We start from the raw sequence: 230,021 nt of genomic DNA on the forward strand, positions 1-230,021 counted from the left end.
GCTACGAGCTCGGGCTACGGGCGACGGGCCATGAACTCGGCTCGGCGACTTCCGCGGTAAGTCCACGTTTGCGCTTGGAGCGCAGATTCACTGGCTGGGGACCGGGGAGGGCGCCTCTATTCTTCCCATCGACAAGGTTCGTGACGCTTCGTTTGCCAGGTGCCTTGTCTGTTTGCGTTGCGCGGGTGGAAATTAAAAGATTGGCGACGCTAAAAGCCGACAACTTTAGATTGCCCGCCTGGCAATTAGGATGAATTGGGGAAGGTGCGTTTACCGTTGGATGATTGTGCGATCAACGGCTATGTTGAGTGGGCAATACATGGAAGCTGTTACCAAGGAGAAGATTCGATGCGCACCGAACTACTGAAAAAAATGGCGATGGCAATGCTGGTAGGCTTTATGGCCTTTGGCGTGGTTGCTTGCGATAACGATGAAGGCCCGGCCGAAGAGGCTGGAGAGTCAGTCGACAATGCCGTGGATAATGCTGGCGACGCCATGGAAGACGCGGGTGAAGACATTCAGGATAAAGCGGAAGACGCACAGAATTAATACAGCCATGAAGTAGCGATAGTCTGGTAACTGAAGACCGACTGCCGCCCCTTCGGAGAGACCGAACCTGCTGGACGGTCTCAACCAAGAAGCCCGAGCCCACATCAGTGGAGCTCGGGCTTCTGTCATTTATGGTTGTCCCACGAATTGTCGCCTGGACCATCCTGCCCGAATCTCGCCCAGGCAGGATGACCCAGTCAGACGGTCAGGACCCTTCACCCTCCGGCAGTGCGTAGGCGATCACATAGTCCCCGGTGGGAGTCTCCATGAAGTGGTGGCCCGTGGCGACGATGACCACGTATTGACGGCCGTTGGCTTCGTAGACCATCGGATTGGCCTGACCGCCGGCCGGCAGCGGCGCCTGCCAGATCGTCTTGCCGCTCTCGATGTCGATGGCACGGATCAGGTCGTCGGTTGCCGCGGCAATGAAGATCAGCCCGCCGGCGGTGACCACGGAGCCGCCGTTGTTGGGCGTCCCTATGTCGATCGGCAGGCCTGAGCGGATACCCCAGGGACCATTGGCCCGGGCGGTGCCCAGTGGTCGATCCCACAATGTGTCGCCGCTCGCCAGGTCGATGGCGCGGATGTGGCCATACGGCGGCTGCTTGCACAGCATGCCGGTGTAGGGCACGCGCCAGCCAGCATTGACGTTGATCGCGTAAGGCGTGTTGGCTTGAGGGTCTCCGGCGCCTTCCGCACCGCCGCTGTCTTCCTTCTGCTCTTCGCGCGGCACCCAGCCGAGCTTGTTGGCTACATCGCGCGGCACCAGCTCGTTGTAGTTGGGCATGTCGTTATAGTTGGCGATGATCACACCGCGATGCGGATCGATCGCCACGCTGCCCCAGTCGGAGCCTCCGTTGTAACCGGTGTACTGGATCCACGGCTGTTCGGCGGTGGGCGGCGTATACATGCCTTTCCAGCTTGCCTGGCGATACTGGATTCGGCAGAACAGTTGATCGAACGGGGTCATGCCCCACATGTCTTTCTCGTCGATATCCGGCTGGCGCAGCGTCGCGTAGAGCGAAAACGGCTGGGTCTCGCTACGCTGCTCCGGTTCGGCACCCCCTTGGGGGACCGGGCGCTCTTCGGCGCCACCGCCGAGCAGTTCGCCTGTCTCGCGATTGAATACGTAGATATCGCCCTGCTTGGTCGGCATGACCAGTGCCGGCACTTTGCCGTTACCGGTGGGAAAGTCGATCAAGGTCGGCTGCGAACCGGGATCGTAATCCCAGACGTCCTTGTGCGCCGTCTGGAAATGCCACTTTGGCAGGCCCGTTTCGACATCGAGGGCGACCATGGAGCTGGCCCACTCGTTCTCTTCCGGCGTCCGCGAGCTGCTCCAGTAGTCGGCAGCGCTGTTGGCCATCGGTAGATAGACTAGTCCCAGCTTGCTGTCACCGGCGGCGGTAGTCCACATGTTGGGCGAGCCACGGACGTAGGTTTCATCGCCCGTCAGCGGTTCGCTCTGATCCGGCCGCCCGGCGTCCCACGCCCACTGCAGCTCACCTGTTACCGCGTCAAAGCCCTTGATCACGCCGGACGGCGGATAACGCCGCTGGCCGTCCAATACCTGGTGGCCGGTCACGACGATGTCACGCACGACGACGGGAGCCGAATTGATCGACACGTAGCCCGGCGGGGTCTCGCCCATGTTGCGCTTGATGTCGACCTGGCCGTTGTCGCCGAAATCGGTGCAGGGCTCGCCGGTAGCGGCATCGACCTCGATGATGCGACCGTCGAGGGTGCCGGAGATGATCCTGGCGCGGCAGGTTTGCGCCTCATTGGCTGCGACGGCCGGCTGCTGCGGCGTGTCGTCGCCCGCTGTCCCGTCGTCGCCTTCCTGGGTGTCGGTCGCCGCTGTCTGTTCACCCTGCTCATCGGCGGTCGCCGATTCGGCGGATGGGTCCAGGCGATCTTCCGGCACTTCGTAATAGGTCACGCCACGGCAGGCGGCGGTGTAAGGAATCGCATCCTCCGATACGACCGGGTCGTAGCGCCAGTTCTCTTCACCGGTCGCAGCATTCAGGGAGATCAGGATGTTGCGGGAGGTGCACAGGAAGACGTCATCGCCGACTTTCAGCGGTGTGGTCTCGGCGCCCCAGCGGTGATCCAGAATATCGCCGGTGCGGTACTGCCACGCCACTTCCAGGTCGCCCACATTGTCCGGGGTGATCTGGTCTGCGGGTGAGTAGCGAGTCGCAGCGGAGTCACGACCGTAAGCGGCCCAGTCTCCATCGGCCGGTACATCGGCAGGCTGGGCATCGCCCACGTCCGTCGAGAGGGACTCGTCAGCGACCGCCGGGACGTCCTCGAGGTGCTGGTAGCCGCGACCGGGAACGAATGCCAAGGCGCCCGCGACGATCAGGCCAAGGAATAGAACGCCCGCCAGGGAGAAGCCGGTCTTGCGGGTGGGTCCGTCTTTGAGCGCAGGCGTAACCAGCGCTACCAGGATGGCGAGAATCAGTACGACATCCAGGCGTGGAATCCAGCGCCAGTAATTCAGTCCCGATTCCCAAGCGGCCCACAAGAACGTCCCTACGAAGACGACACCGTAAATGACGGCACCGGAAACCCTGCCGCGAAACAGTTGGATGCCGGAAATCAGCATCAATACACCGGCGACCAGGTAATACCAGGAGCCGCCCAATGTCGCTAGATAGGCGCCGCCGGCTCCCAGAGCCAGCCCGACAAGCGCAACAATGATTCCGACGAGCTTGGCGAACACACTGCCAGCGCCGCCGGAAGAAGTCGTAGTGGCCACAGAACTCTCCCTTGAATGACTTATTGACTGCCGAGTGACCGCATACTCCGATGCGATCAATGACCCCATGCGACAAGCTGTCGCATGGGACAAGCGTAGTCATGGTAATGGAAGCTGACGATGAATTCAGGCCGAAAACGGGCCGACTCGACGCCATTTGTCGGAGGCAACTTAGTGGCAGTCGCCAAGCTGCGGGAGTGCCCGTGCGCTGTCGCTTCGGTCGAAACGCTAGCGGTGGTGAAGGGATCTGCCTCCCAATGCGCCAGGCGGAAGTCGCAAGAGCGAGTTTTTGTTGGGAAGCCTTGGGCATGGCCAGCCCCGGCTGTCCGGCGACCACGGCTTGATGACCTTTCACTGCCCGCTCTCGTGCCCGGGATCGGCGAAGAACCAATGCGCGAAGAGAGACTTCAGTTGACGCCAAAGTTGCTCTCCATGTCTCTTGTATATTTTATACGAAAAGCCTAGTGTCGACGAAAAGCTCGGTGTCGAAACGTAATTTTTCGTGGCAGGATGACTCAACGTCGCCTGGATCACGGCCTCGAACGGAAGGGCGCAACGCCCGACCCCTTTGCAGTACGAACGAACAATAAGCGCAGAAGGGAGTAATCGTTGTATGAATAAATTTCTCAAGCTGGTCACCGTTACGACCGCCCTGAGTCTGGCCGGGGGATCTCTGGTCATGGCACAGGAAGGTCCGATCGTCATCGGCGTGCAGGCGCCGACGACCGGTTCCGAGGCGACCTACGGCAAGGATATGTTCAACGCCATATCGCTGGCCGCGGACGAGATCAACGCCGATGGTGGCCTGCTGGATGGTCGCCAGATCGAACTGATCTCCGGGGACACCGCCTGCGACCCTCAGCAGTCGGTCAACGCAGCCAGTCGACTGGCGTCGCAGGAAGTGGTGGGTGTCGTGGGCGGTTACTGCTCCGGAGCGACTCAGCCGACGCTCAAGACCTACGGCGATGCCAATATCCCGTTCGTCATCGTGGCGGCCAACTCGACGCAATTGATCCCGGCCAACCCTGGCAATGCGGTGATGATCAACTCCACCGGTGACGACCAGGCCAAGACCGCGCTCGATTTCTTCGAGGGCAAGGGCATCGAGAAACTGGCCATCGTCAACCAGGGTGACGCCTATTCGCAGGACCTGGCCAATCTGACTCGCGATGCCTGGACCGCCGCGGGCCATACTGTCTCCGCCTTCGAGTACGTCAACAAGGGGGAGCAGGACTTCTCCGCCCTGGTCAACAAGATCCGGGGCTCCGGCGCCGAGGCGGTGTTCTGGACCGCCTACTATGCCGATGGCGGCCTGCTGATTCGCCAGCTACGTCAGCGCGGCTTCCAGGGCATCATCGCGGTGGGTGACGGTTCCAACTCGCCGGAGCTGTTCAATATCGCCGGCAAGGCCGCCGAGGGCGTATTTGCCTTCTCCAACCCGACGGCCGACTTCCTGCCGGCTGCCAAGCAGTTCGCCAGCGACTACCAGTCGAAATTCGGCAATGCGCCGGGGCCGTACGCGCCGCTCGCCTACGATGGCATGCAATTGATGGCCTGGGCCATCGACAAGGCTGGCTCCACCGATGGCGATGCCATCATCAAGGCACTCAATAGTGCCGATGGCCAGGAATGGCTGGCCGGTCCGATCTCCTTCACGCCGCAGCACACCCTGGCGCGAAGCAATTTCGTGGTGCTCGAGGGGCAGGGCGGCAAGTGGACCCGCTACGAAAAATGACGGCTGCATCACCGGTTCGGGCTTCCGCTCGAACCGGTGGTGTTGGAACGCCGCGTAGAGCTTGATCTCCACGCCGCGTTCGTCTTCCTCATCCGCTGTTCGCTGGCCAGAGACAAACGCCATGACCTGGTACGATTCTTTTCTGCAGCAGCTCGTCGACGGGCTGGTGCTGGGCTCTTTCTATGCCCTGGTGGCGCTCGGTTACACCATGGTGTTCGGGGTCATCAAGCTGCTCAACTTCGCCCACGGCGATCTCTACATGACCGGTGCCTTCGCCGGGTTCGGCGGGCTGTCGCTGGTCTCCGGCTTTCTCGGGGCCGGCTGGCTCGGCATCTTCGTGGCCATGCTGCTGGCAATGCTTGCCGTCGGTTGCCTCGGGGTGGTGATCGAACGGGTGGCTTATCATCCGATGCTCGGCGCGCCGCGGCTGTCGATACTGATCACCGCACTGGCGGTTTCGTTGGTACTGCAGAACGCGGCGCTGGCGCTGACCGGCGGCCAGTACACGGCCTTCAGTACCGATCTCGGCTTCGGCGGCATCAGTCTCGGCAATCTTTTCCTCTCCTACAACCAGATCGTGCTGGTGGCGGCCGCCGCCGTGCTGATGATCGCGCTCGAGCTGTTCGTCTCCAGGACGCTTTATGGACGGGCGATGCGCGCGGTCTCCATCGACAAGGACATGTGCCGGATGATGGGGATCAACGTCTCCGCCGTCATTGCGGTGACCTTCTTCATCGGTTCGGGACTGGCTGCCGCCGCAGGGACGATGGCTGGCGCCTATTACGGCAGCATCTGGTACTTCATGGGGTTTCTGATCGGGCTCAAGGCGTTCACCGCCGCGGTGATCGGCGGTATCGGCAGCATCACCGGTGCGATGCTGGGAGGTCTGATTCTGGGGCTGCTGGAGTCCTTCGGCACTCATATTCCGTTCATCGGCAGCGAGTGGAAGGATGTCTTCACCTTCTCGATCCTGATTCTGGTACTGGTGTTCAAACCCACCGGCCTGCTGGGCAAATCCGAAGTGGAGAGGATGTGACATGGACAAGCATTCGCCACCGACGCCCACCGATGTCGACGAGCACGATTCCGGCCGGGCGAAACCGCGCAATCCACTCCAGAAACTCTACGCAGCCTTCGAATCGCCGGGGCGGCGGCGGGCGCTTCATCTCACGATTCTGGCGATCCTGATCGTCACCCCGTGGATCTCGAGTCAGTACACCACCGTCATTCTGACCAACGCGCTGCTCTACGTCGTGCTGTGTCTGGGGCTGAATATCGTGGTCGGCTACGCCGGGCTGCTCGATCTCGGCTATGCCGCCTTCTTCGCGGTCGGTGCCTATACCGTCGGTATCCTGACCCAGCAGTTCGGCGTCAATTTCTGGGCCGCGATCCCCTTTGCCCTGATGGCGGCGGCGCTCGCCGGGGTCATCATCGGCGGGCCGACCCTGCGCTTGCGCAGCGACTATCTCGCCATCGTGACCCTGGGGTTCGGTGAGATCGTGCGCTTTACCGCGCGCAACCTGGAGATCACCGGCGGCGCCAGCGGGCTGTCGCATATCCCGGAACCGTCGCTGTTCGGCTGGCACATCGACAGCTCGATCGACTTCTATTACGTCTTCGTGGTACTGGCGGTGCTTGCCTATGTCGCCAGCCAGCGGCTGTTCGACTCCCGTCTGGGCCGGGCATGGCTCTACGTGCGCCACGACGAGGATGCGGCCGAGGCGATGGGGATCAACCGGGTTGCGACCAAACTGGCGGCCTATGTGACCGGCGCCATCTTCGGGGCGATCGGGGGAATCTTCTTCTCGGTGAATCTGGGCGCCATCTCGCCGGAGAGCTTCAGCTTCCAGCAATCCGTACTGATTCTGCTGGCAGTGGTGCTGGGTGGCATGGGCAAGATCCCCGGCGTCATTCTGGGGGCGTTCATCGTCGTGCTCGGGCCCGAATTGCTGCGCGATTTCGGCACCCTGCGACTGCTGATCTTCGCGGTCCTGCTGCTGCTGATCATGCTGTTCCGGCCGAGCGGTATCTGGCCCGAGAAACGTTCATAGGGGAAAGCGATGCTGCTGCAACTGAAACAGGTGTCGCTGAGCTTCGCCGGCAACACCGTACTGCACGAGGTCGACTTCGGCGTCGCCGCGGGGCGTATCCATAGTCTGATCGGCCCCAATGGCGCCGGCAAGACGTCGATGTTCAACGTCATCACCGGCTTCTATCGGCCCCAGCAGGGCGACATCACGCTGGATGGCGAGCAGATCGTCAAGCGCAAGCCTCATGCCGTCACCCGCCTGGGGATCGCCCGGACCTTCCAGAACGTGCGGCTGTTCCGTGAGATGTCGGTGCTCGAGAACGTCATGGCGGGGCAGCACTGTCGCAGCCGGGCCGGTGCCTTGGCGGCCATTCTGCGGCTGCCGAGTCAGCGCGCCGAGGAGCGGCGGATTCTCGAGACCAGCCTCGAATGCCTCGATTTCGTCGGCCTGATGGGGCACCAGGACCGGCTGGCGACCAATCTCGCCTACGGCCACCAGCGCCGCGTCGAGATCGCCCGCGCCCTGGCCACCGAGCCCAAGCTCCTGTTGCTCGACGAGCCGGCGGCGGGCCTCAACAGCGGCGAGAAGCAGGCGCTGATCGAACTGATTCGACGTATCCGGGACGAGCGCGGCGTCGCCGTGCTGCTGATCGAGCACGACATGAGCCTGGTGATGAATGTCTCCGAGCGCATCAGCGTGCTCGATCACGGCAGTTTGATCACCGAGGGCGACCCCCACTCGGTGCAGAACGATCCCAAGGTGATCGAGGCCTATCTCGGCCAGGACGACGAGGAGCTGGCACTGTGATACAGACCATTGACCAGACCGACGCGCCGGCAATCGATTCGCGCCCGGGCAAGGTGCGTCTCGGCATCCGCGATGTCGAAGCCTTCTACGGTCAGATTCAGGCGCTGCGGGGCGTCTCGCTGGATGTCCACGAGGGCGAGATCGTGACCTTGCTGGGCAGCAACGGGGCCGGCAAGTCGACCACGCTCAAGACCATTTCCGGGCTGGTCCGGGCGCAGCGGGGCGAGGTCCAGCTGGAGGGTGAGTCGATCGCCAAGCTGGCCGCCCACGAGATCGCCCGGCGTGGCGTGGTTCACGTGCCCGAGGGAAGACGCATCCTGCGCGGGCTGACGGTCAAGGAGAACCTGGAACTGGGCGCGTTCACGGTCAAGGACAGCGGGTTGCGCCGGCAACGACTCGACGAAGTCTACGCACTCTTTCCGATCCTCCACGAGCGTCGCCATCAGGATGGGTCGCTGCTCTCCGGCGGCCAGCAGCAGATGCTGGCGATGGGGCGCGCGTTGATGCACGGCCCCAGCGTGATGCTGCTCGACGAGCCCTCGATGGGGCTGGCGCCCAAGCTCGTGACCGACATCATGCGCATCATCAAGCGGCTCAACGAGGCCGGCACCACGATCCTGCTGGTCGAACAGAACGCGCGTCTGGCATTGCGCCTGGCGCATTACGCCTACGTGATCGAGAACGGCGAGATTCGGATGCAGGGGGCGGCTGCCGAACTTCGCCAGGACGAATCGATCGTGAAGGCCTACCTGGGGGTGGGCGAGTAGCGCAACGCGGGAGGGGAACATGCAGACGAGCCGCGTGATCCATGTCGTCGGCTGTCACGCCGAGGGCGAAGTGGGAGACGTCATCGTGGGCGGCGTGGCACCGCCGCCCGGAGAGACACTCTGGGCGCAGTCGCGCTGGATCGCCCGCGACCGGACCCTGCGTGACTTCATGCTCAACGAGCCGCGCGGCGGCGTCTTTCGCCACGTCAACCTGCTGGTGCCGGCCAGGGACCCCCGCGCGCAGATGGGCTGGATCATCATGGAGCCGGAAGACACGCCGCCGATGTCCGGTTCCAACAGTTTGTGCGTGGTGACCGTGCTGCTCGAGACCGGCATCCTGCCCATGCGTGAGCCGGAAACCCATCTCGTGCTCGAGGCTCCCGGTGGCGTGATAGAAGCCGTGGCGCGCTGCGAGAACGGCCGCGTCCTCGACGTCACCGTGCGCAACCTGCCGGCCTTCGTCGATCAGCGGGACCTGCAACTGGAGGTTCCGGGGCTGGGCACGCTGCGTGTCGACACGGTTTTCGGTGGCGACAGCTTCGTGATCGTCGACGCCGAGGATCTCGGCTTCCGGCTGGTGCCGGACGAGGCGCGGGAGCTGGTCGAGGCCGGCATCCGGATCACCAATGCGGTCAACGAGCAGTTCGGGTTCCGCCATCCCACCAATCCCGATTGGCGGCACGTCTCGTTCTGCCAGATCGCCGCGCCGCTGATACGGGAGGGCGACGCCTGGCTGGGACGCAATACGGTGGCGATTCAACCCGGCAAGCTCGACCGTTCGCCCACCGGCACCGGCTGTTCGGCACGCATGGCGCTGCTGCACGCCCAGGGCAAACTGGGATTGAACGAGACCTTCATCGGCGAATCGATCATCGATTCCCGTTTTGTCTGCCGACTCGACGGCACGACTCGCGTCGGCGACGTGGCGGCGGTAACGCCGCTGATCCGCGGCCGTGCTTATATCACCGGCACCCACCAGTACACTCTCGATCCACAGGATCCGTGGCCTGGCGGCTACCGGCTCGCCGACACCTGGCCACGAATCGGAGCGCGGTGAAACGCCGGTTCGTCGGAGCGTGGGTCGCGGTCAGGATGTCGCGGGCTCGGGCTGGCGATCGGGCTTGATACGTGGCCGCTCGGCCATGATTCGCCCCAGCCGCTCCAGCGCCAGTTCGAGACGCTCGACCAGGCCCTCCAGAAGCACCCGCCGATCGGCGGCGACATCGCCATGCTCGGCAATGGCCTCGTCCAGGCGCTTGCCGGCCTCGCGAATGCCCTGCGGCTGGCGGCCGTTGGCGCTCTCCTCGAAGCCGCTGGCCAGCGCCCGCAGCAACTGGCGATGGGCACGCCGGATCATGGGATGAGGGGCGTCGTCGAGCCGATCCCGCAGTCGCAGCGTGGCCGTCCCCAGGTCCAGCCCCGTCAAGCCGAGGATGAACAGGTGGCGCTGGTCTTCGGGCAGCATGTCGTCGTGCTGCGCCAACTGCAGTATGCGATCGGCCATGTGGCCACTGAAGCGGGTTTCGGCATCGCGTATGGAACGTCGCCGCAGCTGGTGGATGTCCCGGGAGATGGCGTTGATCAGGCGACGCCGGCGTAGCCGCGTGCCCAGTCCGGGCAGCAGCCGGAAACCCATCACTACGCAGGTCAGGCCGATGATCACCGCCACCGCCCGGTTGGCGAAGCTGTCGAAGGAGAAATCCATGTTGTTGCCGGGCATGGTCAGCAGGATATTGAAGATCGTGAAGGCGAGGCAGTAGCCCATCGTGGCCGGATTGGTCGCGCCCAGGAGCCCCAGGAACAGCGGCGTGCCGAACAGCAGCGCCAGCATCGGGAAACCGTTGGCCTGCGACAGCAGCACGTGGCCGAACAGGAACGCGCTGGGAATGGCGGCGAGCATGCCCTTGTAGAACATCATGGTGATCGCGACCGGGTTGTCGCGGCTGGCGAAGAACGACGAGAACAGGGTCCCCAGCAGCATGGCGACCATGGCACTGTTCCAGGCGGTGAGAATCCAGAAGGTGGCCAGCGTGCCGAATACCAGACCGGAGCGCAGTGCGTTGATGCCGGCGGCGAGATGATCGCGATGCCAGGCCAGCGAGGTCGAACGCAGCTTGTGCGTACCGGGTGACGCAATCGCCTCGCGGGCATCCAGCATCACCATGGCGTGACCGATCGATTCCCGCAGCCCCAGCCGGGCGCGACGGTCCAGCGGTGCCATGCCCGCTTCGTCGCTCTCATGCACGAGATGGCGAAGTTCCTGTAACTCCTGCCGCGCCTTGGGAACGCCCTTGACATGCTCCGCCTCGCGAAAGCCCTGGGCCACCTGCCGTGCGATCTCGATACTGCGGGGGTCCAGCTTGTCGGCGTGGTCGTGCAGCATCTGATGCAGTGCCTGGAGGTTGGCCAGAAAGCGCAGCGTTCGTCGGGTCAGCACGTGGGTCGCACGGATGCGTCCCGGTCCCTCCGGCCCTTCGAAGCGAGCTGCCTGACTGTCCGTCTCCAGCACCGTCAACGGGCCGAGGCTACCTCGCAATGCTTTCTGCATGGCGGGAATGTCGCTGCTCGCCTCCAGGCGCAGGGCGGCATTCTCGAACGCTTCGTTGATGACGGTGTCGGCCTGCGACGCGAGGTGCTTGCCGACTCGCGACGGCCACAGCAGCGAACTGACCAGGGTGGCGCAGATGGCGCCCAGCCCCAGTTCCGATAGTCGCGCCACCGCGATGTCGAAGATACCGCCGGGGGTGCTCCCATTGGATATCACCACGATCAGCATGGCGGTGACGGCCGCCATCAGGCAGCCGTAGGTGTAGTTGTTGCGCCACAGCGAGCCGACGTAGGTGCACAGCATGATCCATAGCGTCAGAGTGATCAGCGCCGGCACTCGGGCCTGGGCGAAAAGCGCCATGATGGCGATGCCCGTCACGGCGCCGATGAAGGTACCGCTGATCTGGCAGATACCTTTTTCGATCACCATGCCGCTCATGGGCCGGATCTGCAGAAAAGCCGCCGAAATCAACGCCCAGTAGGGACGATCGAGATTGAACCAGAGCGCCAGGTAGAGCGCGATCATCATCGCCACGGTGGTCTTGATGGCGAACTTGACCGCCGAGGCATCGGGCATCAGGTAGGTCTTGACGAGCGGCGGCATGGTGCTCACTGCGGCGCTTCGGTTGCGTTCTCGGCCGACGTCTCGGCGGTCGACTGCGACTGCGCCGTCGGCCGGCGATCGGCGGGCAGGCTGCGCGGGGTGGTGGTGCTGGCGGGCTCACCGGCGGGCTCGGCCGGATGCTCGCCGTCCGCATGCTGGACTCTGACCGTCGCGGTCATCCCGGCGCTGAGCAGAGTGTCGTCAGGAATATGGTCCAGCGTGATCCGAACCGGAATGCGTTGAGCCAGCCTCACCCAGTTGAAGGTCGGCTGGACCTGCGGCAATAGCTGATTGTTGAGCGTGGTGTTGGTGTCGGCGATGCCGCGGCCGATACCGGCCACATGGCCATGCAGATGGGTGTCGCCGTTCATCAGGATGACCTCTGCCGGATCGCCGACGTCGATGGAGGACATCTTGGTCTCCTCGAAATAGCCCATGACGTAGTAGGAGTTCGACTGCACCAGCGCCATCACCGGGGTACCACGAGTCACGTAGTTGCCGGCGGCCAGTTGCAGGTTGAGCACATGGCCGCTGATCGGCGCCACGACGCGAGTGCGCTCCAGGTCGAGCTTGGCACTGGCGAGGTCGGCCTGGGCCTGCTTGAGATTGGCGGCGGCGACGCGGCTGTTGATCTGGGCGATCTGGCGATCTTCCGCGCTGATCGACCGGCTGCTCAACTGGTTGCGACGCTGGGCCTCCGTCTGACGCAGCTGGAGGGTGGCCTCGCGGTTCTCGACCGTGGCCTGGGCCTGGTCCAGAGCCGCCTGGTAGCGCGCGGGGTCGATCTCGAACAGGGGGTCGCCCTGGGCGACGAACCCGGTGTCGTTGACATTGAGCGTGCGGACCCAGCCGGAAACGTCGGGAGCGATGGTGACCACCTCCGCGCGCACCCGGGCATCACGCGTCCACGGCGTGAAGAGGTAGTAGTTCCATAGCCAGATGCCGGCGGCCACGGCGATCGCGACGACGACGAGGGTCATGAGGATACGTAGCGAATTGCGCATCAAGTACTCTCGAGCAGGAAGGAGAACAGAAAAGTGATACCGGCAGTGAACAGCACGAACAGCGAGACATCGAACCAGGCTTCGTACCAGAGCGCACGCTGTCCGACCATCCAGTGCAGCAATGAGCGCAGGACGATGGTCGCGATGAAGCCGAACAGGGCATAGATCAGCAGAGGACTGATGAAGATCCCGCCGACGGCGATTTCCTGTAAACCCATATTTTCCCTGTGGCGGTGGCGTGACGAACGGATAATATTAGCACGCTACTGAAATCGTTGTCAGAGACATGAGCGTCGCGGCTACCGAGCAGTCTAGCTGGAAACCGAGGTACCGAGCACCAACCGGCGATGTTCGACGTCGCTCGGTCGCCCGGCTCGTCGAGCGATAGTCGGTGAAGCGGTCGTGGTCGGCCTCTCAAGCCTCGTCGAGCGCCGGGGGCGCCAGCGCCACCGCAGGCAGATGGCAACATCGATTGCGACCTTCTGCCTTGGCCCGGTAGAGCGCACGGTCGGCCCGCATCATCAGGCTCTTGAGGCTATCGTTCTCGTGACGCTGGGTCAGGCCGATGCTCAGCGTCATCGACAGCGTGACGGCGTCGTTCACCACCAACGGAGTGTCGGCGACGGCGGCGCGCAAGCGTTCGGCCATCAGCGCGACGGCTTCCGGGGACATGCCGGAGAGCACCACGGCGAACTCCTCGCCACCGATGCGCCCGAGCAGGGCATCCTCCTGCATCAGCTCGTCGAGCTGGCGGGCCAGCGCGCACAACGCCTGATCTCCCACCGGATGACCATATTCGTCGTTGATCCGCTTGAAGTGGTCGATGTCGATCAACAGCACGCTCAGTGGGGCGTTCCGGTCCCGGCGCAGCTGCTTCACCGCGGCACGCCACAGGGCACGCCGGTTGTGGAGGCCGGTCAGGGCATCGGTGGAGGCCAACTGATGCAGCTTGTGCTCCATCGCCTTGCGCCGGGTGATGTCGAGGCTCCAGATCAGCCACGCGGACTGCGCATGGATGTGCAGTGGTCTCGCGCTCAGCAGGGCCCAGTAAGGCGCGCGAGGCGCCAGCCTGACCTCCAACTGATGCACGGTCTCCCCGCGGCTCAGGCGCGCGACGAGTTGTCGATAGTCATCGCCATTCTCGAACAGGGTCTCGAGATGGAACTCCTCGGCTCGCCGGGTATCCGTCTGGGTCAGCAGGTCCTCGCTGATGTAGAAGATCCGGCGCTGGTCGGCGCTGATCAGGGTGACGTCACTCGGCGTCGAGTCAAGAATCGTGCGCAGTAGCGCCTCGCGTTCGTGCAGCAGGCGCGTGCGACTCCGGACGCGCCGCTCCAGCGAGCTGTTGAGCGCCTGCAGCTCCTCGGCGAGATGACGAGAGCGCCGCTGCGAACTCAGGATACGCAATGCCAGGATGAGGCAGCCGCAGGCCAGCAGCACCAGGGTGACGGTGAGCCAGTGGAACGTTCGCTGCAGCGATTGGCGTTCCCAGTCGAGTTGTGCCGCGACCGCGATATTGGAGACGACGATCAGCTCGTGCGCCGGACGCAATTGCCTCGGCAACTCGGCCAGCATATCGGCGGCCACGCGCCTTGCGCCGGCCTGGTCGTGCCAGTCCAGCCGCTGCATCCAGCCCGCGCTGAGCGAGTCGAGATGGGCGATCGTCCGGTGTACTTCGGGCCTGGGTTGCGGCAGATAGTCGAAGACACGGCTGTGGCGGAAAGGGTCGAGGGTATTGCGCATGACGCCCAGGCGCAGGATCAACGCGGCGGCACCTGTCTGGCCCTCCTCGACGGCATGGGCGGTGTCGAGCAGGCGCTGGATCTCCGAGCGCAACTGATAGCTCTGCCACACCTCGGTGTGCAGGCCGGGCGAGGCGTAGTCATCGCCTTTCTCCGAGATCAGCTTGAGCCCCGCCAGCGCGGCGACGATCATCGTCCCGGCCAGCGCGATCAACAGCATGACCGGCCAGCGTCGGCCCTTGCCGGCTCCGATGGCGTCTGATCCGCTCACTGGAGCTGCAGTTCGCTCAGCTGCCATACGGTGCGGCTGTAGTAGGTGCGTTCGTGGAGTTCGGGATAGTCGCTATAGGGATACATGACGACCAGCGGCCCATAACGATCGACGGCGAGATAGTGGCCGTTGCGGCGGTAGGCGACGACGGGATCGTAGTTCTCCAGGTCCGAACGGGGAATGATGTCGCTGTAGTCGTCGAGACCCACGGCGAGCATCCTGCCGGGCGCGGCGATCGACTGGCTCCGCAGCAGGACGTTGATCGACACTCCCGACCAGCGAGCTTCGGGATCGCTGGTGTCGGGGATCGAGCCCGTCACTTCGCGGCTGGGCAGCGCCTCCAGGCTCGTCAGCGTGAACGACGCCAGCACCCGGCCGTGGGGATCGACGAGCGTCAACAGCGGCATATCCCTGGGGTAGGGCGGCTCGTCCGCTTGCGCCGCCAATGACGATATCGCGATCAGTATGCCGACGATGAGTGGTCGCAACATGATGGCTTTTCCCGGGTTTTCTTGTGTTATCGGCGTGGCGACGGTTTTCTGGACCGCCCTCGTGCCTTCGCCGCCCCGTCTCAGGCGTTGGCGTCGGCGACCAGGACACGGGAGAACTTGACGATCTCGTCGCGGCGATCGTCCCATCCCAGATGATGCCAGAAGCGGTGCGCCTGGTGATTGTCCGCCAGGGTGTCGAGATGCACCTTCTCGATACCGGCCGCCAGCAGTGCCGTCAGGCAGCGATCGACCATCGCTCGTGCCAGCCCCAGGTGGCGATAGTCCGGGTCGACCATGACATGCTGCAGATAGCCGCGACGGCCGTCGTGTCCCGCCATGGCGCAGCCCACGATGCCGTCCCCGACGGCCGGTCGCGCAACGAAACTCAGGCCGGGATTGCGCGCGAGATAGCGCTGCGTCGCCGCGTAGCCATCGGCGCTGCGGAGCACCACCCCCGGGGTACGCGACATCATTGCGGCGAAGTCCGGGTGATCGTCGATGGTCATGGGCAGAATGTCGGGCATGGGACTGGAGTTCATGGCGCGGGCCTCGATCTACGGTGGCGGCTGAAGCGAATATTGATGACGGCCAGCCCGGCGACGACCATGGCGCCGCCGGCCATCTTGTTGATACCCAGCGGGTCGTCGAGCAGCCATACGCCGAGGATGACGGCGAAGACCGGCATCAGCAGGGTCAGCGGTACGACGCGGCTGACGGGGTGCTTTTGCAGCAGCCGATACCAGAGTCCGTAGGCGGCGATCGATGACATCAAGGCGGTGTACACGACCGCACCCCACCCGGCCAGGCCGGCGTTCTGCAAGGCGTGCCACTGGTCGTCCTCGAAAAGCCAACTGCCCGTCGCGACCAACGGTATCGCGAACAGCGAGATCCAGCCGGTCATGGTCAACGGGGCGATCGGCGGCGCGAGCTTGATGATCATGGTCGAAACGGCCCAGAACAGGGCGCTGGCGAGCAGCAGGGCAGTCGAGGCTGGCGGCGGCAGGGATGGGCCCCCGGCCAGGACCACGACACCGCCGAAGGCGAGGATCAGGCCGAAGATTCGGCGCGGGCCGAGCTTCTCCTTGAGAAAGATCGCAGCCAGCAGCGTCGCGAAGGGTGTCCCCATCTGCACCAGCAGCGCGCCGGTACCGGCTTCCGCATGCTGCAGGCCGAGAAACAGCAGCGGAAAATGCAGGCCGCCAAAGGTGACGGCCAGCACCAGGAGCCAACCGAGCTGCTGGCGCGAGATGCGAGTGAACGGCACGATCAGCACGGCGACCAGCATGAAGCGGAGTACCGTCACCAGCAGCGGCGGCAGATCCTCGATACCAAGCTTGATCACGATGATATTGAAAGCCCAGATGGCAATGATACCCAGGCCGATCAGCAAGTCCTTCAGGGGCACGTGCAGTACTCGTCATTGGAAGGGGGCGTCGACGAAGGCGCCGGATGGCCCATTGTCTCAGCGGCTCTCGCGAGAGCAAGAGTATTTTGAGATGTCGTCTTCCACGGGGCTTCGGCGCTTCGCCGGTCGGCGTAATCTGCGTTTCTCAGCTCGGGGAATGCGCTACTCTACGCAAAATCGACCGATTCTCCGTCGCCAGGTCGGGAATCTTCGCACTCGAGAGCCAACCCATGATCAAGGGAATCATCTTCTGCGTCTGCTTTCTCTTCGCCCAGCTGTTCGTGCTGTCCTATATCGACCATCGCCACGGAAGCGGCGAATCCGTGACGCGTCAGGCGGTCGCGGCGCAGAACAACCAGCGTCAGCGCGACGAGGAGGAGCAGGCTTGACGATCAGTCTCGCGACCCGGGGGGGAAGGGCATGCTGTCCCAAGCGTTGATTCCCGCCGCGTGGCTGGCGTCGATGCTGCTCACCATGCCGGCCTGGGCGGAAGCGCCGACTCGCCACGCTCTGGTCCTCGACAATGGCCAACGCACGCACACGATTCGGATCGAGGTCGCCGAGACCCCGCAGCAGCGCTCGAGAGGCCTGATGGAGCGCGATTCGCTTCCTGTCGACGCCGGAATGCTGTTCCTCTACGGCGCCGAACAGCCGGCGACGAGCGCCTACTGGATGTACCGGACTCGAATTCCGCTGGATATCGCCTTCATCGACGAGGGTGGCGTGATCCGTTCGCTGAGGACCATGTCTCCCTGCCGCGCCGAAGCGTCGAGCCGGTGCCCCGTCTACCCGGCGGGGGCGCGCTTTCGCGCCGCGCTGGAGGCCAATGCCGGCTACTTCGCCGAACGCGGGATCGAGGTCGGCGATCGTGTCGAGCTCGCACCCTGGATCGAGTCGCCGTGAAATGCATTCGCTTCCGGCATGAGGCATGCCGATAATGGTGGAGGGGAGGCGGCCCATCGGCTTGGGAACACCGCAAAAGCGCATGGTGACGGTGTCCAGGAGTTGACCGATGGGTCAAGCCCGCTCCCTGGGGATGAGCCTCCCCGCGCCACGACGGTTTTGCCGGTCAAAAACTCGCTATATGATGGCGCGCCGTCGGGGATAAGTTATGTTGCAATGGGTAAGTCACGGGCACGGTGCGATCTGAATCACACCCTGACGCACGCCGGCCGGCCTGTTGTCTTCGCGATCGGAACGCCGATCAACACAATAAACGGGAAAAATTCGAGGTATGCGCATGAAACGCCACGCATTAACCGCAGCCGTTCTCTCCTCCGCCCTGATGGGCGCCCTGTCGATCTCCACGCCAGCCATGGCGCAGGATCAGCAATACATCACCATCGGTACCGGCGGTCAGACCGGGGTCTATTACGTCGTCGGTCAGTCCGTCTGCCGGATGGTCAATCGCAGCGCCGAGGAGAGCGGCATTCGGTGCAACGCACCGTCCACCGGTGGTTCCGTTGCCAATATCAACGGCATCAAGTCCGGTGAGCTGAACATGGGGGTGGCGCAGTCGGACGTGCAGTACAACGCCTACAACGGCAAGGCGCAGTTCGACCAGCCGATGGAGAACCTGCGTTCGGTCTTCTCGCTCCACGGCGAGCCGTTGACCATCCTGGCGCGCAAGGATGCCAACATCCAGTCGGTGCAGGACCTGAAGGGCAAGCGTGTCAATATCGGCAACCCGGGGTCGGGTCAGCGCGCCACCATGGAAGTGCTGATGGACGCCGAGGGGTGGGACACCAGCGTCTTCTCGCTCTCCTCCGAGCTCGGTGCCGCCGAGATGGCCTCCGCGCTGGCTGACAACAACATCGATGCCATGGCCTACGTGGTCGGTCACCCCAATGGCGCCATCCAGGAAGCGACCACCACCGTCGCCTCCAACCTCGTCCCGTTGAACGACGATGCCGTCAAGGGGCTGGTCGACGAGTTCCCCTACTACAGCATGTCCACCATCCCGGGTGGCATGTACGAGGGCAACCCGGACGACGTCGAGACCTTCGGTGTTCGCGCGACCTTCGTGACCTCCGCCGACGTCGACGACGAAGTCGTCTATCAGACGGTCAAGGCCGTGTTCGACAACTTCGATCGCTTCAAGCGTCTGCACCCCGCGTTTGCCAACCTGACGCCGGAAGACATGATCAGCCAGGGCCTTTCCGCCCCGCTGCATGACGGTGCCAAGCGCTACTACAAGGAGCAGGGCTGGCTGTAATGGCCCGACGCCATTCTCGATAGAAGGCGTTGACACTCTGGCGCGGCGGTTGTCTGCAACCGCCGCGCCGTTGGATGGAATCCCCGCGACGGTGATCGTCGCATCGAATCAAGCGTGAACCGATGTCGTGTCGACGTCGGTCCACTCACCGGCCGCCAAGGGCGCCGGGCCCTTTCTCGAGTGAGAGAGTAGGGGGCACTGTTTTGCACAATAGCGAACGGAACGCCGAGGGCGAGATATCATCGCAAGGCGGACAGGCCTTGATGGCGTGACGCTCCGGAGCCCTGTGGCGCAACGATTCGCTCGCGCAGGCAACGATTCCGTGTTTCCTCACGTCAGGATCTGCTCATGACCGATAACAAGACTTCCGGCCCCGATCAGGCCAAGCTGGAAGAACTGGCCGCGACCGATACCGGTGGTCGCAAGTTGACCGGAACGCCCAACCGCATCCTGCTCGGTGTGGCGGCGCTGTGGTCGCTGTTCCAGCTCTGGATCGCTTCGCCGCTCCCCTTCATCGTCGGGTTTGGCGTCTTCAGTGCCACCGAGGCACGCTCCATTCACCTGGCTTTTGCCGTTTTCCTGGCCTTCATGGCTTACCCGGCGTTCAAGCGCTCGCCACGAGAGCGCATGCCGATCCTCGATTGGGTGATGGCCTTGGTCGGGGCGTTCTGTGCGTCCTACCTCTACTTCTTCTACGCCCAGCTATCGCAGCGCCCCGGTGCGCCGATTCTGCAGGACGTGATCGTCGGTGTGGTGGGGATCGTGCTGCTGCTCGAGGCGACACGCCGAGCGCTCGGCCCGCCGCTGATGATCATCGCGCTGATCTTTCTGGTCTATTCCCTGGCGGGGCCCTATATGCCGGGGATCCTGGCCCATCGTGGCGTCAGCTTCTCGGGGCTGGTCAACCATCAGTGGCTGACCACGCAAGGGGTGTTCGGCATCGCGCTGGGGGTCTCCACCAGCTTCGTCTTCCTGTTCGTGCTGTTTGGCGCACTGCTCGACAAGGCCGGCGCCGGCAACTACTTCATCAAGGTGGCGTTCTCGCTGCTGGGGCACTATCGCGGTGGCCCGGCCAAGGCCGCCGTCGTCTCTTCCGGCCTCACCGGCCTGATTTCCGGCTCTTCGATCGCCAATACCGTGACCACCGGCACCTTTACCATTCCGATGATGAAGCGCGTCGGTTTCAGCGCTACCAAGGCAGGGGCGGTCGAGGTCTCCTCGTCCGTCAACGGCCAGATCATGCCTCCGGTGATGGGCGCGGCCGCGTTCCTGATGGTCGAGTATGTCGGCATTCCGTATATCGAGGTGATCAAGCACGCCTTCGTCCCCGCCGTGATCTCCTATATCGCGCTGCTGTACATCGTCCATCTCGAGGCGCTCAAGGCGGGCATGCAGGGGCTGCCCAGCGGTAACCCGCAGCGGCCCTGGCTCAACAAGATCCTGGGTTTCCTGACCGGGCTGGTCGGCATCATGGCGCTGGCATTCGCCGTCTACTACGGCATCGGCTGGCTCAAGCCGGCGCTGGGCGATTCGGCTTCCTGGGTCATCGCCCTGGGCGTTGGCGCCGTCTATATCGCACTGCTGAAGATTGGCTCTCACTACCCGGAACTGGAAGTGGACGACCCCTCCCAGGAGATCACCCAGCTGCCGCGCACCAAACCCACGGTGATGGTGGGATTGCACTACATCCTGCCGGTGATCGTGCTGGTGTGGTGTCTGATGGTGGAGCGCCTGTCACCGGGTCTGTCGGCGTTCTGGGCCACCGCCTTCATGATCTTCATCATCCTGACGCAACGCCCGGTCGACGCTTTCTTCCGTGGCAAGAGCGAGCTGGCCAGCGACATCAAGCGTGGTGGCATGGATCTGTGGGACGGACTGATCGATGGCGCCCGCAACATGATCGGCATCGGTATCGCCACCGCGACCGCGGGGATCATCGTCGGCGCCGTCGCGCAGACGGGGGTTGGGCTGGTGCTGGCGGATCTGGTCGAAACGCTGTCGATGGGCAACCTGCTGCTGATGCTGCTGCTCACCGCGGTGCTCAGCCTGATTCTGGGCATGGGGCTGCCGACCACCGCCAACTATATCGTGGTTTCCGCGCTGCTGGCGCCGGTGATCGTGCAACTGGGCGAACAGAACGGGCTGATCGTGCCGCTGATCGCGGTCCATCTCTTTGTGTTCTACTTCGGCATCATGGCCGACGTCACGCCGCCGGTGGGGCTGGCCTCGTTCGCGGCGGCGGCGATCTCCGGCGCGGATCCGATCCGCACGGGCTTCCAGGCGTTCTACTACAGCTTGCGGACCGCGGCGCTGCCCTTCCTGTTCATCTTCAACACCGATCTGCTGCTGATCAACGTCGACTGGCTTCACGGGATCGTGATTTTCATCGTGGCGACGGCCGCCATGCTGATCTTCGCCGCGGCGACGCAAGGATTCATGCTGGTCAGGAGTCGCTGGTACGAGAGCTTGCTGCTGCTGCTGATTGCCTTTTCCCTGTTCCGCCCCGGTTTCTGGATGGACATGGTCGATGCGCCCTATGAAGAGGTGCCACCGGCTCAATTCGAGCAGGCGCTGGGGGAGATCGGCCCTGATGGCCACCTGATGACGCGGATCGAGGGGCTCGATGCCTATGGCGCGCCGACCAGTTTCGTGATTCAGGTGCCGGCGACGGAGGGCGAGACCGGGGCCGAGCGGCTGCAGAGCCTGGGCCTACATCTGATGCAGGAAGATGGCAAGATGCTGGTGGACATGACCGATTTCGGCAGTCAGGCGGAAAAGCTGGGCTTCGACTTCGATCAGCAGATCGTCTCGGTGCGTATTCCCAGGTCGCAGTTGCCGAAAGAGCTGATGTGGATTCCGGCGCTGCTGCTGTTCGGGCTGGTCGTGATGCTCCAGCGGCGTCGCCGCGGACCCAAGGACGGCAAGTCCGAGCACCTGGCGACCGCCTGACGCCGCGTCGCGTCCGTGTCAACATGACGGCCGTCTCTCGCGAGGCGGCCGTTTTCGTGGCGAGGCGTCATCGCGCCGTCAATGCATGACGACATCATGACCGGAAGTGAGGTGAACGTGAGCTTTCCCGACGCATCCATCGATTATCGCCGCCACCCCGAGTGCTACCGGATCGGTCATGGCGAGCGTGGCGTCTTTCATGTCCAGCCCTACAAGGACGAGCTGCTGCCGCTGTGGGCGATTCGCAACGAAGCCGATGCCAGACAGGCGATCGAAGACTTGAGCGCCAGATACAGGGCCTATCGCGAGCAGGACGATTTTGTCGGCATGGACATGGCGCGGAAATATCTACAGATGGGCTATACCCGGGCCCGGCGCTATGCGCGCTACCCCGGCGGGCGCAAGAAAGATGCCGACGGTAGCCTACGCCAGCCCGGCAATGCCGACCCGGAGAAGGCACGTATCGCCGAGCGCTATCAAGTGGCGCTCGACGCGGTACGCAGCGATGATGCCTATCTGCGTGCCAAGCGCGACTATCAACGCCGCCGCAAGGCGGACAGGCGTCGATGACAGGCCGCCCATGGGCGGCATTACCCGTGTGTTTTCTGACAGGAGCCCCTTCGTGCCAACGCTTTCTGCGATTTATCGCTACCCGATCAAGTCGACCGCGGGGTCGTCCCTGCGCCATGCGCGGGTCGAGGAGGAGGGCGTTGTCGGCGATCGCCGCTTCATGGTGGTCAAGCCTGACGGCACCTTTATCACCGCCCGCACCCATCCCGGGCTTCAGCGAGTCCGGGCGCAGTTCGACGGCGAGCGGCTGACCCTGACCCATGACGCCCTGCCCCCGGTGGACGTGGCTCGCGAGGAGTTCTCGGGCCACCCCTTCGATACCCAGGTCTGGGCCGATGCCTTCACCGCCACCACCACTCACACCTCGCTCGACGAATGGTTCAGTGACGTCGCCGGCGAACCGGCGCGGCTGCTCTGGCTGGGGGAGCGGTCATCGCGCTATCGGGATACGATCGGGGTGAGAGTCAGTTTCGCCGATGGCTATCCGTTGTTGCTGATCTCCGAGGCCTCGCTGGAGGATCTCAACGCCCGCACCGACGGCACGCACGTGATGGCGCAGTTCCGGCCCAATCTGGTCGTCGCCGGCACCGTGCCCTACGCCGAGGACGGCTGGAGGCGCATTCGCATCGGCGAGGTGACATTTCGTGTCGATGCGCCCTGCGCTCGCTGCGCCATGGTGACGGTCGATCCGGCCCGGGGCGAAAAACGTCGCGACAAGGAGCCGTTGAAGACGCTGGCGAGCTATCGACGCGGCGACAAGGGAAAAGTCTTTTTTGGCCAGAATCTGGTGGCGGAAAACCGGGGAGAGGTCCGCCTGGACGATGCCATCGAAGTGCTGGAAACGAGCCGTTGAGACGACCCGTCGAGGTGAACCGGGGATGAACCTGTCATGAATTGAAGATGAACGTAGTCTTCCGGTAACGTTCAGATAACCTGAACTGTCGACCGGATGAGTATCGTTCATCTTCACGCAAGGTTATCGATCAAATTGTTACATTAGTTTTTATTAAATATTCGATGTGTCCGAGCGGGTGACCGACAAGCGGCCATCCGCATGATGGCGCCTTTCATCCAGCGTTAATCCGCCATTCACCGCCCGTTCAGACTCGCCGCCGAAAGCCGCTCGAATCGGGGTGACACTCTGGACAGCAGCATGGCCGCTAGCCCTCTCTGCATGTAACGGCGTGTGAGTGCCGATGTCTGGCCGGCATTCCTGAATCAACATTCAATCACCTCGCGTTACAAAATTTGCCGTCGGCAAATCACTTTTTGCTTGCCCGCACCTACCCCTCCGCCTTACGACTTTAAGCGAAGCCTACGCCTTTGGTCTCATGGCTGCTCCCAACCGTCATCGAGTCGTCGGCAAGGCCGGGAAATTTCGAGTTTGGGTTTATCCGTCACGCAATGGCGTCAGTCGACTCAAAAGCCATGATGGCGCTGAACGACGACCCGCCATTGGTCATCTAGGGGTGTTAGACATGCAATTCTTCGATCGTCTGCTGCTTGAAAACCGCGCCTGGGCCGCCGGCATGAAAATGGCCGATCCAGGCATCTTCGAACGTCTGCATGAGGGGCAGGCGCCCGCCGCGCTGTGGATTGGCTGCTGCGACAGTCGCGTACCGGCGGAGCAGATCTGCAACGCCAAGCCCGGTGAGCTGTTCATTCACCGCAATATCGCCAACCTGGTGCACGAGGACGATGCCAATGTATCGAGCGTCCTGGAGTTCGCCATCAACGCGCTGAAGGTGGATCACATCATCGTCTGTGGCCACCGTGGCTGCGGCGGTATCCAGGCGGCGGTGAGCGGTGGTGACGCCCTGCAGGCCTTGCCGTACGTCGACCAGCACCTGGGCCAGGTCAAGCAACTGGTCGCCGAGCGCGAGGAAGAACTCGGGCGTTTCTCGCAGTTGAGCGAGAAGGTCGACCATGTCGTCGAGCTCAACGTCATCGCGCAGATCGAGCGACTGTCGACCATGTCACTGGTCACCGACAGTTGGCAGGCGCGCAAGGCGCCGAGTCTGCACGGATGGGTCTACGACCTGGCGAGTGGGCACCTGGAAGAGGTCTATCGTCGCGAGCCCGATTGGGCGGAAGGCGCCTCCGCCGAGCCGACCTGGCAGCGCGCTGCCGCCGGGTGAGCCGACACTTACCGCTGTGACTCATGGACTCGAGGACACGACAATGACACAAACGACACGATCGGCACCGTCGACCCACACGGCATCGAATCGGCACGACCGGCCCACCACGCTCTCCCTACGTCATCTCTCGCGGGACATTCCTGCCGGTATCGTGGTCTTTCTAGTGGCGATTCCACTCTGTCTGGGGATCGCTTTGGCCTCGGGGGCACCGCCCATTGCCGGGCTGGTGGCCGGCATGGTCGGTGGGCTGGTGGTGACGATGTTCAGCGGTTCGGCGCTCAGCGTCAGCGGTCCGGCGGCCGGCCTGACCGTCATCGTGCTGGATGCGATCGAACAGTTGGGCAGCTTTTCCGCTTTCCTGATCGCGGTGGTGCTGGCCGGTGCGCTGCAGCTGCTGATGGGGATCTTCAAGCTGGGCCGGATCGGCGCCTTCGTGCCGACCTCGGTGATCAAGGGCATGCTGGCCGGCATCGGCCTGATCCTGGTGCTGGGGCAATTCCCGATGGCGCTGGGACATCCGCTGGAGGACATGCCCTCGATCACCGAACCGGTCGCCCTGTTCAGCGGTATCTCGCCGCTGGCCACGCTGATCGCGCTGTTCAGCCTGGCGCTGCTGGTGCTGTGGGAACAGCCGGTGATCAAGCGGCACCGGGCACTGGCATTGATCCCGGGGCCGCTGCTGGTGGTGCTCGGCAGTATTGCCATCGATCGCCTGGTGGGCGGCGCGATGCCCGGCTGGGCGCTGGGCGCGGGGCACCACATCGATCTTGGCGGTCTGTCCGGACCCTCGGAGCTGATCGCCCAGATGGCACGTCCCGATCTCGGTGCGCTGGCCAATCCGGCGGTCTATACGGTCGCCATCACCATCGCCATCATCGCCAGCCTCGAGACGCTGTTGAGCCTGGAGGCCATCGACAAGCTCGATCCGCTCAAGCGGCACTCGCCGCCGCACCGCGAATTGAAGGCCCAGGGCATCGGCAACATGGTGTGCGGGCTGGTCGGGGCGCTGCCGGTCACCGCGGTGATCGTGCGCAGCTCCGCCAACGCCAATGCCGGCGGACGTACCCGGCTGTCGAGCCTGATTCACGGCGGGCTGCTGCTGGTGAGCGTGGCGTTTCTGGCGGTTTGGCTCGAGCTGATTCCCCTGGCGACGCTAGCGGCGATCCTGCTGCACACCGGCTACAAGCTGGCCAAGCCGGCACTGTTCATGGAGCAGTATCGCGAAGGCATGCGTCGCTTCATTCCCTTCACCGTGACGGTGGTCACGATTCTCGCCACCGACCTGCTGATGGGCGTACTGGTGGGACTGGTCTGCAGCCTCTACTTCCTGCTCCAGTCCGGCTACCGCTCGGCCATCACCTGCACCCGGCGCGGCGAGCACATGCTGCTGAAGTTCCAGCAGGATGTGTCGTTTCTGAACCGTGAGGAGATGCGCCAGTGTCTCGACGCCGTACCGGACAACGGCGAACTGATCATCGATGCCCGCGGGGCGAACTACATCGATCCCGACATCCGCGAGGACATCGACCGATTCGTCGACAATGCGGCAGCACGCGGGATCGTGGTGGAGCTGCGTGACGTGGAAGGCACCAACGGCACCTTCGGCCATGTCGAATCGCCTCCCGGCGCCGCTCACGCGGTCTGATCGATGTCCGGTGCGTCCGGCAGTGACCGCCGCGCCTCTGAAGAGGCGCGGCGGTTTGCGTTTCAGCGGTCCGGTATCACTGGCCTCGCCCTGTCATGTCGACGCCCCGGCTTGCCCGGTACCGAGTGTCGAGCGACCATCGCGGGTCAGAGCGGCTTGCGCAGATAGACGCGCTTCAGCCCGAGCTCTTCGGCGCGATGCGTCTCCATGTAGCCGTAGCGTCGGTAGATCGCCAGATTCTCGTGCATCAGCTCCTGGGTGTAGAGCGTGATGTCGCGAAAGCCCAACTGGCGAGCGCGGGCTTCCGCGAACGCCAGCAAGATCCGGCCGAAGCCGCGGCCCTGGGCGGACGAGCTGACCGCCACGTTGTCCAGCAGCAGGGTGTCGGGCTTGGGGATCAGCACCAGCAGGCCGACGATCTCGCCGCCGGCCTGCAGCAGGTTGACGTAACCGGCATCGATATAGCGCGCATAGCGCTTGTCGTCGATGTCCTGTATCGGCCCCGGCGTCTTGCCGATGCGGGCGATGTAGTGGCCGTAGGCTTCGCGGACCAGCGCTTCCACCACGCTCAAGTCCTCGGCGGTGGCCACACGCAGCCTGGCATTCGTCGGGTTCATCGGCGCTCCTTGTCAAACCGGGTATCGCAGTCGTCGGCGCCCAGTTGCATGACCTCGGTCGGCGCGCCCTCGGCGTCGAGTTTCACCTGGCCGATACCGGCGCGATTCCACAGTCGCTCGCCTTTCGCGCTGCGCTCGGGGCGGTAGGGTTCGATCAGCATGCGGCGGCGCTTGGTGAGCCAGTTGAGCGGCGACCAGGGCGCATAGAGCCAGCGATTGAGGCGGTCGAACCCGTCGAGCAGGGTATCGGGAAAGGTATTCTTGAGACCGCTGCTGGTGATCTGCCACATCTGGGGGCTGTTGCGGCGCTGGCGAATGGTGATCGCATAGACGAAGGAGTAGTGGACGTCGCCGGAGAGGATCACGTAGCGCTGCGGGGTGCGACTATGGCGCAGGATGTTGAGCATGGTACGGGCAGCCCCGGGGTGTGCCATCCAGTTCTCGGCGTCGACCAGCAGCGGCTTGCCGAACCAGGTGAACAGGCGCTGGATGCCCTCGATCAGCTTGACGCCGAAGATCGGGGCCGGCGACACGATGATGACCGATGGTTCCCCGAGCAACGCCTGCTGGAACTCGCTCAGTGCTTCCCAGTCCATCAATCCCGAGGGACGGTGGCGCTTGCGCTCGCTGCGCCAGCGTCGGGTGCGCGTATCCAGCACCACCAGGCGAGGCGTCGAGTCGATGGTGTAGCCCCAGCCGGTGAAGCGCAGCAGCCGGGTCACCAGTTGGTCGTGCAGTTGGCAGTCGAAGCCGCTGTCACCGGTGGCGGAGTCCAGCCACTCGCGGCTGGCGCGGAGCGGCTCGGCCAGTCCATCGGGATCGTTGCCCCAGCCCTGGCAGAACAGGTATGCGATCAGGGCATTGCCCACGATCCGGCGCGAGAAGGGGTGGTCGTAGACCGCGGCCTCCCAGGCGGCGGAGAGGTTCCAGTCGTCGGTGACGTCGTGGTCGTCGAAGATCATCAGCGTGGGCAGGTGGGCGAGCAGGCGTGCCACCCCCGGCAGCCCGGTGACGAACGCATCGATATGCCGCTGCTCCCGGCGATAGCGCTCCTGCTCTTCCGCGCTGAGGCGGGGCGGCTCGACCTCGATCAGCCGCCATGGAGTGGGCGACCAGACCAGCAGGTACATCGCCATCACCTCGGCGAAGGTGATCAGGTGGTTCTCGGCGCTGGCGGTGGTGAAGATCGGCTTGCGCACGCCACCGAAGAACTTCTCGCGCAGCGCCTCGGTGGAGCGGATCGCCGGCAGCAGTTCGTCCCGATGATAGTAGGTCTCGTCGCGGGCATAGAGCTCGCGGCCGCTGGCAATGTCCGTCCCTTCCAGGCATTCGTCGTGGAGGCCGAGGCGGGCGATCAACGCATGGATGGCGGCCAGCATCGGGCCGGCGACGTCGTCGGCGTAGATCTGGTCACCGGTCAGCAGCAGTGCCGCCGGCCTGGCGGCGGCGTCGTCGTGGCAGCCGTCCAGCCAGCGGTCGGCGCGTGCCAGGCCGTCCCCGCTGGCGTGGTGGGGTTTGCGACAGGAGCCATGAAGCAGATTGTCGTGACGCGAGCGCAGCACCAGCGTGGGGAGCGGCTCGTTGCCGTAGCACAGCGCCTGGCCCCAGTCGCCGGTCGAGCGCCATTCGGATTCGCCACGGTAGGCGAGGTCGTAGGCGATGCGGACATCCTGGGGCAGGGCCGCATCCAGCTCGAGGTCGATCAGATGGAGGTGGGCGTGGGTGCCCACTTCGACCCGGGTGGTTGCTGCGGCCAGCGGGTGTGTCCATGACGCAGCGGCGGTGGTCAGGGTCAGCTGGAGCTCGAGCGGGCGTGATGCGGCCAGCCACAGCACCAGCCGCCGCGGCGCCGCCCGGCGGAGTATCGGCCCGGCCAGGATGTCGGGGAGGTCGTCTGACAAGTCGCGGTTCCTGAAAGTCTCGATGGGCCAAGCATACTTCAGTCGTGGCTCCCGGCCACGCCCCCGGTGAGGATCCGTCGCTGTACGTTCAGCGCCGTCGCTTGAGCGTCCTGTCGATCACGTCCAGTCCTGGCGTATAGTCGCCACGGGCCGCCTGCAGGGCTCTCGCCAGCGCCTGTTCGGCGACCCGGTCGTGGTCCTGGGGCAGCGAATTCACCTTGCAGGGCAGGAAGTCGAGCAGCCGGTCGTCGCCGAAGGTGGCCAGACGCAGGTCGGCCGGGGGGGCGCCGTCCGCGAGCAGCACGTCGAGCAGACCCTCCATCAGGGTGTAGGAGGCGGTGACGATGGCGTCCGGCAAGCCGTCGTCATCCAGCAGTCGTTGGATCAGCCGGGCGCCGCTATCGCGGTCGTAGCGCTCTCCGCTGAAGCAGCGGGGATGGCAGCGGGGCTCGCTGGCCAGGGCATCCAGAAACCCGCGCCGCCGCTCGGTGCTGATCGAGAGATCCGGGACGGCATCCAGCCACACCACGTGGGTCACGTCGTCGGCCAGCACCGAACGGGTCAGCATCTCGCCGGCGGCGCGACCGTTGGTCACGATATTGACGAAACGCTCGGGATCCAGCGGTCGGTCGATGGCGATGATCGGCAGTCCCTGGGCCAATAGCTCGACGTAGAACGGATCCTGGGGGCTCAGGCTGCTGGCGACCAACAGCACGTCGCAGCGCTGGGCGCGCAGGGACCTGGCGACCTCGCGCTCGCTCTGCGGGTCGTCGTCGGAACCGGCGATCAGCAACTGGTAGCCCTGCCGGCGCGCACCATGCTCGAGACGTTTGGCCAGCCGTGCATAGCTGCCGTTCTCCAGATCCGGCACGATCAGGCCCAGGGTGCGGCTGTCGCCTCCCCGCAGTGCGGCCGCCTGGGCATCGATTCGATAGTCGTGGGCATTGGCGATGGCCAGCACCCGTGTCACCGTGGCATCGCTGATGCGTCTTGCTTTGGCCTGGCCGTTGAGGACATAGCTGGCGGTCGTGCGGGAGACGCCGGCCAGTCGGGCGATATCGGCAAGCTTCATGCAAGGCTCCTGCAAGGCTCATGGGAGGGGGCGGCGCATTTTTCACGGTCTGAACGATACCGCGTCGGGCCCTGGCGGCCCAGTCTGATTTCGGCGACCGTGATGCCGGCCGTGGCGTGAGGCGAAGGTCTAGCTTGCCAAACCGGTCGCCAGCGGAGAGCATTGGCACCATTGAGGTGACACGATTCAGCTAGGGCGCTCGAAGCTGTCCGTCCGGCTGACCCCGGCGGCGCTGGATGGGCCACGAGTCGTGCATCGAACGACCCACTCGGAGAGATCGTTATGTTGACCCTCCAGCCGCAAGACGCGGCGCTCGATTGCCACGCCGACAGTTGGCAGGAGGCGCTGGATCAGGCCGCCGCCTCGTTGCACGAGACCGGTCTGGTCGAAGCCGGCTATCGCGATGCCCTGCATGCCCGCGAGGCGCAGGGCTCGACCTTCCTCGGCAGCGGTATCGCCATTCCCCACGGTACCCCCGAGAGCCGCGGGCAGATCCACCGCACCGGCGTCCGCCTGCTGCAGTTCCCGGCCGGGGTGACCTGGCACGACGGCAATCGAGTGTTCCTGCTGGTGGCGATCGCCGCCGCCAGCGACGAGCATCTCGACGTGCTGCGCCATCTGACTCACGTCCTCGACGACGAGGGGGTCGCCGAGCGCATCGCCAACGCCGACAGCGCCGAAGCGATGGTCGCGCTGCTCGCCAAATCGCCGGTCAGGGCGCGCCTGGACGCCGGCACGCTGTGCCTGGGCTTTCCGGCGCGGGATCGTTTCGAGCTGGCGTTGGCGGCGGCGGCGCGACTGCGCCAGGCGGAGTGCGTCGATGCGCGCTTCGTCGCCGCGATCACCGAGCAGGAGCCGGTCGCGCTCGGTCAGGGGCTGTGGCTGGTGAGCGCTTCCCTCGGGGTCAGCCAGCCGGCGCTGGGGCTGGCGACGCCGGAGCGGTCGTTCAGCGGTCCGAAAGGCGTGGTCAATGGCGTCTTCTGCGTGGCGGCGCAAGGCGACGTGCACCGGACGCTGCTGGAGCGGCTGGCGGATCTGCTGGACAGCGGCGAAGGCGAGGCGCTGATCGATGCCGACGCGGATCACGTCCTGGCGCGGTTGTCCGGCGAATCGAACCAGGCCGAGACCGCTCGGGCGACGCTGCTCAATGCCCATGGCCTGCACGCACGACCTGCCAAGTTGCTGGTCCAGGCGGCCCGCGAGCAGTCGTTGCCGGTTCGGGTGCGCTTGATGGAGGGCGCGGCGGAGACGGTTTCCGCCGCCAGCCTAACCAAGGTCATCGGGCTGGGTGCCCGACGCGGTCAGACGCTGATTTTCTCCGCCGAGGGGGAGGGGGCCCAGGCAGCGCTGGCGGCGATGGTCGCTGCCGTCAAGGCGGGGCTCGGTGAATCGGTGCGCCCGCTGGCGGACGGCGGCCTCGCCGATCGTGCGTCTCGAGACGAGACCGTGGCGCCAACGGCCGAGACCGTGCAGGAGCCGATCGCCGACGATACGGCGTTGCCGGCCACCGCCGCCTCGCCGGGCCTGGCGATCGCGCCGGTCTTCGTGATGCGCTCGCCCAGCTTCGACTACCCCGAGCGGGCTCGCGATCTGGCGTCGGAGCAACAAGGGGGGGCCGAGCGCCAGCGAGAGCGCTTGCGTGCCAGCCTGAACGAGGCGCGTGATCAGTTGCATGCGCTGATCGGCACCGCCAAGGGCGGCGACGTGGCCGAGATCCTCTCCATGCACGCCGAGATGCTCGACGATCCTGAGCTGCACGAAGCGGCCTTCGAGGGCATGCGCGATGGCCTCAGCGCCGAAGCCGCCTGGTGGCAGGCGATCGATACCGCGGCCCGCGCCCAGGAAGTGCTGGCGGACCGCCTGCTGGCCGAGCGTGCCGCTGACCTGCGCGATGTCGGCCGTCGCGTGCTCGGCGTGTTGTGCGGGGTGAAGATGCCGACTCCGCCGTCGCGTCCCTACATTCTGGTCACCGACGACATCGGTCCCTCCGATGTGGCGCGTCTCGATACCGCCCAGGTGCGGGGACTGCTGACCGCCCGCGGCGGCGCCACTTCCCACAGCGCCATCCTGGCGCGGGCGCTGGGCATCCCCGCCGTCGTGGGTGCCGGCCCGCGGGCGCTGACGCTCGCCAACGACGATGAACTGATCCTCGATGGCGATCTCGGCCGGGTGATCGTGCGCCCCAGTGCGGAGCGCCGTGATCGCGCCGAGCTGCGGCTCAAGGAGCTCGAGCGTTTGCGCCGCGAGGCCCATGGGGCGCGCTTCGAAGAGGGACGCACCGCCGACGGCAAGCGTATCGAGGTCGCCGCCAACCTGGGCAACACCGCTCACGCCGCCGACGCGGTGGAGCAGGGCGCCGAGGGTGTCGGGCTGCTGCGCACCGAATTCCTGTTCATGGCGCATCCGGAGGCGCCCGATCTGGAGACCCAGATCGGCGAGTACCGACGCGCCTTCGACGCCCTCGATGGCCGTCCGCTGGTGGCGCGCACGCTGGACGTGGGCGGCGACAAGCCCCTGCCTTACTGGCCGGTGGCGGCGGAAGACAACCCCTTTCTCGGCCTGCGCGGCATTCGTCTGGCGCTGACCCGACCCGAGGTGCTCGAGACCCAGTTGCGGGCACTGTTGACCGCCGCCGGTGATCGGCCGCTGCGGATCATGTTCCCGATGGTCAAGGACGTCGACGAGTACCGCCAGGCGCGCGCCATCGTCGACCGCCTGCAGGCGGAGATCGGTGCCGGCGACATTCAGGTCGGAGTGATGATCGAGATTCCTTCCGCGGCACTGCTGGCACCGAGCCTGGCCGCCGAGGTCGATTTCTTCTCCATCGGCACCAACGATCTGACCCAGTACACCCTGGCGATCGATCGTGGCCACCCCGAGCTCTCTTCCCAGGCGGATGGCTTGCATCCGGCGGTATTGCGGCTGATCCAGATGACCGTCGAGGCCGCCCACGCCGAGGGCAAGTGGGTCGGCGTCTGCGGCGAGCTGGGTTCGGATGCCGCCGCCGTGCCGGTGCTGGTCGGCCTGGGGGTCGATGAACTGTCGGTGTCGGTGCGCCAGGTGCCGATGGTCAAGGCGCGGCTGCGTGGCATCACTCAGGCAACGGCGCGGCTGCACGCCGAGACGGCGCTGGCCCAGGCCACCAGCCAGGCCGTGCGCGATGCGCTGGAGGCGCTCTGATGGCCCATGTGCTGGTGGTGACGCTCAATCCGGCGCTGGATCTGTCGATCCAGTTGCCGCGACTCGAGCCGGGGGCGGTCAATCGTACGCGGTCGTCGCATCTGGCGGCGGCCGGCAAGGGGCTCAACGTGGCCCAGGTGCTGGTGGCGCTGGGCCATCGGGTGACGCTGTCGGGCTTCCTGGGCGCGGACAACGATACCGCCTTCGTCCAGGCCTGCCGGCGCGACGGTATCGAGGATGCCAGCCTGCGCCTGCCCGGCGAGACCCGGATCAACGCCAAGCTGGCCGAGGACGACGGCCGAGTGACCGACGTCAACGGCCCGGGGCTCGAGGTCTCCGAGGCCGCGCTGGCCGAGCTGACCGAGGCGCTGGTCGCCTGCTGCGAGACTGCGGCGCCGTCGGCGGTGGTGGTGACCGGCAGCCTGCCACCGGGCGTGTCTCCCGCGGCGCTGGCGAGGCTGGTCGAGACGCTCAAGGCGAGCGGTATCCCGGTCTGGGTCGATACCAGCGGGCCGGCGCTGACGGCGGCACTGGCGGTGGCGCCTCACGCGGCCAAGCCCAACGAGCAGGAGCTGGCCGAGTGGGCCGGCGGCCCGCTGGACGACCCGGCCTCGCAGCTCGATGCGGCCCGGCGGCTGCATGCGGCCGGCGTCGAGGAGTCGATACTGTCGCTGGGTGCGGCGGGTACGCTGTGGGTCAGCCGCCGCGGCGAATGGCGGGCGATCCCGCCCAGTGTCCAGGTCAAGAGTACGGTGGGGGCCGGCGACACCCTGCTGGCCGCCTTGCTGCATGGGGTGATCGCGGATCAGGCACCGCAGGACGCACTGCGCCAGGCGACGGCGCTGGCGGCCGAAGCGGTCCGGCATGTCGGTGTCGGTAATCCGCACGTCGAGGATTTCCAGCAATTACTGCAACAGACGCGTGTCACTCGCTGTGGCGACACGCGTCAGGAGGGGGCATGAACGGTGAACGCATGAACGTCATTCTGGTTACGGCCTGCCCCAGTGGCATGGCGACAACCTTTCTGGCCGCGAGACGGCTGGAGCAGGCCGCGCGGCGTCGCGGCTGGCAACCCCAGATAGAGATGCACGGCGAGCTCGAGCCGGTTGCGCCGGTATCGGCCCAGGCGATCGCCGAGGCAGACCTGGTCGTGGTGGCCGCCGAGCGGGTGCCGGAAGCGTCCCGCTTCGTCGGCAAGCGGCTCTACCGTGCCCCGGTCCAGCAGGCGCTGCCCGATCCCGAGGCATTTCTCGAGCGCGCCGCCCGCGAGGCGACGGCGTTCGATGCCGCCGACGAGCCCGCCGACGCCCCGGCGGTGGCCGAGGCGAATCCTTCCCGGGCCAGACGGATCGTCGCGGTGACCGCCTGTCCTACCGGGGTGGCGCACACCTTCATGGCCGCCGAGGCCTTAGAACAGGCCGGCCGGGCGCTGGGTCACCGGATCCATGTCGAGACCCAGGGGTCCGTGGGCGCCCAGAACCCGATCAGTGAAGCCGATATCGAGGCCGCGGATATCGTGCTGCTGGCCTGCGACATCGAGGTCGACGACACCCGTTTCGCCGGCAAGCCGATCTACCGCACCTCCACCGGCAGCGCCCTCAAGCAGCCACAGCAGACGATCCAGAAGGCCCTCGCGGAGGCGCAGGTCGAGTCGGCCGGCAGTGAAAAAGGGGCCGGCGGCGAGCGCAAGAGCGCCAAGGAGCGCGGGTTCTACAAGCACCTGCTGACCGGTGTCTCGTTCATGCTGCCGATGGTGGTGGCGGGCGGGCTCTGTATCGCGCTCTCGTTCGTGTTCGGGATCAAGGCCTACGAGCAGGAGGGGACGCTGGCGGCGGCGCTGATGCAGATCGGCGGTGGTACCGCCTTCGCCTTGATGGTGCCGGTGCTGGCCGGCTACATCGCTTACTCCATCGCCGACCGTCCGGGCATCGCACCGGGGATGATCGGCGGGATGCTGGCCTCCACCCTGGGCGCCGGCTTCATCGGCGGGATCCTCGCGGGCTTCCTGGCCGGCTACTCGGCCAAGGCGGTGACTCGCTACGTCAGGCTGCCGGCGAGCGTCGAGTCGCTCAAGCCGATCCTGATCATCCCGCTGCTGGCGAGCCTGTTCACCGGGCTGGTGATGATCTATGTGGTGGGCACGCCGGTGGCGGCGATCCTCTCCGGACTGACCCAGTTCCTCAACAACATGGGCTCCACCAATGCGGTGCTGCTGGGCCTGCTGCTCGGCGCGATGATGTGCTTCGACATGGGCGGCCCGGTCAACAAGGCGGCCTACACCTTCGGCGTGGGGCTGCTGTCGACCGAGACCTACATGCCGATGGCGGCGATCATGGCCGCGGGCATGGTGCCGCCCATCGGCATGGGGCTGGCCACGTTCCTGCGGCGCAGCCGGTTCGCCCAGGCCGAGCGTGAAGCGGGCAAGGCGTCGTTCGTGCTGGGCCTTTGCTTCATCAGCGAGGGGGCGATCCCGTTCGCCGCCAAGGATCCGTTGCGGGTGATTCCGATCTCGATGCTCGGCGGTGCGGTGACCGGGGCGCTTTCGATGTGGTTCGGCGTCAAGCTGATGGCACCGCACGGCGGCTTGTTCGTGCTGCTGATCCCGAACGCGGTCAACCTGGCGCTGCTCTACCTGCTGGCCATTGCCGCCGGCTCGCTGATCACCGGGATCGGCTACGCACTGCTCAAGCGTGGCGGGGCGGAGACGGTGCCGGTCGCACCGGCCTCGCCCGACGTCGCCGGGATGAGTCGCCAGGCTTCCTGACACGACACGACACGGTTCCGGTTCGCGAGCAGCGGCATCGCATCCTACATTGGGTGGATGGAGACGGGATCGGTAGGGACGGGGACGATCAAGACCGGCTGGCAACGGCTCGTTGCCGCCGGCCTCCGTCCTGGTGCCGATGACCCGACCGCAACCAGCCGAGGTGGGCAATGAAGATTCACTGGCAGGGTGATCGCCTGACCGTCGCCGAGGGCGATATCACCCGGTTCGAGGGCGATGCCATCGTCAATGCCGCCAATAGGAGCCTGCAGGGGGGTGGCGGCGTCGATGGGGCGATTCATCGTGCGGCAGGTCCGGAACTGCTCGAGGCGTGTCGGGAGCTGCGACGCACGACCTGGCCGGACGGCTTGCCCGTCGGTGAAGTGGCGATGACGCCGGGTTTCAAGCTGCCGGCGCGTCACGTCATCCATACGGTTGGGCCGGTATTCGCCAAGTCGGAAGATCGTTCCGAACTGCTGGCCGACTGCTATCGCAACGCCTTACACCTTGCCGCCGAGCATCGATTCGAGCGGCTGGCCTTTCCCGCCATCTCCACCGGGATCTACGGCTATCCGGCCGCCGCCGCCGCCAGCATCGTGGCGGCGGTGATGCGCGAGCGACTACCGGCGCTGCCCGGCCTCGCGGTGACGCTGGTGTTCTTCTCGGCGAGAGACGCCGATGGCTTCCTGAAGAGCGCTTCCCTCTAGGGCTGGCTCACACTATCCACGCGGTCGCGACGTATCGAGTGAACAGGCCCCCGGGGCCGCCACCCGGTAACCGCCGCTACCGCAGGGGAAGGGGGGCCTCGTTTCCCGCTCCGCTCGCTGGCCTCACTCTTCCGGCTGGTACTTGTAGCCGACCCCATAGACCGAGCGGATGATGTCACGCTCGGGCCAGACGTCGGCGATCTTGCGGCGCAGTTTCTTGACGTGACTGTCGACGGTGCGCTCGGAGACGATGCGGTGGTCGCGATACATGTGGTCCATCAACTGGTCGCGGGAGAATATCCGGCCCGGGCTGTGCATCATTACCTTGAGCAACTGGAACTCGACGGCGGTCAGGTTGAGGTCCTCGCTCCCCGCCATGGCACGCCAGCCATCCTCGTCCAGCGTCAGGTGATCTCCTTGCGGGATCGCTTCGTCCGTGCCGGTGATGCCATGGCTGCGTCGCAGCACGGCCTTGACGCGAGCCACGACTTCCCGGGGGCTGAAAGGTTTGCAGATATAGTCGTCGGCGCCCAGTTCGAGCCCCAGCAACCGATCCACCTCTTCGACCCGTGCGGTCAGCATGATCACCGGGATGGCGGGAAATCGCTCGCGAATCTGACGACACAGGGTGAGGCCGTCGGTGCCGGGCAGCATCAGGTCGAGCAGCACCAGCATCGGCTGGTTCTCCTCCAGCCACTCCATGACGGCGTTGCCGTGGTCGATGTGGTCGGAGGCATAGCCGCTCTTCGACAGGTAATCGGCGACCAGGCGGGCGATCTTGGGTTCATCCTCGACGATCAGAATGGTGTCGTTCATCAAACCGGCTCCCTATCGATTGGTATGGCTGCCGCTGCTGCTGGCCGGCTCCCCGGCGGGAGGAGAGGGCTCGGCGGAGGATTCGGCAGGCAGGTCCAGCGGAAACGCCAGCGTCCATCGCAACCCGCCCAGTGGTGAAGCGGAGGGTGTCAGTACGCCCCCTTGGGCCTCGATCAGCGCCCGGGCGATGGAGAGGCCCAGCCCGCTGCCGCCGCTACGGCGGCTGCGTGAGCCCTCCACCCGATACAGCCGTTCGGTCAGGCGAGGCAGTTCGTCGGCCGGCACCCCCGGCGGCGTATCCTCCCAGATCACTTCCGCCTTGTCGTGCCGTCGCCGCAGGGTGACTTGCAGCGTACCGGGGCCGTCGGTGTAGGCAATGGTGTTGGAGAGCAGGTTGTCCCATAGCTGGCGCAGGCGCTGGCTGTCGGCGCGCACCCAGACGGGGGCAGTGTCGAGCCGAAGGGTCAGACCGTGGCTCTCGAGGCGCAACTCGCTGTCCTCGAGCCGCTGGACCAGCGACTCCTCGAGATCCACCGGCACCAGATGCATGTCCAGGGCGCCAGCGTCGCTCTGGGCGAGCAGCCGCAGATCCTCGACCAGGTGTCCGAGCTGGTCGACCTCCTGTTGCAGCGATCCCAGGTTGTCCGGCGACAGCGGCCGCACGCCATCCTGCATGGCCTCGATCTCACCCCGCAGTACCGCCAACGGCGTGCGCAGTTCATGAGCGATATCCGCGACCCAGCGCTGCCTCGCGCGCCGGTTGGCCTCGAGGGTCTCGGCGAGTTGGTTGAAATCCGCGGAGAGGCTCGACAACTCGTCGCGGCCACGCTCGGACAGGCGCACGCTGTAGTCGCCCAGGGTCAGACGCCGGGTGGCCAGCGTCATGAACCGGGCACGGCGACCCAGCCACCAGGCCAGCCCGCCCGCCAGCAGTAACGAGGTAAGAAACAGCGCGCCGACGATGATCGTGAGATTGCGCTGCTGGCGCTCGAGAAATATCTGGTCCATGCGCGCCATGAGGCGTTCCGGCGGGAGGTAGCCGAGTTGCCCCACCAGCTTGTCGCCGCTGCGGATGGGAACGAAGTGCGGCTCCGGCGGTGGCGGAATGTCCAGGTCGAGGTCCTGCGGCGGCGGCTTGAGCAGGGGTTCGCCGATGACGGGGTTGCTCAACTCGTCGAGCAGCACGTAGCCGCGGGCGTCGGAAAGTTGTCGATCGATCCCGGTCGGGGGGTGGCGGTCGCTCGACCATAGCTGGCTGCGGACCAGGCTCTGCCAGGCGCGGGGGTTGTCGCGCAGCCACTGCCAACTGCCGCGCTGCGTCCACTGCTCTCCCAGCGCATTGGCCAGCGTTTCGGCCCGTGTCGACTGGCTGCGTTCCAGGTAGTTGACGAACCCTTCGTCCAGGCTTCTCGAGACAAACACGAACACCAGGCCGCTGATCAGCACGTTGGTGACCAGGATGATGGCGAAAAGCTTGAGGCTCAGGCGTGACAGCCGCGGCCAGTCACGTCGACTGCTGAGCGATGGAAGCATAGGGGCAGGCTTTTCCACGAATGACGACGATCCCTAAGTGTGACGCAACGCATGGCAGTGACGGTTCAGGCAATCGGCAAAGATTGTGGAGATTGCCACACCCGCCTCTGCGCTTCGCACTTTCGACTCCGGGCTTCTTGCCCCGATGCGCCGGGTTCGGGGCACGGTAGAGGGCGGCTCCGACATCAGGTCTCGTCGCTTCGGGATATCCGTCGCTCGCCCCAGACGAAGTCGATCGGCCGGTGGGGCTGGTCGGTGGCGTCGAAGGATGCCCACAGCGCGGCGAACGTGACGCCACTGACCGGGTGCCGGTGCGCCGGCAGCAGCTCCGCCAGCGGATGGAGCACGAAAGCATAGCGCTCGATGTCCTCCCGCGGTAGCCGCCGGGTGCCGTCGCACTCGACGCTGTCGCCCCACAGCAGCAGGTCGATGTCCAGGGTACGGGCCACGAGCTTGGCCGGCCCTGCCGGGCGGCCGTTCTCCCTCTCGATCGCCTTGCAGTGACGATCGATCGTCGCCGGGGAGAGTTCGGTCTCGAAGGCCACCACCATATTGTAGAACGGGCGCTCGTCGTCGAAACCGACCGCCGGGCTTTCGAAGACCCGGGAAAGCTGCAGCGGGTGAGGGGCGGCGAGCGACTCCAGCGCCTCCAGCGCCCGGGTCAGATGGTGCTGGCGCCGGATGTTGCTGCCCAGCCCGAGAGCGACCAGCGGCATCAGTCGACGCTGCGCTCGATGCGCACGCCCACGGCGCGTGCCGCCGCCACCGCTCCCGGCTTGCGAACGGTCAGGCGCAGGTGGCGGATGCCGAACTCGTCGATCAGCAACGCCGCGACGCGCTCCGCAAACGTCTCGACCAGGCCATGGGCGTTGGCGTCGGCATAGTCGGAGAGACGCTGGCAGATGGCAGCGTAGTCGAGTGTCCGGGAGAGATCGTCGGCACGGGCCGCCGGGCGAATGTCCGTGCGAAGCTCCAGGTCGAGCTCGAGGCGTTGGCGCACCTTGCGTTCCCAGTCGTAGACGCCGATCACCGTCTCCAGGCTCAAGCCTTCGATCAATACCTGATCCACGCGACCTCCTCGTCAGCGCTGATGTCCGTCAGCGTTCATCGTGCGGGCGGTGGGTCGAAGCGGACCCGCCGTCCAGGGTGGCGTCGATTGTACGCGATGAGAGTGGCAGAATCAGGGCTCTCGATGATGTCCGCGCTGCGCGGTCAAGGGGAGTTGAGTCTTGCCACCGATCGTTGTCACCGGCCTGCTGTTGGCAGCTGGCTATCTCAGTGGTTCGCTGCTCGGCGCGATCTGGGTCTGCCGGGCCTGGGGGCTGCGCGATCCACGCTGGGCAGGCTCGGGAAATCCGGGGTTCTCCAATGTCCTGCGGGCCTTCGGCTGGCGTCCGGCGCTGGTGACGCTGGTCATCGATGCGGTCAAGGGAATGCCGGTGCTGTGGCTGGCGGGTGCGCTGTCGCTCTCGGTCTGGGCCCAGGGGCTGGTGGGGTTGAGCGTGCTGGTCGGGCACAGCTGCCCGGTCTGGCATCGGGGGCGGGGTGGCAAGGCGGTGGCCAGCGCGTTTGGGGTGCTGTTGATGCTGGCGACGCCGGTGGCGTTGGTCTGCGCGCTGTGCTGGTTCCTGCTCGCCTGGCGAGTGCGCACGGCGGCCGTGGCGTCCTTGGCGTCGGCGCTGCTGGCGCCGCTGCTCAGCTACTGGCTGGTGCCGCCGATGACGGGCGTCATCTGCGTGTTCTCGCTGCTGGTGCTGGCACGCCACGGCTGGAACATTCGCCGGTGGCGGGAGCGGCGCCGCGAGGCGCACGAGCCGGCGCTGGCCGATCCCTTCGATGAAGAAGACGCCCTGCGCGACCGTCGCGAGGGCAATGACCGGGATTAGTGCCGGGGAGGCGCCAGCTCCGCCAGCGGCCAGCGCGGCCTCGGCTGTATCGCGTCGCTGCGCTGGCCCGCGATCAGCCGCTGCGCACCGGCGTAGGCGATCATGGCGCCGTTGTCGGTGCAGAATCGCCCGCGCGGATAGAATGCCCTGGCCCCCAGCTTGGTCAGCGCAACGTCGAGCGTCTCGCGCAGGCGCCGGTTGGCGCTGACCCCTCCGGCGACGACCAGCCTCTCCCGGCCGCTCTCCTTGAGGGCGCGCCGGCACTTGATGATCAAGGTATCGACGACGGCATCCTCGAAGGCTCGGGCGACATCGGCCCGGGCCTGGCTGTCGAGGGCGTCCTGCTCGCGTAGCTGACGGAGCGCGGTCAAGGTGTGGGTCTTGAGCCCGGAAAAACTGAAGTCGAGCCCCGGTCGATCGGTCATCGGGCGGGGGAAGCGAAAGCGTTCGCTGCGGCCCTGCTCGGCCAGTGCGGCGACCTGCGGGCCGCCGGGGTAGGGCAGCTCGAGCATCTTGGCGACCTTGTCGAAGGCTTCGCCGGCGGCGTCGTCGACGGATTCACCCAGCAAGCGGTAGTCGCCCAGGCCGCGCACGTCGACCAGTTGGGTGTGCCCACCGGAGACCAGCAGAGCGACGAACGGAAATGCGGGGGCGGTCTCTTCCAGCATCGGTGCCAGCAGATGGCCTTCCATGTGATGCACGCCCAGCACCGGGATGTCGAGCGCGCGGGCCATGCCGTGAGCGGTGCAGGCACCGACCATGAGCGCGCCGACCAGTCCGGGCCCGGCGGTATAGGCGATCGCATCCAGGTCCTGCTTGGTCAGCTGCGCGTCGGCCAGCACCTGGTCCACCAGTGGCAGCAGCTTGCGGGTGTGATCGCGGGAGGCCAGCTCCGGTACGACCCCACCGAATTCGGCATGCAGGGCTATCTGGCTGTAGAGCGCATCGGCCAGCAGCCCGGCGTCGGTGTCATAGAGCGCGACGCCGGTTTCGTCGCACGAAGTTTCGATACCCAGCACGCGCATGGTCGAATCATCCGTCGGAGTCGTTGAAGGAAATGCTGAAGCGGAAGGCGCGCTAGTTTACGCCGTCGAAAAGGTATTTGCATTGGTTCATGGGCAGGACTAGAATGCTCTGCTCTGCAGGACTGGGTCGTGCGCCCTGAAGATCCGGTATGTGGCGTTGCAGACGATCGGCGAGAGAGTGAATCATCCCTCGTAGCGCCGTCTGAAACCGCACGGATCGTCTTCTCGGGCGTGCGTTCAAACCGAACTCAATTCCCAAGGTAGGTGAGTGCTTCATGCCCGCTGTTAAAGTACGTGATAACGAGCCGTTCGACGTCGCGCTGCGTCGCTTCAAACGCTCCTGCGAGAAAGCCGGAGTTCTATCCGAAGTCCGCCGTCGCGAAACTTACGAAAAGCCCACTGCGGTTCGCAAGCGCAAAGCTGCGGCTGCCGTGAAGCGTCACGCCAAGAAGTTGCAGCGTGAGCGTAAGCGTTTCGAACGCTTGTATTGATCCGTACTGCGGTGACTTCGGTCACCCCAGAGGGACGATCAAACGGCCGCCGTCAAGGTGGCCGTTTGTTTTTACCCCGCCGCCTTCACTGATGTCGGCACATGGGCAGCGTTCTCCGCCTGGTCTATCTTCATGGATAGGCAGTACGGAGCCTCCCCAGCCTCCAGTCCGATTCTCCAGAGCGTCCTGACGACATGGCCGGACAGATCTCCCAGCGCTTCATCGATGACCTGTTGGCGCGCACCGATATCGTCGATGTGATCTCCGAGCGAGTGCAGCTCAAGAAGAGTGGGCGCAATCACAGCGGCCTCTGCCCGTTTCACCAGGAAAATTCACCGTCTTTCACGGTCAGCCAGGACAAGCAGTTCTATCACTGTTTCGGGTGCAGCGCTCACGGCAACGCGCTGCGTTTCCTGATGGAGTTCGACAACCTGCGTTTTCCCGAAGCGGTCGAGCAGCTCGCGTCCCGCGCCGGGATGCAGGTCGAGCGGGAGGGTGGCGAGGACCCGGGCGCCCGTCAGCGTCAGCAGAAGCGTGAGGAAGGCGTCAACCTGCTGGAGCTGGCGGCCCGCTTCTTTCGTGAGCGGCTCGCCTTGGGGGGCGGGCGTCAAGCGCGGGAGTACCTCGAGCATCGGGGGCTGAGTCAGGAGATCATTCGGGACTTCGGCATTGGTTACGCCGAGGATGAATGGGAGTCGCTCAAGCGATATCTGCTCGAGCAGGGCATTGGCGAGGCAGTTCAGGTCGAGTACGGGCTGCTGGTGCACCGTGAAGAGACCGGGCGCACCTACGACCGGTTTCGCGATCGGGTGATGTTCCCGATCCGGGACTGGAAAGGGCGCACCATCGCTTTTGGCGGGCGAGTGCTCGGCGATGCCAAGCCCAAGTACCTCAACTCGCCGGAGACACCGGTCTTCCACAAGGGCCGCGAACTCTACGGGTTGTTCGAGGCGCGCCAGGCCAACCGGCAACTCGCGCGAGTGCTGGTGGTCGAGGGCTACATGGATGTGGTGGCGCTGGCGCAATTCGGCATTCGCAATGCGTGTGCCACCCTGGGCACGGCGCTGACCACCGATCACCTGCAGCGGCTGTTCCGGCTGGTGGACGAAGTGGTGTTCTGTTTCGACGGCGACAATGCCGGTCGCCAGGCGGCCCGTCGCTCGTTGCAGACGGCGTTGCCTTCGATGATCGACGGCCGTCAGGTCCGCTTCCTGTTCCTTCCGGAGGGGGAGGACCCCGACACGCTGGTGCGTCAGGAGGGTCAGGAGGCGTTCGAGAACCGCATCACCTGCGCCAGCCCGCTGTCGGAGTTCCTGTTCGAGCAGGCGGCGGAAGGGCGCGACCTGAAGCAGGTCGAGGGCCGTGAACGGTTCGTCACGGCCGTGCTGGAGATGCTCAAGCATCTCCCCGAGGGGGTTCTCAAGTCGTTGCTGGTGAAGGAGCTGTCGACGCGCAGCGGGATCGAGCAGTCGCAGTTCGCCGACTGGTTCGCCAGTCATGCCCCGCCGGCGCCACGTTCCGGCGCGACGGCGGATGCCGAAGGCTACGAGGCGTTGATGATGACGCCGGATGGCGACGTCGAAGCGGCTTCAGACCCGGGTTCGACGGTCGATAATGGGAATAATCGAGCAAGTCGGCGCGGGTTCCCGGCAACTCGCGCAGGAACTGCTACGCTTTCCCTGACCATTCCGGCTCGGATATTGCATCTGCTATTGCACGAGCCGGGGTTGGTCGACGGCTTGCCGGAATCGGTCGACTGGTGCCCCGCCGAGGTGCCCGACGGGCGGTTGTGTCGCGAGGTGGTGCAGTTGTTGCGTGCCGGGCGTTATCGCAGTCCTCAAGTGTTGCTGGCGCATTTTCACGGCAGCCCGGATGGGGAGCGGCTCGATCAACTGGTTCGTCGAGAGCTCGCCATCCCCCGTGACGTGCGAGCCAGCGAACTGGACAACTGGGTACGCCATCTGGAGCGCGAGAGCGCCAGATTGACGCCGGTCGAGGAGTACCAGCAACTGCTGGAGAAGAGTCGTCGGTCGGGGGCACTGAGTTCGGATGAGAAACAGCGGTTGCGGGAGTTGATCGGCAAGTTGGCCGAAAGGTCGTGAGTCGCGCGGGCTCGCCGATGGCGGCCTAGGTCGATCGGGGCATCGCGGACGAATTGAAATAAAGATCGAGACTGTCGGCAGGGAAGCGTGAAGTGGTCGATCGGTGAGGTTGTCAGCCGGTAAACCGGTTGGAGAGGTTGAATTGGCGACGATCGCCACCAGATAGGTAACCAAACACACTAGCACACCTGGTAGACAAGGTAATAGAAGCTGGCAGCAAAAAGCGGGGGCGCGCTATACTAGCCGGCTTTTGGGGCGTCGCGCTGTCACCCCAGGTGCTTCATTCTTCTTCGTCGAGTAGGGTTTCTATGGCTGGAAATGCACAGCAGTCACGTTTGAAGGAGTTGATCGCACGCGGCAAGGAGCAGGGCTTCCTGACCTACGCCGAAGTGAATGATCATCTCCCCGAAGATATCGCTGATCCCGATCAGGTGGAAGACATTATCTCCATGATCAATGACATGGGGATTAATGTCGTCGAGGAGGCACCTGACGAAGACACGCTGATGATGTCCGACGATTCCACCGACGAGTCGGCGGCGGAAGAGGCCGTGGCGGCGTTGGCAGCGGTCGAGAGCGATGTCGGACGTACCACCGACCCGGTGCGCATGTACATGCGCGAGATGGGAACGGTGGAGCTGCTGACCCGCGAAGGCGAAATCGAGATCGCCAAGCGCATCGAGGAAGGCCTGCGCGAGGTGATGTCGTCGCTGGCCTATCTGCCCGGGGCGGTGGACTCCATCCTCAGTGCCTATGATCAGACCCAGGACGAGGAAGCGCCGGGACGCCTATCGGACTTGTTCTCCGGTTTCATCGATCCCGACGAAGGTATCCCCGGCGTTGCCGAGGTCGAGATGCCCGAAGAAGTCGAAGCCGATATCAGCGGCGACGACGATGAAGAAGACGACGAAGACAGCGAAGAAGACGACAACTCCAGCGAAGGCGGTCCCGACCCCGAGGAAGCGCGGGTGCGCTTCGAGCAGATTCGCGAGCAGAACGAATCCGCCAAGGCGGCCATCGAGAAGCACGGGCGGGGCTCCAGCGAAGCCAACGCCGAGCAGGCGCGCCTGGCCGAACTGTTCTCGCCGATCAAGCTCTCGCCCAAGCACTTCGAGCGGCTGGTCGGTCAGGTCCGGATCAGCGTCGACCAGGTTCGTGGTCAGGAAAAGGCGATCATGCAGGTGTTCGTCAAGCAGGGCAAAGTGCCGCGCAAGACCTTCATCAGCTCTTTCCTGGGTAACGAGGCCTCAGGCAGCTGGTTCGATGAGTTTCTCGCCAAGCACGGCAAGTATGCCGAACGCCTCGAGCCTTTCCGTGGCGACGTGCAGCGGGCGCAGCGCAAGATCAGCTTCGAGCAGGAGATGGTGCTGCTCAGCGTAGGCCAGCTGAAAGAGGTCAATCGGCGCCTTTCCATCGGCGAAGCCAAGGCGCGTCGAGCCAAGAAGGAGATGGTCGAGGCCAACCTTCGCCTGGTTATCTCGATTGCCAAGAAGTACACCAACCGCGGCCTGCAGTTCCTGGACCTGATCCAGGAGGGCAACATCGGTCTGATGAAGGCGGTGGACAAGTTCGAGTATCGTCGCGGCTACAAGTTCTCGACCTATGCCACTTGGTGGATTCGCCAGGCGATCACCCGCTCGATCGCCGACCAGGCGCGCACCATCCGTATTCCGGTGCACATGATCGAGACGATCAACAAGCTCAACCGCGTGTCGCGCCAGATGCTGCAGGAGATGGGCCGCGAACCGACTCCGGAAGAGCTGGGCGAGCGCCTCGAGATGCCGGAAGACAAGGTTCGCAAGGTGCTCAAGATCGCCAAGGAACCGATCTCCATGGAGACGCCGATCGGCGACGACGAGGATTCGCATCTCGGCGACTTCATCGAGGACAGCACCATGGTGCTGCCGATCGACTCCGCTACCGGCGAAGGTCTGATCGAAGCCACCCGCAACGTGCTGGGCGGCCTGACCGCGCGGGAAGCCAAGGTGCTGCGCATGCGCTTCGGCATCGACATGAATACCGACCACACCCTCGAGGAGGTCGGCAAGCAGTTCGATGTCACCCGCGAGCGAATTCGCCAGATCGAAGCCAAGGCGCTGCGCAAGCTGCGTCACCCGTCGCGCTCCGAGCCGCTGCGCTCGTTCCTCGACGAGTAAGCGCGAAGCCCTGTCGCAAGGCCCTGTCGCGGGCACGAACGACGAGCCCCGCCAACCGAGAGGTTGGCGGGGCTTTGTTTTTGCCGACGCTCGGTTTTGACAACGCTGCAGATGGCCTCTTATCAGAAATGAGCCACCTCGTGACGCCTTTCAAGCTAGCGCTGGGCGCTCGGGCGACGCGCCGGGGCTTGCGACATGGATGTCGCAAGAGGCGCATTGGGCAGGGTGCCCTTTTGCGCCGACCCGAGCGTGGCGATCGAGTGATCAGGGTTTCGCGAGCTTGTGGCGTCAAAAAAGGGGAGCGCGAGGGCCCTCCCTCGCATTAACTTGCGCGAGGGAGATAAAGTCCCGACAGTGGATGTTTCTTCTCTCGACAATGAGTTGGCGAAATCATTGTGTGTGGAGTGAGTATTACCAAGCCCACGCGGATGCAATGGGCGAGGTCGCCGCGCCAATACCGACTACTCCTCGTCCTGGGATAGCCTCGCCGCACGACTCGCCTGCAGCGTACGCGTCATCAGCGCGCGCAGGGCAGCCGGGCGCACCGGCTTGAGCAGAATCTGGTAGCCGCCCCGCTTGATCTCCTCGGCAACTTCTTCGGTGCGGTCGGCGGTGATGACGATACCCGGCACGGCTTGCTCGCAGAGCTCTTCCAGCGCTTCCAGCGCCATCATGCCGGTGACTTCGTTGTCGAGATGGTAGTCCGCCAGGATCGCATCCGGGTCGCCGCCCATGTTGCGGATCGCCGACTTGGCGCCGCCGATGGAGGTGGCGGTGTAGACCTCGCACTCCCAGCCTTCGAGCATCGCCTTCATGCCCTCGAGGATCAGGCGTTCGTTGTCGATACAGAGGATGCGAGTGCCCACCAGCTTGTTGCTGGCACGCCTGCCGGGCGCCTTCTCCTCCGGAGCGGCGGCGCCTCGTCGTCCGGCCACCAGCGGCACGGAGACCGAAAAGACGGTGCCCATGCCGACTCGGGAGCGGACCAGGATCGGATGATCCAGCACCCGGCTCATGCGTTCGGCGATCGACAGACCAAGCCCCAGCCCACGTTCGCTCTCCTTGTGACGGGAGGCCTGATCGAGACGGCGGAACTCCTGGAAGATCTCGCTCAGCTTTGACTCCGGGATCCCGGGTCCGGTGTCCCAGACCTCGATCGTTATGCGCTCGGCGTGGCGCCGGCAGCCCAGCAGGACGCGGCCTTGCTGGGTGTAACGCAGGGCGTTGGAAAGAAAATTCTGGACGATGCGGCGCAGCATCTGGGCGTCGCTGTCGACCCACAGGCTGGTGGAGACCATGTCGAGATCGAGGCCGCGATCGTCCGCCATGACCTCGAATTCGGCACGCAACGGCCTCAGGATGTCGGCCAGCGGGAACTGGCTGCGACGCGGGGTGAGTGCGCCGGCATCGAGCTTGGAGATGTCGAGCAGCGTGCCCAGCAGCTCCTCGGCAGCCTGCAGGGAGTTGTCGATGTGGCCAATGGTTCGGCTGTGGTCGGGTTGATCGATCTGCTGTCCGAGCGCCGAGGTGAACAGCCGAGCGGCGTTCAGCGGCTGCAGCAGGTCGTGGCTGGCGGCGGCGAGGAAGCGTGTCTTGGAGGCGTTGGCATCCTCGGCGGTCTGCTTGGCCTGGCGCAGCGCCTGTTCGGCCTCGGCGCGGACCCGGTTCTCCTGACGTAGCGCCGCGTTGGCTTCGGACAGCGCCTGGGTACGCTCGCGCACGCGCTCCTCCAGGTTCTCGTTGGTCTCGCGCAGGGCTATCTCGGCCAGTCGGCGCTCGGTGATGTCCTGGTAGAGGGCGAAAAAGCCCAGAATGCGTCCGCCCTCGCCGAAATGAGGCGTGTAGGTCACCAGCATGTAGCGGACGCCGCCGTCACCGTCGTCGAGCGATATCTCGAAAGTGACCCGCTCCCCGCCCAGGGCGCGTTTCATCCACGGCGTGCGCTGCCGTGCCGTCTGGGCCGGCAGCACGTTGTCCGCTCGCTCCCCGATCACGGCGTTGCGGTCGATCCCCATGGCCGCTTCGTAGGCGCGGTTGGTGAAGAGGTAGCGGCACTCCTTGTCGAAGTAGGCGATCAATGCCGGCACGTTGTCGGTATAGATACGGATGTTGCTCTCCGAGCGGATCAGCGCCTCCTCGGTGCGCTTCTGCTGGGTGATGTCCTGGTAGGTATAGACGAACCCGCCCCCCGGCATCGGGTTGCCCAGTACTTCCAGCACCGAACCGTCGGGGCGGTAGCGCTCGTAGCGGTGGGGCTGGCCGCTTCTGATGTTCTCGATCAGCTGCTCGACATGCTCCTCCGGATCGCCGGGGCCGTACTCGCCGTTGTGGGCGTTGTAGCGGAACACCTTCTCCATCGGCGTGCCGACGCGGATCAGGTTGTCGGGGAAGCGGAAGATCTCCAGATAGCGCTGATTCCACACCACCAGGTTGAGGTTCTGGTCGACCACCCCGATACCCTGGTTGATGTTCTCGATGGTCGCCTGGAGCAGGGCGCGGTTGAACTCCAGCACCTGGGACGCCTCGTCGACGATCGAGATGACGTCGGAGATGCCGATGCCGCGGCCCTGGAGCGCCGAATTGACCACGATTCGCGATGACGAGGCGCCTAGGACCGACGCCAGCAGGCGCTCGGTGAACTGAATGACGTCGATCGAGGCGCGGGTGTTGTTGTCCATTGGCTTGGCGTTGCGCCGGGCGTAGTCCTCGAAGGCCCGCTCGACCTGCGACTTGCCCAGGAACCGTTCGCACAGCACCTTGAGATCGCCCATGGTGGTCGCCCCGGTCCAGGGGCGATTGACCGTGGTCTGGCGGGTCTCGATGCTGTCGACGAACAGCGAAGCCTGGATGCGCTCGACCACCCGCTGGGGCGTCAGCTGCGAGATGAAGATGTAGAAGAACAGGTTGAAGCCCAGCGACAGCATGGCACCGTGGGCGAAACTGTCGGTGACGTTGAGCCCGAACAGGTGTAGCGGCGAGAGCCACTCCACGCCCAGCGGCCCGCCCACCAGCCACGCTTCCGGCAGCAGCCCGGCCTGGATCAGCGCCGGCATCAGCAGGGCATAGGCCCAGATGGCGAAACCGACATTGAGCCCGGTCACCACGCCCAGGCGATTGCCGCGCTTCCAGTAGAGCCCGCCCAGCACCGCGGGAGCGAACTGCGCTATGGCGGCAAGGGAGAGCAGGCCGGTGGCGGCCAGCGAGCTGTATTCGGCGACCAGCTGGTAGAAGAGATAGGCCAGGGCGAGAATGACGACGATGGTGAGGCGTCGAGCGCGCAGCACCAGACGGCCGTAGTCGCGCGGCTTCTTCTCGAACCAGCGTAGCCGGAACAGCGCCGGCAGCAGGATCTCGTTGGAGATCATGATCGCGTTGGAGACGACCGCCATGATCACCATGCCGGTCGCCGCCGAGAGGCCGCCGACGAAGGTCATCATCGCCAGCCACGGTTGGTCGGCGACGATCGGCAGGGCGAGCACATAGCTGTCCGGAGCCAGGTTCTCGCCGGCGAACAGCGAGAGCCCCGCCGCAGCCAGCGGCAGGACGAAGAAGCCGATGGCGATCAGGTAGATCGGAAAGAGCCAGCGCGCCCGCTTGGCATCGTCGGTATGGGTGTTCTCGACCACGGTGATATGGAACTGGCGAGGCAGGCAGAAGACCGCCAGCATCGCCAGCAATGTCTGGGTCCAGAAGCTGGTGTCGAAATTCTGCTCGGTCAACTGCTGCTGCAGTTTCAGGTAGGTGTCGGCGCGCGTCAGCAGCTCGCCGAGCCCGTCGAACATGCCCCAGGTGACGTAGGCACCCAGGACCAGGAAGACCAGCAGCTTGACCACCGATTCGAAGGCGATGGCCTGGATCAGCCCTTCGTGGTGCTCGGTGGCGTTGGTGTCCCGGGTCCCGAAGAGAATCGCGAACGCCGCCATGAAGATGGTGATGTAGAAGGCGGTGTCGTCGACGATCGGTGCCTTCACCGCGTGGCCGTCGCTGGTCATGACCCGGAACGCGGTGGAGACCGCCTTCAGTTGCAGCGCGATGTACGGCAGGGTGCCGATCAGCGCGATCAGGCTGGCGAACGCCGCCAGCGACTGCGACTTGCCGTAGCGGGACGCGATGAAGTCGGCGATCGAGGTGACGTTCTGGCGCTTGGCGACGCGGATCATCTTGGTGATGACCGGCCAGAACAGCAGGAAGGCAAGCACCGGGCCGACGAAGATGCTGGCGAACGACCAGCCGGAAGTCGCGGCCTGGCCGACGCTGCCGTAAAAGGTCCAGGAGGTGCAGTAGACGGCCAGCGCCAGACTGTAGACGATCGGCCGGCGGCTGGCAGGGCCATGACGCCTGGCATGGCGATCCCCTCGCCAGGCAATCGCGAACAGCGTGGCCACGTAGAGCAGCGCCACGATGATCAACAACCCGCCTTCAAACATGAACTCTCTCCCTTGACCTGAAGCCATCCTCGAGCCAGTTCGGCTCAGTGGGTCGCCGCGACCCGGTGCGGCCCGACAGTGGTGCCGCGTGTTGCATCAACCCTTGGAGCATACCGTCTCGAGTTGCGAGTCGTCGTCCGAGAGATGACGCAGACGATCGATGTCGGGCCGGCGATTATCGCCGACGAGCGGAACGCGCTCGCGGGTGCTGCAGTTGACCAGGTACGCCTGGTGGGTCAGCACGTCGCGATACTGCATTTCGAAACGATAGAGGACGAACTCGACGAGGCGCTCGCCGTCGGCTTGCGAGGTCACCAGCTTGTCACGATCCACCACGCTGAACGCCGTGGTCAGCGGATAGAGATAGGTCCACGGGCGCCACGGCATCCGGCTCTTCTCGGTCGACACCACGGCCGCCGACTGGGGCAACTGCTCGCGCTTGGCTTCATACCAGCCGTACTCGTAGCTGATCTGGTAGGCCAGCAGGCCCAGCCCCGCACACGCGGGAATGATCCAGCGAGGCAGCCTTCCGCCGCTGAGAGAACGCAACAACAGCGCTACGCCGGCGGCGCCCAGGCCGGCCGAGGCTGCCGCGACCAAATGCCATATCATGGTGATTCCTTGCGCAAAGAATCGGGCTTCCCGCTGGGAAGCCCGATTCGATTGAAACCCGTCAGCCTGCTTGGTCAGGACGGCATTGTCGCCTAGTGATCGATCGCGACACCAGCCCCCTTGGGATAGCGCACGCTTTCCACCAGATCCTGAATCTCCTGGGGTGGCTCCTCGGTGAAGCTGGAGACCAGGTAGGCCACCACGAAGTTGAGGATCGCGCCGACGGCGCCGATCGATAGCGGCGAGATGCCCAGCACCCAGTTGGCCTCGACGTCGGCCAGGTTGTTGGTGTCGGGAATGAAGAACCAGCCCTTGTAGACGAAGATGTAGACCAGGGTGAAGACCAGCCCCGAGAGCATCCCGGCGATCGCCCCCTTGTTGTTGATCCGCTTGGAGAAGATCCCCATCATCAGCGCCGGGAACAGCGAGGCGGCGGCGATACCGAAGGCCAGTGCCACGACCTGGGCGGCGAATCCGGGAGGATTGACGCCGAGATAGGTCGCCACCACGATCGCCACGGACATCGAGATGCGCGCCGCCCGCAGTTCGCCTTTTTCGGTGATCTTCGGGTTGATCGCCCCCTTGATCAGGTCATGACTGATCGCCGAGGAGATCGCCAGCAGCAGGCCTGCCGCGGTTGACAGCGCTGCCGCCAGGCCCCCCGCCGCGATCAGGCCGACCACCCAGCCGGGCAGGTTCGCGATTTCAGGGTTGGCCAGTACCAGGATGTCGTTGCTGACCTCGAGTTCATTGCCCTGCCAGCCGCGGTCGGAGAAGTCGGCGGCATTGTTGTAGAGCTGGATCCTGCCGTCGTTGTTCTTGTCGTCGAAGGTGATCAGCCCGGTCTCCTCCCAGGTGCGAATCCAGTCGGGACGATCTGCATAGGCGATGGGATTGGCGGCGGCATCCTCGTAGTTCTGGACCTGGGCGGCCATGTCCGGGTAGATGGTGGTCACCAGGTTGAGCCGGGCCATCGAGGCCACGGCCGGCGCCGTCAGGTAGAGCAGGCCGATGAACACCAGTGCCCAGCCGGCGGACCAGCGTGCGTCGGCGACCTTGGGCACGGTGAAGAAGCGCATGATGACGTGCGGCAGCCCCGCGGTACCGATCATCAGCGATAGCGTGAACAGCACCATGTTCAGCTTGTTGTCGACCATCGCCGTGTATTCGTTGAAGCCCAGCGCCGTCACGACCTCGTTGAGCTTGGACAGCAGCGGCTCGCCGGAGGCGCTGTGATCGGAGAACAGACCGAGCGGCGGGATCGGGTTGTCGGTCAGCTCCAGCGAGATGAACACTGCCGGGATGGTATAGGCGACGATCAGCACGATGTACTGAGCCACCTGGGTATAGGTGATGCCCTTCATGCCCCCGAGGACCGAGTAGAAGAACACGACGATGGCGGCGATGATGAGGCCGGTGGTCGCATCGACCTCCAGAAAGCGCGAGAAGGCCACCCCGGCGCCGGCCATCTGACCGATGACGTAGGTGAGCGAGGCGACGATCAAGCAGACCACCGCTACCATGCGTGCCGGCTTGCTGTAAAAGCGATCGCCGATGAACTCGGGAACGGTGAACTTGCCGAACTTGCGCAGATAGGGGGCCAGCAGCAGGGCCAGCAGGACATAGCCACCGGTCCAGCCCATCAGAAAGGTGGAGGCGCCGTAGCCTGCCGAGGCGATGATACCCGCCATGGAAATGAACGAGGCGGCGGACATCCAGTCGGCACCGATCGCCATGCCGTTGGTGATCGGGTGAACGCCGCCGCCAGCGACATAGAAGTCCCTGGTCGAACCGGCCTTGGCCCAGATCGCAATGCCGATGTAGATAGCAAAGGAGCCGCCGACAAAGAGAACGTTGATCGCGAATTGGCTCATGCCGACTTACTCCCCGAGACCGAATTTTTTGTCCAGCCGATTCATCTTCCAGGCATAGAAGAAGATCAAGCCGATGAAGACCAGAATGGATCCCTGCTGGGCGAACCAGAAGCCCAGGTCGGTGCCGCCGACGGAGATGCCGGCCAGCAAGGGGCGTAGCAGGATCGCGCAGCCGTAGGAGACCAGTGCCCAGACGATCAGGCAGCCGGTTATCAGGCGAAGATTCGCCTTCCAATAGGCAGCAGCTTTGGATTTGTCATCTGCCATATCATCGTTCTCCGCATCGTTAAGGGGGGGAGGTGGCTCTTCGTTTATGTGTATTCGGCAAGACAATCGCTCGTCCACAAGCCACATTTATTCTGAGTGATTCACAGGTGCATGAATCCTGCGCTGGGAGAATAGTCCGGTCGGCGCTTTTCGATCACAGTTGATGTAGCGACTAAAGTTGCACTTTATTTGAGTTATTGGTCTTGTGGCGAGATGGGTTGTCGGCATGTGATTCTCTGAATCACTTGATATCAACATTGATTAATGAAAACAAGATGTTGATTACCCTACCTTAGTATCGGGGCGCAGTAGTAATGGCCATGTACTGTTAGCCGGTTAAATATGAGCAAGGGTGGCGCGGAGACGACTCAGGAGATGTCCGGCATTCTGCAACGAAAGTCTGTGTGTCCAGGATAATAATGGTGTCGAATTCGGGTGGAAATTATCGGTCGAGGGAAGTCGTCTTCATCCATTTGCGTATTGCAATACCGAACCCTGATGATCTCTTTCTGAGCGGGACTGGGGCCAAAAGTCAGTCGCTAGTTGAAGGTGGCGGGAATAGAATTCTACAACAGTGAATTGATAGTTGCCGTTCTCCTGGCGTCGGGCTTGCTACGCCTTTTTCAGGGGGAAACTGACTTGGCCAAGATGGCGATAGCGCGAGCGGCCCGTGACGAGGCATCCCGGCCCGACCGGCAGAGCCTGAAGTCGTGTCGTGATCGCCACTCGAATCATTTACCGCAGCGCAGCCGGCCGGGGTACGGCGGCGTTGGGGCGGGGGTCGCCTGATGGTCGACATCGATCTTTCCCAATTGCCTTTTACGCTGCTCGACGACCGCGGGCGCGAACGGGTAGCGCGTGGCGCCGATATGGCTTACTTCGACAGCGACGAGGTCGTGCTCGAAGCCGGTCAGCCCGGCGAGTTCGTCTTCATCATCCACAAGGGCGAGGTTGCCGAGTTCGATCCACACGCGCCGGCCAGCCATTCGCGCATCGCCCACTACACGGCAGGCGACCTGTTCGGCGCCATCAGCATCCTCAACGGCACCAGTCGCTATCGCTTCAAGGCGGAGCAGGAGAGCCTCTGCTACGTGATACCCAAGGCGCTGTTCGAGCGCCTCTGCGACGATTACCCGGCTTTCGCCGACTTCTTCCACCATGGGCTGGTGCAGAAGACCCGGCTGCTGGCCGAGCGTCGCATCGAGAGTGGCGCGAACATGGCAGGGTTCATGCTCGCGCGAATCAGCGAATGCATGCGGGCGCCGGTGATCGTCGATGCCGTCACTACCATTGCCGCGGCGGTCGCCCGGCTCAACGAGAGCCACGCGGATAGTCTGCTGGTAGGCGAGGGCTGCCGATTCGGCGTGGTGACCAAAACCGACTTGCTCAATGCGTTGGTGATGGAAGGCGCGACCCAGGCGCGCCCGGTCGTCACCATCGCACACTTCGAGCTGGTCTCCGCCGGTCCCGATCAGTACTTGTTCGACGCGCTGGTACAGATGACTCGGCATCGGGTGGCCCGGGTGGTGGTGGTCGAGCAGGGTCGTCCGGTCGGCGTGGTCGAGCTGACCGACCTGCTCAGCTATTTCTCGAGCCACTCCTACATGGTCGGACTCGAGCTCGAGCAGGCCGACACCGTCGAGAAACTGGCTCGCGTCAGCGCGAAACTGCCGGGTCTGGTCCAGACGCTGATGGCCCAGGGGATCAAGCTCCGCTTCGTCATGGACCTGCTGGCGGCGCTCAACGGGCGCATCGTCGAGAAGGCCTTCAAGTTCCTCACCCAGCCGCACCATCGTGCCCGGAGCTGCCTGATGGTGATGGGCAGTGAAGGCCGTGGCGAACAGATCCTCAAGACCGATCAGGACAATGCCCTGATCGTCGCCGACGGCATGGATTGGCCGGACTGCGCCGCCGTCATGCAGCGCGTCACCGAAACGCTCTGCGCGTTGGGTTATCCGCCGTGTCCGGGCAACATCATGGTGTCCAATCCGGCCTGGGTGAACAGTGAAAGCGGGTGGCGAACGGCGATCACGCGCTGGGCCGAACGTCGCGACGGCACCTCGTTGATGAACCTCGCCATCATGCTGGACGCTCACGGCGTGGCCGGCGACACTCGCTTGCTGGAGCGTCTGCGCAGACATCTCTTCGACAGCTGTGCCCGCGATGAGCTGCTGCTGTCGCACTTTGCCCGCGCGGCGCTGCACTTCTCCGCGCCGTTGACCCTGTTCGGTTCGCTCAGGAAGCCTCGGCATGGTATCGACATCAAGAAGGGCGGCATTTTCCCGATCGTGCACGGGGTCCGTACCTTGGCGCTGGAGTGCCGCATCACCGCGACATCGACCCTGGCCCGACTGGAGGCGCTTGCCGGCCAGGGGCGGCTGGAAGCGGATTTCGCCGCGGATCTGGGCGAGGCGCTGGCGCTGTTCATCGAACTCCGCCTCAAACGGCAACTGGCGCAACTCGACGGTCGGCAGAGCAGCGACGAACCCGATCTGATCATGGTTCAGAACCTCTCCTCGCTGGAGCGCGATCTGCTGCGCGAGGCGCTGCATATCGTCAAGGACTTCCAGCAGCGTCTGACGCACCGTTTCCATCTCGAGTACTGACGAGGAGTGCGATGATACGTTCGCTACGCCGTGCCGCCGATCGGCGCCGCCAGGCCGATGGCCGCTACGGCAGGCTGTTCGGCGCCTACGCCGGCGACGAGATGGTGTCCATCGACTGCGAGACCACCGGTCTCGACACCCGGCGCGCCGAGCTGATCTCGATCGCTGCGGTGGCCTTCGAGGGCGAGCGGGTGCTGACCAGCGGGGCGCTGGATCTACGCCTCCGGCCACCAGCCACCCTGAGCGGCGATTCCATCAAGGTCCATCGCTTGCGCGGTGTCGACCTGGATGATGGCGAGGCGCTGGGCGAAGCGCTGGAGAAGTTCCTGGACTTCGTCGGCAACCGTCCGCTGCTGGGTTGGTGTATCGATTACGACCTGGCCGTGATCGATCGCCAGTTGCGGCCGCTGTTCGGCTTCGGCCTGCCCAACCCCAGCCTCGACATGGCACGGATATATCGGCGCGAGATGCATCGGACGCAGCCGCAACGGGAGCCGGTGGTGAGTTTCGAGGCGGCCGCCGAGGCTCTCGGGGTGCCGGTGATGGGCCGTCATACCGCCCTTGGCGATGCGGTGACCACAGCCCTGATGTACATCCGTCTGAAGCAGGGTGCCCTGGTGGCGCGCTAGAGACCTGTCAGGCCATGGCATCGCAAGTCGCCGGGCGCGGTGATAGCATGAGCACGCCTTCATATCCCTGTGTGTCATTCGACCCATGCAAGCATCTACCGGTACCCAGAAATACGAGTTCAACAAGCTGCAGAAGCGGCTGCGTCGCCAGGTCGGCAATGCGATCATCGACTACGGGATGATCCATGACGGCGACAAGGTGATGGTCTGCCTGTCCGGCGGCAAGGACTCCTACACCATGCTGGAGATTCTGATGAATCTGCAGCGCAACGCGCCGGTCGACTTCGAACTGGTGGCGGTCAATCTCGATCAGAAACAGCCCGGCTTCCCCGAGCACGTGCTGCCCGAGTATCTCGATGCCAAGGGGGTGGGTTACCACATCCTGGAGCGTGACACCTACTCGGTGGTCAAGGAGAAGACACCCGAAGGCAAGACCACCTGCGCGCTCTGCTCGCGCCTTCGCCGTGGTTCGCTCTACGGTTTCGCCGAGGAGATCGGTGCGACCAAGGTGGCGCTGGGCCATCACCGCGAGGACATCCTCGAGACTCTGTTTCTCAACATGTTCTTCGGTGGTTCGCTCAAGTCGATGCCGCCCAAGCTGCTGTCGGACGATGGTAAGAACATCGTCATCCGACCGCTGGCGTACTGTCGCGAAGCCGATATCGCCGAGTTCTCGCGCCAGATGGCGTTTCCGATCATCCCCTGCAACCTGTGCGGTTCCCAGCCCAACCTGCAGCGTCAGGTGGTCAAGGAGATGCTGGCGGAGTGGGAGGCCAAGCACCCCGGGCGCCTGGAAACCATGTTCAAGGCGGTGACCAACGTCGCGCCCTCGCAGCTCGCCGATCGCAACCTGTTCGATTTCGAGGGCCTGGAAGCCAAGCAGCGCCAGATGCAGGAGACGCGGATCGACACGTTCGACCTGCTCGCTCGCGAAGCCTGAGCGATTGCGGATTGTCGAAGGCCCGCCGGGGAGAGTTTCCGGCGGGCCTTCGGCGTTGTGGCAGACGTTTTGAGAGCCGGATTTATCCCAGCGGGCCGCCCAGTATCGTCTTGCTCATTCCCGCCATGATGTGACTGCCGTCCTCGGCTGCCAGTTCGGCGTACCACGCCCGTGTGGCGTCAGGGTCGGCGCCATGGGTGGTTTCGGCGCGCTTGCGGGCTCGGCTGACGATCTCCCCGACTCGTTCGACCCGGGCGCCGTCGTAGGCCTTCAATGCCTTCGCCACATCGCCGTCGGCATCATCCAGCGCCCGCGCCAGCACCCAGGCATCCTCCATCGCCTGGCAGCCGCCCTGGCCCAGGTCCGGGGCCATGCCGTGGGCCGCATCGCCCAGAATCGCCGCGCGTTCGCCGACGACCGTCTCGAGCGGTTCGATGTCGTGAATTTCGACGCGGGCCATGGCCGCGGGGTCGAAACGCGCGATCAACTTCTGTACCGGCTCCGCCCAGCCGGCGAAGTGGCGTGCCAGTTCGTCGCGGTAACGCATCGGGTCGTTCGGTGTGTCGATCGGCAGGGGCACGTCGAAGAAGCAGTAGAACTCCGGGGTAGCGGGGTCGCCGCTCATCGGCATCATCGAGACGCGCTGGTGGTCACCGACGTACTGGACCCAGCTCTCGAGCGGGGCCAGGTCCGGCGTGGCCGCCACGCGGACGTTCCAGTTGACGTAGCCGCAGTAGCGCCGCTCGACAGGCCTGCCGAGGGCGCGTTCGCGCAGCGCCGAGTGGGTGCCGTCGGCGATCACGATCAGGTCCGCCTGGCGGGTCGAGCCGTCGGCGAATTCGGCGGTGACGCCGCTGCCGGTGGTCCGGAAGTCGGTACATGCCAGCCCTAGGGTGACGTTGTCCTCGCCGACGGCGTCCAGAAGCAGCTGCTGGAGGGTCGCCCGGGCGATGGGGCAGGCGCGCTGGCCGACCTGGTCATAGAGCGGCTGCAGGCTGAACCGCGTCAGCGGGGCGCCGTCCTTGCCGTGATACGCCATGGCATCCATGCGGCCGCTGGCCTGCTCGATGGCGTCGCCCACGCCCAGGGCCTTGAGCACCTTGACGCCATTGGACCAGACCGAGATGGCGGCACCTACCGGGCGCAGTTCGGAGACCCGGTCGACCACCTCGACCCGGTGTCCTGATTCCTGTAGGGCCAGCGCCGCGGTGAGTCCGCCCATGCCGGCGCCGATGACGAGAACGTTGAGCGTCATGGTTTATCCTGGTTGTTGTCGTTGGTTCGATAAAATCTGACCGATCGATCAGGTTTATCATCCTACGCATAAATCCCGCCCGCTGGGAATGCTGGCAGTGTCGTCGTGCCATCAGCCAGGGTAGCGTATTGATTGTTCCGACAAGCCAACAGGGGGCGATACGGTGACAGTGCCGATGCAGGAGACCCAGGATGGCGACAGGCTGCGCGAAGCGCTGGCGGCCGGCGATGGCTCGCGCCACGAGACTGCCTCGGGAGGATTCATCGTGGAGGGACGAGCGCCGACGCCCGCGCGCCTCGTCCTCTGTCACGGGGCGGGCGCGGGCCACGATTCCGAGTTCCTGGTGCGGCTGCGCCGGCGACTGGCCGCGCTCGGCCTCCAGGTGGTGGCGGTGGAGTTCGATTACATGACTGCCATGGGTCGGAGTGGCAGACGGCGCCCTCCACCCAGGATCGAGACGCTGGTGGACGAACTCGCCGAGTGGCGTCGGGTGCTGACGGAACTGGACGCGGCAACGCCGCTGTGGTTCGGCGGCAAGTCGATGGGCGGCCGGGTCGCTAGCCTGCTGGCTACCCGGATCGGCCTGGCGGGGCTGGTCCTGTTCGGATACCCGTTCCATCCTCCCGGCAAGCCGGCCCGGTTGCGACTCGAGCACTGGCCGCAGATCGCCTGCCCCGTGCTGCTATTCCAGGGGACCCGCGATCCGTTCGGGCGGCGTGACGAGGTCGAGGGGTATCGGCTGTCGGGACAGGTCGAGTGTCACTTCATGGAAGGTGGAGACCATGACTGGCAGGTGCCCAAACGTGCTGCGCACACGCAGTCGATGCTGATCGACGAAGCTGTCGGCCACGTGGTTCGGAGGCTCGGCGCAAGTGGATGATCCGGATGGAGAAAAGCGGGGTGAAAAGCTGTTGACTTTCAACCGGTCACAGGTAGAATGCAGCGCCACGTGACCACGGGTGGTTAGCTCAGCTGGGAGAGCACCAGCCTTACAAGCTGGGGGTCACAGGTTCGAACCCTGTACCACCCACCATCATGGTTTCATGATGCTCGGGTATCACGTGTTGCAAGTCGCAGTAGCGGGAAAAGCGTTGGAATATGCGGACCGGTAGTTCAGTCGGTTAGAATGCCGGCCTGTCACGCCGGAGGTCGCGAGTTCGAGTCTCGTCCGGTCCGCCATTTCAGCATTTTTCTCACGCCGTCAAGGTATGCGATGTTGCAGGTGGGGCAGTTCGCTAGTTGCGTAGTTCGTATCGGGGTCCGTGTTTCGGCATGAATTCTCGATGCACAGAGTGGACCGGTAGTTCAGTCGGTTAGAATGCCGGCCTGTCACGCCGGAGGTCGCGAGTTCGAGTCTCGTCCGGTCCGCCACGCTTCGCACTGGTTGTATTTGTAGTATTGAGTCGTTTGATGTTTGGGTGGTTAGCTCAGTTGGTTAGAGCACCAGCTTCACATGCTGGGGGTCACAGGTTCGAGTCCCGTACCACCCACCATAGCGGACCGGTAGTTCAGTTGGTTAGAATGCCGGCCTGTCACGCCGGAGGTCGCGAGTTCGAGTCTCGTCCGGTCCGCCATATCGACGTCTTCTGCTGCACTCGATACGTTTCACGCCTCGCTGTATGGCGCTGCCGCGATGATCGCGGTTCCCCGCGCTCGAACTTCTGAAGTTCTTTCTTCTCTCTCGTATCTCATGCCATGGTTTCGCCCCGTCTGGCGGCCGAATCATCACCTCTTCTTGTCTTTAAGCACCCCTATCCCCGTGCTCCCTATCACCCATGCGGTGCTACCGCTTTGGTGGAATGGCTCTCGTTGCGGTTTTCGTTACACTGACCCTCATACGCGCGTTTGAAACCGCTGCCGGCGGTGTGCGCCTCGACATGAGTGGATCCGATTCGTGACGCGTTTTCCCAATCTCTTTCGTCCTTTGCAAGTTGGCTCGCTGACGCTGCGCAACCGCGTGGTGATGGGGTCGATGCATACCAACCTGGAAGAAGCACCGAACGGCTTCGATCGTCTGGCGGCGTTCTACGCGGAACGGGCGCGTCATGGGGTGGGGTTGATCGTCACCGGTGGCATTGCGCCCAACCCTGAAGGGGCGGTCTTCCAAGGCGCCGCCAAGCTCACCGACGAAGCCGAGGCCGAGCAGCACCGCCCGGTGGTGGAAGCCGTCCATGCACGCGGCGCGCATATCTGTCTGCAGATTCTGCACGCGGGTCGCTACGCCTACTCTCCGGATCTGGTAGCGCCTTCGGCGATTGCCGCGCCGATCAACCGCTTTACGCCACGCGCGCTGAGTGACAGCGAGATCGAGCGGCAGATCGATGACTTCGCGCGCTGTGCCGAGCTGGCGCAGCGCGCGGGATACGACGGCGTCGAGATCATGGGGTCGGAGGGATATCTGATCAATCAGTTCCTGTGTCGCCGGACCAACCACCGCGACGACGCCTGGGGCGGCGATAGCCAGCGCCGGCAGCGCTTCGCCACCGAGATCGTGCGTCGCGTTCGTGACGCGTGTGGCCCGGATTTCCTGCTGATCTTTCGGCTGTCGATGATCGATCTGGTGGAGGAGGGCAGTACCGGCGACGAGGTCGTGGCGCTGGCGCTGGCGATCGAGCGTGCCGGTGCGGATGTGATCAACAGCGGTATCGGCTGGCATGAAGCGCGGGTGCCGACCATCGTCACCAGCGTGCCGCGCGCCGCTTTCGTTCCGGTCAGCCGGGCGGTGCGCGAAGCGATCTCGATACCGTTGATCGCGACCAATCGTATCAATATGCCGGCGATCGCTGAGGCGGTACTGGCCGAGGGGCACGCCGACCTGGTCTCCATGGCGCGTCCTTTTCTCGCCGATCCGGCCTGGATGGCCAAGGCCGAGCAGGATCGAGTCGAGGAGATCAATACCTGCATCGCCTGCAATCAGGCCTGCCTCGACCACACTTTCCAGGGCAAGCTGACTTCCTGTCTGGTCAATCCGCGCGCCTGTCATGAAACGGAGCTGACGCTACCGCCGACCGATGCCCCCAAGCGCATCGCCGTGGTGGGGGCTGGTCCGGCGGGCCTGGCCGCAGCCACCGCCTGCGCCGAGCGTGGCCATCGGGTGACGCTTTTCGAACGCGATCCGCAGATTGGCGGTCAGTTCCGGTTGGCGCAGCGCATACCCGGGAAGGAGGAGTTCGCCGAGACGCTGCGCTATTTCTCGACGCGGCTCGGGCTGCTCGGCGTGGAGCTGCGCCTCAACGTGGATGCCGATGTCCAGCAGTTGCGGGAGTTCGACGAGGTCGTCATCGCCACCGGCGTCAGGCCCCGCGAACTCGAACTGGAGGGCAGCGATCACCCCTGCGTCATCTCCTACCCCATGGCGATCCTGCACCCGGAGCGCGTCGGGCGTCGCGTCGCCATCATCGGTGCCGGCGGCATAGGTTTCGATGTCGCTGAACTGTTGGCGCATGCCGAGCAGCCGGCGCTCGATGTCGAGCGTTGGTGCGACGAGTGGGGCGTCGACTTGACGGTTGAGCACGCCGGCGGCTTGAAGCCGCGGCTGAAGCCCACGGTGCCGCGACAGATCACGCTGCTGCAGCGCAAGACCGGCAAGCCGGGCGCAGGGCTCGGGGTGACTACCGGCTGGGTCCACCGGGCCGCGCTTCGGGCTCGGCGTGTCGAGACGCTGTCGGGCTGCGTCTATCGACGCATTGATAGTGACGGTCTGCACCTTGATGTCGAGGGGGAGTCCAGGCGACTGGCGGTCGACAGCATCGTGATCTGCGCCGGGCAGGAGTCGCAGCAGGCGCTCTATGAGGCGCTGGTCGTAACCGGGGCGCGAGTTCATCGTATCGGCGGCGCCGATCTGGCGGCGGAACTCGATGCCAAGCGGGCCATCGACCAGGGGGTGCGGCTGGCGGCGACCCTGTGAGCGCGTGCCGGATTTGCGTTGAGTCAGCGTGAGAGGGAAGGGCTCCCGCGCTGCCGATAGTCAGGAGCAGATGTTAGACTCGGGTGTTCACCAGTGAGCGCGAGCCGGGCGACGGCGACCCCGTCGCCGACTGGGTCGCGCTTCTTGTTATTCAGGCCGCCGTGGAATCGACCGCCATGCCTGACCCTCAGAAAACGCGGACTCCGCACGCCGTGACCGGCCCGAGCCGCTTTTCTCGATGGAGGGATCGTACAAGGACCCCCAGATGACATCCGACTGTAACCCTCGCTATCTGGCGAGCGACAACACCTCCGGCATCTGCCCGGAAGCGCTTGATTACCTGATTCGGGCCAATGCCAGCGACGATCTCGCCTACGGCAACGATGCCTGGACTCACCGTGCCGCGGATCGCTTCCGCGAACTCTTCGACTACGACTGTGACGTCTTCTTCGTCTTCAACGGTACTGCCGCCAACTCGCTTTCGCTGGCGGCGCTGGGCCAGAGTTACCACAGCGTGATCTGCCACGAACTGGCCCATATCGAGACCGACGAGTGCGGTGGGCCGGAGTTTTTCTCCAACGGCTCCAAGTTGCTGACCAGCCCGGGTGAGAACGGCAAGCTGACGCCGGAGGGCATCGAGCGCCTGGTGGTCAAGCGCAACGATATCCACTACCCCAAGCCGCGGGTGGTCTCGATCACTCAGGCCACCGAAGTGGGGACGGTCTATTCCCGCGAGGAGCTGCTGGCGATTCGCACCGTGGCGGACAAGTACGATCTGCGCGTGCACATGGACGGGGCGCGTTTCGCCAACGCCTGCAGTGCGCTGGATGCCTCCCCGGCCGAGCTGACCTGGCAGGCCGGCGTCGACGTACTCTGCTTTTCCGGCACCAAGAACGGCCTGCCGATGGGCGAGGCGATTCTGTTCTTCAACAAGGAACTGGCCGAGGATTTCGCCTATCGCTGCAAGCAGGCGGGGCAGCTGGCTTCCAAGATGCGCTTCATCGCCGCGCCCTGGCTGGGCCTGCTGGAATCCGGTGCCTGGCGGCGCAATGCCGATCACGCCAACGCCATGGCACGCTATCTCGCCGACGGCCTGGCATCGCTTCCCGGCGCGTCGCTGATGTTCCCGACCCAGGCCAACAGCGTCTTCGTGAGTCTGCCGGAGCCGGTCATCTCCCAGTTGCGCGCCCAGGGCTGGACGTTCTACACCTTCATCGGCGCCGGCGGGGCGCGTTTCGTCTGCTCCTGGAACACGACCTCGGAGCTGCTCGACCAGCTGTTGGCCGATGCCCGCGCCGCCTTCGAGGTGCCCTGAGAGGCACCGGCGCCCGACCCCCTCGGGCGCCGGCCGGGCCTCGTCATCCGCGCGATGATTCGCGAGCGAATTTGTCCCGGATTTTCTATGAGTTACCGATACCTGCGTGAATCGACGCATTTTGTCGATGCAAATTCCCCGTGCATCGAAACCGGATCGTGGTAGCGTGTTCTAAAGCGTGTATTCCGACGCTGCGTTGAAAAGACTCGCAAAAAGAGTCTTCCCGACGCTTCGTGCATCTGTCTATGCTGATAGTCAGCTAGCCCGGCTGGCAGGGCGTTCGCCCTGAGCGGTTGGGGGTCACGACCAGGAGGCTTCCATGAGCATCTTCGATCACGTGCAGAGCCGTTACGAGCAGGTTCAACAGGAAGAGATGAGCCTGCAGGAATATCTAGAGCTGTGCCGGAAGGATCCCCGTGTCTACGCCAATGCCGCCGAGCGAATGCTGAACGCCATCGGGGAGCCCGAGACCATCGATACGGCCAAGGACTCCCGCCTGTCGCGTATCTTCTCCAACAAGGTCATTCGCCGCTATCCCGCCTTCGCCGAGTTCTACGGCATGGAAGAGGCGATCGAGCAGATCGTCGCCTACTTCCGCCATGCCGCCCAGGGGCTCGAGGAGCGCAAGCAGATTCTCTACCTGCTGGGCCCGGTTGGCGGCGGCAAGTCATCGCTGGCCGAGCGCCTGAAGCTGCTGATGGAGCGTGTCCCGTTCTACGCGATCAAGGATTCGCCGGTCTACGAGTCGCCCCTCGGGCTGTTCTCGCCGGAAGAGGATGGTGAGCTGCTCGAGAAGGAGTACAGCATCCCCCAGCGTCACCTGCGCGGGCCGATGTCGCCCTGGGCGGCGAAGCGACTCAAGGAGTACGGTGGCGACCTGTCGCGGTTCCGGGTGGTGCGTCTGCATCCTTCCCGCCTCAACCAGATCGCGGTCTCCAAGACCGAACCCGGCGACGAGAACAACCAGGACATCTCATCGCTGGTGGGCAAGGTCGACATCCGCCAGCTGGAGCTCTACTCCCAGGACGACCCGGACGCCTACAGCTTCTCCGGCGGCCTGTGCAAGGCCAACCAGGGGCTGATGGAGTTCGTCGAGATGTTCAAGGCGCCGATCAAGGTGCTGCATCCGCTGCTGACGGCCACCCAGGAAGGCAACTACAACCCCACCGAAGGCATGGGCGCGATTCCCTTCGACGGCATCATCATGGCCCACTCCAACGAGAGCGAGTGGCAGCAGTTCCGCAACAACCGCAACAACGAGGCGTTCCTCGACCGCGTCTACATCGTCAAGGTGCCTTACTGCCTGCGCGTGTCAGAGGAGATCAAGATCTACCAGAAGCTGCTCGAGCACTCCTCACTGGACGAGGCGCCCTGCGCGCCGGACACCTTGCGCATGCTGGCGCAGTTCTCGGTACTTTCGCGACTCAAGGAGCCGGAGAATTCGAGCATCTATTCCAAGATGCGCGTCTACGACGGCGAGAACCTGAAGGATACCGATCCCAAGGCCAAGTCGATCCAGGAGTATCGTGACGCCGCCGGCGTCGACGAGGGCATGAATGGGCTCTCCACGCGGTTCGCGTTCAAGATTCTCTCCAAGGTGTTCAACTTCGACGCTCACGAGATCGCCGCCAATCCGGTGCATCTGCTCTACGTGCTGGAGCAGGCGCTGGAGCGCGAGCAGTTGCCGAAGGAGACCCACGAGCGCTACCTGCGCTTCATCAAGGAGTATCTGGCGCCGCGCTACGTCGATTTCATCGGCAAGGAGATCCAGACCGCCTACCTCGAGTCCTACACCGAGTACGGTCAGAACATCTTCGACCGCTACGTGACCTATGCCGATTTCTGGATCCAGGACCAGGAGTACCGCGATCCCGAGACCGGCGAGCTGTTCGACCGGCAGTCGCTCAACGAGGACCTCGAGAAGATCGAGAAGCCGGCCGGCATCTCCAATCCCAAGGATTTCCGCCATGAGGTGGTCAACTTCGTGCTGCGGGCGCGGGCGCACAACAACGGCATGAACCCCAGCTGGCAGTCGTACGAGAAACTCCGCGGGGTGATCGAGCACAAGATGTTCGCCAACACCGAGGAGCTGCTGCCGGTGATCTCGTTCAACGCCAAGGCGTCGGCCTCCGACCAGCGCAAGCACGAGGATTTCGTCGATCGCATGGTGCAGCGCGGTTACACCGAGAAGCAGGTGCGGCTGCTGTCGGAGTGGTATCTGCGGGTGCGCAAGTCGCACTGAACGATCGTGAGTCGATGTCAGCGGCGCGGGATCGCGGGTCGGATTCCGTGCCTTGGGGCAGGGGCCATAGGCGGGCGGCCGCTGTCGCAGTCAGTCTGCGGGAGGTGCCATGAGCTACTTCATCGATCGACGCCCCAATGCGCGCAACAAGAGTGCCGTGAATCGTCAGCGGTTCCTGCAGCGCTATCGCTCCCACATCAAGCGGGCCGTGGAAGAGTCGGTGAATCGGCGCTCGATCACCGACATGGAGCGTGGCGAGAAAGTCTCCATCCCCGCCAAGGATATTTCCGAACCTTCGTTTCAGCACGGCCCGGGCGGTCGGCGGACGGTCGTGAGTCCCGGCAACAGGGAGTTCGCCGAGGGCGATCGGCTGAGGCGACCCAGCGGTGGCGGTGGGCAGGGTAGCGGCGAGGGTCAGGCAGGCAATCAGGGCGAGGGCGTGGATGAGTTCGTGTTCTCGCTCTCCCGGGAGGAGTTTCTCGATTTCGTCTTCGATGGCCTGGAGCTGCCGCATCTCGAGCGCAAGCAGTTGCAGGTATTGGAAGAAACGCGACCGGTGCGCGCGGGGATCTCCAAGGAGGGAGTGCCGGCACGGATCAATATCGTGCGCTCGATGCGCGAGGCCCAGGCCCGGCGGATCGGCATGCGGGCGCCGCTGAAGCGTGCCCTGCGCGAGGCCCAGGAAGCGCTCGAAGCCGAGGAGCGCAAGGACCCGGTGCTGCGTAACCCGGCGCGTGTCAGCGAGCTGAAATCGGAGATCGAACGACTGGAAAAGCGGATCGAGGCGATCCCGTTCCTGGATACCTACGACCTGCGCTACAACCATCTCACCCATCAGCCGATGCCATCGAACCAGGCGGTGATGTTCTGCATCATGGATGTCTCGGGGTCGATGACTCAGGCGCACAAGGACATCGGCAAACGCTTCTTCCTGCTGCTCTATCTATTCCTGGAGCGCAATTACGAGAAGGTCGAGCTGGTGTTCGTGCGTCACCATACCGTGGCCAAGGAGGTCGACGAGGAGGAGTTCTTCTATTCCCGGGAGACCGGCGGCACCATCGTTTCCAGTGCATTGACCCTGGTCGACAGCATCATCGAGGCGCGCTACGCGCCGGAGCAGTGGAATCTCTACGTGGCGCAGGCCAGCGATGGCGACAACTGGGACGACGACTCGTCTACCTGTCTCGAGTTGCTCGACGAGTCACTGATGCGCAAGTTGCAGTATTTCACCTACGTGGAGATCACGCCTCACGCCCACCAGGCGCTGTGGGAAGCCTACGATTCGGTCAGGGCGGCCTATCCCGAGCGCTTCGCCATGCAGCAGATCGTCCAGGCGGAAGATATCTACCCGGTTTTCCGTGAGCTCTTCCGCCAGCGGGCGAAGGGGTGAGCGCAGAGGCCTGGTGACGTAACGCAGCGAGGAGATAGAGAGCGATGACGCGACGCGAGCCCATTGCCACCGGTTCGGACTGGAACTTCGAGGCGCTGGAAGCCTACGAGCACGCCGTTGGCGCCTTGGCGCGGGAGTATCGGCTGGATACCTATCCCAACCAGATCGAGATCATTACCTCCGAACAGATGATGGATGCCTACGCCAGCGTGGGCATGCCGATCGGCTACCACCACTGGTCGTTCGGCAAGCAGTTCCTGTCGGTGGAGCAGGCCTATCGCCGGGGCCAGATGGGGCTGGCCTACGAACTGGTGATCAACTCCGACCCCTGCATCGCCTACCTGATGGAGGAGAACTCGCTGATGATGCAGGTGCTGGTCATCGCCCACGCCTGCTACGGCCACAACTCGTTCTTCAAGGGCAACTACCTGTTCCGCGCCTGGACGGACGCTTCGGCGATCGTCGATTATCTCGTCTTTGCCCGTAAATATGTCGCCAAGTGCGAAGAGCGGCATGGCGTCGAGGCGGTGGAGCAGCTTCTCGACGCCTGCCACGCGCTGCAGAACTACGGCGTCGACCGCTACAAGCGCCCGTCACCGGTCTCCGCCGAGGAGGAGGTGCGGCGCCAGGACGAGCGCGAGGCCTACCTCCAGACCCAGGTCAACCGGCTCTGGAGCACGATCCCGACCCCGATCGGTGGCCTGGTCCAGCAGCCGTCGCACGATTTCGAGAACGATCCCCTGGGGCTGCACAGACACGACCGCTACCCCAGTGAGCCCCAGGAGAACCTGCTCTATTTCCTGGAGAAGAATGCGCCACTGCTGGAGCCCTGGCAGCGCGAGATCGTGCGCATCGTGCGCAAGCTGGCCCAGTACTTCTACCCGCAGCGCCAGACCCAGGTGATGAACGAGGGTTGGGCCACCTTCTGGCACTACACGCTGATGAATCGTTTGTACGACGACGGCCTGATCGACGAAGGCATCATGCTGGAGTTCCTGCAGTCCCATACGTCCGTGGTCAGCCAGCCAGGTTTCGACAGTCCCTATTTCAACGGCATCAATCCCTATGCGCTGGGATTCGCGATGTTCAGCGACATCCAGCGTATCTGTCAGTCGCCCACCGACGAGGACCGCGAATGGTTCCCCGAGATTGCCGGCAGCGACTGGCTGGAGACGCTGCATTTCGCGATGCAGAACTTCAAGGACGAGTCGTTCATCCAGCAGTTCCTGTCACCCCAGGTGATTCGCGATCTCAAGTTGTTCAGCCTGGTCGACGACGACCGTGACGACAGCCTGCAGATCGAGGCGATTCACGATGATCGGGGTTATCGGCGCATCCGCGAGGCGCTGAGCGTGCAGTACGCGCTGTCGGCCCGGGAGCCCAATATCCAGGTGTGGGAGGCCGACATTCGCGGTGACCGCTCGCTCACCCTGCGCCACGTACAGGACCGGCGCCGGCCGCTGGGCCAGAGCCTGTTCCCGGTAATGCGCTACCTGCACCAGCTCTGGGGGTTCCCGATCAAGCTCGAGTCGATGGAGGAAGGTGAGGTCGTGCGTCGCTATCAGTGGCCGATTCCGGAGTCGAATCGCGAGTCGGCATGAATTCTGGGTCCGCCGCCGGGGGTGATGTCAGGACGCGCTGGCCGTCCAGCCGCTGCACCAGCCATCGCTGGCGACCCGGTAGTCGGGAAACAGGCCACACGCCTGGCTCGACGCGGTGAAGAAGTCGCAGTTGGCGCAGCGCCGACCCGCCTGGTAGGCAGGGGTGTCCGCAGCATTCGAGGCCTCCTCGACATAATCGAGCGCTTTGGCTTGATAGGCATCCGGGTCCAGCATCGGCTTGTCCTGGGCCAGGGTGGGCAGGCCCCGCCAGCCCAGCAGCAGCAGGCCGGAGGCGCACAGGCCATGGCGCAGAAAGCGCCGACGTCCTTCACCATTCGGCGACCCGCCGGCCTCTCTCGTCCTCTTTTTCGTTGATTCCTGCATGACCCGTCTCCGGTTCGTTGTCCTGACGCACACCGCTTCTGGATGACTGGAAGTCTGCGATGTGTCGTGACATTGTCACAATACACTCGCAGCCGCCATTCGCTGCCGGGCAATTTCGCCATTCACGGTGTCGCCAAGGGTCGATTATGCGCTATGTCCAGTTTGTGACCGATCATGGAGAGATGATGCTGGTGGGGGACGAGCAGGGCTTGCGCGAACTGCGCCTGCCCAGGAGTTCCCGTTCCGGGACGCCGGAGTCGAGCTGGCAGGAGGACGCCGACTTCTTTGCCCAGGCCCGGGCCGAGCTCGACGCTTACCTGGCGGGGCGACGGCGGAGCTTCAATGTCACGCTGGCCCCCGAGGGGAGCGATTTCCAGCTGCAGGTCTGGCAGGGCCTGTTGCGTATCCCATATGGGCAGACCAGCACCTATGGCGAGATGGCACATCGCCTGGGCAAGGAGGGCGCGGCGCAGGCGATCGGCGGTGCGGTGGGGGCCAATCCGCTGCCGTTGTTCATCCCCTGTCACCGGGTCGTCGCCGCCCGGGGGATGGGTGGCTACAGCGGTGGCGAGTCGTTGAAGCGCGCCCTGCTGACGCTGGAAGGCGGTTGGCCCGGGAGCTGATATACTCGCGCCGGATCATTCATTCTTCGGGCCTCGCGAAAGGCCGAACGCCGGTGGGAGAGGGAAATGCAGAACGCCGTCATTCTGATCAATGTCGAAAAGGGCCGGATACGGGGTGTCGCCGAGCGCCTGGCCGATCTCGAGGGCATCAGCGAAGTCTATTCGACCTGCGGTCGTTACGACCTTATCGCCATCGCCCGGACGCGGGATTTCGAATCCTTGGCCTCGCTGGTGACCGAACGGCTGATGAGCGTCGAGGGCATCCGTGACACCGAAACGCTCAATGCCATGCAGGTGCATTCGCGCCACGATCTCGACGCCATGTTCTCCGTCGGCCTGTAATTCGGGTGGCGCGTCGTCGCAAGCGGGGGCTGCTGGGGCAACTGGCTCGCTCGTCCCGGATTGGCCTGATCTTCGTCGTTGTCATCAGCGGGTTGTGGTACTGGCAGGAGGCGAGCGTCCGCGACCAGTTGAGCTGGATGGGCGTACCCGAGTGGCAGTGGAACGACTGGCGGGGCTGGAACCGGGTGCTTCGCAACGACGGCTTCCTGTTGGGGTGGTCGGACGTGCGGGGCGGACCGCTCTGGGTCGGCTATGTATTGAATCGGGTCGACGATCCCCACAGCCTTCCACGGCCCGACCGGTTCGAGTCCGACTGGCGCAGCCTGTGGCCGATCGACAGCAGTGACTACACCCACAGCGGCTATGATCGGGGGCATCTGGCGCCGAACTACGCCATGTCGGTCGTCCATGGACGGGATGCGCAGATGGCCAGCTTCCTGATGACCAACATCGCGCCGCAGCGACCCAAACTCAATCGGCAGCTATGGCAGCGCCTGGAGGAGGCGGTCATCGACGATTTCGTGCCCAGATTCGGGCGCGTCTGGGTCGTCACCGGGCCGGTCTATGACGACCAGTTGCTGCATCGGGTCGGGTTTTCTCAAATTCCCGTGGGATTCTACAAGATCCTGATCGCACCCGGCGCGACACCCCGTGCGCTGGCATTTCTGATGCCGCAGAACGTCGACGGCAACGAGCCTCTCGCCCGCTTTGCGGTCACGATCGACGAGATCGAGGCGCGTACCGGCCTGGATTTCTTCCCGCAACTGGCCGATCCCGTCGAGCGCAAGCTGGAAGGGCGGGTAGACAAGGAGGGCTGGGGGCTCGAGGCGGTCTCGACGCGGCCTGGGCGTTATCGATGATGGCGATGCCATCTCTGACGGATCACGATATAAGAGGGGTGTGCAAGGATGATGGCGACAGCGTTTGCGAGAAGGAGTCTCAGGAGAAAACGATCATGACACGTGGTGCCCAGGAGAGGACTTGAACCTCCACATCCGTAAGGATACTAGCACCTGAAGCTAGCGCGTCTACCAATTCCGCCACCTGGGCGTGTCATGTATCGGGTGCTGCCAGGAGTTTGGAAAACTCCTCTGGAATGGTGCCCGGAAGAGGACTTGAACCTCCACATCCGTAAGGATACTAGCACCTGAAGCTAGCGCGTCTACCAATTCCGCCATCCGGGCCAAACCGGCCTTGTCCATTCTAAATGACCATCGCCGAGAGCGATGGTGCCCAGAAGAGGACTTGAACCTCCACGTCCGTAAGGACACTAGCACCTGAAGCTAGCGCGTCTACCAATTCCGCCATCTGGGCCAAGGCGCGATGCATAATACCGATTTTGCATTCGAATGCAAGCGTCCGGTGATGGCGCTTGGGTTTCCGCCCGAACGGGCCCCCCGGGTCGATTCCCATACCTGGCAATCGACCACGACCTTGGCCGTTTGGCAGCGCATGGTTGGGTCGAACAGGCGTGAACGCTATACTTGGAGAATGAATCCAAAAAGATTGAACGGCTCAGGCCGCCCGCCGCGTGAATTCTCTCTACCGCCTAGGCCCAGCAGGCTCAACGCAAGGACGATGGTTGCATGACTCATTGGACGTTGGATGACGATCCGCACGCGGCTCGTGAAACGGAAAAATATGACAACCCCGTGCCCAGTCGCGAGTATCTGCTGGCACGGCTGGAGAGCTACGGCAAGCCGATCACTCATGAAGACATGAGTGCCATGCTGGGGCTCGAAGACGACAACCAGCTGGAAGCCGTGCGCCGCAGGCTGGCGGCGATGGAGCGCGACGGCCAGATCCTCAAGGATCGCAGAGGCGCCTATGCCCTGATCGACAAGCTCGATCTGATCAAGGGGCGCGTTCAGGGTCACCGTGACGGCATGGGCTTCCTGATTCGTCACGATGGCGTCAAGCCCGACCTGGTGCTGCCGCCGCGCCAGATGCGCCGTGTGTTCGACGGCGACGTGGTACTGGCCCGCGTCAGCGGCAAGGATCGTCGAGGTCGCGCCGAGGGCACCATCGCCGAGGTGCTGGCCCGCAATACCCAGACGCTGGTCGGTGTGTTCCGTCAGAACAGCTCCGAATTCGCGGTGCTGATCCCCGAGAATTCGCGGATCAGCCAGGAAGTGATCATCCCCCACAGCGTCAGCGGTGGCGCGAAGGACGGCCAGATCGTTTCCGTCCACATCACCCAGCAGCCGGAAACCCGCAAGCAGCCGGTAGGGGAAGTGGTGGAAGTTCTGGGAGAGCGGATGGACCCCGGGCTCGAGATCGACATCGCGATTCGCTCCCACGATATTCCCGCGGAGTTTCCGCCGGAAGTGGACGAGCAGATCGCCGGCATGTCCGCCGAGGTGAAGGAGGAGGACAAGACGGCGCGAATCGACCTCCGCGAGATGCCGCTGGTGACCATCGACGGTGAGGACGCCAAGGATTTCGACGATGCCGTCTGCGCCTGGAAGACCAAGTCCGGGAGCTGGAAGCTGGTCGTGGCGATTGCCGACGTCTCCCACTACGTTCGCGGCGGCAGTGCACTCGACAACGAGGCCTACATCCGCGGCAACTCCGTCTACTTTCCCGGCCAGGTCGTACCGATGCTGCCGGAGCTACTCTCCAACGGGCTCTGCTCCCTCAACCCGCACGTCGACCGCCTGACCATGGTCTGCGAGATGAACATCTCCCAGAACGGCACCATCAGTCGCTACAAGTTCTACGAGGCGGTGATCCAGTCTCACGCCCGGCTGACCTACAACCAGGTCGGCGCGATGCTGGAGGAGCCGGACAGCGACGAAGGGGCGGCACTTCGCGAACGCTACCGCGAACTGGTGCCTTCGCTGGAGAACCTGCACGCGCTCTACAAGGTGCTGCGCCAGGCGCGGGAAGTGCGTGGCGCCATCGATTTCGAGACCACGGAGACGCAGATCGTCTTCAACGACGAGCGCAAGATCGAGAAGATCGTGCCGCGCACGCGCAACGACGCCCACAAGCTGATCGAGGAGTGCATGCTGGCGGCCAACGTGGCCACGGCGCGCTTCCTCGACAAGCACGACCTGCCCGCGCTCTATCGCGTCCACCAGTCGCCGGCCCCCGAACGGCTCGAGAACCTGCGCGTGTTCCTGGGTGAGCTGGGGCTGACCCTGGGCGGCGGTGACGAACCGACGCCGAAGGACTACCAGGCGCTGCGGGAGGTGATTCAGGGACGTCCCGACTTCGACATCATCCAGACCGTGATGCTGCGCTCGATGAGCCAGGCAGTCTACTCGCCGCAGAACGACGGGCATTTCGGTCTCGCTTACCAGGCGTATGCGCATTTCACGTCGCCGATCCGCCGCTATCCCGACCTGCTGGTGCATCGTGCGATCCGGTCGGTCATTCGCGGCCCGCGTCAGACCCAGACCGTGCAGCGGGCGGAGGGGGCGCCGGTCGAGAAACCCTCGATCTGGTGCCCGTACACCTTCGAACAGATGGTCGAACTGGGCGAGCACTGCTCGATGACCGAGCGTCGCGCCGACGAGGCGACCCGGGATGTCACCGACTGGCTGAAGTGCGAGTTCCTCTCCGACAAGGTCGGCGAGGTCTACGAGGGCACCATCGCCTCGGTCACCCAGTTCGGGATCTTCGTGCGGCTCGACGACGTCTACGTGGAAGGGCTGGTGCACGTGACGTCGCTGCCGTCCGACTACTATCACTACGAAGCGGAAAAGCACCGCCTCAAGGGCGAACGCAGCGGGGTCGCCTATCGTCTGGGAGATGGCGTCACCGTGCGTATCGCCCGCGTCGATCTCGACGACCGCAAGATAGATTTCGATCTGGCCGACGCGGCGCCGCGTCACCGCCGCACGCCGCGTGGCCAGAAGCCCGGTGGCGACGCCCCCGCCGCCGGCGCACCCGCCAAGAAGCCCTCTTCACGCAAGAGCCGCCCGGGCAAGCGCGAGCGCCAGGGGGCAGCGGAGGGCAGTGACGAAGGCGGCAAGCGTCGTTCCCGCGGCCCGCGTCAGCGCGGTGGCAAGCGATGATGGCGGCCATCGGCCAGCCGTCCAGCAGGCGCCAGCCGAGATGAGTCGTCCTGCGAATCGCCGCACCTCCGCGAAGCCGCGCGAGCTGCCTCGCATGCCGGACGGGCTGGAGCCCGTCTATGGCGTTCACGCCGTTCGCGCGCTGTTCGAACGCGGCCAGCCGCCGAAAGTGCTATGGATTCAGCAAGGTCATGCCGAGCAACGCCTGGAGACTCTCCTGCAGCAGGCCCACGCGGCGGGTTGCGAGTTGAGGCGAATGGCGCGCGAGGCGCTCGATGGCGTCTCCCACCAGGCATCCCACCAGGGCGTGATCGGCTTCTGCGAGCCGTTGATCGCCGAGAACGAAACGACCCTGTGGTGGCGACTCGAGCAGTGGCAGGCCAGCCGGCCGCCGCTGCTGCTGATTCTGGATGGCGTCACCGATCCCCACAATCTGGGAGCCTGCCTGCGCAGCGCCGACGCCGCCGGAGTCAATGGCGTGATCGTACCCAAGGACAAGTCGGCGCCGCTCAACGCGACGGTGCGCAAGGTGGCGTGCGGGGCGGCGGAGCTGGTGCCGGTGTTTCAGGTCACCAATCTCGCCCGCTGCATGGAGAAGCTCAAGCAGCATGGGATCTGGATCACCGGTACCGCCGGCGAGGCGGACTCGCTCCTGTACGATGCCGATTTCACCGTGCCCTGTGCCCTGGTGATGGGTGCCGAGGGCAAGGGCATGCGCCGGCTGACTCGCGAGGCCTGCGATGGGCTGGTCAAGCTGCCGATGCAGGGCGGTGTCTCCAGTCTCAATGTCTCTGTCGCCACCGGCATCTGTCTGTTCGAGGCGGTGCGCCAGCGGGCCGGGGTTGTTGCCGGTTAAACTTGCGCTGGCAGGGCTTGGTCTCTACAATTGCGCGGTTCTGTGGGCAGGCTATGCTCATGGAGCGCGACTCCCGCTCGGACCTGTCCGGGCGAATCGCCAATTGGTCTGAATATCCGGGATCGTGAGCGGAGCATGACGCCGTTCACCCGATATCGACTCCTTGCTTCTCGTGGTGGCCATCTCTTCAGGAGCGTCGCCGCGCGGAAGCTGCCAAACCGCAAGGAGCTAACATGCGTCATTATGAAATCGTGTTTATGGTCCATCCGGACCAGAGCGAGCAGGTTCCGGCCATGGTCGAGCGCTACACCAGCCTCGTGACCGAGAACGGCGGTACCGTGCATCGTCTCGAGGATTGGGGCCGTCGCCACCTGGCCTACCCGATCAACAAGATCCACAAGGCACACTACGTGCTGATGAACATCGAGTGCAGCGGCGAGACCCTCGACGAGATCGAGAACATCTTCCGTTTCAACGATGCCATCATCCGCAGCATGATCGTGCGCAACAAAGAGGCCGTTACCGAAGCCTCGCCGATGATGAAGCCGGCTGAAGAGAAGAGCCGTCGCCGTGACGACAAGCCCTCCGAGCGTGGCGATCGTGAGCGTTCAGAGCGCCCCGAGCGTTCCGAAACCACCGCCGAAACCAACTGATTCGATTTCGCTAAGGAGAGACTCTCATGGCACGTTTTTTCCGTCGCCGTAAGTTCTGCCGCTTCACTGCCGAAGGCGTGAAGTACATCGATTACAAAGACATCGATACGCTGAAAGCCTACGTCACCGAAACTGGCAAGATCGTCCCGAGCCGTATTACCGGTACTCAGGCGCGCTACCAGCGTCAACTGTCTACCGCGATCAAGCGGGCGCGTTACCTGGCGCTGCTGCCGTACTCCGACAGCCACCAGTAAACCCTGATCCGGTAGTCCACGATCGGTAATCCATAGCGAGGCATCATGCTGGCACTGGCACGTTGGATCATGCGCGGTACGCCACAAGCGATAGCGGCGGCCGCACTGACAGCGCTGGTGCCGTGGCTGTTCTGGTTCAGCGCCGCCGTTGCCGGGTTGGTTACCCTGCGCCGGGGCATGACCACGGCGGCGCCGGTGCTGCTGGCCGCAGCCCTCCCCGCCGGTTGGTGGTGGATGCAGGGCGATTCGGTTCCGCTGGCCAGCATTCTGCTGGTGACGTTGATGGCGACGGTGCTGCGTTCACGCATGCGCTGGTCCGAAGCGCTCATCGTCGGCAGCGTGGTCTGCATGGTTCTTGTCCAGCTTGGCATCTTCGTGCCGGCCGGAGGAACAGCGCCATTGCTGGCGGAACTGCGGCAGAGCTCGTCGGAGGTTGCCAGCATGCTCGATCAGCTATCGGCGCAGGGCGTCGATACCGAGCTGATGGCGACACTGGTGATCGGCGGGGCAACCGGCCTGGTCGTGCTGCTCGCCGGGATCGCCTGCCTGGCGCTGGCCCGCAGTTGGCAGGCGGGGCTATACAACCCCGGAGGTTTTCGCGAGGAGTTTCATTCACTGAAGCTATCGCGCAAGCAGCTCCTGTTGCTGGTGGGTTTGATGGCGCTGGGCATGGTGCTGGCCGTTCCCGCCGCCAGTCTGCTGGCCTGGGTTCCGCTGCTGGTCGCCGGCGTGGCACTGGTTCATGGGTTTATCGGTTTGAAGGGAATGAGCGGGTTCTGGCTGGTAGGCTTCTATGCCTTGCTGTTGACCACCTGGCCCACGATTCTGATTGTACTGCTGTTGGCGTTGGTAGATACCTTCGCGGATTTTCGCGGTCGACTGACACGCAGTGATTGACGAGAGGTTCACGAGAATGGAAGTCATTCTGCTCGATAACATCGGCAAGCTGGGCGACCTGGGTGACAAGGTCACCGTCAAGCCCGGATATGGCCGTAATTACCTGGTTCCCTACGGCCTGGCCGTGCCGGCAACCAAAGACAACGTCGAAGCGTTCGAAGCGCAGCGCGCCGAGCTCGAAGCCCAGGCTGCAGAGCGCAAGGCCCAGGCCGAGACTCGCGCGGCACAGCTCGCCGAAATCGAACTGTCTCTGGTCGCGAAAGCGGGCGATGAAGGCAAGCTGTTCGGCTCCATCGGCCCGCGCGATCTGGCCGAAGCCATGGCTCAGGCTGGCATCGAAGTCGCCAAGAGCGAAGTGCGCATGCCGGAAGGCCCGCTTCGCCAGACCGGCGAATACGACATCGCGCTGCAGCTGCATGCCGAAGTCACTTCCAGCGTCCGTGTGGTGGTGGTGGCCGAGTAAATCTCGACCGTCGTCGTCGCCGAGACGTCTGGCCGAAGGCACGCAGGGCTCACGCCCTGCGTGCCTTTTTCATGGCCGGGAGGCGTGGCGATGGTGGCTGCCGACTGGGTAGAATGAGCGCCAGACTTTTGCAGTGTGTTCTGCGCGCGACACGGGATGAACGCCAAGCATGAATCAACGCGTCGACAATGATCACGAAACCGCCCAGCTGAAGATGCCGCCCCACTCGCTCGAAGCGGAGCAGTCGGTGCTGGGCGGGTTGATGCTCGATAACAGCAGCTGGGATACGGTGTCGGAGCGGTTGGTCGCGGACGACTTCTATCGTCACGAGCATCGCCTGGCATTCAATGCGATGGCGGAACTGGCCGAGAGCGCGCATCCACTCGATGTCGTCACGCTGTCGGAAGCGCTGGAGCGCCGCGATCAGCTCGAGAGCGTGGGGGGGCTCGCCTACCTGGCGGAGCTGGCCCGCAATACGCCTTCGGCCAGCAACATTCGCGCCTACGCCGATATCGTCCGCGAGCGGGCGACACTGCGGAAACTGATCCAGGCCTCGCGTCAGATCGCCGACAGTGCCTACTCGCCGGAAGGGCGGCCGCCGGACGAGCTGGTCAACGAGGCCGAGCGCCTGGTGTTCCAGATCAGCGAGTCGCGACCCAAGTTCGGTGGGCCGATCGGCATGAGCGACCTGCTGACCAAGGCGGTCGACCGGATCGACGAGCTGTTCAACATGAAGGGGCAGATGACCGGGATCTCGACCGGTTTTCGCGATCTCGACGACATGACCTCGGGTCTGCAACCCTCGGACCTGGTGATCATCGCGGGCCGCCCCTCCATGGGCAAGACCACCTTCGCCATGAATCTGGTCGAGCACGCGGTGGTTTCCAGCGACAAGCCGGTCATCGTGTTCTCGATGGAGATGCCGGCGGAATCGCTGATGCTGCGTATGCTCTCTTCGCTGGGGCGAATCGATCAGACGCGGGTGCGTACCGGCCAGCTCGAGGACGAGGATTGGCCGCGCCTGACCTCGGCGGTCAACCTGCTCAAGGATCGGCAACTTTTCATCGACGATACGCCGGCGCTGTCGCCCAACGAGCTGCGGTCGCGGGTGCGTCGCATCGCCCGCGAGCACGGCAATGTCGGGCTGGTGATGATCGACTATCTACAGCTGATGCAGGTACCGGGGCTGTCCGAGAACCGTACCGCCGAGATTTCGGAGATATCGCGCTCGCTGAAGGGCGTGGCCAAGGAGTTCAACTGCCCGGTGGTTTCGCTCTCTCAGCTCAACCGCTCGCTGGAGCAGCGGCCCAACAAGCGCCCGGTCATGTCCGACTTGCGTGAATCCGGCGCCATCGAGCAGGATGCCGATGTCATCGCCTTCGTCTACCGCGACGAGGTCTACAATTCCGACAATCCGGACAACAAGGGGCTGGCCGAGCTGATCATCGGCAAGCAGCGTAACGGTCCTATCGGTACCGTCCACATGGCTTTCATCGGCAAGTACACGCGATTCGAGGATCTGGCGCCGGATAGCTACGGTCAGCACTACGAGTAAGTCGACGGATAGTGAAGAAGCCGGCGTTGCCGGTGTTTTGGAAAGATATCAAGGAGTCGAATCATGGCAGGTGGATTTCAGCGGGGGCGTCGTCAGCGGGTTCCCAAGATCGAGGTGCGTGGCCAGTTGGAAAAGCTGGAGCGTGAAGGCCCTTTCAAGGAGTGGCTGGGCATGCCCGATCTCTACCGCCATTGGCTCACGGTCGATGGCGAACTCTATAGTTATCAGACGGAAGATGCCGAACTGCCGGTTGCCATCGGCGACCGCGTGGTGTTTCGCTACAAGGAGGCGAAGGCGGGCAGGTGGATCGACCGCAACTCTCTGGGCAAGGCGATCGATCCTTCCGCTTATCAGTAGTCGCTGCCATGACGATGCGGGATTGTAGCTTTATGTGTCATGACGGTGTCATGATGTTTCGCTTTTATGGCGTTCATGAACCCACCCTCCGCTTCCCTCGGCAGCCCTTCTCTCGACGAGATCGTCGCCCGTCGTGATCTGAGCGTTCATTTCCAGCCGATCGTTGCCGTCACGACCGGACATATTCTGGCGTACGAGGCGTTATCTCGCGGTCCACGGGACTCGCCCTACGCCAATCCGATCCCGATGTTCCGGGCGGCCCGCGAGCGCGGCCTGCTTGCCGCGCTTGAGCGCGGATGCCGGGAGCGGGCGATCAAGCGTTGGGTGGATACCGGCCTCGGCGAGCTTCTGTTCCTCAACGCCAGTCCGGAAGTCCTGATCGACCCTGAAGATCTCGGCGGCCAGACGCTGGCGCTTCTTCACCAGCACGGTCTCTCGCCCGACCGCATCGTCATCGAGATCACCGAACAGTCGCCGGGGATCGATTGCGAGCTGATGGCCGAGGCTGCCCGCCATTATCAGTCTATGGGGTTCTCCATCGCGCTGGACGACCTGGGAGACGGCTACGCCGGTCTGCGACTCTGGTCCCAGCTCAATCCCGACTACGTCAAGCTGGATCGCCACTTCGTCAGTCGCCTCGACGAGAACCCCGTCAAGCGCCGGTTCGTTCGCTCCATCATCGACATCGCGCACAGCATGGATAGCCGTGTCATCGCGGAGGGCGTGGAGCGGGAGGGGGAGCTGGATACCCTGCTCGAGCTGGGGGCGGATTATTGCCAGGGGTGGTTGTTCGCGCGCCCCGATGCCGCTCCCCACCGGGTACGCGAGGCTCTCGAAGCCCGGCTGGTGTCACTGGCTGCCAACCATCGCCCGCCCACTGCCGCGACAGAGATCCGGCGCCTCAGTGTGCCGCTGCCCGCGCTGGACGCCGCTCTCTGCGTGGCGGAGGCGTCCGAGCGATTCAGCCGTCTGCCCCATGCCAACGCGTTAGCGGTCGTCGATGGCCGGAGTCGACCGATCGGCATCCTGGGGCGCCAGCAGCTGATGGCGCTGCTCGGCAAACGCTTCGGCTTCGATCTTCACGGCCGTCAGCCGGTCACCAAGGTGATGCGGACCCAGGCGCTCTGCGTGGAGGCCCACGAGCCTCTGGAGCGGGTCTCGCGCAAGGTGACTGGGCGCGAGGAGGCATCCCGCGACGAGGATTTCGTCATCACCGACGGTGGCCGCTATCTGGGTATGGGGCACGTCATCAACCTGCTGCAACTGTTCACCGAGCAGCAGGTCCAGTTGGCGCGCCAGGCCAATCCGTTGACCCAACTGCCAGGCAACCGCCCCATCAGGTTGGCGTTGGAGCACTATCAGCGCCAGGCCCGGGGTTTCGTCGCCTGCTATCTGGATCTCGACAACTTCAAGCCCTTCAATGACCGGTTTGGTTACGCCCTGGGGGATCGAGTGATTCTCGCGCTGGCGAGCCTGGTGAGAAGCGAACTGGGGCGGGAGGACTTTCTGGGCCATCTTGGCGGCGACGATTTCATACTGCTGCTGAATGACGGGAAGGATCTCCACCGTCGGCTGGCCGGCATACAACGCCGCTTCAGCATGGAGAGCCACGCGCTGGTGCCCGCAGACGCCAGAGCGGAAGGTGGCTTTCATGCCAAAGATCGCTACGATCAATGGCGTTTTTTCCCGCTGGTCCGGCTGTCGATCATTGCGCTTCGCGTCGGTGCCGAGGCCATGGTCGATAGCTTCGGCGATCTCTGGAGCCACTTCAAGCCGGCGGCCAAGCGTGCCGCCAACGGTCGAATCGTGGTGACGCTGGACCGCCGTTCGGCAGGTGTCCGGGGGTGAACGATCGGCGTGTCTTGGCGTCTTAGGATCTGTTCACACTCTCCACGCGACTCGCGGCGTAGCGTGTGAACAGGCCCTGGTCACAGTTTTGTCACATCCGAGTGTCAGGGTGTCGCGACGGGATGGCAAGGAGCGTCTCCCGATCCAGAACACGATTCCATCAACGACCCACAGGAGGGAACCATGGAACTCAAGGAGCTAGCGCACTATCAACGACATCACGAGAACTTCGAGATCCGCGTCATCGCCCATGCCGGCAGCCGCTACTATCAGGTCATGCTGGAGCCGGAAGACGGTACCACGCAGGCCTTGACCCGGCGCGGCAAGCCGATGCTGTTTCGCGCTCTCGACGATGTCTACGGCGAACTGAAACAGGCCGGCATCCACCGCGCCTATCTGGTCCAGCAGGTTGCCAACGACGAGATCGTCGGCCACGAGCCCCATTATCACGATCCGCTGCTGTCGCGGATGCCGCTGGTCTTCTGATCCCGGGTCGACGGTCTCCAGGACTCCAATCCGACCTATTTTCCATTCACCAACCTGATTTCCCTCCGGCGAGTCCCGCAGTGACTTGCCATGGTCTGGAGGGAATGCTGTTTCTCTTCTCTCTTCTCTCTTCTCTCTTCTCTCTTCTCTCGTTTACACCGATGCCGGGCTGCCAAGCTACGTGGACCTGCCGTCGTCAGTGCCGCCGATAGCCTTCTGCGTGATCACCTTGGCCGTAGGGCGCCTCGAAGTGGATCGAACGCAGGAATCGCTCTGCCTGGTCGAGGATGGCCGCTCGCTTGTCTTCCTGCATCCGATCCCAACTTCCGTAGATCAGTTTCATGCGGTGGTTGCCCCGTAGACGCTCGCGATGCCGCTCCAGAAAGTGCCAGTACAAGCTGTTGAAGGGGCAAGCGCCCTCGCCGGTGACCTGCTTGACGTCGTAGCGGCACTGGCGGCAGTGATCCGACATGCGGTCGATGTACTTTCCCGACGCGCAGTAGGGCTTGGAACCGAGATAGCCCCCGTCGGCGTAGAGGGTCATGCCCAGCGTATTGGGCAGCTCGACCCATTCGAAGGCGTCGACGTAGACCGCCAGATACCAGTCGCAGAGTGCCGCCGGGGCGACCCCGCAAAGCAGCGCGAAGTTGCCGGTGATCATCAGGCGCTGGATATGGTGGGCATAGGCGTTATCGCGGGTCATCTCCAGGGCGCGTCGGACGCAGCGCAGATCGGTGTCGGCGGTCCAGTAGAAATCGGGCAGCCCACGCCGTGCGTCGAGCCGGTTCTCGCGCTTGTAGTGCGGCATGCGTTGCCAGTAGATGCCGCGGACGTACTCACGCCAGCCCAGGATCTGGCGCACGAAGCCCTCCACGGCGTTGATGGGTGCCTCCTCGCGCCGCCAGGCCTCCACGGCGGCATCGCAGACCTCTCGGGGCGAGAGCAGGCCGATGTTCAGCGACGCCGAGAGTCGCGAGTGAAACAGCCACGGGTCCGCGTCGCTGATGGCGTCCTGGTAGGTGCCGAAGTCGGGTAGCGCGTGGGCGACGAAGTGGCGCAGGTCGCCTAGTGCCTGGCGTCGCGTCACCGCCCAGTTGAAGCCATCCAGGGTGCCGAAATGGTCGCCGAACTGCGCTTCGACCAGCGCCTGGACCTCGCGGGTGATAGCGTCCCGACGATGACGTGGCGGCTCAGGGAACTGAAGGCCGCTATCGACGGGTCGCCGGTTGTCGTGATCGAAGTTCCACTGACCGCCGGCCGGTTCGTCCTCCTCCATCAGCAATCCGGTCCGCTTGCGCATCTGGCGGTAGAAATCTTCCATCCGAAAGCGTCTGCGCCCCTCCAGCCATTCGCCGAACTCGGCGATGGAGCAGTAGAAGCGGGTATCGTCGTAGAGTCGCCAGCGCGTGCCCCGACGCTGGATACGCTCCAGCAGCCGCCATTCGCCGGGATGTGTCACCCGGATTTCGTCGCAGCCATAGGCGTCGGCGAGTCGCTCGGCTTCCTGCAGAAGATCCTGGCGGTTGTCGTCGTCGTCGAGCCGGCTGTAGTGGACCTGATACCCTTTGTCGCGCAGGGTATCGGCGAAGTGGCGCATCGCCGACAATATCAACACGATCTTCTGGGGGTGGTGAGGGACATATTCCCCTTCCGCCTTGACCTCGCAGAGAGCGACGACGGCATCGGCGGGGGCGTTGGCGAGGAGTTCCAGCTCCTCGCACAACTGATCACCCAGAATCAGGATCAGCGGACGCGACATTAAGTTATCCATAAATTATACACATTGTATTGATCGTATAAGATGATCGGGTAAGTACAAGCGACGTTGGTAGAATTTCATCAAAAGATGGCAGGGAAAGGAGTGGTGCTATGGCGGCCCGTTACGGAGTGCTGCTGGTCAATCTGGGAACGCCCGAGGCGCCCACGGCCAAGGCCGTGAGGGAATATCTCGGGGAGTTCCTCGGCGACCCCCGGGTCATCGATGCGCCACGCTGGCTGTGGTGGCCGATTCTGCATGGCGTCATCCTGCGAATTCGCCCGCCCAAGGTCGCCAAGGCCTATGCCTCGGTCTGGCAGGAGGAGGGGTCACCGCTGCTGGCGATCGGACGGCGCCAGCAGCGCGCGTTGAGGGAGTCGCTGGCTATCCGCAGCGGTGAGTCCATCCCGGTGGAGCTGGCGATGACCTACGGCAAGCCGAGCATGGAGGAGGCCGGGCTCAAGCTGCGTGAAGCCGGCGTCGGGCGCATCCTGGTGGTGCCGCTCTATCCCCAGTTTTCGCGTACCACGACCGGCGCGGTATTCCAGCGCCTGGCCAAGGCGCTGGAACCCTGTCCGCACCTGCCGGAGCTGCGCTTCGTGCGCGACTATCACGACCACCCGGACTATATCGCGGCGCTGGCGGCCAGCGTCCGCCAGCACTGGGAGGCCAATGGCGACCGGGGGCGGCTGTTGATGTCCTATCACGGCATTCCCAGGCGCTACGTCGACAACGGCGATCCCTATGCCAGGCACTGCGAGACGACGAGTCGGCTATTGGCCGAGGAGTTGGGGCTCGGCGAAGGGGAGTGGTTTCAGAGTTATCAGTCGCGGTTCGGCCGCGAGGAGTGGCTCAAACCCTACACTGACGAGACGCTCAAGGCCTGGGGCGCGGACAAGACCGAGTGCGTCGATGTTATCAGCCCGGCCTTTGCGGCCGACTGTCTGGAGACCCTGGAAGAGATCGATGCCGAGAACCGTCACTACTTCCAGCAGGCCGGGGGCGGGCGATATCGGTACATCCCGGCGCTCAACGAACGTCCGGAGCACGTCACCCTGCTGACCCATCTGGTCGAGCAGCACACCGCCGGCTGGTAATGCCGGCGGCGCTCCTAGGGCAGCGGTGAGTTGCCCTGGGGGGCTTCCTCGATGGTGTGTCTGGGCTTGTCGCTCTCCAGCTCCACCGGATTGCCGCGGGTGCGGGGATCCGGCTTCAGTTTGTGGTGCAGTGCGCTCTTGGCCAACATGTGGGCCGATACCGGTGCGGTGATAAAGGCGAAGATGGTGATCAGCAGTTCCTGGATGACCGGCCCGTCTTCCCGGCTGAAGTAGATCAGCGAGCCGATCAGGGTGAAGCCGACACCCAGTGTCGTCGTCTTGGAAGGGCCGTGGAGACGCATGTAGAAATCCTTGAGATGCGTCAGACCCAGCGAGCCGATGAAGGCGAATGCGCCACCGGCAATGAGCATGAAGGCGACCGCGCCCTCGATAATCGTATCCAGCATCGTCACGCCTCCTATTCGATGATGTCGCCGCGCAGCAGGTACTTGCAGATGGCGATGGTGCTGACGAAGCCCAGCATCGCGATCAGCAGCGCCGCCTCGAAGTAGTCCTTGTTGTTGACCCAGATACCGAACAGTACGATCAGTGCGATCGAGTTCATGTACATGGTGTCCACCGCCAGCACGCGATCCGGCAGACTCGGTCCGACCACGGCGCGATAGAAGTTGAGTACGATGGCGGCGCAGAACAACGCCAGCGCGATCCACAGGGCCATGTCGATCATGATTCGAAGATCTCCAGCAGGGGGCGCTCGTAGCGCTGGTGAATTTCGTCGATCAACGCCTTGGTGTCCGCCACGTCCAGCGCGTGGATGAGCAGCGTCCTGCCGTCGAGCCGCAGGTGGGCGGAGACGGTTCCCGGCGTCATGGTGATGGTGCTGGCCAGGATGGTGATCGGAAAATTCTCCTTCAGCGTGAGCGGGTACTCGACGAAGGCCGGTCGCATCCGGCCCCGGGGGTCGAGAATCAACTTCGAGACCTGGATGTTGGCGGTCACGATATCGCCCAGTACGCGGAAGAAGTAGCCCAGCAGTTTCAGAGGGCGCTTGATGGTCGGCTGGCGCTCCCAGAAAGGTCGGCAGACCACCGGGATCAGAATCGCCAGCACGCCGCCGAGGAGCCACTGCCCCAGCGCGACGCTCTCCTGCAGCAGCAGCCACACCACCAGCAGCAGTAGTGATAACACCGGCATTGGCAGCCAGCGAGTGGGAGGAATCATGAGTCACCTCCGGCGACGTTGCCAGACAGGACCGCCTCGGCATAGGCGTCGTGATCGAGCAGTTGAGTGGCGCTTGCATCGGTGAACCGCGTGACCGGGCCGGCGAGAATCGACAGTGCCGGTGACGCGCCGAGCAGCAGGATCAGTCCCGCCAGCATCGCCGGCTTCAATCTGGGGCCGTCGCTGTCACCGCGCCCCGCCTTCCAGAACACGGTCGAGCCGCTACGCGCCATGGCGACGAGTCCGGCCAGGCTCGACAGCAGCAGCAGCGACCACAGCCAGGGTTGCTCGCTCGGCAGCGCGGCATTCAGCAGCAGCGCCTTGCCGATGGCGCCGGACAGCGGCGGCAGGCCGATCACCGTGACCGCACCGACGAAGTAGAACAGTCCCAGCAGGGCCGGTTGGGTCACACCGCGGCCGGGGACGATCCGCGCGCCAGCCTTGCCGCGCTGCTCGCCGATCGCATCGGCCAGCAGGAACAGGCCGCCGCTGACCAGGGTGGTATGGATCATGTAGTAGAGCACGGCCGCGAGGGGCGCCTCACGATTCATGCTGACCCCGACCAGCAGGGTGCCGACCGAAATCAGGATCAGATAGGCCACCTGGTTGCGCAGGTCGCGGGCCGATAGCACGCCAAGGCCGCCGAGGGCGAGTGTCGCCAAGGCGAACCACCACAGCCAGGGTTGAACGAAATTGGCCAGCTCGCCGGCCCCGCCGCCGAAGATCAGCGTGTAGACCCTCAGGATTGCGTAGATGCCCACCTTGGTCATGATCGCGAACAGCGCCGCTACCGGCGCCGGCGCGCTGCTGTAGGCGCGCGGCAGCCAGAAATAGAGCGGCAGGATCGCGGCCTTGAGACCGAATACCACCAGCAGCAGGAACGCGCCCGCCTTGATCAGACCGAGCCGGTCGGGATCGAGCGCAGCGACCTTCTGCGACATGTCCGCCATGTTGAGCGTGCCGGTGGTGCCGTAGAGCACGCCGAGCGCGATCAGGAACATCGCCGAGCCGGCCAGGTTCAGCGCCACGTAGTGGAAGCCGGCCTGGGTTCGATCCTTGCCACCGCCATGCATCAGCAGCGAGTAGGAGGCGATCAGCAACACTTCGAAGAATACGAACAGATTGAACATGTCGCCGGTCAGGAAAGCACCGTTGATCCCCATCAACTGCAGCTGGAACAGGCCGTGGAAGTTGCTGCCCTTGCGGTCGTCGCCGGCGCAGGCGTAGGCGACGCTGCCCAGGGCCAGGAAGGCTGTCAGGCAGACCATCAGCGCCGAGAGTCGATCGAGCACCAGCACGATGCCGAAAGGTGGCTGCCAGTCGCCCAGCGCGTAGTAGGTGATCTCTCCGCTATCGCTCTGGATCACCAGCACGACGCTGATCACCAGCAGTGCCGCCGTGCTGGCCAAGGCGATCGCCCGTCGAGGCAGCACGATCGAGTCTCGTTTGACCAGCATCAGCAGTCCGCTCAGCAGCGGCAGGAGGACCGGAAGCACGATCAGGTGATGCATCATGACTTCTCCTCCTTCGGCTCTTCGCCGCGCTGGTCGTTGACCTGGTCGCTACCCTGGTCGCCGCGCACGCGCATCGCCAGGATCACCGAGAATGCGGTCATGGCAAAGCCGATCACGATGGCGGTCAGGACCAGGGCCTGGGGGAGCGGGTCGGCGTAGTGAGTGACGCCTTCGCGAATGACCGCCGCCCCGTTGGTGGTGAGCCCGCCGGTGGAGAACAGGAACAGGTTGACCGCATAGGAGAGCAGGGTCAGTCCCACGACCACGGGAAAGGTGCGGCCCCGCAACGCCAGGTAGAGACCACTGGCGGCCAGGAAACCGGTTACGGTGGCGTAGAGCGCTTCCATCAGACGGTCTCCTTTTCGTTCTCTTTGCTGGGCCGGTGTCGCGTGGTCAGTTTGCCCAGGTTGGCCAGAATCATCAGCGTGGCGCCCACGACCGTCAGGTAGACCCCGAGATCGAACAGCATCGCCGTGGCCAGCTCGATCTCGCCGATAAACGGAATCGAGAAATGGCCGAAGGCGGAGGTCAGGAAGTTGTGGCCGAACAGCCAGCTGCCGAGGCCGGTCAGGGTGGCGATGGCGACGCCCGTCACGGCGATGGGCTGGTACTGGAAGGAGAGGCGCTGCTGGGCCCAGTCCACGCCACGGGCGATGTAGAGGAGAATCAGTGCGACCGCCGTCACCAGGCCGGCAATGAAGCCGCCGCCGGGTTCGTTGTGACCCCGCAGGAAGATGAATACCGATACCAGCAGCGCCAGCGGCAGCAGGGTCTGTGACACCGTGGCCAGCAGCATCGGGTGCAGGTCCTTGGACCAGGGGCGGCCTTCGCTGTCGCTCGATGGCATGAACAGGCGTAGGCGATTGAGCAGCTTGTAGATGCCGATGGCGGCGATGCAGAGCACGGTGATCTCGCCCAGGGTATCGAAGCCGCGGAAGTCGACCAGGATGACGTTGACCACGTTGTGCCCGCCACCGCCGCTGACGCTGTTGTCGAGGAAGAAGCCGGAGATGCTGTCCAGCGGCCTTGTCAGCAGGGCGTAGTTGAGGCTCGCCACCACGCCACCGAAACCGGCTGCCAGCAGCACGTCCCTCACCACGCGTGCGCCGGTGGACTCCTTGGGCGTGCGCTGGGGCAGGAAGAACAGTGCCAGCATCAGCAGAATCACGGTCACCACTTCGACCGCCAGCTGCGTCAGCGCGAGATCGGGGGCGGAGAAGCGGGCGAACGCCAGCGACACCATCAGTCCGACGACCGACAGCATCATCAGCGAGACCAGCCGGCGGCGGTGGAGCACGGCGGTACCCAGGCCCGCCAGGATCGTGATGCCAGCGCCGGCGAGCAGCAGGCCGTCGAGCGGCTGCGGCTGGCGCGAGCCCTGCAACTGGTCCAGGTCCAGCAGTCCGCTGCCGGTGAGGAACAGCACCGCCACGATCAGCCATAGCATGTAGCGCTGCAGCGAGCCGTTCTCGAGCCGGTCGATGGCGACCTGGGTCCAGTGCAGCAGGCGGCGCACGCTGTGCTCGAAGATCATCAGCGCGTTGCGTTGCGGGAACTGGCGCTGGAAGCTGAACAGATTGCGGCGCACGGCGTAGATGCCGACCCCGCCGGCCAGCGCGATGGCGCTCATCAGCAGTGGCAGGTTGAAGCCGTGCCAGATCGACAGATGAAGCTCCGGCCTCGGCGCCAGGATCGTGGCCTGGGCGGCGGCATCCAGCACCCCCGACACGATCACTGCGGGTATCAGCCCGATGACGACGCACAGACCGACCAGCAGCAGCATGGGCAGGCGCATCGGAAACGGCGCTTCATGCGGCGCCTTGGGCAGCTCCTTCGCTTCCGGGCCGAAGAAGACATTCCGGATCAGGCGCAGCGAATAGGCCACCGACAGTATGCTGCCGAGCGTCGCCAGCACCGGGATCAGCCAGGCCAGGCCGCCCAGCAGGCTGCTCTCCAGTGTCTCGGTCAGCATCATCTCCTTGGAGATGAAACCGTTGAGCAGCGGCACCCCCGCCATGGAGGCCGCGGCCAGGCCCGACAGCGCCGCCGTCATCGGCATGCTGTGGCGCAACCCGCTCAGCTTGCGGATGTCCCGCGTGCCGGTCTCGTGATCGATGATCCCGGACGACATGAACAGCGCCGCCTTGAACATCGCGTGATTGATGATGTGGAAGAGCCCCGCCACCACGGCCAGCTTGCTGTCCAGCCCGAACAGCATGGTGATCAGTCCCAGGTGACTCACGGTGGAGAACGCCAGCACGCCCTTGAGGTCGTACTTGAGCAGCGCGAAGTAGGCGGCGTAGATCATCGTCACCAGCCCGGTGAGGGTGACGATGTAGAGCCACAGCTGGGAGCCGGCCAGCGCCGGGTGCAGGCGGGCGAGCAGGAACACGCCGGCCTTGACCATGGTGGCGGAGTGCAGGAACGCCGAAACCGGCGTCGGTGCGGCCATCGCATGGGGAAGCCAGAAGTGGAAAGGGAACTGCGCCGATTTGGTGAACGCGCCGAGCAGTACCAGCAGCAGCGCCGGCAGATAGCGCGGGTCGGCCTGGATCAGCTCGCGGCTGTCGAGCACCGTCTGCAGGTCGAAGGTACCGACGATATGGCCGATCAGCAGGAAGCCGGCCAGCATCGCCAACCCGCCCATGCCGGTGACCGCCAGGGCCATGCGCGCGCCGCGACGTGCCTCGCTCTGTCGATACCAGTAGCCGATCAGCAGGAACGACGACAGGCTGGTCAGTTCCCAGAACACCCACAGCAGCAACAGGTTGTCGGCCATCACGATGCCGATCATGGAGGTCATGAACAGCATCAGGTAGGCGTAGAAGCGCGGCATGCTGTCCTCGGGCGACAGGTAGTAGCGCGAGTAGAGAATGATCAGCAGGCCGATGCCCAGAATCAACAGCAGGAACAGCAGCGAGAGGCCGTCGAGACGGAAGGCCAGGTCGAGGCCCAGCTGCGGCACCCAGCTCATGCTGGAGTGGTACACCTCACCCGCAATCACGCCCGGAGCATGGGCGATCACGATGCCCAGCGCGATCGCGGGAAGCAGGGCGGTGGACCAGGCATTGAGATTGCGTTGCCGGTTACTGCTCAGCAAGGGTATGAGGCTGCCCAGAAGCGGCAGCAGAACGATCAGCGGCAGTGACATGAAGTTGTCGCTCTATTCTTGGATCAGGGAGGCCCGTTTCTCGATCTGCCTCATGGTGGCAGCCGGTCCGTTCGAGCTTCGTTTCTCGCCCGTCGCAATCGATCCGCGCCCCTAGCTCGCCTCAGTGTAAGCGATGTTGTCAGTCGCACGAGGCGTGCGTCTTGGGGATGGTCGAAGTCGGGGCGATGATGTCCTTCTCCGCGCGAGATGGGGCGGGTGGCCCACTGCGGACAAGCGGCGATGGCGGTATCCATGGTCTCATGGCGTGCCAGTCGCCAGGTCAGAGTCGCTGGGGCGGATCGGTCAGATAAGGACGACGGGCGCCGCGGGGTGCCAGCATCCAGGCGGGGGTCCGGCCACCAGGTGTGATCGTGCCAGCGATGGATGGCGGTGTCTGGGCACCGATACGAGTCGGGGCACCAATACGACAGGTCGCGCATGTCAGCGAAAGCTGGCTAGGCATGTGGCCCGGCATGGTGTCTCTCCTCCCTTCAGGAAACGCCTGGTCATGGTTCGCTGAGCGCGAAATTATTGAAAATATTAGTAAATTATGGAAACCAAATGGTGGCGTTGGTCCGACTTTACCACGCCGATATACACCTAGCCATAGGGGGCGATGGATGGTGGCTGCCCCGGCGCGGGTAACCTGGAGCCTCCAATCTGGCTTCGACGAAGGCGCGAAACGTCGGGGGCCGGCGCCGCTTTCCGGCCCTCGCGCAGGGCACGTTGTCATCGGCTGCAGGTCACTTCCCCGGGCGACGGGATACGCTACACTGCGGTGCAATCCGCCAGCGCCACCGCATCGGCGTCCAGCGTCTCCTGGAACCACTTCAGCATAAGGATATGTCTCCGTGAAGCGTTCACTACCGGTCAAGGCTCCCGCCGCACTCTCGCTCTGCCTCTCGCTGGCGCTGCTGGGGTGTCAGAGCGTCGCCGATACCCATACTGCGTCGAAAGGTCGCGCCAGCGAAACGATCGCCTCCAGCGCTCCCCAGAAGACGACATCGAGCCCGTCCGACTCCCGGGCGGCGACCGAGGAGACCGACAACGGTTCCGGTGCCGCCGCCACGGATGCCGGGGTCGTGCAGGATCCGGCCGGATTCGACGCCTGGGTCGACCAGTTCCGGCAGCGGGCGGCCGCCGAGGGGATCGATCAGGCGACGCTGGCCGAAGCGTTCGATCGGGCCAGTTACCAGCCCCGCATTCTCGAGTACGACCGTTCCCAGCCCGAGTTCACCCGCCAGATCTGGAGCTATCTCGACAGCGCCGTCTCGGCGTCGCGCGTCTCCAATGGTCGTGAGCGCCTTGCCGCCAACCGGGCCACGGTGGATGAGGTCAACCGGCAATACGGCGTTCCCGGGGAAATCATCGTTGCCATCTGGGGGATCGAGAGCAACTACGGCAGCAACTTCGGCGACTTCGAGACCATCGATGCGCTCTCGACGCTGGGTTTCGACGGACGACGTCAGTCGTTTGCGCAGGGCGAGCTGATGGCGGCCCTCAAGATACTGCAGAATGGCGATATCGACCGGGATCACATGCGAGGCTCCTGGGCGGGGGCGATGGGACATACCCAGTTCATCCCGAGCAGCTTCCTGGCCTATGCGGTCGACGAGGACGGTGATGGCCGTCGGGATATCTGGGGCAGCATTCCTGACGTGATGGCGTCGACGGCCAACTACCTCGATGCATCCGGTTGGCAGCGCGGGCAACCCTGGGGCGTCGAGGTCACGTTGCCGGACGGCTTCGACTACTCCCAGACCGAGCTGTCGGTGCGTCACCCGAGTCAGGCATGGCAGGCCCAGGGGGTGAAGCGCCTCGACGGCCAGCCGCTGCCGAACTTCGATCAGGCTTCGGTGATCGCTCCGGCGGGCGCCCAGGGGCCGGCATTTCTGGTCGGGCCCAACTTTCGCGTGATCATGCGCTACAACGCCTCGACCAGCTACGCGCTGGCCGTCGCCACGCTGTCGGACCGGCTGGCCGGACGCCCGGGGATCCAGGGTGAATGGCCGCGGGACGAACCGGCGCTCTCGCGTGATCGCATCCGTCGCATGCAGCAGGGGCTCAACGCCCACGGCTTCGATGTAGGCACGCCGGATGGTCTGGTCGGTCCCAACACCCGCGCCGGCCTGCGGGCCTACCAGCGCAGCATCGGCGTGGTCCCCGACGGCTATCCGACGCAATCCCTGATCCAGCGCCTGACCAGCGGCTGACCCCGCCTAGGCGCGCGGCGGGGGCTCTTCCCGCGTCGCGCGCTCGCTCGCGGCCATCCCCGGTGGATCGCGCTCGCGCGTCATCTCGATATCGCCCAGCCTCGGAATTGGCACCGATTTGACCGCCATTCCCGGCCATGCCCGGTGTCCGGTGGCTGGCAGACTGTGACCGCGAATCTTCAGTGGCGGTCGGCGACTTCTGGCGGACTGCCCCGAACCATCGAGGAAGTCATGGGCGTCCAACGTTTCATAGCCAGTAACAGCCGCGAGGCCATGCGTCAGGTGAGGTCGGCACTGGGGGATCAGGTGCTGATCCTCTCCAACCGTGCGGTCGAGGGGGGTGTCGAGATCATCGCCATGCCGGAGCAGGCCCATGAGCAGGCGCTGGCCGGTCTCGAGCCGCAGGTGAGTCCCGCGGCGACCGCCGTGCCGGAGCCTGCCGCCACGCCCACGGTGGAGACGCTCGAGGCGCTCAACCGCCGGTTGCTGGATGACGTGCGCGCGCTGCTGCGCGACAACGCCTCATCCCCGCGGACCGATTCTCCATCGCTCACGGCCTCGTTGCGCCGACGCCTGGTGCAGGCGGGGTTCAGCGCATCGCTGGCCGATGACATTCTCCAGGACCCGCCGGAGGAGCTGCGCGAGGAGACGCCTGAATCTCCCCTCGTGGAAGCCTGGCTGCTGCGCCAGCTGCGCTCGCGGCTGGCATGGCTGGAGGACGAGGACGCGCTGTTCGCCGAGGGCGGGGTGTTCGCGCTGGTCGGCCCCACCGGCGTCGGCAAGACCACCACCACGGCCAAGTTGGCCTCTCGCTACGTGATGCGCCACGGACCCAAGGACGTGGCCCTGGTGACCACGGACAGCTACCGTATCGGCGCCGCGGAGCAGTTGCGAATCTACGCCAGGCTACTCGGAACCGAGGTCCATGCGCTCGAGGAGGATGGCGACCTGGGGGAGCTGGTCGCCAGACTGACGCAGCCGCGCCGCGCCCTGCTGTCACGCAGCGCAGGGAAAAAGCTGACGGTGATCGATACCGTCGGCATGAGTCAGCGCGACCAGCGGCTGGTGGGGGAGATCTCTCGCCTGGCCGAGGGGCCCGCGCCGGCAAGGCGCGTACTCGTGCTCAATGCCGCCAGCCACGGCGATACCCTGGCGCAGGTCATCGAAGCCTGGCAGCAGGCGTCGCTGGATGCCGGGGCGCCGCTGTGGGGCTGCATCCTGACCAAGCTCGACGAGGCGGCGCGATTGGGCAGCGTGCTCGATGTGGTCATGCGGCATCGTCTCAAGCTCTGTTACGTCTCCCGCGGTCAACGCGTGCCGGAGGATCTCGAGCGGGTGGAGGCCGATGCGCTGCTCGCCGAAGCGCTGTCGCTGGCGGGCGAGTCGCCCTTCGACGAGCTTCGGGAAACGGAGGCGCTGCCACTGCCTCGGGCCCGCCAGCAGGCGCTCTCCCGCGGTGTGCTGCGTCAGGGCGGGGCACTGGAGACGACACTCGCTACCTTGAGGCAGCACAACCTGGGCATGGCGTTGCTCGAACAGGTCTGGCATCGCGCCAATCGCGTCGGGGCCGCCGCCGGCGATTTTGCGCGACTCATGGACGACATGACTCAGCAGCGGCTGGTGGCCTCCAGCCGGCGTGCCCATGCGCTGTACTGGTCCAAGAGTGGCAATGTCAGCGGTGGCGACCGGGCGATGCCACTGGTCTCGCTGGATCATCACGGCATGCCGCAGCCGCTGGCCTGGCCGCGCCACCGGCTGCCGGCCGGCCAGCGCGGTCAGCTGGAGTGGGCGCGGCCGCTCGGCGTCGGCTGGCATCTGTTCGCGCAGCTGCCGAATGTCGCCGAGCTCGAGGAACTCGATAGCCAGGGGCAGGGCTGGCTGGCATCGGTCACGGGAAGCCGCCGCTTGCGTCACGCTGGCGAATGGCTGTCGTTATCCCAGGCGATGGCGCTCGGAGAGAAGGTGGGCCAATGGCCGGTGCGCCATCAGGGCCGCGCGGCGGACCTTCATGTGACACGACTGGAGACGAGCCTCAGCCAGCGTCGCCAGGATCCTCACGCGCTGCCGGTCGTGGCCTGGCATGGCGAAGTCCGCGACCGTGACGACGGCCGCCGGTTGGCGAGCCGTTACTGGCTCGGCACGGCACAAGCCGGCTTCGATGCCGCCTCGCGGCTGCCATCGGCACTTGCCGGCGATGCCCTGCCCGGCATGACGCGGCAGGCGGATCGGATTCTGGTCGATCGCGGCCTGGTGACCCACGACAGCGAGCAGCGCTGGCACCTGGCCGCGATGCTGGCAGCATTGGCGCTACGGCTGAGCGAAGAGGAGCAGACCTGGGCGATGGATGTCCGGGCCAGCTTGTCGGGGATTGCCCAGCGTCGCTGTGGACGGCGTCCCAAGGCGCTGCTGGAGGCGCTCATGGATACGCTGAGCGCGCATGCCGCGCTGGCGCGGGCGGGAGTGGTCACGTCTGCCGATGTGGCCGTGGCGGCGTGAGCGACCAGGCGGCCGGCTTGCGCGCCCGGCTGAGCCCCGCTGCGGTCCCCCTGCGGGTATTGGGCGAGCCGGGGGACGATGCGCTGGGGCGGGCACTGGCCACGCTGCCCGCCCCGGAAGGCAGAACCTGGCTGGCGCTGGGAGAGCACGAAGCGGGGATCTCTCCGGTCGGATGGTTGCTGTGGGTGGATACGACACGGCTCGACGTGGCGGATCTCTATCGGCGGCTCAAGCTGGCGGTTCCCGCCGGCCGCCCCCGGGTACCCGTGCTGTGCTGGTTGCACGACTCTCGTGGCGGCACCTTCTTCCCGGCGCTGGACGAAGAGAGCGCTCGCCTGCTCGATAACCTCGGCGTCACCGCGGCCCGGTTTCTCGGTATCGAACTGATTCGCGATCCCACGAGCTGGCTGAGCCGATCTTCATCGAAGGTCCGGGCATCGGCGGGTTGATGCCGCTCGCCATCGAGTCGGTGGCGCCATGGGCACGACTATCCGAAGGGGAGGATCATCGCCTCAGAAGAGTCGCGCGAGCAGCGCGGTAACGGCGGTTTCCACGCGCAGAATGCGCTCTCCCAGATGAATCCCCTCGAAGCCCAGCTCGAGAAACCTTTCGACCTCGTAATCGACGAAGCCGCCTTCCGGGCCGATCGCCAGCAGCGTCGGCTCGGTGATGGCGCGAGGGCAGGCCTGGGCCAGTCCGGGGTGCGCCAGCAGCCCACGCCGGCCCTCGAGCAGGGCTGGCAGCCGATCTTCCACGAACGGTCTGAAACGGGTCTCCAGCGTGATCTCCGGCAGCCGGGTATCGCGGGCCTGTTCCAGTCCGAGCAGCAAGTGCTGGCGGATCTTCTCCGGCTTCAGTTCGGGGGATTGCCAGTAGCTCTTCTCGACACGCCGGGTATGCATCAAGGTCACGCGTTTCACCCCGAGCGCCGAGACGTGCTCCAGCGTCCTCGCCAGCATCCGCGGGCGAGGCAGTGCCAGCAGCAGATGGACCGGCAGCGGCGCCGGTGGCTCGCGGTCGAGGGTGACCCGGAATCGCGCTTCGCCGTCGCTCAACGCGAGCAGTTCCCCGCGGCCCATCAGGCCATCCAGGGCGCCCACGGTCAGGCTGTCGCCGGGTGTGGCGCGGTGGACGTCGACGAGGTGACGCAGGCGGCGCGGATCACGGACGGTGGCGTGAGTGTCGTCCAGCCACTCGTCGGGCTGCAGCAGAATCAGGTTCATGAGGTAGCGGGTCGGCGCATCGTGACGGAGGATCGGGCAGGGCGATCATTCTGCCTGAAGCCGGGGAGCCTGAACACAGCGGCGAGCGCCTGGCCTTTCTGACATAATGCGCCCATGCATTCAGTCACAGTTCCAGAAGAAGGCTAGCGATGAAGGTTCTGATCATTGGCGGGGGCGGGCGCGAACATGCGCTGGCATGGAAAGTGGCGCAATCGCCGCAGGTCGAGACGGTATTCGTGGCGCCGGGGAATGCCGGCACCGCGCGGGAGCCCGGTCTGACCAACGTGGCCATCGACGTCATGGAGAGCGAGGCGCTGATCGCCTTCGCCCGCGACAATGCCGTCGAGTTGACGATCGTCGGTCCGGAAGCCCCGCTCGTCGCCGGCGTCGTCGACGCTTTCCAGGCGGCCGGACTGGCGATCTTCGGCCCGAGCGAGGGCGCCGCCCAGCTCGAGGGCTCCAAGGCGTTCACCAAGGACTTCCTGGCGCGCCATGCGATCCCTTCCGCCGACTATCAAACCTTCAGCGACGTCACGCCCGCCCTGGCCTATCTCGAGCAGATGGGCGCACCGATCGTGATCAAGGCCGATGGCCTGGCGGCGGGCAAGGGCGTGGTCGTGGCGATGACCGAAGCCGAAGCCGAAGCGGCGATTCGCGACATGCTCGAAGACAACGCCTTTGGCGACGCCGGGGCGCGGGTCGTGATCGAGGAGTTTCTCGACGGCGAGGAAGCGAGCTTCATCGTCATGGTCGACGGCGAGCACGTGCTGCCGATGGCCACCAGCCAGGACCACAAGCGGGCGGGCGATGGCGACACCGGCCCCAACACCGGCGGCATGGGTGCCTACTCGCCGGCCCCCGTGGTCACCGAAAGCGTCTACCGACGCATCATGGACGAGGTGATTCTGCCCACCGTCCGTGGCATGGCCAGCGAGGGGCATCCCTACACCGGTTTTCTCTATGCCGGGCTGATGATCGACGCCGAAGGCGCCCCCAAGGTGATCGAGTACAACTGCCGCTTCGGCGACCCGGAAACCCAGCCGATCCTGATGCGCTTGAAAAGCGATCTGGTGGCGCTGTGCCAGGCGGCGCTCGCGCGCCAGCTCGATCAGGTCGAGTGCGAGTGGGATTCGCGCGCCGCCGTCGGCGTGGTGCTGGCGGCGGAGGGGTATCCCGGTAGCTACCGCAAGGGTGACGAGATCACCGGGCTCGAGGCGGCGGACGCGGCCGGCTGCAAGGTCTTCCACGCCGGCACCCGCATGAGCGACGATGGTCGCGTCGTCACCAGCGGTGGGCGCGTGCTATGTGTTACCGCTCTCGGCGAGACGGTCGGCGCCGCGGCGGCACAGGCCTACGCCGGTCTCGACGTGGTGCGCTGGCCCGGCGCCGAGTACCGGCGCGATATCGCTTATCGCGCCATCGCCCGAGAGCGTCAGCCGTCGTGAAAAACCGGCCGCTCTAGCAACAAGGAAAATCCGCCATGCAGCAAGTGAGGCATCGATCAACGATCGGAGAGCGACTCGAACGCGCGAGTCGCCGCGGCATTGTGGCGGGTCTCTGCGCTAGCCGGTCGAGCGTGCTGAATGACGAGGTTCTGCATGTCGCGTGAATTTCCGATCATTGCGGTGACAGGTTCCTCCGGCGCGGGGACCACCACGGTCAAGCGTACTTTCGAGCGGATGTTCGCTCGCGAGGACGTACATGCCGCGTTCATCGACGGTGACGCCTTCCATCGCTACTCGCGGGCGGAACTGGCGCAGATCCTGCAGGTCGAGCCGGAACGCAAGGCGGAGCTGTCCCACTTCTCGGTCAATGCCAACCTGCTCGACCGTCTCGATGCGCTGTTCCAGGAGTACGGCGAGAACGGCAAGGGCACCTATCGCCACTACATTCATGCCGAGGACAAGCGCATGATCGAGGCGGGCTGGCAGGTCGGGACCTTCACCGACTGGCAGCCGATCCCCAGCGGCACGGACCTGATGCTCTACGAGGGGCTGCATGGCGGCCTGGTGACCCACGAGGTCGATATCGCCAGGCACGTCGACATGCTGATCGGGGTGGCACCGACGATCAATCTCGAATGGCTGCAGAAGATCGATCGCGATACCAAGCTGCGTGGCTACTCCCAGGAGGCGGTCATCGACACCATCCTGGGGCGCATGCACGACTACGTGCGCTACATCCAGCCCCAGCTGTCGCGCACGCACATCAATTTCCAGCGCGTACCGACGGTCGATACCTCGAATCCCTTCGAGCTGCAGGACGTGCCCAACGATGGCGAATCGTTCGTGGTCATCCGGTTTCGGGATCCGGCGGCCGTCGACTTCCCCTACCTGGTCACCATGATTCATGATGCCTTCATGAGCCGACCCAACACGCTGGTCGTCCCGGGGGCGCGCCTGTCGCTGGCGATGGACCTGATCCTCGCCCCCCAGGTGCGCCAACTGCTGGCCCAGCGTCGCTTCCGCTGAGCCCGGCCGCCGCCCTATCCTTTACGCCGACATCAGGAGCTCTCATGGAACCGACACTCTTCAGCAAGATCATCGATCGCGAGATACCGGCGGATATCGTCTACGAGGATGACCAGGTGCTCGCCTTCAACGATATCGATCCGAAGGCACCCACGCACATCCTGATCATCCCCAAGAAGCCCATCGCCACCTTGAATGACATCGAGGAGGGCGATCTGGCCCTGATCGGCCGGCTGCAGTACACCGCCGCCAAGCTGGCCAAGGAGCTCGGGTTCGCCGAGGAGGGTTATCGCGTGGTGATGAACTGCAACGAGGCGGGCGGGCAATCGGTCTATCATATCCACATGCACCTGCTGGGCGGGCGGCGCATGCAGTGGCCGCCAGGCTGACAACCGGTCTGCTCGTCCGAGTGGCATCAACAAGGAGGTTCCGATGACTCGCAAGATTTCCCGCGCCGACAACCTGATCCACCAGTTCGATACGGTGCTGCGCACGCTGGTGCCCAGGGCGGCCCAGCCGAGCCGACCGTCGCCGGCCAACGTCCAGCCGGCTGGTGCGCTCGACGACGAGCAGCGGCATCACGTGGCGGGGCTGATGCGGATCAACCACACCGGTGAGGTCTGCGCCCAGGCGCTCTACCAGGGCCAGGGGCTGACGGCCAAGCTGACCGAAACCCGCGAGCGCATGGAAGAGGCCGCCGCGGAGGAGATCGATCATCTGGCCTGGTGCGATCAGCGACTGCGGGAGCTCGACAGCCGTACCAGCTATCTCAATCCGGCGTTCTACGCGGCTTCGTTCGGGTTGGGCGCGGTCGCCGGGGCGATCGGCGACCGGCTCAGCCTCGGATTCGTCGCCGCCACGGAAGAGCAGGTGGGGCGGCATCTCGAGGCCCATCTGCGCAAGCTGCCGATCGATGACAAGCGCTCGCGGGCGGTGCTCGAGCAGATGCGCATCGACGAGGCGCAGCACGAACGCTGGGCGCTGGAGTCCGGCGGCAGTCGTTTCCCGCTACCGGTGAAGTGGGGCATGCGGCTGATGTCGAAGGTGATGACCAAGAGCGTCTATCGGATCTGAGCTACGGGCTGCGGGCTACGGGCTACAAAAAAAGCCAGCGACAGAGGTCGCTGGCTTTTTTCTTTACGGCAAATCGCGGGCGCAGACGGGTTGTCGCGGCTGGCGGCTCAGGCCTCGACGATCTCGTAGTCGTGGGTGATCTCCACTCCGCCTTTGCTCAGCATTAGTGACGCGCTGCAGTATTTCTCGGCGGAAAGGTCGACGGCGCGCTTGACCACGGCGTCCTTCAATCCCTTGCCGGTGACGACGAAGTGGACGTGGATCTTGGTGAAGACGCTGGGGGTGCCGTCGAAGCGCTCGGCTTCCAGCGTGGCGACGCAATCGGTGACCTCGGCGCGGGCCTTCTCGAGGATCTGGATCACGTCGAACGAGGTGCAGCCGCCCAGACCCATCAGCACCATTTCCATGGGCCTCGGCCCGGTGTTGCGGCCACCGTGATCCGGGTTGCCGTCGATGACGACGCTATGGCCGCTGCCGGATTCGGTGACGAACTGGCGGCCGTCGGTCCATTTGACTGTGGCTTTCATGGCAAGGATTCCTTACTGGGATTCGTCGTTGAATCGTTCGGTTGTCGATGGCGGCAGGATAACACTCCCGGCAAGTGCTGGTGGTGTCCGGGTTCTTCACCCCTGCGTGAGTCGTGCTTCCAGCTCGGCCAGGCGCTGCGGCGTGCCGACATCGACCCAGTCGCCGCGGTGGTGCCAGCCACCGACGCGGCCCGCCTGCATCGCGTCGATCAGCAGTGGTGCCAGCTTGATGGCCGCTCCAGCCGGCAGGTCGGCGACCAGCTCGGGGCGCACGACACCGAGACCGGCATAGATCAATCGCGGCTCGCCATCGACATGCAGCCGGCCCTGGGCGTCGAGATGGAAGTCGCCCCGCCGGTGGAAGTCGGTCGTATCCACCATCACCAGCGAGGCGAGGTCGTCATTGGCGAGCGTGAGGCGCGCGAGTGGAAAATCCGTCCAGACGTCGCCGTTGAGCAGGAGGAACGGCGCTTCGCCCAGTAGCGGCAGCGCCTGACGCAATCCGCCCGCGGTTTCCAGCGGCGTCCGTTCGACGCTGAATCGAAGCGAGACGCCGTAGCGCTCGCCGTCGCCGAGGGCGTCGATGATCTGCTGGCCGCGATAGCTGACGTTGATCACGATGTCGTGGATGCCTGCCGTTGCCAGCCGCTCGAGGTGATGCACGATCAGCGGTTTGCCGGCGACCGTCAGCAGCGGCTTGGGACAGTGGTCTGTGAGCGGCCGCATGCGGGTGCCGAGGCCGGCGGCGAGAATCATCGCTTTCATGACGAGGCACCCCGGCCGAGGTTGGCGTGGTGCTCGGCCAGGCGTGCTTCCATTGCCGGGCGGTAGCTTTCGCGCAGCCAGCGGTGGAAATCGCCGAGGGCGGGCAGTGCCGCCAGCCCCTCGTCGAGATGCCCGTGGAAATGGGGCAGCCAGTCGAGATAGCGGGGTTTGCCGTCGCGCAGAAAGAGGCGACAGAATTGGCCCAGAATCTTGAGCTGACGCTGGGCGCCGATCGCCTCGACACCGGCCCGGAACGTCTCGGCGTCCAGATCGGCGTCGATCCGCCCCGCGGCGAGACAGCGCTGGCGAAAATCCTCGATCCAGAGGTCCATCTCCTGGCGTGACCAGTGGTGATAGCGGCCTCGCAGCAGGGAGATCAGATCGTAGCCAAGAGGTCCGGCCAGCGCGCCCTGAAAGTCGATGATCCAGAGCCGCTCCCGATGGATCATCAGGTTCATGGCGTCGAAGTCGCGGTGTACGGCGACGGTGGGGAGCCTGGCGATATGGGCGAGCAGGTGGCGCTTGACCTCGGGCCACTGCGGTGGTGTCTCGATCTCGAGCCAGCGGGTCAGGCCCCAGTCGGGGAAGCGGTCCATCTCCTCCTCGAGGAAGTCGGCGGTGTAGTGGGGCAGCGGGGCGACCGGCGCGAGTCGTTCGATCTCGTCGAGCAGCGCCAGTGCCTGCGATGTCCCCTGGCGTGCGCCGGACTCGGTCTCGAAGTGGTGGTGAAGGCTGTCGTTGCCGAGGTCGTCGAGCTCGATGAATCCCGACTCCAGGTCGACGGCGTGCAGTCGAGGTACCGGCAGGCCGGCCTCGCGCCATTCGCGGCCGATGGTCACGAATGGTCGGCTGTCCTCCAGCGCCGGCGGCGCATCCATGACGATCCGTGTCGCACCGTCCGGGAAGGTGACGCGACAGTAGCCACGAAGGCTGGCGTCGCCAGCCACCGTTTCCAGCCGGCAGGCCTCCGGTGACAGGTGATGCTGGGCGGCGATCCAGTGGCGAAGAGCATCCAGGCGCAGGGTCATGCAGGCTTCCGCTGATAATGAGAGAGCGTGGCGGCGCACTGCCGATGACAGCGCTTGCCGCGAGTTGACGGGCCGGAACTGGCACCGCATGCTGGGCGCTAATCCGGAATCGCCGCGCCAATTTTCACGCTGTCGAGCGGTGCGCCAGGAGCGCGATAGGGTAGCATCCGGCGGCCAGCGATCAATGCCGCATTCGGACGCCATCCCAACTCGGTCTGGCCTCCGCCGAGGTTTCGACGCGCCCCGCGGTGTCCAGACGACTCAACAAGGAATGGCTTCGCGGCAACTCCCGTCGAGGTCTGTATAATACCGGCTTCACTCGGCAAGGACATAGAGGACATGGGCAAGCGACTGGTCTGGACTGCCCTCACCGGCCTGATTTCATCGACGGCCCAGGCGGCGCCCCCCGCCCCCCTACCGGCGGACCAGCTGGACTGGTCTCCATGGGGGGATCAGGCCCCGGCTGGCGCGCTTTGTGGTGGCCGCTATATCGAACCGGGCTACCTGCTGCCCGAGGGCAAGACCCCCGAGGAGGTGCTGTCCGATTCGGGATCGGCCGAGTACGGCGATGATGGCGAGACCATTCTGGGCGGCAATGTCGTGCTGCGGCGTGGCGAGAGCCAACTGGAGTCGCCGCGGGTGCGAGTCAACGCTGCCCGTGACACCGCCTTCGCCGATGGCCCCCTGACGATTCGCTATCCGGGCATGCTGGTGCGCGGTGACGATGGCCAGGTCTCGCTCGACAGCGATGCGGCGCGCATCGATGACGCCCACTACGTCGTCCATGAGCAGCGGCTGCGCGGGGATGCCCAGTCGATGCAGCGTCTCGACGACGGCCGCTATCGCATGACCGAAGCCAGCTTCACCACCTGTGCCCCGGATAGCCGACTGTGGCGGGTCGTGGGCAGCGACGTCACCATCGACCGCGAGCAGGGCTTCGGCACCGCGTCCAACGCGCGGCTCGAGATGGGCGACGTGCCGGTCTTCTACTGGCCGTGGGTACGTTTTCCCATCGACGATCGCCGCCAGAGCGGGTTCCTGTGGCCGACCGTGGGGCTCTCCAGCGACGGTCTGGACTATAGCCAGCCGTACTATCTCAATCTGGCACCCAATTACGATGCCACCCTCACGCCACGGATCATCTCCGACCACGGTTTCATGCTGGGCGGCGAGTTCCGCTACCTGTTCGACAGCGACGAGGGGTCCGTCGAGGGCGCCTACCTGCCCAACGACAATGGCGGCAACAACGACAATCCCAACGATCCCAACGATGCCTTCGACGGCGAGGATCGCTGGTACATCGACTACAGCCACTACGGACGCTTCACCGACCGGCTGGATTACGCCATGCGTTACGGCGCCGCCAGCGACGGGCGCTATTTCGACGATTTCGGGCGTGACTTCGGCGAGCAGGATACCGAATACCTCGAGCGCCTGGCACGGCTGAGCTATCAGGGTAATACCTGGTATCTGGATGCCCGCGCCCAGGGCTATCAGCGCATGGATTTTCCGCTCGACGAGGACGATCGGCCGTTCTACAAGTTGCCCAGCCTGACCGCCAATGGCCGCTGGCAGCAGGATAGCGGCTTCTATCAGGAGTGGAATTCCAACGCGACCTACTTCCGGCGCGATCTGCATGGCGTCGACAGCAACGGTTTCTGGGAAGACGAGGAGACCGGCGATACCCGCCAGATCCGCCTGCGTGAAGCGGCCAACGGGTCGCGTATCAACCTGACCCCGGCCATCGGCTGGCGCGCCCAGCCCAGTTGGGGCTTCCTGGAGCCGCGTTTCCAGCTGTGGCAGACCAACTACGAGCTCGACTACGGCAATCGCGACACCGATCGGGACGAGAGCCTGTCGCGCACGGTGCCGGTCTACTCGGTCGACTCCGGCCTGATTTTCCAGCGTGACGTCACGCTGTTCGACAGCGACTGGAAGCAGACCTTCGAGCCGCGGCTCTACTACGCCTATGTGCCGGAACGGAATCAGTCGGAGTTTCCCGACTTCGACACCGACGAGCTGCCGATCTCGTGGAGCCAGCTCTGGTCGCCTTATCGCTTCACCGGGGCCGATCGGGTGGGTGACGTCAACAAGCTCTCCTACGGCGCTTCGACGCGTTTCCTCGAGGACGACACCGGTCGCGAGCGCCTGTCGCTGTCCGTGGGGCAGAGCGCCTACTTCTCGGATCGCAAGATCGATATCGAGGGCGACCCGACCACGCTGCCGAACAAGGAGACCGACTACGAGGACTGGTATCGCGCCACCCGCGACCGCTCACCGGTCATCACCCAGCTCGACTGGCGGATCAACGATCAGTGGCGCTCGCGCTACGAGTGGTTCTACGATCCGGACCGCTCCAAGACCGAAAAGGCGTCGGCCTATCTCCAGTACCTGAGTCCGGTCGGCCATGTCGTGAACCTTGGCTACCGTTGGCAGATCCAAGGATTCGATCCGTCGGGAGACGAAGAGGATCGTCTTAACTACAGTCGCGAGGATTTCGACGTGTCGTTCGCCTACAAGGCCACGTCATCGTTGGACCTGATAGGCCGTTATCTCTATGACAACACCAACAGCCGCGACCTGGAATCGCTGGCCGGCGTCCAGTTCAACAGCTGCTGTAGCGCGGTACAGGTGGTGTGGCGTGAATGGGTCGAAGACAACGATACCGCCAACACCATCGATGACGACTACACGGACCGGGGCCTGTTCCTGCGCTTCGTGTTCAAGGGGCTGGGCGGCGTCGGCCAGGAAGCCGACAGCTACTTCGCCCAGGCGGTACCGGGCTATGAAGCGACGCAGTTCTGATGACTCGGTTGCCCCGATCAATCCATGTTTACGGCGAGCCCGAACGGCTCGCCTTTCCATCAAGCAAGAGAGGTAGGCATGCGTCCTAGAGTATGGATCCCCCTGGCGCTGGTAATGCTGCTGTCGCCGTTGTCCGCGATGGCGGAAGTGGTGCAGCTGGATCGTATCGTCGCCGTGGTCAACGACGATGCCATCATGCATAGCCAGCTCGAACGACGGGTCGCCCAGGCGCGCGACCAGCTCCAGGCCAACAATATCCAGATGCCGCCCGAGCAGGCGCTGGAGCGCCAGGTGCTGGATCGCATGATCACCGAGCAGATCGAGTTGCAGATGGCCAAGAATGCCAAGCTGAGCATCGACGAGACCCAGCTCAACAGCACCATGCGTGGCATCGCCCAGAACAACGGGATGACCCTGGATGAGTTCGCGAACAAGCTTGAGCAGCAGGGCCAGACCCTGGCGGAAGTACGTGAGCAGGTGCGTCGAGAATTGCTGATTCGACAAGTGCAGCAGGATCGGGTCGCCAGCAGAATCACGGTCTCCGATCGCGAGGTCGATCGTTTTCTGGCGCAGCGCGGCGGGAACAGCAATGTCGCCTATCACCTCGCCCAGATTCTGATCGCCGTGCCGCAGTCGCCGACGCCGGATCAGGTCGCCCAGGCGCAGGCCGAGGCGCAGAAGCTCTATCAGCAACTGCAGGAGGGCGCCGACTTCCAGCAGCTGGCCGTGGCCGAGTCCGATGACGCGCAGGCGTTGCAGGGTGGCGATCTCGGTTGGCGCCAGGCGGCACAGATTCCCTCCATCTTCGCCGATGTGATCCCCGATCTCTCCAAGGGTGAAGTCAGCGAGCCGATTCGCAGCCCCAGCGGTTTCCACCTGGTCAAGCTGATCGACACCCGGGGTGGCGACAGCGGACAGATGACCCGCGACCAGGCCAGCCAGGCGATCTTCCAGCGCAAGGTCAATGACGAGCTGGAAGCCTGGACGCAGGAGATTCGCGCCAGCGCCTATATCGACAACCGTCTCGACAACGGCTGATGGCCTTGCCGGTATTGGCGCTGACCACCGGCGAACCGGCGGGTGTCGGCCCCGAACTCGCGCTCGCGGTGGCTCGGGACTGGCAGCAGCTGGCGGCGACGGTGGTCGCCGTGGGGGACCCGGACCTGCTGGCCCAGCGTGCCCGGCTGCTCGGCTGGCCGGTCGAACTGGAGGTCGTCGAGCCGGGGGCGGAGTTGCCACCGCCCGGCGACGGTCGCCTGCCGGTCTGGCCGGTGTCGCTGGTGAGACCGTCGACGCCCGGTCGGCTGGACCCCGCCAACGCCGGTTACGTGCTGGAGACGCTCGATGTCGCCATCGAGGCCTGTCGGCAGGGGGCCGCCGACGCCATGGTGACGGCACCGCTTCACAAGGGAGCGATCATCGAGGGCGGGTATCCCGGTTTCACCGGCCATACCGAGTATCTTCGCGACGCCTGCGGTGTCGAGGAGGTGGTGATGATGCTTGCCACTGAAGGCACGTCCCGGCCACTGCGGGTCGCGCTGGCGACTACCCATCTGCCGCTCTCCCGGGTTGCCGAGGCGATCACCGATGCGGGCCTGGCGCGTGTCATCCGGGTCCTGGCGGCGGAGCTGACCCGGCGCTTCGGCATCGCGTCGCCCCGGATTCTCGTCTGTGGGCTCAACCCCCACGCCGGGGAGGACGGACACCTGGGGCGCGAGGAGATCGAGGTCATCACGCCCGCGCTGGAGCGGCTGCGTGACGAAGGCCTCGACCTGGTGGGGCCGCTGCCGGCGGATACGCTGTTCACGCCCCGTCACCTCGATCGTGCCGATGCCGTGCTGGCGATGTATCACGACCAGGGCCTGCCGGTGCTCAAGTACGCCGGGTTCGGCCAGGCCGCCAATATCACCCTGGGCCTGGGGATGGTTCGCACTTCTGTCGACCACGGTACTGCCCTGGATCTCGCCGGCACCGGCCTGGCCGAAGTGGGGAGCCTCCGGGTCGCGCTGCAGGTGGCTCGGCAGATGACCGCCCGCGCTCACTGAAGGAATCTTGTTGTCATGGCTACACGCTCCTCCGATCGTCCACCGATGCCTCGTGCCCGGAAACGGTTCGGCCAGAACTTCCTCCGCGACGGCGGGGTGATCTCGCGCATCGTGCGGGCCATCGGGCCCCGCAGTGGCGATCGCCTGGTCGAGATCGGCCCCGGCCAGGGCGCCCTGACCGGGCCGCTGCTGGAGGCTACCGGCGCGCTGGAAGTGATCGAGTTGGATCGCGATCTGATCCCCGGCCTGCGAGTGCAGTTCTACGACTACCCCGAGTTCACGATTCACGAGGGGGATGCGCTCAAGTTCGATTTTCACGAGCTGTGGCGGCAGGATGGACGCCCGTTGCGGGTGGTCGGCAATCTCCCCTACAACATCTCGACGCCGTTGATCTTTCACCTGCTGACGGCCCGCGGCGCCATCCGGGATATGCACTTCATGCTGCAGAAGGAGGTCGTCGAGCGCCTCGCCGCCGAGCCCGGCGGGCCTGACTGGGGGCGGCTGTCGGTGATGACCCAGTATCACTGCGCGGTCGAATCGCTGTTCGTGGTGCCGCCCGGCGCCTTCGTGCCGCAACCCAAGGTGGATTCGGCGATCGTGCGGCTGACGCCTCATGCCGAGCTGCCTTCGCCGGCCCTCGACGAGGCCCACTTTGCCGATGTGGTGAGAGAGGCTTTCGGTCAGCGTCGCAAGACCCTGCGCAACAACCTCAAGGGAATGATCGACGCGGAGGCACTGGCGGCGCTGGGGATCGATCCCGGCCGTCGGCCGCAGACGCTGCGAGTTGAGGAGTTCGTCGCCATCAGCAACCATCTCGCCGGCCTCCAGCCCGAGAACCCTGCCGCCACGGAGACGTGTTCATGAGCGAGTTCGCACCCGCCGTCACCGTCGACGTCGAGCCGGCGTTTCGCGAGGACGAATCGTCGCCCGGCGACAACCGTTTCGTGTTCAGCTACACGGTGACCGTGCACAATCACTCCGACCGCAGCGTGCAGCTGCTGTCGCGCTACTGGAAGATCACCCAGGGCCACGGCAAGGTTCAGGAAGTGCGGGGCAACGGGGTGGTCGGCAAGCAGCCGACGATCACCGCCGGGCACAGCTTTCGCTATACCAGCCGTGCGGTGATCGAATGTCCCGTCGGCGTCATGCAGGGCAGTTATACCTGTATCGATCTGGCCAGCCAGGCCACTTTCGATGTCGCTGTCGCGCCGTTTCGCCTGGCCGGCCCCAACCAGGTCCACTGAGCGGCGCGCAATCGGCATTTGCCGCCGCCGCCGCTGCGCCGCCGCCGCTGCGCCGCCGCCGCTGCGCCGGCGCGGATCGCGCAACTGGGCGGCACCACCAACACGAGGAAACGCATGGCGACCTACGCAATCGGCGACCTGCAGGGCTGTCACGCCGAATTCGAAGCCCTGCTCGAGCAGCTCGACTTCTCGCCCTCCCGGGATCACCTGTGGCTGGCCGGTGACCTGGTCAACCGCGGCCCCGATTCGCTGGGTTGTCTGCGCAGGAGCGTCGCGCTGGACGGTGCCGCCAGCGTAGTGCTGGGCAACCACGATCTGCACCTGCTGGCCGTCGCGCGGGGCCATGGCAAGCTCAAGCGCAACGACACCCTGAGCGATATTCTCGAAGCCCCGGACCGGCACCAGATGCTCGAATGGCTGCGCCATCAGCCGCTGCTGGTCGCCGACCCCGCGCGCGGCTGCGTGATGACCCATGCCGGGCTGCTGCCGCGATGGTCGCTCGCCCGGGCGAGCGAATTGGCGGCAGAGGCGGAAGCGGTCTTGCGGTCGGACGACGTGGATGCTTTTCTGAACGTGATGTACGGCAACCAGCCGGCCCGCTTCGAGCCGGACCTGACCGGCACGGACCGTATCCGGGCCATCGTCAACGTCTTCACCCGCATGCGCTTCATCGACGGCGACGGCACCCTGGATTTTGCCGCCAAGGAGGGGCTGGACAGCGCGCCGGCGGGCTACGCCCCCTGGTTCACCTATCCCCGCGCCGACGACCTGACGCTGCTGTTCGGCCACTGGGCCGCGCTGGAGGGGCGCACCCCGGGGGCCAGGGTAGATGCGCAGGCGCTGGATACCGGCTGCGTATGGGGTGGGGCCCTGACCGCCCTCGATCTCGACAGCGGCGAACGGATCTCGGTGCCATCCCGGTCGGCAGACCGGTGAGCGGCTCCGCTGCCGGTCGCTCACAGCCAAGCCTTTTCAGGAGTGATTCATGACCCAGTCTTTCGCTCATCTCGATCCGACGACCCTGGCGCAGTGGCTGAGCGAAGGGCGCTCGTTCAAGCTCGTCGACATTCGCGATCCCATGAGTTTTGCCCAGGGCCATATCCCTGGCAGCTACCACCTCGACAACACCACCGTGGCGGAACTGGTGGACAGGACGCCCAGCGACACGCCCGTGGTGGTGGTCTGCTATCACGGCCACTCCAGTCAACAGGCCGCCTCCTGGCTGGCCGGGCAGGGCTTCGGCGAGGTCTACAGCCTGGATGGCGGGTTCGTCGACTGGGCGCATCGCCGGCCCGAACATGTCGAACGCTAGCGGTCTCGCGGCATGAGCATGTCCCCCGATCCCCGTCTCGACGGGCTGGAGGTCTACCTGGTGGGTGGCGCCGTTCGCGACGCCCGTCTGGGCTGGCCGGTGGGCGATCGTGACTGGGTAGTCGTCGGCGCCACGCCGGAGGCCCTGCGCCAGCGCGGCTTCAAGCCCGTCGGTCGCGATTTTCCGGTCTTCCTGCATCCCGATACCCACGAGGAGTATGCGCTGGCCCGCACCGAGCGCAAGCAGGGCCATGGCTACACCGGATTCGAAGTGCACGCGAGTCCCGAGGTGACGCTGGAAGCCGATCTGGCGCGACGGGATTTCACCATCAACGCCATGGCCGAGACCCCCGCGGGCGAACTGGTCGACCCCTATGGCGGCGCCGACGATCTTGCGGCCAGGAGGCTCAGGCATGTCTCGGCCGCGTTCGTCGAGGACCCGCTGCGGGTGCTGCGCGCGGCGCGCTTCCTGGCGCGTTACCGCAAGCTCGGTTTCACCATCTCCGCGGAGACGATGGCGCTGATGCGTCAGCTCACCGACAGCGGCGAAATGCGATATCTGGTCGCCGAGCGAGTGTGGACGGAGACGCACAAGGCGCTGGGCGAAGCCGACCCTTCCGCCTATTTCCAGACGCTGGAAGCGTGCGGGGCGCTGGCGGTGCTGATGCCGCCGCTGGCGACGCCATCGCTACCCGAGGCGCTGGCGCGACTCGAACCGGTCCCCGACGAGTCCACTTCCCATAGTGTGGCGCTATGGCGCTGGGCGCGGCTCGGCGAGCACCTCGAGGATGACGAGCAGTCCCGGCTCAACGATGCCGTCAAGGCGCCCAACGCCTTTCGGGATGCCATGCGGCTGGCAGCCCTGTCTCGCCGGTTGCGTCTCCGCATCAATGATCTGCGGCCCGGTGACACCGAGGATCGTGCCGGCGCGATCATGGCCTGGCTGGACGGGATCGACGCCTGGCGACGGCCCGAGCGCGTCGCGCCGCTGCTGGCTCTGATCGCCCATGACAATGGCGGACTGGCGGACGATCTGGCACTGGCCTGGCGGCTGGCCTCCCAGATTCTGCCCAAAGCCCTGCTTGCCGAGGGATTTCGTGGACCGGCGTTGGGCGAAGAGTTGTCCCGGCGTCGGGAGGCGACGGTGCGGGAGGCGCTGGCGCTCCGCTAGCGAGCTCGAGATGGCAGAACGCCCGNNCAGCGGGCGTTCTGCATTCTGGTGGCCGAGGATCGGGTCAGACGAACAGGCCCACGATCAGCGCCATGATCAGCCCGGTCAGACCGATGATCGTCTCCATCACCGTCCAGCTCTTGAGCGTCTGCGCCTCGGTCAGACCGAAGTAGCGGTTGACCAGCCAGAAACCGGAGTCGTTGACGTGGCTCAGTACCGTGGCGCCGGAAGCGATCGCGATGACCAGCAGGCCGAGCACCGGGCCATCGAGATTCAGCGTGGTGATCACCGGGGCCATCAGGCCGGCGGCGGTGATCATCGCGACGGTGGCCGAACCCTGGATCACCCGCACCGCGGTAGAGATCAAAAACGCCAGCAGAATTGGCGGCAGCGCGCTCTCGGCCATGATGTTGCCCATCACTTCACCGACGCCAGAATCGATCAGCACCTGCTTGAATACGCCGCCCGCACCGGTGACCAGAATGATGATGCCGGCCGGTTCCAGGGCCTTGGTGGCGACCTCCATCACCTGTTCCCGTGTCATGCCGCGACGCGTTCCCAGCAGGGTGAAGGCGAGCAGGGTGGCCAGGGTCAGGGCCACGAACGGGTGGCCGAGGAAGGTCAGCGCGGCCAGTATCGGGCTGTCCGCCGGCAGGATCACGCCGGAGACGGTATTGAGCACGATCAGCGCCAGCGGCAGCAGAATGATCGACAGGATCAGCTTGAAGCTGGGCAGGCCGGCGGTATCGACATCGTTTTTCGGCAGCTCCATGTAATCCGGGATCTGGGCATCGATGCGCTTGGCGATCCAGCGCCCGAACAGCGGCCCAGCAATGATCATGGCCGGCAGGCCGCAGATCGCCCCGAACAGGATCACGTAGCCGAGATCGGCTCCGATCAGCTTGGCCACCGCGATCGGGCCCGGTGTCGGCGGAATGAACGAGTGCGTGACCGCGAGCCCAGCGAGGAGCGGAATGCCGTAGTAGAGCAGCGAGCGCCCGGTGCGGCGGGTGAGGGCATAGATCAACGGCACCAGGATGATGAAGGCGACATCGAGGAACACCGGAATCGCGACAAGGAAACCGGTGACCCCCATCGCCCACTGCGAGCGGTTCTCGCCGAACTTGTCGAGCAGCGTGCTGGCCAGGCGATCGACCCCGCCGGAGACCTCCAGCATCTTGCCGAACATCGCGCCCAGGCCGACCACGGTGGCGACGAAGCCGAGCGTTCCGCCCATGCCTTTCTCGACCGTATCCAGCAGTTGGTCGACGTTCATGCCGGTGGCCAGTCCGACCAGACCACTGACGACGAGCAGCGCGACAAAGGCGTGCAGGCGCAGCTTCATGACCAGATAAAGCAGCACGATGATGCTGCCCAGCGCGGCGAGTATGAGAGAAGTTGGGCTATCCATGTCGACGACATTCCTTGGTGAAAGCACGCGGCGTCGGAGGCCGGGTATACGCCAATGGTGGCGTTGTGCTTCGCGGTGGAGTTGGCGAAAATGGATGTTACCGGTAACAGATCGGTCCCAACAATGCGCCTAAAGGTGTAGAGACAACTTCTATCCAATCGGGATAGGCCATTGGCAGGCCGGCGAGCGCGCACGGCACCAATCACACCCGTACCAGTCACACAGGTATCGATTACCGATATAGTCGCTACCTGCGTAGCAACCCCGCTGGTACCAATCGGAAGGCAACGTCATGGACGCAAAGATGAATCGGCGCATCGTCGTAATGGGCGTATCCAGCTGCGGCAAGACCGAAGTCGGGCAGCGGCTGGCAACCGCGCTGGGAGGGCGCTTCCTCGACGGAGACGACTACCATTCGCCGGAAAGCGTCGCCAAGATGTCGCATGGCGAACCCCTCAACGACGAGGATCGGGCCGGTTGGCTGCAGCGACTGGCGGCGTTTCTGGCCGAGGCCAGGACCAAGGACGAGACGCTGGTCATCGGCTGCTCTGCGCTCAAGAAGCGCTATCGCGATACGCTGCGCCAGGGCGATGAAGATCTGACCTTCGTGCATCTCGCCGGAAGCCGCGAGCTGCTGCTGCAGCGCATCCAGTCGCGCCGCGATCACTTCTTCAAGGGCGAGGCGATGCTGGACAGCCAATTGGCGACCCTCGAGGCGCCCGGCGAGGACGAGGCGGTCACCGTCGATATCGCCGGCACGATCGAGCAGGTGGTCAACGAGGCGGTGCTGAAACTCGAGAAGCGATCGCTTGCCGGCGGGCGCTGAGAGACCCGCCCTTGCCTAGCAGGGAATCATCGCCATCGGGGTGCCGGTCATAGGCTCCCGCCAACGCGTACCTCGAATCCCAGGTTTTCGCTGGTCGGTTGTCGCGGGGCGCCCTGAAGGCGCGCCAGCAGGCGCACGGCGATGATATCCCCGATGCGCCGCCGCGGTGTCACCACCGTCGCCAGCGGCGGGGCGGTCGCCTCCACGATGTCGAGCCCATTGAAGCCGGCCAGGGCGAGGGCGTCGGGCACCGCCAGGCGCCGGCGCTGGCACTCGAACAGCGCGCCGGCGGCCAGGTCGTCGTTGCAGCAGAACACCGCCTCCAGCGCTGGCCAGCGCTCCAGCATCGACCCCAGCATCTCGCCGCCGAGGCGATAGCTCGACGGCTGCGGCGTGGTCAGGCAGGACTCGGTGGAGAGACCGGCGGCGCGCAGCGCCGCCTCCCAGCCTGCCATGCGCAGCTGGGCGCGGTGATCCATGCGCGCACCGAGAAAGCCGACCCGGCGGTAGCCGTGGGCGAGAAAGGTCTCCGTCAGCGCCCGGCCGGCGGCGGTCTGATCGAGCCCGACATTGATGTCTAGCGGGGTCGGGGTCAGCTCCAGCGTCTCCACCACCGGCACCCCGGCCCGTCGCAGCAGCCGCTCGGCATGCTCCGTATGGCGGGTCCCCGACAGTACCAGGCCATCCACTCCATAGCCCAGATAGGTGTCGATCAGACGCTCCTCCTCGAGTATCGAGTAGCCGGTATGGCCGATCAGCAGCTGATAGCCGGCGGCGCGCAGACCCTCCTCGATGCCGCGCTGGATATCCGAGAACACCGCGTTGGAGAGTGACGGGATCAGCAGCGCGACACTGTGACTACGGCCGCTGGCCAGCGCCCCGGCGGCGTGATTGGGGATATAGCCGAGCTCGGCGATCGCTGCCTCGATACGCTGGCGCAGCGGTAGCGAGACCCGCTGCGGCTCGCGCAGGGCGCGCGAGACGGTGATCTTGGTGACCCCGACCCGATCGGCGATATCCTGAAGCGTGACGCGTCCCGAAGCGCGGCGCGGCATGACGATCTCCCCAGCGCGGCAGCGGCGCCCGACGCTGGCGATCGATAGGGATATCGCGCCCGAGGCGGGTCCGATGAAGATGATGGTTAGCGGTAACTTTCGAGCAGACTAGCACGCTGCCCTGGCGCTGGCTGTGCGGCCATGGTTGTAGCCGATCGGATTGCCGGAGGTGGAGTAGAGCCCGTGCTCAAGGGGCGCTATCGCCGATCAGCAGCTCGGTATCCAGGGTGCGCGAGCGACGCGGTTCGAGATCGAGCAGCATGGCCGCCGCCAGCCGGCCCTTGGCGGTGTTGTCCTGGTGTACCGTGGTCAGTCGCGGGCGCCGCCGCTGACCTTCGGCGATGCCGTCGAAGCCGGTGATGCGCAGATCCTCCGGCACCCGCAGCCCGCGTCGCTCGGCCAGGTCGATGGCGGTCAGGGCGATACGATCGGAGAGACAGATGAGCAGGTCCGGGCGTGTTGCCGCGGGCTGGTCGAGCAGCGCGGCGACCACCGGCACGCAGCCTTCGTAGGTATTCTGGTCGACGTTCCACAGCGCCACGCTGTCGGGATCGATGGCGGCCTCCGTCAGCGCCTTGAAGATCCCGTCGAGACGCCGCCGGGTGACGGTGAGATCGGCCGACAGTAGCGCTTCCAGGCCGATCTGGCCCACGTGGTACTGGGTCAGGCGCAGCCCGACGATGGCGACTCGCTGCGGCGGATGGCGCAGGGCGTGGCGAGCCAGTGCGAGGCTGGCCGGGTAGTTGTCGACATGCACCGCCGGGATACCCGGCAGATCGATGTCGATGGCCACCGCGGGGCGATCCGCGATCAGGTCGAGGATGCGCGAGGAGGCGCCGTGCAGGCCGTAGACAATGACACCGTCGGCCATGTCGACACCGCCGCCGCTCTGCTCCAGGCGTCCCGGCAGCAGCATCAGCGAGTGGCCGTGCTGATCCAGCTGTGCGGCGACACCGGCGATCAGCTCGCTGGCGACGCTGTCGCTCAGACTGTAGAAGAGGTTTTCCGCCAGCAGCATGGCGATGATGCCGGAACGGCCGGTGCGCAGCATGCGCCCGCGGGAGTCGGGGCCGTGGTAGCCGAGCGCCGCCGCGGCGGCGAGAATCTCCTCGCGGCGGGCCTGGGAGAGCTGGTCGGGACGGTTGAAGGCGTTGGAGACGGTGGCGGCGGAGACGCCAAGACGTGCAGCCACCGTCTTCAGCGTCATGCGCTTGGTCGGGCTCACGGTCGCACGCGGGGGATGGGATGCCGCGTCGCGCGCTGCTGGCGCCGTGCACGGATGGCCGTGGCCGGAAGCATAGGTGAGTCTCCTCGTCGGGAATCGGATGGCGGCCAGGACGCCGGCCGCCATCCCGCCTTGGGCTTTGCCTAGGTGGCGCTCAGCCATACCGCCGCATTGCCGGCCAGCGTCGCCTCGCTCACCGCATCGGGCTGGCTCTGGGCGAGCAGCGGGGCCGCCGGCAGGGCGATCGGCGTATCGCCCAGGTTGAGCACCACCCGAACGTCGCCGTTGGTCAGCACCAGTACATCCTCGCGCGGGCTCGGTGCCCACGCCAGTTCGCCCTGGCCAAGGTTATGGTCGCGGCGCAGTTTGAGCAACTGCTGATAGAGCGTAAGCGTCGAATCCGGCTGATCGAGCTGACGGTCGACGGCGTAGTCGACGTAGTTGTCCGGCTGTGGCAGCCAGCGCTCGCCGCTGTCGTTGAAGCCGAAGGCCGGGGCGTCGGCCCGCCAAGGCAACGGCACCCGACAGCCGTCGCGGCCGCCATCCTCACCGCCGGGGCGGAAGAAGCCCGGGTCCTGGCGGTAGCGGTCGGGCATGCTGGTGTGATCCGGCAGACCCAGCTCCTCGCCCTGGTAGAGGTAGGCGGAGCCGGGCAGCGCCAGGGTCAGCATGATGATCGCCCGCGCCCGGCGCAGGCCTAGCGCCTCGTCGGGCTGCTCGTCACCGATGCCGATCTTCTGCGGCCGCACGCCGGGATTCGACAGCCCCAGGCGCGAGGCATGGCGCACGCCGTCGTGGTTGGACATCACCCAGGTGGTGGTGGCGCCGACCGCGCCGGTGACGGCGAGCGAGCGGTCGATGACGGTGCGCAGCGCCGCGGCATCCCATTGGGCGATCAGGTAATCGAAGTTGAACGCCTGCTGCATCTCGTCGGGGCGAATGTAGCGCGCCACCCGCTCCGGCTTGAGCCAGGCCTCGGCGACCATCATGCGGTCGTCGCCATACTCCGCCAGGATTCGGTGCCAGCGGCGATAGATGTCGTGCACGCCATCCTGATCCCACATCGGGCCACGGTTGCCGCCCTCGACCATCACTTGTTCGCCGTCCCAGTCCGGCAGGCCCGGCTGCTTGATCATGCCGTGGGCCACGTCGACGCGGAAGCCGTCGACCCCGCGGGCGAGCCAGAAGCGCAGCACGCGCTCGAACTCGTCGCCCACCTCGGGGTTCTGCCAGTCGAAATCGGGCTGGGTGCTGTCGAACATGTGCAGATACCACTGGCCGTCTTCGACCCGGGTCCAGGCCGCGCCACCGAAGATGCTCTGCCAGTTGTTGGGCGGCAGTTCGCCCTGCTCGCCATGCCCGTCGCGAAAGATGTAGCGCGCCCGTGCCGGGCTGCCCGGCGGGTTGGCCAGCGCCTCCTGGAACCAGACGTGTTCGCTGGAGCTGTGATTGGGCACCAGGTCGACGATCACTCGCATGCCGCGGTCGTGGGCACCGGCCAGCAGGCGGTCGAAATCGTCGAGGGTGCCGAACAGCGGGTCGACGTCGCAGTAGTCGGCGACGTCGTAGCCGGCATCGGCCTGGGGCGAGCGGTAGAACGGCGATAGCCACAGCGCATCGATCCCCAGGGCGGCGAGATAGTCGAGGCGTGCGGTGACACCGGCGAGATCGCCCATGCCGTCGCCGTTGGCGTCCATGAAACTGCGCGGATAGATCTGATAGATGACGGCGTCGCGCCACCACTGCTGCTGGGTCATGCGGAACTCCTCGTCACAAGGCGAATCAGGGGCTCGGGGCCGGCGTGGCGATCACCACTGCCGCCGCTTGAGTCGGGTCAAGGTCTGGTCGAGATCGGCGAGCACCGCCGCCGGCTGGGCGCGGCCGGAGAGCACCGCGTGCACACCGTTGAAGATGGCATTGGAGACCCGGGCATAGGCCTCGCCGGTCACCGCCGAGGGGCGCGCCACGGCGTTCATCAGTACCGGGCGCAGCACGCTCATGGTGGGGTTGGCCGCGACCACCTCGGGATCGTCGTAGAGCGCGATCCGGGTCGGGTTCATGCCGTTGTTGAGGGCGTGCCGACGCTGCACCTCGGCACTGGTCATATAACGTGCCAGCGAGATCGCGGCCTCGGGCGCCTCGGTGTAGCGCGAGACGGCGAAGTTCCAGCCGCCCAGGGTGCTCACCGAGTCGCCATCGGGGCCGTGGGGCAGCGGTGCGACACCGATCTTGCCGCGCACTGGGCTGCCTTCACGCTGAGCCAGCGACCACACGTAGGGCCAGTTGCGCATGAACACCGCGTTGCCGCTCTGGAACACGCCGCGCGCCTCCTCCTCGGTGTAGTTGAGCACGCCACGCGGGGCGATATTGCCGATCCAGCTTGCTGCCTCGGTCAGCGCCGCCGTGGCCTGGGGGTTGTCCAGCGTGATCTCGCCATCGGTGTCGACGATACGTCCGCCGCCGTAACCGGCGATCCACTCCAGCGCGTTGCAGGTCAGGCCCTCATAGGCGCGGCCCTGGAAGACGAAGCCCCACATCTCGGCATCGCCGGCGGCGCGCTCGGCCTGCTGGATGCTGGCCGCGGTGGCGGTCATCTCCTGCCAGGTCTCGGGTACCGGGCGCTGGTGCTTGTCGAGCAGATCCTGGCGGTAGTAGAGCAGGCCGGCATCGGTGTACCAGGGCAGCGCCACCAGGCGGCCGTCGACGGTATTGGCCTCGATCAGCGCGGGAAAGAAGGCTTCGCGCTGGTCGGGCGGTACGGCCTCGCCGAGGTCGAGCAGATGCGGTGCCAGCAGCCCGGGCCAGGCGATATCGACCATCATCACGTCGACATCCTGGGAGTGGCTGTTGAGCAGCTGCTGGAACAGCGCCAGCTTCTCGGTGGTGGCGTTGGGTGTGGTCACCACCTTGACGCTATTGCCGCTCTGGGCCGCCCAAGCGCGTGCTGCGGTGGGGCAGTAGTCGCCGTCGCCACCCCCGCCGCAGGCGATGGCGATCTCGGCGGCCTGGGTCCCACCGGCGCTACCCAGCAGCGCGAGCAGGCCCAGGGTGACGCGCCAGCGCCACCGGTTCGCGGATGGTCTGGGGCGGGTTCGCCTGGCGGCGGATCGGTGTGTGTCGGCACCGCTCATGAGGTGGCTCCCTGCGCGGCGGCGGGGGCGGCGTGGCGTTCGAGCGGCGGCACCGCGCGGCCGTCGTGGTCGAACAGATGGCCGTGCAGCGGATCGAAGTCGAGCGTCACCCGCTGGCCGCGCTGGAACGGGCTGGGCGCCTGGGTGCGACACACCAGCAGCTCGCCGTCGTTGCGTTCCAGATAGAGGTAGGCCTCGCTGCCGAGATACTCGACGTTGACGATCTCCAGCCCCTCGCCGCGCTCGCTGGGGGTGGGAATCAGATGCTCCGGGCGCACGCCCAGGGTCGCCTCGTTGGCACTGCCGCTGCCGGCGCTGAAGGCCAGCGGCAGGGCGCGCTGGCCGACGGCCGGAATCTCCACGCGGCAGCCTTGCTCGGCGTCGGCCTCGGCGGTGACCTGGATGAAGTTCATCTTGGGCGAGCCGATGAAGCCGGCGACGAAGCGTGACGCGGGGCGTTCGTAGAGCTCGCGCGGGGTGCCGATCTGCTCCACATGGCCGGCGTTGAGGACCACGATGCGGTCGGCCAGGGTCATCGCCTCGACCTGATCGTGGGTGACGTAGATCATGGTCGAACCCAGGCGCTCGTGGAGCCGCGCGATCTCGTTGCGGGTCTGCACCCGCAGGGCCGCGTCGAGGTTGGAGAGGGGCTCGTCGAAGAGCAGGATCTTGGGCTCGCGGGCCATCGCCCGGCCGATCGCCACGCGCTGGCGCTGGCCGCCGGAGAGCGCCTTGGGCAGGCGCTCCAGCAGGCCGTCAAGCTGCAGGAGCTTGGCCGTGTGGCGGACCCGTTCGTCCACCGTCTGCTTCTCCTGCTTGGCCAGTTTCAGGCCGAAGGCGATGTTGTCGTAGACGCTCATGTGCGGATAGAGCGCATAGGACTGGAACACCATGCCGATGCCGCGCTCCGGCGGTGTCAGGTTGTTGACCCGTTGGTCGTCGATCATCAGGTCGCCGTGGGTGATCGATTCGAGCCCGGCGATCAGGCGCAGCAGGGTCGACTTGCCGCAACCCGAGGGGCCGACGAAGACGATGAACTCGCCGTTGTCGATCTGCATCGAGACGTCGTCGATCACCTGGGTGCTGCCGAAGCGCTTGTTGACTCGTTCGAGCGTCAGACCAGCCATAGTTTCTCCTACCCGAGAACGGGGAAATCAGTAGTGGCGGAAAGCCTCAGAGGCGTTCAGCCCTTGACGGCACCGGCGGTGAGCCCGGAAACGATACGCCGCTGGAAGATCACCACCAGCACCACCAGCGGCACGGTGACGATCACCGAGGCGGCCATGATCGGCCCCCACGGCAGCTCGTACTGGCTGCCGCCGGAGATCAGCGCGATCGCCACCGGTACCGTGCGCTGCGAGTCGGTCAGGGTGAAGGTCAGTGCGAACAGGAACTCGTTCCACGCCGCGATGAAGGCCAGCAGACCGGTGGTGGCCATTGCCGGCCACAACAGCGGCATGAACACCTTGGTCAGGGTTACCCAGGGGGAGGCGCCATCGACGATCGCCGCCTCCTCCAGTTCATCGGGGAGCTGGCGCATGAAGGTGGTCAGGATCCACACCGTGAACGGCAGGGTGAAGATGGTGTAGCTGAGGATCAGCCCGCCGGGGGAGTTGTAGAGATCGAGCGTACGGATCACCTCGAACAGCCCCGAGAGCACCGCCACCTGGGGGAACATCGACACCCCCAGCACGATCATCATCACCGTGGTACGCCCGCGAAAGCGCACCCGGCCCAGCGCCCAGGCCGCGGTCAGGCCCAGCAGCAGGGCGATGAGCACCACGCTGAGGGCAACGATCACCGAATTGCGGATCGCGGCCAGGAAGGTCGGCTGCGACAGCACCGTGACATAGTTGGAGAAGTCCAGACTATCGACCCAGTAGCTCACCTCGAACAGCTGGCTCGACGGCTTCAGCGAGGTCACGATGGCGTAGTAGAAGGGGAAGATGGCGTAGAGCACCAGTACCCCTACCAGCAGCCAGAAGCCGATAGTCAGCGCGATGCTCTTCAGTCTGCGTAGCGTCATGACCCACCTCCCAGCTGGCGGCGTCCGAGATAGAGATAGACCACCGTGACCAGCGCGATGATCATGAACAACAGCGTCGAGGCGGCACTGCCGTAGCCCACGTCCTGGAACTCCACCAGCTGTTGGCGGGCGTAGATCGACATCGTCATGGTCGAGGCGGCGTTGGAGGTCAGCACGTAGATGACGTCGAACACGCGCAGCGCATCCAGGGCGCGGAAGATCACCGCCACCAGCAGGGCCGGGGTGATCAGCGGCAGGGTGACGCGAAAGAACACCCGCACCGGATGGATGCCGTCGACCTTGGCCGCTTCATAGCAGTCCGAGGGCAGCATCTGCAGCGCCGCCAGCACTAGTAGAGCCACGAAGGGGGTCGCCTTCCACACGTCGACCATGATCACCGCCCACATCGACAGACTGGCGTCGGCGGTCCAGGACCGCGGTGCGTCGATCAGCCCCAGAGTCATCAGCAGATGATTGATGATCCCGAACTGGTCGTTGAGCATCCATGCCCAGATCTTGGCCGAGACCACGGTGGGGATCGCCCACGGGATCAGCATCGCCGCGCGCACCAGGGTGCGGCCACGGAAGTGGGCGTTGAGCACCAGCGCCACGATCACCCCCAGCACCGCCTCCAGCGACACCGAGACCAGCGCGAAGTAGAGCGTGTTCCACACCGACTGCCACCACAGCGGGTCGGCGAGAATGCCGTACCAGCCGTTGTCATGGACCAGGTAGTTCTCGAGCCCGATGAAGTTGGCGCCCTCGAGGCTCGACAGGCTGGCGTCGGTGACGCTGAACCAGAAGGTGCGCGCCAGCGGCCAGCCGGCGACCAGCGCCAGGCCGATCAGCATCGGGGTCAGGAACAGCCAGGCCGCGCGTACCCGGCGCCGGCGTACCCGGGTGCCGCGTTCGCGGCGCGGCCGTGCCGGCTGCGTGGCGTCCACCGCGCCGCCCGGATTCTGGGCAGCCGATGTCTGCGCCAGCGTGGGTTGCCGAGTTGCCATGGATTGCCTCCCGGCCGCTTACCAGCGGCGCCGCTTGATGCGCTCGAGTTCGCTCTGCAGTGATGCCAGACCCTGGGCCGCGCCGACCTTGCCGGAGAGCACTTCATGCACGGTGTTGAAGAAGGCGTTGGAGACCCGTGGATACTTGTCGCCGGTCACCGCCGCGGGGCGTGGAATCGCCGAGGTGAAGGTGGTGTAGAGGGTGCCGAAGAAGGGCACCGCGGCGAGCACCTCCTTGTCCTTGTAGAGCGCCGGCAGGGTCGGGTTGTAGGAGCCTTCGATGGCGCGGCGCTTCTGCTCTGCGGGCGAGGTCAGAAAGGCGACCAGATCGGCGGCCATCTGCGGGTGCTCGCTATAGCGCGAGACTGCCAGGTTCCAGCCGCCGAGCACGGCCGCGCTGTGGCCGTCGGCGCCACCGGCGGGCAGCGCCACCACGCCGACCTTGTCACGGATATCGCTCTGCTCGGACTGCACCAGATCCCAGGCGTAGGGCCAGTTGCGCATGAACAGCGCATTGCCCGACTGGAACACCCCGCGGGACTCCTCCTCGGTGTAGTTGAGTACTCCCTTGGGCGAGATATCGCCGATCCAGCTCGCCGCCAGGGTCAGCGCCTTGACCGCCTGCGGATTGTCGACGGTGATGTCGCCGGCATCGTCGACGATGGTGCCGCCACCGGGATAGCTGGCGATCCACTCCAGGGCGTCCACCGTCAGCCCCTCGTAGGCGCGCCCCTGGAACACGAAGCCCCAGAAATCCTTGTGCCCGGCCTGGCGCTCGCCGGCCTGGACGGTGCGTGCCTCCTCGGTCAGCTGTTCCCAGGTGGTGGGCACCGCCAGACCGTACTTATCCAGCAGATCCTTGCGGTAGTAGAGCACCCCGGCATCGGTGAACCACGGCATCGCCACCAGCCGGCCATCGACGGTGTTGTTGTCGACGATGGCGTCGAAGAAGTCGTCAGTGGTGCCCTTGGGCAGGTACTCGTTGAGGTCGACCAGATGCGGCGCGAGCATGCCCGGCCACACCACGTCGATCTGGAACACGTCGATGTCACCGGAGCGCGCGTTGAGAATCTGCTGATAGAGCGACAGCCGCTCGGTGGCCGAGTTGGGGGTCGAGACCACCTCGACGCTGTGGCCGCTCTGGGCTTCCCAGCGCGCGACGCCCTCCTTGCAAAGCGTGAGCTCGGCGCCGACCGCGCCGCAGGAGATGGTGAGATCGGCGGCCTGGACCTGGCCCGCGACGGTCAGTGTGGTCGCCAGCATTAGCAGAGAACGTGTTTTCATCCTGGGCTCCTGGGGAGTGCCGGTTGTTGTTGTGGGCGATCTCGTCGGTGGTCATCGCCGTGCGCCCGAGGGTCGCGGTTGGATGCGGCTCGCCTTGGTCTGCGGCAATCCAGACGCGATCTTAATCGTTTAAGTTCTCGGCCAAGTTATGCCACTTGCGCGAGCCGGCTCAACCCGGACTTTGGTTGTAAAGGGGCGTTGGCGAGGGCTGAGTGCAAAAGCGCGCCGAGCGCTCGTGATGCCCCGGGACGAGGGCGTTAGACCTTGGTCAAAGCGCCTTTCGTCGATATTTTCAGTCGGTTCTTAAACGTTTAAGTTCCGCCTTGCGTCACGACTCGCTGACACCGCCATCCCGTGGTCAGGGCAGGGGACTCGGGGTCGGATCGGGGGATGGCGACGCCCCGCCGCGCAGGTGGTGGGGCGTCCGGCGGGCGAGGGGACGACAACAACCACAACAGGAGCATGTCATGTCCAGATCAGCGATCGATGTGATCGAAGGTTCTCGGCTATGCCGCCCGCGCCGGGCGACACCGGGGTTTCGCAAGACCGGGCTCGCCATCGGTGTGGCGCTGGCCTCACTGGGCGCCGTCTCCTCGGCGCAGGCGCAGTCGAACCAGAGCCTGGAAGCGCGCCTGGCGGCGCTCGAAGCCAGGATGGCGGCGGCCGAACAGCGCGCGGCCACCGCCGAACAGCGCGCCAACCGGGCCGAGCAGAAACTCGATTCGCTCGAGGATCAGTCGCTCGATACGCGTCTCGCCGCGGTCGAGAGCCAGACCGAGAACCGCAGCGCCGAGGCGGCCGAGCAGGGTGACGACGGCCTCTCGCTGAGTGTCTATGCGCGCTCCGGGCTGCTGCTCGGTGATGATGGCAAGAGCGCCCCCGGCGGCCCCTACCTGACCCCGGCGGGGGCCACCGGTGGCGCGGTGGGGCGTCTGGGCAACGAGCCGGACACTTATGTCGAGACCGTGCTCAGCTACCACCAGACCTTCGACAATGGTGCCAAGTCGCTCTACCGCATCATGCTGGCGGACAGCACCACCACCAGCAACGACTGGACCGCCGACGAGTCGCAGCTCAACGTGCGTCAGGCGTTCGTCGAGTTCAGCGATCTGCCCAGCTTCACCGGTCCCTTCGAAAACGCCAAGATCTGGGCCGGCAAGCGTTTCGACCGCAACAACTTCGATATCCACTGGCTCGACAGTGACGTCATCTTCCTTGCCGGTACCGGCGCCGGTGTCTACGACGTGGCGGTCAACGACGACTGGAGCACCAACCTGACGCTCTACGGGCGCAGCTTCAGCGACTTCTCCGTGGTCACCAGCGACAACCCGGATCTGACCGGCAGCACCGACGCCCTGATCCTCTCCACCAACAACTACGTCGGCCCGTTCCAGTGGATGCTCAGCGGCCTCTCCGCCAACGATAACGACGATCGCGACACCGGCAGCCGCGCCAAGGCGGCCGACCACGGTTTCCATGGCATGCTCGCCTACCACGGTGATAGCTTCTTCGGGGTCAGCGACGGCAACACCGTCGCCGCACTGCTTCACGGCGAAGGGCTGGGGGCGGAGGTCAAGTCGCTGGGCTCCGACGGCAACCTGACCAAAGACGCCAAGACCACGCGGCTGGCGCTCTACGGCACCACCTACGTGGCGCCGAGCTGGCGCCTGGCCCCGGCGGTGCTGGCCCAGACCAGCGACGACCGCTACGCCAACGGCGACAGCTACGACTGGGCCACTTTCAACCTGCGCTTCGCCAACGAGCTGACCCAGAACTTCGAGATGCAGTACGAAGCCAGCTACCAGTGGATGGATCTCGACCCCAAGGGTTACAAGGGCCGCAATGCGGTGGAGGGGGGCTACACCCGCTTTACCCTGGCACCGACCTTCAAGCCCCAGGTGGGTGGCTTCTGGCAGCGTCCGGAGATTCGTCTTTTCGCCAGCTACAGCGACTGGGACAGCGAACTCAATAAATTCGCGGGTGACGATGCCCTGGGCAAGGACAACTTCACCGGCGGGCAGTGGACCTTCGGTACGCAGATGGAGGTGTGGTTCTAGGTCGCAAGCCGACCTGGCTCGAGCCCGCCGTCAGCGGCGGGCCGTGTGATCCGACGCCCCGCCGATCGTGATCGGCGGGGCGTCGCCTTTCAGGCGCCGTGGTGCCGGATGACGCTGGCAGGCGAAAGGTCGTGCGGCGTCAGGTGAAGGAGAGCAGCAGCAGGATCAGCGGCGGTGAGAGCAGCGAGAGCAGAAAGCCGCTGACGATGGCCACTGGCACGCAGGCGATGCCGCCATGCTTCTGGATCACCGGCAGGGTGAAGTCCATCGCTGTGGCGCCGCTGTAGCCGATCGCCAGCGGCACCGCGCCGCGGATGAACAGTGGCACCAGCAGAAAGGCCAGAAGCTCCCGGGCCAGATCGTTGAAGAAGGCCGCCCCGCCCAGCACCGGTCCGAGCTGGTCGCCGATCAGAATGCCGGAGAGCGAATACCAGCCAAACCCCGCCGCCATCGCCATCCCCTCGTTCCAGGGTAACTGGAGCAGCGGTGCCGCGATCAGCCCCGCCAGCATCGAACTCACGAATACGGTCGTCGCGATCGCCAGGCCCAGCCGGTTGAGCAGAATCTGGCGCAGCCCCAGCCCCGAATTGCGCAGCTGGCAGCCGATCAGGCCGAGCAGAACGTAGAGCGTCCAGGTGGCCAGGGTCTCGGCCTGGGCCGCCGGGTGCCAGCCGAGCAGGCGCATGCCCGCGCCGAGCAGTACGCCACCGGCGACCACGGCGCACAGCAGCACCGAGCCCTTCATCGCCTGCCACTTGCCGAGTGGCGCGGCATCGTCGCCGGCGATGCGCTCGACCCGTGCCATTGGCCGCCGCGACAGCCACCACAGGGCGAGCAGATTGAGCGGCGAGATCACCAGGAACAGCACCAACGCCGTGGACCCGATGCGGGACAACTGCCCCAGCAGGTTCTCCAGCCCGCCCAGACTGATACCCATCAGCAGCAGGATCACGTAGACCGAGGCGCTGACGCCGCGATCGATGGCCTGACGAACCCCGGCGTGGCGAACGGGGATCAGGTAGCCGACGATCAACGGCAGCAGTATCCACAATAACCCCAGCAGCATGATCCCTCCCGAAGCGAACCCATGAGTCACCGGCAATGACGCGGCACGAAAAAAACGGACGCCGATGAATCGGCGTCCGTGATTGGCAACGAACTCTAGAGGATGTGTGCCGAGGAGGGAAGAACGGCCGGCCGATTATCCGCCGGAAGTGCTCGCCGAGGCCGAGTTCGACGGGGCGAGCGTCAGATCCGTGAGCGTGAGATGGCTGCGTTCCTCGTCGTCGCGCACGTAGCGCATCCCGAGCAGCAGGCCGGGGATCTCGCGGTGAAAGGTCAGGTAGAGATGTCGGCCTCGTTTATCGGGGTCCCAGGTGTCCACGGTGACGCCCGGGAACGTGCCGGCGGGCGTCTGGATGTCGCTACGATCGATCACCCGATAGTAGAGCATCTCCGTCTTGCCCTTGTGATTCTGGTAGTCGAGCTGGCAGGGCGAGACCTGAGTGCTGGCGCAGCGGGCATCCGGCGCCTTGCGTGAAAGATCGAAAAGTGCGGTCTGGCGGTCCGGCAACGCCTGCAACTGGGCCCGGTTCAGATGGTATTTATCGCCAATCCCCACCAGCGAGTACGAACTGGTGTAATCCAGCGCCTGCACGCGGTCGCCATCGAGCTGAAATCGGCCGCGCTCCTCGCCACTGGCGACCTTGATGCTGGCTCGCATGTCGCTCTCCCAGACATCGCCGGTTTGCACGTCATTGCCCCGGTGCGAGAGCTGGTGGGTGATCGTCGCATCCGGCCAGCCGCTGATGTCGAGCCGGTAGTGGGCGGTGAACGGCGTCGGTGCCGCCAGTGCCAAGGAGCTGACGGTCGTCAGGAGCAGAGCGGCAAGGGCCTTGAGAGTCGAAATTCGGTATGACATGAACATCCTCGAAAGCGAATCGGCGATCTATCCCTTTCAGACGCCGAGCCGCCGCCGGTGTTCCCGATCATCAGGCTGGATCAGGCGACGGGCCACACTCTGCCGAGCCGCTCTACCGTGTGTTGCCACTTCGGCGTCGTCGGCTTGCAGACGGTGTTCTGGTTACCGAACAACCCCACCTCGCTGAACGTGTCGTTCCTCGCTACCGTATGCATCCAGCGCACGGGCACGAGATACTCCGCCTCCTCTTCATCGAACCCGGTTTGAAAAAGATGCGGGTACGATTCGTGCGAGAGACCAGTGTCTTGGTCAATGATCTCCGGCAGCGTTCTTCCACCTTCATTCTCGAACCGGTATTCATCGGCCCGGCAGCGCTCGCCGGTGACGATGCCGACACCGACATAACCCGTCTTGGGAATATTCACCCAGACGCGATCCCCCTCGGAAAGCATGGATAACGTCTTCGAGTACCAGGTCGCGCCGCCGCCGGCGATGAAGCCCAGTCGTCTTGCCAGCGACCATGGCCTGTCGTCACCGAACGAGGCGTAGAACTCGCCGTTCCAGGGCTCCTTGCGGCCCTTGGTGATGGCGCGCTCCTGGCTCTCGTCCGGATCGATCATCCAGGCGCGACTCAGGTAGCGGTTGCCGCCATCTTCGAACGCCGCGAAGAACAGCGCGTTGATGGACATCTGCGCGTAGTCGTTGAGATAGGTGATGATGCGCTCGGTGCTGGCATCCAGCTTGGTCGCGACGACTACCATCTGATGCTGTTCGTTGACCGAGGCGTCCGACAGCGCGATGCCGAACTTGGCCTGGAACGCTTCGTCCAGCGTCTCGTGCGGGCGTGAGTAGCGTCTGGCGAAGTCGAGATAGATATCGACGATCTCGCTGTCCCCCAGGCCCGCGATCCACGAGGCGTAGTCGATGGTCTGGGCGACGACCTCGCGAGGCGTCTTGTCCCGCTTGAGTTCGATGATGATCACCGTGCCGTTGGCATCGATCGCCAACAGGTCGATCAGCTTGTCGAAGGCCGTGCGCACCTGCCGGCCGATCAGCAGCCAGTCCCGATTGAGAATCGAGACGTCCTGCATGATCTGCGCTTCCAGCAGCCCCTCATCGGTCAGCCCGGCGGGGCGTAGCCGCTGCGGGTGTTCGCCCACGCCGCTGGCCAGCTTCCAGATACCCTGTTCGATCGCCACTCAATACCCCGCTTCGGGATCGATGGTCTCGACCGCCTTGCCCTTCGACATCGCGTCCAGTGCGTCGGCGACCTGGTCGGCGGCGGCGCCGATCGGCGTGGGGCCTGCCATGTGCGGGGTGATCAGAATGCGCGGATGGCGCCACAGCGGGCTCTCCGCCGCCAGCGGCTCGGTGGGGAAGGCATCCAGCAGGGCGCCGCGCAGGTGGCCTTCGTGCTCTCCTTCACCGAGTGCGTCGAGCAGCGCCGGCTCGTCGATCAGCGTGCCGCGCCCCGGGTTGATCAGATTGGCGCCATTGGGGAGCTTGGCCAGGTTGTCGCGATTGATGATGTGCCGGGTGGCTGGGGTGTCGGGGAGCAGCGTGATCAGCGTCTTGACCTGACGCAGCAGGGTGTCGAGCCCCTCATCGCCATGGTGACAGGCGATGCCTTCGATCCGCTTGGGTGAGCGGCTCCAGCCGTGAACGGGGTAGCCGTCGGCGGCGAGCATCTGCGACACCCGCGTCCCGATGGCGCCGAGCCCCAGCACGCCCACCGGCCAGTCGGGCTTGTCGACGACCGGCACCTCGCGCCACTCGGCACTGGCTTGCTGACGTCGGTAGCGGTCGAAGTCGCGCTGGAAATGGAGTACGCCATAGCGAGCGTAGTCGCCGATCAGTTCGCCCATGCCGGCGTCGCGCAGTTTGACGATGGGGATCTCGCGGGGGAGTGCGGGGTTCTGCAACAGGGCATCGACCCCGGCGCCGAGATTGACGATGCCCTTGAGCGCCCTCTGTTCCTCGAAGACCGAGGCGGGCGGTTTCCAGGCGACCAGGTAGTCCACCTGCGGGTTGCCACTGTCCGCCGCAATCTGGATCTCGGCGTCCGGCAGGCGCTCGAGCAGGATGTTGCGCCACTGCTCGGCGTCACTATGGTAGATCAGGACTCGCATCTCGGCTCCGTCGTCGCTGTTGGGTCATGTCTTGTCATCATGGCAGGTTGTCCGTGGCGAAAGAAACCGCCGCGGGCGGCTTGGCGGGTTTGCTGACCAGTTGACACCGTTCGTGTAGCCCATAGCCCGTAGCTCGTAGCCCGTAGCCCGTGGACTTCAGTAAGCGATCTCCAGCATCGGCGGCGGCGCTTCGCCGAGCAGCTGGCTCAGCACGTCCAGGCCGCTGGCCAGGCGTGACAGATCCGGTTCGGCTCCCAGGCTGATGCGAACACGCCGCGGCATGGCGGACGGCTCGACCAGGAACGGCTGGGCGGTGGTGATGGCAACACCTTCCTGGCGCGCCTGCTGCTGCAGCTCTTCCGCCCGCCACGGCTCCGGCAGCATCAGCCAGATATGCAGGCTGCTGGGGCGCGATTCGATGGCATGCCCCGCTAGCTTGCGTGATGCCAGCTGCTGGCGTTCCGCCAGCAACTGGCGCTGTTCGTGGGCGAGCGTGTCGACCATGCCGCTGGCCAGCCAGTAATCCGCCAGTTCGAACACCAGCGGGGTGGCCATCCAGCTGGTGGCGCGCAGTCTCGGCAAGGTGTGGTGCATCTGGCCGCGGGGCACGCTGAGGTAGCCGGCGCGCAGCCCGGGGACGGTGGCCTTGGTCAGGCTGGTGACGTGGAAGCTCTGCTGGGGCAGCCTGGCGGTCAGGGAGGTGAGGCCTGCGGGCTCCAGCAGCGCATGGACATCGTCCTCAATCAGCCACACATCGTGACGCAGCAGGATCTCCGCCACGACGTCGCGACGGGCGTTCTCCATGGTCGCGCCGGTGGGGTTGAGCTGGGTCGGGGTCAGGCAGACGGCTCGCGGGCGGTATCTCATGATGGCCGCCTCCAGCGCTTCAGGGATGACACCCTGCTCGTCGATCGCCACGCCGTGCAACTGGAAGCCGAGGGTGCGCGCCAGCGCGATCAGGCCGTGATCGGTCAGCGCCTCGGTCAACACGATATCGCCGTGCTGGACCACGGTGGCGATCGCCAGCATCAGCCCATGGGCGGCGCCATTGCAGAGCAGTCGGTCGTCGGTCTCGCCGGGGACGCCGAGGCGCTCCTTCAACCAGACGTTGGCGCGCTCGCGCTGATGCAGCAGGCCGGCGATCGGGCGGCTGGCGCCGATGACGTCGGCATGGGCGGACCTGGCTAGTTCCGCCAACGCCTCGCGAAAGCGCCGGTGGTGAGAGGGCGGACAGACCGGATGGGCGATCGACAGGTCGATGGGGGCGTCGTCGCTGACCGCGGCCGGCGCCCGCAGGTATTCGTTCTCGGAATCGCCCTCGGCATCGCGAATCCAGGTACCGCTGCCGACTCGGGCCTGGACGAGGCCGCTCTTCTCGGCCTGCTCGTAAGCTCGCGACACGGTCTGCACGCTGACCCCCAGCGTCTCGGCGAGTTCGCGATGGGTCGGCAGGCGCATGCCTGGCGAGAGCACGCCATGGCGAACTGCCTCGGCGAGGGCGCGAGCGATGGAAAGGTATTTGGGGCCGTGCCCGCCGAGGAAGGGCGTCAGGTCGATTGTCATGATGCAATAAAGCCTTTGACGGCACGCTGAGCGACGATGCTACTATCATCGTCGATGCATTGACCGATAATTGTCATGAATATTGATAAGTAAATCATGACAATTTCACACCCGGTCGGCAAGCGGCAGGACACTCGGCTCGATCCCCTCGACTGCCGAGGTCCCAACAATTCGGTCCCGTTAGTCGAGTGGCTCCATGTTTCAGGTTTCTTTGCCTTTCTCGCGTGAAGAGTACGCCAGTCGTTTGCACAAAGTGCGCGTTTCCATGGCGAGCCGCGGAATTGATGTTCTCGTTGTCAGCGATCCTTCCAACATGGGCTGGCTGACCGGGTACGACGGATGGTCGTTCTACGTTCACCAGTGCGTACTGATAGGGTTGGAGGGCGAGCCGGTCTGGTACGGCCGGCGCCAGGATGCCAACGGGGCCTGGCGCACCTGCTGGATGGATGCCGAGCGGGTGCGCTACTACCCGGATTACTATGTCCAGAATCCGGACATGCACCCGATGGAGTATCTGGCCCAGTCGGTGCTGCCGGAGTATGGCTGGCACACCGGCAATGTCGGGCTGGAGATGGACAACTATTACTTCTCGGGCAAGGCCTATACCAGCCTGCTCAAGGAGTTGCCACACGCCCGGCTGGTCGATGCCACGGCGCTGGTCAACTGGTGCCGGGCGATCAAGTCGCCGCAGGAGATCGCCTACATGCGCACGGCGGCGAGAATCGTCGAGTGCATGCACACCCGGATCATCGAGATGATCGAGCCCGGGCTGGCCAAGAGCAAGCTGGTCTCGGAGATCTATCGGGTCGGTACCGAAGGCTGGACCGACGAGCATGGCACGGTCCACGGTGGCGACTACCCCGCCATCGTGCCGCTGTTGCCGACCGGCAGCGACGCGGCCGCGCCTCATCTGACCTGGGACGACACCCCGTTTCGCAAGGGCGAAGGGACGTTCTTCGAGATCGCCGGCTGCTACAAGCGCTACCACGCACCGCTATCGCGGACCGTCTTCCTCGGCAAGCCGCCGCAGGACTTCATCCGCGGCGAGTCGGCACTGCTCGAGGGGATCGACAACGGGCTGGCGGTGGCCAAGCCCGGCAATCGCTGCGCCGACATCGCGCTGGCGCTGGGCGCGGCCATGGACAAGTACGGTTTCGACCGTGGCGGGGCGCGCTGCGGCTACCCGATCGGCATCAGTTATCCGCCGGACTGGGGCGAGCGCACCATGAGTCTGCGCCCTTCCGACGAGACGATCCTCGAACCCGGCATGACCTTCCACTTCATGCCGGGCATGTGGATGGACGACTGGGGCCTGGAGATCACCGAGAGTATCCTGATCACCGACAAAGGTGCCGAGCCGCTATGCCATTTCCCGCGTCAGCTGTTCGTCAAGTAAGCCGGGTCAGCTGTTGGTGAAACCAGAGTCGCCGGTCGTTGGTGGAACAAGGCCGGATAGCGGGCCTTAGGCCCGCCGGGGACTCGCCCCGCCCGGCTATTTTGCTACCGTTCAATGACGCGCCTGTTAGCGATCCGCTGCGGCGCGTCATCCGTTTCATTGAGGAGAGTTCGCATGTCCGCAACCCTGCGTCCCAGCCCGATCAGCGCCACCGTCGACTTCGATGCCCAGGGCGTTCAGCACGGTTTTCTCAAGCTGCCGATCTCCATCGACACTTCCGCATGGGGCGCGGTGATGATCCCGATCACCGTGGTCGCCAACGGCGAAGGGCCCACGGCGCTGCTGACCGGCGGCAACCACGGCGACGAGTACGAAGGCATCACCTCGCTGCTCAAGCTCGCCAGCACGCTCCGGGCGGAAGACGTGCGCGGCCGCGTCATCATCGTGCCGATGATGAACCTGCCGGCGGCGGAAGCGGGCAAGCGGACCTCGCCGCTGGATGGCGGCAACCTCAATCGGAGTTTCCCCGGCGATCCCAATGGCGGAGTCACCTCGCAGATCGCCGATTATTTCAACCGCGTGCTGGTGCCGATGTGCGACGTGGCGCTGGATCTGCACTCCGGCGGTCGCACGCTGGACATCGTGCCCTTCGCCGCCGCGCATCGGCTCGACGATATCGGTCAGGAGCGTGCGAGCCTGGCCGGTGCGGTGGCCTTCGGCGCGCCCTATGCGATGATGATGTTCGAGCTCGACGCGACCAAGCTCTACGACACGGCGGTGGAGTCCCAGGGCAAGACCTTCGTCACCACCGAGCTGGGCGGCGGCGGCACCTCGACACCGGCAAGTCTGGCCGTGACCGAGCGGGGCGTACGCAACTTTCTGGTTCACTACGGTCTGGTGGAAGGCGAAGTCGAGACGCCCACCGAGCCCATGATCTACGTCGACATGCCGGATGCCAGCTGCTACGTCCAGAGCGAGCATTCCGGTCTGCTGGAACTGACGGTCTCACTGGGGGAAATGGTCAAGCAGGGCGACGTGCTGGCGCGGGTCCATGACATGAGTCGCACCGGTGCGGTGCCGGTCGAGTACCGTGCCCGACGCGACGGCGTGCTGATCGCCCGGCGCTTCCCGGCCAAGGTCGGAATGGGCGATACCATCGCCGTGGTCGCGGAAGTGGTCGAGTCTTTGGAACGTGACCAGACCCAACGCCAATGAGTGAGCGAAGATCAGACGAGGCGAGCGCTGTTGAAAGAGCGGAGTTTACGAGGGGTAAACGAGCGTCTTGAAACCGCGTTCAACGAGGAATGGCCGAGCGTGATCCGTTTGGATGGTGTCTGGTATGAAGCTTGATCGCTACGACCTCAAGATCCTGGAAATCCTAAGCCGCGACGGCCGAATTACCAAGTCGCGCTTGGCGGAGGCGATCAGTCTCTCCGTCAGCCCATGCTGGGAGCGGGTCAAGCGGCTGGAGAAGGCTGGGGTCATCGAAGGCTACAGCGCCCGGATCAATCCCGATGCCATCGTCAAGCGCACCCCGGTATGGGTTCAGATCGAGCTCAAGCAGCACAACGCCGAGAGCTTTGCCCGCTTCGAGCGAATGGTGTCGGAAACCGATGCGGTGGCGGAATGCGTCGCGGTCGGCGGCGGTGTCGACTATCTGGTCAAGATCGCCGCCGACAGCATCGACGCCTATCAGCGGCTGATCGACGCCTGGCTGGTCTCCGACCTCGGTATCGAGCGCTACTTCACCTATATCGTCACCAAGACGGTCAAGCGCGAAGGGCCGCCGGCGCTGCCCGATCCCGACGGCTTCTCCGTCTGAGAGCTGACGAACGGAAACGATGAATGAACCTGGCCGACGCCAGGTTCGTTCGTTTCCCGTCCCACCTCATCCGAAAAAACCTCAACCTCAACACGTTCTTTCGAAAGAAAACGTACGGTAAACCGGTCGGGACAAAAAAATTACCCGCTGCAGAATCGATACCATGGTCGCACTCGCAGGATAGGCAAACCGTTCTGCCCACCGCCGACACCTTGCAGGAGGCGACATCATGAAACTCAACGATCCCCGGCTTTTCCGCCAGTACGCCTATATCGACGGCAAGTGGACCCATGGCAGCGAGGGGCGCGAGGAAGCGGTCGTCGATCCCGCCACGGGAGAGATCCTCGGCCACTGCGCGTTGCTGGAAGCGGCCCAGATCACCGAGACCGTGACCGCCGCCGAAAATGCCTTCGCCGATTGGCGGGCGATCAACGTCCACGAGCGGGCCAAGAAGCTCAACGCCTGGTATCGCCTGCTGCACGAGCACAAGGAAGACCTGGCGTTGCTGATGACCTACGAGCAGGGCAAGCCGCTCAAGGATGCACGCGGCGAGGTCGACTACGGTGCCAGCTTCATCCAGTGGTTCGCGGAGGAGGCCAAGCGCGCCTATGGGGTGACCATTCCGAGTCATATCCCCAACGCCGCACTGGGCACGATCAAGGAGCCGGTCGGCGTGTCGGCGATGTTCACGCCGTGGAACTTCCCGCTGGCGATGATCACCCGCAAGGCCGGGGCGGCGCTGGCGGCCGGCTGCACGGTGATCGTCAAGCCGGCCAACGAGACGCCTTATTCGGCCCTGGCGCTGGCCGAGCTGGCCGAGCGGGCGGGCATTCCGGCCGGGGTGTTCAACGTCGTTACCGGCGACCCGGCGACGGTCTCCGAGGTGCTGTGCAACGACAACCGCATTCGCAACATCTCGTTCACCGGTTCGACCCGCGTCGGCAAGCTGCTGATGCGCCAGAGTTCCTCCAGCGTCAAGCGCATGTCGCTGGAGCTGGGTGGCAACGCGCCCTTCATCGTCTGCGATGACATGGATCCGGATGTGGCGGCGAAAGAGGCGGTCGCCGCCAAGTTCCAGACCGCCGGTCAGGACTGTCTCGCCGCCAACCGGCTGTTCGTTCATCGCAAGATCTACGATGCCTTCATCGAGCGCTTCTTGGTGCACATGCAGGCGCTGAAGGTAGGCAATGGCCTCGAGGAGAGCGACATCGGTCCGCTGATTCACAAGCGCGCGGTCGACATGGCCAAGGGCTTCGTCGAGGACGGCGTCAGCAAGGGCGCCCGTCAGTTGGGTGGAGCGGGGAAGCCGCCCGGAGAGAACTTCTTCATGCCGACGCTGCTGGCGGACATCACCCCGCAAATGCGGGTGTTCCGCGAGGAGACCTTCTCGCCGGTCGCGGGGGTCTGCGCGTTCGACGACGACGACGAGGTGATCCGGCTCGCCAACGACACCGAGTACGGGCTCGCGGCCTACGTCTATACCCACGACGTGCGTCGTATCTGGAAGCTGATGCGCGGGCTCGAGTACGGCATGGTCAGCGTCAATAGCGTCAAGATGACCGGCGCGCCGATTCCGTTCGGTGGCGTGAAACAGTCCGGTCTGGGCCGCGAGGGTGGCGCCGCGGGACTCGATGAGTATCTCGATACCAAGTACTACTGTCTCGGCAATATGCCCTCGGCCAGTTCGTCTTGACGACCGTGGCGGCCCGTCGCCGTGACGGTGTCGCGGCCACTTCCGCCATGCTCGTTGGCTGGCGCCGGCCGCGCTGGCTCGAGTGGGCGCCCCGGATTAGGGGCTAGCTCGCTCGTCGACGTTGCCAAGGGTGATAATGGCGCCTCTGCTCGTCGCCCCGAGATCGACAGTGACCGGCTGGAGAGGGCTCTCCAGCCGCGAAATCGCAAGCTTCAGGCGGGTATCACACAAGGGTCACGGTGACCGCTGCGCCCGCCGGGAATCGCCGTCAAACACCACCGACAGTCGCGGTGGCGGTTCCGCCTTCATCAAGGAAAAATGTCATGACCGATACGCGTAGCCTGATCGACAACGATCGCCGCCACGTCTTTCACGCGTCCACCCATCTTCGGGACCATGCCCACGGCGACGCGCCAGGACGCATCATCACCGGCGGCCAGGGAATCTCCATCGTCGATCGTGACGGCCGCGAGATGATCGACGCCTTCGCCGGGCTCTACTGCGTCAACATCGGCTACGGTCGCAGCGAGATCGCCGAGGCGATCTACGCCCAGGCCAAGGAGCTGGCGTACTATCACACCTATGTCGGCCACTCCAACGAGCCGCTGATCGCCCTCTCCGAGCGGATCGCCAAGCTCGCCGGCAACGGCTTGAGCAAGGTCTACTACGGACTCTCCGGCAGTGACGCCAACGAGACCCAGATCAAGCTGGTGCGCTACTACCACAACGTCACCGGCCAGCCGAAGAAGAAAAAGATCATCGCGCGTCAGCGTGGCTACCACGGCTCCAGCATCGCCGCCGGTTCGCTCACCGGGCTGCCCGCGTTCCACCAGCACTTCGACCTGCCCATCGAAGGGATCCTGCACACCAAGGCGCCTTACTATTATCGTCGCGAGCGCGGCGACATGAGCGAGCGCGAGTTCTCGACCTACTGCGCCGAGCAGCTCGAGGCGCTGATCCAGCGCGAAGGCCCGGAAACCATTGGCGCCTTCATTGGCGAGCCGGTACTCGGCACCGGCGGCATCATCCCGCCGCCGGCGGGTTACTGGGAGGCGATCCAGGCCGTGCTCAAGCGCCATGACATCCTGCTGATCGCCGACGAGGTGGTCAGCGGCTTCGGTCGTCTGGGCAGCGACTTCGGCTTCCAGCACTATGGTATCGAGCCGGACCTGGTGACCATCGCCAAGGGGCTGACCAGCGCCTATCAGCCGCTTTCCGGCGTGATCGTCGGCGAGCGCGTATGGAAAGCGCTGGAGGATGGCACCGGCGAATACGGCCCGATCGGTCACGGCTGGACCTACTCCGGCCACCCGCTGGGCGCCGCCGCCGCGATGGCCAACCTGGACATCATCGAACGCGAGAACCTGGTGGGGAATGCCGCCGAAACCGGCGCCTACTTCAACGCCCAGCTGGCCAAGACCTTCGGCGACCACCCGCTGGTGGGCGACGTGCGCGGCGAGGGGCTGATGGCGGCGCTGGAGTTCGCCCCGGAGAAGGGGGAATACACGCCGTTCGATCCCGCGCTAAAGGTCGGCGCTCGTGTCGCCGCGGCAGCGCTGGAGGAGAACCTGATCGCGCGGGCCATGCCCAACGGCGATATCCTCGGCTTTGCGCCGCCGCTGGTGATCGACCGCGGCCAGGTCGATGAGGTGATCGCCCGTGCCAAGCGAGCCATCGACAAGGTGACCGACGAGTTGACCCGCGAAAAGGCGCTGTAGACCTGGACTGACGGCTGCCCGCATCGGCTTGATGCGATCGCGCCCCTGCGGCAGGGTGAGAGCTCTGCCGCTTTTCATCATTGCTTCGGGAGCCCGCATGTCCGACCCCGTCACCCTGCACGACATCTACCTGGCCCGCCAGCGCATCGCCGGGCAGGCCGCGCGCACGCCGCTACTTCTCTCCCAGAGCCTGTCGGCGCGCTTCGACGCCGAGATCTATCTCAAGCTCGAGACGCTGCAGCCGAGCGGCGCGTTCAAGCTGCGGGGTGCGCTCAACAAGATCGCCTCGCTATCGCCGGAGCAGCTCGAGCGCGGCGTCACCACGGCCTCCACCGGCAATCACGGTCGGGCGGTGGCGTGGGCGGCCAGGCGACTCGGCGCGCGGGCGGTGATCTGTCTCTCCGAGCTGGTGCCGGCCAACAAGGTCGCTGCCATCGAAGCGTTGGGCGCGGAGGCACGGGTGATCGGCCGCTCCCAGGATGACGCCTTCGTCGAGGCGCGGCGTCTGGTCGCCGAGGAGGGCATGGCGCTGATCGAACCCTTCGATGACCCGCTGATCGCGGCCGGCCAGGGCACCATCGGCCTCGAGCTGATGGAGGATCTGCCGGATCTCGACCGCGTGCTGATCGGGCTTTCCGGCGGTGGGCTGCTCGGCGGCATCGGGCGCGCCGTCAAAGGCATCAACCCCAGGGTTCATGTGACCGGCGTGAGCATGGAAAAAGGCGCGGCGATGATCGACAGCCTGGCCGCGGGCAAACCGGTCGAGGTCGAGGAGGAAGCCTCGCTGGCCGACTCGTTGGGTGGCGGGATCGGGCTCGACAACCACTGCACCTTCGCGCTGGTGCGCGAGGTGATGGACGATCACTACCGGGTCTCGGAGCCGGCGATTGCCCGTGCCATGCTGCACTTCTTCGAACAGGAGAAGATGCTGGTCGAGGGGGCCGCAGTGGTGGGGCTTGCCGCCATCGAGGAGCACGCCCTCGACATCCGCGGCCAGAAGGTGGTGTTGATCGTCTCGGGCAACGGCGTGGATGCCGGGACGCTGATGCGGGCGAGAACCCTGGTCGACTATCCGGCGCGCTGAGCGGGTGAAAACGGCCTGCGCTCGGCATGCGGCGCACTCGATTGGCTATGCGCTGCGATCTGGCCGTCGCTTGGCAACTTTTCAGACTCGCTCGATCTCAACCATAGCTACGTAACGGGTTAGAAGGATTACAGATGGAACTCTATAACCGACAGCAGATTCAGGATGTCGTCACGCTCGACCATGCCGCGCTGGATGCCGTTGAAGCCGGTTTTCGCGCGCTGGGAGAGGGCAATGTGGTCCAGCCGCCGATCCTGTCGATGGCGATCGAAGAGTCCAACGGCGAGGTCGACGTCAAGACCGCCCATATCCGGGGCAATTCGCGCTTCGCGATCAAGGTCAGTCCCGGCTTCTTCGACAATCCCAAGCTCGGGCTGCCGAGTCTCAACGGGTTGATGATCGTATTCTCGGCCAAGACCGGGCTGGTCGAGGCGGTGCTGTTCGACGAGGGCTATCTCACCGATATTCGCACTGCGCTGGCGGGCGCCATCGCCGCCAAGCATCTCTCGCGAACCGACAGCCGCCGCGTCACCGTCCTCGGTGCCGGGCTGCAGGCGGAGCTGCAGGTCGCCGCGCTCAGGCTGGTGCGTGACATCGAGACGCTCGACGTCTGGGCCCGCGACGTCGCCAAGGCCGAGGCCTACGCGGCGCGGATGCAGGAGGCCTACGGCTTGACCGTGGCGGTGCATACCGATATCGGCGAGGCCTGCCGCGAGGCGGACATCATCGTCACCACCACGCCGTCGCGATCACCACTGCTCTCCGGAGAACATCTGCGCGAGGGCGTGCATGTCACTGCGATGGGCTCGGACAGTCCGGACAAGCGCGAACTCGATTCGTCGGTGATGGAGCGGGCCGATCACTTCGTGGCCGATACCCGCGCCCAGAGCGAGCACAACGGCGAGCTCAAGGCCTACGCCGGCCACGAGCCGCCGTTCACCGTCAACGAGCTGGGTGCAGTGATTGCCAGCGGGAGCGGTCTGCGTACCGCGGATTCCCAGATCACCGTCTGCGATCTCACCGGCACCGGGGTGCAGGACACCGCCATCGCCGGCTTTGCGCTGGGCCGGCTGGCGGGGTGAGCAGGGCGGGTGCGGTGGTGGTGCGCCGTGCCACCCCAGCCGACGCCGAGGCGATCGCAACCATCCACGTCGACGCCTGGCGCCACAACTATCGCGGCTGGATCGCCGAGACCACGCTGGCGGGCCTGGATGTCGCCGCGCGTGCCGCGGCCTGGCGCTCGCAGCTCGAGGCGGGAGCGGTGGTCTATGTCGGCACGGGTTCGAATACCCAGGCAGACACCCAGGCAGGCATTGACCTCGGCCCTGACCCCGATACCCACCTCGACATGCACCTCGATGCCCAGGCTGGGCCCCGGGCCGACGCGCTGCTCGGCTGGGTGAGTGTCGGGCCTTTCCGCCAGAGCGAGAGCGCGCGGCCCGAGGTCCGGACGCTCACCCCCGGCTGGGTCGAACTCTACGGCTTCTACGTCGCCCCGCGGGCGCAGGGCCAGGGCGTCGGCCACGCCCTGTGGCAGGCCGCCCTGAGGTGGTGTCTCGCCCAGGGCTATCGCGAGGTGGGGTTGTGGGTCATCGCCGACAATGCGCCGGCCATCCGCTTCTACCAGCGCTGCGGCTTGCGCGATCTCGAACTCGACCAGAACTTCGAGATCGCGGGGCAGCCGCTGGTCGAGAAGCTGATGGCGCGGCCATTGGGCCCTCGACCCTGAGCCTGATGGTTTCCGTCAGCGCTTGCTCTGGGTTGGCACGGGCGCCACGCCGGGTCCCGTCGCTTCTCCTACCTTGTGCCATACGCGGCCGTCACGCTGGATCAGGTCATGGGCGCCAGTCGGCCCATCGGTGCCGGCAGCGTACGCTTCGATATCGGGTTTGCCCGCTTCGGACTGCTCGGACCAGGCGTCCAGGAACGGCTGCACCGCGCGCCAGCCGTTCTCGATGGTGTCGGCGCGCTGGAACAGCATCTGATCGCCGGTCAGGCAGTCGTAGATCAGGGTCTCGTAGCCGGTGACTGCGGGCAGATCGAAGAAGTCCTTGTAGGCGAACCCCATCTTGACGGTATCCATTTCCAACTCGGGGCCGGGGCGCTTGGCCTGGAAGTCGAACCACATGCCTTCGTTGGGCTGGATCTGGATGATCAGCCAGTTGGAGGCCATGCGTTCCACGTCGGTGTTGCGAAACTGGGCGTAGGGCGCCGGCTTGAAGCAGATGGCGATTTCGGTATCCCGCGCGCTCATGCGCTTGCCGGTGCGCAGGTAGAAGGGCACGTCGACCCAGCGCCAGTTGTCGACCATCACCTTCATGGCGACGAAGGTTTCGGTCTCGCTCTCTGCATCGACGCCGTGCTCGTCCAGATAGCCGGGCACCTGGCGGTCGCCGAGGGTGCCTTTCGCGTAACGGCCGCGGGCGGAGTAGCGCTTGGCTTCTTCGGTCATCCAGGGGCGGATGGCGCCCAGTACCTTCGACTTCTCGCTGCGCAGGGAGTCGGCGCCGAATGCCGCCGGCGGTTCGATCGCGACCATCGCCAGCAGCTGAAACAGGTGGTTGGGAACCATGTCGCGCATCGCGCCGGCCTTGTCGTAGAAGGCGGCACGCTCCTCGACGCCGACCGTTTCCGCGGCGGTGATCTGGATGTGGTCGATGTAGTGATTGTTCCAGAATGGCTCGAACAGCACGTTGGCGAAGCGGGCGACGAGGATGTTCTGGACCGTCTCCTTGCCGAGGAAATGATCGATTCGGTAGATCTGCTCTTCCTGCATCACCTCGAGCAGATCGGCATTCAATTCCCGGGCGGACTCGAGGTCGTGACCGAATGGCTTCTCGACCACGAGCCGGCGATATCGCCCGTTGCGCTCCTCGAGCAGTCCGGCGCTCCCGAGTTGTCTGGCGATATCGCTGAAGAAACGCGATGACGTGGCGCAATAGAAGAGAGCGTTGTCGCTCTCCGAGGCGGCGATGACCTCATCGATCTGGCGATAGATGGCGCCATCGGTGAAATCGCCCTGTCGATAGTGCAGCCGCTTCTCGAAATCCCGCCAGTGGGATTCGTCCAGGGAGCCCTCACGGCTCTCCGAGTGGTTGTCGGCGGCCTTGTCGGCGATGAAGTCCTTGAGGTGCCGACGGAAGCTCTCGTCGTCGTGCTCGGCGAGATCGATGCCGACGATTCGCATTTTCGGAGAGATCAGGCGATCCCGATCCAGATTATAGAGTGAAGGGATCAGCAGCCGCTTCACCAGATCGCCACCGGCGCCGAAGATGAACATCGTGGTGTCGTCGGCGGCAGGCGTCTGTTCGTACTTCGCTCGCGTCGAATGGGGCACGGCTCTCACCTCGTCATGTGGGTTGCCGGGAGTCGGTCGCGTGGTGCGACTTCATCATGGAAGACATTCCGGCCGGGGGCCAGCGAATGCGGCGTTCATCGATTCTCCCGCGCCGATTTTGCGCGTCCTGGCGAGCTGAGCCAGACTGAATCGAACCAAATGCTAGCCAAGACAGGGGGAGTATCACATGCGTGGTGACCGTTCGGAGGCAGGCAGTGCCGGCACGCAGGGTCCCGACCCGGGGCGGTCCGGTCGATCCGCCGACGTCAATCAGGGCCTGACGCTGCATTTCGGCCGTGACGAACTCATCATCCGTCGGCGTTACGAGGTCCTGAGCATCGTCAACGATATTCTCATCGGCATCTGGTTCGTCATCGGCAGCTTTTTCTTTTTTTACGAATCATTGACCTACTACGGTACCTGGCTGTTCCTGATCGGCAGCATCGAGATGCTGATCCGACCGATCATTCGCCTGACTCGAAGCCTGCATCTCCAGCGCATGAACGCCCATGCGACGTCTCCGGCCGAGGCGGAACACGATTTTTGAGCGCGTGATGGGTCTTTGCGACTTGCCACCCATCGACATTGCGCCCCGTCGCGATCGCCGACTAGCCTTGGGACAGAGGGATCTTCCATACACCACAGGACGTGGAGCCGATTGTGAACGGGACAGACTCAGAAACGGATCTTGGCAACATGGACGCCTCCCGGCTCGAGCGGCTGTATCGGTCCGGCGAGGCCTCTCCGCTGGAGGCGACCCGGGCGGCGCTCGAGCGTATCGAGCGGTTCAACGATGCGGTGAACGCCTATGTCCATGTCGATCGCGAGGGCGCCGAGAAGGCTGCCAAGGCCTCGGCCAGGCGATGGGGTCAGGGCAAGCCGCTGAGCGCCATCGACGGTATCCCGGTATCGATGAAGGACCTGGCCGAAGTGGCCGGCATGCCGGCTCGCGGCGGTTCGTTGACCTCGTCGACGGCGGCGTGCGAAGAGGACTGTCCGCCGGCGCGCATGCTTCGGGAAGCGGGCGCCGTGATTCTCGGCAAGACCAATACGCCTGAATTCGGCTGGAAGGCAGTGACCGACAACCGGGTCTTCGGCGCCACCTGCAATCCCTGGGACACGCGCCTGACCCCGGGCGGTTCTTCGGGCGGGGCGGCAGCGGCGGCGGCGCTCAACATGGGGGTGCTGCACCAGGGCGGCGACTCCGGCGGTTCGATACGCATTCCCGCCGCCTTCACCGGCGTGTTCGGCTTCAAGCCCACCTACGGCTGGACGCCCCAGTGGCCGCCGGCCACGGAGCCGTCGTTGTCCCATATCGGTCCGCTGACCCGAAGTGTCAAGGACGCCGTGCGTATGCTCAACGTCATCGGTCGCTACGACTATCGCGACCCTTACGCCACCCGCGGCCAGCCGGACGATTGGGGGGCGGACATCGACCAGGATCTGCGGGGACTGCGAATCGCCTACTCGCCGACGCTGGGCTACGCCGAGGTCGATGAGCAGATCGCGGCACGCGTGCGCGAGGCGGCCCGCAACCTGGAGCAGTTGGGCGCGGAGGTCGAGGAGGTTCATCCCGGCTTCGAGTCGCCTATCGATATCTTTCAGAAGCTCTGGTTCACCGCCTCGCTGGACTTCTGGTCGAAATGCAGCGATCGGGAGCGCGAACAGCTCGACCCCGGGCTGGTCGACAATGCCCGCACTGCCCAGCAGTGGAGCGCGCTCGACCTGTTCCAGACGCTGGGGCGCCGGGCCAACTTCACCGAGTGCCTGGAGCGCTTCAACCAGAAGTACCATCTGCTGATGACGCCGACGGTGCCCATCGAGCCGTTCGCCACGGGACATGAGGTACCACCGGGCAGTGGCATGCGCGACTGGGAGGAGTGGGCCCCGTTCTCCTACCCGTTCAACCTGAGCCAGCAGCCGGCGGCCTCGGTTCCCTGCGGGTTCACGGAGTCCGGTCTGCCGGTCGGTTTTCAACTCGCCGGTGGCAAGCATGACGACGTACGTGTGCTGCGTGCCTGCCACGCCTACATGCAGGCGCATCCGCCGCGGTTCCCCCGCGTACCCGATCCGGCGGAAATGGCTTAGGTTGCGCTATCGTCCCGATATCGATCGAGAAATGGCGTGAACCCGGCCCAGATCATGCGTTTGCCGTCGAAGGGCAAGTCGTCGGGCATCTTGAAACGCTCGTCGCTCTGCATGCGTTGCGCGGCGGTCTCGCAGGTGGACTTATCGGGCCACTCGATCCATGAAAAGACGATCTGCTCATCTGCCTGGGCGGCAACGGAGCGTTTGAAATCGGTGACCTTGCCGTCCGGCACGTCCTCGCCCCAGGCCTCGACGATGCGTATGGCGCCCTGCTCGAGAAAGAAGGTCGCGGCTTTCTCGGCCAGCGCGTGATACGCATCGCGCTTGTCACCGTCCACGGGTACCACGAATCCCTGTACATAGTGCATGTCTTTCCCTCCACGTCTCCTTTAGCCGATCATCGCTCGACTCGCCGCCTGGCCCGCCCTGTCTTGACCGCTCGGCCGTAGCGCCCGAACTCTCGATGTCCTGATGTCACATTCAGCCGGAAACGGGCGCGTTCTCGTCGAATACGCGCAGTTGAGCCCGCAGGGCGCGATCGAAGGCCGGTCGTTCGCTGCATCGCCTCACGTAGGCGTCGAGAGCAGGGCGCTCCACGAGCAGTTCGGTGTGATCGAGAATGCGCAGCACCGTGGTCATCATCAGGTCGGCGACGCTGAACTCGTCGACCAGATAGGTACGTTCGCCCAGGACGCGCGCCAGATCGTCGAGTCGATCGACGACATTGCCCAGCACGAACTCACGATGACGTGCCCTGACCGTCTCGTCCTCGACAAAGAAATCCAGTTCGGCCAGCGCCATGATCGGGGGTTCGACGCTGTTCAGGCCGGCGAACAACCAGCTGAGGGTCTGATCCCGTCGGCGCGGAACTCGAGAGAGCAACGGTTCGTACTGTTCCGCGATCTTGAGCACGATGGCGCCGGACTCGAACATGGCTTCACCATCCACTTCGATCACAGGCACCTGCCCGAAGGGTTGCCGACGCAGATAGGTCGCGCTCCGTTTCTCGACGAAGTCGATGGCCTCGGTCTCGTAGGGCAGGCCGGCCTCCTCCAGGGCCCAGCGGACCCGCAGGTCGCGAACCTTGCCGCGGGCGAAATCGGGCACCCAGCGAAACGCGCTGACTCGAATATGGCTCCCCAGCATGACTTTCACCCCCCGAGGATTCCGTCCTCCGTCCGGTTGTTCAGTAATAGGTCATGTTCCAAAAGAGGACTGCTAAGACTTTGGTCATTCGAACGATGCCTGTTAGATACCTCGGACGAATCGGCGATGGCCGACTACGCTTGAACAGGGGGCGCAAGATGCGCCACTACCAATCCGTTTGTCTTTTCACCGCCCAGTTCACCGGGCCTGGTCATGGCGGAATCGCCGAGCTCCATCGGGCCTCGAGGCGATCCTCGCCTGCGAAAGGAGTCGCTCCATGAGTCAGAACGTCGCCGAAATCATCGTCGAAACCCTCTCCAGTGCCGGCGCCAAGCGTTGCTACGGCGTGGTGGGGGACACCATCAACCATTTCACCGATGCCGTCCGCCGCAGCGATCTCGAGTGGGTCCATGTCCGCCACGAGGAGGTCGGCGGTTTCGCCGCTGGCGGCGAAGCCTACATGACCCGGGAGCTGGCGCTGTGCGCCGGCACCTGCGGGCCGGGCACGCTGCACTTCGTCAACGGTCTGTTCGAAGCCCATCGCAGCGGTTCGCCGGTGGTGCTGATCGCTTCCCAGGTCGGCACCGCCGATACCGGCGTCGGTTTTCCGCAGGATGTCGACCCCAAGCCGATCTACGAGCAGTACAGCGTCTTCTGCGAGACGATCATCAACCCCGATCAGGTGCGGCGGCTGACCACATTGGCGGCCCAGGCGGCGCTGGCGAAGAACGGCGTCGCGGTGCTGATCGTGCACGGCGACCTGTTCACCCAGAAGCCGAGCCAGGACCTGCCTTACCGGACGCACCGCTTCGACCCGATCACCCGGCCCAGCGCCGAGGAGCTGGTGCCGGCGATCAAGGCGCTCAATGCCGGCGGCAAGATATCCATTTTCGCGGGAGCGGGCTGCGAGCACGCGCGCAACGAGGTGCTGGTGCTGGCGGCCAAGCTCAATGCGCCGGTGGCCTGGACCTCGCGCGCCAAGGATTTCATCGAACCCGACAATCCCTTCGAAGTCGGCATGACCGGGGTTTTCGGCCTGGCCGGCGGTTACCATGCCGTGGCCGACTGCGACACCTTGCTGCTGCTGGGGTGCAACTTCGCCTGGACGCAGTTCTATCCCGACAAGGCGACGATCATCCAGGTGGATATCGATCCGCAGCAGATCGGCAAGCGTCATCCGGTCGACATCGGGCTGCTCGGCAGCGTGCGCGACACTTGCGCCGCACTGGCCCAGATCGTCGACGAGCAGCCTGACACGGCGTGGCTGGAGCGGTGCCGCAAGAGCTATCACAAGGCGCTGGAACACGACGCCCACGAATCCGGGGACGATGCGCTGATTCACCCGCAGGAGCTGACGCTGGCGCTGAACGACGCTGCCCACGACGATGCGTTCTTTACCGCCGACGGCGGCAGCCCGATGGTGTGGATGCTGCGTCACATCCGCGCCAACGGCAAACGGCGCACGCTCTCCAGTCTGGTCCACGGCACCATGGCCAACGCCTATCCCCAGGCGATCGGCATCCAGAAGGCGTTTCCGGAGCGTCAGGTCATCGCCATGTGCGGCGACGGCGGCATGACCATGCTGATGGGCGATCTGCTGACCCTGAAACAGGAGCAGATCCCGCTCAAGATCGTCGTCTTCAACAACAGCTCGCTGGGCTTCGTCGAACTGGAGCAGAAGGTCGATGGTCTGCTGGACAGCTACACCGACCTCGACAACCCGGATTTCGGGCTGCTGGCGCAATCGATAGGCCTGTGGGGGCGACGTGTCGAACGCGAGCACGAGCTCAAGCACGCCATTGCCGAATGGCTGTCCCAGCCGGGGCCGGCGCTTCTCGACGTCAAGGTCAATCGCATGGAGCTGGTGATGCCGCCCAAGATCGAGCCGGGGCAGGTCACCTCCACCGCGCTCTACTCGGGCAAGGCGGTGCTCGATGGCCGCATGAGCGATGTCGTCGACCTGGTGAAGAGCAACTTCTGGAAGTGAGTCGTCGTCGGCCTGTCACGCGGCACTCGCGGCCCGTGGCAGGCTGATGGCTGCCCCGACCCGACCCGACCTTGAGAGCGAAGTCCCATGTCCCACAAGGAATTTCGTCGCCCCGGTCTGCGCGACCTGCGTCGCCTGGCCGTGCCAGGCACCGCAAGATCGACGGTGGCAGCGTCGTCGATGGGCGTCACCGATAGCGAGTCGCTGAACGACCGCCAAGGCTACGACACGGCGTTTCTGGACGACCTCGTCGTACCGCTGCCGGTGCCCGTCGGCGCGCTTGCGGAGGACGTGACGCCGGTGCCCGGCCGTGACGACGGCCGGCTCGACTACACGCACTTCTCGGTCGTGATGTCGCGCTCCCGCAGGCTGGCGATCTTCACTGCCCTCAATCTCGATGGGAGCCGGCTGGAGAGCGTGCCCAGACGCAACGACAACTGGCGTTTCGATCCCCGGATCGACGAATCGCTTCAGGTCGGCGAATCGCTCTACGCGCGCAACCCGCTGGACCGTGGGCATCTGGTTCGCCGCACTTCGGCCAACTGGGGCCCAGAGGCCGAGCAGGCCAATGCCGATACCTTCCACTTCACCAACTGCACGCCACAGATGGCGGGGTTCAACCAGCAGACCTGGCTGGGGCTGGAAGATTACCTGCTGGAGAACGCCCGCGCCGACGGGCAGCGAATCACGGTCTTCACCGGGCCCGTGTTCCGAGATGGGGACCGCCGCTACCGAGGCGTGAAAATCCCCGAGGCGTACTGGAAGGTGGTGGCGTTCATGGCGGATGGTCAGCCCTCGGCCACGGCCTACATGATCGAGCAGGCCGAGGAGCTCGAAGGGCTCGGCTTCATGTTCGGGCAGTACAAGACCTACCAGCGCAGCGTGGCCCGGATCGGCGAGCTGGCCGGGCTCGACTTCGCCGACCTGGCCGAATACGACGGGTTCTCCAACGAGGAGCGCGAGACAGGCACACGGATCGAGACGGAGATTCGCGGGCCGTCGGATATTCTCGTCTAGAGGCTGCGGCTAGCCGCCGCTTGCGCTTGCCGGCGCATCCCTTACCATGCTCATTATCTTGGCGCTGGATGCCACTGACTCGATGGGTATGGCGTTCTATGAATGTATCGCACTTCGCAAGCTTCAACGTGGCCGGGGGCATCGGCCTGCTCTGTGCCACGCTGATCCAGGAGCTGTCCCGACGCCACGTCAATCTGGTATTCAACAAGGGCGACCGAGTCGCCAAGGCGATGGCCGCGCGGCTACCGCCGGACACGCCGGTGATTCGCTACAAGGCGCCGCAGGGCGTCAAGCTGCCGGCCTGGGTGCCGGGGCTGCGGAAGTGGGGCGTGTCGCGGTCGCTGACCGGTTTGCCGCGTCCCGACGTGCTGCTGAGCTGGTCCCAGCTCAACGCCGGGCCCCTGATCGCGGCCCATCGCAAACTCGGCGCGCGAGCGATCCACTACGATCACGGCTCCGCCTGGCGCGCCATGCCGAGCCGCTCGAGACTGGCGCACCTTGCCGCCTGCGACGGCGTGATCTGTGTCTCCCACGCCACCCGCCGCATGTTGCAGCTGCGCTGGGGCGTCGCCGATATCTCCATGGTGGTGCAGCACAACCCCCTGATTCACCCCTTGCGGGACCGCGTCGTCATCGAGGCGCCCGAGCCGGCCGTGAAGCGGCGTTGGCGGCTGGGCGTCGCCGGACGGCTGGTGCCGGTCAAGGGGTTCCCCATCGCCATCCGCGCGCTTCGCCGGCTGGTGGACGGCGGCCTCGACGCCGAGTTGCACGTACTCGGCAGCGGCATGATGCAGCAGGATCTGGAGACACTGGTCGAAGCGCTGCAATTGAAGGATCGGGTCGTCTTTCACGGTTTCGTCGACGACATGCCCGCCGCGCTGGCGCGACTCGACCTGCTGCTCTGTCCTTCGTTTCGCGAGACCTTCGGGATGGTCAGCATCGAGGCCGCCGCCGTTGGCTGCCCGGTCATCGGCAGTCGGGTCGACGGGCTACCGGAGACCCTGGACGAAGGAGTCACTGGGCTCACCCTGCCATGCACGGAAGCGGTCGAATCGCTCACGACGCATCCCGGTCACAGCAGCATCTCGGCCCAGGTCTACGATCCCGATACCGACCAACTGCGGGTGCCGCTCGGCGTTTCGCCGGTGCGGCTGGCCGAGAGCGTTGCCGCGGTACTGGGCGACCCGGAGCGCCATCACCGCATGCGCGTGGCGGGTCGCCAATTCGTCAGCGAGCGCTTTACGCTGGAGCGATACGTCGACAGCATGACCCGACATCTGCAATCGATGGGAGCGGCATGAACGGACGGCACGACGCAGAGCCCGTGGCCGGCGGTGGCTACCGCTTTCGCCTGCCGGACGAGATGGTCGGGGTGGCCGGCATGGTGGAGATCGAACTGGCGCTGGAGACCGGCGGCTGGCGCTTGTGGCGTCGCGGCCTGCCCACCGTCACGGTCGGTCGCGACGGTGGCGAGGTGGTCTCCTTCACCCTGGAAGCGTCGCGCGACAGCCAGAGGATCGCCTATCCGCTGACGCCCGACCTGCCCGCACAGAGCGAGCTGCGTCTCGCCATCGACGGTGTCCGGCTCGTCGGGGCGCCGCGTCTCCATTGGCATCCGCGCCCCCGTCTGAACGGCCCGTTTCTGATTCTGGCGCCGCATCCCGACGATGCGGAGCTGGCCGCCGGCGGCTTCTACAGCGACCACGCCGACTCCCTGCACATCGTCACTCTCTCCTGCGGCGAGAAGCTCAAGGGAGTGGATCGTCAGTACCTCGATGGACTGGACCGGACACTGGCGGATGCCACCCGACGCAAGGCGGAGTGGCGGCGCTGGAACGTCTACGCCTCGCCGATGCTGGCCGGTCTGCCGGCGGAGCGGTCGACCCTGATCGGGGTGCCGGATGGCCAAGGGTGGCCGTTGATCCACGACGGCACTCCCCAGAGGCCCGTCTGGCCGCTACGCGAGGCGCGGGCATTCAATCGTGCCGAGCTGCCGTTTTCGGAGGCCGACGTGCTCGAGCGCGAGCATGTGCTGGCGGCCCTGCGCCAGATGATCGACACCATCCGCCCGGACACGATACTGGTGACCGACCCGGAGTTCGATCCGCACGCCGACCATCGCGCGACCTCACTGGCGCTGGCCATGGCGCTGGCGAAAAGCGCGCACCGGCCGACCCAAGTCATGCTCTATGCCAACCACTACCGCCGCGCCTACCCACCCGGCCCGGCTTTCCAGCCCGCCTGGATGCCGCCGCGATCCATCGCCATCGATGACTTGTTCGACGACACGCCGATACCGATGCTCTGGCCGCTCGACGCGGAGCGACAGAAACACAAGGCGCTGCTGCTGGACAGCATGAGCGACCTCTCGCCGCGCGCCAATCGCCGCCAGCAGCGGCGCCGGGCGAGGCGGGCGGGGTTCGTGCCGACGTTCGCCGCGGACAGGGATCCCTATTTTCAAGCGGCGGTCCGTTCGACCGAACTCTTCCGGGTACTGCCGGCCGACGCGTTCGTGGCGGGTTGGTTTCGACGACTCGACACTGCGGACTGAGGGCCGCGATCGCCTCCGACCGGGGCGGGGGCAGGTCCAGGCGGAAGCCGAGAATCGCGACGGCAGTGACCTTTGCTAAGGCGGCGTACCCTCCAGCGCTTCCTGCAACCAATCGAGCAGGGCCCGGGTGGCGGGGCGTTCCGGCGAGCCCCGTCTCGTGTAGATGGCGATCGCCTGCGGTTGCTGCAGGCTTTCGCGCACGGGACGAACCAGTTCGCCCGAGGCGATCAGCCGTTCGGTGGTGCGCCGCCAGCCCAGCGCCACGCCGTGGCCCTCCAGGGTTGCCTGAAGCATCAGCGGATAGCTGTCGAAGGTCTTTCCCGGGAGCGGGGGAGCCTGCGAATGTCCCATCGCCTGGAGCCAGTCGGACCACTCCACCCAGTCCGGCGGCGTGGCGTGGTGATGAAGCAGGGCGAACGCCGTCAACGACGCCAGCGAGCGGGGGGCACCGTGTGCCGCGGGGTGCGCCGGACTGCAGACGGGATAGATCTCGTCGCCGGCCGTGAGTGCCAGCGGATGATGACCGCTGGGCCTGCCGCTCGTCTGCAGGGCGATATCGAACGGTTCGCGATGTTCCGCGATGGGGCGTGTCGAGGTGACCAGTTTCAGATCGACATCGGGATGGCGACGATTGAAGGCGGCCAGGCGCGGCATCAGCCAGTAGAACGCCTCGCAGAGTTGGCAGAACAGGGTGACCTGGGCGCCGCGAGCGGGGCCGCGCATGTCGTTGGCTTGATCGGCCATGGCGCCCAGGGAGCGAGAGACGGTCGCCGCCAGCTCGCGTCCTGCCGGGGTGAGGCAGACCCCGCGATTGCGACGCTCGAACAGCTCCAGCCCGAGATTCTCCTCCAGCGCGCGAACCTGACGGCTGACGGCGGCCTGGGTGAGGTGCAACTCGTCTGCCGCGCGCGAGATGCTCTCGAGCCGTGCCGCCGCCTCGAAGGGCAGCAGCGTCGACAGGGGCGGCAACGATTTACCTAGCCAATTCATAACCTGAGCTCATGGATGACGACGCAGAAGTCGTTGGTCGGATGACGGGCTCCACGGGCATGGTGAGACCCATTGCGAACCCTTGGAGATCATCATGCACCCCGAACGCCATGACAACCGTCGCCAGGGCGTGGCGCTGATCGTCGGGTCGGTCTGCCTGCTGGCGTTGTCCGATGCGCTGGTCAAGTCTCTCGGCGCCGGGCCATCGCTCTGGCAGTTGCTGACATTGGCATCGTCGATATCGATTCCGCTTCTCGCGGGATGCCTGCTGCTGCGCGGGGGCTGGAGGGCGCTGCTCCCCGAGCGACCGGGGTGGGTGATGTTGCGCAGTCTGCTGCTACTGGCGATGTGGCTGCTGTTCTATGCGTCGCTGCCCCTGATCCCGCTCGCCACCGCGGCCGTGGGCATCTACACCACGCCGCTGTTCATCGCGATTCTCGCGTCGGCCATCGGCGAAGAACGGCTCACGCGCGGGAACTGGGCGGCGATCGGGCTTGGCTTCGGCGGCGTGCTGCTGGTGCTGCGACCGGGCCTGGGGGTGTTCTCCCTCGCCATGACATTGCCGGTGGCGGCGGCGTGCTGCTACGCCGGAGCCATGGTGCTGACGCGTCGCCACTGCGCGAGCGAGCGCCCGCTGGTGCTGGCCCTGGGGCTGAATCTGGGCTTCGCGCTGGCCGGTGTGGCGGGGAGTGGCCTGGTGGCGATGTGGGTCGACGATCAGGCACTGCCGCGGGGTTTCCTGAGCCGTTCGTGGCAACCGCTCGACCTTGCCGAGGCCGCCCTGATCCTGCTCTATGCGCTACTGATGGTGAGCGTCAACACGGGCGTGGCGCGAGCCTATCAGATCGCCCCCTCCTCGCTGGTGGGAACGTTCGATTACGCCTACCTCCCCTTTGCCGCCGTCTGGGGCGCCCTGTGGTTCGACGAGGTTCCCGATGCGACGACCTGGCTCGGCATGACGGTGATCCTGATCTCGGGCTGGCTGGTCCTGCGACGTTCCGGCGCTCGATCACGCCTGGCAAAGCCTTGACCTCAAGCTAACTTGAGGAGGGAGGATGATGTCTCGTTCTGGATCGGGGAGGTAGACATGCATAACACCGGTTTCATCTGTGCCACGTGTGGCCTGCAGTATCCAAGGAGCGATACGCCACCGGAGCACTGCGATATCTGTGAGGACGAGCGCCAGTTCGTCCCGGTCGAAGGGCAGCGCTGGACAACGCCAACCCAGTTGACGGCCAGTCACGCCAACACCTTTCGTCATATGGCGCCGGGACTGATGGCCATCGGCACCACGCCCAGCTTCGCCATCGGCCAGCGCGCCTTCCTGTTGCGGACGCCGGCCGGCAACGTGCTGTGGGACTGCCTGACGCTGCTCGACGAGGCGACCATCGAGATCATCGAAGGACTCGGCGGGCTCGACGCCATCGTGCTGTCTCACCCGCATTTTTTCACCACCATGGCCGAGTGGGCGCGGGCGTTCGACTGTCCTGTCCACGTTCACGCCGCGGATCGCGAATGGGTCAGCGTGCCGGACGCGCGAATCGAGTTCTGGGAAGGCGCCTCGCGCGAGATACTGCCCGGCGTCACCGTACATTCCCTGGGCGGTCATTTCCCCGGCGCCAGCGTGCTGCACTGGGCGGAACACGGGGTCCTGCTGACGGGCGACACGCTGATGGTGACGCCGGATCGGATGGCGTCGTTCATGTGGTCCTATCCCAACAACGTGCCGCTGGATGCGGGGACGGTGGCGGGCATCGCCCGACGCCTGGAACCGCTCGCGTTCGATAGCGCCTACTCCGCCTTCTGGGGGCGCGAGATACTGGTCGACGCCAAGCGCGTCATCGAGGAGTCGGCACAGCGTCACTGCCGGGCGCTGGGAGGCGAAATGGCGGCTCCGGATGCCGCCGAGTTCGGGCATTAGGCCTGGCATACTAGGGAGACCGGGCCGCATCGCGGCCCGCAACCTGTCCCCATCGAGGCATCGGCGATCAGCTCATGAAGGAATACCTACGCCAAGGTGGCGAGATGCGCTTCTGGCGCAGCGGCGAACTGCCATTCGTGGAAGCGAGACTGACCCGGGAGGGTCGGGGCGTGGGCTATGCGCGGCACAGCCACGAGGCGTTCTCGATCGGCGCGGTGCTGGCGGGACGCAGTCTCTACGAGTACCAGGTGCCCGGCGAGTCGTTACGGACGATACCGGTGTCCGAAGGGGCCGTCGTGGTCATGAATCCGTTCGAGATCCACGCCTGCAATCCGCTCGACGACACGCCCTGGTCCTACGTCATGCTCTATGCCGACGCCCGCTGGCTGGCGACGCTGCAGCGAGAGGCCGGCATCGGCGAAGGTCGCTTCCGGCCATTGGCGCTGCACATGACACGCGCGCCAGCGCTCTACCGCGATCTCTTGGGGCTGTGCGACAAGCTGTTCGACGCCGATGGCCCGCCGGCCGCCAAGGCCGCGGCAAGCGAGTCATTCTTCCGGCGGTTGTTGGCGCAGCCAGGTGCCTACCGGGCCGAGCCACGGCGCGACGGCTCGGTGCTGCAGCCGGTGGTCGACTTCATTCGCGCCCACTGCACCGAGCACTTGCCGCTCGAGCGCATGGCCGCCGAAGCGGGGTTGTCGCCGACGCATCTGGTACGAAGCTTCAAGCGCCAGTATGGCATCACCCCGCATGCCTTCTTGACCGATTGTCGCGTTCGCCATGGCCAGGCCGCCCTGAAAGCGGGAAGTGCCATCGCCGATGTGGCGCTCGAGTGCCGATTCGCCGACCAGTCCCACTTTCAGCGGACCTTCAAGCGCTTCACCGCAGCGACGCCTGACCAGTATCGCCGAGCGGGACGACCGCAAGACTCGAGGCGCTGAGCAGCAGCATCAGTGCCAGGCCACGATTGATCCAGCGCACCTGCCGTGGCGTCGGCAGGCGCCTTCCCAGCCAGGCGCCCAGCGCGGCCCAGCTCGCCAGGCTGAGATAGCAGATGACGAAGAAGATCAGCGCGAACAGGGCGACGGAACCGGCACTGCCGGCGGAAGTATAGGCGCCGGTGCCCGCTGCCGAGGCCATCCAGGCCTTGGGGTTCAACCACTGCATGAGTGCCCCCCGGCGAAACGACGCGCGACGCGGGTCGCGGGCGCGGAGATGGCCGTCGTCGAGCGCCAGGCCGACACTCATGTAGAACAGGAAAAGCACACCGGCCCAGCGAATCGCAATCATGGCGGGCGGCCAATTCAGAACCGGCTGCAGCGCTCCGCCGATCGCCAGCAGCAGCAAGGTAAAGCCGCAGGTGGCACCGCTTACGTGACGAAGGCTGTGGCGAAAGCCGTAGCTCAGCCCGGTGCTCAACGCGACCAGGTTGACCGGGCCGGGAGACAGCGAGGCTGCCAGGGCGAAGGCGGCCATGGGGAGGACGACGGCGGATGACATGGAGAGCTCCTCTCGGCTGGAAGAAGAGGAGCGTAGGGGGTGGGGGGCGGAGAATATTGAAGAATATTGCCCTCAGCCGGTGCCGCCGACATCGATATCCACTTCCACCATCATGCCGGGCCCGATCCGTTCGGTGGGGCCGTCGTCGAAGCGGATGCGCACGGGGATTCGCTGGGTGATCTTGGTGAAGTTGCCCGAGGGGTTGGGATCCGGCAGCAGCGCGAACTGGCTGGTCGCGGCGCGCCCGATGACGGCGACATGGCCGCTGAAGGTCCGGTCGGGGAAGGCATCGACGGTAATGGCGACGGGCTGGCCGGTACGCAGGGCGCCGACATCGGTCTCCTTGATGTTGGCTTCCACCCACAGCTTCGAGGGGTCGTGCATCATCACGATGGGCTGGCCGGCGCTGACGTATTCGCCCTGATCGATGAGCGTCTTGTCGACTACGCCGTCGATGGGGCTGTCGATCGTGAGGTCGGTGATGCGCAGTTGCTGTTCCTCCAGCGTCGCTCGGGTTTCGGCCAGTTGCTGGCGGGCGATGCGTACCTGCTGTCTCAGCACTTCGGGATTGGGAAGCGGCATCTGCGAGCCGTTGATGAAGCCGACCTCGGCGTTGTCGGCCAGGGCCTGGCTGACTCGCACCTCCTGCTGCGCCTGGGCGTGTTCCGCGAGTGCGGCCTGATAGGCGTAGTAGTCCTGATCGCGGCGCTGCTCCGAGACCGAGCGTTTCTGGTAGAGCGTGTCGGAGCGCTGGAAATCGCGCTCGGCTTCGGTCAGCCGGGCCTGGGCGGCCTTCTCGGCCGCCTTGCTCGCCTCCAGTTGACGCCGCATCAGGCTGATGCCGCCTTTCAACTGCTTCTGGGCCGTCGCCAGTCGTGCCTGCTCGTACGCCAGGCGTGCCTGCTGGGTCGCGACCTTGGCCGTCAGCGCTTCGCGCTGGCGCTGGTCCGGCTTGCTGTAGAGCGCGGCGACGGCATCGCCGCGTTTCAGGGTGTCGCCCTCGATCAGGTCGAACGTCGTCACCCAACCCTCGAGACGACTGCTGACGGTCACCTCGTCGGTCATGACGCGAGCGTCCTGGGCGCTGACATGGGTCAGGCGATGGGCGACGGCGAGGCCGATCCAGATCAGACACAGCACCACGACGATGGCGAGTATCAGCAGCTTGGCGCTGCGTGGCAGGCGGCGTTTGCGGGGCTGGGAAGCGTCGGCGGTCATGTTGCGAGTGCATCCTTCGTCGATCGGGTGGGCGGAGTCAGACATGGGGCGAACGGCGCCAGCGGCTGAGCAGCAGCGAGGGGATCACCACCAGCAGCAGGCTGCCGATCAGGATCCAGAAGCCATCCTGATAGGCGAGAATCGACGCCCAGATCGCCTCGATGCGGCCCAGCAGATAGCCGGCCATGGCCGGCTGGTGAATTTCCGGCACGCCGAGGCGGCCCACCAGGTCGGTCAGTTGCCCCAGGGCCTGGCGGGCGGTGGTGTTGCCGGCGTTGACGCCGGCATTCAGGATCTGGCCGTGATAGGCGGTCTGGCGATCCAGCAGGATGACCAGTCCGGCCGTGCCCAGTGCGCCGCCCAGTTGCAGGGCGAAGTTGATCGCGCCGGAGCCGTGGCCGGTGAGATGGCCGGGCAAGCCGGCGATGGCGTTGGAGAGCGTCGGAGGCGGGAACGCGGCCATGCCGATGGAGAGAATGCCCATCGCCACGGCGAGGTAGAAAAACGAGGTGTTCCAGTCCATCTGCGCCATCAGCCATACCGAGAACAGGGTACAGGCCAGCCCCGGCAGGGTGATCCAGTGGGGCGGATAACGGTCGCTGAGCCAGCCCACCAGCGGCACCAGGATGCCGAGTACCGCAGTGGAGGGCAGGAATATCTGGCCGGCGGTGATCGGACTGTAGTGCAGCACCGCCTGCACGAATTGCGGCAGCAGGTACATGATGCCGTAGAAGGTGCCACCGAACAGGCACATCGCCAGCGTGCCGACCACGAACAGCCGGTTGCGGAAGATCGCCAGGTCGAGCAGCGGGTGGGCGATACGTCTCTGCCAGGCGATGAAGGCGGCACCGCAGAGCACCGAGGTCAGGATCAGCTCGGGCACTCTGGGATCGTACCAGCCCCAGCGCTGGCCGTTGGAGAGCGCCGCCAGCAGCGAGAAGACGCCGATGAACAGCAGCACGACACCGGCCCAGTCGAACGGTGGACGAGGGCCCTTTTGCTCCCGGGTCGGCAGAAAGAACAGCCCCATGACGATGGCCGCGAAGCAGATCGGCAGGGTCACGAAGAAGACGTAGCGCCAGGTGAAGTGCTCCACCAGCCAGCCGCCGACCACGGTCGCCAGCGTCAACGGCAGCCCCAGGCACATGCCGTACATCGCGGTCGCCATGCCGCGACCTTCCGGCGGATAGGCGGCAAACAGCGCCTGCATGGCCACCGGGCGGATCAAGCCGGTCATGCCGCCCTGGACGATCCTGGCCGCCACCAGCGCCGCCATGCCCTGGCCCAGGCCACCCAGGATCGAGGCTGCGATGAAGGCCAGCAGCAGTCCCACGAAGGTGGCACGCTGGCCGACCGCCGCCACCAGCCAGGGAGCGATCAGCAGCGATACCGTGGTCGAGGCGAGGAATCCGGTGGAGAGCCACTGAACCTGGGAGTCGCTCATGCCGAAAGCGCCCTTGATATAGGGGATGGCCACGTTGACGATGGTGATCGACATGCCCAGCGCGACCAGCCCCAGCATCACCGTCAGCGTGACCCAGAGCTTATAGCGGGGACCGTAGCGCGCGAACAGCTGCTCGACCTGGGTCATGCGTCGTTGCCCTGGCTGGCGATCGTCCGGGTCATGAGAGGCAATGGCACTCCTTGTCGGTTCATGGGCACGCCATGGAGCCAGCCCCAGCCGTCGCGAGGGGGCGCTCGGCTGCTCGCTCTGGAAAGAGGCGGCGCCAGGACTTTCGTGGCTGGGGCAAAAGAGGGCGTCGATGAAGGAAGCAGGCGAATCGATAACGCGTCTATGTTTTGCTCGCTAAGCGATTATCCCGACTTGGTTGTATGACTTTCAAGGGGATTGCGACTAAGGTCGCGCGCCTCGGGCGCTGGGTAGGTGGCGCGCGATCGGCGAAGTCATCGACCCGTCGGGCCACGGATCCAGGGCCCATACCTGATCACACCGGGCCAACGGCCCTGTCGAAAACGCCCCTCGCGGGAGGGGCGTTTCAGGTGGCCGCCGGGGCGCTCAGGACGAGGCGGGGTGCGCGTCCCGGACCGACGGATGCGGGTCGATGACGCGCGAGCCGCGGAAACCGTAGAAGGCGATGAACAGGTAGCAGATCAGCGGCAGCACGAAGGCGTGGTGAATGCCCACGGTGTCGGCGATGGCGCCCTGGGCGACCGGCAGAATGGCACCGCCGACGATGGCCATGATCAGCAGGCTCGACGCCTTGCTGGTCAACGGGCCGAGCTTGGCGATGCCCAGCGTGAAGATGGTCGGGAACATGATCGAGTTGAACAGGCCGATGGCGACGATGCTCCACATGGCGGTATGACCGGAGGCCAGCATGGTGGTCATCGTGAGCAGTGCCGCCACGATGGCGAACAGGCCCAGCAGCAGGCTGGGGCGGATCTTCTGCATCAACGCCGACCCGATGAAGCGGCCTATCATCGCGCCGCCCCAGTAGTAGGCGACATAGCTGGCGGCATCGCTCTCGCTCATGTTGCCGATCTCCGGCAGCGAAATGTAGTTGATCAGAAAGCTGCCGATGGAGACCTCGGCGCCGACGTAGGCGAAGATACCGATCACGCCGAACAGCACGTGGGGATGGCGCAGCGCCTGGGCGGCGGTGACTTTCTCGGTGGGGCTGTCGTCGCGGGCCTGGTCCTTGAAGTTGGGCAGCTTCCAGAGGTAGATCACGACCGCGAGGATAGCGAGCACCGCCGCCAGCAGCAGGTAGGGGAGCTGCACGCTCTGGGCCTGCTGGACCTTGTAGGCCATCCGGTCGGCGCTGGACATGTCGGCCAGCTCGCTGGCGCCCAGCACCGCCGCACCCAGAATCAGCATCCCGCCGAAATAGGGCGCCAGCGTGGTGCCGAGTGAGTTGAACGCCTGGGCAAGATTGAGCCGGCTGGACGCGGAGCCTTCCGGGCCTAAAAGGCTGACATAGGGATTGGCCGCCACCTGCAGCATCGTCACTCCGCTGGCGAGCACGAACAGGGCAGTCAGAAACAGCGGATAGGAGGGTGCCCGGGCGGCGGGGTAGAACATCACCGCGCCCACGGCCGCGATCAGCAGGCCCAGGCTGATGGCGTTCTTGTAGCCGATCTTCGCCAGCACCTTGCCCATTGGCAACGACATGATGAAATAGGCGCCGAAGAAGGTGAACTGGATCAGCATGGTCTGGGTGTAGTTGAGCGAGAAGACCGCCTTCAGGTGGGGGATCAGGATGTCGTTGAGACAGGTGATGAATCCCCACATGAAGAAGATCGTCGTGACGACGATCAGCGCGCTGCGATAGTTCGATCGTTGCATGTCGGGCATGAGCGAAATCCTCGTGATGACAAGTCCTGAAATGAGCGTTACCGACCCGACCCCGTCGTGTCAGCGCGGTTGCTGGCGCGAGATGATGCATTAAGCGAGGTGGCTTATAAAGTAGCCGTTCATCATTAGAACGGTAAGGGAATTGTTGCCACCCACGCGCCGGACCATGGTGGTATTGACGCCTTTCGGGGCATGTGCTCCATATTTTCGTAATATTCATTCAATGCCGACGTTTTTCACGTCGATACGGGCGGGGCTCCGATCTACTTAGGTAATTTAACGCCGTTCTGCCGGACGAGACGTTGAACGTTTCGTGGGAAAGTCGTGAAGCCATGGCGCGTGGCACCTTGCAACCTGTGTCCAGCACGTCGCTTGTGGTCGGCGCCAGGCGTTTCTATACCTAGGACACGCCAAGTCATCAACCGGATCCGGATATCCGGCGCCAGTGAATCGTAAAGGAGGACGATGCCATGTTGACTGCCTGGTCCTGGGGTTTTCTGCTGCTGGGGGTCGCCACCGCGGTGGCGATTGCCGTCGACGTCTCGAGGCGCCCCCAATCGATGTCGATTATGAACGTGACCTGGCCGATCACGGGGCTCTACATGCCGCTTGTCGGCTGGTGGGCCTACTGCAAGATGGGGCGTGCGGCGCCGAGGGTTGCGGCGGGCCAGCAGGGTCACGCGGGCCACGACCATCACGCCCACGCCGATCACGGCCACGATCATCGGCATCATCACGGCGGCGACAAGCCGAAGTGGCAGAGCGTCTTCGTCTCCGCCACCCACTGCGGCGGCGGCTGCACGCTGGGCGACGTGGTCACCGCGCCCATCGCCACGGCCACCGGCTTCGCCCTGCTGGGTTCGACGGTGCTGGGGCACTTTGCGCTGGCGTTCGTCGGCGCCTATCTGTTTGGGGTGCTGTTCCAGTATCTGCCGATCCGGGCGATGAGCGATGCCGGCCCGGCACAGGCGCTGAAGGACGCGATCAAGGCCGATACCCTGTCGCTGATCGCGTTCCAGATCGGGATGTACCTGTGGATGCTGATCGCGCTACACGCCTGGCTGGGGGAGATGGATGCGTTCACCGCGCCGTTCTGGTTCATGATGCAGATCGCGATGCTGGTCGGCTTCATGACCTCCTACCCGGCCAACTGGCTACTGATCGAACGGGGCATCAAGCACGGCATGTAGCCGCGCCGGGTGAGCGCGCCATGCGTTGCCTGAAACATGTCTGCGCTCACCTTAACGGCATCGATCATCGACTGGCGCGCCAGCCCATGTAAAAAGGCGCATCGCCTCGGGGCATCGGGAGCGTCAGTCCGGTGCGCTCTTGACTCGCGATCTCCTTTTTGACCCGCCACATCCTTGTCGCTCGCGCTTCCCGCGGCGGCGCTGTCCCGATCGCTAACCCTGACGGTCTGTCGCTGACCTCTGCCTTGCCCGGCCACCGAGCGTCGATCTTTTGGGGAGAGTTCACGCCTTGGCAGGGGACGGCTCGATCAGGCTGTCGAGGAGGCGCTTCATCTCCTGGTTGCGAGCACTGTCTCCCAGCTGTTCGTAGAGGGCCGCGAACCCTTCGAAAGCGTGACGGCCGGCCATGTTCTCGCCGTCCGGGGCGGTGGTATCCAGGAAGTCGGCGATCTCGCGCATTTCCGGGTGCCAGCGCCATGCCTTGGGCAGCATGTCCGGAATGCCATTGTCGATGCGGGCGACGACCTCCGGCAGACTGTGTTCGAGTTCCGCGCGAAGGGCGCCGCCGGCGCCACTGCGGCCGGCCGCGATCAGCATCAGCGTGGTCAGCGCCGTCATGCCCTTGTTGATGCCGGCGAAACACATCTTCAACGCCGAGGCGCTGCCGATCCCGCCTTCGAGAACACGGACGTCGAGACCGAGATCGTTGAGCCTGGCCAGCGACGAGGCCCGTTCACCGGCCATGTAGATCCGGGGCATGGCCCTGTCCGACGGCGGCGGGCCGATGATGCCGCCATCCACGAACGCCGCACCGCTGGCGTGGACGATGCGTTCGACGCGAGCGAGCGTGGCGGGGCTGACGGCATTCAAGTCGCAGTAGATCGGTGGCGCCTCGCTGGCGGCCATCAGGGGCGCCAGTTGCCGGGCCAGCGACTCCGCCTCGGCGGGAGGAACCACCGAGAGCAGCAGGTCGGCGTGCATCAGCTGGGCGAGTTCGACGTCGCGCATCCCCGCGCGCCGCGCCCGCTCGATGCTGCCGGCGCTGCGTCCCGCCAGGGTGGTCATGACGTCGGCGCCATGGTCGGTCAGGCGCCGGGCGATGGCAGCGCCCATGGCGCCGGGAGCGATCAATGCCAGGCTCATCGTCATCGGTTGTCGCCTTATCCAGAGTTTGTATGACAACCACTGTCGGTCAAGTCAGGTGCCCGGGCCATACGCCTTCCGTCTAGTGCGTCTCCCGGTCGGGCTCCTCACCGGTGGGTCGGGCGGTCGGCATCGAGCAGGCCCTCGTCGGCCAGGCGCTCGAGCAGCCAGTCGCGAAAGGCGACTACCTTGGGCAGCCGGCTGCGCCGGTGGGTGCTGACCCAGTAGCAGCTCAGGCCGATCACGTGACCGGCACCGAAAGGTTCGATCAGGCGGCCGCTGGCGATCAGCGGGTGGGCGATCTCCTGATGCGTGATGGCGACACCGAGCCCGGTCATCACCGCCTCCAGCGCCAGCGTATCGTTGTCGAAGGTCGGGCCGCTGCCATCGTCCAGGTGGGCTAGGCCTCGGGGAGTGAGCCATGCCCGCCAACCCTCCGGGCGCAGCCGGGTCTGGATATGGGTCACGCCGGTGAGATCCTCGGGCGTCTTCAGCCTCTCCGCCAGGGCGGGCGAGCAGACCACGGTCAGCCGCTCGTGGAACAGGAACCGCGTCTCGAGGTTGGCGGCCGGCGGCCTGGAGAGGTAGCGGATCGCCATGTCGACGTCCGCCAGCTCGACATCGACGAGATCGACGGAAGTCTCCAGCCTTACCTGGTAGGCCGGGTAGCGGGACTGGAAATCGGCCAGTCGCGGAATCAGCCACCCGCTGGCGAAGAACGGCACCGTCGAGACTGTCAGCACGGGGTCCTCCGGCCTGGGGGTGACCGCGGCGACGGCTTCGCCGATGCGATCCAGCCCGTCGCGAACGCCTTCGAGCAGACGGCGCCCCGAGTCGGTCAGCACGACCTGGCGGGTGCGGCGCAGGAACAGCGTGGTCTGCAGCACGCTCTCCAAGCCGCGCACCTGATGACTGATCGCCGATGCCGTGACGTGGAGCTCTTCGGCGGCGTGATGGAAGCTCTCGTGTCTGGCCGCGGCCTCGAAGGCGCGCAGGGCGTTGAGTGACGGCAGGTAGCGCATCGGGCGTGACCCCATGGATGAAAATAACTCATCCATTATGGCAACAAGTCTCTTTTGTCGTCAGCCCGCCACTTGCCTAGATTGCGAGATGGTTCGGCTGTCGCGAAACCCCGAGCCGGTGATTTTTTCTCATCGGCGAACGGATCGACGTGGCTTCGGCAGCCGGGACCGCCCCGCACTCGCGGAGCGGCAAGCTCGAGTCGTCGTTCATGGGTGGCATCATGGTATTTCTCTCTCGCAAACGCACTGTCATGCCCTCGGTCGCCCGCGAGGCACTGCCCTGGAGCACGCTGGCCCTGCTCTGGCTGGTCGGCCTCTACATGCGGCTGCCGATTCTGATCGCGCCGCCGCTGGCCGGGGATATCGCCGAGGCGCTCTCGCTGGGAAGCGCGGCAGTGGGGGCGTTGACCACCGTACCCTACGTGGTGCTGGCCCTGAGCATGATGCTGGCGGTGCGGTTTGCCCGGGGAATCGGCATGTTGCGAGCGCTGGTGCTGGCGCTGGTCATCGTGACGCTCGGTTCCGGCGCACGCGGCTTGACGCTTTCTGCCCCCGTGCTGTTTTCCGCCTCGGTGGTGATGGGGCTGGGTCTGGCGCTGATGCAGGTGACGATACCGGCGCTGTTGCGTGACTGGACACCACGCCACCTGGCGCTGGGCAGCACGGTCTATCTCAACGGCATGACGGTGGGCGAACTGATCGGCGCCGGCGCCACCCGTCCCATCGTGCTGAAACTGGCCGGCGGCGACTGGCAGGTGGCGATGCTGCTGTGGTCGTTGCCGGCGTTGATGATCGTGGCGCTGCTGGTGTTGAAGCTGCGCAAGGCGCCGCGAGGTACCCGCGAGCCACCGGAGGCCGGGAGTGGCTCCCGACGCGGCATTTCGCTGCGCTCGCGCCGGGTCTGGCTGATGGGGGTGCCGTTGGCCGCGTCGGTCGGGCTCTTCATGGCGACCAATGCCTACATGAGCAGCATACTCGATGCCCGCGGCGAGACCGACCTGCTGGCCCTGGCGCTGCTGTTCTACAATGCCAGTCCGCTGGCGGCCTCGCTCGTGATGCTGTGGCGGGGGCGACGCTGGATCGGCCGGCGCTGGCCAGTGGGCATCTTCGCCGCGCTCGGCGTGCTCGGGCTGGTCGGGTTCCTGGCGATGGAGGGTTGGCCCGCCCTGATCGCGCTGGTGATTTCCGGTTTCGGCATCACCCTCGAGCTCACCCTGATCATGGCCTTGCCGCCTTGCCTGGAGCGGGGTGAGGCGGTGGCCTCGCTGACCGCCGGCATGTCTTTCGTCGGCTACACCCTGGCCTTCGTCATGCCGATGGTCGGCGGCTGGATGGCGGAAGCGTTCTCCCGGGCGAGCCTGTCGCTATGGCCGATGCTGGCGTTCGCGGCAGCGAGTCTGGTCGCCGTCCGTCGGATGCCGATGACGGCACGCGAGGATGACGGAACGGCGGCGCCCACCTAGGCTTCGAGAGTCGTGCCCGTCTAGAGGAGAGAGCGATGTCGGTATCCCGCCCTGAAGCCTTGCTGATCGACGCCGACGAGGCCAGTGGCTTTCCCAATTCGCCACTGCCGGTGCTGATCTATCGACAGCTCATCGATGCCGCAGGAGAGCGCGCCGCCTCGACGTTCGAGGCGCTGTTCGCGGCCCATCGGTGGCCGCCCGAGTGGCGTTACGGTCTGTTCGATTTCGACCATTTCCATTCCACCGCCCACGAGGCGCTGGGCGTGTTTCGCGGCCGGGCGCGGGTCCGGCTGGGCGGCCCCCACGGCAGTCAGCACGAGATCGCTGCCGGCGACGTATTGGTGCTGCCGGCGGGCGTCGGTCACGCCAATCTCGCTTCCAGCGACGACTTCGCCATGGTCGGCGCCTACCCCCCGGGGCAGCGCTGGGAAGTCGAACGTGGCGACCCCGCCCGATTCGCCGCCGCCTGCCGGCGGGTTGCCGCGGTCGCGTTGCCGGATGCCGATCCTGTCGGCGGATCGCTGCCGTCGCTATGGCGGTAAAGGTAGCCTCTCGCGCTTGAACAACGGCGGTGTCGTCTATAGTTAGGAGCCTACACTTTATCGAGGATCTTGCTGATGTCCGATTCCCGCTCCGTCGCCGTGCTTGGCCTGGGTGCCATGGGCCACGCTTTCGCCGCCAACCTGCTCGAGGCCGGCTTCGATGTCAGTGTCTGGAACCGCTCGCCCGACAAGGCTGACGACCTGGTCAATGGTGGCGCCAGACTTGCCGACTCCGCCGCCGATGCCGTTGCCGATGCGCAGGCGGTCATCGTCATGCTGCCGGATCTGGCGATAACCCGTGATCTCCTGCTGGGCGGCCACGGGGCGTTGGCGGGGATGGCAAAAGGCGCGGTGCTGATTCAGATGGGGACGCTCGGCGTTGCCGAGACCGATCGGCTGATCGCCGAGGTGGAGGAAGCGCGAGACGACATCGTCTTCATCGACGCGCCGGTTTCCGGCACCAAGGCTCCGGCCGAGCAGGGTTCGGTGGTCGTACTGGCCAGTGGCGATCGAGAGCGCGCGGCAGGCATCGTCGAGCCGATCTTCGAGGTGCTGGGCAAGCAGACCCACTGGCTGGGGAAGGCCGGGCAGGGCGCGCGAATGAAGGTCGTCATCAACGCCTGGCTGATCTCGATGATGCAGGGGATCGCCGAGACCGCCCACCTCGCCGACGCGCTCGGCTTCGCGGCCGACGACCTGTGGCAGGTGCTCGAAGGGGGGCCGCTGGCCACGCCCTACATGAAGCTCAAGCTGGACACGATCGCCAGTGGCGACTTCGATCCACAGATGGCGCTGCAGTGGGGGCTGAAGGATGCAGGGCTCGCGCTGGAAGCGGGAGACGACGAGGCGCTGCCGTCACTGGCCCAGATCCGCAATCTCTGGTTCGACGCGGTCAATGCCGGCCATGGCGAGCAGGACATCGCGGCGATCCACGCGTATCTGGATCGCTATCGCCGCCGGTAACGGCTGTCGAACCTGCCGGGGCCGGGCTGGCCGATGGCCCCGGCGGGCGAGATGTCAGACGCCAAGGCCCGTGGCCTCGTCCACCCCCAGATGCACGTTCATGTTCTGCACGGCGGAGCCCGCGGCGCCCTTGCCGAGGTTGTCGAGCCGCGAAACCAGGCAGACGCGCTCGTCGTTGCCGAACACGAACAGGTCGACACGGTTGGTCTCGTTGGCGCCCTGGACGTCGAAGAAGCCGTTGTCCAGATTGTCGAGTGCCTCGAACGGCCGTACCCGGACGAACGGCTCGTCGGCGTAGTGCGCGCGATAGGCGTCGAGCAGCTCCTCCGCGCCCACGCCCGCGGGCAGCTGCGAGAGCTGCAGCGGCACGCTGACCATCAACCCTTTCAGGTACGGGCCGACGATCGGTGAGAACACCGGCGGCTGCGCCAGGCGGCCATGCTGCTGCATCTCCGGCAGGTGCTTGTGGCCGAGCGCCATGGCATAGGGGCGTGGCGCGTTCAGGCGGCCGTCACCGTCGTTCTGGTAGTCGGCGATCATCGCCTTGCCGCCACCGCTGTAGCCGGTCAGCGAGAAGGCGGAGAGCGGATAGTCCGCCGGCAGCAGCCCGGCGTCCACCAGCGGCCGTACCAGCAGGATGAAGGCGCTGGCGTGGCAGCCGACGTTGGCGATGCGCTTGCTGGCGCGAATCCGGTCGCGCTGGCCCTCGTCAAGCTCCGGCAGCCCGTAGACCCAGCTCGGGTCGGTACGAAACGCCGTGCTGGCATCGATCAGGCAGGTGTCCGGATTCTCGACCATCGCCGCGGCTTCGCGGGAGGCCGCATCCGGCAGGCATAGAAAGGCGACGTCGGCGGCGTTGAGCAGGCGTGCTCGCTCGGCCGGATCCTTGCGCTTGTCACTGTCGATGCGCAGCAGCTCGATATCGTCGCGGGCCTGGAGATAGTCGAACAGGCGCAGACCGGTGGTGCCTTCCTGGCCGTCGACGTAGACCTTGAAGGTGCGCTGGGATGAGTCCGGAGATGCCATGGGCGTTGTCCTGCCAGTGATCTTTGACGATATCGTGATCGCGTTATTGTGGGGGTTCGGGGTCAGCTTGTCATGCCGTTGAGCGGTCGGGCCGCCAGTCGGGACTCGCCCTGGCACTCCTGGGCGCAGCGCTCGATTCGCCGACACGCCTCGCGCAGGCGGTCGGCATCCACGGTCAGGCTCAGCCGCACGAAGCCCGCGGCGGAAGCGCCGAACGCCTCGCCCGCGAGCACCGATACGCCATGCTCGTCGAGCAGGCGGTCGGCGAAGGCGTGGGTGCTGAGCCCGGTCGCGCGAATGTCGATCATCATGAACATCCCGGCGGCGGGTGGCAGCGTGGCGACGGTCTCGCTGTCGCGCAGGGTCTCGACCACCGCATCGCGGCGCTGGCGGTAGGTCTCGCGCATCGCCTCCAGCGCCGCCGGCGGTGCGTCGAAAGCGGCGATGGCCGCGTCCTGGATGAACGGCTGGCAGCCGTAGAGCATGCACAGGGCGAGATTGACCAGATGGGTCATCAGGGGCCGCGGGCCGACGACCCAGCCGAGCCGCCAGCCGGTCATGGCGTGGGATTTCGACAGGCTGCTGATCACCACGGTGCGCTCCGCCATGCCCGGCAGGCTGTCGGGACTGAGGTGCTCGCCGTCGAAGACCAGGTCGGCGTAGACGGCATCGACGATCAACCACAGATCGTGATCGCGGCAGAGCGTGGCGATCGATTGCCACAGCGCCGGCGTCAGGCACTGGCCGGTTGGGTTGTGCGGGCTGTTGATCAGGATCGCCTTGGTGTGCGGGGTGATCGCCGCCTCGATGTCGGCCGATCGGGGCTGGAAGCCTTCGTCGGCCGGCAGCGGAACCCACACCGGCACCGCGCCGGTGGACTGCACCACCGCCTCGTAGGTGACGTAGGCCGGTTCGGGGACGATCACCTCGTCGCCCGGATCGAGCAGGCACTGGGCCGTGGCGTAGAGACCGCACTGCGCGCCGGCGAGCACGGCGACGTGGTCCGCGCTCGTCCCGGGCTGGCCGCCATGGGCGCGATGAAAGGCCGCGATGCGCTCGCGCAGGACCGGCTTGCCCTGAACGTCGGCGTAGTGGGTCACGCCGCGCCGCAGACTGTCGACAGCGGCGTCGACGATCGAGGGCGGGGTGTCGAAATCGGGATCGCCCACCGAGAGGACGATCACGTCCTCGCCACGGGCCTGGCGCGCCTTGGCACGGAAGTGGATGTTCCAGGCGCTGGCGCCCTCGCCGGCGATGCGTCGGGTCAACTGGGCAAAGCGGGGAGACGGGGTGTGTGGGTCGGCTGAACGCATGGTGGTCCCGTGGTGGCGAGTCGCGGAGTGGAAGCTGGCTGATGGTGACAGACTAACGATTCCGCGTTGCCACGAACAGCCACCGAGCGGGGCGTGCCTGCTCGGTGGCCGTGCGTCGCCTTGTCGGCGTCGGCAGGACGATGCCGGTCGGGCCGAGACGTTACTGCAGGCTGGCGTTTACCGCCTCGAGTGCCGGTCGGCCGTCGCGGGTGGTAATGCCATCGAGGAACTCGGCGACGCGGTCGGGATGATCCTGCAACCACTCCCGGGCGACCGCCTCGGCCGAGCGCTCCTGGCGGCCATAGCCGTCGATGAACTCGCTCTGCTCGTCGGCGGTCAGGGTGAACTGCCCGAGCAGTGCCATCAGGTTGGGGTTGGCCTCGGCGAACGCCTTGTTGACGATGGTGCGCACCTCGCTCTTGCCGTTGTCGGGGCCGTAGACCGACTCCGGGTCGTCGAGGATGTGCATGTCGTAGGCCGGCGCCATCCAGTGCGGGGTCCAGCCGTACCAGAGGATCCAGCGCTTGTCGTTGAAGGCGGTGTCGACCTCCGACAGCATGCCCGGCGTCGAGGATTCGAGAATCTGCCAGTCGCCCAGCCCGTAGAGGTCCCGGTCCTTGGCGTCGTGGATGAACGTGCTGACCGTCGAGCCGGACTCGATCGAGTAGAAACGGCCGCCGAACCGGTCACGGTGCGCGGCCAGGTCCTCGGCACTGTGAACGCCGGCGTCGTAGACGTAACCGGGCACCGCGAAGCCCATCCGCGCGCCGGTGACGTTGGTGCCGAGATCCTCGATCTTGCCGCTGGCCATCGCCTGATCGTGGCTCTCCTGCTGGGCTGGCATCCAGCCGGCCAGGAACACGTCGCTGTCGCCGGTCTGCAGCGTCTGATAGCCGACCGTGCTGCTGACCTCCTGGGTCTCGCTGTCGTAGCCGAGCGGTTCGATCAGTTGGCTGAAGACTTCGGTCTTGACCGTGACCCCCGGCCAGGGGGGGACGATGAAATTGACGCTGTCGGCCTCGTCCGGCTGCGGGTCTTGGGCGAATGCCGCGACCGATGCGGTCATCAGCGAGAGTGGCAGCAGCGTGGCGGCCACGAGTGCGGGGCGTAGTGTCATGATGACTCCTCGTTGTTATGTCGATTTCGGGTGTCGGTTCCGGGTATCGATTCCGGGGCTGGGCTCCGCTGATTCGTTCCGGACCTCTGGCAGCCCGGCGCCCTCGAACGGCGGACGCCCCAGAACCCGTTCGAGGGCCGGGCGGAAATGCGCGAGCGTCAGCGTGTCGTAGTCGGGGTCGAACGAGGTCTGGTCCCACTCGTCACAGAAGCGGACCGTGCGCGGGTAGGCAGGGTGATCGCGATAGTCGTCACGGGCGTGGCGGTCCAGGCCGTAGAAGTGGCGGTAATGATAGCCCTGGAACAGCTCGTGATGACGGATCATCCACAGGTTCAGCGGGTCGACGAACGGCTCCAGGATCGCGGCGGCGATCTCGGCGTGGTTGTCCGGGGCCAGGTCGTCGCCGATATCGTGAAGCAAGGCACAGACGACGGTCTCTTCGTCGGCACCGGCACGCTCGGCGCGCGTCGCCGTCTGCAGGCAGTGGGTATAGCGGTCGACGGGGTAGCCGTGAGTGTCGCCCTCGAGACGCCGCAGATGCGCGACCACGCGATCGACCACGCCTTCGCGGTAGTCGCGAAAGTGGACGTCGATCTCGCGCCAGTCATCCGCCTGGCTATGATCGAACCGGGTAAACGTGGCGTTCATGCGGACTCCTGCTGCGATTGAAGGGAGATACCGGCTTGACGACGCAACGTCAGTCGTCGGCTGGCGGTGGTGTCGCGATCGACGTAGCCCTGGCGCAGATGGCGAACGCCCTGGCTCAGCCTAAAAGCAGTGCGTCCGTGCAGTAGCCGGTAGTTGTCCATGATCAGCATCTCGCCGGGTGCCAACTTGGGCGTCAGGGTCAGTTCCGGCGCCGTGATCAGCGCGAAGAAGGCGCGCCGGGCAGCGTAGTAGCGCTCCAACTGCTCGGGCGGCAACGGCGGGATGCGCTCGGTACGATTGTTGTAGCGTACCCGGATCACCTCGCCGCGGGGGTCGAGTTCGATCAGCGGACCCTCGCTTTCCAGGTGGGCGTCATCGTCGACGTAGCGGAATCGTGTCGAGGTGCGGGTCAGGCAGTCGAAGGCGTCGGGATCGTCCCGGCGCAGGCGCTTCGCGGCCATGAAGCCGTCGGTCAGCGTGCTGTCACCGCCGCTATCGGCGTTGCTCAGGCAGTGCAGCCAGATATAGCCGGGTATCGGATCGCGATAGGGGTTGTCGGTATGCGGTTCGAGCCCGCGCTGCGTCATGGTCAGGTCGTAGGCATCGGCGATCGACTTGACGTCGGCGATGCCGCCCCAGTTGGTCCGACGCAGCGGCCCCAGGCGCTCCACCAGCGGCATCATGCCATCGAGCGTCAGCGGTACGCCGCTGACCTTGACGAAACCGTAGCGCTCGAGCCCCTCGAGCATCTCCGACAGGGCGTCGTCGCGCTCCAGCGCCTGGCTGAAATCGGCACTCGGCATGATCGCCAGCGACGCATCCCAGTGCTCATGGATGGCGCCGGCCGGCGGCGCCGGATGCAGGTCACGCCAGGGGAAACGGGCACGATGTCCGTCGCTGAACGTCAAGTCGACCGTCTCGCCGTCACACGCTGCGCCGGTCAGCGCCAGGTCCTGCGGCAAGGCGGCCGCCTCGATCAGCCGCTGGCCGGTGCGGGGATCGAGCGTTTCCGCATCGGGGGAGCGCTCGCGTAGCCACAGCGCGTGGAAGCGCGTTTCCCGATTGCCCTCGACCACTCTCAGCTGGCGAGCGTGGGTGCCGGGAATGATCTCGACGAAAACATCCATGGCGACATCTCTCGGTGGGTCAGTGTCCTGATACCCTAGGAGGTGTCGCGCCGAGGCAATTGATATTTTTGGCCGTATCGGCGACGCTTTTCGCCATGTCCGATCATTCGACGCCGGAATGGCTCTATCCCCGCCCCGACCTGCCGCCCGTGCTGTCGCCCGAGGAGGCGGACGTCACGGTCAATCTCTGGTTGCTGCCGAAGTTCTCGATGCTGACGCTCTACTGTCTGCTCGAGCCGCTGCGCGTCGCCAATCGTTTCGGGCGCTCGCTGTTCGCGTGGCGGCTGTTTTCCAACGACGGTAGGCCGGTGACCGCCAGCAACGGCGTGACCGTCGATGTCGATGCGGCACTGGGGCGAACGCCGATCTTCGACAATCTGTTCGTGGTGGCCTCCTACGAGGCCGAAGCGACGGTGGCCTCGTCGCACTGGGCGGCGTTGCGTCAGGTCGCGGCCCATGGCGGTCTGCTCGCGGCGCTGGAGACGGGGGCCTTCATTCTCGCCCGGGCCGGGTTGCTCGACGACTTCGAAGTTGCCCTTCACTGGGAGAGCGCACCGGCCTTCGCGGAAGAGTTCCCCGGTCTCGCCCTGAGCGACGCCCGCTACCGGTTCGATCGCCAGCGTCTGACGGGCGGCGGCGGTGCGGCCAGTCTCGACTTGATGATGGCTTTCATCGAGCGGGAGCACGGGGCCAACCTGGTCGCGGCGCTGAGCCGGCAGCTGGTCCACTCGCGCCTGGACCCCTGCGTCCAGGAGGATGGCGAGGGGCGGGCCGGCTCGGCGTATCGACCCCGGAGCGTGCGTCGGGCGGAGGCGATCATGGAGGCCAATCTGGCGCAGCCGCTGACGATCCCGGAGATCTGCCAACGGGTCGGCCAGTCCCAGCGCCAGCTCAACCGGCTCTTTCAGCGCTATCGCGGCGAAACGGCGAAGGGTCGCTACCTATCGCTGCGACTCGATCGGGCCCGGCAGATCCTCGCCGATAGCCGAACCAGCGTGACTCAGGCCGGGTTGGCGGCAGGATTCACCCAGCCAGCGCATTTCTCCCGGATCTACCGGGCACGGTTCGGCGAGTCGCCGCGAACCACGGCACAGCGGGGAAGAAGCGTGTCGTGAAGCGTCAATTTCATGGCGTCTTATGACAACTTGCGGGGCCCGGCGACAACCACAATGGATGACATCGACAGGCACCCACCGGGTGCACTCATGCACCGCCGCGAACGGCCAACGAGTCGCGGCCGGACCAAGAGAGGATTCCATGAATCGCGACGTCATCCTGACCTGTGCCGTGACCGGCGCCGGCGATACCGCCGGCAAGCACCCTGACCTGCCGATCACCCCGCGCCAGATCGCCGACAGCGCGCTGGACGCCGCCCGTGCCGGTGCCAGCATCGTCCACCTTCACGTACGCGACCCGGAGACCGGTGGCATCAGCCACTCGACCGATCACTTCCGCGAGGTGGTCGAGCGCATCCGCGACTCCGACGTGGACGCGGTGATCAACATCACTGCCGGTGGCGGTGGCGATCTCTACCCCGAGATTCGCGATGGCGTGATCCACGGGCTCGAGGGCACCGACCTGCAGACGGCGGCGGAGCGCCACCACCCGGTGGGCGAACTGCTGCCGGAGCTGTGCACGCTGGACTGCGGCAGCCTCAACTTCGGCGATATGGTCTACCTCAACAGCGCCGACTGGCTGCGCGAACATGCGCGCCTGATCCAGCAGGCCGGGGTCAAGCCGGAGCTCGAGTGCTTCGATCTCGGCCACGTCTGGTTCGCCCGTCAGCTGGTCGAAGAGGGGCTGATCGACGGCGACCCGCTGTTCCAGCTCTGCCTGGGGATTCCCTGGGGCGCCGAGGCGGACACCGAGACCATGCTGGCGATGCGCAACAAGCTGCCGGAAAACGCGATCTGGTCGGCGTTCGGCATCGGTCGCCAGCAGTTCCCGATGGCGGCGCAGTCGATGATCCTGGGCGGGCACATGCGGGTCGGCCTGGAGGACAATCTCTACCTGAGCAAGGGGGTCTTCGCCACCAACGCCCAACTGGTCGAGCGTGCCGCCGCCATCGCCGAGAACCTCGGCGGCAGGGTGCAGACGCCGGCGCAGACTCGCGAGTCGCTGGGACTGCGCAAGCCCTGATTTCGCCTGAACTCTCCCGTTTTACGTGAACGCGCCCCGGCCATCTCCCGAGTGCGCGTTCGCCGTCAATCCTGTTTCGCATCGTCATGGAGTGCCCTGATGACCGCTTCCGAACTTCCCCGCAACGTTGCCGTGATCGGCACCGGCGTGATCGGCAACGGCTGGATCGCCCGCGCCCTGGCTGCCGGCTGCCGGGTCACCGCTTTCGACCCAGATGCCACGGCCCCCGAGCGCACCCGCGCCTTCGTCGAGCGTGCCTGGCCGGCGCTGGAGCGGCTAGGGCTCGCCGAGAACGCCGATCCAGCGGCGCTGACCTTCGTCGAGTCCCTCGAAGCCGCCGTCGAGGGCGCCGAGCTGATCCAGGAGAACGTGCCCGAGCGGCTGGCGCTCAAGCACGACGTGTTGCGCCAGCTCGACGCCCTGGCCGCGCCGGGCGTGGTGATCGGTTCCTCCACTTCCGGGATCAAGCCGAGCGATCTGCAGTCGGCCTGCACCCGCGAGCCCGGCCGCGTGATCGTGGCGCACCCGTTCAATCCGGTCTATCTGCTGCCGCTGGTGGAACTGGTCGGTGGCGAGCACACCGCGCCCAAGGTGATCGAACGCGCCCAGGCGCAGTACGCCGCACTGGGCATGCGTCCGCTGGTGGTGCGTCGCGAGATCGAAGGCCACGTCGCCGACCGGCTGATGGAGGCGCTGTGGCGCGAGGCGCTGCACCTGGTGAACGACGGGGTCGCCACCACCGAGGAGATCGACGCGGCGGTGGTCTACGGCTGCGGTCTGCGCTGGTCGCTGATGGGCACCTTCCTGACCTTTCATCTGGCCGGCGGTGACGGCGGCATGCGCCACATGCTGCACCAGTTCGGCCCGGCGCTGAAACTGCCGTGGACCAAACTGGAAGCGCCAGAGCTGACCGACGAGCTGATCGACAAGGTGGCCGACGGTTGCGAGCATCAGGCCGCCGGGCGCAGCGTTGCCGAGCTCGAGACACGCCGCGATGCGTTTCTCACCGAGCTGCTCGCGCTGACTCGGAAATACTGGCCGGAGGCCGAAGGGCTCCAGGGTCGAATTTAATGAATGAGACGGATCTGATGAGCGCGAGTCCGGACGAGCCGCTGTTCCATACCCGGGTCGAGGACGCCTGGGTCGACTACAACGGCCACATGAACGATGCCGAATATGCCCGGGTATTCTCGCTGGCGGTGGAGGCGCTGATGGATCGCATCGGTCTCGACGAAGCGGGTCGCGCCGAGCATGGCTATACGATCTACACCCTCGAGACCCACCTCTGCTATCGCCAGCAGGCCCATCGCGGCGAGGGGCTGAGCGTGACACTGACGCTGCTCGACAGCGATGCCAAGCGTCTGCACGTGCTGTTCAAGCTGAATAACGTGGATGGCGACGTGCTCGCCACCAGCGAGCAGATGCTGATGGGGATCGACGTGGCCAGCGGACGCCCGGCACCTTTCCCCGCGCCGGTAGCCGCCGAGCTGACGACGCTGCCCGCCGCGGGGGATGCGTGGCCGAGCGCTGCCGGTCGGCGCATCGGTATCAGGCGGGGCTAGCCGGCGTCAGGCTCCTGACGCCACCGAAGAGGCGACTCGCTCCCGGCGCCGGGCACGCTGCAGCATGCGCAGGCGGGAGCGGGCCTCGTCGCGCTCCAGATAGCACCCCTGTAGCCAGCGACGGCCGCCCTGGCTGACGTCGAAGGCGTCGCGAGCATGCAGCAGGCGCCGGTTGTCGAAGATCACCAGGTCACCGGGCGCGTAGCTGAAGCGCAGCGCGAACTCAGGCTCGCGCAGCAACCGCTGCAGCGCCATCAGCGCCGCATAGGCGGGCTCGACGTCGTCGAATGGCGCCATCAGCGGGCCGCGCAGGAAATCCGCGATGCGGACTTCATCGAACTCGCCCCGGGCATCGAGCTTGATCATCGGATCGAACCAGACGTAGTCGCTGGTCCTGGCGGTATTGGCGTAGCACCAGCGCACGCGGGTGAGCGTCGCGAAGTGCTCGGGATGGCGCTCGCGCAGGGCCTCGGCCACGGCGAAGCCGTCCATCATCACCGCCTCGCCGCCGACGGTATCGTTCTCCAGGCAGTGCAACAGCTGCAGGCCCGGCTGGTACTCCCGCGTCGGCAGGTCGACGTGGGGCGGCAGGGCGATCGAGGTGTAGGCGTTGGAGTCCGGGTCCGGCTTGGCGCGAACGTCGAACAGGTGGCCGAAGTTGGTCGGTCGTGGCGGGCCGATGCGGCGTGCGATGAGATCGAGACTGCCCGGTTCGACGGGCAGGTTGCGCAGTCTGACCAACCCTTCGCCGATGACCGCCTCCAGCGCCTGTTCCAGCAGCGGGTCGGTGCTGGAGGCGTCGAGTTCGACGTCCATCCAGCCGCTGGCGTCGAGCGTGGTCGGTTCGCTGCGTTCGGCGCCACGCCAGCGTGTCGTTGCCACCAGCGGGGCTTCGGTGGCGGTCTCGTTGTCGTAGTCGTGGGCGCGCAGCCAGCCGGGGTGGAACGACAGGCGGCGTCGCTCGGGCAGAAACTCGAGCGTGACCGCGCCGCTGGTTTCCAGGCGGGCTTCGCCGAGGGTCGGCCACGCCCCCAATCGGGAGAGATCGAGGATACGTTCCCGGGTCGCCGGGTTGACCGTGCTGTCATCGGCGGCGTTCTCGCGCAGCCAGATGCTGTGGTAGCGGCTCCTGCGGCCATCCTGCCAGGTGATCGTCAGTTGCCGGTCGTCGTGGGAGAGACCGGTGATGGCGTGATCGACCGGCCAGGCGTCGAAGTCGGGCGTGGCGGGAAGGGCGTGTGAGCTTGGATCCGAGGCGGCTGACATGAGGGACTCCGAAGGCATCGCTGCTGGGGATCGACTCAGCGTGGCGGATGACCCGGCGCCGGGATTGCGCTTAACCGCCATTTTATTGAGGTTATTGGCCGTGATTGGCAGGGGGCGCTGGAAGCCCGTGGGGGCGCCGCGATGCGCTGGGAGGCGCCCCGTACTGCTGGCGATAGGCGCGGGAGAAGCTCGAGGCCGAGCCGAAGCCGCATGCCAGACCGATACTGAGAATATCGCGGTCGGTCTCCTCGAGCAGATGACGCGCGCGATCCAGGCGCAGTTCGAGGTAGTAGTCCCGCGGTCGCCGTCCCAGCTCGTCGAGAAACAGGCGTTGGAGCTGGCGCATGGAGAGCCCGATCCGTTCGCTCACCGTGGTCATCGACAGCGGCTGTTCCAGGTGACGTTCCATCAACGCGACGGCGTCGACCAGCGGTCGGCGGTGCGTGCCGAGGCGTTTCGCCAGCGGCAGGCGCTGGTGCTCCTGGCGCGGGCGCAGGCGGGCGTGAATCAACTGCTCGGAAATGTCGTCGGCCAGCGCCTGGCCGTGGCGTCCGGCGATCATGCTCAGGGTCATGTCCATGGCCGCGGCACCGCCGGCGCAGGTGAAGCGGCGGGCGTCGATCTCGAACAGCGACTCGACCGCTTCCAGCGTCGGGAACCGCTCGCGAAACGCCGGCAGGCTCTCCCAGTGCAGCGTCAGGCGGTGACCGTCGAGCAACCCCATTTCCGCCAGCAGCAGCGGGCCGGTATCGATGCCGCCCAGCAGGCAGCCTTCACTGGCCCGGCGGTGCAGCCACTGGGTGAGTCGGCGCGGCAAATCGCGTTCGGGTTCGAAACCCGCGCACACCGCCAGCGTCGGCAGGGAGGGGGCATCGGCCAGGCCGCAGTCGACGAGCAGGGTCATGTCGTTACTGGCGGTCACCGGGCGGCCGTCCTCGCTGATCAGCGACCACCGGTAGAGCTCGCGACCGGCAAGCCGGTTGGCGATGCGCAGCGGCTCTACCGCGGAGAAGAACGCCATCATCGAGAAACGCGGGATGAGCAGAAAACCCACGGGTTCGGGAAACGGTCCCATGTAGTCCAGGCGCATGAAATGTCACTCGGTGATTACAAAATAGAACAATGATTTTGTTCGGGTTTTTTCGATTCCATGAGCTCATGGTGACAAAAAAAACGACATGAAGCACTTTGACCAAGGATCCAATACATGCAGACACCGGTACTGGCTTTCGATGTCTACGGGACGCTGGTGGACACGCAGGGCGTGGTTTCCACGCTCCGCGCCCGGCTCGGCGATGAGGCGTCCCGCTTCGCCGATCGCTGGCGCGACAAGCAGCTCGAATTCGCTTTCCGCCGGGGGCTGATGGGCGCCTACGCCGATTTCTCCCAGTGTAAACGGGAAGCGCTGGACCTGGTCGATCAGGAGTGGGGTACCCGTTTCGGCGAGGAGTTCAAGCAGAGCCTGATGGCTGCCTATCGCCGCCTGCCCGCTTTCAGCGAGGTTTCCGCCGCGCTCGAGCGTATCCGCAAGCTGGGCGTGCGCTGCGTGGCGTTCTCCAACGGCAGCCGCCAGAGCATCGAGCTGCTGTTCGACAACGCCGGCCTGCTGGCGATGTTCGACGACATCGTCAGCGTCGAGGAGGTGCGACGGTTCAAGCCAGATGCCGTCGTCTACGCACACCTGCGGCGACGTACTCACAGCCGCCCCGACAATACCTGGCTGGTCTCCGCCAATCCTTTCGACATCATCGGCGCGCGCTATGCCGGGCTGCGCGCCGCCTGGGTCCAGCGCAACCCCAAACTACCGTTCGAGCCCTGGGGCGATCCTCCCGATATGATGGCTCCCGACATGGAGGCGTTGGCGGACCAGTTCGAGGTGATGCTCAGGCGCGAGGGAAAGCTGCAGCCCTGACTCTCGTGACGACTGATTAACGGCATCGACACGAAAAACTGACTACGCTGCGGGTATGTTCCATTCGACGGGTGGTACTCGCAGGTTCCCGACGCGTCGTCAGCGCCGCGCTGGTTGGCTCGCCTGCCTGGTGGTAGGCGGGCTGCTGGCCTTGGCGGCGCTGGTGCAGGCTTCCTCCGCCTCGCGGGCGCTGGTACTCACCCTCGATGACAGCATCAATCCGGCAACCCGGGACTACGTCGAGCGCGGTATTCGCCAGGCCGAGTCGATGGGGGCCGCGCTCCTGGTCGTGGAACTGGATACGCCCGGCGGCCAGGTCGAGTCGATGCGCCGGCTGGCCCAGTCCATACTCGTCTCCGAGGTGCCGGTCGCGATCTACGTCACGCCGAGCGGTGCTCGCGCGGCCAGTGCGGGTACCTATCTGCTCTACGCGAGCCCGATAGCGGCGATGGCACCGGGTACCCATCTCGGCTCCGCCACGCCGGTGACGCTGGGAGACACGGCGGGCGAGAACGCCAACGACGAGGCGATGCACCGCAAGATGGTCGAGGATGCCGTGGCCACGATCCGCGGCTACGCACAACGCCACGGTCGCAACGCCGACTGGGCCGAACAGGCGGTGCGCGAGGCGGCCAACCTCGGGGCGCGGGAGGCGCTGGATCGCAACGTCATCGATCTGGTGGCCACGGATCTCGACGACCTGCTGGCGCAGCTGGACGGCCGGCGGGTGACGCTGGAAGACGGCACGCGCACGCTCTCCACCGAGGGTATCGAGGTCGTTCGAGAACTGCCGGACTGGCGCACCTCGCTGCTGTCGTTCATCGCCAATCCCACCATTGCCTACGGGCTGCTGCTGATCGGCTTCTACGGGCTGGTGTTCGAACTCGCCAGTCCCGGCACGATCGTTCCGGGCGTGGTCGGCGCCATCAGCCTGCTGCTGGGGCTGTTCGCCTTCCAGGTGTTGTCGATCGATCTGGCGGGGCTGGGGCTGGTCCTGCTCGGCCTGGTGATGATCGTCGGCGAAGCCTTCCTGCCCAGCTTCGGGGCGCTCGGCGTGGGCGGTATCGCCGCCTTCGTGATCGGTTCCATCCTGTTGATGGAGGAGGCCAACAGCGCCGTGGCGTGGCCGTTGATCGGCGGCACGGCGCTGGTGGCGGCCGGTTTCCTGCTGTGGGGCGTGATACGCCTGATGGGGGTGCGCCGGCGGATCCCGTTGACCGGTCGCGAGGAGCTGATCGGGGCCGAGGCGGTGGCGCTGGGGGACTTTGCCGCCGGGCGCGGCAAGGTGCTGCTGCATGGCGAGCGCTGGCGGGCCCGCGGGGAGGCCCGAATTCACAAGGGTGACAAGCTGCGGGTGACGGCACTGGACGGATTGACCGTCAGCGTCGAACCGACCGGCGTCGCGCGTCCGCCGACATCGAACTGAAACCGAGGCCCCACGCCCGTCGCCAGGACGAGGCGCAAGGCTGTCCTGCAGGAAGGAGACGAGATGATGTTCGCCTATCTGGTACCCGTGGTACTGCTGATTCTGCTGCTGCTGGCGTCGGTCCGGATCCTGCCGGAATATCGCCGTGGCGTGGTGTTCTTCCTGGGGCGCTTCCAGGACGTCAAGGGGCCGGGGCTGTTCTTCCTGATTCCGGTGGTCCAGAAGATGCAGGTGGTCGACCTGCGCGTGATCACCATGGACGTGCCGGAGCAGGACGTCATCTCGCAGGACAACGTCACCGTGCGCGTCAATGCGGTGCTCTATTTCCGCGTCGTCGATCCGCAGAAGGCGATCATCCAGGTCGAGAACTACGTCAACGCCACCAGCCAGCTGGCGCAGACCACGCTGCGCTCGGTGCTGGGCAAGCACGATCTCGACGAGATGCTCTCCGAACGCGACAAGCTCAACGACGATATCCAGGAGATCATCGATACCCAGACCGAAGCCTGGGGGATCAAGGTCGCCAACGTCGAGATCAAGCATGTCGACCTCGACGAAAGCATGATTCGGGCGATCGCCCGTCAGGCCGAGGCCGAGCGCGAGCGCCGCGCCAAGGTGATCCACGCCGAGGGCGAGCAGCAGGCGGCCGAGAAGCTGGTCGAGGCGGCCGACATCATGTCGCGCAATCCGGCGGCGCTGCAGCTACGTTACCTCCAGACCATGAGCGACATGAGCAACAAGAACGCCTCCACCATCGTCTTTCCGCTGCCGATGGACATCATGGAAGCGTTCAAGACGATGAGGGGATTCTCCGGCGCGGCCGCCCCGAAGGAGGACGATTGATCGACGCTGGCGGACGCTGTCCGTCGCGGCGCCAGCGTGTATCCTGACGTCATCCTCAGCCGATTGAACCGGAGTCACGCTTGGCTACGTCACGACCTCTTCCGTCACGCCCGCCGTCCGCCCTGGCCATCTTCGATCTCGACGACACCCTGCTCGACGGCGATTGCACCCACCTCTGGCTGGAGTGGATCATCGCGTGTGGCTGGGTCGCCGATGGCGACAGCCTGCTGGCCCAGATGCGTGCCCACGACGAGCAGTACCATGCCGGCACGCTGGACATGACCGATCATCTGCGTTTCACGCTGGCGCCGCTCGTTGGCCGCTCGCGCCAGAGCGTTCGCGAGCAGGTCGAGGCGTTCGTCGAGTCTTCGGTCCGCCCGCGGCTGATGCGGCCCGGGGTAGAACGGCTGCAGCAGCATAGCCGGGATGGCCATGCCACTCTGGTGATTTCCGCCTCGATGCATCACCTGGTCGGACCCATCGCCGACGCCGTCGGGGCCGACGGGGCGCTGGCCACGCTGCCCGAGCTGGATGCCAGCGACTGTTTCACCGGCGAGCCCACCGGCATCCAGACCTACCAGCGCGGCAAGCTCGACGCCTTCGCCCAGTGGCTCGACGCCCACGACACCGGCTTTGCCGAAGGCTGGGAGACCTGGGGCTACAGCGACTCCTACAACGACCTGCCGCTGCTGGAATTCGTCGATCACCCCCACGCCACCCAGCCGGATGCCCGCCTGCGGGAGACCGCCGAGGCGCGCGGCTGGCCGATCCTACAGTGGCGTTGATGCCCACGCGCGACCCCGGGACCGCGGATGGAAACGCGGGGTGACGGGGCCCCAGCGCTCGCTTTCTGCCATTCGTCTCGTATGGCGCTCCGCGCTCCTCTGCGCACTGGCGGGGTGGGCTGTCTTAACCCTGCCGTCGGCCGTGGCCGCACCGCTTTGGCTGGGAAGCGATATCCCCTATCGCGTCTGGAGCGACCCCACGGGGCGGCTCTCACTGCGTGAAGCCGTGTCCGAGATCGCGCGTCACGGAAAACCCGCGAGGGAGGTCCTGTCGCGGGGCTATACCCACGAGGTCGCGTGGCTGCGCTTCACCCTCGCGGCGGACGCTTTCGATGGCGCACCGCTGTGGCTGGAGATCAAGCCCAACTTTCTCGATGACATTCGCGTCTACTATCGCCCCCTGACGGGAAGCGGACCTTGGCACCAGCGGCGCGTCGGAGATACGCTCGCGGCGCCCAGAGGAGATCTGGATTATCGCTTTCCCGTTCTGAAAATAGCGCCGCCGCCGAGCGCGCCGGGCTACGAGATCGTGATGCGAGTCGCGACGACCAGTTCCCTGCTGCTGCGGCTTGGATTCTGGCAACCTGAGGAATTCATGATCCATGCCACGCGCTCGTCGGCCTACTACGCCTTCTACTTCGGGCTGGCAGGGCTCTCGACGCTGCTGGCGTTGGTACTGGCGATCCTCTTGCGCAACCGCCTGCTATGGTCGGTGGCCTTCATGGCCATTCCCTATGCCATGATGGCCTCGATAGAGGGTTTCGTCGCCTGGTCGCTGCCCGGGCTGGGAATCCTGTTTCAGCATTACCTGATCAGTGTACTGGCCCTGCTCATGTCGGCATCCCTGTTGTGGATGCCGGTCGAAGCGATCGATCTGCGCGACCGCGTGCCGTGGCTCTATCGGACCTTTGTCGGGACCTGCTTCCTCTGCTTGCCGCTGATGCTGAGCATACCCTTGGGCTTCTATAGTCAGGCGATTCGCCTGCAGACGACGCTTCACTTTTTCATTGGCATTCTCTTTTTGATGTACTGCTTGCGTGTCTGGGGCAAGGAGGGGTTCAGAACGCTATCTTTCGCGTTGAGTATTGGACCCTTCATCGTTACGGCCTTGACACTCTACGGTCTGCTGGTACTGGCAGGTCGGGTGCCTTTCAAAATCGTCTTCTACCGTGCCTGGCAATATTCACTGGTGGTCAACATGCTGCTGGTCATGGGCGTGGCCGTTTACCAGGTGCGCATGCAATATCGCGAGGCCAGGGAGAAGAAGCGGCTGGCCAGAGACCTGATGATCGAACGCGAAGCGAGCTTCAACCAGCGTCAATTCATGGGTATGGTCGCCCATGAGTTTCGAACGCCTCTGGCGGTGACTTCCGGCTGTCTGGAGAACTTGCGCTACGCAACCGACATGGCGCAGATACGTCAGCGCCACAGCCGCATCGAGAGAGCCAATGATCGACTCATTCAGTTGACCGATAACTGCCTCGTCGATGCCAGGCTCGATGCCGAAAACCTGCACCTCGACTGCCGGCCCGCCGATCTGGCCGAGATCGTGAACTCGGCGGTGGCGCTCATCCATTTCTCCGATCACCACAGCTGCCGGCTTGAACTCGAACACCTGGCGTACGGCGCAGCGCAAGGCGGTATGCCGTCCGGCGAGCGACCCTGGATCGACGCCGCCCTGATGCGTATAGCGCTCTCCAATGTCATCGACAATGCGGTGAAATATAGTGCCGGTGGCATCATTCGGGTCGAGTGTCGGCGAGCCGGAGAGCGGTTCACGCTGGCGGTGGAAGATCGCGGCGGAGGCATTCCCGTGAACCAGGTCGACATCATCTTCGAACGCTACCGCAGAGCCGAATCCTCGACCGGCACGCGCCCCGGGTTCGGCTTGGGACTGCATGTCAGCCGCCAGATCGCGCGTGCCCACGGCGGTGAGCTGGCTCTCGCCGCCAACACATCGACAGGCTGTCGCTTCGTGTTCACGATGCCCTGGAATGCAGGGAAAGGAGGTGGGGAGTGATCGAGTCGCTACCCAGAATCGCGGTCGTGGAGGATAACGAAGACCTCCGCGAAGAGCTGCTGTTCTATCTCAATCACAAGGGGTTCCCGGCCTGGGGGGCCGGCAGTGCGGAGTCCTTCTGGAAGCTGCTGCATCGACAGAATGTCGATATCGTGCTCGTCGATCTGGGCTTGCCGGGAGAGGACGGGTTCAGCATCGTCCAGTTTCTGCACGAGCTGGGGGGTTATGGCTCGATCGTGATCACCGCGCGGGGAGATCAGCAGGATCGCCTGCGCGGGCTCAATCTGGGAGCCGACCTGTTTCTGGTCAAACCCATCAATTTCGCGCAGCTGGCAGACGCCTTGGTGCAGCTGAATCGACGGCTCAAGCACGGCGCTACCACCGAGTCCCGCGCCGCCGAACCTGGCTGGCAGGGGTGGTCCCTGTCGCCATCCGGAGAACGTCTGCTTGGGCCCGGTGGCAAGGCGCTTCCGCTCTCTCGCCAGGAGAGCGCGCTACTGTCGATTCTATTATCGTCGACGAACCAGGTATTCACGCGTCAGGCGCTGCATGACCTCATGTTCGAGCATGCCGCAGAGCCGGATCTGCACCGCATCGACGTGATCCTGAGTCGCCTGCGGCAGAAAGCCCGCCGGGAGGATATCCCCATTCCCATACGCACGATCTTCGGTCGCGGCATCGTTTTCGCGGGGAGCGCGGTTTAGACCACGCGTCGAGGTATTTTAGCGACAGCCGGGCCGTTTCGATGCCACTTGCCGCCATTCCGAGAGCCACTCACAAGGTCGCTGGCGCTACCCGTTCACACGCGCCATGTGCTTCCCGGACCTCAGGCGCGCTTCACCCGAAAGTCATCTGAGTTCGCTGGACACCCAGTGTGATATTTCTGGTCTTTTCGATTTTTCGCATGAAAGTGCGCTGCATTCGAGAGTTCTGAGAGAATCGAGACTGACGGTCACCGTTCGTTACATGTGACGCTCCGCCGCGGGGAACTATAAACCGTGGTGGAGATTATTTGTCATGAATCGAGTCTATCGAGTCGTCTGGAATCACAACAAAAAAACCTGGCAGGCGGCCTCGGAGGCGAGTCGCGCACGTCGCAAATCCGGCACCGACAAGCCAGCATCGCGGGCTGGTGTCGCTCCCCGGATGGCCAGCGGTATCGGTTTAGTGATGAGCTGCCTGATATCGAGCCCTGCCGCGTGGGCGGAGCAGTGCAGCTCTATCCCTTACAACACCGAGACCCACTGCACCATCAATGAGAACCAGAATGGTCAGGAGGTCGTCGCCTGGAACGCCGGTGGCACCGACTACACCGTCACCAATACGGTCGCCCAGACGCGCAGGCTGAGCGCGAATAAAGAGATATACGGCCTCTACTACTATGTCGGTGGCGGCACGCCATCCCGCGACAAGCATCCTGCGGGCTATCCGGCTGGCACCTTGACGATCAATAACGGGGTGGTCGACAAGGACGGCAACATTACTAACGATAGCGCCACCATCCATATCAGTGGCGACCTTTCTGGCAGTAACAACTTTCCGGAACATGTCTTCGCCATTCGTGCCCAGGGGACGGGTAGCAATGGGGTCGAGCCGGACGACCAGGGTGCCGATGGCGGCCGTGGCGGCGATGGCGGTTTCATCACGATCAACAACTACTCTGCTATCGAGATCGAGGGTAACGCCGACTTCGGTGGTATCGGTATGGTCGCGGGGCTGTTCGCGCAGAGCAAGGCGGGTAACGGTGGTCCCTTCAACAGTGCAGTGCTCGGTGATCAGTTGAGTGGCAACGGGGGAGATAGCAAGACCGTGACCGTTCTCAACCGGGCGCCGATCACCATCGGGTCGTCATCCGATGTCTTCGAGGGCAGCGATCTTGCGCGATTGATCAGTGCCGAGTCGATCGGGGGCCGCGGCGGCGATGGCGCGGATGGCACGGGCCAGGCGGGCGCCGGCGGTACCGGTGGCATGATCAGCGTGGTGAATCAGGCAGACCTTACGCTCTATTACCGTGAGAACGGCAATGGCGCCTACGGTGTGCAGGGGATATTCGCCCGCAGCAGCGGCGGCAATGGCAGCGGCTCGGAAGACAATAGCGATAACGGCGGCAAGGGCGAGGATGGCCGCGAGATCACGATCGACAACCGCGGTGACATCACGCTGGTCAAGACCGGCAATACGGCAATGGGTAGCTACGAGTCCGCCGGTATTTTGGCACTGTCCCATGGTGGCAACGGGGGAAACTCCCACGATGAGACCACAGGCGGCATCGGGGGGGCGGGTAGTGCCCAGCGCAATCAGGGAGAAGCGGATACCTCCGGCGTGACTGTGATCACCCACACGGCCGGCAGGATCGCGGTCTCGGGCGAGAACGTGAGTGGTATCGTCGCGCGTTCCTATGGCGGTAACGGCGGCAACGGCAACGGCCACAGCCAGTCGAAGGGGGGCACCGGCGGCTACGGCGGGAGAATTCAGCTGAATCTTCTGGACGATGGCACCGTCAAGACGGATGGCGATCGCGGCTACGGCCTGCTGGCGCAGTCGATCGGTGGCATCGGCGGCAGCAACGCGGGAACGGCCGGAAAAGGAGGCAACGGCGGCAGTGTCGGTGTCTACGCCACGTCGGGCACGCAGATCGAGACCCAGGGCGACTACGCCGCGGGTATCACGCTGCACTCGGTCGGCGGGGGCGGTGGGACGGGCGACGATTTCGTTGGCGTGCTCTTTGGTTCGGGAGGCAACGGCGGTAACGGCGGCAATGCCGAAAAAGCGACCACGACCAGCGGTGCCGATATCACCACGAGTGGCGATCACGCCTACGGATTTCTGGCTCAGGCCATCGGCGGATCCGGCGGCACGGGAGGCATCAGTACCGGGGTGATATCGCTTGGCGGAAACGCCGGCGGCGGCGGATCCGCTGCCGATGTCGAACAGAATAATAGTGGCAACATCACCACCAGCGGCGACTACTCGATCGGCGTCCTCGCGCAATCGATTGCCGGTGGTGGTGGTGCGGCGGGCGCCTCGGGGGGCGTCCTATCCGTTGGCGGTGCCGCCGGGGCCGGCGCGAACAACTGGCAAACCGCCTACGTCACCAATAGTGGAGACATCACGACATCGGGGAACGCCGCTTCGGGCATCGTCGCTCAGGCGATCGGCGGCGGTGGCGGGGTCGGAGGGGGAGCCGTCGGAATGGCGGCGGTCGGTGGTAGTGGCAGCAGCGGCGGCCAGGGGGGCAAGGCCGAGATCTTCGCCGTGGGGGGGACTGTCTCCACCGCTGGTGATCACGCCTATGGTCTGGTAGCCCAGTCGATCGGTGGTGGTGGAGGAAATGGTGGCGATGCCTTCGATGCCTCGGTGCTCGCCGGCATCGGCGTTGGCGGTTCGGGCGAGGCAGGTGGCAACGGTCTCACCGCCTGCGCGACCAACACCTACGCGGGTTGCAACGGCGTGCCAGTCACCACCGGACCTAACGGCCCGGCAGCGGATACCGGGTCGGCGGCGCCGCAGAGCGACGAGGGTAGTGCGATCGTCACCGGTGGCGATTTTTCTCATGGCGTGATCGTTCAGTCGATAGGGGGTGGCGGAGGCAACGGCGGCAGCGTCGATGCCGTCTCGGCGCTCTCCATTGCGACCTTGCAGATTGGCGGCGGCGGTTCCGGCGGCGGGGCTGGCGGTGATGCGAGTGGCTATTTCGATGCGCTGCAGCTATCGACGTCGGGCCAGAATGCCAAAGGCCTGATCGTTCAGTCCCTAGGCGGGGGCGGCGGCAATGGCGGCAACACGATGTCGCTCAATATCGGCACCCCCCTGGCCATTCAGATCGGTGGCAGTGCCGGTTCCGGCACTGTCGGTGGAAAGAGCTCACTTGACTTGATCGATAGTCTCGTGACGACCGCTGGCGCCAACGCTGGCGCGGTCCTGGTGCAGTCGATTGGCGGCGGTGGCGGCACCGGCGGCAGTGCGACGGGTTACGACGCCTCGGTCGGTCTGACCTTGAACAACTCGCTGGGTGGCAGCGGCGGTACCGGTGGTTCGGGCAATCAGGCCAGCGTGGCACTGGATGACACCCGAGTCCAGACGGGCTTCGACGCCAATGGCAACCCGCTCGGCGCCGACGCGGGTTCGTCTCACGGCATCACGGTGCAATCGATTGGCGGCGGCGGCGGCTCCGGTGGCAGCTCGGTGGCCGATGCGTTGAGCGTGGCCGCGCCAACGGGTGAGGGAGAGTCGTTTGCCGTCGCTGTCAGTACCGCGCTTGGCGGGCTCAGCGGTGCCGGCGGTGACGGCGGTTCCGCGACCGCGTCGCTCGCTGGTGCGTCAACGGTCATGACCGGCGGCGACGGCGCGCACGGCATTCTGGCGCAGTCGGTCGGCGGCGGCGGCGGCGACGGCGGTTCGGCCTCGAGTCTCGCCGGCTCTGTCGGTCTGGCCGATACGGCGTCGGTCGATGTCTCGACCGCGCTCGGCGCTTCCGGCGGCGCCGGTGGCTCGGCCGGATCGGTCCATGTGACGCTTGCCGACAGCGCGCGTATCGAGACCTACGGCGATAACGCCAACGCTATCGTGGCCCAGTCGATCGGCGGCGGCGGCGGCGATGGTGGCATCGGCAATTCGGGTGACAAGAAAATCGGCGGCGGTGTCAGCGTCAAGGCCAGTATCGGACTTGGTGGTCGCGGTGGTAGCGGTGGTGTCGGTCACGACGTCGATGTCAGTCTGGCCTCCGGCACATCGGTAGCCACCCATGGCTCGGGGGCCCGCGGTATCGTGGCGCAGTCGGTCGGTGGTGGCGGCGGTACCGGACAAGGCGGAACGATCGGTCTCGATGTCGGATTTTCGGTCGGTGGCGGCGAGGGCAGCGGAGAAAAAACCCCGGAAGCCGAAGGGGGAGAGAGTTCCGCGACGCCCGAAGAGGGTAGCGATCCGACCGAGATCACCACCGGCGTGAAACTCGCCGTGGGGGCCACGGGTGGCTCCGGCAATCTGGGCGGCGACATCGTCTCCAAGGGTGGCATCAACGGCAACATCACGACGCGGGGCGGCGACGCCGACGGCGTACTGCTGCAGTCGATCGGTGGAGGCGGTGGCCTGGCTGGTTCTGCCGGCAGCGATATCGGCGACGCTGATGATTCGAGCGACGACGATTCGAACGATGAGGAACCGATGACCTTCGGCCTGGCTGCGGCGGTTGGCGGCAATGGTGGCAGCGGGGGTCACGGCGGTGACATCGGCGGCGACTCGGCGCTCGTTTTCAATACTACGATCGCCACCCAGGGTGACTGGGCTGATGGCATCGTCTTGCAGTCGATCGGCGGCGGCGGCGGCACGGGAGGAACCGCGCTGGCGGCGGGCTCGGCGGCGAAGGCCGAACTCTCGATGGCGGTTGGTGGTCAGGGCGGCGCGGGCGGCGACGGCGGGACGATCAACACCTTCTTCAACGATACCGGCTCGCGGATGAAAATAACCACCGCTGGCTATGCCGCACACGGCATGCTGCTGCAGTCGATTGGTGGCGGTGGCGGTCAGTCCGGCGATGGCTCGGACAGTGCCAACGGCAAGATCTCCGTCGGTGGCGGCTTCGGCGCTTCCGGCGGTGCGGCGGGTGACGGTGGCAACATTACCATCGGCAGCGGCAGCTTCAGTCGCGTGGCGACCCTTGGCGACGACGCCTACGGTATCTTCGCCCAGTCCATCGGCGGCGGCGGCGGTGTGGGCGGTGCCGGCAGCACGACACAATCCGAAAAACGCCTCGATCTGGACCTCGAGGTGGCGGTCGGCGGACGCGGCGGTGCGTCGGGAAAAGGCGGTAAAGTCGACCTGACGACGGGAACACAACTGCAGACCTTCGGCGATCGTGCGTTCGGCATCGTCGCGCAATCCATCGGCGGTGGTGGCGGTGTGGGTGGTGCAGCCGACACCGATAGCCTGCTGAGCGTTGAACTGGGTTCCGACGCCGCGGGCGCCAGTGGTAACGGCGGACAGGTATCTCTTCATGTGACCAGTGGCAGCATCGCCACGTCCGGTGAGGGTGCCCACGCGATCATCGCGCAGTCGGTGGGCGGCGGCGGTGGTATCGCCGGTAACATCAGCGGCAATACCATCTCGACCAGCCGACCAGGATTTGGTGGCAAAGATGGACCCACAGGCGACGGTGGCAATGTCCAGGTCAACGTCAACGGCGACATCGCAACGTCAGGCGATGGGGCCTACGGCATCATCGCCCAGTCGATCGGCGGCGGCGGCGGCCTGTATGGTGGCAGCGACGGTGTGTTGCACGCGGGTTCCACGGGAAACAACGCTGGGGCTGGCGGGGCGGTTACGGTGACGCAAAGTGGTTCTCTGGTGACTTCCGGCACCAATAGTTACAGCATCTTCGCGCAATCCATGGGCCCGAAATACAACGGCCGGATCAGCGTGAGCGTCGATGGACAGGTCGTGGGTGGCAGCAAGAACGGTGCCGCCGTCGCATTCAGCGAAGGGCAGAACAACGTTCTGAACGTGGGCACGGGAGGCGTCGTCAGTGCCGGCGGTGGGACCGATGGCACGGTACGCGGCTCTGCGGTTCTGTTCGTTACCGAGGCCTCCTATCTGCCGACCCTGGCGATTCACAATCAGGGCGCCATTTATGGTGCCGTTCTCGCCTACGGTGGCACTCAGAGTACGGACGGCGGCGGCACGGTGTCCTCGAGCATGGCGCCGGCGAACACGCTGTCGACGGATGTAGCCAGCGCTGCCCAGGTGACATCCTTGGCGCTGCTGGCCGCGCCGCCCGGACCCAGCATTCAGGTCGACAACGCCAGCGGAGCGACCTGGCTGTTGGAGAACGTGTCGCAGGCGGACCTGGTCAACGCCGGGACCGTGGGCGTGCTCTCCTCCGTGGCAGAGGGTGGGGGCATTGGCAACACGGCCACGCTCGAAGGCGATTTCGAGCAGACCGAGAGTGGGCGATTGAGCGTGGCTGCCGACTTCGAGCGGGGTATTGCCGACCGTCTCGAGATTCAGGGGAACGCCACGCTCGCAGGCGAGTTACAAGTGCTCGCCTCGACCCTGGCACCGACCCAAGCGCTCGAGGTGTTCAGCGTTTCGGGCAGCACGACCGGTACCCTCGAGGCCGCTGATACCCCGGCGGTCGATTTCACCAGCGAGATCGTCGGCGGCAGCGCACGCATCCAGGTGGCGCGCACGCGCTTCGGTACGGCTTTCGCCGATCTCGACGCCAACCAGCGCGCGGTAGGCGAGCGGCTGGACGCGCTGTTTGTCGATGGCGCGACCAACGGCTTCGCGCCGCTGCTGGGTCAGGTCAATGCCCTCTCCATGAATGCTGATGGCGGTGCGAGCTACGCTCGGGGGCTGGCATCGATGTCAATGGGTAGCGCACAGGCGATTGCCGCGGCGCAGACGCTGCAGACGAGTGGCTGGCTGGATGATGCCATGAGCTGCGGCGCGCGCGCCGGCGCCGTGGTGTCGCGGGATGGTGGCCACTGTTTCTGGGCCGGTGTAGCCGACGCCAATATTAGCCAGGACGGCACCGGCGGGTATCGCGGTGACATTCACGGTGTCGGCTTCGGCGGCCAGATTCGCGTCGCGCCGGATTTGACACTCGGGTTCACCGCTGGCGGCGGCGATGCCGACGTGGATGGGCGCGACGGACTCTCCAGCGCCGATGGCACCTCTGGCTATGCCGGCGTGTCATTGACCCGTGACATTGGCAATCTGGCGCTTTCCGCTGGCTTGACCGGTAGCTACGGCGAATATGATACGGAGCGCCACATCCGGATCCCCGCGTTCGACGCCACGGCCGAGGGCACCACCGATATCACGACCGTCGGGGCACGCCTGCGCGCTGCCTATACGGCGTCGCTGGGCGCGGCCTACCTGAAACCGAAACTCGATCTCGACCTGGTGCACGTGCGCGCCTCGGGTTATGACGAGAATGGTGCCGGTATCCTGGATCTCGAGGTCGAGGAGAGTAGCCAGACGGCGTTGATCACGACGCCGGCGCTGGAGTTCGGGGCCGGCCTGTCAGTCGGAAATGCCTGGACGCTCTCCGGCTTTGGTGAGGCCGGGGTGAGTTTCTCCAGCGCGGATGAGTGGGAGAGCCGTGCCGACTTCAAGGGTGCGGAGAGCGCTTCACGCTTCAGCTCGACCGTCTCCATGCCAGATACGCTGGCCAAGTACGGCGCCGGTGTATCGCTGGCAAGCGATAGCGGCTTCGAGGCGCGTCTGGAGTATCGCGGTGCCAACGGAGACGGTTACCGAAGCGATGGAGGCTTCTTGAAACTGTCGAAAACGTTCTGATCGGCAAATCGCAGAATGCCACACAACGGGCGCCGAAATGGCGCCCAACTTTTGGCGTGACCCGTCGATTCGGCCGGGCATGCCAACATCATTGAAACAACTCATCACGCCCATGCATTGTATCGTTGGTAACTCGGGTATATCTTATCAACCAAGGTTTAAATTGATAACCGGGGCGTAATCGCGCCGGTTCGTTGACGAATTCCAGGGTTCCATCGTGTCCGACAGCGTTATCGAGTCCCGCAACGGGAGCGAGGCAGTGCAAGCCGGCGGCCGCCGTCGATCGGCGCTGTCGCGCTTCCTGCCGTTCTTCGGCCCCGCCATGATCGCGGCGGTGGCCTACATTGACCCAGGCAACTTCGCCACCAACATCGAAGCGGGTTCACGTTACGGCTACGTTCTGCTGTGGGTCGTGCTGTGGGCCAATCTGATGGCGATGCTGATCCAGACGCTGTCGGTTCGCCTCGGCCTGGCGACGGGCAAGAATCTGGCGGAGATGATCCGAGAGCGCTATCCGCGGCCGCTGGTGTGGTTCTACTGGGTCCAGGCCGAGCTGGTGGCGATCGCCACCGACCTGGCGGAATTCCTCGGTGCCGCACTGGCCTTCAACCTGCTGTTCGGCATGTCGATGCTCGAGGGGGCACTGCTCACCGGGGCGATCACCTATGCGGCGCTCTACATGCAGCGATTCGGTTTCCGCCTGCTCGAGATCATCATCGGCAGCATGCTGATGGCGGTGGCGGCAGGGTTCGTGATCCAGATCGTCATGGGGCGGCCCGACGCCGCGCCGGCGCTGCAGGGCTTGCTGTTGCCGCAGTTCCCGGATGGCTACGCGGTGTTCCTGGCCGCAGGCATCCTCGGCGCGACCGTGATGCCGCATGTCATCTATCTGCACTCGTCGCTCTCCCAGCGCCGGGTGGCGACCCACAGCGACGAACAGCGCCGCCGCGCGATGCGCTACTACCGCTGGGACGTGATCATCGGTATGGGGGTCGCCGGGATCATCAACCTGTCGATGCTGGCACTGGCGGCGGCGGTCTTCTTCGATAACGGCCGGACCGGCATCGCGTCGATCGAGCAGAGCTATCAATTGCTGGCGCCACTGATGAACCGGGACCTTGCCAGCACCCTGTTCGGTTTCACCTTGCTGATGGCGGGGCTCTCCTCGTCGATCGTCGGCACGATGGCGGGGCAGGTGGTGATGCAGGGGTTCGTCGGCTTCACCATTCCGATGTGGCTGCGACGTCTGTTGACCATGCTGCCGGCGATCGCGGTGATCATGCTGGGATTCCCGGAGCAGCAGGTGCTCGTCGCCAGCCAGGTCGTGTTGAGCTTCGGGATACCCTTCGCGCTGGTTCCCCTGATCCACTTCACCGCACAGCACCGGGTGATGGGGAATCTGACCAGCCGTGGCTGGGTGACCGCACTGGGATGCGTCATCGCCGCGATCATCATCTTGCTGAATGGTTATGTGTTGGCCTTCGAGTTGCTGTAGGCTCTCAGGGGACGCGCGCGCAAGCGCCCGACAGACTCTCGCCGCCCATCACTTCAGCCCGTCGATGAGAACATCATGCCAGTAACGCCACGTCCACGTTATGCCCGTTTCGAGCGCACTCGCCTCGACCATCAGCAGGAGCTGGTGGAAGACTACGTGGAGGAGATCGCTCAGCTTCATCGCGATCACGGCGAGGCCCGGGCCAGTGACCTGGCCGAGCGTTTCGGTGTCAGTGCCGCTGCCGTTTCCAAGGTGATCGCCAGGCTCAAGCGTGACGGCCTCGCCGAGGCGCGCCCCTATCGCGGCGTCTTCCTCACCGCGAAGGGGAGCGAACTGGCCGAGAAGGTCGAGGCCCGCCACCAACTGGTGCTGTCGACCCTGCTGGCACTCGGGGTGCCACCCCACGTGGCCGAAGCCGATTCCGAGGGGATCGAGCACCACTGCAGCGATGCCACTGTCGAGGCGATGCAGCGGTTTCTGGAAGCGCACAACCGCTGAGGCCTCGAAGCGACAGTGGCGATTCTACTCCGTGGATCGCGGCTGGGAACTTTTCGACGCTAGTGGTAGACTCCCGCGCCTCGAGACGATCGATCATTCAACGACGCGCCTGCCGCGCTCGACAGGGTCCGACTCCATGCAAGCCCTTTTTGCCAACACCATCGCCGGTATGACGCCACCCTAGCGTTACGCCCCCGTCCCGGCGTGCCCTCGGCACCCGTCTGGCTGTCCCGACCCTCATGGTCGGTCGATGGCATCGTTTCGTCGCTCCTATCCCACTCAAAGATTCGCCGCGAATGCGTGGCGGTCGGCCGACAGCGCCCTGTGTCCGATGTCCCCCGACGATGGATGTCGACCACTGAAGGTTCGTCTTTTCGAGACGTGCAGGCGAGGTCCCTGGCCGCCCAACGTGGCTCATGACAGAGAACTACCCATGCTTGAGCTGATCAGAAAACACTGGCTATCCAACGTCCGCGCCGACGTGCTCGCCGGCACCGTGGTTGCCATGGCGCTGATACCGGAGGCGATCGCGTTCTCGATCATCGCCGGCGTCGATCCCAAGATCGGCCTCTACGCCTCGTTCTCGATCGCCGTGGTGATCGCCTTCACCGGGGGCCGGCCGGGGATGATCTCCGCCGCCACCGGCGCCACCGCGCTGCTGATGGTGACCCTGGTTCGCGATCACGGCCTCGAATACCTGCTGGCGGCGACGCTGCTGACCGGGGTGATCCAGATCGTGTTCGGCTACCTGCGCCTGGGCGAGTTGATGCGCTTCGTGTCGCGTTCGGTGGTGACGGGGTTCGTCAACGCGCTGGCCATCCTGATCTTCATGGCCCAGCTGCCGGAGCTGACCAACGTCACCTGGCACGTCTATGCCATGACCGCCGCCGGGCTCGGTATCATCTACCTGTTTCCCTACCTGCCGGTCATCGGCAGAATGCTGCCGTCGCCGCTGGTCTGCATCGTGGTGCTGACGATCGTCTACATGGTCAGCGGCATGGACATCCGTACCGTGGGCGACATGGGCGAGCTGCCCGACTCCCTGCCGGTCTTCCTGTGGCCCGATGTGCCGCTCAATCTCGACACCCTGATGATCATCCTGCCGTATTCACTGGGCATCGCCGTGGTCGGCCTGCTGGAGTCGATGATGACCGCGACGATCGTCGACGAGCTGACCGATACCTCCAGTGACAAGAATCGGGAGTGCAAGGGCCAGGGCGTCGCCAACATCTTCTCCGGCCTGCTCGGCGGCATGGCCGGCTGCGCGATGATTGGCCAGTCGGTGATCAACGTGAAGTCCGGCGGGCGCACGCGGTTGTCGACGCTGATCGCCGGCGCTTTCCTGTTGATCCTGGTGGTCTTCCTCGGCGACTGGGTCTCGCAGATCCCCATGGCTGCGCTGGTGGCGGTAATGATCATGGTCTCGATCGGCACGTTCAGCTGGGAGTCGGTGGTCAATCTGCGCCGTCATCCGATGTCGACTAACATCGTCATGCTGGCCACCGTGGCCGTGGTGGTCACGACTCACAACCTGGCGATCGGCGTCCTGGTCGGCGTGCTGCTGGCGTCGCTGTTCTTCGCCAACAAGGTGGGGCAGATCCTCTACATCGGGAGTCGCATGGACGACGACGGCAAGACACGCAACTATGATGTGGTCGGCCAGGTGTTCTTCGCTTCCTCGACCCGCTTCAATGCCGGATTCGATTTCAAGGAGGCGGTCGAGCGCGTGACGATCGATGTCTCCCGTGCCCACTTCTGGGATATCACGGCGGTCGAGGCACTGGACAACGTGGTGATCAAGTTCCGTCGTGAGGGTGCCGAGGTCGAAGTGGTGGGCATGAACCAGGCCAGCGCCACCTTGGTCGATCGTTTCGGAGTACACGACAAGCCGGATGCGGTGGAAAAGCTGATGGGANNGCAGAGGAGAACGCCATGAGTGAACGTCAGGTTCTGGCCTGCATCGACGACTCCCGCCACGCTTTTGCGGTCTGCGCCGCGGCCGCCTGGGCCGCCGAGCGCATCGGCGCGCCGCTCGAGTTGATGCATGTGCTGAGCAGGGCGCCAAGTCCTGGCGTCACCGATGCCAGTGGGCAGATCGGGCTCGGCAGTCGTGAGCATCTGCGCGAGCAGCTCACCGAACTCGACGAGCGGCGCGCCAAGATTGCCCAGCAGCATGGCCGCGAGTTGCTCGAGTCGGCACGGGCCCAGGCCGAGCGCCTGGCGCCGGGGACCACGGTTTCGACCGCGCTGCGACACGGCGAACTGCTCGAGTCGCTGATGGAACGCGAGTCCCAGACACGCCTGGTGGTGCTGGGCAAGCGCGGCGAATCCGCCGACGAAGCGCTCGAGCACCTGGGCAGCAATCTGGAACGGGTCGTGCGCACGCTGCACACCCCGATTCTGGTGACCCCGCCCGAGTTCCAGCCGCCCACGAGGCTATTGCTGGCGTTCGACGGCGGCCGGACGACCCGCAAGGGGGTCGAGATGATCGCCGCCAGCCCGCTGCTCAATGGCCTGGTCTGCCACGTGGTCATGATCGGCGCCGGTACCGACGACCAGCGGGCCCAGCTCGAGTGGGCGCTGGAGCGGCTGCGGCAGGGGCAGGTCGACGCCCAGGGCGCTATCCTGGCGGGGGACGTGGACGAAGTGCTCGCCGACTATGCGGATCGCCGAGGGGTCGACCTGACGATCATGGGGGCCTACGGCCACTCGCGGATTCGTCATCTGCTGGTCGGCAGCACCACCACCGCCATGCTGCGACACGCGCGGACCGCAACGCTTATACTCCGCTGACCGACCACCACGACGCATCACCGCCGCCGTGGTGCATTCATTGCCACTGGCGCTACCCGCCGCCTCGACAGGAGTGATTCCATGACCATCCAGCGCCACGATCCGCAGACCCGCATGAGCCGGGCGGTGATCCACAACGGCGTCGCCTATCTCTGCGGCCAGGTGGCGGGCCCCGAAGCCCGTGAGGGAGATATCACCGCCCAGACGTTGAGCATGCTCTCCCGCGTCGAGGCGCTGCTGGAAGAGATTGGTTCGGATCGGGAGCATCTCCTCTCCGCCACCCTCTATCTGGCTGACGGCGACGATTTCGCGGCGATGAATGCGGTCTGGGATGCCTGGATTCCCGAGGGTCATGCGCCAGCGCGTACCTGTATCACGGCACCGATGCCGGCCCAGGCGTTGCGGGTGGAGATCACCCTGACAGCCGCGATCAAGTAGCGCGGCGGTCAGGCGTCGTCGCGGGAGGGCGGCGCCGGCTGGTGCTGCAGAAAGCGCGACAGCCGGTCCGCCTGGCTCTCGCCGACCTGGCACAGCTGCCAGGCGATCTCGGCGTACTGCATCAGCGTGGGCAGCATCAGCTGCAGCCGGTGAGTGTCGTTCTGGTGTCGTTCGGCCTCGGCATCGAGCCACTCGAAGAGCCTGGCCAGGCGGGTGTAATTGACGTCGCCGCGGCCACGGTTGCCGCGCAGCGCATCGATCGCCAGGCAGCGCATCACGCTGCGCTTGTTGGGATCGAGGCTCTCCTTGTCGAGCAGCGCCTCGGCGTGCTGCACGAACTGCCCCATCAACTGCGACAGCTCCGCCGCTTCCAGTTGGCGCCGAACCGCGTCCTGGCTTTCGATCAGCGCCTGCTGCTGGCGGGTCAGCCCTCTGACCAGGACCACCAACTGCACGCAGAGCCAGCCGGCCAGCACCAGGGTCAGCAGATAGATGCCCAGCGGCGCCAGCGCCTCGGCCGGCAGTGGCCAGCGAAGTTCGCTGGCCAGCACGCCGCCCGCGGCCAGCGCCAGTAGCACGATGATGATCAGGGCGATGGAAATGCCGGATTTCATGCCGATGTCCAATCAGGGAGAGTCATTGCCGCCATGGCGCTTTATCGGCACGGGATCGCTGTTTCTTGAGCACACGCTAAAGTAGCGCCCTGGCCGCGCTTAGATCATGCCGCCATTCACCGCGATCACCTGGCGGGTGATGTAGCCGGCGTCCCGCGAGCACAGGAAACTGACGGTGCCGGCGACCTCTTCGGCCGATCCGGTGCGCTGCATGGGGATCAGCTTGCGAACCTCCTCCTTCGGCAGCGCCTCGGTCATCTCGGTCTCGATCCAGCCCGGTGCAACGCAATTGACCGTGATCCGACGCTTGGCCAGCTCGACGGCGAGCGCCTTGCTGGCGCCGATGATTCCCGCCTTGGCGGCGCTGTAGTTGACCTGGCCGCGGTTGCCCGTCAATCCGGACATCGACGAGAGCGCGACGATACGACCGGGCCGGCGACGCTGGATCATCGGCATGACCAGCGGATGCAGGACATTGTAGAAACCGTCGAGGTTGGTCCGCAGCACGCTGTCCCACTCCTCGCCCGCGAGGGCCGGGAAAGGCCGGTCCGCGGTGATGCCAGCGTTGCAGATCACGCCGTAATAGCAGCCGTGTTCAGTGATGTCCGCCTCCAGCACTGCCTGGACCGTCTCCCGCGCCGTCACGTCGAAATGGATCACGCGGGCGCGGCGGCCCTCGGCTTCGATCCCGGCCCGGACCGCCTCGATATCGTCGCCCGGGCGGCGGCAGTGCAGTACCAGGTCGAAGCCGTCGCGGGCCAGGCGTGTGGCGATCGCCTTGCCGATGCCGCGATTGGCGCCGGTGACCAGAATCGTCTCGGGATGTTGATGTTCCATGAAGCCTCGGTAGCAGAACGGCGAATGGGTGGGTCGGGAGCTCAGGCGTCGCCCGGCGTCGGCATCGAATCGGGGCGATAGAGCGTCAGGCTGCCGTGAGCCAGCGGTGGTTCGCCAGTCTCGGCCCGGCGCAACTCGCCGCTGACCTGGGTAATGCCGTTGTCGGCGACGAAGTCGACGGTGATCGTTACCTGGATTCGCTGATCGAAGGCGAAGACGGGTACCCGGGCCTGGTAACGTCTGGCCCCGAGCAGCAGTCCGGGCGCCGGTGTGGCGGTCGAGCCGGAGGCCCGGAAGCCGGCCCAGGCGGCAACGGTCTGGGCCAGCCATTCGACCCCGACCCAGGCGGGGATGCCGTCGGTCTCGGCGAACAGGTCGTCGTGCCGCGTCCACGTCTCGGCGGTGGCGCCATCGTCGCTGGCGGCGATCAGCCGGGTCAGCAGGCACATGCGCCTGGCGTGCGGTATCAAGGGCTCGACGGCGCAGGGCAGGCTAGCCGCAATGGATGGATTCAAGATGGCAATCGCTCTCCGTCTTCGCGTCTCGTCATTCGGTTGGATGGTCCAGCGTCAGTAGCAGGCTGGCATTGTTGCCGCCGAAGGCGAAGCTGTTGCTCAGCGCCCGGCGCGGCCGGCGTTCTGGTGTTGCCCCGGTCGTCACCAGAGGGAGCGGAGGAAGCTCCGGATCGTAGGTGCCGTCGAAACGGTGTGCCGGCAACCGCCCCTGGGCGAGTGCCAGCCAGCAGAAAGCGGCTTCCAGGGCCCCCGCGGCGCCAAGCGTGTGTCCCGTCAATCCCTTGGTCGAGCTGCAGGCCGGCGGGGTGGGAAACAGCATCGTCACGGCCGCGGCCTCCATGCTGTCGTTGAGCGCCGTGCCGGTGCCGTGCAGGTTGAGGTAGTCGATCTCGGACGCGTCGAGCCCGGCCATCGCCAGCGCCTGACGCATCGCTTCCGCTGCGCCACTGCCATCCGGGCGGGGTGCGGAGATGTGGTGAGCGTCGACGCTCTCGCCAACGCCGGCGAGCTGGATACCGCCGCTCTCGGGCGTCACCACGAACAGGGCCGCCGCTTCGCCGAGATTGATTCCGTCGCGATGCCGGGAGAAGGGCTGACAGGGATTGTCGCTGACGGCTTCCAGGCTCAGGAATCCATTGACCGTGAGACGACACAGGCTATCGGCGCCGCCGGCGATCACCGCATCGCACTGGCCACTCTTGAGCAGGCGCCTGGCGCTGGCCAGCGCTCTGGCGCTGGAGCTGCAGGCCGTCGACAGGGTGTAGCAGGGGCCGGTGATACCCAGACGCTCCGCGAGGAAGCGCGCCGGTGCGCCCAGCTCCTGGCGCGCGTAAGCGAAATCCTCCGGCAGCGGGCCCTCTCGGCCGCTCTTCGCCAATGCCGCCTCGGTCTCGCCGATGCCGGACGTGCTGCTGCCGATGACCACCCCGATCCGATCTCCCGGCACCGCGGACAACAGGGCTTCCAGTTCGTCGCCGAGGCGAGCCAGGGCGAGCGCCAGCAGCCGGTTGTTGCGGCTGCGATGGTCCTTGGGCCAGTGGCTGTCGTCGGGGAGTTCACTGGCGACCTGTCCTAGCGGCAGCGGACGGCCCGGGGTGAAGACGTCGCTGGTGGTCAGGCCGCGCTGGCCCGAGAACAGGGCGCGGCCGATCGTGTCCAGATCGTCGCCCAGCGAGCAGACCACGCCGGGGCGGGACAGGCGGCAAGAAGAAGCACTCATGAATCATCGTTCTCCTGCATCGGGTCGATCGTCAAGCGGTAGTGGCCCTGGCGGTCGTCCAGCATCAGTGTCTCGGCGCGATCGCGCGCCGGCACCGGCGTGATGCGGGCGATCAATCGCCCCCGATAGGTGATGTCGCGACTCGCCGCGCTGTCGACGACCTGCCAGGCGCTTCCCGCGAAGGCCTCGTGCAAGGCATCGAGAGGCCACAGGCTCCACTCCAGACGGGACGCCAGCCATTCTGGCGGTATCGGCAGCGGGGGTTCGCCCGGCGCATCGCCAGCCTCGAAGCGGGCGCCGTCGGCGTCGCGAACCAGCGTCGTCAGTCGCTGGCCGTAGGGCGTCACCAGCACCGCACGCAGGTGCTCCGGATCGATCCGGATGAACGCGATCAAGGTCCGGGCTTCGCCCTCATCCGGTTCGAAGGTGAGCTGGCTCTTCAGCGTGTCGGTCGTGGCGGCGGCGACCAGTGGCGGCGGCGGCGACACCGGCGGACTCAAGCTGCAGGCGGACAGGGCGAACGCCAGGCCCAGTGGCAGCAGGGGAAAGATGCGCCTCATCGTTCGGTCTCCGGCGACAGGCCAGGATCCGGCTGACGCGCATTGGCCGTCCCGGTCCCCGGCGCCCTCGATGCGGCCTGGCTCTCGCAGATGGCGGCCAGCGTGTCGATATGCCGGGCCGAGTCGGTGGCGAACGGGTTGCGACGGTCCCAGGCGTAGCCGGCCAGAATGGCGCTGATGCGCTCCTTGATGTCGCGGGGCGCGTCGGCGTGGAAGATGATCGTCTGGAGTCGGCCGTCGTACCACGCATCGACGAAGGCGCGAAATGTCTCGACGCCCTCGCGCAGCGGCTGCTCGAACTGGCCCTGCCAGTCGATCGTCTCGCCGGCCAGCTGGCGATCCACCAGCGGTGCCGCCAGACTCGCGGATTTCAGCGCAATGGTGACACCGGAAGAGAACACCGGGTCCAGGAACTCGCCAGCGTTGCCCAGCAGCACATGACCGACGCCGTGCAGCCGGGTGACATCGGCGGAATATCCGCGGAGCTCGCCGACCGGGCGGGTCGGCCGCGCACCCTCCAAGAGCTGGCGGAAACGGGGTTCGGTGTCGATCAGCGCCTGCCAGCGTGTCTCGGGCGAGTGGCCGTAGGCGTCTATTCTCGCCGTCTGGCCGACCACGCCCACCGAAGCGCGCTGGTCGCGGAAGGGAATCAGCCAGTACCAGATACCGGCATCGTCGGGATGAACGCCGATGAGGATCTTCTCGCGATCATGGCTCGGCTCCACCGGGCAGGCCTCGACATGGGTGAACAGCGCGGTGCGGGGAATCTGGCGGGCATCGCGCTCGAGCTCCTCGAGCCGGGCCAGTACACGCCCGTAGCCGCTGGCGTCGACGACGAAGCAGGCGGTCAGGGTGCGGGCATTGCCCGATTCATCGACGACATCGACCTCGGGTCGATCGGGATCGGCGCGGAAGGCGGTGACGGTGATGCCGAATTCGACCTCTGCGCCTTTCGCCCGGGCAGCCTCGATCAGCCGATGGTCGAAGTCGGCGCGCTCGACCTGGAAGGTCGTGCCCCAGCCCGGCGTGAATTTCTCGCGGAAGTCGATCGTCGTGCTCTCGCCGCCGCGGGTGAACGCGGCACCGTTCTTGGGTTGATAGCCGGCGGCCTGGACGGCCTCGAGGAGGCCGGCCTCTTCGAGATGGCCCATGCACTGCGGCAGCAGGCTCTCGCCGATGGAAAAGCGCGGAAAATGGCTGCGCTCGACCACCAGGACGCGACGGCCGCGGGCGGCCAGCTGTGCCGCGATCGCGGCACCGGCGGGGCCGGCGCCAATCACGATGACCTCGTGGTCGGCTTCAGACATGTTCGCTCTCCCGTGGTGATGTCGTCGAATGGCCAGTTTCCGGGCGTACCCACGGGACCAGTGCCCAGACGCTGGCCAGGCCGATCAGGCAGGTCAGGCCGAGATAGTGCAGCGCGGGTGTGGCGCTGAAGGCCAGCATACCGAAAGCCAGCAGGCTGGTGAGCGTCGATAGCGTGATCGCCAGCCACGCAGCCGGCTTGCGAGCATGCTCCACGTTGAAGATACCGGCATCCAGCCCGATTCCCAAGATCAGCAGCAGGCCCAATTGGTTGAAGATATTGAGTGGGACGCCGCCGACGGCGAAGGCGGTCAACACGATGAGCGTGGCGCCGAAGGGCGGTACCACCACACGCCAGGCGTGACGTCGATAACGCCACAGCAGTGCCAGCGTCATCAACGCCATGGCCGTTATCACCCAGATGGCGGTGTGGCGGCGGAGTTCGCCGAGCAGGCCGCCGATGCGACTGACGCGGTCGACGTACTTCACTTCCGGCAACGTGTCGGCGAGGGTCGCCAGGGCCGCGCTGGTGCGGTCATCGCGCTCGCCGGAGATCACCACGGTGGCGGCCACCTCGCCGTCACCCGTCTCGCCCAGCCACAGGCGCTGCTGGAGCGAGCCAATCGGTGTCTCGAGCCATTCGGCCAGGGTCAAGGGTGGCGCCTGGTCCAGGCGTGCTCGCGCCTGGTCGGCGACGTTCGCCGGCAAGCCGGCCCGTTCGACCAGTGCGTCCAGCGGGGGGCCGTAGAGCTTGCGTACCCGGGCCAGGTTGGCCTGCTGCTCGGTCAGCGTCGGGACCGAGCCGGCCAGCGACTGGTACTCGATCTGGAGCCCGTCGGCAATGGCTCGGTCGAGCGCTCCGTCCAATGTTTCGAGCCGGGCCAGCAGCGCCTGGGTGTCCGAGGCCCGAACCAGGAAATAGCGGCTGCCGGTGTCGCGGTCGAGCAACTGTTGGACGCGCTGCTCGTCGTGCATCAGTGCCGCCGGCGAGGGATTGAGCAGTTTCAGACTGTCATCGCTGGTCAGGCGCAGGGCGCAGATGGTCACCAGTACCAGCGCGCCGGCCAGGGCGAGCCAAGGCGACAGGCGCCGGCGAGGCTGGCATAGCCGCCACCAGCGTGTCGCCAGGCTGGCGGTAAAAGGGCTGGCGTGGAGCGTGAAGCGGGGCAGCCACAGTACCACGGTGAGCCAGGCGCCGATCAGTCCGAAGGCGGCGAACGCTGCCATCTGGCGTAATCCCGGCATCGGGGTCAGGGCCTGGGCCACATAGGCGATGACACTCGAGATCAGGCCAAGGGTCAGGCTCGGCATCAGCCGACGAAGCCGGAATTGCCTGCCGTCGATGACGCGATCGCACTGCAGGTGCAGCACATAGTCGACGGCGATGCCGATCAGGCTGGCGCCGAACGCCAGGGTCAGCAGGTGCAAACGGCCGAAAATGCCCAGCGTCAACGTCAACGCGAACAGCGAACCGGCCACCAGGGGCAGCATCAGTTGCAGCAACACCCGGGGCGAGCGGAAGACGAAACCGATGATCAGCACCACCCCGAGCAGGGAGGCGGCGCCGATGGTGGACATCTCCCGCTTCGCTTGACGGGCCCCGGCGGCGGCGTGGAATACCAGCCCGGAACGCAGCAGTTGCGCATCGGGATGCTGCTGTTGAAATCGTTCGAGCGTGGCATGCAGGGCATTCTGCATCGGCAGCTCATAGGGGGAACCTTTCAACTCGCCGATCAGCACGCTCCACTGCCGCCCCTCGGCATCCAGCGTCAGCAGACCGTCGGCGGCGCCGATCGGGCTGCGTGGGAGGCGTGACAGCCAGGCATCGAGCAGTCCGAAGGGGTCGGTGACGGGCTCGGGTCGCGCCGTCGGCGAGAACAGCCGGCGCAGCGCCGGCTCGATCAGCGCGCTGCCGCCATCGGCGTCGATGGCCTGCTGCCACTGCGGCGTCAGCAGGCGGTAGCGCCACTGCCCCATCCAGCCGTGCGGATCGGCGTCGGCCAGATCGAGCTCGCGCCAGTCGATGCCGGCCAGCTGGCCCTCGTCGACCAGCCGCTGCAACGCCTGGCCCAGCGCCTGCGTCGTCGCCACGCGGTCGTCATCGCCGAGCAGCAGCAGGAAGCGATTCTCGAAACCGCGCCCCAGCTCGCGGTCCGCCTGCTCGACCAGTGGCGCCTGCCGGTCGGCCGGCAGCAGGGCGGTGAGATCGGTATCGGCAGGAAGGCCCTGACGCAGCATCCAGCCCAGCCAGACGGCACAGAGCGCCAGCACCGCCAGCCAGAGCCAGCCGAGTCGACGGTAGCTGCTGCCGGTCATGAATCGTTCAGCGGGTGCTGGTCGAATAGCCGGACCTTCAGCCGGTCGCCGTCGGGGGTGCGCATGTCGAGATGATCGATGGTGTCGGAACCCTGCAGCGTGATCTCGGCGATGCGCTCGCGCAGCGCGGGCTCTCTCGGGGTCAGCGCGACCCGCCAGTCATCCTGGTCGCCGGACAGCGCCAGCGTGAAGCGGGACTCCAGCGCCTGCCAGTCGCCCTCCAGCAACTGCAGGAACAGCTGGGCGACCTGCTCGCCGCCGGGAGGCGCGTTCTCGCCGCTGCCATCGGTTATCGCCTGCGGCGTCAGCTCGATCCGCTCCTCGACCGGCTTTTCGAGTTGCCAGACGACGCGCTTGCCACGCTCGAACAGGAAGGTGCCCTGGCTGGAGAGCGAACTGTCGAGATCCGCCAGTTCGCGCTGCTGCTCGAAGCTGCCCGCCAGCGAGGGTGTGGCGGCGAGCCGCCGTTGCAGGTCGTCCAGATCGAAGGCCTGGGCGCTCAGCGGCACCAGCAGCAGCAGGGTGATCCACCATCGACGAAACGGCATGGTCGTGTCCTCGGGGTATCGCGTGTCGGGAATCGCCCGGTCAGGTGACGGGGCGCTCGTCCTCTTGGTCGGGCTTGGCGGCGTGGGCATCCTCGCAGTCGAGCCAGAAGGGGAAGAAGTTGAACCACTGCAAGGGGGTCTTCTCGCACTGTCGCGTCAGCCAGTCGACGTAGCGTTCCATGGCTCCCTCTATCCATGCCGCCCGGTTCCGCCGGCTCAACGCGCTGGTATCGTCGAAGTGGTCGAAGTCGATGCGGTAGCTGGTCGCTTCGCGAAAGCAGCCGATGGTGTAGACCGGGCAGCGCAGCAGGCTCGCCAGCCAGAACGGGCCTTCCGGGAAACGCGCCGGATGGCCCAGGAAGGGAAGCGTGCGGGCGCGTCCGCTATCGCTGATCGGCACACGATCCGCGGCGATCACCACGAACCCGCCTTCCGCGATCCGACGCCCCAGCCTCATCGCCGTCGATGGCGTGATCTCGCTGACCTCGATGATCTCGGGCGGGTTCTCGCGGTGGGTCGAGCGCGCCAGGACCTCGTCGAACTGCTGCGCGTTGCGTGTGTGCATCAGCAGGGTCGCGCGGAAGTCCTCCTGCATGTCGCTCATGGCGGTGCAGATCTCCATGTTGCCGACATGGGAGACGAGCATGATGCCGCCACGGCCGCTTTCGACCGCCTGGCGAAACCGCTCCCGCGTATCGCCCTCGAAACTGAGCGCCGGCGGGATGCCGCTCCAGGCGTCAATCTTGTCCATCAGGCTCTGCCCGAAGCTGCGGAAGTGGCGCAGACTCAGCCAGGTCAGATGGCTGGGCGCCTGGCCGTAGCGGTGCCGCCACAGCCGGGTAAGGTAGGTGTGGGAGGCGCGCCGATGCAGGCCGTGGGCAATATAGTAGTAGACGATCACCAGCAGCAGCATGAACTGGAACGGTAGCCGTCCCAGCTTGCGCCGGATCCAGACCATGGCGCGAACCCCGCCGGCAGTGCCGGTCTCGCGAATTCTCGACCAGTGATTGGGATTGCTGCTGATCGGGGTCATGAGAGGCGTTCCTGGCGGCGGCTCAAGAGATCGGGGAGGCGTCTGAGCATGCCGAGCACCAGACGCAGATGCATGCGGGCGAGCAGCACGTTGTCCCGCCATAGCTGGAAGTGGGAGACGCCGTCGATGGGGTAGCGGACGCGGACGGGCAGGTTGGCGACGCGCCCGCCCTGCCAGTGCCAGCGTACCGGAAGCTCGCTGTCGAACTCCATGCGATCGCCGCAGGGGTGCTCGGCAACCAGCCGGTTGACGGCGGCGACGGGGTAGAGCTTGACCCCGCACATGGTGTCGCGAAGCTCGAACGACAGCGTCGCCAGCCAGACCAGCGAATGGGTGATGTAGCGGGAGTAGAAGCGGTGCCGGGGCACGCTGGCGTCGAATCGCGGGTAGCCGAGCCGCAGGACCTCGTCGTCGGCGCGGAGCCCCTCGACGAAGGGCGGCAGGTCGGCCGCTTCGTGCTGGCCATCCGCATCCACCTGCAATACGTGGGTCAGCCCGCGCTCGGCGGCTCGTGCCAGGCCCGCCCGCACCGCCGCACCCTTGCCCCGGTTGACGGCCAGCCTGACCAGATCCACCGTCTCGGCCTCTGCCAGGGCATCCAGCACCCCGGCACAGTGCGCGTCGCTGCCGTCATCGACCAGGATGACCGGCAACTTCAGCAGCGCCAGTCGCGCCAGGGTCTGGCCGACCGCCTCGGCGTGATTGTAGACCGGCACCAGGACCGCGATGCGGGCGCTGTTCTCTTGCGACATTCTTCAACTCTCCCGCGCTTGCCGATGGATCAGGGCGACCCGTCCCGTTACATGTTTCCCGCGCTGGCTCTCGCCTTCGAGGCGCAGGCTCTCGGTCCCGTCGCTCCGACGGTGGTCCAGGCTCATTTCGAAGCGGTCGCCGGGCAGTAGCGGCTGGGGGAATCGCAGCCGCTCGAGGCTCTCGAACTCGCCATTCAACGTGAACAGGCGGCGCGCCTGCTGCATCGCCCAGTGCACCAGGGCGATACCGGGCAGTACCGGCTGGCCGTCGAAGTGGCCGTCCACGTAGGCGCAATGCTCCGGGACCTCCAGTGTGATCCGCCAGCCGTTCTCGTGAAGCTGTTCACCCAGCCAGCGCGGCGCGCGCCGGTCCTCGAGATCGAGGAACAGGCGCTGCCGGATCTCCGCGCTCAACTTGCCCTGACTATTGGTCGGCCAGGGGGCGACGAAACGCCAGTAGCGAGGTAGCACCGGCGTCTCGAAATGGGCGGCGAGTTCCCGGCGCAGCCGCTTCACCGTATCGCGATGCTGGCGATGATCGTGGGGGATGTCGTTCGGCGAGAGCTGAACGATGGCGGCGAGGCGAAGGTCGCGGCGTTGCAGCGTCAGGGTCTGCACCCGCTCGACGCCGGGGAGCGCGCTCAGGGCCCGGTCCATGGCCGTCAGCGAGATCCGTTTGCCACCGATCTTGACGATCCGGTCGGCGCGCCCCAGCAGTTCGAAGCCCTGTTGCGTCCGCGCGATAAGATCGGCCTGACGTTGCCACTGATCCGGGGTCTCAAGATGACGCGAGCGCAGCCATAGACGATGGTCTTCGTCGTGGCTCACCTCGACGCCGGGCAGCGCGGTCCAGTCTGGGGCTTGCTGCTGGACGCGCCAAGCGATGCCGCCGGTCTCGGAGCTGCCGTACACCTCGTGAACGGAGTGGCCGAGGCGTTCGTGGACCCGGTCGCTGGCGTCCTTGGAGAGCGGTGCTCCCGAGCTATAGATCGTTGCCAGCGCCGCGCTGACCGGCTTCCAGTCGAGCGCTTCCGGGAGCCGGGATAGCGCCGGCGGTGCACTGACGAGAATCATCCGCTTGCCGGTCGCCTGGCAGTGCTGCAACCAGGTGTAGAGGGTTTCCGGGTAACGACAGGGTCGGGCCGAGAAGGGGCTGTTCTCGCACAGAGGACGCAGGATCGAGAACAGCAGGCCGTAGATGTGCTGATGACTGACCTGGCTGACGACCAGTCGGCCCGACAGCGGCCAGAGCGAGGCCTGGGTGGCGAGTTCGGCATCCAACTGGTCGAAACGTTTGTCCAGCCGCTGTGGCTCGCCGCTGGAGCCGGACGTGTAGAGCGAGACGGCGATAGCGGGTAGCGGGCGTGAGTGCCACTGGGGCGGGTGGTCAGGGGGGCTTCCCGTCCGCCCGCTCTTGCGACCCGGCTCGGTGGGCCCCAGCGCAACGCCCGCCTCATCCAGCGCCGATAGCGTCTTCGGTTGGTTGTCTGCCGGGAGCACGACGCGATCGCCGCGCTCCCAGATCGCGATCAGGGCGGCACTGAATTCGATCGGGTCCGGCTCGAACAGGCGCCAGCTTCCACTCGTGTTGGGCGTCTCGAGCAGGCGCTGCTGCCATGCCCCGATACGCGCATGCCATTCGGGCACGGTCAACCAGCGCGATGGCGTATCCGCTTCCGGTGGGATCCAGGCGATGGCGTCCGTCGTCGCGCGGTCACGCCATGGCCGGTCGGCGAGTCTACGAAACGTCATGGGACGCCTTGTCTCGAGATTTCATGGCCGCTTCCGCTCGCCTTTTGACCCGCTGGCGCAAGCACCACTCCCCCAGGAACATGGCCAGCATCAGGCCGTAGACGATGCCGCCGTTGTACCAGGCCCAGACCTCGAGGTCGGCAAAAATCGCGGTGAACAGGGCAATGGCACCGTTGAGCGAGAAGAAGACGCACCAGGCCTGGGTCACTCGCCGGGTGTAGCGCACGGCGTGAGGGGGCAGATCGGGTTCCTGCCGACGGGCGAACCGTTCGATCAGCGTCGGCGGATGACGCAGGCCGTGGGAAAAGACCAGCAGCAGAGCCACGTTGACCACCACCGGCCATAGTCGCAGGCCGAGTTCTGCGCTGCCGGTCGCCATCAGCAGGACGACCAGCGGCAACAGACCCCATCCCCAGCGTCGTTGCGTCGGCGGCAGTCGCCACCAGGCCGCGGCGGCCAGCACCACCAGCAGTGGCCAGGCACCGTAGTGCGGCAACAGCCAGTGCACCACCAAAGGCCAGGCAAGACCGAGGATACCCACTGCCAGCCAGAGCAGCCGGCTGCGACCGTGGGTGGGAGTCGACGTGATCACGAGGGCGCCGCCGCCGTCATTGCTGGCGACGCGATTCGACCAGGGCCGCCAAACTCTTCAGATTGGCGAAATGCTGGCGGGAGGACTCCGCCTCGGATTCCAGGGTGATGCCGTAGCGCTTCTGTAGCGCGAGGCCCAGTTCCAGCGCGTCGATGGAGTCGAGGCCCAGACCTTCGACGAACAGCGGTTCGTTGGGATCGATGTCTTCCGGTGTGACGTCCTCGAGCTCCAGGGTCTCGATGATCATCTCCTTGAGTTCTTGTTCCAGCGCCGTCGTTGTCATCGGTCTTGATCGTCCTTGTGACTCGTTCGTTATCGATTACTGGCGCCCGTCGGGCGCGTTGCCGGTAGCTTGCCGGCCGGTTGCGGCGATCATCCCGTCGCCAAAACGGGTTGCCGCGGGGGGCGGATCATGACCGAACCGGCTCGAGTTGCCAACCGCGTCGGCTGATGGCGCATGTGATTCGTTGGCGACTGCCCATCAGCCAGTCGATGATGTCCAGGGGCTGCAAGGTCGAGTCGCCCGTCGGGATCATCGTCTCGACCAGGCGCTGGGCGCCTCCAGTCGGCTGGCTGCCGACCCGAAGGGCGACGGCAGCGGAGAGCGACGTGGGAGCGTAGGCGGCGAATCGCTGGGGAACGGGCTGGTCACTGAAGACGAGCAGCAGGCTCGACTGGCCGTCGGCGAGGTAGCCGCGGGCTTCCGCGATCAGCGCGGCCCACTCGCTGCCGCTGGCGGCTATCGCCTGCTGGCTGCACCGGTTGCCACTGGCGATGGAGTAGACGCCGGCCGTGGCGTTATGAACCGACAGGCCAAATCGCGCTGGAGAGAGGGGATCGCCTTCATTGAGGCCGTACAGCATTTCCAGCGTACGCTCGCCATCGCCATGGCGCGAGGCGTGCAGCACGATGCGATTCGTTTCGGGATCCAGCGTGGCGAGCATGTCGCAGACGGCTCGCCCGATCAGATTGAGGCGACGACGTAGCATCGCGGGAACGGCCTTGCCGGCAGGTTTGTCCTGGGTGTCGAGTCGAGACTCCCCCGCGGCCTCGCGGTGAGGCGTCCAGGCTCGCCAATCCTGTAGGTAAAGATCCGTCATGAGGCTCTTTTAACGGTCCGTATCGTAACAATTCTACGCATCATAACGGAAAACCGGGCCAGCGCCGTGCAAGCTTTGTGGATTCCGAAGGGGGCATCGCCGTCCCGGTGGGAGCGTCTAAGCGCCGAACCGGAGTCCGGCGCACCCTCGGGAGGACGATCCCTCGGGTCCGACAAGCCTACCGTCGCTCTCCGAGGAAAGACTTGATGCAGGTTAAGTCTCGACTTGGGTGAGAGGTAAAAAGCGCGCGGCGCTACCCTGGCCGCTATCGGAAACGCCAGCCTCGATCATGCTGTGCCGGGATTCACCGGGCGGCACTTCGACTCGATCGCGGGATCGACGCATAGTCCGGGAATTCCGCCATCGCCGTCCGGCAATCCTGGCCGGGCGACGGTCATGGGGGCACTCCGTGCCGGGGTGGTCTCGCCAATCCCCGCTGATTCCGACGTGGTGTTGGCCGGATGTTGACGACTTGCCATGATTCGAAGATCAAAACCTTTCACATCGAACCGCTGAACGGCGATATCATCCTCTGCCGCGCCCACGCCAGCGGCGAGGCACCCGTGTCGAGAGGCAAGCGGGATGCCCCGCGTCGGTCGCGGTCACGAGGACGAGTGAGCACGCACGCGCCATCGGCATCCCGCCCGATGGTGGAAAAAGAGGTGAGTGAGGAGATGTTGTCGTTCGATGCGCTTATTACAGAGGCGGAGGCTGCCGACACGGCGGGTTGGGGCTTCGACTGGTTGAATGGGCGTGCCAGCGAGGCGCGTCCACCGTGGGGATACGCCCGGATGATGGCCCAGCGGCTGGCGGCGGTTCGCGCTGCCCTGGATCTCGATACGGGCGGCGGTGAGGTGCTGGACGAGGCGGCTGTCTTGCCCCCTGTCATGATCGCCACCGAATCCTGGCGCCCCAACGTGCTGGAAGCAAGCGCTCGCCTTGCCAGGCGCGGAGTGCAAGTGGTGGAGGTTTCGGACGAGACTGGATTGCCGTTTCGTGATGGCGTATTCGAGTTGGTGACGTCGCGTCATCCAGTGGCCCCGAATTGGGAGGAAATCCATCGGGTGCTGCGGCCTGGCGGGTCCTATTTCGCCCAGCACGTTGGCCCGGCGTCCGCTTTCGAACTCATCGAATATTTTCTGGGCCCGCTCCCGCTCGAGCGACGCCAGCGGGATGCCGAGCAGGAGGCGAGGAGTGCCGAGGCGGCGGGTTTGACCGTGACCGATCTGCGCACGGCGCGCTGCCGCATGGTGTTTCACGACGTGGGGGCGGTTGTCTGGAGCCTGCGGAAGTGCGTCTGGTGGGTGCCGGATTTCTCCGTGAGCCGGTACAGGCCTCTCTTGCGTCGGCTGGACGCGGATATGCGCCAAGGCAACCCCTTCGTGGCGCACTCCACGCGTCACCTGATCGAAGCTCGTCGTTGAGCCGGAGAGACTACCGGCTACAGGGATCGTCCAGCGGCACCTCGCGAGGCCGGAAGCGGCGGGAGATGGCGTCGATGGCGATGTTGAGCACGGCGGTGACCAGCAGCAGGAAAAAGGCCTGATCGAACATCAGGTACTGAAAGGCGGAGTCGATGTAGAAACCCAGGGTCGCGACGCCCAGCATCCCGAGCAGGGCTGTCTCCCGCATGATCACCTCCGCGCGGTAGCAGACCAGTGCCAGCAGGTTGGGGTAGAGGCGGGGCAGCAGTTCGTAGGCGTAACGCCCGGATGCCGGCAGGTCGGGCATGCCCAGGGTCAGGCCGTCGGCGTGACGCGCGACCAGGAACGCGATCAGGGCACCGTTGTGCAGGGCGAGTGCCAGCCATGCCGGCAGCATCGATGGCCCCAGCATCAGCAGGAGGATAAAGGCCAGCATCAGTTCCGGCGTCGAACGCATGACGACCAGCAGCATCCGACCGCCGAATCCCAGCCAGGGGCGACCGAAATGGCGACTGGCCAGCGGCCACAGCAGCAGCGCCAATAGCAGGCTGCCGACAGTGCCCATGAGCGCCAGCAGCAGCGTGTTGCCGATCGCTGGCAGCAGTTCCGGTAGCCCGGCCAGCCAGGCGCCCAGCCCGGGCAGGTCTCCCTCAAGCAACGGTGAAGGCCACAGGTCGTGGCTGACGAAACGCCACAGCAGCTCGCCATCGACATCCGGCCATGGGCCGAGGAAGAACAAGGCGCCGATCAGTAGCGGCACCAGCAGGCGGCGGTGCCCCCACCAGTGCAAGGTGGCGACGAGCGCATAGAAGATCCAGAGCAGCGCGCCGGCTTCGCCGAACCGTCCCTCGCGAAAGGCGCTCTCCAGATAGAACCCGAGCGTCGGCAGGCCGACGAAACCGAGCAGCACGCTGGCGCGCATGGCGCACTCGAAGCGGTAGCGGGTGTAGCTGGCGAGTCGCTCCCAGACCAGCGGCAGTTCGGCGTAGAGGAAGCGTGACAACCGATCGACCCCGCTGGGCAGGGCGTCACCCGGCGCCCTGGGCGTGAGCTCCAGAATCTCCGCGTAGACCTTGGCGAAGATACCGGCATAAGGAATGGCCAGCGCGGCCAGGGCGGTGACCGCGGACAGGCCGAAGACCTGGAGGAACAGCAGTGCCCAGAACAGCTCGTGAATGGCGCGAACGAACGCGCAGAAGCTCCGCACCAGTCTCGAGCGATGAAACAGCAGCGCCAGCGGAAAACCGAGTATCGCGCCGATGAACGTGCCCCACAGCGCGACACTCACGGTCAGGGCGATGGCGCGCAGCGGACTCTCCAGCGCCATGAAGTCGGGCCAGGCGAAACCCACGGCCATCCGCCACAGTTCGCCCCACGGATCGACCGCAATGATTCGCAGGTCGGCGAGGGGCAGCAGCAGCAGACACAGGAGTATCAGCGCCAGCGAACGGCGCGCCAGCGTCAGGCCGGGACTGCGTCCCCGCAGCAGGCCGGGGGCTGGATTCATGTCGATGCGACGACTCCAGCCTCGTGGTGCGATGGCCCGGCATCCGGGTAGAGGGCGTCGAGGCTCGCCAGTGTCAGCTCGCGGGTGGGGGCGTCCAGCACCACCTGACCGTCTCGCAGCCCAATGACGCGATCGAAGTGGTCGAGCGCCAGCCGGTGCTGATGCAGCGCGATGATGCAGGTTGCATGGCGCGCCTGGATGCACTCCAGCAGCCGCCTCGCCTGGTGGGGATCGACGCTGGCCAGCGGCTCGTCGCCGAGAAAGACGCTGCGCTGCTGGTACAAGGCCCTGGCGATCGCCACCCGCTGGCGCTGGCCGCCGGAAAGCTGCTCCACCGGACGACGAAGCAGGCCCTCTAGGCCCAGTTCACCAACCAGCTGCTCGATCTCCTTCCAGGCGTCGCGCCGGGGCTTTAGAAGATTGATCAGGTTGGTCAGCGCCCGGTGTCGCTCCAGGCGCCCCATATAGACGTTGTGATAGACCGACAGCAGCGGCACCAGGCCGTGACCCTGCGGGCACCAGGCGGCAGCGTGGTCCAGCCGGCGCCGGATCTCGGCCAGCAGGGTGGACTTGCCGGCACCGCTCTGGCCCAGCAGGGCCACGCGCTCGCCGGCTTCGAAGGTCAACGACAGGTCGGGCAGCACCACTTGCGTCCCGTGCCCCAGGTCGACCCTGTCCAGCGCCAGTAACGACATCGTTGTCAGCGCAGCAGGCCGATGGATTTCCCTACCGCCTCGATCGGGGCGTAGTCGTCGTTGCTGGCCGGGATGAAGCCCGAGCGCGGGAAGCTCTCCAGCAGGGCGGGGTCGGTCATGTCGAGCAGGGCCTGCTGCACCTTCTGGGTGAATCCCTCGCCGTAACGCTCGTCGGCGTCGCCACGCAGGGTCCACTGGTAGTCCGGATAGGTCGGTGATTCCCAGATCACTTCGACCTTGTCGGTGTCGACGCGGCCATCCTCGACGGCGGCTTCCCACACGGTGAAGTTCACCGCGCCGATGTCGTAGGTGCCGGACTCGACCAGCGCGATGGTACGGGTGTGGTCGCCGGAGAAACCGACGCGGGAGAAGAGCTGGTCGGGGGCTTCATCGAAGCGCTGGCGGATGAAGTGCTCCGGCATCAAGCGGCCCGATGTCGATGTCTTGGCGCCGAAGGTGAACGAGTGTCCGGCGACCGAGTCGGGAAGCTCCTCCTGATTCGGTTCGATACCGGTTGCGGTATTGGCGATGAAATAGCTGCGGAACTCCGCATCCTCCGCGCCCTGGGCGATGGCTTTCGAGCCCGGTACCAGTTGCCGGGCCTGCACGCCCGACAGTCCCCCGAACCACGCCAACTGGACCTGGTCGTTGCGGAAGGCGGTGACCGCGGCGCCGTAGGAGGTGACGGGGACGTACTCGACATCGACCCCGAGCTTGTCCGAGAGATAGTCGGCGACCTTGGAGAAGCGCTCGACCAGGCGCGACTGGTCCTCGTCCGGAATGGCGGTGAAGCGGAAGGTGTCGGCGGCATTGGCGGTCGAGCAGACCATTGTCAGGACCAGGGCGAACATCCAGCGCATGAGCGGCGACCTCGGGTGAGTGAGAAGACGCACATGATAACCGCAATGTGGCACCGGGATTAATCGGCGTGGTCGTAGGAAATGACCGATCCGCCTAAGCCGCAGCAGCGGCTGGCGTCATCCCCCCTTCGGCGGGAACTTGGTCGGACGCAGGCTTTCCTTGATGGTCCTGAGGTGTGGCAGGAAGGACTCGCCTCGGCGCAGCGTCACGCCCGTCGCCAGTACGTCGATCAGCGCCATGTGGATCATGCGCGAACTCATCGGCATGTAGACTTCGGTGTCCTCCGGCAGGTCGACCGGGAGGATGTCGGTGCAGACGCTGGCCAGCGGCGACCCGTCGCGAGTGATGCCGATGACCAGGGCGCCGCTTTCGCGGGCGACCTGAGCCACCTCGACCAGGTCGCGGGTCCTGCCGGTGTAGGAGATGACTACGATGACGTCACCGGTGTGCGACGCCGCGGCGATCATCCGCTGCATCAGCACGTCGTTGTAGGCGCCGACCGGCAGATTGAAGCGGAAGAACTTGTTCTGGGCGTCGAAGGCCGCCGGCGCCGATGCGCCCAGCGCGAAGAAGTGGATCTGACGCGCCTGGGAGAGATGGTCGACGACGCGCTCGATGCGCTTGGGGTCGACGCCGCGACGGATCTCGTCCAGCGCCGCGATGGTCGCACCGATGATCTTGTCGGTATAGGCGGCGGCGGCGTCGTCACTTTCGACGCTGCGGCTGACGTAGGGGGTGCCGCCTGCCAGGCTTTGCGCCAACTGGATCTTGAAGTCCGGGTAGCCCTTGGTCTCGAAATTGCGACAGAAACGGTTGACCGTGGGTTCGCTCACCGTGGCAGCCTGTGCCAGAGTGGCTATGCTCATGCCAATCGCCGCATTGGGGTCCTGGAGGATGACGTCGGCAACCTTGCGTTCCGAGCGATTCAGGTCGTCGACCCGCGAACGAATGCGGGCGATGAGATCGTGCATTGCCATGGTTGCGGGGCATCTCCTAACGGCGGAATGATGATTGATTCGTCATACAGGCCCTGCATCCTAGCCTCTGGCGACACCAGCGCCAAGCGGCGAGCGTCGAGGCCGCAGGCGCTCGCTGGCGGCTGGACACGATATAATGGTCTGGTGAGGTAATTTAGTTACGAAGTTGCATGTCAAAAGCCATTCGCATGGCGTATTTTATTCGTAAATTAACGACTCTGGTGGAGGGAGGCAATGACTCGAGAGGCAACGCCCAACGTGGATTTGGCTCTGTTCGGTGCGCTCGGCGACCTGGCGCTGCGCAAGCTTTACCCGGCGCTCTATCACCTGGATCGCGATGGCCTGCTGGGGGCCGACACCCGGATTCTGGGGTTGGCACGACGTGAGCACGACGCCGACAGTTTCCGCAGCGTGGTGCTGGGAATGCTCAAGAAGCGGGTCAAGGCCAAGGAGCTCGAGCAGACCTGCCTGGACCGGTTCCTGGCTCGGCTCGACTACACCCAGCTCGATTTCGATACCGTCGACGGCTACGAGAAGATTCGGGACTGGCACGCCGAGAGTCCGGACTCCCAGTGCCCGCTGACCATCTACCTGGCGGTCCCCGCCAGCATCTACGGGGCGATCTGTGCCAATCTCGAGCAGAGTGGCAGCCTCGACGGCGAGTCGCGGGTCGTGGTCGAGAAGCCGATCGGCTACGATCTCGACTCCTCCCACGAGATCAACGACGCCATTGGCGCGGTCTTCCCCGAGTCGCGGATCTACCGCATGGACCACTACCTGGGCAAGGAGACGGTCCAGAACCTGATCGCACTGCGTTTCGCCAACCCGATGTTCGGCAACCAGTGGAACCAGAGCCAGATCTCCCATGTCGAGATCACCGTGGCCGAACAGGTCGGTATCGAGGGCCGCTGGGGCTATTTCGACAAGGCTGGCCAACTGCGCGACATGGTCCAGAACCATCTCCTGCAATTGCTGACCATGCTCGCCATGGACCCCCCGGCCAATCTCGATGCGGATGCCATCCGTGACGAGAAGGTCAAGGTACTCAAGGCGCTCAAGCCGCTGGAGGGAGAGGATCTCAACCGGCACGTGGTCCGTGGGCAGTATGTTGCCGGTACCATGGAAGGCGAGAGCGTTCCGGGGTATCTCGAGGAGGAGGACGCCAACACCTCCAGCACCACGGAAACCTTCGTCGCCATGCGCCTGGAGGTCGCCAACTGGCGCTGGGCCGGCGTGCCGTTCTATCTGCGAACCGGCAAGCGAATGCCGGAAAAGCTGTCGCAGATCGTCATCCACTTCCGTCAGCAACCGCACTACATCTTCGATCCGGATCAGCGCAACCTCGCCGCCAACAAACTGGTGATCCGTCTCCAGCCGGAGGAGGGCATCGCGCTGCAGGTGTTGACCAAGGATGGCGGTCTCGACAAGGGCATGCGGCTGCGTCCCGGCCCGCTGCACCTGGACTTCAACCACGCCTTTCCCAAGGAGCGGATTCCGGATGCCTACGAGCGTCTGCTGCTCGAGGTGATGAAAGGGCAGCAGTACCTGTTCGTCCGTCGCGACGAGGTCGAGTACGCCTGGAAGTGGGTCGATCAGTTGATCGCCGGCTGGGAAAAGCGGGATATCCCGCCGCGTCGCTATCCGGCCGGATCCTGGGGGCCCGTGGCCTCCATCGCGATGATCACGCAGGATGGTCGTTCCTGGTATGAAGATTACTGAGAGCGCCCGCGAGCAGATCGGCGCGCAGCTGGCTGCCGCCGCCGCCCAGGCACTGACCGAGGACCTGGCCAGCCAGCCTCGCGCGCTGCTGGTCGTCTCCGGCGGCTCGACCCCGCTGCCGTTCCTTCGACGGCTGGCCGAGCAGCCGGTGGCGTGGTCGCGGGTCGATGTCACCCTCGCCGACGAGCGCTGGGTGCACGAGGATCACCCCGACAGCAACGCGCGGCTGGTCCGGGAGACCCTGCTGACCGGGCGGGCCGCGGCGGCGACCTTTCACTCGCTGACCACCACCGATTCCACGCCGGAGCAGGGCGCGGCGACGGTCGCCGCCCGCCTGGCGACACTACCTTGGCCGGCCAGTCTGGTCGTGCTCGGCATGGGCAACGATGGTCATACCGCCTCGCTGTTTCCGGACAGCGGCGAGCTCTCGCTGGCATTGAGTACGGATGACAGCGTCGTGGCCGTGCGGGCGCCCAGCGTCCCGCAGCCGCGCATCACCCTGAGCGCGGCCCGGCTTCACGATGCCCGCCGCCACGCGCTGCATCTGGTCGGCGACGCCAAGAAAGCGGTGCTGGCCCAGGCGCTCAGTGGAGACGATGTCCGCGAACTGCCGATCCGTGCCTTCCTGACCTGCCCCCTTACCCTCTACTGGGCGCCCTGACGCGCCACCCCCGCCTGCTTGAGGGCCGGGTACCCATCAAAGGAGCCATTCCGATATGCGATCCGAATCACAACTGCCGATTTCCCAGACCGATCGCCTCGATGCGATCTGCCGGTCCACGGCGATCATTCCGGTGCTGGTCATCGAGCGTCTCGAACACGCCGTACCGCTGGCGCAGGCGCTGGTCGACGGCGGGCTCGACGTGCTCGAGATCACCTTGCGCACCGACTGTGCGGTCGATGCCATCAAGCGCATTCAGCAGCAGTTGCCCGACGTGACAGTGGGCGCCGGTACGGTACTGAGCATCGATCAATATCGCATCTGCGAGGAGCTCGGTGTCGATTTCGTCGTCACGCCCGGCACGACGCCAGCCCTGTTCGAGCACGGCACTGCCAGTAACGTACCGCTGTTGCCCGGTGTGGCCACGGTTTCCGAGGTCGTCACGGGTTGGGAGTACGGCTATCGCCGCTTCAAGTTCTTCCCGGCGGAAGCCAACGGTGGCGCCAAGGCGCTCAAATCCTTTGGCGGCCCGTTGCCCGAGGCGCTGTTCTGTCCGACCGGCGGGGTGACGGTCGACAACGCCGGCGACTATCTCGCACTGCCCAACGTGATGTGCATCGGCGGTTCCTGGATGGCGCCGAAGTCGCTCGTCGACCAGGAGGACTGGGCTGGCATCACGCGCCTGACCCGGGAGGCGACGCAGCGCTATCCGCGCTGAGACACGGGACGGGCCGATGATTGTCGGTTCGGGCGCGCGTCGACAGCCAGGTGACCTCGTGCTGCTCGAAGGGCTCACGGCTTTTGAGGAATACCCCTCGTCCCCTGACGGCGCCACACTGTGCTGTCAGGGGATTCCTCGTCCAGGACTGGAGAGAAGGCATGAGCGAACGTTCTCGAGTGGCGGTGGTGACCGGCACGAGTAGTGGTATCGGCCGTGCGGTAGTGGAAAATCTTGCGAACCAGGGCATCCGCGTGATGGCCGTCGACGCCAATCCGGCCGGCAAGGCCGTGGCGGAAGCCGTGGGTGCCACCTTCTTCGAAGCCGATCTTACCGAGGGTGAGCAGTGCGCCCGGGTGATCGGTACGGCGGTGGAACGTTTCGGCAGCGTCGATATCCTGGTCAACAACGCCGGCATCCAACATGTCGCCGATATCGAGCATTTTCCGCCGGACAAGTGGCGCAAGATCATCGACCTGATGTTGACCGCGCCATTTCTGCTGACCCAGGCCGCATGGCCGCATATGCGCGAAAAGGCGTGGGGGCGGATCATCAATATCGCCTCCATCCATGCCAACGTGGCATCCCCGGGGAAATCGGCCTACGTCAGCGCCAAGCATGGCCTCATCGGTCTGACACGAACAGCCGCGCTGGAAGGTGGCGAGCATGGCATCACCGCCAATGCGATCTGCCCGGCCTACGTGCGCACGCCGCTGGTGGAGCGCCAGATCGCAGACCAGGCGACGCTGAATGGGATGGATGAGTCGGAAGTGATCGAGAAGATCATGCTGAGCGGGGCCGCCATCAAGCGACTCATCGAGCCGGAGGAGGTTGCTGGCGTCGTGGCCTACCTCGCCTCGGACCAGGCCTCTGCCGTCACCGGTGCGGACTGGGCCATCGACCTGGGATGGACGGCGCGCTGAGAGAAAGTCGTCGCGAGCGGCCAGGCGCCCCATGGGCACCTGGCCGCGCGTCGGATGGGCGTTCAGTGTCGTTCGACGGCCGTGGCCACCCCCTGGCCGCCGCCAATGCAGAGCGTCGCCAAGCCGCGCTTGACATCGCGGCGCTGCATCTCGTGCAGTAGCGTCACCAGAATTCGAGCGCCGGAAGCGCCGATGGGATGGCCCAGTGCGATGGCGCCGCCATTGACGTTGACCTTGTCCTGGCTCCACCCCAGATCCTTGGCCACGGCGAGCGTCTGGGCGGCGAACGCCTCGTTGGCCTCGATCAGATCCAGATCGTCGATCGTCCAGCCGGCTCGCCGCAGGCAGCGTCGAGTCGCCGGGACCGGGCCGATACCCATGGTCGCCGGATCGACGGCGGCGTTGGCGTAGGCGCGAATGGTGGCAAGAACCGGAAGCCCGAGCTTGGCGGCACGGTCGGCACTCATGATCAGCAGGGCAGCGGCGCCATCGTTGAGCGACGACGCATTGCCGGCAGTGACGCTGCCGCTCTTGGAGAAGGCTGGCTTGAGCTTGCCCAGAGACTCGACGGTGACACCGTCTCGCGGCTGCTCGTCACGTTCGATCACGATGGGATCGCCGCGTCGCTGAGGCACGCTGACCGGAGTGATCTCCGCATCGAAGCGGCCGGATTCCCGCGCCGCCGAGGCGCGCCGCTGGGATTCCGCGGCGTAGGCGTCCTGATCGCGGCGGGAGATGTCCCACTGCTCGGCCACGTTCTCTGCGGTGATGCCCATGTGGTAGTCGTTGAAGGCGTCCCACAGGCCGTCGTGAATCATGCTGTCGAGCAGCTCGGCGTGGCCCATGCGCAGTCCGGTACGCGCCTTGGGCAGCACGTAGGGCGCCAGGCTCATGCTCTCCATGCCGCCGGCAACGATGGTTTCGGCATCGCCGCAGCGGATCGCCTGGACGGCCAGATGCACGGCCTTGAGGCCGGAGCCGCAGACCTTGTCGACCGTCATCGCCGGCACGTTGTCCGGCAGGCCGGCTTCGATGGACGCCTGGCGTGCGGTGTTCTGGCCCAGGCCCGCGCGCAGCACATGGCCCATGATCACTTCATCGACGCCGGCCGGGTCGATACCTTCGAGGACGCGACGGATGGCGGTCGCTCCCAGGGTCACCGCGGGGACGCTGGCAAGCCCCCCCTGGAAGGTGCCGATCGGCGTGCGCGTGGCCGCGACGATGACCACGTCGCGCAGGGTGGTTGCGTTGACATCAGGCATGGGTGGCCTCCCGCTGGTCGATCAGCTCGCAGCCGGTGGCTTCGCGAATCTCCTCGAGCGTGACATCGGGCGCCAGCTCGACCAGCGCCAGCCCCTCGGCGGTGACGTCCATCACGCCGAGATCGGTGATGATGCGGTCGACCACCCCGACTCCGGTCAGTGGCAGATTGCACGCCTTCAGGATCTTGTGCTCGCCCTTGGCGGTATGGCTCATCAATACCACCACGCGCTGCACGCCGGCGACCAGATCCATTGCGCCACCCATGCCCTTGACCATCTTGCCGGGAATCATCCAGTTGGCGAGGTCCCCCTGTTCGGAGACCTGCATGGCGCCCAGGATCGCCAGGTTGATCTTGCCACCGCGGATCATCGCGAACGACTCGGCGTTGTCGAAGTAGCTAGAGCCGGGCAGGGCGGTGACCGTCTGCTTGCCGGCGTTGATCAGGTCGGGGTCGAGGGTTTCCTCGGTGGGGAAGGGGCCGATGCCGAGCAGACCGTTCTCCGACTGCAGCCAGACTTCCATGCCGTCGGGGATGTAGTTCGCCACCAGTGTCGGCTGGCCGATGCCCAGGTTGACGTAGAAGCCGTCCCGAAGCTCGCCGGCGGCGCGTTGCGCCATCTGTTCCTTGTTCCAGGGCATCTCAGTTTCCCTCCCTGAGCGTGCGTTTCTCGATGCGTTTTTCCGGGGTCGGGTTATGCACGATGCGGTGCACGAAAATGCCCGGCAGGTGGATATCGTCAGGGTCGAGGGCGCCGGTCTCGACGATCTCCTCCACCTCGGCGACACAGATCCTGCCGGCCATGGCGGCCAGCGGATTGAAGTTGCGCGCGGTCTTGTTGAAGCGCAGGTTGCCAGCCTTGTCGGCGACCTGGGCCTTGACCAGCGCCACGTCGACCGGCAGGCCGCGCTCCATGACGTAATGCTCGCCGTCGAACTCGCGAACTTCCTTGCCTTCGGCGATCTTGGTGCCGTAGCCGGTCTTGGTGAAGAAGGCAGCGATGCCGGCGCCACCTGCGCGCAGCCGCTCGGCCAGGGTGCCCTGGGGGCAGAACTCCAGTTCGAGTTCGCCGGAGAGATACTGGCGCTCGAACTCCTTGTTCTCGCCCACGTAGGAGGAGAGCATCTTGCGGATCTGGCGCGACTCGAGCAGCAGCCCGAGGCCGAAGCCGTCGACGCCGGCATTGTTGCTGGCCACCGTCAGATTCTTCTTGCCGGTGTCGCGCAGGGCCGCGATCAGCGATTCGGGGATGCCGCACAGGCCGAAGCCGCCGACGGCCAGGGTCATGCCATCCTCGATCAGGCCATCGAGGGCGGCCTGGGCGCTGTCGAAGCATTTTCCGCTGCGCGTCCCGGCGGGGCGCGTCTGGGTAGTGGCGTGCTGGGTCATGGCGAGCCTCGGTTGTTATGTCCTGGATAGACTATGACCGCTCGCCGCGCTGTAATTAAATTTATTTTCGCCGATAATTGTCGAGTTTTTCTCATTAATTGGGCGTTTTGATGACCATCAAGCAACTCCGCGCCTTCCTTGCCGTGGCGCAGACATTGAGTTTCGCGCAGGCCTGCGAGCGCCTGCACGTGACCCAGTCGGCGCTGAGTCTGGCGGTGAAGTCGCTGGAGTCACAGCTCGGCGGGGCGCTGTTCTCGCGTACCACTCGCCAGGTGCGGCTCACCCCCGAGGGCGAGGCGCTGCTGCCGGTGGCGCGTCGGCTGCTGGCCGAGTGGGATGACGCCGAGGATGCCATGAGGCGGCGTTTTCATCTGCAGCAGGGGCATCTGGCGATTGCCGCCATGCCATCCTTTGCCTCCAACTGCCTGCCGCCACTGATCGCGGATTTTCGCCAGCGCTACCCGCGCATCAGCGTCACCATTCACGATGTGATCAACGAGCAGGTGGTGGAGATGGTGCTGGCCCAGCGCGTGGAGTTCGGGATCGCCTTCGAGCCGCCACGCCAGCCGGCGCTGTCATTCACCCCGCTCCATCACGATCGCTTCGTGGCGGCGGTGCCGCCGACGTCGCCGCTCGCCGCGCAGGCGTCGACGATCTGGGCGGCGCTGCTGGCCTACCCGTTCATCACCCTGCAGCGGCCATCCCAGGTGAGGGTGATGCTGGAGCGGCAGCTGTCGCGGCACGGCATGACGCTACCGGTGGAGTTGGAGAGCCATCAATTGGCCACGGTCGGCCAACTGGTCGGCAAGGGCTTGGGCGTGAGCGCGGTGCCGGCCCTGTGCCGGGCCCAGATGGAGGCGCTGGGGGTGCGCTGTCTGGCGCTTTCCGAGCCGGCGATCGAGCGGCCGGTCGGCATCGTGAAGCGTGCCGACCAGCAGCTCTCCTCGACCGCGAGCGCTTTTCACGCCCTGATGGAGGATTCAGCTCGGGAGATCGTTGAGGTCTGAGGTGCCCGGTAGCGAGACGAACGCGCCGGGTCGCGTCGCCGCGAAGGCGCCGCAGCGACAGGCGAAGGTCAGGGCCTCGTTCAGCTTGGCGTCGTCGGCCAGCCAGTCGCCAAGGGTCTCGCAGGCCACTCCGGCGCGGGACAGGGACGCCAGCAGGCCGCCGATGAAGGCGTCGCCGGCGGCGGTGGTGTCGACCGCCTGGACGTTGGGCGGCACCGCCTGAAGCTGACGATCCGCCAGATGGGCGCTCACCGGCCCCGGGCCGTCGGTGATCACGATCAGTCGGGCGCCCTTGGCCAGTCTGGCACTGATCCACTCCTCGGCACTGCGATCGCCGCGAAGCGCATCCAGCTCTTCGGTGGAGAGCTTGATCAGATGGGCCCGTTCGAGCAACTGCTCGACCAGAGCGATATCGACATTGCCCTGGGGCCACAGCATCGCGCGCAGATTGACATCGACGCTGATCAGGCAGCCGCCACGGCGGGCGATGCTGGCGAGGTCGAGGGTGGTGCGGGCGATGGCGGCATCGGTCAGGCTGTTGCTGCACAGATGGACCAGGGCCGGTTCGGTGAAGATGCCGGGCGGCAGGTGTTCCCGGCGATAAAGCAGGTCGGCGGCGGGAGGGCGGTAGAAATCGAACTGGCGCTCTCCCTGGCGATCGCGGGAGACGAAGGCCAAGGCGGTGCGGGCTTCACGGGTTCGCACCACGTGCTGGGTGTCGACCCCGTAGCGGGTCAGTTCGTCGACCAGGAAGTCGCCGAAACGGTCGTCACCGATCATGCCCAGGAAGAGGCTGGGAATGCCCTGGCGGGCACAGGCCACGGCGGCATTGGCCGGCGCACCGCCGGCATAGGGCGTGAAGGTCTCGGGGCCGCTGTCGTCGCCCAGACGGCTGGACAACATGTCGACGAGGGCTTCGCCGAACGCGATGATGGGGGTCATGGGTTACCGACTCTCTTGTCTAACGGGAATCTAGGATGCGGGCGTTGCACACATCGAACGTCATCACGGCACTCGGTGACTGCGTGCTTCCTCGAGCAGCGCGAACCACGTCGGGCGATCGAGTTCGAGATTACCGCTCAGCAGCAAATTGTCGATACGCCTTTCATTCAACGTTCCGGTCACCGGCACCGGCTTGCCGGGCAGCCGCCGCAGCCAGGCGAGCGCCAGTCCCGCCGTGGTCGAATTGAGCTGCTCCGCAAGGCGCGAGAGCGCGGTACCGAGAACGTCCTCGAAGACCGAGCCGCCGCCCAGCGGTGACCAGGCCATGGGTGCCAGCCCGTCGGCCAGAATGGCGTCGTAGAAGCCGTCGAACAGGGCATCCGGATGCGCCAGCGAGAGCTCGAGCTGGTGGACGCCGAGCCGGTTGTGCATGGCGGCCTGCAGACGACGCCACTGCTCCGGGAGGAAGTTGGAGACACCCACGGCACCGACCTTGCCGGCCGCGATGGCGTCGTCCAGAGCTCGGGCCGTGGCCTCGGTGTCCATCAGCGGATCGGGGCGGTGGAGCAGGAAGTGATCGAGTCGGTCGACACCGAGCCGCGAGAGCGAGCCATCGATGACCTGGGTGAGATGGCGTTCGGAGGTGTCGTAATGCTTGACCCCGAACGGCGAGGTGTCGCGATGCGGCAGGATGATATTGCCCTTGGTCACCACCCGCACCCTGGACTTGAGCGATGGTCGACGGGCCAGCGCCTCGCCGAAGCGCTGCTCGCCCAGGTGGTTGCCGTAGCTGTCGGCATGATCGAACCAGTGCAGGCCCTGGTCCACCCGGGCCTCCAGCCAGTCGGCGAACTTCTCGACATCGTCGAATTCGGGCCGCTCGTGGAGACGCATCATGCCCAGGATGAAGGGCGAGTCGAAAACCAGGTCGTCACTCACGCCGAGGTCGCCTCCCGCGCGATCGTGGTGGAGAGCAGATGCTGACCGTCCGGCACCAGCCAGACCGGGTCGACCCGGGTACAGGCGGCCTCGACGCAGAGGAACCGCATTCCGGCCGCGGCCGGGGTGTCGCCGGGCAGGTCATCGCCCGGATGCCAGACCACGGTGGAATCGCTGCCCTGCTTGGTGATCGCGAGTCGGCGCTGTCCGTCATCGAGGATCACCGGGCGATTCGACTGGTAGATGCGGTCGAGCGAACCGCGAATACCGAGTTCGCCCTGCTGGTGGTGCTCGGCGAAGTGTTCGAGCTTGTCCAGATAGCGTGCGCCGGCCAGCCCCTCGACACGGCACCGGTGGGTGTCGGCGACGGCGAAGTACGTATGCAGCGCGCCCGTCAGCTTGACCGGGGCGGTGCCGGTGTGGCGCGTCATCAGTTCGACGCTCAGGCGCTGGTCGTTGGCATGCACCACGGCACTGGGAACGAGCTGGTCGTGCAGTCGCTCCTCGGGGGAGAGATGGATCTCGACGCCGCTACCGGAGACGCTGTCGTCGACGGCATCGACCCGCCACGCCGCCGTGCGGGCAGGGCCATGCATGGGCCCCTTGCCATCGGGCGACTCGTCGGCGAACCACGGCCAGCAGAGCGGAATCCCGCCGCGGATGGCACCGGGCATGGGTTGCGGTGTCGGCGTGACCCACAGCCAGCCACCCTCCGTGCCGGGTGCCGGTGGGGCACCTGCGGCTTCGGGGCCGAAAGGTAGAAAGTGGAGCACCTGGGCGCCCTGCAGCGAGATCGCCAGTTCGCCCCAGTCGGCGTTGATCAGCAACAGGCGCCGGCCTTGCCACTCGGCTTCCCGCTGACCGTCGGTCGCGTCGACCAACTGCCGCAGCGTATCGGGAATCATGTCACCTCCTCGTTGTGCAGGGCTTCCGCCGCCCCCAGCAGCCCGGTCCAGGGCGCGGTCACTACCCAAGTGGGAATGCCGGCATTGTAGGCGCTCAGGCGGCCCTTGTCGGCAAAGGCGCGGCGGAAATCGCTGCGCGGCAGCCATTCGACGAGGCGTGGCGTGATGCCGCCACAGAGGTAGACGCCGCCCAGAGCACCGAGGGTGAGGGCGGCATCGCCGGCGCAGGAGCCGAGGATCTTGATGAAGCGCAGCAGCGCCTCGCGGGCGACGCGGTCGCCGGCCCGCGCCGCGCCGGTCACTTCCGCCGGGGTGTTGTAGCTGGCGGTGACGTTGAGCAGGGCAGCGTGGGCCAGATAGAGATCGAGCAGGCCCTGGCCGCAAAGCAGGCGTTCGATCGAGACGCGTCCGTAGCGGGCGCGGAAGTAGTCGAGCAACTGCCGCTCACGCTGGTCGGTGGGGGCGAAGGTGGCGTGACCTCCCTCCGTGGTGAGCGGAATCCAGTGGCGCTGGCTGGGGATCAGCCCGGCCACGCCGAGTCCGGTTCCGGGACCGATGACCAGGCGGGGGCGGCGGGCCTCGGCCTCGCCGTCACCGATCTTGACCAGATCCTTGGCGTCGATGTGGGGGATGCCCAGCGCCTGGGCGGTGAAGTCGTTGATGACCTTGAAGTTCGACAACCCCAGTTCGTGAGCGACCGCCTTCTTGGAGAAGGCCCAGTCGTTGTTGGTCATCTTGACCCAGTCCTCGTGGACCGGGCAGGCGAAGGCCAGACACGCCTCGCGGGGCGCTTCGGCACCGACCTGCTCGAGATAGGCCCGTATGGCTTCGACCAGTCCGGCGTAGCGTGCGCAGGGCAGCGTCTCGATCGATTGAAGCTCGACGCTGCCGGGCATGACCAGCGCAAAGCGCGCGTTGGTCCCGCCAATGTCGCCGATCAGGGCGGGTGTCGTCATGTGTGCCCTCCGGGCAAGTCGGCGGCGTCGAAGCCGCCAAAGGTTGCCGCGCCTTCCTCGGCACCGCCGACCAACTGGCGGAAGCCGGCGAACAGTTCGCGGCCCATTCCCTGATGATAGTGGTCCAGATCGCAGGACGCCGGTTCGCGTTGTGCCCAGGTTTCGGCATCGACCAGCGCCTCCAGCACGCCATTGTCGGGGTCGAGCAGTACCCGATCGCCGTCGCGCAGATAGGCGATGGGGCCGGCGTCGACCGCCTCCGGGGTGATATGGATCGCCGCAGGTACCTTACCAGAGGCACCTGACATTCGCCCATCGGTGACCAGCGCGACCTTGTGTCCTCGATCCTGGAGCACGCCCAGAAAAGGGGTCAATTGATGCAGCTCCGGCATGCCGTTGGCGCGGGGGCCCTGAAAGCGCACCACGACGATGACGTCGCGATCCAGCTCGCCGCTTTCGAAGGCCGCCTTGACCTGGCTCTGGTCGTCGAAGAGTCGTACCGGCGCCTCGACCCGGCGAAACTCGGGCTTGACCGCGGAAACCTTAATCACGCCGCGCCCCAGATTGCCGTCGAGCACGGCCAGCCCGCCGGTGGCGGAGAACGGGCGCGTTACCGGCCGCAGCACCTCTTCGTCGAGGCTCTGTTGCGTGCCTTCGCGCCAGACCAGCCGGTCCCCTTCCAGGAACGGCTCCTGGGTGTAGGCGGTCATGTCGGTGCCGAAGGCGGTGCGCACGTCGGCATGCATCAGCCCCGCCGAGAGCAACTGTCTGACCAGGAAACTGACGCCGCCAGCGGCGTGAAAGTGGTTCACGTCGGCCTGGCCGTTGGGGTAGATCCGGGTCAGCCCGGGTACGACCGTCGATAGCTCGGCAAAGTCGTCCCAGGTGATGGTCAGGCCCACGGAGGCGGCCATGGCCACCAGGTGCAGGGTATGGTTGGTCGATCCGCCCGAGGTGAGAAGTCCGACCATGGCGTTGACGATGGCGTGGGCGTCGATCTGCTTGTAGAACGGGTGGTAGTCGCCGCCCTGGTCACTATTGCGGATCACCTGCTCGGTGCTGAAACGGGTGATGGCGTCGCGCAGGGGGGTGCCGGGGTTGACGAACGAGGTGCCCGGCATGTGCAGCCCCATCATCTCGAGCATGAGCTGGTTGGAGTTGGCGGTGCCGTAGAAGGTGCAGGTGCCGGCGCTATGGTAGGAGTCGGACTCCGCCTCCAGCAGTGCGTCGCGGCCCACCTTGCCCTCGGCGTAGAGCTGGCGGATGCGAGACTTCTCCGCGTTGGGCAGCCCGCTCGGCATCGGGCCGGCCGGCACGAACACCGCGGGCAGGTGACCAAAGCGCGCGGCACCGATGAACAGTCCCGGCACGATCTTGTCACACACACCAAGATAGAGTGCGCCATCGAACATGTTGTGCGACATCGCCACCGCCGTCGACATGGCGATCACATCGCGGGAGAACAGCGACAGCTCCATGCCGGGCTGACCCTGGGTGACGCCGTCGCACATGGCCGGCACGCCGCCGGCGAACTGCGCTGTGCTGCCCATGCCGCGGGCGGCGTCCTTGATCAGTTCGGGAAAGTGCTCGAGCGGCTGGTGAGCGGACAGCATGTCGTTGTAGGAAGAGACGATGCCGATATTGGCGCTGTTCATCAGCTTCAGGCTGTTCTTGTCGCCAGCGTTACAGGCGGCGAAGCCGTGAGCCAGGTTGCCGCAGGAGAGTTCCGCGCGGTGGACGCCACGGCGATGCTGTTGCTGCATCCGCTCTTCATAGAGACGGCGGCGGTCGGCGGAGCGCTCTTCAATGCGCCTCGTTACACGGTCCAGGGTAGGGTCGAGCGTCATGGGATGCCTCATCGAGCTGTCAGGTTTATTTGGTAAACTTACCAAAAAATACCCCTTATGTTCGCGAATGCGCCTTTGGTATTAGCCTTTTGGGGTAATATTTTTTCATGCGACGATGTTCTAGACTACGTACTAGGCTATTCACAACTGCGCGGCGATCTAATCCTTTCGTTCGACCGATGCCGCGCCTGGGTAGTGCGCAGGCGCGTCACCCGGCCGACTCAACGTTTCGATTACGCCAGCTTCAGCGTTTCAGTCACGCCATCAAGAGGAGAGCACCATGACATTGCGTGTCGCCATCAACGGATTTGGCCGCATTGGCCGTAACGTACTCCGAGCCATGTACGAAAACGGTTATCGGGATCGGATCGAAGTCGTCGCCATCAACGATCTCGGCGATCCGGCGCTCAACGCTCATCTGCTACGCCATGACAGTGTTCATGGCCGCTTCGGGTTCGATGTCTCCCACGACAGCGATACCCTCAGCGTAGACGGGGATAGCATTCGCATCCTTTCCGAGCGCGATCCGTCCCAGCTTCCGTGGAAGTCGTTGAACGTCGACCTGGTGATGGAGTGCACCGGGCTGTTCACCAGTCGCGACGCCGCTGCCAAGCACATCGAGGCGGGCGCGGGGCGGGTGCTGATTTCCGCGCCCAGCGGCGATGCCGATGCGACCATCGTGTTCGGTGTCAACGAGGGGACGCTGAAGGCCGAGCATCGGGTGGTCTCCAACGCCTCGTGCACCACCAACTGCCTGGCGCCGGTGGCACAGGCGCTGCAGGATACCGTCGGTATCGAGAATGGTCTGATGACCACGGTCCATGCCTATACCAACGACCAGAATCTCTCCGACGTCTATCACAAGGATCCGTATCGCGCTCGTAGCGCTACGCAGTCGATGATCCCGACCAAGACCGGGGCGGCGGCCGCCGTCGGGCTGGTCCTGCCGGAATTGAACGGTAAGCTCGACGGCCTCGCGGTGCGCGTGCCGGTGATCAATGTGTCGCTGGTCGACCTGACTTTCACCGCCGGGCGCGACACCTCCAAGGAGGAGATCAACGAGATCGTCACCAAGGCGGCGGCCAGCTCGCCGGTACTGGCAGTCAACTCGCAGCCGCTGGTCTCCATCGACTTCAACCACGATCCCAACTCGTCCACTTTCGATGCCAATCACACGCGCGTGAATGGTCGTCTGGTCAAGGTCATGGCCTGGTATGACAACGAGTGGGGTTTCTCCAATCGCATGTTGGATACGGCGCTGGCGATGCAGGCGGCAAGCTGACAGATGTGGCGGGTAGTGGAGAGGTCGGGTTCCCGGGGGATCGAACCTGTGTAGTTCCG

General features: G+C 65.4%; 198 protein-coding genes and 8 tRNA genes. 113 read left to right on the forward strand and 93 right to left on the reverse strand.

The window, feature by feature from the left end; all coding sequences use genetic code 11:
• Positions 1–348 precede the first annotated feature (348 nt).
• A complete protein-coding gene (locus DOM45_RS16950; protein WP_110602451.1) occupies positions 349–549 on the forward strand; it encodes a hypothetical protein in 201 nt (66 codons plus the stop codon).
• Between the two features lie 205 nt (positions 550–754).
• On the opposite strand, the gene DOM45_RS16955 is transcribed toward DOM45_RS16950, so the two are convergent.
• Positions 755–3,310, reverse strand: coding sequence for a membrane-bound PQQ-dependent dehydrogenase, glucose/quinate/shikimate family (locus DOM45_RS16955; protein ID WP_110602452.1), 2,556 nt, complete (start codon positions 3,308–3,310; stop codon positions 755–757).
• Positions 3,311–3,923: 613 nt separating this feature from the next.
• On the opposite strand from DOM45_RS16955, the gene DOM45_RS16960 reads away from it, so the two are divergent.
• The 6 genes from DOM45_RS16960 to DOM45_RS16985 all read left to right on the forward strand — a co-directional run bounded on the left by DOM45_RS16960 (position 3,924) and on the right by DOM45_RS16985 (position 9,706).
• Positions 3,924–5,045, forward strand: a complete 1,122-nt coding sequence (locus DOM45_RS16960) for a branched-chain amino acid ABC transporter substrate-binding protein (protein WP_110602453.1) — start codon at positions 3,924–3,926, stop codon at positions 5,043–5,045.
• A gap of 121 nt (positions 5,046–5,166) precedes the next feature.
• Positions 5,167–6,081 (forward strand): branched-chain amino acid ABC transporter permease, encoded by a 915-nt coding sequence (locus DOM45_RS16965; RefSeq protein WP_110602455.1) that lies wholly within the window; start codon positions 5,167–5,169, stop codon positions 6,079–6,081.
• 1 nt (position 6,082) lies between these two features.
• Positions 6,083–7,096, forward strand: coding sequence for a branched-chain amino acid ABC transporter permease (locus DOM45_RS16970; RefSeq protein ID WP_232822310.1), 1,014 nt, complete (start codon positions 6,083–6,085; stop codon positions 7,094–7,096).
• Between the two features lie 9 nt (positions 7,097–7,105).
• A complete protein-coding gene (locus DOM45_RS16975; protein ID WP_110602456.1) occupies positions 7,106–7,882 on the forward strand; it encodes an ABC transporter ATP-binding protein in 777 nt (258 codons plus the stop codon).
• Positions 7,879–8,649 carry an ABC transporter ATP-binding protein gene (locus tag DOM45_RS16980; protein WP_425353341.1) on the forward strand — a complete coding sequence of 257 codons (771 nt, stop codon included), beginning with the start codon at positions 7,879–7,881 and terminating at the stop codon, positions 8,647–8,649. Before DOM45_RS16975 ends, DOM45_RS16980 begins: the two co-directional genes overlap by 4 nt.
• A 19-nt stretch (positions 8,650–8,668) precedes the next feature.
• The gene (locus DOM45_RS16985; protein WP_110602457.1) at positions 8,669–9,706 is read left to right on the forward strand and encodes a trans-3-hydroxy-L-proline dehydratase; all 1,038 of its coding nucleotides are present in this window, start codon (positions 8,669–8,671) and stop codon (positions 9,704–9,706) included.
• A gap of 30 nt (positions 9,707–9,736) precedes the next feature.
• Here the strand turns inward: DOM45_RS16985 and DOM45_RS16990 are convergent, their stop codons facing one another.
• The 7 genes from DOM45_RS16990 to DOM45_RS17020 all read right to left on the reverse strand — a co-directional run bounded on the left by DOM45_RS16990 (position 9,737) and on the right by DOM45_RS17020 (position 16,713).
• Complete coding sequence (locus DOM45_RS16990; protein WP_110602753.1) at positions 9,737–11,800, reverse strand: FUSC family protein; 2,064 nt, start codon at positions 11,798–11,800, stop codon at positions 9,737–9,739.
• Positions 11,801–11,805: 5 nt separating this feature from the next.
• Positions 11,806–12,804, reverse strand: coding sequence for an efflux RND transporter periplasmic adaptor subunit (locus DOM45_RS16995; protein WP_110602458.1), 999 nt, complete (start codon positions 12,802–12,804; stop codon positions 11,806–11,808).
• Positions 12,804–13,022: a DUF1656 domain-containing protein gene (locus DOM45_RS17000; RefSeq protein ID WP_110602460.1), complete on the reverse strand. Its 219-nt coding sequence runs from the start codon at positions 13,020–13,022 to the stop codon at positions 12,804–12,806. Before DOM45_RS17000 ends, DOM45_RS16995 begins: the two co-directional genes overlap by 1 nt.
• A gap of 196 nt (positions 13,023–13,218) precedes the next feature.
• The gene (locus DOM45_RS17005) at positions 13,219–14,817 is read right to left on the reverse strand and encodes a GGDEF domain-containing protein (protein ID WP_157958460.1); all 1,599 of its coding nucleotides are present in this window, start codon (positions 14,815–14,817) and stop codon (positions 13,219–13,221) included.
• Positions 14,814–15,308 (reverse strand): putative pterin-binding protein, encoded by a 495-nt coding sequence (locus DOM45_RS17010; protein WP_110602463.1) that lies wholly within the window; start codon positions 15,306–15,308, stop codon positions 14,814–14,816. Before DOM45_RS17010 ends, DOM45_RS17005 begins: the two co-directional genes overlap by 4 nt.
• Positions 15,309–15,388: 80 nt before the next feature.
• Positions 15,389–15,847 carry a GNAT family N-acetyltransferase gene (locus DOM45_RS17015; protein ID WP_205909494.1) on the reverse strand — a complete coding sequence of 153 codons (459 nt, stop codon included), beginning with the start codon at positions 15,845–15,847 and terminating at the stop codon, positions 15,389–15,391.
• Positions 15,844–16,713, reverse strand: a complete 870-nt coding sequence (locus DOM45_RS17020) for a DMT family transporter (protein WP_110602464.1) — start codon at positions 16,711–16,713, stop codon at positions 15,844–15,846. Before DOM45_RS17020 ends, DOM45_RS17015 begins: the two co-directional genes overlap by 4 nt.
• Before the next feature lie 230 nt (positions 16,714–16,943).
• Between DOM45_RS17020 and DOM45_RS20115 the strand changes: the two genes are divergently transcribed.
• The 8 genes from DOM45_RS20115 to DOM45_RS17055 all read left to right on the forward strand — a co-directional run bounded on the left by DOM45_RS20115 (position 16,944) and on the right by DOM45_RS17055 (position 26,233).
• Positions 16,944–17,102, forward strand: coding sequence for a hypothetical protein (locus tag DOM45_RS20115; RefSeq protein ID WP_157958245.1), 159 nt, complete (start codon positions 16,944–16,946; stop codon positions 17,100–17,102).
• Positions 17,103–17,133: 31 nt separating this feature from the next.
• A complete protein-coding gene (locus DOM45_RS17025) occupies positions 17,134–17,616 on the forward strand; it encodes a DUF192 domain-containing protein (protein WP_110602465.1) in 483 nt (160 codons plus the stop codon).
• Positions 17,617–17,953: 337 nt separating this feature from the next.
• Positions 17,954–18,928 (forward strand): TAXI family TRAP transporter solute-binding subunit, encoded by a 975-nt coding sequence (locus DOM45_RS17030; protein WP_110602757.1) that lies wholly within the window; start codon positions 17,954–17,956, stop codon positions 18,926–18,928.
• A 348-nt stretch (positions 18,929–19,276) separates the two neighbouring features.
• On the forward strand, positions 19,277–21,877 hold the full coding sequence (locus DOM45_RS17035) for a TRAP transporter permease (protein ID WP_110602467.1): 2,601 nt from the start codon (positions 19,277–19,279) through the stop codon (positions 21,875–21,877).
• 117 nt (positions 21,878–21,994) lie between these two features.
• The gene (locus DOM45_RS17040) at positions 21,995–22,447 is read left to right on the forward strand and encodes a DUF4385 family protein (protein WP_240612443.1); all 453 of its coding nucleotides are present in this window, start codon (positions 21,995–21,997) and stop codon (positions 22,445–22,447) included.
• A 52-nt stretch (positions 22,448–22,499) separates the two neighbouring features.
• Positions 22,500–23,300: an MOSC domain-containing protein gene (locus DOM45_RS17045; protein ID WP_110602468.1), complete on the forward strand. Its 801-nt coding sequence runs from the start codon at positions 22,500–22,502 to the stop codon at positions 23,298–23,300.
• Positions 23,301–23,925: 625 nt separating this feature from the next.
• Positions 23,926–24,585, forward strand: a complete 660-nt coding sequence (locus tag DOM45_RS17050; RefSeq protein ID WP_157958461.1) for a carbonic anhydrase — start codon at positions 23,926–23,928, stop codon at positions 24,583–24,585.
• A gap of 43 nt (positions 24,586–24,628) precedes the next feature.
• Positions 24,629–26,233 carry a SulP family inorganic anion transporter gene (locus DOM45_RS17055; RefSeq protein WP_110602472.1) on the forward strand — a complete coding sequence of 535 codons (1,605 nt, stop codon included), beginning with the start codon at positions 24,629–24,631 and terminating at the stop codon, positions 26,231–26,233.
• Between the two features lie 146 nt (positions 26,234–26,379).
• Here the strand turns inward: DOM45_RS17055 and DOM45_RS17060 are convergent, their stop codons facing one another.
• From DOM45_RS17060 to cra, 3 genes are all read right to left on the reverse strand, one after another.
• On the reverse strand, positions 26,380–26,850 hold the full coding sequence (locus DOM45_RS17060) for a GNAT family N-acetyltransferase (protein WP_110602473.1): 471 nt from the start codon (positions 26,848–26,850) through the stop codon (positions 26,380–26,382).
• Positions 26,847–28,751, reverse strand: coding sequence for an alkaline phosphatase D family protein (locus DOM45_RS17065; RefSeq protein ID WP_167404628.1), 1,905 nt, complete (start codon positions 28,749–28,751; stop codon positions 26,847–26,849). The genes DOM45_RS17060 and DOM45_RS17065 overlap by 4 nt, the downstream gene beginning before the upstream one ends.
• 88 nt (positions 28,752–28,839) lie before the next feature.
• A complete protein-coding gene (gene cra, locus DOM45_RS17070) occupies positions 28,840–29,823 on the reverse strand; it encodes a catabolite repressor/activator (RefSeq protein WP_110602476.1) in 984 nt (327 codons plus the stop codon).
• A 282-nt stretch (positions 29,824–30,105) separates the two neighbouring features.
• Here cra and ptsP point away from each other — a divergent pair, with 282 nt between their 5' ends.
• The 4 genes from ptsP to DOM45_RS17090 all read left to right on the forward strand — a co-directional run bounded on the left by ptsP (position 30,106) and on the right by DOM45_RS17090 (position 36,474).
• The gene (gene ptsP / locus DOM45_RS17075; RefSeq protein ID WP_110602478.1) at positions 30,106–33,003 is read left to right on the forward strand and encodes a phosphoenolpyruvate--protein phosphotransferase; all 2,898 of its coding nucleotides are present in this window, start codon (positions 30,106–30,108) and stop codon (positions 33,001–33,003) included.
• Positions 33,003–33,965 carry a 1-phosphofructokinase gene (pfkB, locus tag DOM45_RS17080; RefSeq protein WP_110602479.1) on the forward strand — a complete coding sequence of 321 codons (963 nt, stop codon included), beginning with the start codon at positions 33,003–33,005 and terminating at the stop codon, positions 33,963–33,965. The genes ptsP and pfkB overlap by 1 nt, the downstream gene beginning before the upstream one ends.
• Before the next feature lie 11 nt (positions 33,966–33,976).
• On the forward strand, positions 33,977–35,767 hold the full coding sequence (locus tag DOM45_RS17085; RefSeq protein ID WP_110602761.1) for a PTS fructose-like transporter subunit IIB: 1,791 nt from the start codon (positions 33,977–33,979) through the stop codon (positions 35,765–35,767).
• A gap of 170 nt (positions 35,768–35,937) precedes the next feature.
• Entirely contained in the window at positions 35,938–36,474 is a 537-nt protein-coding gene (locus DOM45_RS17090; protein WP_110602481.1) for an O-acetyl-ADP-ribose deacetylase, read from the forward strand.
• A 123-nt stretch (positions 36,475–36,597) separates the two neighbouring features.
• Here DOM45_RS17090 and DOM45_RS17095 read toward each other — a convergent pair whose 3' ends face one another.
• From DOM45_RS17095 to folB, 4 genes are all read right to left on the reverse strand, one after another.
• A complete protein-coding gene (locus tag DOM45_RS17095) occupies positions 36,598–37,290 on the reverse strand; it encodes a response regulator (RefSeq protein WP_110602482.1) in 693 nt (230 codons plus the stop codon).
• A gap of 12 nt (positions 37,291–37,302) precedes the next feature.
• A complete protein-coding gene (locus tag DOM45_RS17100) occupies positions 37,303–38,823 on the reverse strand; it encodes an ATP-binding protein (RefSeq protein WP_110602484.1) in 1,521 nt (506 codons plus the stop codon).
• 185 nt (positions 38,824–39,008) lie between these two features.
• Entirely contained in the window at positions 39,009–39,539 is a 531-nt protein-coding gene (gene folK, locus DOM45_RS17105; RefSeq protein ID WP_110602486.1) for a 2-amino-4-hydroxy-6-hydroxymethyldihydropteridine diphosphokinase, read from the reverse strand.
• Positions 39,539–39,892: a dihydroneopterin aldolase gene (gene folB, locus DOM45_RS17110; RefSeq protein ID WP_110602487.1), complete on the reverse strand. Its 354-nt coding sequence runs from the start codon at positions 39,890–39,892 to the stop codon at positions 39,539–39,541. Before folB ends, folK begins: the two co-directional genes overlap by 1 nt.
• A gap of 160 nt (positions 39,893–40,052) precedes the next feature.
• On the opposite strand from folB, the gene DOM45_RS17115 reads away from it, so the two are divergent.
• The gene (locus DOM45_RS17115) at positions 40,053–40,709 is read left to right on the forward strand and encodes a glycerol-3-phosphate acyltransferase (protein WP_205909495.1); all 657 of its coding nucleotides are present in this window, start codon (positions 40,053–40,055) and stop codon (positions 40,707–40,709) included.
• Here the strand turns inward: DOM45_RS17115 and tsaD are convergent.
• Positions 40,706–41,734 (reverse strand): tRNA (adenosine(37)-N6)-threonylcarbamoyltransferase complex transferase subunit TsaD, encoded by a 1,029-nt coding sequence (gene tsaD, locus DOM45_RS17120; protein ID WP_110602489.1) that lies wholly within the window; start codon positions 41,732–41,734, stop codon positions 40,706–40,708. The genes DOM45_RS17115 and tsaD overlap by 4 nt on opposite strands.
• Before the next feature lie 275 nt (positions 41,735–42,009).
• Between tsaD and rpsU the strand changes: the two genes are divergently transcribed.
• The 3 genes from rpsU to rpoD all read left to right on the forward strand — a co-directional run bounded on the left by rpsU (position 42,010) and on the right by rpoD (position 46,483).
• Positions 42,010–42,225: a 30S ribosomal protein S21 gene (gene rpsU / locus DOM45_RS17125; protein ID WP_075560838.1), complete on the forward strand. Its 216-nt coding sequence runs from the start codon at positions 42,010–42,012 to the stop codon at positions 42,223–42,225.
• A gap of 194 nt (positions 42,226–42,419) precedes the next feature.
• Positions 42,420–44,327 (forward strand): DNA primase, encoded by a 1,908-nt coding sequence (gene dnaG / locus DOM45_RS17130; protein ID WP_110602490.1) that lies wholly within the window; start codon positions 42,420–42,422, stop codon positions 44,325–44,327.
• A gap of 308 nt (positions 44,328–44,635) precedes the next feature.
• Positions 44,636–46,483 (forward strand): RNA polymerase sigma factor RpoD, encoded by a 1,848-nt coding sequence (gene rpoD / locus DOM45_RS17135; protein ID WP_110602491.1) that lies wholly within the window; start codon positions 44,636–44,638, stop codon positions 46,481–46,483.
• A 461-nt stretch (positions 46,484–46,944) separates the two neighbouring features.
• Here rpoD and DOM45_RS17140 read toward each other — a convergent pair whose 3' ends face one another.
• The 4 genes from DOM45_RS17140 to DOM45_RS17155 form a co-directional block, all read right to left on the reverse strand.
• A complete protein-coding gene (locus DOM45_RS17140; RefSeq protein WP_110602493.1) occupies positions 46,945–50,910 on the reverse strand; it encodes a NahK/ErcS family hybrid sensor histidine kinase/response regulator in 3,966 nt (1,321 codons plus the stop codon).
• A gap of 96 nt (positions 50,911–51,006) precedes the next feature.
• A complete protein-coding gene (locus DOM45_RS17145) occupies positions 51,007–51,522 on the reverse strand; it encodes a hypothetical protein (RefSeq protein WP_110602494.1) in 516 nt (171 codons plus the stop codon).
• Positions 51,523–51,614: 92 nt separating this feature from the next.
• Entirely contained in the window at positions 51,615–53,396 is a 1,782-nt protein-coding gene (locus DOM45_RS17150; protein WP_110602496.1) for a sodium:solute symporter family protein, read from the reverse strand.
• Positions 53,397–53,402: 6 nt separating this feature from the next.
• On the reverse strand, positions 53,403–53,663 hold the full coding sequence (locus DOM45_RS17155; RefSeq protein WP_110602498.1) for a DUF4212 domain-containing protein: 261 nt from the start codon (positions 53,661–53,663) through the stop codon (positions 53,403–53,405).
• Between the two features lie 788 nt (positions 53,664–54,451).
• On the opposite strand from DOM45_RS17155, the gene DOM45_RS17160 reads away from it, so the two are divergent.
• The 3 genes from DOM45_RS17160 (at position 54,452) to ttcA (ending at position 57,838) form a co-directional block, all read left to right on the forward strand.
• Positions 54,452–56,269, forward strand: coding sequence for a putative nucleotidyltransferase substrate binding domain-containing protein (locus DOM45_RS17160; RefSeq protein ID WP_110602500.1), 1,818 nt, complete (start codon positions 54,452–54,454; stop codon positions 56,267–56,269).
• An 11-nt stretch (positions 56,270–56,280) separates the two neighbouring features.
• Positions 56,281–56,898, forward strand: a complete 618-nt coding sequence (locus DOM45_RS17165; RefSeq protein ID WP_110602502.1) for a 3'-5' exonuclease — start codon at positions 56,281–56,283, stop codon at positions 56,896–56,898.
• An 85-nt stretch (positions 56,899–56,983) separates the two neighbouring features.
• The gene (gene ttcA / locus DOM45_RS17170) at positions 56,984–57,838 is read left to right on the forward strand and encodes a tRNA 2-thiocytidine(32) synthetase TtcA (RefSeq protein ID WP_110602503.1); all 855 of its coding nucleotides are present in this window, start codon (positions 56,984–56,986) and stop codon (positions 57,836–57,838) included.
• An 82-nt stretch (positions 57,839–57,920) separates the two neighbouring features.
• On the opposite strand, the gene hpxO is transcribed toward ttcA, so the two are convergent.
• Positions 57,921–59,093, reverse strand: coding sequence for an FAD-dependent urate hydroxylase HpxO (gene hpxO / locus DOM45_RS17175; protein WP_110602505.1), 1,173 nt, complete (start codon positions 59,091–59,093; stop codon positions 57,921–57,923).
• Positions 59,094–59,256: 163 nt separating this feature from the next.
• Between hpxO and DOM45_RS17180 the strand changes: the two genes are divergently transcribed.
• The 11 genes from DOM45_RS17180 to DOM45_RS17230 all read left to right on the forward strand — a co-directional run bounded on the left by DOM45_RS17180 (position 59,257) and on the right by DOM45_RS17230 (position 69,548).
• A complete protein-coding gene (locus tag DOM45_RS17180; protein ID WP_240612444.1) occupies positions 59,257–59,973 on the forward strand; it encodes an alpha/beta family hydrolase in 717 nt (238 codons plus the stop codon).
• Between the two features lie 77 nt (positions 59,974–60,050).
• A tRNA-Val gene (locus tag DOM45_RS17185) sits at positions 60,051–60,126 on the forward strand.
• A 69-nt stretch (positions 60,127–60,195) separates the two neighbouring features.
• Positions 60,196–60,272, forward strand: a tRNA-Asp gene (locus tag DOM45_RS17190).
• A gap of 115 nt (positions 60,273–60,387) precedes the next feature.
• Positions 60,388–60,464, forward strand: a tRNA-Asp gene (locus tag DOM45_RS17195).
• A 45-nt stretch (positions 60,465–60,509) separates the two neighbouring features.
• A tRNA-Val gene (locus tag DOM45_RS17200) sits at positions 60,510–60,586 on the forward strand.
• 4 nt (positions 60,587–60,590) lie between these two features.
• Positions 60,591–60,667 (forward strand) — tRNA-Asp (locus DOM45_RS17205).
• Positions 60,668–60,987: 320 nt separating this feature from the next.
• Complete coding sequence (locus DOM45_RS17210) at positions 60,988–63,000, forward strand: NADPH-dependent 2,4-dienoyl-CoA reductase (RefSeq protein WP_110602510.1); 2,013 nt, start codon at positions 60,988–60,990, stop codon at positions 62,998–63,000.
• A 265-nt stretch (positions 63,001–63,265) separates the two neighbouring features.
• Positions 63,266–64,315, forward strand: coding sequence for a threonine aldolase family protein (locus DOM45_RS17215; RefSeq protein WP_110602511.1), 1,050 nt, complete (start codon positions 63,266–63,268; stop codon positions 64,313–64,315).
• 319 nt (positions 64,316–64,634) lie between these two features.
• Positions 64,635–66,557 carry a PrkA family serine protein kinase gene (locus DOM45_RS17220; protein ID WP_110602513.1) on the forward strand — a complete coding sequence of 641 codons (1,923 nt, stop codon included), beginning with the start codon at positions 64,635–64,637 and terminating at the stop codon, positions 66,555–66,557.
• Positions 66,558–66,666: 109 nt separating this feature from the next.
• Positions 66,667–67,947, forward strand: coding sequence for a YeaH/YhbH family protein (locus DOM45_RS17225; RefSeq protein ID WP_110602515.1), 1,281 nt, complete (start codon positions 66,667–66,669; stop codon positions 67,945–67,947).
• Between the two features lie 44 nt (positions 67,948–67,991).
• A complete protein-coding gene (locus DOM45_RS17230; RefSeq protein ID WP_110602517.1) occupies positions 67,992–69,548 on the forward strand; it encodes a SpoVR family protein in 1,557 nt (518 codons plus the stop codon).
• 27 nt (positions 69,549–69,575) lie between these two features.
• On the opposite strand, the gene DOM45_RS17235 is transcribed toward DOM45_RS17230, so the two are convergent.
• The gene (locus DOM45_RS17235; RefSeq protein WP_110602519.1) at positions 69,576–69,932 is read right to left on the reverse strand and encodes a high-potential iron-sulfur protein; all 357 of its coding nucleotides are present in this window, start codon (positions 69,930–69,932) and stop codon (positions 69,576–69,578) included.
• Positions 69,933–70,078: 146 nt separating this feature from the next.
• Between DOM45_RS17235 and DOM45_RS17240 the strand changes: the two genes are divergently transcribed.
• The 3 genes from DOM45_RS17240 to DOM45_RS17250 all read left to right on the forward strand — a co-directional run bounded on the left by DOM45_RS17240 (position 70,079) and on the right by DOM45_RS17250 (position 71,757).
• Positions 70,079–70,555 (forward strand): methylated-DNA--[protein]-cysteine S-methyltransferase, encoded by a 477-nt coding sequence (locus tag DOM45_RS17240; protein WP_162302636.1) that lies wholly within the window; start codon positions 70,079–70,081, stop codon positions 70,553–70,555.
• A gap of 66 nt (positions 70,556–70,621) precedes the next feature.
• On the forward strand, positions 70,622–70,897 hold the full coding sequence (locus DOM45_RS17245) for an Lrp/AsnC family transcriptional regulator (RefSeq protein ID WP_110602523.1): 276 nt from the start codon (positions 70,622–70,624) through the stop codon (positions 70,895–70,897).
• A gap of 5 nt (positions 70,898–70,902) precedes the next feature.
• Positions 70,903–71,757: a DNA/RNA non-specific endonuclease gene (locus tag DOM45_RS17250; protein WP_240612445.1), complete on the forward strand. Its 855-nt coding sequence runs from the start codon at positions 70,903–70,905 to the stop codon at positions 71,755–71,757.
• Positions 71,758–71,860: 103 nt separating this feature from the next.
• Here the strand turns inward: DOM45_RS17250 and DOM45_RS17255 are convergent.
• The 3 genes from DOM45_RS17255 to DOM45_RS17265 form a co-directional block, all read right to left on the reverse strand.
• Positions 71,861–71,947: transfer RNA gene (locus DOM45_RS17255), tRNA-Leu, on the reverse strand.
• Positions 71,948–71,994: 47 nt separating this feature from the next.
• Positions 71,995–72,081 (reverse strand) — tRNA-Leu (locus DOM45_RS17260).
• 43 nt (positions 72,082–72,124) lie between these two features.
• A tRNA-Leu gene (locus DOM45_RS17265) sits at positions 72,125–72,211 on the reverse strand.
• Positions 72,212–72,483: 272 nt separating this feature from the next.
• Between DOM45_RS17265 and rnr the strand changes: the two genes are divergently transcribed.
• From rnr to DOM45_RS17315, 10 genes are all read left to right on the forward strand, one after another.
• A complete protein-coding gene (gene rnr, locus DOM45_RS17270; RefSeq protein ID WP_110602533.1) occupies positions 72,484–74,919 on the forward strand; it encodes a ribonuclease R in 2,436 nt (811 codons plus the stop codon).
• Between the two features lie 40 nt (positions 74,920–74,959).
• Positions 74,960–75,775: a 23S rRNA (guanosine(2251)-2'-O)-methyltransferase RlmB gene (gene rlmB / locus DOM45_RS17275; RefSeq protein ID WP_110602767.1), complete on the forward strand. Its 816-nt coding sequence runs from the start codon at positions 74,960–74,962 to the stop codon at positions 75,773–75,775.
• A 233-nt stretch (positions 75,776–76,008) separates the two neighbouring features.
• Positions 76,009–76,428 (forward strand): 30S ribosomal protein S6, encoded by a 420-nt coding sequence (gene rpsF, locus DOM45_RS17280; RefSeq protein ID WP_110602534.1) that lies wholly within the window; start codon positions 76,009–76,011, stop codon positions 76,426–76,428.
• Between the two features lie 26 nt (positions 76,429–76,454).
• On the forward strand, positions 76,455–76,682 hold the full coding sequence (gene rpsR, locus DOM45_RS17285) for a 30S ribosomal protein S18 (protein WP_035472385.1): 228 nt from the start codon (positions 76,455–76,457) through the stop codon (positions 76,680–76,682).
• 45 nt (positions 76,683–76,727) lie between these two features.
• Positions 76,728–77,579 carry a hypothetical protein gene (locus tag DOM45_RS17290; RefSeq protein WP_110602536.1) on the forward strand — a complete coding sequence of 284 codons (852 nt, stop codon included), beginning with the start codon at positions 76,728–76,730 and terminating at the stop codon, positions 77,577–77,579.
• Between the two features lie 16 nt (positions 77,580–77,595).
• The gene (gene rplI, locus DOM45_RS17295; protein ID WP_071231349.1) at positions 77,596–78,042 is read left to right on the forward strand and encodes a 50S ribosomal protein L9; all 447 of its coding nucleotides are present in this window, start codon (positions 77,596–77,598) and stop codon (positions 78,040–78,042) included.
• 169 nt (positions 78,043–78,211) lie between these two features.
• Positions 78,212–79,597 (forward strand): replicative DNA helicase, encoded by a 1,386-nt coding sequence (gene dnaB / locus DOM45_RS17300; RefSeq protein ID WP_110602538.1) that lies wholly within the window; start codon positions 78,212–78,214, stop codon positions 79,595–79,597.
• A 63-nt stretch (positions 79,598–79,660) separates the two neighbouring features.
• Positions 79,661–79,954, forward strand: coding sequence for a hypothetical protein (locus tag DOM45_RS17305; protein ID WP_110602539.1), 294 nt, complete (start codon positions 79,661–79,663; stop codon positions 79,952–79,954).
• A 75-nt stretch (positions 79,955–80,029) separates the two neighbouring features.
• Complete coding sequence (locus DOM45_RS17310) at positions 80,030–81,802, forward strand: bifunctional diguanylate cyclase/phosphodiesterase (protein WP_110602769.1); 1,773 nt, start codon at positions 80,030–80,032, stop codon at positions 81,800–81,802.
• A gap of 183 nt (positions 81,803–81,985) precedes the next feature.
• On the forward strand, positions 81,986–82,288 hold the full coding sequence (locus DOM45_RS17315) for a DUF6482 family protein (protein WP_110602541.1): 303 nt from the start codon (positions 81,986–81,988) through the stop codon (positions 82,286–82,288).
• Between the two features lie 196 nt (positions 82,289–82,484).
• On the opposite strand, the gene DOM45_RS17320 is transcribed toward DOM45_RS17315, so the two are convergent.
• A complete protein-coding gene (locus DOM45_RS17320) occupies positions 82,485–84,047 on the reverse strand; it encodes a cryptochrome/photolyase family protein (RefSeq protein ID WP_110602543.1) in 1,563 nt (520 codons plus the stop codon).
• Between the two features lie 110 nt (positions 84,048–84,157).
• On the opposite strand from DOM45_RS17320, the gene hemH reads away from it, so the two are divergent.
• Positions 84,158–85,141, forward strand: coding sequence for a ferrochelatase (gene hemH / locus DOM45_RS17325; RefSeq protein ID WP_110602545.1), 984 nt, complete (start codon positions 84,158–84,160; stop codon positions 85,139–85,141).
• A 14-nt stretch (positions 85,142–85,155) separates the two neighbouring features.
• Here hemH and DOM45_RS17330 read toward each other — a convergent pair whose 3' ends face one another.
• From DOM45_RS17330 to DOM45_RS17355, 6 genes are read right to left on the reverse strand one after another with little or no spacing between them, the layout of a single operon-like run.
• Positions 85,156–85,548: a Na+/H+ antiporter subunit G gene (locus DOM45_RS17330; RefSeq protein WP_198655798.1), complete on the reverse strand. Its 393-nt coding sequence runs from the start codon at positions 85,546–85,548 to the stop codon at positions 85,156–85,158.
• Positions 85,549–85,559: 11 nt separating this feature from the next.
• Complete coding sequence (locus tag DOM45_RS17335; RefSeq protein ID WP_110602547.1) at positions 85,560–85,829, reverse strand: K+/H+ antiporter subunit F; 270 nt, start codon at positions 85,827–85,829, stop codon at positions 85,560–85,562.
• The gene (locus tag DOM45_RS17340; RefSeq protein WP_110602549.1) at positions 85,826–86,323 is read right to left on the reverse strand and encodes a Na+/H+ antiporter subunit E; all 498 of its coding nucleotides are present in this window, start codon (positions 86,321–86,323) and stop codon (positions 85,826–85,828) included. The genes DOM45_RS17335 and DOM45_RS17340 overlap by 4 nt, the downstream gene beginning before the upstream one ends.
• Positions 86,320–87,837, reverse strand: coding sequence for a monovalent cation/H+ antiporter subunit D (locus DOM45_RS17345; protein WP_110602551.1), 1,518 nt, complete (start codon positions 87,835–87,837; stop codon positions 86,320–86,322). Before DOM45_RS17345 ends, DOM45_RS17340 begins: the two co-directional genes overlap by 4 nt.
• Positions 87,834–88,184 (reverse strand): Na+/H+ antiporter subunit C, encoded by a 351-nt coding sequence (locus DOM45_RS17350; RefSeq protein WP_110602553.1) that lies wholly within the window; start codon positions 88,182–88,184, stop codon positions 87,834–87,836. The genes DOM45_RS17345 and DOM45_RS17350 overlap by 4 nt, the downstream gene beginning before the upstream one ends.
• The gene (locus DOM45_RS17355) at positions 88,184–90,988 is read right to left on the reverse strand and encodes a monovalent cation/H+ antiporter subunit A (protein ID WP_110602555.1); all 2,805 of its coding nucleotides are present in this window, start codon (positions 90,986–90,988) and stop codon (positions 88,184–88,186) included. Before DOM45_RS17355 ends, DOM45_RS17350 begins: the two co-directional genes overlap by 1 nt.
• An 851-nt stretch (positions 90,989–91,839) precedes the next feature.
• Between DOM45_RS17355 and DOM45_RS17360 the strand changes: the two genes are divergently transcribed.
• The 3 genes from DOM45_RS17360 (at position 91,840) to DOM45_RS17370 (ending at position 96,146) form a co-directional block, all read left to right on the forward strand.
• Entirely contained in the window at positions 91,840–93,201 is a 1,362-nt protein-coding gene (locus DOM45_RS17360) for a lytic murein transglycosylase (RefSeq protein ID WP_240612446.1), read from the forward strand.
• A 231-nt stretch (positions 93,202–93,432) separates the two neighbouring features.
• Entirely contained in the window at positions 93,433–95,697 is a 2,265-nt protein-coding gene (gene flhF, locus DOM45_RS17365; protein ID WP_110602557.1) for a flagellar biosynthesis GTPase FlhF, read from the forward strand.
• Positions 95,694–96,146 carry a hypothetical protein gene (locus DOM45_RS17370; RefSeq protein ID WP_110602558.1) on the forward strand — a complete coding sequence of 151 codons (453 nt, stop codon included), beginning with the start codon at positions 95,694–95,696 and terminating at the stop codon, positions 96,144–96,146. The genes flhF and DOM45_RS17370 overlap by 4 nt, the downstream gene beginning before the upstream one ends.
• A gap of 63 nt (positions 96,147–96,209) precedes the next feature.
• On the opposite strand, the gene DOM45_RS17375 is transcribed toward DOM45_RS17370, so the two are convergent.
• Complete coding sequence (locus DOM45_RS17375) at positions 96,210–96,920, reverse strand: 16S rRNA (uracil(1498)-N(3))-methyltransferase (protein ID WP_110602560.1); 711 nt, start codon at positions 96,918–96,920, stop codon at positions 96,210–96,212.
• Positions 96,921–97,069: 149 nt separating this feature from the next.
• Here DOM45_RS17375 and purD point away from each other — a divergent pair, with 149 nt between their 5' ends.
• From purD to coq7, 4 genes are all read left to right on the forward strand, one after another.
• Positions 97,070–98,365 carry a phosphoribosylamine--glycine ligase gene (purD, locus tag DOM45_RS17380; protein WP_110602562.1) on the forward strand — a complete coding sequence of 432 codons (1,296 nt, stop codon included), beginning with the start codon at positions 97,070–97,072 and terminating at the stop codon, positions 98,363–98,365.
• 153 nt (positions 98,366–98,518) lie between these two features.
• A complete protein-coding gene (locus DOM45_RS17385; RefSeq protein WP_110602564.1) occupies positions 98,519–99,391 on the forward strand; it encodes a phosphoribulokinase in 873 nt (290 codons plus the stop codon).
• Positions 99,392–99,435: 44 nt separating this feature from the next.
• Positions 99,436–99,780 carry a histidine triad nucleotide-binding protein gene (locus tag DOM45_RS17390; RefSeq protein ID WP_110602566.1) on the forward strand — a complete coding sequence of 115 codons (345 nt, stop codon included), beginning with the start codon at positions 99,436–99,438 and terminating at the stop codon, positions 99,778–99,780.
• 43 nt (positions 99,781–99,823) lie between these two features.
• Positions 99,824–100,465 (forward strand): 2-polyprenyl-3-methyl-6-methoxy-1,4-benzoquinone monooxygenase, encoded by a 642-nt coding sequence (gene coq7, locus DOM45_RS17395; protein ID WP_110602568.1) that lies wholly within the window; start codon positions 99,824–99,826, stop codon positions 100,463–100,465.
• Between the two features lie 107 nt (positions 100,466–100,572).
• On the opposite strand, the gene DOM45_RS17400 is transcribed toward coq7, so the two are convergent.
• The 3 genes from DOM45_RS17400 to DOM45_RS17410 form a co-directional block, all read right to left on the reverse strand.
• Positions 100,573–100,992, reverse strand: a complete 420-nt coding sequence (locus DOM45_RS17400; protein ID WP_110602569.1) for an OsmC family protein — start codon at positions 100,990–100,992, stop codon at positions 100,573–100,575.
• A 96-nt stretch (positions 100,993–101,088) separates the two neighbouring features.
• The gene (gene murU / locus DOM45_RS17405; RefSeq protein WP_110602571.1) at positions 101,089–101,757 is read right to left on the reverse strand and encodes an N-acetylmuramate alpha-1-phosphate uridylyltransferase MurU; all 669 of its coding nucleotides are present in this window, start codon (positions 101,755–101,757) and stop codon (positions 101,089–101,091) included.
• The gene (locus DOM45_RS17410) at positions 101,754–102,785 is read right to left on the reverse strand and encodes an aminoglycoside phosphotransferase family protein (protein WP_110602573.1); all 1,032 of its coding nucleotides are present in this window, start codon (positions 102,783–102,785) and stop codon (positions 101,754–101,756) included. The genes murU and DOM45_RS17410 overlap by 4 nt, the downstream gene beginning before the upstream one ends.
• A 339-nt stretch (positions 102,786–103,124) precedes the next feature.
• On the opposite strand from DOM45_RS17410, the gene DOM45_RS17415 reads away from it, so the two are divergent.
• From DOM45_RS17415 to DOM45_RS17450, 8 genes are all read left to right on the forward strand, one after another.
• Positions 103,125–105,590 (forward strand): LPS-assembly protein LptD, encoded by a 2,466-nt coding sequence (locus DOM45_RS17415; protein WP_110602575.1) that lies wholly within the window; start codon positions 103,125–103,127, stop codon positions 105,588–105,590.
• Positions 105,591–105,668: 78 nt separating this feature from the next.
• On the forward strand, positions 105,669–106,628 hold the full coding sequence (locus DOM45_RS17420; protein WP_110602577.1) for a peptidylprolyl isomerase: 960 nt from the start codon (positions 105,669–105,671) through the stop codon (positions 106,626–106,628).
• Positions 106,628–107,635: a 4-hydroxythreonine-4-phosphate dehydrogenase PdxA gene (gene pdxA / locus DOM45_RS17425; protein ID WP_110602579.1), complete on the forward strand. Its 1,008-nt coding sequence runs from the start codon at positions 106,628–106,630 to the stop codon at positions 107,633–107,635. Before DOM45_RS17420 ends, pdxA begins: the two co-directional genes overlap by 1 nt.
• A 15-nt stretch (positions 107,636–107,650) precedes the next feature.
• Positions 107,651–108,499, forward strand: a complete 849-nt coding sequence (rsmA, locus tag DOM45_RS17430) for a 16S rRNA (adenine(1518)-N(6)/adenine(1519)-N(6))-dimethyltransferase RsmA (protein WP_110602581.1) — start codon at positions 107,651–107,653, stop codon at positions 108,497–108,499.
• Positions 108,496–108,879: a Co2+/Mg2+ efflux protein ApaG gene (gene apaG, locus DOM45_RS17435; protein ID WP_110602583.1), complete on the forward strand. Its 384-nt coding sequence runs from the start codon at positions 108,496–108,498 to the stop codon at positions 108,877–108,879. Before rsmA ends, apaG begins: the two co-directional genes overlap by 4 nt.
• 114 nt (positions 108,880–108,993) lie before the next feature.
• Entirely contained in the window at positions 108,994–109,815 is an 822-nt protein-coding gene (locus DOM45_RS17440) for a symmetrical bis(5'-nucleosyl)-tetraphosphatase (protein WP_110602585.1), read from the forward strand.
• A 49-nt stretch (positions 109,816–109,864) separates the two neighbouring features.
• Positions 109,865–110,191, forward strand: a complete 327-nt coding sequence (glpE, locus tag DOM45_RS17445) for a thiosulfate sulfurtransferase GlpE (RefSeq protein ID WP_110602586.1) — start codon at positions 109,865–109,867, stop codon at positions 110,189–110,191.
• Positions 110,192–110,203: 12 nt separating this feature from the next.
• Complete coding sequence (locus DOM45_RS17450; RefSeq protein ID WP_110602588.1) at positions 110,204–111,361, forward strand: tRNA nucleotidyltransferase/poly(A) polymerase-related protein; 1,158 nt, start codon at positions 110,204–110,206, stop codon at positions 111,359–111,361.
• 64 nt (positions 111,362–111,425) lie between these two features.
• On the opposite strand, the gene DOM45_RS17455 is transcribed toward DOM45_RS17450, so the two are convergent.
• Complete coding sequence (locus DOM45_RS17455) at positions 111,426–112,772, reverse strand: GntT/GntP/DsdX family permease (RefSeq protein WP_110602590.1); 1,347 nt, start codon at positions 112,770–112,772, stop codon at positions 111,426–111,428.
• A gap of 292 nt (positions 112,773–113,064) precedes the next feature.
• Between DOM45_RS17455 and DOM45_RS17460 the strand changes: the two genes are divergently transcribed.
• On the forward strand, positions 113,065–113,598 hold the full coding sequence (locus tag DOM45_RS17460) for a gluconokinase (protein WP_240612447.1): 534 nt from the start codon (positions 113,065–113,067) through the stop codon (positions 113,596–113,598).
• 47 nt (positions 113,599–113,645) lie between these two features.
• On the opposite strand, the gene DOM45_RS17465 is transcribed toward DOM45_RS17460, so the two are convergent.
• The 8 genes from DOM45_RS17465 to DOM45_RS17500 all read right to left on the reverse strand — a co-directional run bounded on the left by DOM45_RS17465 (position 113,646) and on the right by DOM45_RS17500 (position 123,323).
• Positions 113,646–114,653: a LacI family DNA-binding transcriptional regulator gene (locus tag DOM45_RS17465; RefSeq protein ID WP_110602592.1), complete on the reverse strand. Its 1,008-nt coding sequence runs from the start codon at positions 114,651–114,653 to the stop codon at positions 113,646–113,648.
• Between the two features lie 187 nt (positions 114,654–114,840).
• Complete coding sequence (locus DOM45_RS17470) at positions 114,841–115,878, reverse strand: LacI family DNA-binding transcriptional regulator (protein ID WP_240612448.1); 1,038 nt, start codon at positions 115,876–115,878, stop codon at positions 114,841–114,843.
• Between the two features lie 143 nt (positions 115,879–116,021).
• Positions 116,022–117,635 carry a glycoside hydrolase family 13 protein gene (locus DOM45_RS17475; protein ID WP_110602595.1) on the reverse strand — a complete coding sequence of 538 codons (1,614 nt, stop codon included), beginning with the start codon at positions 117,633–117,635 and terminating at the stop codon, positions 116,022–116,024.
• Between the two features lie 51 nt (positions 117,636–117,686).
• Positions 117,687–119,009 (reverse strand): ABC transporter substrate-binding protein, encoded by a 1,323-nt coding sequence (locus DOM45_RS17480; protein WP_110602597.1) that lies wholly within the window; start codon positions 119,007–119,009, stop codon positions 117,687–117,689.
• Positions 119,006–120,136 (reverse strand): ABC transporter ATP-binding protein, encoded by a 1,131-nt coding sequence (locus DOM45_RS17485; protein WP_110602599.1) that lies wholly within the window; start codon positions 120,134–120,136, stop codon positions 119,006–119,008. The genes DOM45_RS17480 and DOM45_RS17485 overlap by 4 nt, the downstream gene beginning before the upstream one ends.
• Positions 120,137–120,192: 56 nt before the next feature.
• A complete protein-coding gene (locus tag DOM45_RS17490) occupies positions 120,193–121,035 on the reverse strand; it encodes a carbohydrate ABC transporter permease (RefSeq protein WP_110602601.1) in 843 nt (280 codons plus the stop codon).
• Positions 121,032–122,039 carry a carbohydrate ABC transporter permease gene (locus tag DOM45_RS17495; protein WP_240612449.1) on the reverse strand — a complete coding sequence of 336 codons (1,008 nt, stop codon included), beginning with the start codon at positions 122,037–122,039 and terminating at the stop codon, positions 121,032–121,034. The genes DOM45_RS17490 and DOM45_RS17495 overlap by 4 nt, the downstream gene beginning before the upstream one ends.
• Before the next feature lie 18 nt (positions 122,040–122,057).
• Positions 122,058–123,323, reverse strand: a complete 1,266-nt coding sequence (locus DOM45_RS17500; RefSeq protein ID WP_110602603.1) for an ABC transporter substrate-binding protein — start codon at positions 123,321–123,323, stop codon at positions 122,058–122,060.
• A 467-nt stretch (positions 123,324–123,790) separates the two neighbouring features.
• Between DOM45_RS17500 and DOM45_RS17505 the strand changes: the two genes are divergently transcribed.
• Positions 123,791–125,380 (forward strand): carbohydrate porin, encoded by a 1,590-nt coding sequence (locus DOM45_RS17505; protein WP_110602605.1) that lies wholly within the window; start codon positions 123,791–123,793, stop codon positions 125,378–125,380.
• A 139-nt stretch (positions 125,381–125,519) separates the two neighbouring features.
• Here the strand turns inward: DOM45_RS17505 and DOM45_RS17510 are convergent, their stop codons facing one another.
• From DOM45_RS17510 to ehuR, 5 genes are all read right to left on the reverse strand, one after another.
• Positions 125,520–126,446, reverse strand: a complete 927-nt coding sequence (locus DOM45_RS17510) for a LysO family transporter (RefSeq protein WP_110602607.1) — start codon at positions 126,444–126,446, stop codon at positions 125,520–125,522.
• 135 nt (positions 126,447–126,581) lie between these two features.
• Complete coding sequence (locus tag DOM45_RS17515) at positions 126,582–127,301, reverse strand: hypothetical protein (protein ID WP_157958462.1); 720 nt, start codon at positions 127,299–127,301, stop codon at positions 126,582–126,584.
• 80 nt (positions 127,302–127,381) lie between these two features.
• Entirely contained in the window at positions 127,382–128,500 is a 1,119-nt protein-coding gene (locus DOM45_RS17520; RefSeq protein ID WP_110602610.1) for a PDDEXK family nuclease, read from the reverse strand.
• Positions 128,501–129,430, reverse strand: coding sequence for a 2-hydroxyacid dehydrogenase (locus tag DOM45_RS17525; protein ID WP_110602612.1), 930 nt, complete (start codon positions 129,428–129,430; stop codon positions 128,501–128,503).
• Positions 129,431–129,586: 156 nt separating this feature from the next.
• Positions 129,587–130,993, reverse strand: a complete 1,407-nt coding sequence (gene ehuR / locus DOM45_RS17530; protein WP_110602614.1) for a MocR-like ectoine utilization transcription factor EhuR — start codon at positions 130,991–130,993, stop codon at positions 129,587–129,589.
• A gap of 196 nt (positions 130,994–131,189) precedes the next feature.
• Here ehuR and doeA point away from each other — a divergent pair, with 196 nt between their 5' ends.
• The 9 genes from doeA (at position 131,190) to DOM45_RS17575 (ending at position 140,435) form a co-directional block, all read left to right on the forward strand.
• Positions 131,190–132,389 carry an ectoine hydrolase DoeA gene (gene doeA / locus DOM45_RS17535; RefSeq protein WP_110602616.1) on the forward strand — a complete coding sequence of 400 codons (1,200 nt, stop codon included), beginning with the start codon at positions 131,190–131,192 and terminating at the stop codon, positions 132,387–132,389.
• A gap of 174 nt (positions 132,390–132,563) precedes the next feature.
• A complete protein-coding gene (gene doeB, locus DOM45_RS17540; RefSeq protein WP_110602618.1) occupies positions 132,564–133,604 on the forward strand; it encodes a N(2)-acetyl-L-2,4-diaminobutanoate deacetylase DoeB in 1,041 nt (346 codons plus the stop codon).
• A 124-nt stretch (positions 133,605–133,728) separates the two neighbouring features.
• The gene (locus DOM45_RS17545) at positions 133,729–134,211 is read left to right on the forward strand and encodes an Lrp/AsnC family transcriptional regulator (RefSeq protein WP_110602619.1); all 483 of its coding nucleotides are present in this window, start codon (positions 133,729–133,731) and stop codon (positions 134,209–134,211) included.
• A 23-nt stretch (positions 134,212–134,234) separates the two neighbouring features.
• Positions 134,235–134,444, forward strand: a complete 210-nt coding sequence (locus DOM45_RS17550) for a hypothetical protein (RefSeq protein WP_110602621.1) — start codon at positions 134,235–134,237, stop codon at positions 134,442–134,444.
• Positions 134,441–135,904 carry an NAD-dependent succinate-semialdehyde dehydrogenase gene (locus tag DOM45_RS17555; RefSeq protein WP_110602623.1) on the forward strand — a complete coding sequence of 488 codons (1,464 nt, stop codon included), beginning with the start codon at positions 134,441–134,443 and terminating at the stop codon, positions 135,902–135,904. The genes DOM45_RS17550 and DOM45_RS17555 overlap by 4 nt, the downstream gene beginning before the upstream one ends.
• Positions 135,905–136,227: 323 nt before the next feature.
• Positions 136,228–137,622 (forward strand): aminotransferase, encoded by a 1,395-nt coding sequence (locus tag DOM45_RS17560; protein WP_110602624.1) that lies wholly within the window; start codon positions 136,228–136,230, stop codon positions 137,620–137,622.
• A 97-nt stretch (positions 137,623–137,719) separates the two neighbouring features.
• Positions 137,720–138,706 (forward strand): hydroxyectoine utilization dehydratase EutB, encoded by a 987-nt coding sequence (gene eutB / locus DOM45_RS17565; protein ID WP_110602626.1) that lies wholly within the window; start codon positions 137,720–137,722, stop codon positions 138,704–138,706.
• Positions 138,707–138,840: 134 nt separating this feature from the next.
• Positions 138,841–139,788 carry a cyclodeaminase gene (locus DOM45_RS17570; protein WP_110602627.1) on the forward strand — a complete coding sequence of 316 codons (948 nt, stop codon included), beginning with the start codon at positions 138,841–138,843 and terminating at the stop codon, positions 139,786–139,788.
• The gene (locus DOM45_RS17575) at positions 139,785–140,435 is read left to right on the forward strand and encodes a GNAT family N-acetyltransferase (RefSeq protein ID WP_157958463.1); all 651 of its coding nucleotides are present in this window, start codon (positions 139,785–139,787) and stop codon (positions 140,433–140,435) included. Before DOM45_RS17570 ends, DOM45_RS17575 begins: the two co-directional genes overlap by 4 nt.
• A 15-nt stretch (positions 140,436–140,450) precedes the next feature.
• Here the strand turns inward: DOM45_RS17575 and zwf (DOM45_RS17580) are convergent, their stop codons facing one another.
• The gene (zwf, locus tag DOM45_RS17580) at positions 140,451–142,043 is read right to left on the reverse strand and encodes a glucose-6-phosphate dehydrogenase (RefSeq protein WP_240612450.1); all 1,593 of its coding nucleotides are present in this window, start codon (positions 142,041–142,043) and stop codon (positions 140,451–140,453) included.
• Between the two features lie 187 nt (positions 142,044–142,230).
• On the opposite strand from zwf (DOM45_RS17580), the gene DOM45_RS17585 reads away from it, so the two are divergent.
• A complete protein-coding gene (locus DOM45_RS17585) occupies positions 142,231–142,590 on the forward strand; it encodes a YrhK family protein (protein WP_110602630.1) in 360 nt (119 codons plus the stop codon).
• Positions 142,591–142,703: 113 nt separating this feature from the next.
• Complete coding sequence (locus DOM45_RS17590) at positions 142,704–144,131, forward strand: amidase (RefSeq protein WP_280951705.1); 1,428 nt, start codon at positions 142,704–142,706, stop codon at positions 144,129–144,131.
• Here DOM45_RS17590 and DOM45_RS17595 read toward each other — a convergent pair.
• Together DOM45_RS17595 and DOM45_RS17600 are read right to left on the reverse strand one after the other, a co-directional pair.
• A complete protein-coding gene (locus tag DOM45_RS17595; protein ID WP_110602634.1) occupies positions 144,128–144,499 on the reverse strand; it encodes a DUF1428 domain-containing protein in 372 nt (123 codons plus the stop codon). The genes DOM45_RS17590 and DOM45_RS17595 overlap by 4 nt on opposite strands.
• Positions 144,500–144,611: 112 nt before the next feature.
• Entirely contained in the window at positions 144,612–145,277 is a 666-nt protein-coding gene (locus DOM45_RS17600) for a glutathione S-transferase family protein (protein ID WP_110602635.1), read from the reverse strand.
• 277 nt (positions 145,278–145,554) lie between these two features.
• Between DOM45_RS17600 and DOM45_RS17605 the strand changes: the two genes are divergently transcribed.
• The 4 genes from DOM45_RS17605 (at position 145,555) to DOM45_RS17620 (ending at position 150,832) form a co-directional block, all read left to right on the forward strand.
• Entirely contained in the window at positions 145,555–147,264 is a 1,710-nt protein-coding gene (locus DOM45_RS17605) for a thiamine pyrophosphate-dependent enzyme (protein ID WP_110602637.1), read from the forward strand.
• Between the two features lie 87 nt (positions 147,265–147,351).
• The gene (locus tag DOM45_RS17610) at positions 147,352–148,281 is read left to right on the forward strand and encodes a DNA/RNA non-specific endonuclease (protein WP_110602638.1); all 930 of its coding nucleotides are present in this window, start codon (positions 147,352–147,354) and stop codon (positions 148,279–148,281) included.
• A 98-nt stretch (positions 148,282–148,379) separates the two neighbouring features.
• On the forward strand, positions 148,380–149,582 hold the full coding sequence (locus DOM45_RS17615) for a glycosyltransferase family 4 protein (protein WP_162302637.1): 1,203 nt from the start codon (positions 148,380–148,382) through the stop codon (positions 149,580–149,582).
• Positions 149,579–150,832, forward strand: coding sequence for a PIG-L family deacetylase (locus DOM45_RS17620; protein ID WP_110602641.1), 1,254 nt, complete (start codon positions 149,579–149,581; stop codon positions 150,830–150,832). Before DOM45_RS17615 ends, DOM45_RS17620 begins: the two co-directional genes overlap by 4 nt.
• A 75-nt stretch (positions 150,833–150,907) precedes the next feature.
• On the opposite strand, the gene DOM45_RS17625 is transcribed toward DOM45_RS17620, so the two are convergent.
• A complete protein-coding gene (locus tag DOM45_RS17625; protein ID WP_110602642.1) occupies positions 150,908–151,822 on the reverse strand; it encodes a LysR substrate-binding domain-containing protein in 915 nt (304 codons plus the stop codon).
• Positions 151,823–151,916: 94 nt separating this feature from the next.
• Here DOM45_RS17625 and DOM45_RS17630 point away from each other — a divergent pair, with 94 nt between their 5' ends.
• The 3 genes from DOM45_RS17630 (at position 151,917) to DOM45_RS17640 (ending at position 154,684) form a co-directional block, all read left to right on the forward strand.
• Positions 151,917–152,852 carry a DMT family transporter gene (locus DOM45_RS17630; RefSeq protein WP_110602644.1) on the forward strand — a complete coding sequence of 312 codons (936 nt, stop codon included), beginning with the start codon at positions 151,917–151,919 and terminating at the stop codon, positions 152,850–152,852.
• A 57-nt stretch (positions 152,853–152,909) separates the two neighbouring features.
• On the forward strand, positions 152,910–153,743 hold the full coding sequence (locus DOM45_RS17635; protein WP_110602645.1) for an MBL fold metallo-hydrolase: 834 nt from the start codon (positions 152,910–152,912) through the stop codon (positions 153,741–153,743).
• Between the two features lie 74 nt (positions 153,744–153,817).
• Positions 153,818–154,684 carry a helix-turn-helix domain-containing protein gene (locus DOM45_RS17640; RefSeq protein ID WP_167404629.1) on the forward strand — a complete coding sequence of 289 codons (867 nt, stop codon included), beginning with the start codon at positions 153,818–153,820 and terminating at the stop codon, positions 154,682–154,684.
• Here the strand turns inward: DOM45_RS17640 and DOM45_RS17645 are convergent.
• The 4 genes from DOM45_RS17645 to fucP all read right to left on the reverse strand — a co-directional run bounded on the left by DOM45_RS17645 (position 154,623) and on the right by fucP (position 159,777).
• Positions 154,623–155,243, reverse strand: coding sequence for a LysE family translocator (locus tag DOM45_RS17645; RefSeq protein WP_110602649.1), 621 nt, complete (start codon positions 155,241–155,243; stop codon positions 154,623–154,625). The genes DOM45_RS17640 and DOM45_RS17645 overlap by 62 nt on opposite strands.
• A 72-nt stretch (positions 155,244–155,315) precedes the next feature.
• On the reverse strand, positions 155,316–156,461 hold the full coding sequence (locus tag DOM45_RS17650) for an HlyD family secretion protein (protein ID WP_167404630.1): 1,146 nt from the start codon (positions 156,459–156,461) through the stop codon (positions 155,316–155,318).
• A 37-nt stretch (positions 156,462–156,498) separates the two neighbouring features.
• Complete coding sequence (locus DOM45_RS17655; RefSeq protein WP_110602652.1) at positions 156,499–158,052, reverse strand: DHA2 family efflux MFS transporter permease subunit; 1,554 nt, start codon at positions 158,050–158,052, stop codon at positions 156,499–156,501.
• A gap of 426 nt (positions 158,053–158,478) precedes the next feature.
• Positions 158,479–159,777 carry an L-fucose:H+ symporter permease gene (fucP, locus tag DOM45_RS17660; RefSeq protein ID WP_205909496.1) on the reverse strand — a complete coding sequence of 433 codons (1,299 nt, stop codon included), beginning with the start codon at positions 159,775–159,777 and terminating at the stop codon, positions 158,479–158,481.
• A 470-nt stretch (positions 159,778–160,247) separates the two neighbouring features.
• Between fucP and DOM45_RS17665 the strand changes: the two genes are divergently transcribed.
• A complete protein-coding gene (locus DOM45_RS17665; RefSeq protein WP_110602653.1) occupies positions 160,248–160,967 on the forward strand; it encodes a DUF4396 domain-containing protein in 720 nt (239 codons plus the stop codon).
• Positions 160,968–161,249: 282 nt separating this feature from the next.
• Here the strand turns inward: DOM45_RS17665 and DOM45_RS17670 are convergent, their stop codons facing one another.
• Positions 161,250–162,116 (reverse strand): NAD(P)-dependent oxidoreductase, encoded by an 867-nt coding sequence (locus DOM45_RS17670; RefSeq protein WP_110602655.1) that lies wholly within the window; start codon positions 162,114–162,116, stop codon positions 161,250–161,252.
• A gap of 101 nt (positions 162,117–162,217) precedes the next feature.
• Positions 162,218–163,147: a LysR substrate-binding domain-containing protein gene (locus tag DOM45_RS17675; RefSeq protein WP_162302638.1), complete on the reverse strand. Its 930-nt coding sequence runs from the start codon at positions 163,145–163,147 to the stop codon at positions 162,218–162,220.
• 206 nt (positions 163,148–163,353) lie between these two features.
• On the opposite strand from DOM45_RS17675, the gene DOM45_RS17680 reads away from it, so the two are divergent.
• From DOM45_RS17680 to DOM45_RS17690, 3 genes are all read left to right on the forward strand, one after another.
• On the forward strand, positions 163,354–164,595 hold the full coding sequence (locus DOM45_RS17680) for an MFS transporter (protein WP_157958464.1): 1,242 nt from the start codon (positions 163,354–163,356) through the stop codon (positions 164,593–164,595).
• A gap of 35 nt (positions 164,596–164,630) precedes the next feature.
• Positions 164,631–165,137: a cupin domain-containing protein gene (locus tag DOM45_RS17685; RefSeq protein WP_110602660.1), complete on the forward strand. Its 507-nt coding sequence runs from the start codon at positions 164,631–164,633 to the stop codon at positions 165,135–165,137.
• Between the two features lie 75 nt (positions 165,138–165,212).
• Positions 165,213–166,100, forward strand: a complete 888-nt coding sequence (locus DOM45_RS17690; protein WP_110602661.1) for an NAD(P)-dependent oxidoreductase — start codon at positions 165,213–165,215, stop codon at positions 166,098–166,100.
• A 54-nt stretch (positions 166,101–166,154) separates the two neighbouring features.
• On the opposite strand, the gene argC is transcribed toward DOM45_RS17690, so the two are convergent.
• The 5 genes from argC to tmpA form a co-directional block, all read right to left on the reverse strand.
• Complete coding sequence (argC, locus tag DOM45_RS17695) at positions 166,155–167,126, reverse strand: N-acetyl-gamma-glutamyl-phosphate reductase (RefSeq protein WP_110602663.1); 972 nt, start codon at positions 167,124–167,126, stop codon at positions 166,155–166,157.
• A 62-nt stretch (positions 167,127–167,188) separates the two neighbouring features.
• On the reverse strand, positions 167,189–168,439 hold the full coding sequence (locus tag DOM45_RS17700) for a pyridoxal phosphate-dependent aminotransferase (RefSeq protein WP_110602665.1): 1,251 nt from the start codon (positions 168,437–168,439) through the stop codon (positions 167,189–167,191).
• 160 nt (positions 168,440–168,599) lie between these two features.
• Positions 168,600–169,556, reverse strand: coding sequence for an ABC transporter substrate-binding protein (locus DOM45_RS17705; RefSeq protein WP_240612451.1), 957 nt, complete (start codon positions 169,554–169,556; stop codon positions 168,600–168,602).
• A 15-nt stretch (positions 169,557–169,571) separates the two neighbouring features.
• Entirely contained in the window at positions 169,572–170,204 is a 633-nt protein-coding gene (locus DOM45_RS17710) for an HD domain-containing protein (protein WP_110602667.1), read from the reverse strand.
• Positions 170,201–171,331 (reverse strand): 2-trimethylaminoethylphosphonate dioxygenase, encoded by a 1,131-nt coding sequence (gene tmpA / locus DOM45_RS17715; protein ID WP_110602669.1) that lies wholly within the window; start codon positions 171,329–171,331, stop codon positions 170,201–170,203. The genes DOM45_RS17710 and tmpA overlap by 4 nt, the downstream gene beginning before the upstream one ends.
• A gap of 95 nt (positions 171,332–171,426) precedes the next feature.
• Between tmpA and DOM45_RS17720 the strand changes: the two genes are divergently transcribed.
• From DOM45_RS17720 to DOM45_RS17735, 4 genes are all read left to right on the forward strand, one after another.
• A complete protein-coding gene (locus DOM45_RS17720) occupies positions 171,427–172,446 on the forward strand; it encodes a GlxA family transcriptional regulator (RefSeq protein WP_110602785.1) in 1,020 nt (339 codons plus the stop codon).
• A 142-nt stretch (positions 172,447–172,588) separates the two neighbouring features.
• Positions 172,589–173,470: a beta-keto acid cleavage family enzyme gene (locus DOM45_RS17725; RefSeq protein WP_110602671.1), complete on the forward strand. Its 882-nt coding sequence runs from the start codon at positions 172,589–172,591 to the stop codon at positions 173,468–173,470.
• A 99-nt stretch (positions 173,471–173,569) separates the two neighbouring features.
• Complete coding sequence (locus DOM45_RS17730; RefSeq protein ID WP_110602672.1) at positions 173,570–174,541, forward strand: L-carnitine dehydrogenase; 972 nt, start codon at positions 173,570–173,572, stop codon at positions 174,539–174,541.
• 17 nt (positions 174,542–174,558) lie between these two features.
• Positions 174,559–175,032 (forward strand): thioesterase family protein, encoded by a 474-nt coding sequence (locus tag DOM45_RS17735; protein ID WP_110602787.1) that lies wholly within the window; start codon positions 174,559–174,561, stop codon positions 175,030–175,032.
• Between the two features lie 6 nt (positions 175,033–175,038).
• On the opposite strand, the gene DOM45_RS17740 is transcribed toward DOM45_RS17735, so the two are convergent.
• Entirely contained in the window at positions 175,039–176,298 is a 1,260-nt protein-coding gene (locus DOM45_RS17740) for a TauD/TfdA family dioxygenase (RefSeq protein ID WP_110602674.1), read from the reverse strand.
• A gap of 91 nt (positions 176,299–176,389) precedes the next feature.
• Positions 176,390–177,388 (reverse strand): GlxA family transcriptional regulator, encoded by a 999-nt coding sequence (locus DOM45_RS17745; RefSeq protein WP_110602676.1) that lies wholly within the window; start codon positions 177,386–177,388, stop codon positions 176,390–176,392.
• 117 nt (positions 177,389–177,505) lie between these two features.
• On the opposite strand from DOM45_RS17745, the gene DOM45_RS17750 reads away from it, so the two are divergent.
• From DOM45_RS17750 to DOM45_RS17805, 12 genes are all read left to right on the forward strand, one after another.
• The gene (locus DOM45_RS17750; RefSeq protein WP_110602677.1) at positions 177,506–178,210 is read left to right on the forward strand and encodes a haloacid dehalogenase type II; all 705 of its coding nucleotides are present in this window, start codon (positions 177,506–177,508) and stop codon (positions 178,208–178,210) included.
• Between the two features lie 55 nt (positions 178,211–178,265).
• Positions 178,266–179,636 (forward strand): NfeD family protein, encoded by a 1,371-nt coding sequence (locus DOM45_RS17755; protein ID WP_110602679.1) that lies wholly within the window; start codon positions 178,266–178,268, stop codon positions 179,634–179,636.
• A 63-nt stretch (positions 179,637–179,699) separates the two neighbouring features.
• Entirely contained in the window at positions 179,700–180,479 is a 780-nt protein-coding gene (locus tag DOM45_RS17760) for a slipin family protein (RefSeq protein ID WP_110602681.1), read from the forward strand.
• Between the two features lie 80 nt (positions 180,480–180,559).
• Entirely contained in the window at positions 180,560–181,264 is a 705-nt protein-coding gene (locus DOM45_RS17765; protein WP_157958465.1) for an HAD family hydrolase, read from the forward strand.
• A 142-nt stretch (positions 181,265–181,406) separates the two neighbouring features.
• Positions 181,407–183,284, forward strand: a complete 1,878-nt coding sequence (locus tag DOM45_RS17770) for a sensor histidine kinase (RefSeq protein WP_162302639.1) — start codon at positions 181,407–181,409, stop codon at positions 183,282–183,284.
• A complete protein-coding gene (locus DOM45_RS17775) occupies positions 183,281–183,988 on the forward strand; it encodes a response regulator transcription factor (RefSeq protein WP_205909497.1) in 708 nt (235 codons plus the stop codon). Before DOM45_RS17770 ends, DOM45_RS17775 begins: the two co-directional genes overlap by 4 nt.
• 313 nt (positions 183,989–184,301) lie before the next feature.
• Positions 184,302–191,582: an ESPR-type extended signal peptide-containing protein gene (locus DOM45_RS17780; protein WP_110602686.1), complete on the forward strand. Its 7,281-nt coding sequence runs from the start codon at positions 184,302–184,304 to the stop codon at positions 191,580–191,582.
• Positions 191,583–191,799: 217 nt separating this feature from the next.
• Positions 191,800–193,077: an Nramp family divalent metal transporter gene (locus tag DOM45_RS17785; protein WP_240612452.1), complete on the forward strand. Its 1,278-nt coding sequence runs from the start codon at positions 191,800–191,802 to the stop codon at positions 193,075–193,077.
• 75 nt (positions 193,078–193,152) lie between these two features.
• Positions 193,153–193,575 (forward strand): manganese-binding transcriptional regulator MntR, encoded by a 423-nt coding sequence (gene mntR, locus DOM45_RS17790; RefSeq protein ID WP_110602687.1) that lies wholly within the window; start codon positions 193,153–193,155, stop codon positions 193,573–193,575.
• Positions 193,576–194,008: 433 nt separating this feature from the next.
• Positions 194,009–195,511, forward strand: a complete 1,503-nt coding sequence (locus DOM45_RS17795; protein WP_110602688.1) for a SulP family inorganic anion transporter — start codon at positions 194,009–194,011, stop codon at positions 195,509–195,511.
• Positions 195,508–196,368, forward strand: a complete 861-nt coding sequence (locus DOM45_RS17800; protein ID WP_110602690.1) for a universal stress protein — start codon at positions 195,508–195,510, stop codon at positions 196,366–196,368. The genes DOM45_RS17795 and DOM45_RS17800 overlap by 4 nt, the downstream gene beginning before the upstream one ends.
• 81 nt (positions 196,369–196,449) lie before the next feature.
• Positions 196,450–196,806 carry a RidA family protein gene (locus tag DOM45_RS17805; RefSeq protein ID WP_110602691.1) on the forward strand — a complete coding sequence of 119 codons (357 nt, stop codon included), beginning with the start codon at positions 196,450–196,452 and terminating at the stop codon, positions 196,804–196,806.
• A gap of 8 nt (positions 196,807–196,814) precedes the next feature.
• On the opposite strand, the gene DOM45_RS17810 is transcribed toward DOM45_RS17805, so the two are convergent.
• The 14 genes from DOM45_RS17810 to DOM45_RS17875 form a co-directional block, all read right to left on the reverse strand.
• Complete coding sequence (locus tag DOM45_RS17810) at positions 196,815–197,420, reverse strand: hypothetical protein (RefSeq protein WP_157958161.1); 606 nt, start codon at positions 197,418–197,420, stop codon at positions 196,815–196,817.
• 99 nt (positions 197,421–197,519) lie between these two features.
• Positions 197,520–198,257, reverse strand: coding sequence for a 3-oxoacyl-ACP reductase FabG (fabG, locus tag DOM45_RS17815; RefSeq protein WP_110602694.1), 738 nt, complete (start codon positions 198,255–198,257; stop codon positions 197,520–197,522).
• Between the two features lie 41 nt (positions 198,258–198,298).
• Complete coding sequence (locus tag DOM45_RS17820; protein WP_157958466.1) at positions 198,299–198,772, reverse strand: hotdog family protein; 474 nt, start codon at positions 198,770–198,772, stop codon at positions 198,299–198,301.
• A gap of 31 nt (positions 198,773–198,803) precedes the next feature.
• Positions 198,804–199,991, reverse strand: a complete 1,188-nt coding sequence (locus DOM45_RS17825; protein WP_110602697.1) for a beta-ketoacyl-ACP synthase — start codon at positions 199,989–199,991, stop codon at positions 198,804–198,806.
• Positions 199,988–200,551, reverse strand: a complete 564-nt coding sequence (locus DOM45_RS17830) for a DUF3261 domain-containing protein (RefSeq protein WP_110602698.1) — start codon at positions 200,549–200,551, stop codon at positions 199,988–199,990. Before DOM45_RS17830 ends, DOM45_RS17825 begins: the two co-directional genes overlap by 4 nt.
• Complete coding sequence (locus DOM45_RS17835; protein WP_110602699.1) at positions 200,548–201,858, reverse strand: NAD(P)/FAD-dependent oxidoreductase; 1,311 nt, start codon at positions 201,856–201,858, stop codon at positions 200,548–200,550. The genes DOM45_RS17830 and DOM45_RS17835 overlap by 4 nt, the downstream gene beginning before the upstream one ends.
• The gene (locus tag DOM45_RS17840; protein ID WP_110602701.1) at positions 201,851–204,172 is read right to left on the reverse strand and encodes an MMPL family transporter; all 2,322 of its coding nucleotides are present in this window, start codon (positions 204,170–204,172) and stop codon (positions 201,851–201,853) included. Before DOM45_RS17840 ends, DOM45_RS17835 begins: the two co-directional genes overlap by 8 nt.
• The gene (locus DOM45_RS17845) at positions 204,169–204,720 is read right to left on the reverse strand and encodes a LolA family protein (RefSeq protein ID WP_157958467.1); all 552 of its coding nucleotides are present in this window, start codon (positions 204,718–204,720) and stop codon (positions 204,169–204,171) included. The genes DOM45_RS17840 and DOM45_RS17845 overlap by 4 nt, the downstream gene beginning before the upstream one ends.
• A gap of 40 nt (positions 204,721–204,760) precedes the next feature.
• Positions 204,761–205,753, reverse strand: a complete 993-nt coding sequence (locus DOM45_RS17850) for a lysophospholipid acyltransferase family protein (RefSeq protein ID WP_110602703.1) — start codon at positions 205,751–205,753, stop codon at positions 204,761–204,763.
• A complete protein-coding gene (locus DOM45_RS17855) occupies positions 205,750–206,505 on the reverse strand; it encodes a glycosyltransferase family 2 protein (protein ID WP_110602704.1) in 756 nt (251 codons plus the stop codon). Before DOM45_RS17855 ends, DOM45_RS17850 begins: the two co-directional genes overlap by 4 nt.
• A gap of 3 nt (positions 206,506–206,508) precedes the next feature.
• Entirely contained in the window at positions 206,509–208,257 is a 1,749-nt protein-coding gene (locus tag DOM45_RS17860) for an ApeI family dehydratase (protein WP_110602706.1), read from the reverse strand.
• Positions 208,244–208,849: a COG4648 family protein gene (locus DOM45_RS17865; protein ID WP_240612453.1), complete on the reverse strand. Its 606-nt coding sequence runs from the start codon at positions 208,847–208,849 to the stop codon at positions 208,244–208,246. Before DOM45_RS17865 ends, DOM45_RS17860 begins: the two co-directional genes overlap by 14 nt.
• 16 nt (positions 208,850–208,865) lie before the next feature.
• Positions 208,866–209,132, reverse strand: a complete 267-nt coding sequence (locus DOM45_RS17870; RefSeq protein ID WP_110602708.1) for a phosphopantetheine-binding protein — start codon at positions 209,130–209,132, stop codon at positions 208,866–208,868.
• 127 nt (positions 209,133–209,259) lie between these two features.
• On the reverse strand, positions 209,260–209,949 hold the full coding sequence (locus DOM45_RS17875; RefSeq protein WP_110602710.1) for a beta-ketoacyl synthase chain length factor: 690 nt from the start codon (positions 209,947–209,949) through the stop codon (positions 209,260–209,262).
• A 614-nt stretch (positions 209,950–210,563) separates the two neighbouring features.
• Here DOM45_RS17875 and DOM45_RS17880 point away from each other — a divergent pair.
• Positions 210,564–211,373: a methyltransferase domain-containing protein gene (locus DOM45_RS17880; RefSeq protein WP_205909498.1), complete on the forward strand. Its 810-nt coding sequence runs from the start codon at positions 210,564–210,566 to the stop codon at positions 211,371–211,373.
• A gap of 10 nt (positions 211,374–211,383) precedes the next feature.
• Here the strand turns inward: DOM45_RS17880 and DOM45_RS17885 are convergent, their stop codons facing one another.
• The 4 genes from DOM45_RS17885 to hexR form a co-directional block, all read right to left on the reverse strand.
• Positions 211,384–212,880, reverse strand: coding sequence for a PhnE/PtxC family ABC transporter permease (locus tag DOM45_RS17885; protein ID WP_110602712.1), 1,497 nt, complete (start codon positions 212,878–212,880; stop codon positions 211,384–211,386).
• A complete protein-coding gene (locus DOM45_RS17890) occupies positions 212,877–213,575 on the reverse strand; it encodes an ATP-binding cassette domain-containing protein (protein WP_110602714.1) in 699 nt (232 codons plus the stop codon). The genes DOM45_RS17885 and DOM45_RS17890 overlap by 4 nt, the downstream gene beginning before the upstream one ends.
• A 5-nt stretch (positions 213,576–213,580) precedes the next feature.
• Positions 213,581–214,435 carry a putative selenate ABC transporter substrate-binding protein gene (locus tag DOM45_RS17895; protein WP_110602716.1) on the reverse strand — a complete coding sequence of 285 codons (855 nt, stop codon included), beginning with the start codon at positions 214,433–214,435 and terminating at the stop codon, positions 213,581–213,583.
• 117 nt (positions 214,436–214,552) lie between these two features.
• On the reverse strand, positions 214,553–215,413 hold the full coding sequence (gene hexR / locus DOM45_RS17900) for a transcriptional regulator HexR (RefSeq protein ID WP_110602718.1): 861 nt from the start codon (positions 215,411–215,413) through the stop codon (positions 214,553–214,555).
• A 234-nt stretch (positions 215,414–215,647) separates the two neighbouring features.
• Here hexR and zwf (DOM45_RS17905) point away from each other — a divergent pair, with 234 nt between their 5' ends.
• The 4 genes from zwf (DOM45_RS17905) (at position 215,648) to DOM45_RS17920 (ending at position 219,434) form a co-directional block, all read left to right on the forward strand.
• Positions 215,648–217,132, forward strand: a complete 1,485-nt coding sequence (gene zwf, locus DOM45_RS17905) for a glucose-6-phosphate dehydrogenase (RefSeq protein ID WP_110602720.1) — start codon at positions 215,648–215,650, stop codon at positions 217,130–217,132.
• A complete protein-coding gene (pgl, locus tag DOM45_RS17910) occupies positions 217,119–217,793 on the forward strand; it encodes a 6-phosphogluconolactonase (RefSeq protein ID WP_110602722.1) in 675 nt (224 codons plus the stop codon). Before zwf (DOM45_RS17905) ends, pgl begins: the two co-directional genes overlap by 14 nt.
• Positions 217,794–217,848: 55 nt before the next feature.
• Positions 217,849–218,511 (forward strand): bifunctional 4-hydroxy-2-oxoglutarate aldolase/2-dehydro-3-deoxy-phosphogluconate aldolase, encoded by a 663-nt coding sequence (locus tag DOM45_RS17915; protein ID WP_110602724.1) that lies wholly within the window; start codon positions 217,849–217,851, stop codon positions 218,509–218,511.
• A gap of 161 nt (positions 218,512–218,672) precedes the next feature.
• On the forward strand, positions 218,673–219,434 hold the full coding sequence (locus DOM45_RS17920; protein WP_110602726.1) for a 3-hydroxybutyrate dehydrogenase: 762 nt from the start codon (positions 218,673–218,675) through the stop codon (positions 219,432–219,434).
• A 62-nt stretch (positions 219,435–219,496) separates the two neighbouring features.
• Here DOM45_RS17920 and DOM45_RS17925 read toward each other — a convergent pair whose 3' ends face one another.
• Genes DOM45_RS17925 through DOM45_RS17935 form a run of 3 tightly spaced genes read right to left on the reverse strand, consistent with a single transcriptional unit; the run spans position 219,497 to position 222,084 of the window.
• Positions 219,497–220,672, reverse strand: coding sequence for an acetyl-CoA C-acetyltransferase (locus DOM45_RS17925; protein ID WP_110602798.1), 1,176 nt, complete (start codon positions 220,670–220,672; stop codon positions 219,497–219,499).
• Positions 220,673–220,688: 16 nt separating this feature from the next.
• The gene (locus tag DOM45_RS17930) at positions 220,689–221,336 is read right to left on the reverse strand and encodes a CoA transferase subunit B (RefSeq protein ID WP_110602727.1); all 648 of its coding nucleotides are present in this window, start codon (positions 221,334–221,336) and stop codon (positions 220,689–220,691) included.
• 1 nt (position 221,337) lies between these two features.
• Positions 221,338–222,084 carry a CoA transferase subunit A gene (locus DOM45_RS17935; protein WP_110602729.1) on the reverse strand — a complete coding sequence of 249 codons (747 nt, stop codon included), beginning with the start codon at positions 222,082–222,084 and terminating at the stop codon, positions 221,338–221,340.
• Between the two features lie 110 nt (positions 222,085–222,194).
• Here DOM45_RS17935 and DOM45_RS17940 point away from each other — a divergent pair, with 110 nt between their 5' ends.
• On the forward strand, positions 222,195–223,091 hold the full coding sequence (locus tag DOM45_RS17940; RefSeq protein WP_110602731.1) for a LysR family transcriptional regulator: 897 nt from the start codon (positions 222,195–222,197) through the stop codon (positions 223,089–223,091).
• Here the strand turns inward: DOM45_RS17940 and DOM45_RS17945 are convergent.
• The 5 genes from DOM45_RS17945 to edd form a co-directional block, all read right to left on the reverse strand.
• Positions 223,065–224,033 carry a carbohydrate kinase family protein gene (locus DOM45_RS17945; RefSeq protein WP_110602733.1) on the reverse strand — a complete coding sequence of 323 codons (969 nt, stop codon included), beginning with the start codon at positions 224,031–224,033 and terminating at the stop codon, positions 223,065–223,067. The two genes, DOM45_RS17940 and DOM45_RS17945, sit on opposite strands and share 27 nt — an antisense overlap.
• Before the next feature lie 63 nt (positions 224,034–224,096).
• The gene (locus DOM45_RS17950) at positions 224,097–224,972 is read right to left on the reverse strand and encodes an aldo/keto reductase (protein ID WP_240612454.1); all 876 of its coding nucleotides are present in this window, start codon (positions 224,970–224,972) and stop codon (positions 224,097–224,099) included.
• Entirely contained in the window at positions 224,969–225,877 is a 909-nt protein-coding gene (locus DOM45_RS17955) for a D-hexose-6-phosphate mutarotase (protein ID WP_110602735.1), read from the reverse strand. Before DOM45_RS17955 ends, DOM45_RS17950 begins: the two co-directional genes overlap by 4 nt.
• A complete protein-coding gene (gene glk, locus DOM45_RS17960) occupies positions 225,874–226,833 on the reverse strand; it encodes a glucokinase (RefSeq protein WP_110602737.1) in 960 nt (319 codons plus the stop codon). Before glk ends, DOM45_RS17955 begins: the two co-directional genes overlap by 4 nt.
• Complete coding sequence (gene edd / locus DOM45_RS17965; protein WP_110602739.1) at positions 226,830–228,680, reverse strand: phosphogluconate dehydratase; 1,851 nt, start codon at positions 228,678–228,680, stop codon at positions 226,830–226,832. Before edd ends, glk begins: the two co-directional genes overlap by 4 nt.
• A gap of 280 nt (positions 228,681–228,960) precedes the next feature.
• Between edd and gap the strand changes: the two genes are divergently transcribed.
• A complete protein-coding gene (gap, locus tag DOM45_RS17970) occupies positions 228,961–229,962 on the forward strand; it encodes a type I glyceraldehyde-3-phosphate dehydrogenase (protein ID WP_110602741.1) in 1,002 nt (333 codons plus the stop codon).
• Positions 229,963–230,021 lie beyond the last annotated feature (59 nt).

Origin of the sequence: Salinicola lusitanus, from assembly GCF_003206045.1 — a bacterium.
Taxonomy (GTDB): domain Bacteria; phylum Pseudomonadota; class Gammaproteobacteria; order Pseudomonadales; family Halomonadaceae; genus Salinicola; species Salinicola lusitanus.

Bases quoted from the DNA above. Each gene is read 5' to 3' on its own strand.
- dnaG (WP_110602490.1), top strand. From the start codon at position 42,420: ATGGCCGGACAGATCTCCCAGCGCTTCATCGATGACCTGTTGGCGCGC.
- DOM45_RS17860 (WP_110602706.1), bottom strand. From the start codon at position 208,257: ATGACGTTTCGTAGACTCGCCGACCGGCCATGGCGTGACCGCGCGACG.
- pgl (WP_110602722.1), top strand. From the start codon at position 217,119: ATGAAGATTACTGAGAGCGCCCGCGAGCAGATCGGCGCGCAGCTGGCT.
- cra (WP_110602476.1), bottom strand. From the start codon at position 29,823: ATGAAGCTTGCCGATATCGCCCGACTGGCCGGCGTCTCCCGCACGACC.
- pfkB (WP_110602479.1), top strand. From the start codon at position 33,003: ATGGCCCATGTGCTGGTGGTGACGCTCAATCCGGCGCTGGATCTGTCG.
- DOM45_RS17500 (WP_110602603.1), bottom strand. From the start codon at position 123,323: ATGAAAACACGTTCTCTGCTAATGCTGGCGACCACACTGACCGTCGCG.
- DOM45_RS17060 (WP_110602473.1), bottom strand. From the start codon at position 26,850: ATGAACCCGACGAATGCCAGGCTGCGTGTGGCCACCGCCGAGGACTTG.
- DOM45_RS16975 (WP_110602456.1), top strand. From the start codon at position 7,106: ATGCTGCTGCAACTGAAACAGGTGTCGCTGAGCTTCGCCGGCAACACC.
- DOM45_RS17310 (WP_110602769.1), top strand. From the start codon at position 80,030: ATGAACCCACCCTCCGCTTCCCTCGGCAGCCCTTCTCTCGACGAGATC.
- DOM45_RS17375 (WP_110602560.1), bottom strand. From the start codon at position 96,920: ATGAACCTGATTCTGCTGCAGCCCGACGAGTGGCTGGACGACACTCAC.
- DOM45_RS16960 (WP_110602453.1), top strand. From the start codon at position 3,924: ATGAATAAATTTCTCAAGCTGGTCACCGTTACGACCGCCCTGAGTCTG.
- DOM45_RS17490 (WP_110602601.1), bottom strand. From the start codon at position 121,035: ATGACGCTACGCAGACTGAAGAGCATCGCGCTGACTATCGGCTTCTGG.
- DOM45_RS17720 (WP_110602785.1), top strand. From the start codon at position 171,427: ATGTCCGATCATTCGACGCCGGAATGGCTCTATCCCCGCCCCGACCTG.
- DOM45_RS17390 (WP_110602566.1), top strand. From the start codon at position 99,436: ATGGAACCGACACTCTTCAGCAAGATCATCGATCGCGAGATACCGGCG.
- DOM45_RS17010 (WP_110602463.1), bottom strand. From the start codon at position 15,308: ATGTTGCGACCACTCATCGTCGGCATACTGATCGCGATATCGTCATTG.
- fabG (WP_110602694.1), bottom strand. From the start codon at position 198,257: ATGGAACATCAACATCCCGAGACGATTCTGGTCACCGGCGCCAATCGC.
- DOM45_RS17100 (WP_110602484.1), bottom strand. From the start codon at position 38,823: ATGCTTCCATCGCTCAGCAGTCGACGTGACTGGCCGCGGCTGTCACGC.
- tmpA (WP_110602669.1), bottom strand. From the start codon at position 171,331: ATGGATGTTTTCGTCGAGATCATTCCCGGCACCCACGCTCGCCAGCTG.
- DOM45_RS17400 (WP_110602569.1), bottom strand. From the start codon at position 100,992: ATGAAAGCCACAGTCAAATGGACCGACGGCCGCCAGTTCGTCACCGAA.
- DOM45_RS17410 (WP_110602573.1), bottom strand. From the start codon at position 102,785: ATGACCCTGCGCCTGGATGCTCTTCGCCACTGGATCGCCGCCCAGCAT.
- murU (WP_110602571.1), bottom strand. From the start codon at position 101,757: ATGAAAGCGATGATTCTCGCCGCCGGCCTCGGCACCCGCATGCGGCCG.
- rsmA (WP_110602581.1), top strand. From the start codon at position 107,651: ATGGCTACACGCTCCTCCGATCGTCCACCGATGCCTCGTGCCCGGAAA.
- hemH (WP_110602545.1), top strand. From the start codon at position 84,158: ATGGCGGCCCGTTACGGAGTGCTGCTGGTCAATCTGGGAACGCCCGAG.
- doeA (WP_110602616.1), top strand. From the start codon at position 131,190: ATGTTTCAGGTTTCTTTGCCTTTCTCGCGTGAAGAGTACGCCAGTCGT.
- DOM45_RS17610 (WP_110602638.1), top strand. From the start codon at position 147,352: ATGTCCCACAAGGAATTTCGTCGCCCCGGTCTGCGCGACCTGCGTCGC.
- DOM45_RS17620 (WP_110602641.1), top strand. From the start codon at position 149,579: ATGAACGGACGGCACGACGCAGAGCCCGTGGCCGGCGGTGGCTACCGC.
- ptsP (WP_110602478.1), top strand. From the start codon at position 30,106: ATGTTGACCCTCCAGCCGCAAGACGCGGCGCTCGATTGCCACGCCGAC.
- folK (WP_110602486.1), bottom strand. From the start codon at position 39,539: ATGCCGCTGGTCGCTCTCGGGCTGGGCAGCAACATCCGGCGCCAGCAC.
- DOM45_RS17920 (WP_110602726.1), top strand. From the start codon at position 218,673: ATGAGCGAACGTTCTCGAGTGGCGGTGGTGACCGGCACGAGTAGTGGT.
- DOM45_RS17840 (WP_110602701.1), bottom strand. From the start codon at position 204,172: ATGACCGGCAGCAGCTACCGTCGACTCGGCTGGCTCTGGCTGGCGGTG.
- DOM45_RS17805 (WP_110602691.1), top strand. From the start codon at position 196,450: ATGACCATCCAGCGCCACGATCCGCAGACCCGCATGAGCCGGGCGGTG.
- argC (WP_110602663.1), bottom strand. From the start codon at position 167,126: ATGGCATCTCCGGACTCATCCCAGCGCACCTTCAAGGTCTACGTCGAC.
- DOM45_RS17150 (WP_110602496.1), bottom strand. From the start codon at position 53,396: ATGAGCCAATTCGCGATCAACGTTCTCTTTGTCGGCGGCTCCTTTGCT.
- DOM45_RS16965 (WP_110602455.1), top strand. From the start codon at position 5,167: ATGACCTGGTACGATTCTTTTCTGCAGCAGCTCGTCGACGGGCTGGTG.
- DOM45_RS17845 (WP_157958467.1), bottom strand. From the start codon at position 204,720: ATGCCGTTTCGTCGATGGTGGATCACCCTGCTGCTGCTGGTGCCGCTG.
- DOM45_RS17385 (WP_110602564.1), top strand. From the start codon at position 98,519: ATGTCGCGTGAATTTCCGATCATTGCGGTGACAGGTTCCTCCGGCGCG.
- DOM45_RS17670 (WP_110602655.1), bottom strand. From the start codon at position 162,116: ATGACGATGAGCCTGGCATTGATCGCTCCCGGCGCCATGGGCGCTGCC.
- DOM45_RS17810 (WP_157958161.1), bottom strand. From the start codon at position 197,420: ATGAAATCCGGCATTTCCATCGCCCTGATCATCATCGTGCTACTGGCG.
- DOM45_RS17605 (WP_110602637.1), top strand. From the start codon at position 145,555: ATGAGTCAGAACGTCGCCGAAATCATCGTCGAAACCCTCTCCAGTGCC.
- DOM45_RS17680 (WP_157958464.1), top strand. From the start codon at position 163,354: ATGGTATTTCTCTCTCGCAAACGCACTGTCATGCCCTCGGTCGCCCGC.
- DOM45_RS17235 (WP_110602519.1), bottom strand. From the start codon at position 69,932: ATGCAGGAATCAACGAAAAAGAGGACGAGAGAGGCCGGCGGGTCGCCG.
- ehuR (WP_110602614.1), bottom strand. From the start codon at position 130,993: ATGACAATCGACCTGACGCCCTTCCTCGGCGGGCACGGCCCCAAATAC.
- doeB (WP_110602618.1), top strand. From the start codon at position 132,564: ATGTCCGCAACCCTGCGTCCCAGCCCGATCAGCGCCACCGTCGACTTC.
- DOM45_RS17085 (WP_110602761.1), top strand. From the start codon at position 33,977: ATGAACGTCATTCTGGTTACGGCCTGCCCCAGTGGCATGGCGACAACC.
- DOM45_RS17825 (WP_110602697.1), bottom strand. From the start codon at position 199,991: ATGAGTGCTTCTTCTTGCCGCCTGTCCCGCCCCGGCGTGGTCTGCTCG.
- DOM45_RS17655 (WP_110602652.1), bottom strand. From the start codon at position 158,052: ATGACCCAGGTCGAGCAGCTGTTCGCGCGCTACGGTCCCCGCTATAAG.
- DOM45_RS17930 (WP_110602727.1), bottom strand. From the start codon at position 221,336: ATGCCCTGGAACAAGGAACAGATGGCGCAACGCGCCGCCGGCGAGCTT.
- mntR (WP_110602687.1), top strand. From the start codon at position 193,153: ATGCCAGTAACGCCACGTCCACGTTATGCCCGTTTCGAGCGCACTCGC.
- DOM45_RS17725 (WP_110602671.1), top strand. From the start codon at position 172,589: ATGAATCGCGACGTCATCCTGACCTGTGCCGTGACCGGCGCCGGCGAT.
- DOM45_RS17245 (WP_110602523.1), top strand. From the start codon at position 70,622: ATGCAGAACGCCGTCATTCTGATCAATGTCGAAAAGGGCCGGATACGG.
- DOM45_RS17870 (WP_110602708.1), bottom strand. From the start codon at position 209,132: ATGACAACGACGGCGCTGGAACAAGAACTCAAGGAGATGATCATCGAG.
- DOM45_RS17690 (WP_110602661.1), top strand. From the start codon at position 165,213: ATGTCCGATTCCCGCTCCGTCGCCGTGCTTGGCCTGGGTGCCATGGGC.
- DOM45_RS17545 (WP_110602619.1), top strand. From the start codon at position 133,729: ATGAAGCTTGATCGCTACGACCTCAAGATCCTGGAAATCCTAAGCCGC.
- hexR (WP_110602718.1), bottom strand. From the start codon at position 215,413: ATGGCAATGCACGATCTCATCGCCCGCATTCGTTCGCGGGTCGACGAC.
- DOM45_RS17335 (WP_110602547.1), bottom strand. From the start codon at position 85,829: ATGATCGACATGGCCCTGTGGATCGCGCTGGCGTTGTTCTGCGCCGCC.
- DOM45_RS17560 (WP_110602624.1), top strand. From the start codon at position 136,228: ATGACCGATACGCGTAGCCTGATCGACAACGATCGCCGCCACGTCTTT.
- DOM45_RS17355 (WP_110602555.1), bottom strand. From the start codon at position 90,988: ATGTCACTGCCGCTGATCGTTCTGCTGCCGCTTCTGGGCAGCCTCATA.
- DOM45_RS17015 (WP_205909494.1), bottom strand. From the start codon at position 15,847: ATGAACTCCAGTCCCATGCCCGACATTCTGCCCATGACCATCGACGAT.
- DOM45_RS17525 (WP_110602612.1), bottom strand. From the start codon at position 129,430: ATGCGAGTCCTGATCTACCATAGTGACGCCGAGCAGTGGCGCAACATC.
- DOM45_RS17090 (WP_110602481.1), top strand. From the start codon at position 35,938: ATGAAGATTCACTGGCAGGGTGATCGCCTGACCGTCGCCGAGGGCGAT.
- DOM45_RS17495 (WP_240612449.1), bottom strand. From the start codon at position 122,039: ATGGCAACTCGGCAACCCACGCTGGCGCAGACATCGGCTGCCCAGAAT.
- DOM45_RS17635 (WP_110602645.1), top strand. From the start codon at position 152,910: ATGCATAACACCGGTTTCATCTGTGCCACGTGTGGCCTGCAGTATCCA.
- DOM45_RS16995 (WP_110602458.1), bottom strand. From the start codon at position 12,804: ATGCGCAATTCGCTACGTATCCTCATGACCCTCGTCGTCGTCGCGATC.
- eutB (WP_110602626.1), top strand. From the start codon at position 137,720: ATGTCCGACCCCGTCACCCTGCACGACATCTACCTGGCCCGCCAGCGC.
- DOM45_RS17875 (WP_110602710.1), bottom strand. From the start codon at position 209,949: ATGACGGATCTTTACCTACAGGATTGGCGAGCCTGGACGCCTCACCGC.
- DOM45_RS17625 (WP_110602642.1), bottom strand. From the start codon at position 151,822: ATGAATTGGCTAGGTAAATCGTTGCCGCCCCTGTCGACGCTGCTGCCC.
- DOM45_RS17315 (WP_110602541.1), top strand. From the start codon at position 81,986: ATGGAACTCAAGGAGCTAGCGCACTATCAACGACATCACGAGAACTTC.
- DOM45_RS17600 (WP_110602635.1), bottom strand. From the start codon at position 145,277: ATGCTGGGGAGCCATATTCGAGTCAGCGCGTTTCGCTGGGTGCCCGAT.
- DOM45_RS17940 (WP_110602731.1), top strand. From the start codon at position 222,195: ATGACCATCAAGCAACTCCGCGCCTTCCTTGCCGTGGCGCAGACATTG.
- DOM45_RS17850 (WP_110602703.1), bottom strand. From the start codon at position 205,753: ATGACCCCGATCAGCAGCAATCCCAATCACTGGTCGAGAATTCGCGAG.
- DOM45_RS17585 (WP_110602630.1), top strand. From the start codon at position 142,231: ATGCGTGGTGACCGTTCGGAGGCAGGCAGTGCCGGCACGCAGGGTCCC.
- DOM45_RS17320 (WP_110602543.1), bottom strand. From the start codon at position 84,047: ATGTCGCGTCCGCTGATCCTGATTCTGGGTGATCAGTTGTGCGAGGAG.
- DOM45_RS17750 (WP_110602677.1), top strand. From the start codon at position 177,506: ATGCAGACACCGGTACTGGCTTTCGATGTCTACGGGACGCTGGTGGAC.
- DOM45_RS20115 (WP_157958245.1), top strand. From the start codon at position 16,944: ATGATCAAGGGAATCATCTTCTGCGTCTGCTTTCTCTTCGCCCAGCTG.
- DOM45_RS17305 (WP_110602539.1), top strand. From the start codon at position 79,661: ATGGCAGGTGGATTTCAGCGGGGGCGTCGTCAGCGGGTTCCCAAGATC.
- DOM45_RS17915 (WP_110602724.1), top strand. From the start codon at position 217,849: ATGCGATCCGAATCACAACTGCCGATTTCCCAGACCGATCGCCTCGAT.
- DOM45_RS17890 (WP_110602714.1), bottom strand. From the start codon at position 213,575: ATGTCGTTACTGGCGCTGGACAGGGTCGACCTGGGGCACGGGACGCAA.
- DOM45_RS17145 (WP_110602494.1), bottom strand. From the start codon at position 51,522: ATGATATGGCATTTGGTCGCGGCAGCCTCGGCCGGCCTGGGCGCCGCC.
- DOM45_RS17895 (WP_110602716.1), bottom strand. From the start codon at position 214,435: ATGCGCTGGATGTTCGCCCTGGTCCTGACAATGGTCTGCTCGACCGCC.
- DOM45_RS17800 (WP_110602690.1), top strand. From the start codon at position 195,508: ATGAGTGAACGTCAGGTTCTGGCCTGCATCGACGACTCCCGCCACGCT.
- DOM45_RS17350 (WP_110602553.1), bottom strand. From the start codon at position 88,184: ATGGAAGCGCTCTACGCCACCGTAACCGGTTTCCTGGCCGCCAGTGGT.
- DOM45_RS16950 (WP_110602451.1), top strand. From the start codon at position 349: ATGCGCACCGAACTACTGAAAAAAATGGCGATGGCAATGCTGGTAGGC.
- DOM45_RS17755 (WP_110602679.1), top strand. From the start codon at position 178,266: ATGTTCCATTCGACGGGTGGTACTCGCAGGTTCCCGACGCGTCGTCAG.
- DOM45_RS17345 (WP_110602551.1), bottom strand. From the start codon at position 87,837: ATGATGCATCACCTGATCGTGCTTCCGGTCCTCCTGCCGCTGCTGAGC.
- DOM45_RS17650 (WP_167404630.1), bottom strand. From the start codon at position 156,461: ATGACCGCCGACGCTTCCCAGCCCCGCAAACGCCGCCTGCCACGCAGC.
- DOM45_RS17630 (WP_110602644.1), top strand. From the start codon at position 151,917: ATGCACCCCGAACGCCATGACAACCGTCGCCAGGGCGTGGCGCTGATC.
- dnaB (WP_110602538.1), top strand. From the start codon at position 78,212: ATGAATCAACGCGTCGACAATGATCACGAAACCGCCCAGCTGAAGATG.
- DOM45_RS17955 (WP_110602735.1), bottom strand. From the start codon at position 225,877: ATGATTCCCGATACGCTGCGGCAGTTGGTCGACGCGACCGACGGTCAG.
- DOM45_RS17440 (WP_110602585.1), top strand. From the start codon at position 108,994: ATGGCGACCTACGCAATCGGCGACCTGCAGGGCTGTCACGCCGAATTC.
- DOM45_RS17155 (WP_110602498.1), bottom strand. From the start codon at position 53,663: ATGGCAGATGACAAATCCAAAGCTGCTGCCTATTGGAAGGCGAATCTT.
- rlmB (WP_110602767.1), top strand. From the start codon at position 74,960: ATGAGTCGTCCTGCGAATCGCCGCACCTCCGCGAAGCCGCGCGAGCTG.
- DOM45_RS17710 (WP_110602667.1), bottom strand. From the start codon at position 170,204: ATGAACGCCACGTTTACCCGGTTCGATCATAGCCAGGCGGATGACTGG.
- edd (WP_110602739.1), bottom strand. From the start codon at position 228,680: ATGACGCTCGACCCTACCCTGGACCGTGTAACGAGGCGCATTGAAGAG.
- tsaD (WP_110602489.1), bottom strand. From the start codon at position 41,734: ATGCGCGTGCTGGGTATCGAAACTTCGTGCGACGAAACCGGCGTCGCG.
- DOM45_RS17740 (WP_110602674.1), bottom strand. From the start codon at position 176,298: ATGTCAGCCGCCTCGGATCCAAGCTCACACGCCCTTCCCGCCACGCCC.
- DOM45_RS17945 (WP_110602733.1), bottom strand. From the start codon at position 224,033: ATGACCCCCATCATCGCGTTCGGCGAAGCCCTCGTCGACATGTTGTCC.
- DOM45_RS17505 (WP_110602605.1), top strand. From the start codon at position 123,791: ATGTCCAGATCAGCGATCGATGTGATCGAAGGTTCTCGGCTATGCCGC.
- DOM45_RS17420 (WP_110602577.1), top strand. From the start codon at position 105,669: ATGCGTCCTAGAGTATGGATCCCCCTGGCGCTGGTAATGCTGCTGTCG.
- DOM45_RS17515 (WP_157958462.1), bottom strand. From the start codon at position 127,301: ATGTCATACCGAATTTCGACTCTCAAGGCCCTTGCCGCTCTGCTCCTG.
- DOM45_RS17835 (WP_110602699.1), bottom strand. From the start codon at position 201,858: ATGTCTGAAGCCGACCACGAGGTCATCGTGATTGGCGCCGGCCCCGCC.
- DOM45_RS17465 (WP_110602592.1), bottom strand. From the start codon at position 114,653: ATGCCGCGCCGCGCTTCGGGACGCGTCACGCTTCAGGATATCGCCGAT.
- DOM45_RS17780 (WP_110602686.1), top strand. From the start codon at position 184,302: ATGAATCGAGTCTATCGAGTCGTCTGGAATCACAACAAAAAAACCTGG.
- zwf (WP_110602720.1), top strand. From the start codon at position 215,648: ATGACTCGAGAGGCAACGCCCAACGTGGATTTGGCTCTGTTCGGTGCG.
- DOM45_RS17675 (WP_162302638.1), bottom strand. From the start codon at position 163,147: ATGGGGTCACGCCCGATGCGCTACCTGCCGTCACTCAACGCCCTGCGC.
- DOM45_RS17555 (WP_110602623.1), top strand. From the start codon at position 134,441: ATGAAACTCAACGATCCCCGGCTTTTCCGCCAGTACGCCTATATCGAC.
- flhF (WP_110602557.1), top strand. From the start codon at position 93,433: ATGGGCGTCCAACGTTTCATAGCCAGTAACAGCCGCGAGGCCATGCGT.
- DOM45_RS17035 (WP_110602467.1), top strand. From the start codon at position 19,277: ATGACCGATAACAAGACTTCCGGCCCCGATCAGGCCAAGCTGGAAGAA.
- hpxO (WP_110602505.1), bottom strand. From the start codon at position 59,093: ATGACGCTCAACGTTCTCGTCATCGGCGCCGGCATGGGCGGACTCACC.
- DOM45_RS17000 (WP_110602460.1), bottom strand. From the start codon at position 13,022: ATGGGTTTACAGGAAATCGCCGTCGGCGGGATCTTCATCAGTCCTCTG.
- rpsU (WP_075560838.1), top strand. From the start codon at position 42,010: ATGCCCGCTGTTAAAGTACGTGATAACGAGCCGTTCGACGTCGCGCTG.
- ttcA (WP_110602503.1), top strand. From the start codon at position 56,984: ATGCAAGCATCTACCGGTACCCAGAAATACGAGTTCAACAAGCTGCAG.
- DOM45_RS17645 (WP_110602649.1), bottom strand. From the start codon at position 155,243: ATGTCATCCGCCGTCGTCCTCCCCATGGCCGCCTTCGCCCTGGCAGCC.
- DOM45_RS16985 (WP_110602457.1), top strand. From the start codon at position 8,669: ATGCAGACGAGCCGCGTGATCCATGTCGTCGGCTGTCACGCCGAGGGC.
- DOM45_RS17025 (WP_110602465.1), top strand. From the start codon at position 17,134: ATGCTGTCCCAAGCGTTGATTCCCGCCGCGTGGCTGGCGTCGATGCTG.
- DOM45_RS17450 (WP_110602588.1), top strand. From the start codon at position 110,204: ATGAGCATGTCCCCCGATCCCCGTCTCGACGGGCTGGAGGTCTACCTG.
- DOM45_RS17230 (WP_110602517.1), top strand. From the start codon at position 67,992: ATGACGCGACGCGAGCCCATTGCCACCGGTTCGGACTGGAACTTCGAG.
- DOM45_RS17160 (WP_110602500.1), top strand. From the start codon at position 54,452: ATGGTCGACATCGATCTTTCCCAATTGCCTTTTACGCTGCTCGACGAC.
- glpE (WP_110602586.1), top strand. From the start codon at position 109,865: ATGACCCAGTCTTTCGCTCATCTCGATCCGACGACCCTGGCGCAGTGG.
- purD (WP_110602562.1), top strand. From the start codon at position 97,070: ATGAAGGTTCTGATCATTGGCGGGGGCGGGCGCGAACATGCGCTGGCA.
- coq7 (WP_110602568.1), top strand. From the start codon at position 99,824: ATGACTCGCAAGATTTCCCGCGCCGACAACCTGATCCACCAGTTCGAT.
- DOM45_RS16990 (WP_110602753.1), bottom strand. From the start codon at position 11,800: ATGCCGCCGCTCGTCAAGACCTACCTGATGCCCGATGCCTCGGCGGTC.
- DOM45_RS17225 (WP_110602515.1), top strand. From the start codon at position 66,667: ATGAGCTACTTCATCGATCGACGCCCCAATGCGCGCAACAAGAGTGCC.
- rpoD (WP_110602491.1), top strand. From the start codon at position 44,636: ATGGCTGGAAATGCACAGCAGTCACGTTTGAAGGAGTTGATCGCACGC.
- DOM45_RS17705 (WP_240612451.1), bottom strand. From the start codon at position 169,556: ATGACACTACGCCCCGCACTCGTGGCCGCCACGCTGCTGCCACTCTCG.
- pdxA (WP_110602579.1), top strand. From the start codon at position 106,628: ATGGCCTTGCCGGTATTGGCGCTGACCACCGGCGAACCGGCGGGTGTC.
- DOM45_RS17745 (WP_110602676.1), bottom strand. From the start codon at position 177,388: ATGCGCCTGGACTACATGGGACCGTTTCCCGAACCCGTGGGTTTTCTG.
- DOM45_RS17480 (WP_110602597.1), bottom strand. From the start codon at position 119,009: ATGAGCGGTGCCGACACACACCGATCCGCCGCCAGGCGAACCCGCCCC.
- DOM45_RS17165 (WP_110602502.1), top strand. From the start codon at position 56,281: ATGATACGTTCGCTACGCCGTGCCGCCGATCGGCGCCGCCAGGCCGAT.
- DOM45_RS17640 (WP_167404629.1), top strand. From the start codon at position 153,818: ATGAAGGAATACCTACGCCAAGGTGGCGAGATGCGCTTCTGGCGCAGC.
- DOM45_RS17290 (WP_110602536.1), top strand. From the start codon at position 76,728: ATGCTGGCACTGGCACGTTGGATCATGCGCGGTACGCCACAAGCGATA.
- DOM45_RS17550 (WP_110602621.1), top strand. From the start codon at position 134,235: ATGAACCTGGCCGACGCCAGGTTCGTTCGTTTCCCGTCCCACCTCATC.
- fucP (WP_205909496.1), bottom strand. From the start codon at position 159,777: ATGCCCGACATGCAACGATCGAACTATCGCAGCGCGCTGATCGTCGTC.
- DOM45_RS17570 (WP_110602627.1), top strand. From the start codon at position 138,841: ATGGAACTCTATAACCGACAGCAGATTCAGGATGTCGTCACGCTCGAC.
- DOM45_RS17760 (WP_110602681.1), top strand. From the start codon at position 179,700: ATGATGTTCGCCTATCTGGTACCCGTGGTACTGCTGATTCTGCTGCTG.
- rnr (WP_110602533.1), top strand. From the start codon at position 72,484: ATGACTCATTGGACGTTGGATGACGATCCGCACGCGGCTCGTGAAACG.
- DOM45_RS17855 (WP_110602704.1), bottom strand. From the start codon at position 206,505: ATGTCGCAAGAGAACAGCGCCCGCATCGCGGTCCTGGTGCCGGTCTAC.
- apaG (WP_110602583.1), top strand. From the start codon at position 108,496: ATGAGCGAGTTCGCACCCGCCGTCACCGTCGACGTCGAGCCGGCGTTT.
- DOM45_RS17050 (WP_157958461.1), top strand. From the start codon at position 23,926: ATGCAATTCTTCGATCGTCTGCTGCTTGAAAACCGCGCCTGGGCCGCC.
- DOM45_RS17485 (WP_110602599.1), bottom strand. From the start codon at position 120,136: ATGGCTGGTCTGACGCTCGAACGAGTCAACAAGCGCTTCGGCAGCACC.
- DOM45_RS17220 (WP_110602513.1), top strand. From the start codon at position 64,635: ATGAGCATCTTCGATCACGTGCAGAGCCGTTACGAGCAGGTTCAACAG.
- DOM45_RS17595 (WP_110602634.1), bottom strand. From the start codon at position 144,499: ATGCACTATGTACAGGGATTCGTGGTACCCGTGGACGGTGACAAGCGC.
- DOM45_RS16970 (WP_232822310.1), top strand. From the start codon at position 6,083: ATGGACAAGCATTCGCCACCGACGCCCACCGATGTCGACGAGCACGAT.
- DOM45_RS17885 (WP_110602712.1), bottom strand. From the start codon at position 212,880: ATGAATCCAGCCCCCGGCCTGCTGCGGGGACGCAGTCCCGGCCTGACG.
- DOM45_RS17215 (WP_110602511.1), top strand. From the start codon at position 63,266: ATGACATCCGACTGTAACCCTCGCTATCTGGCGAGCGACAACACCTCC.
- DOM45_RS17030 (WP_110602757.1), top strand. From the start codon at position 17,954: ATGAAACGCCACGCATTAACCGCAGCCGTTCTCTCCTCCGCCCTGATG.
- DOM45_RS17615 (WP_162302637.1), top strand. From the start codon at position 148,380: ATGAATGTATCGCACTTCGCAAGCTTCAACGTGGCCGGGGGCATCGGC.
- DOM45_RS17415 (WP_110602575.1), top strand. From the start codon at position 103,125: ATGGGCAAGCGACTGGTCTGGACTGCCCTCACCGGCCTGATTTCATCG.
- DOM45_RS17665 (WP_110602653.1), top strand. From the start codon at position 160,248: ATGTTGACTGCCTGGTCCTGGGGTTTTCTGCTGCTGGGGGTCGCCACC.
- rplI (WP_071231349.1), top strand. From the start codon at position 77,596: ATGGAAGTCATTCTGCTCGATAACATCGGCAAGCTGGGCGACCTGGGT.
- DOM45_RS17095 (WP_110602482.1), bottom strand. From the start codon at position 37,290: ATGAACGACACCATTCTGATCGTCGAGGATGAACCCAAGATCGCCCGC.
- DOM45_RS17475 (WP_110602595.1), bottom strand. From the start codon at position 117,635: ATGACCCAGCAGCAGTGGTGGCGCGACGCCGTCATCTATCAGATCTAT.
- gap (WP_110602741.1), top strand. From the start codon at position 228,961: ATGACATTGCGTGTCGCCATCAACGGATTTGGCCGCATTGGCCGTAAC.
- rpsF (WP_110602534.1), top strand. From the start codon at position 76,009: ATGCGTCATTATGAAATCGTGTTTATGGTCCATCCGGACCAGAGCGAG.
- DOM45_RS17240 (WP_162302636.1), top strand. From the start codon at position 70,079: ATGCGCTATGTCCAGTTTGTGACCGATCATGGAGAGATGATGCTGGTG.
- rpsR (WP_035472385.1), top strand. From the start codon at position 76,455: ATGGCACGTTTTTTCCGTCGCCGTAAGTTCTGCCGCTTCACTGCCGAA.
- DOM45_RS17685 (WP_110602660.1), top strand. From the start codon at position 164,631: ATGTCGGTATCCCGCCCTGAAGCCTTGCTGATCGACGCCGACGAGGCC.
- DOM45_RS17340 (WP_110602549.1), bottom strand. From the start codon at position 86,323: ATGATTCCTCCCACTCGCTGGCTGCCAATGCCGGTGTTATCACTACTG.
- glk (WP_110602737.1), bottom strand. From the start codon at position 226,833: ATGACGACACCCGCCCTGATCGGCGACATTGGCGGGACCAACGCGCGC.
- DOM45_RS17460 (WP_240612447.1), top strand. From the start codon at position 113,065: ATGGACGCAAAGATGAATCGGCGCATCGTCGTAATGGGCGTATCCAGC.
- DOM45_RS17510 (WP_110602607.1), bottom strand. From the start codon at position 126,446: ATGCTGCTGGGGTTATTGTGGATACTGCTGCCGTTGATCGTCGGCTAC.
- DOM45_RS17140 (WP_110602493.1), bottom strand. From the start codon at position 50,910: ATGTTTGAAGGCGGGTTGTTGATCATCGTGGCGCTGCTCTACGTGGCC.
- DOM45_RS17330 (WP_198655798.1), bottom strand. From the start codon at position 85,548: ATGCTGGATACGATTATCGAGGGCGCGGTCGCCTTCATGCTCATTGCC.
- DOM45_RS17055 (WP_110602472.1), top strand. From the start codon at position 24,629: ATGACACAAACGACACGATCGGCACCGTCGACCCACACGGCATCGAAT.
- DOM45_RS17700 (WP_110602665.1), bottom strand. From the start codon at position 168,439: ATGCGTTCAGCCGACCCACACACCCCGTCTCCCCGCTTTGCCCAGTTG.
- DOM45_RS17735 (WP_110602787.1), top strand. From the start codon at position 174,559: ATGAGCGCGAGTCCGGACGAGCCGCTGTTCCATACCCGGGTCGAGGAC.
- DOM45_RS17935 (WP_110602729.1), bottom strand. From the start codon at position 222,084: ATGACCCAGCACGCCACTACCCAGACGCGCCCCGCCGGGACGCGCAGC.
- DOM45_RS17455 (WP_110602590.1), bottom strand. From the start codon at position 112,772: ATGGATAGCCCAACTTCTCTCATACTCGCCGCGCTGGGCAGCATCATC.
- DOM45_RS17830 (WP_110602698.1), bottom strand. From the start codon at position 200,551: ATGAGGCGCATCTTTCCCCTGCTGCCACTGGGCCTGGCGTTCGCCCTG.
- DOM45_RS17730 (WP_110602672.1), top strand. From the start codon at position 173,570: ATGACCGCTTCCGAACTTCCCCGCAACGTTGCCGTGATCGGCACCGGC.